This is a genomic window from Streptomyces sp. XD-27 (assembly GCF_030553055.1).
GTDB lineage: Bacteria > Actinomycetota > Actinomycetes > Streptomycetales > Streptomycetaceae > Streptomyces.
Genome location: NZ_CP130713.1, coordinates 689,188 through 919,873, shown reverse-complemented (window position 1 = coordinate 919,873; position 230,686 = coordinate 689,188). Strand labels below are relative to the sequence as shown.

Below are 230,686 nucleotides of genomic sequence, written 5' to 3'. Positions count from 1 at the left end.
AGCGTCCAGCGCGGGAAGACCTGGCCCCACGGGCGGACCAGACCCCAGAGCAGGAAGACGCCGAGCGCTGCCAGCAGCACGGTGGCGTCCAGCCCCCAGGACTCCAGGGTGAGCCACAGCTCCGAGGCCCCGTTACGTCTCGAGACCGCGAGCATCTCCTCGCCCGACACCCCGGCGAAGGTGCCACCGAAGGCCCATACGAGCTTCATCGCCGCGTACGGGAGGAAGGCCAGCGTCCCGGCCCAGGCGGCGCGTTGCACCGGCGGGGGAGCGGCGGACGGCGCCGGCACGGAGGCCGCGGCGGGCGGCAGGCGGTCGGACCGGGCGGTCGCCGCGAGCAGGAGCACCCCGGCCGCCGCCAGCGCGTGGTTCGCGGCAGACGCCCGACTGTCCACCCCTTGGCCGACCATCAGCGTGATGACGTCCATCAGCAGGCTGAACGCGGCGATCCCCGCCAGCGCGCAGATCACCCACAGCAGCACCCGCAGGGCCGGACGCAGCCCATAGCGCGCCACCGCCGCGCAGGCCAGCGCCGCCAGCGCGCCCACCGCGGCGACACCCCACCCCAAGGCGGAGGGCCCCGGGTCGTCGCCGTGGTAGAGCAGCGGGGTCCCGCTCACGGCGCAGGCCAGGCCGAAGCAGGCGTACGCCACTCCCCAGCACACCGTCACCCGGCCCACCCAGCGCGACCACCGCTGCCCCCAGGTGCGCCGGGGCCTTCCCACCGTCCGTACAGCATCGATCATGCTCCGAACCTCGCACCGACGGCGATGCCGTGGCGTCGGCCGCCCGAACGATCCGCCTCCGCCCGACGGGTGAGTGGCTGACGGTTACCACCGCCCCTGGTGATCGTTTATTGGGCTATGGAGAGGAACATCACCGCTGCCGCCGCCCTGACGCTGTCCGTCGTCGCGCTGGCTGCCCCTGCCCATGCCGCCGATGGCGGCTCCGCGCTGGACCTGAAGGGCAAGGACCTGCCCGTCGCCAAGACCCTCAAGTCTCTCAAGACCCTCGACACCCTGGAGCGTGTGGACCTCAAGGAAGTGAGCGGCCAAAACGGCAGCATGATCTGGCCCCCGGCTTGGAAGCTCTGTCTCCAGCAGCCGGCCCCGGGAACGCCTCAGCAGATCCAGCAGCTCAAGTTCGCCGTGGTCAAGAGGGCGCAGCGGTGCCCGTAGCGCCTGCCCGCGGAGTGAACATCGCCTGGGACCGCGTTGCCGCGGGCCCAGGCGCCCGCAACAGCTTCGGGCGGCCCGAGACGAGCGGCCGCGGCGTGCTTACGGATGCGGCGGCGGTTCGACGCGGGCCAGCCACGCGGTCAGGAGCCTCTCCAACTGTGCGGCCTCTTCCGGTGTCAGGGCATCGAGGAGGCGCCGCTCGTTGTGCATGTGGGAGGTGAACGCCTGGTCGAACAGGTCCCGACCCGCCTGGGTGAGCGCCACGACCCGTCCTCGGCCGTCGACGGTCGACCGGCGGCGGGTGACGAGGCCGTCGCGTTCGAGACGGTCGATCCGCTTGGTCATCGCGCCCGTCGTGACCATGGTGTGCGCCGCCAGCTCGCCAGGCGCCCGCTCGAACGGCTCGCCCGCTCGCCGAAGTGCGGCCAGGACGTCGAACTCCCCCTCGCTCAGGCCGTATCGGCGGTAGACGAGGCAGAGGCGCTCCGTCAGCAGCCTGCCGAGGCGGTGCAGGCGCCCGATCACCGCCTGGGGGCTCACGTCGAGGTCGGCTCGTTCGCGGGCCCACTCGGCTTGGATGCGGGCGACATGGTCCATGGGCTGCTGCACGGCACCAGCGTACCGCTATATCTTCCATGGAAGCTATATTGCCTTCCATGGAAGATAATCTGCGGTGGTCGCTGGTCACCGCACTCGCGCCCGTGGCGTGGGGCACGAACTACTTCGTCACCCACGAGTTCCTGCCCGCCGACCACCCGCTGTACGGAGCGGCGATCAGAGCGCTGCCCGCCGGCGTTCTGCTCCTGCTCATATGCCGCAGACTGCCGCCGCGCGGACCCTGGTGGTGGAAGTCGCCGGTCCTCGGCGTGCTCAACATGGGCGGTTTCTTCGCCCTGGTCTACGTCGCCGCCCAGCGGCTCCCGACGAGCGTGGCCTCGACCGTCATGGCGACCTCGCCGATGGCCATGACGCTCATCGCCTGGGCGCTGATCGCCGAACGACCGCGCCTGACGCACCTGGTCGGTACCGCCGTCGGTGCCGGCGGAGTCTGCCTCATGCTGCTCACCGCGACCGTGTCGATCGACGCGTGCGGCGTGCTCGCTTCCGTCGCCGCCATGGCGATGTCATCCCTCGGCTACATCCTCGCCAAGCGATGGAGTTCCGACGTCGACGTACTCGCCTCCACCTCCTGGCAGCTCATGGCCGGAGGCCTCCTGCTGCTGCCCTTCGCCGCCGTCGTGGAGGGGCCGCCGCCGAGTCTCGACGGTTCGGCCCTCGTCGGATTCGGCTACGTCGCGGCCGTGGCGACGGCGCTGGCCTTCGCCGCGTGGTTCGCGGGCCTGCGGCGCCTGCCCGCTGCGACGGTCGGCCTGGTCGGACTGCTCAACCCGGTGACGGGCGTGCTGCTGGGCATGGCGATCGCCGGAGAGACCCTCACGGCCCAGCAGATCTGCGGCCTCCTCCTGGTCCTGACCGGCATCTTCCTCGGACGCCCCGCCGCACGATGACCGGCCGCCGCGCGGTGGCCTGCTCCGCCGCCGAGACTCGCGCGACCAGCCCCACAGGCCGCGGCGGTCATCGGCTGAGGAACCGCTCCACAACCGCCGCCAGCGCTTCGGGGGATTCCTCCGGCGCGTAGTGGCCCGCGTCCTGGAGGACCTCAAGCTCGGCGTTCGGATACCACTGCAGCCAGGTCGCGCGCATGGCCTCGGGCCCCAGCGCGGGGTCCTCGGCGCCGGCGACAAGCAGTACCGGGACCGGGTTGCCCCGTACCCGCTCGTGGAAGTCGGCACGCGACCACGAGTCCAGATACGCGCGGAAGGCCGCCGGTGAGGAACGCTCCACGGAGCGGCTCACCATGGCGTCCAGCCAGGCGTCGTCGTGCCGCCCGCCGGTGGTGTTGTCGATGATCGCCCTGCGGTTGCCGGGATACTCCGCCGCCCCGGCGAACAGCTCCCAGGTCTCTCCTTCGAGGGGGAAGCCGGACGCGGGCACGGGCGAGACGCCGACGATCGAGCGGACGCGTGACGGGGCGTCCAGCAGCATCAGCTGGGCCGCCTTGCCGCCCATGGAGTGACCGATGACCGAGAAGGTCTGCCAGCCGAGGCGGTCGGCCACCGTGAGGGCGTCCTCGGCGACCTCCTCCATCGTGAAAGCGCCGTCGGCGTCGATCGCCTCGCCGTACCCGCGGCAATCGAGGAACGCGTAACTGAAGGCGTCCCCGTTCAGATACCGGCGCATCGGGTCGAAGCTCGACCGGTCGCCGAACCAGTTGTGGAGTACGAGGACTCGTTCGGAACCGCTTCCCTGCACGTCGTGCGGAACAACCTGCCCTGTCACTGCGTCCCCTGGTCTGCTCATGAGGTGGTCACCCGGTGCGGATGGCGGAGGCCGTGGACGGTCGAGTCTGGCCGCTTCCGGCAGGCCGGGCAACGCGCCACGCGAGCCCGACCGGCAGACGTCATCTCGGCGGCCGGCGAGGTGTGCCACCTCCCCGGGCACGACGGGTCAGGCGGCCGAGCAGCCCGGCGCCGGATCGGCCGCGTCGGCCGGAGTCATGCGGTCCGCGGCGGCCGGGGCGGGGCGGGTCTCCGGCAGCAGCGCGAAGCAGACCAGGCTCAGGAGCGCGACACCGGCGAGATACGCCGCGACGCCCCAGGGCGGCCCGCCGCCGCTCGTCACGGCGGTCGCCACCAGCGGCGTCAGGGCGCCGCCGAAGACCCCGCTCAGGTTGTAGCCGACCGCGGCCCCCGTGCAGCGCACCCGCGGCTCGAAGAGCTCCGGGAGGTACGCCGCGACGACGGCGAACGTGGAGGTGAAGGCCATCCCCGCGCCCACGAAGCCGAAGAACATCAGCAGCGGCTCGCCCGTGTGCAGCAGCGCGATCAGCGGGTACGCCCACAGCGCCGAGGCCGCACAGCCCAGCAGGCACATGGGCTTGCGCCCGAACCGGTCGCCGAACAGCGCCGCGAGGGGAGTGAACGCGGCCTTGACCGCCACGGCCGCCATGATGCAGGCCAGCACCACCGTCCGGCTGACGCCCAGTTCCTCGGTCGCGTACGCCAGGGACCAGGTGCTGACCGTATAGAAGACCGCGTAGCCGGCTGTCAGCCCGCCCGCCGCCAGCAGCACGGTCCGCCAGTGGTCGCGCACCACCTCGGCCAGCGGCAGCCGCGCCCGGCCGCCCTCGGCGGCCAGTTCCTCGAACCGGGGGCTCTCGGCCAGAGCGCGACGCAGCAGCAGGCCGCCCAGCGCCAGCACGCCCGCCGCCCAGAACGGCACCCGCCAGCCCCAGGAGCGGAACTGGGCGTCGCTGAGCGACGCGGACAGGGCCAGCACCACACCGTTGGCCAGCAGGAAGCCGACCGACGGGCCGAACTGCGGAAAGCTGGTCCACAGCACGCGGCGCCGCGCGGGCGCGTGCTCGGCGGTGATCAGCACCGCGCCGCCCCACTCGCCGCCGACCCCGAGCCCCTGGAGGAACCGCAGCACGAGCAGCAGCACGGGGGCGGCGATCCCGATCGAGGCGTACGTGGGCACACAGCCGACGGCGACGGTCGCCACGCCCGTCAGCAGCAGCGAGGCGACGAGGACCGGCCGCCGCCCGTAGCGGTCGCCGATGTGCCCGAACAGCATCGAGCCGAGCGGCCGTGCGAGAAAGCCGACGCCGAAGGTGCCGAAGGCGGCGAGGGTACCGGCGAGCGGGGAGAAGCTCGGGAAGAACAGCGGGCCGAGGACCAGCGCCGCGGCCGTGCCGTAGACGAAGAAGTCGTAGAACTCGATGGCGGTGCCCGCGAGCGAGGCAGCCGCCAGCCGGAGCATGGAGGGGTGGTGCGCCGAGGGGCGCCGGATGGTGTCCGTGCGATCATCCACGCCGCGCTCAACGAGCGCGCCCGCGGGCCGGTCACCGGGCGTGCGGGGGCGCTCGCCGGACCCGTGCCGCCAACCGGCGCGAAGTCCGACTCCCGCGGGACCGCGGGCGCGGGCCGGTTCTGTCCGGGCGGCCCGCGGCACCACCCGACGGTGCGCCCTGGCGCCGTACCGGAGGTGGCGCCGATGACGACCGCCGTCCTGCGGCAGGATCACCCGCCCTCGTGATAGAAACCGGTTGCTGCCCCAAGCCGCCGAGCCGGAGGGCCACTTCCATGCCTGACGTGCCCACGCGTCCGCGCGCACTGTTCGCCATGACGCCCGGACACGTCTCCCGGCTCTTCCCGCCCGAGGTCCTGGACCGGGTCCGGCGGTCCGTGGAGATCGATCCCGCCCTGGTCGCAGACGACTTCGCCGACCCGAGGGCCCGCGAGGCGCTGGCCCGCGCCGAGGTCCTGATCACCGGCTGGGGCTGCCCGCGCCTGGACGAGGCCGTGCTGGACGCGGCGCCCGAGCTGCGGGCCGTGCTGCACGCGGCGGGCTCGGTCAAGGGCTTCACCACCCCCGCCGTCTGGGAGCGCGGCATCGCGGTGTCGTCGGCGGCCTCGGCCAACGCGCTGCCGGTCGCCGAGTACACGCTGGCCATGGTGCTGCTCGCGGGCAAGGACGTGTTCGCGCAGCGCGACCGCTACCGCGCCCGGCGCGCCTTCCCGTTCGGCGAGATCGTCCCCGGCGTCGGCAACCTCGGCCGCCGGGTCGGCGTCATCGGCGCGTCCCGCATCGGCCGCCGCCTCATCGAGCTCCTGCGCCCCTTCGACCTGCGGGTCGGCCTCGCCGACCCGCACGTCGACGAGGCGGCCGCCGCGGCGCTCGGCGTGCCGCTGCTGCCCCTCGACGACCTGCTGCGCACCAGCGACATCGTCACCGTGCACGCCCCGCAGACCCCGGAGACCCACCACCTCATCGGCCGCCGCGAACTCGCGCTGATGCCCGACGGATCGGTGCTCCTCAACACCGCGCGCGGATCGCTCGTCGACCACGCGGCACTCGTCGAGGAACTGCGCGGCGGCCGGATCAGCGCGATCCTCGACGTCACCGACCCCGAGCCGCTGCCCGTCGACTCACCGCTCTTCGACCTGCCGAACGCCTTCGTCACCCCGCACGTCGCGGGTTCCCAGGGCAACGAGCTGGCGCGGCTCGGCCACACCGTGACCGAGGAGCTGGAGCGGCTGCTGACCGGCCGCGAGCTGGCCCACCGCATCGACCCCGCGGAGCTGGAACGCACCGCGTAACGGCCGCCGCCCGAGCCACCGCGTGGCCCTTTCACGGCCTGGACAACGCGGCACAATAAGCCATTCTCGCTTTAGCGGGAGACTTTCCGGGCGCTTTTCACTTGCATTTCGGGGAAAAGTGTGGACACCGGGAGAGGTCTTCTTCTCGTGTGCACGCAAGCCGAATGGGTTTGTCAAGAGTGAGGATCATCACCCCGGAAAACCCCCGTCTTTTGGCGGCTTCCCGGGGTCCCGGGACTGCTACGTTCCATTCACGAAAGCGGTTCGCCGGTTGAATTCGTCCCGGCCATTCTTCGGAGTTCCTCCATGTCTTCTGACAGCACAATCGCCGTCGCTTCCGCGCGGCCGGCGGCCCCCGGGGATTCACCCCGGGGGCGTCATCTCGGCCTGGCCCTGGTCGTGATCGCCGCGGCCCAGTTGATGGTGGTCCTGGACGCCACGATCACGAACATCGCCCTGCCCAGCATCCAGACCGATTTGGACGTGTCCGACTCGGGCCTGGCGTGGATCGTCAACTCGTACGCGCTGGCCTTCGGCGGTCTGTTGCTGCTCGGCGGCCGGGCCGGCGACCTGTTCGGGCGCCGGCGGATGTTCCAGGCCGGCATCGCGGTGTTCACGCTGGCGTCGCTGCTCGGCGGGCTGGCCCCGAACGAGGCGCTGCTGATCGGCGCGCGCGTGCTTCAGGGAGTCGGTGCGGCGCTCGCCGCGCCCAGTGCGCTGGCGTTGATCGCCACGACGTTCCCGGCGGGCAAGCCGCGCAACACGGCGATGGGCGTGTACGCCGCGATGGCGGGTCTCGGCTCCACCATCGGCCTGCTCCTGGGCGGCGTCCTGACCGACTACCTGGACTGGCGCTGGGTCTTCTTCGTCAACATCCCGATCGGCCTGGCCGTGCTGGCCGGGACCAGGACCCTCGTGGAGGCCGAACGCCACCCCGGCCGCCTCGACATCCCCGGCGCGATCACCGGCACCGGCGGTCTGATCGCCCTGGTCTACGGCATCACCCGCGGCGGCGAGCACGGCTGGACCGGCGGCCTGACGCTGGCCTCCTTCGCCACCGCCGCGGTCCTGCTTGCCGCCTTCCTGGTCGTCCAGGCCCGCACCGGGCACCCGATGATGCCGCTGCGGCTGTTCAAGGACCGCAACCGATGGGGCAGCTACGCCACCATGCTGCTCATCGGCTCCGGCATGTTCGCCACCTTCTACTTCCTGACGCTCTATATGCAGCTGATCCTCGGCTACAGCCCGGTGCGGACCGGCTTCGCCTACCTGCCGTTCAGCTTCGGCATGGCCGCGGCGGCGGGCATCAGCTCCAAGCTGGTCACCCACGTCGCACCCCGGGCCATCGCCGGGCCGGGCCTGCTGGTCGCGGCCGCGGGCATGTTCTGGTTCGCCACGTTGGAGCCGGACTCCTCGTACACCGCGCACCTGATGCCTGCCATGTTCGTCACGGCCCTGGGCCTGGGCATGAGCTTCGTCCCGATGACGCTGGGCGCGGTCAGCGGGGTCGCGCACGAGGACACGGGGATCGCCTCGGCGCTGCTGAACACCGCGCGGCAGATCGGCGGCGCACTGGGCCTCGCGGTGCTGTCGACCATCTCCACCTCGGCGTCGGACGACAAGCTCCCGAAGGCGGCCTCCGCCCTCTATCGGGGCCTGGCCACGGAGGACTTCGGCCTGGCGGCGCGGGCGGGTGAGGCGCTGACCCACGGCTACACGGTGGCGTTCGCCGCCGCGGGCGCCATGTTCCTGGCCGGCCTGGCCGTCACCGCGCTGGCCGTCAACGCCGGCAGGCAGCGGCACACCGAGGGCGCGGCCCCCGCCCACATGGGCTGACGCCGGAAGGCCCGGGACCGCACCTCCGCGGTCCCGGGCCTTCCGCTGTCCGGCCGAGTCGCCGCCTACCGGCCGTTCTTGGCCGGGGTGGTGCGGACAGACCCGTTGCCCTCGGAGAGCTTCCACTCCCGGTGCAGCGAGCCCAGCGGAATCCGCTTCTCGAAGACCGGAGTTCCGAAGATCTTCAGATGGAACAGGAGCGCTCCGGACAGGTCGACGCCGCCGGCGACCAGCCAGTGGCCCACGGCCGAGCCGCTGCCGTCGCTGGAGCCCGTCGCGCTCGCCTCGGCCTCGCCGCGCAGGTACGGGGCGAGTTCGGCGGTCACGCCGGTCACGCCGTAGAGGCCGACGGTGGCCTCGGCGCCGAGGGTGGCCTTGACCTTGCCCGCCGCCGCCACGGTGGCCGTGACCGGCGACGCCTTGATGTCGGACTCGCTGACGGCGTGCCAGCCGTCGGCCCGGCTGTAGCTGCCGCCGATCCGGAAGTCGCCCTTGAGGTCCTCCTTGACGTCGACGCTGACGCGGCCGTCGGCGTCGACCGCGACGTAGGCGGTGAGGTCGAGGTTGACCACGACCGGGACCGGGCCGACCTGGATGACCGGGTCGGCGTGCAGCTTGGCGAACGGTATCCGCAGCGGCTTGCCGTCCGGGGTGTGGGCGGCCGCCCGGCCCTTGAGCCGCCACTGCGACGACCAGTCGCCGGACAGGCCCAGGTACGCGCCGCCGGGTGAGCCCGCGTGGCCGGCGCCGCCGTTGTACGAGAACTCGACCTGCGGCGCCAGCTGGACGTAGCCCGAGACCGACGCGGCGGCGGACGCCGGGGCGTCCTCGGGGGTGGCGATCGCGGCGCCGACGTCGAGGCGGAGGTTGCCCAGCGGCACCTTCGTGCCCTGAGGCCCGGAGTGCACGCCGCCGGCCTTCGACCAGGACACCTTGACGCCCTTGACCAGCGGTTCGACCGTCACGGAGGCCGGGTCGACGGGCACTTGGCCATTGGCCTTGGCGCTGCCCAGCAGCGAGTTGAGGGTGGCCGGGGCGGTCTTGACCTCGGTGGCCTTCTCGGTGGTGCCGACCACCTCGGTGACCTTGGCGAGTACGCCGTCGGGGGCACCGGGCACGGGCCCGCTGGCGACGACGTCGCCCACGGCGAGGCGGTCCTGGCCGTCCTCCGGGGTGCCGGACGCGGGCGTCCGGCTGGGCCCGGCGTCCTTGGAAGGCTTCGCCGCGGGCGCGGGCGCGGCGATGACGGCCCGTCCGCTGCGCCGGTCGAACGAGGTGATCTTCAGCGAGGACTTCTGGACCGCTCGGTCGCCACCGGCGGGGCGGGCGACGGCGGTCGGGGCGGCCGAGGCCGCGGGGCCCTTGCCGACGGCGAGCTGCCCGGAGGCAGCGGAGTCGGTGGCCGCGTCACCGGCGGTCGAGGGCCGCGCGGCGGCGGGCTTGCCGGGGCCGGACGACTCGGACGGCCCGGCCGCCGAGCATCCGACAGCGAGCAGTGCCAGGGCACTGAGCGCAGGCAGTAAAGCGGTTCTGGATATCTTGCGCACGTTGGATCCTCGGGAGCGTGAGGTGGGGGTGGCCACAAGGCGTCACGGAAGGGCGACTTGGGGCCGCGTCACACGTCATCGACATGAAGACCGGCCGCTCGTGGGCGGTTTGCCCAGGAGCGGTCGATTGCGTGATCATGCCATGCTCCCGGCGGGCTGCGGGAGGCAGGCCGCTCAGTGCGCGGCGGCGAGGGTCACTGAGGGCCGGCGTCGCCTGGGCCGAGCAGACCCTGGAACGAGGGCTGGAGGTCCGGCGCGAAGCCCTCGCCGTCGGTGGAGGAGTCGAACCAGTCGACGGACGAGATCCGGTCGTTGAAGTCCCCGGTCCAGTCGTCCTGCTCGGCGTGGATGTAGACGTTGTTCAGCTGGGCGTGGGTCTCCTGGCCGTGCATGTGGACGTACGGGTTGTGGCCGACCTGGACGTGCTCCCGCAGATACGCCTCGGTCTCGTCGGACGTGTTCATGTACGCGGAGCTGGCGAGGTCGTTCGCGCCGTACGGGGCCAGGGAGTCCACCTGGCCCGTGATGATCCAGATCTGGGCGTCGTGCTCGCCGTTGTAGTCGGCGTCCTCGTACAGGCACAGGGACTCCTCCGGGCAGGCGTCCAGGCCGTGTCCCTGGGCCACCCGGATCGGCGCGTCCTCGGTTGCCGACGCGGACGTCTGAGGCGCCACGAGGGCGGCCGCGGCCAGCCAGGCCGCAGTGGCGGTCTTCTTGATCATGACCGGAACAACGAATGCCCCCGGGCCAGGTCACGTCATGCGCCGTGTCGCAACTCGTTCAGCCCCCCTCTGCCTTTCGGTAGAGGGGCGGTCGGCCGCAAGGCGCAGGGAACGCCGCGCGGGCGTGACCGATAATCGGCGGTATGTCGCCCAGCGCTCCGCCAGATCCGCAGCACCGTCCGACCCGGAGCCCCTTCGCCGGGCCGGGCGAGCAGGGGCGGCGGCTGTGGCGGGCCCTTTGGGAGGGGGGCCTCGCCGGGCTGCTGGTGCTGCTCACGTACCAGGGCGAGGGGGGGATCAGCAGCACGCTCGCCGGCGGGGCCACGACGTTCCTGGGGTTCGCCGGTATCGGGCTGGTGCTGGTGCGGCGCCGGTACCCGGTGCCCAGCGCGCTCGGGCTGGCCGCGCTGATGGGGATCATGCCCGCGGTCGCGCTGCTGACCGCGGTGGCCGTGTACGGCGCGACCCGGCAGACGGAGGCGCCCCGGCGGCGTGCCGGGCTGCTGCTCGCGGGGGTCGCGCTGGCGATGTCGACGTGCGCCGGGTTCGCGCCCGACGTGGGGCTCGGCAGCAGGCCGTACGGACTCGTGCTCGGCGCGGTGCTCGCCGCGACCACCGTGATCGTCCCCGGCCTCGTCGGCACGGCGGCGGGGCAGCAGGACCGCCTGCTCCAGGCGCTGCGGGAGCGCACGGCCGCCGCCGAGGAGGCGCGCCGGCTCGCGGACAGCGAGTCGCGCATGCACGAGCGGTCGCGGATCGCCGCGGAGATGCACGACCTGGTCGGGCACCGGCTGAGCCTGATCTCGCTGCACGCGGGCGGCCTGGAGATGGCGCTGCTCAAGGAGGCGCCCGAGCTGCGGGACGAGGCCGCGCTGGTGCGCCGCGCCACCCGCGACGCGATGCAGGAGCTGCGCGAGGCGCTGGGGGTCCTCGGCCCGCTGGGGCGGGACACCGGCACCGACGCGCTGACCGACGCGACGGGCACCCGCGCGGACATCGGGGCGCTGGTCGAGGAGTCGCGCGCCGGCGGCATCCCCGTCGAGTTCTCCTGGCAGGGCGCCGATCTCGACGCCCGCCCGGCCCGCGTGCGGCGGGCGGTGCACCGGGTGGTGCGCGAGTCCCTGACCAACGTGCACCGGTACGCGGCAGGGGCCCACGTGTCCGTCGCCGTCACGCACACCGACGACCGGGTGGAGATCCGGGTGCGCAACGGCGCGCCGCCCGCCCCGCCCGCCGCCGCGACGGGACTCGGCTCCGGGCGCGGGCTGACGGGCCTGCGCGAGCGGGCGGCGCTGCTCGGCGGCGACTTCGAGGCGGGCCCGACGCCGGGCGGCGGGTTCGCCGTGGCGGCGGACATCCCGGGGGATCCCGGGCCCGGCGCCGAGGCGACCGGCGCGGCACCGTACGAGGACGGGCCGGTCCGCGCCGCCGTTCAGCCCGGCCGGGAGCTCTCCGCCGTCCAGCGGCGCCTGGCCGGCGCCGTCACCGGGCTGCTCGGGCTGGCGGGGGTGGGCGTGATGATGCTGTTCGGGCTCGTCCTGGTGGACCAGGCGCGGGAGTCGGACTACCAGCCCCCGCCCGAGCCCCGGCTGGGGATGACCAGGGAGCAGGTGCAGGACGCCGTCGCCTACGACGACGACGTGGTGCGGGCGGCCGCCGCCGGGCGCGAGCCGCCGCGGCCGCGGTCCGCCACGACCTGCATCTACCCGTACGCGGGAGGCGAGAGCGAAGGCGGGCGGCTGGAGATCGTCCGCTACTGTTTCCGCGCCGACACTTTGATCGCGATCGACCGTTTCAAGGTCGCCATGGTGACCGAACCGCCCCGTGGAGGCAGGACACATGACTGACCAGGCCCATGCCGCACAGGGCCCCGGGGCGGGTTCCGCGATCCGGGTGCTGCTCGCCGACGACGAGCAGATGATCCGGCACGGCGTCCGGTTGATTCTCCGGCATGCCGACGGCATCGAGGTGGTGGGCGAGGCGGTCAACGGCGCCGAGGCCGTCCGGCTCGCCGCCGAGCACCGGCCCGACGTGGTGCTCCTCGACATCCGCATGCCCGTGCTCGACGGGCTCGCGGCCATCGAGCAGCTGCTCGCCCCGGACCCCGCGCCGCAGGTCGTCATGCTCACCACCTTCGGCGACGAGGAGAACGTCATCCGGGCCCTCACGTCCGGCGCCACCGGCTTCCTGCTCAAGGACGAGGGGCCGCAGGAGCTGATCAGCGCGGTACGGGCCGCGGCCGCCGGGGACGCCGTCCTCTCGCCCGGGGTCACCGGAGCCGTCATCCGCCGGATGCTGCGCGGCGGCGGCGCCGGTGCCGGGGCCGCCGCGCCGGACCGGCGGCTGGCGGGCCTGACGGGCCGGGAGCGCGAGGTGCTGGCCATGCTGGGGGAGGGGCTGTCGAACCTGGAGATCGGCGAGCGGCTCGGCATCGGCGTGGGGACGGTCAAGACGCACGTCCGGTCGATCCTGGAGAAGACGGGGTCGAGCAGCCGGGTGCAGGCGGCGCTGCTGGCGCACCAGGCGGGGCTGATGGGCTGAGCCGCCAAGCGGCGGCGGCAGCCCGGGCGGCCCCCCAAGGAGTCACGGCGACCCCAAGGAGCCCGGCGACGCCCCTAAGGGGGCGGGTCTACCTCATGGCAGAGGCCCGGTAATCCGGAAGTAGCACCTCCGCGGGTCGGCTCTGCCCTGGGGCAGGCAGCGCATTCAGGCCCTGAGAGCGACGGATCCGAGGGTGGGCCGCGACCACGATGGAAGGGAGTTGACCACCCCGTCCAGGAGCCCCCATGACGCAGACAGCGACCACCCCCGCATCCCACCAGGTCCCCGCCGTCGCCGCCGCCCGCGCGACCGAGCTGAGCAAGGTCTACGGCGAGGGCGAGACCCGCGTCGTCGCCCTCGACTCGGTCTCCGTGGAGTTCGGCCGCGGGCGGTTCACCGCGATCATGGGGCCGTCCGGCTCCGGCAAGTCGACGCTGATGCACTGCATGGCGGGCCTCGACTCGTTCTCCGCGGGATCCGCCCGGATCGGCGAGACCGAGCTGGCCAGCCTGAACGACCGGCAGCTCACCAAGCTCCGCCGGGACAAGGTCGGCTTCGTCTTCCAGGCGTTCAACCTGCTCCCCACGCTGAGCGCCATCGAGAACATCACGCTGCCGATGGACATCGCGGGCCGCAAGCCCGACCAGAAGTGGGTGGACCTGGTCATCCGGACCCTCGGCCTCACCGGACGGCTCCAGCACCGCCCCTCGCAGCTCTCCGGAGGCCAGCAGCAGCGGGTCGCCGTGGCCCGCGCGCTGGCCGGCCGACCGGAGATCATCTTCGCGGACGAGCCGACCGGCAACCTCGACTCCCGCTCCGGCGCGGAAGTCCTGGGCTTCCTGCGGGAGTCCGTGCGCGAGCTGGGGCAGACCGTCGTGATGGTCACCCACGACCCGGTGGCCGCCGCCCACGCGGACCGGGTGGTCTTCCTCGCCGACGGACGCATCACCGACGAGCTGCCCGCCCCCACCCCCGAAGCCGTGCTCGACCGCATGCGGCTCTTCGACGCCGCCGGGCGCACCAGCTGACGCGCCCCTTCCCCGCTCCCGCCCCCCGGGTGCTCCCTCCGTACCCCGTCTCCGCGTCACTCCAGGACTGACACCACCATGCTGCGTACAGCCCTGCGCAACGTCGTTGCGCACAAAGCCCGATTGGTCATGACCGCCCTCGCGGTCCTGCTCGGCGTCGCCTTCGTCGCCGGCACCCTCGTCTTCGGCGACAGCGTCGCGAACGCCTTCCGCAACGCCTCCGCCAAGAGCCTCAAGGACGTGGCCGTCTCCATACAGGCGGAGGACGCCGGCGACAAGGACGGCACCGCCCTCGACACCGCGCTGGCGCGGAAGATCCGCGCGCTGCCCGGCGTCGCCTCGGTGCGCCCCACCGTCAACGGCGAGGCCACGCTGGCCGGCAAGGACGGCCGCCCGGTCAACGCCGACAACACCTGGCAGAACCTCGCCACGAACTACGTGCCCGGCAAGGGCGGCAAGGACAGCCGCTTCCCGCTCAAGGAAGGCCGCGGCCCGGCCGCCGCGGGCGAGCTGGCCCTGGACGCCAAGACCGCCGACAAGGCCGGTTACGAGATCGGCGACACCGTCCGCTTCGCCGTCGACGGGCCCGCGCTGACCAAGAAGCTGGTCGGCATCGTCTCCACCGACGACCCGCGGGTCACCGCGGGCGGCACGCTGACGCTGTTCGACACCAGGACCGCGCAGAAGCTGTACCTCACCCCCGGCCACTTCGACGAGATCGCGGTGGCGGCCAAGCCCGGCGCGAGCGACCGCGCACTGACCGACGAGGTGCGGGCGCTGCTGCCCAAGGAGGGCGCCACGGCCACCAGCGGTGCCGAGCTCGCCGCCGAGCAGTCCCGGCAGATCACCGAGGACACCAAGTCCCTCACCAAGACGCTGCTGGTCTTCGCCGGCATCGCGCTGTTCGTCGGCGTGTTCATCATCGCCAACACCTTCACCATGCTGATCGCCCAGCGCGGCCGCGAGATCGCGCTGATGCGGGCCGTGGGCGCCTCGCGCCGCCAGGTCGTGCGCGCCGTCCTCGCCGAGGCGGCCCTCCTCGGGCTCGGCGCCTCCGCCGCCGGGTTCGGGCTCGGCATCGGCATCGCCGCCGCGCTGCGCCCGCTGCTCAACGCGGGCGGCGCGGGCCTGCCCGACGGACCGCTGGTCATCTCGCCCGCGGCCCTGCTGTGGTCGCTCGCGGTCGGCGTCGTCGTGACCGTGCTGGCCGCCTGGCTGCCGTCCCGCAAGGCCGCGAAGATTGCGCCCGTCGAGGCGCTCAGCACCATCGACCAGGCACCGCCCACCCGCGCCCTGGTGGTCCGCAACGTGCTCGGCACGCTCCTCACCGGCCTCGGCGTGCTGGTCATGCTGTACGTCTCCACGCTCAAGACCAGCAACGAGTCGGACCTGATGATCGCCATGCTCGGCTCCGCGCTGACCCTGAGCGGCATGATCGTCCTGGCCCCGCTGCTGTCCAAGCCGCTGATCACCCTGGCCGGCAAGGTCACCACCCGTCTCTTCGGCGTCAGCGGCAAGCTGGCCAAGGAGAACGCGCTGCGCAACCCGCGGCGCACCGCCGCCACCGCCTCGGCCCTGATGATCGGGCTCGCCCTGATCACCGGTCTCACGGTGGCCGGGCACTCCACCCAGCAGGCCATGGACAAGGAAGCGACCCAGGGCCTGGCCGCCGACTACAAGGTCTCCAGCAGCTCCTACCACGGGCTCGAGGGGGGCGCGGGCGACAAGGTCGCGAAGGTGCCGGGCGTCGCGACCGCCGCGCCCGTCACGTCCGCGAGCCTCGAGACGAAGGGCCACTTCGCGTCGATCACCGGTACGGACCCGGCGGCACTCGGCAAGGTCGTGGACCTGGAGTTCCGCGACGGCTCGCTGGGCGACATCGGCCGCGGGAGGATCGCGGTGTCCGAGGAGTTCGCCCGGCAGGCCGGACTCCGGGTGGGCGACACGATCGACACGGACCTGGACTCCGGCAAGCCGGGCAGGACGCTGAAGGTCGTCGGCGTGTACGAGACGAACCGCGTCGTGTACGACGCGCTGGGCACGCTGAACGACGTGCTGCCGCACACCGGCTCCAAGAAGCTCGACAGCGTCCTGGTGAAGGCCGAGCCCGGCAAGGCCGCGGATCTGGACCGGGGCATCCGGAAGGCTCTCGGCGACAGCCCGCTGCTGAAGATCCAGGACCAGGAGCAGATCGTCAAGGACGGCAACGGGTCGATCACCCTGGTCCTCAACATGATGTACGGGCTGCTCGGCATGGCCGTCGTCATCGCGGTGCTCGGCGTCGTCAACACCCTGGCCATGTCGGTCTTCGAGCGCACCCGCGAGATCGGGATGCTGCGGGCCATCGGCCTCGACCGCTCCGGCATCAAGCAGATGGTGCGGCTGGAATCCGTGGTGATCTCGATGTTCGGCGCGGTGCTCGGGATCGGTACGGGCATCTTCCTGGCCTGGGCCGGGGGCAGCCTGACGGCGTCGTCGATGACGATGTACGAGATGGTGCTGCCGTGGGGGCGGCTCGGGATCTTCCTGGGGCTGGCGCTGGTGATCGGCGTCCTGGCGGCGATCTGGCCGGCCCGCAGGGCCGCGCGCCTGAACATGCTGCAGTCGATCCAGGCGAGTTGAGAGCACGACGCCGGGCGGGGCGGGGGAATTCCCCGCCCCGCCCCTTTTGCGTGCCCGCCTGCCCGCCGTGGTCCACACGGGCATCGGACTGCCGAATTCCGGCCGCTCCCGAATCGGTCATAGGCAAAGAATCTTCTGTCACGGGCCTTGACTCCGCAGGTCGAGTGCGTGGAATCAGCTGAACCGGAAGGACCGATTCGCCTACGCAGAGATCAACGACCGCCCACATAAGGTGAATATGCCAGCTGCTTGATCCCCTTCCTCGGGAAGGTACGTGTAATGAGCAAAGTTCACGGCGCGATCTTGTTCGATCTGGATGGCACGCTCGTCGACTCCTACGCAGACGCTGAGGACTGCTGGGGCGAGTGGGCCGAGTCCGTCGGCGTAGGTGATGTGTTCGACCTGGCGCGGTTCTACGGGCAGAAGCGCAGCGACATCGTGCGGACCCTGCTCCCGCACCTGTCCGAGCAGGAGATCCTGGACCACGCGGAGCAGGTCAGGATCGCCGAGCGGGCCCGGGTCGCGAAGGTGGTCGCGCTGCCCGGCGCGGCGGAGGTGCTCGCCTCGCTTCCCGGCGACCGGTGGGGCATCGTCACGTCGAACGACACGGAGGTCGCACTGGCGCGTCTGCGCAGCGCGGGCCTTCCGGCCCCCGACGTCATCGTCAGCGCGGACGACGTCGTCCACCCCAAGCCCCACCCGGAGGGATTCCTGCTCGCCGCGCGGAAGATGGGCGTCGACCCCGCGTCCGCGGTGGGCATCGACGACTCTCCCATGGGCATCGCCGCGGCCAGGGCCGCCGGCCTGACGACCATCGCGGTGCGATTCCGGCAGGAGGACAGCGCACTGCGGGAAGCGCACGCCATCGCGGACGGCGTGGGCTCCCTCACCTTCGAGATACGGCCCGACGGAATCGCCCTCCACATACCCGGAGTTCAGTCATGACCGTACGCATATCACCGAGCATCCTCGCGGCCGACTTCACCCGGCTCGCCGACGAGGCCGACGCGGTCGCGAACGACGCCGACCTGCTCCACGTCGACGTGATGGACAACCATTTCGTCCCCAACCTCACCGTGGGGCTCCCGGTGGTGGAGTCCTTGGTGAAGAACGTGCGGCTCCCCCTCGACATCCACCTCGGTGTCGCCGACCCCGACCGCTGGGCCCCGGGCTACGCCGAGGCCGGAGCGGGCAGCGTGACCATCCACGCGGAGGCCACCCACTCCCCGGTCCGCACGCTGCGGGCGATCCGGGCGGCGGGCGCCCAGGCCGGGCTCGCGCTCAGCCCCGCCACCCCTCTGCTGCCCTACGAGGGGCTGCTGGAGGAGGTCGACACGCTCCTGGTGATGACCGTCGAACCCGGCTTCGGCAGCCAGAAGTTCCTGGACTTCACGCTGGACAAGGTCCGGCAGGCACGCGAGGCCATCGACGCGCTGCGGCGCCTGACCGGCCGCGACATCCCCCTGTGGCTGCAGGTCGACGGCGGCGTCAACGAGAGCACCATCGCGCGCTGCTCCGAGGCGGGCGCGGACTCGTTCGTGGCCGGTTCGGCCGTGTACGCCGCCGCCGACCCCGCGGCCGCCGTGCGCGCCCTGCGCGCGAAGGCCCAGGACGCGAAGCTGGTCGTCGCCGAAGCGTCCTGACCGCCTGCACATCGCCCGTGCGGGGCACCCCCCCCACTTCACTCGGAAGGAACGATCACATGGGACGCGTAGAGGGAAAGGTCGCCCTCATCACCGGCGCCGCTCGCGGACAGGGGCGTTCGCACGCCGTCCGGCTCGCGCAGGAAGGGGCGCACATCATCGCCTCCGACATCTGCGAGGAAGTCGGAAGCACCCACTACACGCTGGCGACCAGCAAGGATCTCGACGAGACCCGGCGGCTCGTGGAGAACGAGGGCGGGAAGATCCTCACCGTCAGTGCCGACGTGCGCGAGCCGGAGCAGCTGAAGGCCGCGGTCGACGCCGGCTTATCGGAGTTCGGGCACATCGACATCGTGTGCGCCAACGCCGGAATCGGCTCCCTCGGACGGGCCTGGGAGCTCTCCGACAAGCAGTGGGGCGACATGCTCGACGTCAATCTGACGGGGGCGTGGAACACCGTGCGGGCCGTCATCCCGCACATGATCGAGGCCGGCCGCGGCGGGTCCATCATCTTCACCAACTCGGTGGCCGGCACCCTCGGGCGCCCCAACATGGCGCACTACGCGGCATCCAAGCACGGGCTCGTGGGCCTGATGCGGTCGCTCGCCAACGAACTGGCGCCGTATTTCATCAGGGTCAACAGCATCCACCCGGGCAATGTGGACACCGACATGGTGCAGAACACCACCGGGCGCAAACTGCTGCTGCCCGACGTGGAGGACCCCACCCGCGAGCAGGCCGCCGAGGCCTTCACCGAGCTCAGCGTCATCCCGGTGCCGTGGGTGGAATCCGTCGACGTCAGCAACGCCGTGCTGTGGCTGGCGTCCGACGAGGCCCGCTACGTCACCGGCGCGACCCTGCCGGTGGACGCCGGCGCGGCGATCAAGGCCTGAGCCCCGATGACGAATCCCCTGACGCGGCTCAGCGAACACGGCGTATCCATATGGCTGGACGACCTCAGCCGTGACCGTCTCGTCTCCGGCAACCTCGCCGCCGTCATCCGCGACAAGGCGGTGGTCGGCGTCACCACCAACCCCTCCATCTTCCAGCGGGCCATCGCCGGCGGCTCGGGGTCCGCGTACGAGGCGCAACTGCGGGACCTCGCCCTGCGCGGGGTCACCGCGGAGGAAGCGGTCCGGGTCCTGACGACCGCGGACGTGCGTGCGGCGGCCGACACCCTGCGGCCGGTGTACGACCGCACCGAAGGGCACGACGGACGCATCTCCCTGGAGGTGGATCCCCGGCTCGCCCACCGCACGGACGCCACCGTGGCCGAGGCCCGGCAGCTGTGGTGGATGGTGGACCGCCCCAACGTCCTCATCAAGATCCCCGCCACCCGGGCGGGCCTCCCGGCGATCACCCGGGCCATCGCCGAGGGCATCAGCGTGAACGTGACGCTGATCTTCTCGATCGAGCGGTACCGGGCGGTGGCCGACGCCTACCTCAGCGGGCTCGAAGCGGCCCTCGAAGCGGGCCGCGACCTGTCCGGCATCGAGTCGGTGGCGTCCTTCTTCGTCTCCCGGCTGGACACCGAGACCGACCGGCGCCTGGAGCAGGTGGGGACCGAGAAGGCCCTGGCGCTGCGCGGCCAGGCCGGGCTCGCCAACTCCCGCCTGGCCCACGAGGCGTACGAGGAGATCGTCGCCTCGGAGCGGTGGCGCGCCCTGGAGGCGGCCGGTGCGAATCCGCAGCGGCTGCTGTGGACCTCGACCAGCACGAAGAACCCCGCGTACCCGGACACCGCCTACGTCACCGGCCTGGTCACGGCGGGAACGGTCAACACCCTGCCGGAAGCGACCCTGGACGCCGTGGCCGACCACGGCGACATCCAGGGCGACACGGTCCGCGGCCGGTACGCGCAGGCCGCGGAGGTCTTCGCCGGACTGGCCGGAGCGGGCATCGACTACGACGAGGTCGTCCAGGTACTGGAGGACGAGGGGGTCAAGGCGTTCGAGGACGCGTGGCAGGCACTCCTCGGGAGTGTCGGCAGCTCTCTCCTGCGCCTGGGCGAGGGCCCGGCCGAGTGACGAGCGCGGACGCACGATGACGTCGACCGCCGTACCGGCGACGACCGAGAGCGGACCACGGGTGTCGCGGGCATTCGTGGTCCGGCTCGGGCTCGGCTACCTGGGCCTGTACAGCGCGGTGCTGTCCGTCGCGCTGGTCACCCTCGCCCTGCGGATCGAGGATGTCGACCCGCGGCACAAGGAGACCTCTCTCGCGGTGGTGGCGAGCCTCGGGGCCCTGGTCGCCCTGCTGGCCAACCCGCTGGCCGGGCGGCTGTCGGACCGCACCACCTCCCGGTTCGGGCGGCGCCGGCCGTGGCTCGTCGGCGGGGTCCTCGGCGGCACCCTCGGGCTGGCGGTCATGGCCCTGGTCCCGTCCGTCGCCGCGGTCGCCGCCGGATGGTGCCTGGCGCAGCTCTGCTTCAACGCGACCATCGCCGCGCTGGCCGCCACCGTGCCCGAGCAGGTGCCGGCACCGCAGCGCGGCCTGGTCTCCGGCGTCGTGGGGTTCAGCCAGCGCCTGGCCGTCCCCTGGGCATGGGAGCGGCCGCGCTGTTCTCGTCGGGCGCCGCCGGGTTCCTCGTCCCGGCCGCGGCGGCGGTGGCCGTCATCACCCTGTTCGCCGTGCCCCTGCGCGACCGCGCGGCGCCGTCCGGCCAGGTTCCCTTCTCCACGCGGGAGTTCCTCGGCAGCTTCTGGACCGATCCGCGCAGCCACCCGGACTTCGGCTGGGTGTGGCTGACGCGGTTCCTGACCTTCTTCGCCTCCGTGGCACCCGTGCCCTACCTCGCCTACTACCTCACCTCCGAGTTGGACGTCTCCGACGGCGAGGTGGCTGCCACCGTCGCGCTGCTGACCACGATCAACTACGGCCTCAGCGGCGTGACCGCGGCCCTGTGCGGCTGGCTCTCCGACCGCATCGGCCGCCGCAAGCCCTTCGTGACCGCGGCCGCGATCCTCCTCGCAGCGGGCCTCGCCATCCTCGCGACCGCGACCGCACTGCCCTGGGTGTACGTCGCGCAGGCGCTGCTCGGCGTCGGCTCCGGCTTCTACTTCGCCGTGGACATGGCCCTGGCAACTGAGGTACTGCCCAACTCGGCCGACATCGGCAAGGACCTCGGCGTCATCAACAGCGCCGACGTCCTGCCGCAGTCCATCGGCCCGGCCCTCGCGCCGCTGCTGCTGGCGGTCGGCTCGGGACACAACTACACCGCACTCTACCTGTTCACGATGGTCGTCGGGCTCGCAGGGGCCGTGACCGTCACCCGGATCAAGACCGTGCGCTGACCACCAGCCGCACCACTGGCCCTACGGAGGAACCCGTGATCTACGAATACGCCTACCTCTACATCACCCCCGGCCGCGAGGACGAGTTCGAGCAGGCGCTCGTCACCGCGAGCCCGATCCTGAAATCCGCGGAGGGCTGCGAGTCCGTCGACCTCTACCGCGACGTCGAGACCACCGGGTCCTACCTGCTGCGGGTCGGCTGGGCGCACCTCGACGACCACGTGGAGAAGTTCCCCAAGAGCGAGCAGGCGGGGAAGTTCGCCGCGGCCATCGAGCACTTCTTCGACCGCGAGCCCACCCTGCGCCACTTCGACACCCGGCCGGTGGGGCAGCCGTCCGTCGGCTAGGGCGGGCCCCCGCGCGGCGGTAGCGGGGGAGGGCCGGGGGAGCGGAGCGCCCCGGGCGCCTACGTGTGTGCCAGGTCCTCGTGCCGGACGCCGGGCCCGTCGTCCCCGACGGGCCCGGCTCCGGCCCCGCCGTCCGGCTCGCCGAACCAGGCGACCGCCACGGCTCCCGCCACGGCGAGGACGAAGCCCGCGATCGCGAGCCACAGGAACCCGGGGCGCGAGGAGTCGCCGAGCCACAACACGCCGAGGATCCCCGGCAGGATCGTCTCGCCCACGACCAGCGCCGCCGTGGCGCCGTTCACCGATCCGATCTGCAGGGCCACGGTGTGCAGGTACATCCCGACGGCGCCGGCGACGAGGATCGCGTACAGCGCGGGGTCGGCCAGCAGGGCCAGTGGGTCGAACGGATCCACCCCCTCCAGCACCCGTACTCCCACACCGATGGCGCCGAATCCGAGGCCCGACAGGAGGCCGGCGGTGATGGCGCCCCGGGAACCGAGCCGGCGGACCAGGAGGGTGCCACCGCCCATCAGCAGCACGGTGACCGCGAGCAGCCACCAGTGCGCCGCGTCGGAGCCCCGGCTGTCGCCCTCCGCCCCGGCCGCCGTGGCCAGCATGACCAGCGACGCGCAGACGACGCCGATGGAGCCCCACTCCGCACGGGACAGCCGGATGCCCAGCAGCTTGATGCCCAGCAGCGCGGTGACCACCAGATTGGCGCTGATCACGGTCTGCGAGAGGAACAGCGGAAGCAGCCGGGCGGCCAGCGCGCCGAGGCCGAAGCCCACGAAGTCCAGCACCGTGCCGACCATGAACTCCCAGGTCATGGCGGCTTTGGCGGTGGAGGACAGGCTCGGTCCGCCGTGCTGGGTGGTGCCGGTGGTGGACGCCGCGGCCGCCTCCCGACGGGCGGACTTGCGGGATCCCACGGCTTGCAGGACCGATCCCGTGCCGTAGCAGGCCGAGGCCGCGACGGCCGTCAGGAGGCCGATGATCACTAAGAGCTCCGTTCACGCGTGAGGGGGCCGAGCAGACTCCCGCGTGGTAGATGCGCCGCGGCGGCCGAAAGTTGCCTCACCGGTGCCGTCCGCCGACGGCACCGGGGTCAGGCCGTCGTACGGCTGCCGCCGCCCTGGGCACCGCCCTGCGCACCGCGCCGCGGACGACGGCGCCGGCTGCGGCCGCCCGCCCTCCCGGCACCGGACCCGCCGGAACCGGCCGCGCCCGCGGCACTGGCCGCGCCCGCACCGCCGGACCCGCTCGCGGCACCGGACCGGCCTCGGGCACGGGACCCGCCCGCGCCGCCCTTCGACCGCGTGCCCGCCTTGGCCTTGGCGGGTGCCTTCTGCTTGTGCTGGTCGGCGGCGGCCGGCACCTCGAGCGTCACGGCCACGCCGGACGGCTCGCGCGCCCCGGTGAGCCGCGCCAGTTCCTCGTCGCTGGACTTGATCCGGGCGGTGCGCGGGCTGATCCCGGCGTCCGCCATCAGCCGCGACATCTCCCTGCGCTGCTCGGGCAGCACCAGCGTCACGACGCTGCCGGACTCCCCGGCCCTGGCGGTGCGCCCGCCTCGGTGCAGGTAGTCCTTGTGATCGGTCGGCGGATCGACGTTGACGACCAGGTCCAGATCGTCGACGTGGATGCCGCGGGCCGCCACATTGGTGGCCACGAGCGCGGTGACGTGCCCGTTCTTGAAGTAGTCGAGGGTGCGGTTGCGCTGCGGCTGCGAGCGGCCGCCGTGCAGCGCGTCCGCTCGTACGCCGTTGGCGAGCAGCCGCTTGGCGAAGCGGTCGGCCGCGCGCTTGGTGTCCACGAAGAGGATCACCCGGCCGTCGCGGGCCGCGATGCGCATGGCCACGGCTTTCTTGTCGGTCTCGTCCGCGACGTGCAGCACATGGTGGTCCATGGTGGTCACCGCGCCGGCCGACGGGTCGACCGAGTGCACCACGGGGTCGGTCAGGAACATCCGGACGAGCCGGTCGATGTTCTTGTCCAGCGTCGCCGAGAACAGCATCCGCTGCCCGTCCGGCTCGACCTGCTTGAGCAGCGCCGTGACCTGCGGCATGAAGCCCATGTCGGCCATCTGGTCGGCCTCGTCCAGGACGGTGATCGACACCCGGTCGAGGGCGCAGTCGCCCCGTTCTATGAGGTCCTTGAGCCGCCCGGGCGTGGCCACGAGCACCTCGGCGCCGCGTCGCAGCGTGCCGGCCTGCTTGGTGATCGAGAGCCCGCCGACGACCGTGGCCAGCCGCAGGTTCACGGCCGTCGCGTACGGCGTCAGGGCGTCGGTGACCTGCTGCGCGAGCTCACGCGTGGGCACCAGCACCAGCGCGAGCGGCGCCCTCGGCTCGGCGCGGCGGCCCGCGGTGCGGGCGAGCAGCGCGAGGCCGAACGCGAGGGTCTTGCCCGAGCCGGTGCGGCCACGGGCGAGGATGTCCCGTCCGGCGAGGGAGTTCGGCAGCGTCGCGCCCTGGATCGGGAAGGGCTCGGTCACGCCCTGCGCCGCGAGGGTCTTGGCCAGGGCGGCCGGCATGTCCAGCGCGTCGAACGTCTCGACGGCGGGCAGCGCCGGGGTGACGGTCTCCGGCAGCGCGAACTCCTGCGGCGGCGAGGCCGTGCGGGCGGGGGCCCTGCCGGCGCCCTTCTTGGCGCCCTTCGCAGGGGCCGTACCGCGGGAGCCCGCCGGTCGCGTGCGCGCCGAGCGTGCGGATCGAGTCATGGGGAAATGCCTTCCTGGGCCTCACGGACAGCACAAGTCGGGGCCCGCACCGCGAAGGTGCGGGCCCCGTTGTAGGCCCCATCCGGAGCTGCCGGAAAACAACAAGGCGCCTGAGGAGGATTCCGGTCAGGCGCGCGGAGTTCATGGGTACCAAGAACGAATCGGGATCAGGCTAACATGCCCGCCCGTAAGAGCACCCCGGCACGGACCCGGCCACCGGGCTCAGGCGGAGGGGCGCGAGCGGCCGGACAGGGCCTGGGTGACGACCTTCGCCACCACCGCGGGATGGAACAGGATGGATGGCGGCGCCAGCATGTTGGCGACCCGCACGAACCGGGACCACACCCCCGCGTCGCGCACCGACACCGCGAAGAGGTGCGTGTTGTACCAGTGGGCGATCCTCGCCGTGACGGGCTGGTGGTGCGGGTTCCACATGAGGTCCGAGTTGATCGACAGCGTCCACGGCACCAGGACGATGCGCGCCACCGCGCGTTGGAACGTCCTGCTCAGACCGTCGAGGCCGGCCTTGAGCCGCCGGTGTCTGCCCAGCGTGCGGTGGAGGAGGTCGGCCTCCAGCGCGGCGACGGTCAGGCCCTGCCCGTAGACCGGGTTGAACACGCAGACCGAGTCGCCGATGGCGATCAGGCGGTCCGGCCATTCTTTGACCTTGTGGTAGGGACGCCACTGGTTGTTGACGTTGGTGTAGCGGTGGATCGGTTCCTGGCGGGTGCGGCGTTCGATCTGCTCGGCCAGATGGGCGTTGTCGAGGCTCTTGGCGAAATCCAGGTATGCCGCGTCGTCGGTCGGCGGCGCGTGGTCCCCGAACCCGATCAACGAGCACGTCCAGCGGTTCCGCTCCACGGCCAGGACGACACCGCCCCGGGGAATGTGGGGGGCGAACGTCATCTGGTAGGCGATGTTGAAGTCCGGATGGCCCTTCTCCGGCCGGTCGAAGTTCATCGACGTGTAGGTCATCTTCGCCTTCACCACGCGCTTGCGGGGGACCGGCAGGCCCATCTCCTTCAACCAGCCGTCCAGGGCGCTGGACCGCCCGGAGGCGTCGACGACCAGGTCCGCCGCGAGCTCCACCGGCTGCTCGGCGCCGTCCGTCCGGTACAGCACCCGGTTCACCGTGCCGGGGCTGCCCATTTTCAGGCCCTCGCACCGGGTCGAGGAGAGCAGCGTCACCTCGGGCAGCGCGAGCACCCTGCGCCGCAGGCGCCGCTCCAGTTCGTCCCGGGTGAACGACTGGATCTCCACGCCCGTCCGGGCCCGCGGGGCGAACCCGGACGGCAGCAGGAAGCTGATGTGCTCGCCGTAGTCGAAGACCGGTGCCCCGATGTCCTTCAACTCCGCACGGAGCCCGGGGAAGAGCTTCTCCAGGACCTCCGCGCCTTTGGCGAGCATGGCATGGGCGTGGTAGCCCTGCGGGCAATGGGGATGGGTACCGGTGTGCTCGTCCACCGGGTCCCGCTCCAGGATGACCACGTCGGAGAAGTGGTCCGCGAGTACCCGGGCCGCCACCAGACCGGCGTACCCGCCACCGACGACGACGGCCTTCCCCCAGCGGGCACCGGACCGGAGAGCTCTCTTCTTCATGGGTGCGTCCCTCCCTTGAGCCTGATACCCGCCAGCCATACCCGCCTTACGGGGCGGCGAGTCGAGCGTAGGGCCTCCGCCGTCGTGAACCGGTCATTTCGGGCGGTGTCTCACCCCTGCGGGGCCGGACCGAACCAGGTGGCGAGGGCGGTGCGGAGCGCGGAGGTGTCCGGCGCGCCGCCGGCGGCGGCCGCCCAGGCGACATGGCCGTCGGGGCGGATGAGGAGCGCGGCGGGAGCGGGGATCTCGCCGATGGCCGGGACGGGCCAGTGGTCGTCCTCGCTCCGCGCCTCGACGAGGTCGACGCGATCGGCCCAGCCCTGCGCGGCCGCCGCCACCTCGGCGCTGCCGCGCAGGTCGAGCAGGACGGGGCGGCCGGCGTGCAGCAGCTCGTAGACGCGGGTGGCGCCGTCAGGCGTCTTGAGGTCGGCGTCGGGGACCCGGCGGCCCGCCAGCGGGTGGTGGCCGCCGACCGGGTACCGGATGTCCAGTGCGGTCAGCATGTGGCGCAGATGCCGGTTGACGTCGTCGAACACGATGAGCGAGCCGAACACGTCGCGCAGCGCGTCCACGTCGACGCCGGGGCGGTTCAGGGCCGCCTGCGCCCGGGTGTTGTGCAGAACGCGCTCGGCGACGGGGTGGCGCTCGGCGTGGTAGCTGTCCAGCAGGCTCTCCGGCGCCTGGCCGCGCAGAGCAAGCGGCTGCGCCGCGCGATGCCGGCCTACCGGGACGCCACCCTGACGGATCAGGGGCGCGGGGGGTCGGTGTCAGGGAGCCCCGATCACGAGATATCTTGATGTCGAGACGAAATGTAGACGTGAAGCGGAGTATCGGTGACTGACTCGACCATCATCTATACGCACACTGACGAGGCTCCGGCCCTGGCGACGCACTCGTTCCTGCCTGTGGTCCGGGCGTACGCAGCGACGGCCGGGATCAGTGTCGAGAGCCGCGACATTTCCCTGGCCGGGCGGATCATCGCCAGCTTCCCCGAGCACCTCGAAGAGGCCCAGCGCATCGACGACGCGCTCGCCGAGCTCGGCGAGCTGGCCAAGACGCCCGAGGCCAACATCATCAAGCTGCCGAACATCTCGGCCTCCATCCCGCAGCTCAAGGCGGCCATCGCGGAGCTGCAGCAGCAGGGCTACGCGCTGCCGGACTACCCGGACGACCCGAAGACCGACGAGGAGCGGGAGATCCGCGCCCGGTACGACAAGGTCAAGGGCAGCGCCGTCAACCCGGTGCTGCGCGAGGGCAACTCCGACCGCCGCGCCCCCGCGTCGGTGAAGAACTACGCCAAGACCCACCCGCACCGCATGGGCGCCTGGACCTCCGAGTCCAAGACGAACGTCGCGACCATGGGGGAGAACGACTTCCGCTCCACCGAGAAGTCCGCGGTGATCGCCGAGGCCGGCTCCCTCCGCATCGAGCTGGCGGGCGATGACGGCTCCACCACCGTGCTGCGCGAGTCCGTGCCGGTGCTGGCGGGCGAGGTCGTCGACGCCTCCGTGATGCGCGTCGCCGCGCTCCGCGAGTTCCTGACGGCGCAGGTGGCCCGCGCCAAGGCCGAGGGCGTGCTGTTCTCGGTGCACCTCAAGGCCACGATGATGAAGGTCTCCGACCCGATCGTCTTCGGCCACGTCGTGCGCGCCTTCTTCCCCAAGACGTTCGCGCAGTACGGCGAGACGCTCGCCGCGGCCGGCCTGACCCCGAACGACGGTCTCGGCGGCATCTTCAAGGGCCTGGAGTCCCTGCCCGAGGGCGCCGAGATCAAGGCCTCCTTCGACGCCGAGCTCGCCGAGGGCCCGGAGCTGGCGATGGTCGACTCCGACAAGGGCATCACCAACCTCCACGTGCCGTCCGACGTCATCGTCGACGCCTCCATGCCCGCCATGATCCGCACCTCCGGCCACATGTGGGGCCCGGACGGCCAGGAGGCCGACACCCTCGCGGTCCTGCCGGACAGCAGCTACTCGGGCGTCTACCAGGCCGTGCTCGACGACTGCCGCGCCCACGGCGCCTACGACCCGTCGACCATGGGCTCCGTCCCGAACGTCGGTCTGATGGCGCAGAAGGCCGAGGAGTACGGCAGCCACGACAAGACCTTCGAGATCCCGGCCACCGGCACGGTCCGCCTCGTCGACCAGGCCGGTAACGTCGTCCTGGAGCAGGCTGTCTCCGCCGGCGACATCTTCCGCGCCTGCCAGACCAAGGACGCCCCGATCAAGGACTGGGTCAAGCTGGCCGTCACCCGCGCCCGCGCGACCGGCGACCCGGCGGTGTTCTGGCTGGACGAGACCCGCGCCCACGACGCCAACCTGATCGCCAAGGTCAAGCAGTACCTGCCGGAGCACGACACCGAGGGCCTGGACATCAAGATCCTGTCCCCGGTCGAGGCGACCAAGCTCTCCGTGGAGCGCATCCGCCGCGGCGAGAACACCATCTCCGTCACCGGCAACGTGCTGCGCGACTACCTGACCGACCTGTTCCCGATCCTGGAGCTGGGCACCAGCGCCAAGATGCTGTCGGTCGTCCCGCTGATGGCGGGCGGCGGCCTCTTCGAGACGGGCGCCGGCGGCTCCGCGCCGAAGCACGTCCAGCAGCTCGTCAAGGAGAACTACCTGCGCTGGGACAGCCTGGGCGAGTTCTTCGCGCTGGCGGCCAGCTTCGAGCACCTCGCGCAGGCCGCGGGCAACGCGCGGGCCCAGGTCCTCGCCGACACCCTCGACCGCGCCACGGCGACCTTCCTCAACGAGGACAAGTCGCCGACCCGTCGCGTCGGCGGCATCGACAACCGCGGCAGCCACTTCTACCTGTCGCTGTACTGGGCGCAGGAGCTGGCCAAGCAGACCGACGACGCGGACCTGGCCAAGGCGTTCGGCCCGCTCGCCGAGACGCTGACCGCCAAGGAGCAGGCCATCGTCGACGAGCTGATCGCCGTCCAGGGCAAGCCGGCCGACATCGGCGGCTACTACCAGCCCGACCCCGCCAAGGCGGCGGCCGTCATGCGTCCGTCGAAGACCCTCAACGAGGCGATCGCGACCCTCGGCTGACGGACCGACTCACGAAAAGGGGCCCCCGGCCGTCCACGCGACGGCCGGGGGCCCCTTTCCGTGCACGCACGGCGCTCAGCGCACCGTCACGGTGAAGACGGCGGAGGCGGTCTTGCCGCTGACCATGCGCAGCTCGTTCTTGCCCTTCAGGCCGAGCTTGGCGCGCAGCGAGTAGGCGCCGCTCTTGTTGACGACGGTGCCGGCGGGCAGGGCGACCCACTTGCCCCGCTGCTTCTGCTGGAGGCCGACCTTGCTGCCCGCCGCGATGCCCGTCGCCTTGCCGGTGATCCGGAACTCCTGCCAGGCGCGGACGCTGTCCACGGACGGCTTGGCGGTGAGCGCCGCCTTGGCCTTGGGCTGGACCTTCACCTGCGCCACGGGCTTGGCCGGGGCGGGGGAGGCGGCCATCGCCGTGGCGGCACCGCCGCCGAGGAGCGCGGCGGCGAGGGTGGTGGCGATGACAACGCGACGCGTCTGGTTCATGGCATTTTTTCCACATCGTGTGAATTGGACGACCTTCGCCCTGATAGAGGGGGGAAGTCAGGGATGGGTTGCGTCGTTCACTGCGGATTTCTCGGACCATGGAATGGCTCGTGGACCGCTTCGCGGGCAGGCCGTCCACGGGCGGCTGCGGCTGATCGCGGCCCGCCCGTCCGGCTACCAGTGCGCGGGGCGGGTGAGTGCCGCGGGCAGCCTGGTCGCGGCGTCCCCCTTGGCCGCGTTGAGCTGGGCCTGGGTGAGGAAGATGCTGCCGGTGAGGTCGGCCCCGCTCAGGTCGGCGTCGCGGAAGTCCGCCCCGATCAGGTCGGCCGTGCGCAGGTCCGCGCCGCCGAGGTCGGCCGCGATGAGGTAGGCGCCGCGGAGGTTGGCCCCCCGCAGGTCGGCGCCCCGCAGCCGGGCGCCGATCAGGTCGGCACCCCGGTGGTTCTTCTTGCGGCCCGGGACCTCGGCCCGCACCAGCTCACTGGCCCGCAGCAGGAGCGCGTTGGCCTCGCCGCGCAGTGCCGCCACATCGAGCTCGACGAGGGACGCGGCGTCGCCCCGGGTGAGTCGGTCGAGGCGGTCCAGGGCGCGACGCAGATCCTTGTGGACGGGGCGGGCCGGGGCCAGATCGAGGGCCTCGGACACGTACCAGAGCAGCTCGTGCAGCTGCCGCATCACGGGGAAGACCTCGAACATCCGGCGTGCGGTCCGCGGCTGCCGCCGCCAGTCCTCGCCGCCGAAGGTGACCTGGGAGACCTTCTGGCCCGCGCCGAAGCAGTCGAAGACGGTGCAGCCGGAGAAGCCCTTCTCCCGCAGGTCGGCGTGGATGCCGCAGCGGAAGTCCGCCCGCAGGTTCGCGCACGGCTGCCCGGCCGGCTTGTCGGCCGCGAAGTCGGCCGAGCGCGCGAAGGGCAGCGCCACGCAGCACAGCCCGAAGCAGTTCGCGCAGTCCGCCTGGAGGTCGCGGCGGTCGGCGGGGCCGGACGGGGCCTGGTGCTGGGGGGACAATGTGTGTGATCTCCTGCCGGTGAGACGGTCGCCGCCTCCTGGACTGCTCTTGACGGGACGCCATTCTCCCAGACGGCGCGGGGGCGTACGCCGACGGCGCGGGGCGTACGGTGCGTACACCGACCGGAAAGATCTTCCCTCTGGCGACCACGGTGCGTGAGCTATGTTGAGCGGGAGAGGGTCGAGAAGGAGGCACAGCGGTGTCATCAGGGCAGCAGGCACGCGCGCAGGCGTCCGCGATCACCCCGGGAAAGCGGTCCGCGGAGGCGGAGCCGCTGCCTGCCGACAAGGTGCGCGCCCTGTTCGGCGGCCACCGGCTCTCCCCCGCGCAGCGGCGCATCGCGCAGTACATCACCGACCACCTCACCGAGGCCGCGTTCCTGTCGATCACGGACCTCGCCGAGCGGGTGGGCGTGAGCCAGCCGTCGGTGACCCGCTTCGCGTCCTCCCTGGGCTTCAGCGGATACCCCGGGCTCCGGGAGGCACTGCAGCCGATCGCGCTGAGCGCGCTCTCCGGGGCCCCGGGGACCCGGGAGGAGATCCGCCGCAACGAGCTCCAGGCGGCCGTCGACGCCGAGATCGCCAACCTGGAGAGCCTGCGCCGGGTGTTCGCCGACACCGACCAGGTGCTCGACGTCGGCCGCGAACTCGCCAGATCGGTCCCGCTGACGATCCTGGGACTGCGGATCTCCGCCTCGCTGGCGGAGTACTTCGCGTACGCGGCGAAGCGCATCCACCCGGACGTGCGGTTGGTGTCCCGCGGCGGCAGCGTGGCCTATGACGCGCTGCTCCAGTCGCGGGAGGCCGGCGGCACGTGGGTGCTGGCGTTCGCGATGCCGCGGCACGCCCACGAGACCCTGGCGGCGATGCGGGCCGCGCGCCGGACCGGGCTGCGCGTCGCGCTGATCACGGACCTGACGCTCGGGCCGCTGGTGGAGGAGGCCGAGGTGGCGCTCACCGCCGGCACGGGGTCACGTCTCGTCTTCGACTCGTACGCGGCGCCGGGGGTCCTGGCCGCGGCGATCCTCCAGGCGATGGCCGACGCGGATCCCGAGCGCACGCAACTGCGGTTGGAGAAGTACGAACAGGCCGCGGAGCAGCACCACTTCTTCCTGGACCACTGACCCGCCCGGACGCTGCTCCGGGCGGGATTTTCACGCCCCGTGATGCATGAAATTTTTCATGTCCTTGCGTACTTCGCAGTATATATATTTACTACGTGTGGCACCTGGGCCCCTCGCGGGGGTGAGCCGGTCACAGCGCTCGCGACGGCGAGCCCCGGGAGTCACGTGGACGAACACCCTGGGACGACTTCCCTCCTCGTCGGCCCGGCGGTGTTGCGTTCGGGCGGTCCGCTCCCCTCGGACCCGCCCCCGGCGGCCCCCGGTCAACCCCTGGGCCGGGGCCGTCGGTCATCATCTGGTCCCCGCGACCAGAACCCTCAGCTCCGGAAGCGACGGCGATGTCCCAGGCGATGACCCAGACCTACCAGCCGATCAGCGCGGCCTGGCCCTGCCAGGTTCCGGCCCCGGTACCCGGGACTGGGAGCGCGCGGCGGCCCGCTGGCTCCGAGACCTCCTGCCGGCCCGCTACGCGGGGTACTCCACGCTCACCCGGCATCCCGTCCTGCTCGCCCGGCACGCGCGGCTCCAGCTGGAGCACGAGATCCGCGCCGTACGGGTGGCGCTGCGGACCGCCCGGGCCGAACTGCCCGGCCTCGGAGTCGCCGAGACGGTCATCGAAGGCACCATCCGGATGTACGCGACCGAGCTGGAGCAGCTCAACCGCCTCGCGTGCGGAGTGCGGCTGATCACGGAAGCGCTGCTCAAGGACGGGCGACGGCTATAGGCCCTGCGCGAGCAGCAGCTCGTGCGCCAGCCGCGCGCCGCGGTCGGCGCTGTCCTCGGGGCCCGCGTCCTCCGACGGAATCCGCTCCAGGCCCTGGGCGAGGGCCCGAACGGCGTCGGCGAGTGTCTGGACCTGCGATTCCAGGAGGCGCAGCCGCTCATCGGTGCCTTCCGGTGCCTGCTGGGCGGCGGGGTTGTCGGTCATCGTCATCGGCCTCCGCGACATCGTGCTGGTACGTACCGGTCAGGTTCCAGACTCGTCACTCGGCTCCCGGTTCGCAAAAGGGGTCAAAGGGGGTGGGTCGGAAACCTACCCTGGCAGGGAAGACACCGATCCCGCATCCGATCGGGGCGAGCCGCCGTGATCACACGTGTACGCCTCTCCCGCCGGCACCCGACACGGTCGGCCAAGCCGGGGCCTCCGCACGAGCGGCCCCAGCCCCGCGGCCGGACTCGTCCCCTCCCGCCTGGCGCAGATGGCTGCTGCCCCTCGCCCTGGTGGTGGTCTTCGTCGTCCTGCTGCTTGTCCGCACCCCGCAGGGGACAAGCCCACCTCGTACAGCTACTCCGACTTCGTCGGCAAGGTCGACGTCGGCCAGGTGCGCACGGTGAGCATCGACGACAAGGGCGAGGTGCACGGCACCTTGAAGAACGGCGCGAAGTTCACCACCCGGATCCCCACCGCGCTCGACACCCGCGGGCTCGAGCAGGACCTCCAGGACAAGGACGTGGCGATCACGGCCACCCGCGACAGCGAGGGCGGCGGCAACGCCCTGGTGACGCTGGCGGTGCTGTTCCTGCCGCTGCTGCTGCTCGGCGGCCTCCTGCTGTGGACCGGGCGGCGGGCGGCACGGTCGCTGACGGGCGGCATCAGCGCCATCGGACGGTCCCGGGCGAAGATCATCGAGGCGGAGCGGCCCACCACGCGCTTCGACGACGTCGCCGGCTACGAGGGCGTCAAGCAGGAGGTCAACGAAGTGGTCGACTTCCTGCGGAACCCCGGCCGCTACGCCGCGGCGGGCGCCAAGGGGCCGCGCGGCGTGATCATGGTCGGGCCGCCGGGCACCGGCAAGACCCTGCTCGCGCGGGCGGTCGCCGGGGAGGCCGACGTGCCCTTCCTGTCGGTGACCGGCTCGGCGTTCGTCGAGATGTTCGTGGGCGTCGGCGCCTCCCGGGTGCGCGACCTGTTCGGCGAGGCACGCAAACGCGCGCCCTCGATCATCTTCATCGACGAGATCGACGCCGTCGGCAGCCGCCGGGGGAACGTCCGGATCAGCGGCAACGACGAGCGCGAGCAGACCCTCAACCAGCTGCTGGCCGAGATGGACGGCTTCGACGTCACCACCGGCATCGTCGTCCTGGCCGCCACCAACCGGCCCGAGGCCCTCGACACGGCCCTGCTGCGCCCCGGCCGCTTCGACCGGCACGTGACCGTCCCCCTGCCCAACCAGGCCGAGCGGGCCGCGATCCTGGCCGTCCACGCCCGGGGGAAGTCCCTGTCCGCCGCCGTCGACCTCGACGCGGTCGCCCGCGCCACCCCCGGCTTCTCCGGGGCCGACCTGGCCAACCTGGTGAACGAGGCGGCCATCAACGCGGTGCGCGCCGACCGGTCGACCATCGGCCGCGACGACCTGGACGCCGCCCGCGACCGGATCCTGCTCGGCCGCCGGGAGTCCTCCAACGCCCTGCTCCCCGACGAGCGCCACTCGGTCGCGGTCCACGAGTCCGGGCACGCGCTCGCCGCGGCGCTGTGCGCGCACGCCGACCCGGTGGCGAAGGTGACCATCCTGCCGTCCGGCCCGGCGCTCGGCGCCACCGAGCAGCTCCCGGAGGCCGAGCGCCACCTCTACAGCGAGGGCTACCTCACCGACCTGCTCACCGTCCGCCTCGGCGGCCGGGCCGCCGAGCTGGTCGTCTTCGGCGAGGGAACCACGGGCGCCGCCGACGACCTGGCCGGGGCCACCCAGATCGCCGTCCGCATGGTGCGCGAGTTCGGGCTCTCCCCGGAGCTGGGACCGGTCGGCTACGCCACGGGCCGCCCCCAGTTCGTCGGCGAGCCGACGGACGAGCCCCAGTGGCGGCCGTACTCCGAGCAGACCCAGCGGCTCGTGGACGAAGAGGTCGCACGCCTGGTGCGGCAGGCCGAGGAACGCGCCGTCGCCCTGCTGCGCGCCCACCGGACGGCACTGGACCGGCTCGCCGCGCTCCTCGTCGTACGCGAGACCGTCGACGGGGCCGTGGTCCTCGACGTCCTGGAGAAGGAGCGGCAGCCGGACCCCGCCGCCGAGCAGCGGCCGGACCTGCGCAAGCGACGGCGACCCGGCCCGCGCGGGCAGGAGCAGCCGGAGCCGGACCCGCGCAGGCAAGGGCAGCCGGAGCCGGAGCCGCGGGGGGAGCGGCAGCCCGACCTGGGCGAGGAGCGGCGGCCCGGCGGCCACTGAGCGGACCGGCCGCGGCCACCGCGCCGCACCGGCCGCGCGCACGTCACGACCGCGTGTCCGGGTCGGTGTACCGCAGCAGCACCCCGACGCCCTCCACCAACGGCAATTCGGTGCGCGGTACGACGACCAGCTCGGCACCCGTGCGGACCAGCGCGCGGATCAGGGCCGCCCCGGCCGGGCCCTCCTGGAAGCCCAGCACGCCGAACGACTCCAGCTCCGCGGGTGACAGGGCGATCTCCGTCGGCTGCGACCCGGTCCACAGCGGCCCCCAGAACTGGACGGGGGTGTTGAGCAGCAGCGCGCTCACCTGCCCGCGCTGCAACGCCGCCACGACGTCGGCCATCCCCTCGACCGCGCCCCCGCCCCGGGCCCGCTGCGCCAGGAACGTCTCCATCCGGGCCCTGTCCCGCGCGCTCAGCCTTCCCCGGAGCGCCTCGTCCAGCTCCCGCTCCATCAGCGCGCGGCCCGGGCCGGTGCCCCGCCCGTCGCCCGGCACCGCGACGACGCGCTCACGCAGCGGCCGGGGAAGGCGGTTGACCAGGACGTTGCGGGCCCAGGGCGTGCCGCTCACCACGATCGCCTCGGCGTCGCTGCCGTAGGCCAGCTCCGCCAGCTCGCCGGCGATCCGCGCGGCGCCGCGCGGCCACTGGTCGGCGGGACCGCGCCGGTGGTGGCGGACCCCCGGCGAGACCTTGCTGCTCGGCCACCTGCCCGCCTGGAAGTCCACCTCCACCTCCTCCGGAGCACCGGTGTCCGCGTGCGCGACCCGGTGCACGGCCGCCGCGGTGTACGGGATGTCGGGCGCGTGCTGCACCACCAGCGGCAGCACATCGGGCAGCCGGGTGAACCGGGCCGCGTCCCGCGCCGGCGGCTCCGGCAGCTCGTCCACCAGGACCAGGTGGCCGTGGCTGGCGAAGATCGCCTGTCCGTGCCGCCCGGACACCTGCCGGTCGGCGCCCGCGGCCCGGCGACGGCGGCCACGGTGGCGGTGTCGGCCCCCTGCTGGGCCAGTTCCTCGCGCACGTGCCGCCGGCGCAGCCCCATCGCCGTCTCCGGGTCGTCGATGTCACGCGAGCTGTCCACGTAGGCACAGGCGTAGGGGCCCGGACTCGCGTACACCGGGTCGAGAAAGGTCAGCTTCACGATCGCTCCCCCTTTCGGTGCCCTGCTGTGTGGTGCCCCCTCCAGCCTCGCGCGCCGGGTCAGCCCTTGACGACACCGAGGGGCACGAGACGGGCGACGACACGGGCCAGCCCGGCGCCCTCGGTGGCGGCGGCCACCGCGTCCACGTCCTTGTACGCGTCGGGCGCCTCCTCGGCCAGTCCGCGCCAGGAGGACGGGCGGACGGCGATGCCCCGGGACACCAGTTCGTCGCGCAGCTCCTGCCCGCGCACCATGCGCAGCGCCTTGTGCCGGCTCCACACCCGCCCCGCGCCGTGGCAGGCCGAGAAGAAGGCGTCGTTGCCGGGCATGCCCACCATCACGTAGGAGGCGGTTCCCATGGTGCCGGGGATGAGTACGGGCTGGCCGGCGGCCGCGAGGTCGTCCGGCAGCTCGGGGTCGCCGGGCGGCAGCGCCCGCGTGGCGCCCTTGCGGTGGACGCAGAGCCGCCGCGGTTCGCCGTCGATCTCGTGCGTCTCCAGTTTCGCCATGTTGTGGGAGATGTCGTACACCAGGTCCAGGCCCGTCTCCGCCGCGGTGGCGAACGCCCTGCGGGCGGCTTCGGAGAGCAGCTGCCGGTTGGCGCGGCCGTAGTTGGCGGCCGCCGCCATCGCCCCCAGGTAGGCGTGGCCGGGCGGGGACTCCACGGGTACGCAGGCCAGCTGCCGGTCCGGGACCTCGATGCCGTAGCGGCGCATCGCCTGGTCCATCACCCGCACGTGGTCGGTGCACACCTGGTGGCCCAGACCGCGCGAGCCGCAGTGGATCATCACGCACACCTGCTCGGGCCGGAGCCCGAAGGCGGCCGCGGTGGCCGGGTCGTACACCTCGTCCACCGCCTGCACCTCCAGGAAGTGGTTGCCCGAGCCGAGGCTGCCCACCTGGCCGAGCCCGCGCTCCACGGCCCGCGCCCCGACCTGCGCCGGATCGGCCCCGGCCAGGACGCCCGCGTCCTCGCAGCGCGCCAGGTCGCGCGGCACGCCGTGGCCGTGCTCGACCGCGTACCGGGCGCCGCCGGTCAGCAGCCCGTCCACGTCCCCGCGGCCGGTCAGGTGCCACAGACCGCCGCCACGCAGGCCGCGCGGGATGGTGGCGTCGAGGATGTCCATCAGCCGCGGCAACCGGCGGGCCAGCGGACCGCGGTCGATGCCGGCCGCCAGCAGCCGGACGCCGCAGGAGATGTCGAAGCCGACGCCGCCGGGGGAGATCACGCCGCCCGCCGCGACGTCGGTGGCGGCCACGCCGCCGATGGGGAAGCCGTACCCCAGTGGACGTCGGGCATGGCGAAGGAGGCGCGCACGATCCCGGGCAGCGTCGCGACGTTCGCCACCTGATCCAGCGCCTGGTCGCCCGCCGCCTGGGGAAGCAGGTCCTTCGAGCCGAACACCACTCCGGGCACGCGCATGGGGCCGCACTGCTCGATACGGAAGCGGAACGGGCCCTCCTCGACCAGGGTGATCTCCATGCCGCTCACCTCCAGTCCGGCATCGCGGCGTCAGACGTCGACCGTCACGCGGCAGGTCCACCTGCCCGGCGAGCCCTCCAAGTGGAGGCCGTGCAGGGCGACGGCCTTGGGCACGGCTCCGACCGGTGCCGCCGCGGCGGCGTCGACCATCCGGAAGCGGACCGTCGCGGTACGGCGACCGCCCGCCGCTCTGATCGGCTCCACCGCCACGTCCCGGGGGACCTCCCCGTCGATGTCCATCCGCGAGACGACCTCCTCCAGCACCGCGTACAGCAGGTCCTCGTCGGTGCCGGCGGCCACGGAGCACTCCCGGTCCGCCACGACGTCGGCCGCGGAGGTGTCGGCGAAGCCTTCCACCATCGCGCGCACGGCCTCGGCGATGCAGCCCTCGGGCGTGGTGGACCACGCCTCCAGGCGGGTGTCCGCGGTGTGCGGCACCGCCCGGTGACCGCTGTCGGAAGGCCGGTCGGCAGGCACCCGATCGTCCACCGCCTCTCCTCAAGGCCAAGGTTCGCAGGGCACCTACTTCCAGCCTTGACCAGCGCCTCACCTGCGGCAACCGGGGCGGGACGCCGCTGACGAGGCGCATGCGGCCGACCGTGGAACCCGGCGCGTCATAGCCGGTCCTCCGCGTCCGCCGCAAGATCCGTTCACCGCCGCGTGTGGAATATCGGGTTCACGCGGCGCGCCCGGCGCCGCTCGTGCACATTCGCTCCATGAGTGGTTACGAGGACGAGGTCCCCGCCTATCTGACGGTGCGGGTGACCTTGCAGGACGGCCCGATCGCGGCCTTCGCCGAGCAGGAGGCGTGGGAGGCCAGGGAGCGGTACCCGAAGCTGATGGGCCTGGGGGCGCCGGAGTTCTTCCACGCCAAGGAGCTCGAGACGGGCGGCTGGGAGCTGTCGGGGTACGGGAACGGCACGCCGCAGCAGGCGCGGGACTCACTCGGCTCGTCCTTCCGGAAGCGGGCCGCCGAGGCCGCCGGGGCCGGGGAGGAGAAGGCGCACCGGAAGTGGCTGGCGGCGGCGGCGCGCATGGACCGGGAGGTCGTCGACGACGTGCGCGTCCAGGGCGAGAGGCACCGGATCGTCCGCGCCGCGCACTTCATCCGGGCGGGCGGCGGCGGCCCGGAGCCGCCCCGCCCCTCCGACCCCGACCCGGGGGAGGTCGGGGAGTCGTACCGGCTGCCGTGCCGCACCAAGGGCTTCGTCGTGGACCCGTTCGCCGGCACCGGCCTGTCCGACGGCATCCTCAAGCTGGACCTGGTGCGCTTCGCCGGGGCGTCGGTCGGGGGGCCGCCGGAGATGGCGGAGGACGCGCGGCGGGCCATCGCCAGGTACCCGGGCGGGGTGCTGCTGCCGGCCGCGTACGCCGTCTCCGAGCGGGTGGACGGGCAGTGGCAGGCGCACAACCCGGGCTCGACGTACTCGACGCCGCAGGGCGCGCGGGACGCCCTGGCGACCTGGCTGCGGGTGATGGCGCCGTTCACGATGGAGCTGGACGAGACGGAGCGCGCGGAGTACGCGCGGGCGGCCGACCGGCTCGACGACAAGCGCGGCAACGCGGTGAGCGTCGCCGGCCGCCGCTTCCGGGTGACACGGGTCGAGCGGCTGGTCCGCATCGGCCCCGACGGGCCCGAGGGCCCGCGTCCCTCGGACTTCGACCCGGACCCGCCCATCGAGGTCCAGACGGCGCGGCTCAAGGCGGAAGGGCTGTGGAAGGAGAGGGACGAGGACGAGCCGATCGAGCTCGACGAGCGGACCTTGGAACTGAAGCGCTTATGGGACCAGGAGGAGGTCCGCCGCGCGGTGGCCAAGGAGCGCAGGAGCCGCGGCAAGGGCGTCTGACGTGCGCGGAGGGCCCCGGGCGCCGGGGAGGGAGGGGGGAGCCCGGGGCCCGGCGTGCGGGCCGGGTGGCCGGCCGGTTCCGGTACGGCTTCGCGGCGACGGCGTCTCACGCGGCGGGGCGCGCCGCCCGGCGCTGTCTCGTGCGGGCGGCTTCCGGTACGGCGGCTTCCCGTACGGCGGCCTCCGGCGCGGCCGTCAGTTCACCGCGGCACCCGGGGCGGACGCGGCGCCGCCCTCGCCGCCGATGACCGCGCCCGTGGCCTCCAGCGCGGCCGAGACCGGCTGGAAGAAGGTCTCGCCGCCCTGGGTGCAGTCACCGCTGCCGCCCGAGGTGAGGCCGACCGCGGCGTCGCCGGAGAACATCGCGCCGCCGCTGTCGCCCGGTTCCGCGCACACGTCCGTCTGGATGAGCCCGTTCACGATGTCGCCGTTGCCGTAGTTGACGGTGGCGTCCAGGCCGGTGACGGTGCCGGCGCTGCGGCCGGTGGTGCTGCCGGCGCGCTGCACCTCCATGCCCACGGCGGCGTCGGCGACCCGGGTGATCTCCTGCGTTCCGCCGTCCTGGAGGTCGACGCTGCTGGGAGCCGCGGCGTTCGGGTCGTCGTACGTCACGAGCGCGAAGTCGCTGCCCGGGAACTGCGACTCCCGCGTGGTGCCCAGGGGCTGAGCGCCGCCCTGGTCGCTGGTCCAGCTCGGGGCGATGTTGCCGCAGTGACCCGCGGTCAGGAACGCCGGCGCCCCGCCGACGGTGACGTTGAACCCGAGCGAGCAGCGCGACCCGCCGCCGAAGATGGCGTCGCCGCCGTTGACGGCGCCGTCGGTGTCGAACGCCGTGAACTCGCCCCGGGAGCGCTGAACGGACACCAGCCCGCCCATCCGCTCGACGGTCCTGGTCAGGGTGCGCAGCCTGCTCCCCGTCACGGTTCTGTCGGCGATGACGCGCACCTTGTTGGTGCGCGGGTCGATGGACCAGGCGGTGCCGGGCAGCGCAGCCGAGTCGCTCAGGGTGCGGGTCGCGGCCCGCAGTTCGGCCGTGCTGTTCTCGACCGCCCTGGCTTCCGCGCCGCTCTCCCGGACCCGGCGGGCGGCGGCCTCGTCCAACACGTTGACCACCAGTCGGCCGCGGTCCCCGTCGTAGTACCAGCCCGCTGCCCTCGGGCCGAGCTCCGGCACCAGCGTGCCCGCGACCTGCGTCGCGGAGCGGGCGGTGAACGTCCGGGCGGAGGGCTTCGCGTCCGGGCTCGCGTTGGCGTCGGGGAGCAGGATGACCGCTGCCAGGAGGGCGGTTCCGGAGGCTCCCACTATGAGACCCGTCCGCTTGTTCACGTGTCGATGGCTCAACTCACTGTCCTCCGGTCGGGGGAGCACGGGGGAATCGCCGCGGTGGGCCCGTTCCGCGCCCTTCGGCGCCCCGTGCGCGCTGGTCATCCATTCGTACGGGGTCCGTGCCGCCCCCATTCGAGGGCACTCAAGCTGTGATGAATTCCGCCGCGCGGGCCGCCGGTCGGGTAAACTCGCTCGTTTCACCGGTGACCGGAGCTGACGGAGCGTGAGGGGGCGGCGTTTCGCGAACGTCCATTCGAGTCGCCGAATTGCCCCGAATGCCGGTACTCGGATAATTGTCGCCATGGACGACATATGGGTTCCACGAATCACCGGCTTCGGCGTGGCTCTCCCGTCGATTTACCAGTCCCAGGCGGAGATCCCCGACTTCCTGCCGGACGACTATCCCAAGAAGGGCTTCCTCCAGAAGGTCGTTGCCCACTGCGGAATCGAGGGCCGCTATCTGGCGGTGGACCCGATCGCCGAGGACGTGCGGAACTGGTCCACCGGGGCGCGCATGAGCCGCCACCTGGACGAGGCGCTGCCGCTCAGCGAGGAGGCCATCGCCACCGCCCTCAAGCGGACGTCACTCGACGCCGACGACATCGGGCTGCTGTGCCTGGTGTCGTCGACCGGATACGTGACGCCCGGCGTCGACACCGGCATCGCCCGGGACTTCGGCATGGCGCCGGACACCAAGCGCGTCTCGGTCGGGCACATGGGATGCTTCGCGGCCCTTCCCGCCCTGGAGGTCTGCGCGGACTTCGTGCGCCACAACGAGCGGCCCGCGTTGATGATCAACGTGGAACTCTCGTCCCTGCACCTGCAACCACCGCCCTACGACAACCAGCAGGTCGTGGTGAGCTCGCTGTTCGCCGACGCGGCCGTGGCCACGGTCGTCCAGCGCGAGCAGCACCGCGACGGCTGGGGCCTGGAGGTGGTGGACGTCAACACCCGCACCGACGCCGAGCACGAGGACTGCATGTCCTGGACGGTGACCGACAAGGGGTTCCGGATGGGCCTGTCCCCGCAGGTCCCCGGCGTGGTCGGCACCCATCTGCCCGGCATGGTCCGGGAACTGCTCGGGCGCCGCGGGCTCGACGTCTCCGACGTGGAGTGGTGGGCGATCCACCCGGGCGGGCCCGCCATCATCGACGCCGCCGTGAACAGCCTGGACCTCGACCCCGCCGCCGCCGACGCCTCCCGCAAAGTGCTCCACGACTACGGCAACTGCGCCTCCGCGGGCGTGCTCATGGTCATGGAGGCCCTGCAGAGCGCCGCGCCCCTGGAACCCGGGAAGCACGGCATCGCCGTGGCGTTCGGCCCCGGACTGACCATCTACGCCGTGCTGCTGCGCGGCACATGAGGCAGGCCGTCGCGCGCCGCGCCGAGTTGCGCGGCGACGGCCCGCTGCTACGCTCAATTCGATGTGTCATCATCCCGGAACGGTGGTGAGTCAGATGCATTCGACGACCCCGGGCGCGGACATATTGCGGCAACTCGGTTTCGCGGCACACGACGATCACCATCTCACCGAATCGTTCGCGAAATTCGATGACGGCACCGACTTCCGAATAGAAGTCCCGGCCGTGAACAGTTCGGCGACATTTTCCGGAATTCTCCGCCGCGCCCGCCGCCAGGGCGTCTTCATCAACCGGGCGACCGAGACGCTGGGCCTCTTCCGGCACACCGGCCGGGAACTGAGGGACTATCTCTCGCTCGCCCGCGACGAGGGCGTCGCGATGTACTTCTCCGCCGGTCCACCGGCGGCGTACGACACGGGCTCACAGCGCGGCGCCCCCGCAGGCGACCGGCTGCGCGGCGTGGACCAGCTCCGCAACGCGCTCGACGACGTGCTGCGCGGCATCGACCTGGGCTGCCGCAACTTCGTGGTGTACGACGAGGGGCTGCTGCACATCCTCTCGCTCGCCCGGTCCCGCCGCCGGATCCCCGCCGAGGTGCGGTTCAAGGCGCCGGCGCACCTCGGGTACGCCAACGCCGCCGGCGTGCGGCTGCTGGCCGGGCTCGGCGCCGACAGCGTCACCCCCGTCACCGGACTGCCGACGGCGGCCGTGGCGGCGATGCGGCAGGCGGTCGACGTCCCGTTGGACCTGCACACCGGCAACCCTCCCGGTTCCGGTGGGTTCGTACCCACCTACGAGACCCCCGACCTCGTCCGCGTCGCGCGGCCGGTGCACCTCATGCCGGGCGACCCGGCGGTGACCGCCCCAGACGCGGTCACCGACCACGCGGACGGCGAGCGGATGGCCGACCAGGCCGCCATCGTGGTGGAGACGCTGCAACGCCTCGCCCCGGAACTGCGCCAGAGCCCCGCGGGCACGGAGACGCCGCCCGCGGCCGGACCGCGACTGCCGGTCAACGGGGCGGCGGGCGGGCGCCCGCTGACGGTCTCGCCACTCATCGACCAGGACAAGGGCCTCGGCCCCGTCAAGGACGGCGGCCTGCGTCCCGCCGGGGACAAGCCGTACGCCTGACCGCGCGATGTCGGAGACTCGGCTTCGGCTGGAACCACATCCGGCACCCGGCCCCGGCCGTTGGGGCCGCCCGCTTCGCCGCCGCCCTGCCCGAGGGCGGCGGCGACGTGCGTGCCGACGACGCGCCGGCCCGGCAACCGGCCGCCGCCACCCCCGAGTCCGCCCTCGTCCTCCTCGCCGACCCGCTCACCCAGGTCGCGCTGCCTGCACCGCCTGAACCGGCGCCCGGCCACGCTGTGGCCGCGCCCGGAACCCATCGCGTTTCGGCCATGTCACCGACGCGCTCCTGACAGTGTGGCGCTTCCGTGGCACTCTGCCCCACGCACCCCCGATCCGCACCGCTCATCTGCCCGGACCGCGACCCACCGCGGTCCGGCCCCCCACACTGCCCGCGCGACGACTCGCGCGGCCTGGGCAGAAGGAGTACGCGTGAGACGTCCCCGCCGTACCGCCATCGGCATCGTGCTGGCCGCAGGTGCCCTGCTCGCCACCGGACTTCAGACCGCCACCGCCACCGCCGCCCCCGATCCCTCTCCCGCTCCGTCCCCCGCCGCCGCGCACACCGCCGCGGACTCCGCGAGCGAGCAGCAGCGGGTCAGGGACTTCTGGACGCCCGAGCGGATGCGGACCGCCACCCCGCTCGACCGGCTCGACGTCGCCCCCGGTGCCCTCTCCACCCCCAAGAAGAGCGGCAGGACCACCACGGTCGCGCCCACCGCCCCCACCGCGCAGACCAGGTCCTTCCCGCAGGCGGGCGGGCCATGGACCGGCGGCGGCGCGGTCGTCAAGACCTCCGGCCGGGTGTTCTTCACCATGCAGGGCCGCACGGCCTCCTGCTCGGGCAACGCGGTGACCAGCAACAACGGCAGCACCGTGATCACCGCCGGGCACTGCGTCAAGTACCAGGGCAACTGGCACACCAACTGGGCGTTCGTGCCCGGCTACAACGACGGACAGACCCCCTACGGCACCTGGACGGCCACCAAGACGCTGTCCACCCCGCAGTGGACGGCCAGCGAGGACATGAACTTCGACGTCGGCGCCGCCGTCGTCGGCCCCCTCGACGGCAAGAAGCTCACCGAGGTCGTCGGCGCCCAGGGCCTCCAGTTCAACGGCGGCTACAACAAGGCCATGTACGCCTTCGGGTTTCCCGCCGCCTCCCCGTACGACGGCAAGAAGCTCATCTACTGCAGCGGGAACACGTCCAAGGACTTCCTGCTCACCAAGGACCACGGACTGGCCTGCAACATGACGGGCGGTTCCAGCGGCGGCCCGTGGTTCGCCTCGTTCGACGAGGCCAAGGGCACCGGCCTGCAGTCCTCGGTGAACAGCTTCGGCTACCGCTTCCTGCCGAACACGATGTTCGGCCCGTACTTCGGCGACGAGATCAAGTCCCTCTACGAACAGGCGCAGACGACCTGAGCGTCCGACAGCTGTGGAGGGGGATCACGGGCAGGCTCATGAGGAGCCCTTGCCCTCCTCGCCCTTGTCCTCCTCGTCGATGATCTCGGCGTCCACGACGTCCTCCTCTCCCGGGCCCTTGGGGGCGCCCGCCCCGGCGGGCGGCGCCTCCTGGGTCTGGGAGTACAGGGCCGTGCCGACCTTCTGCGCCGCCGCGGCCGCCGCTTCCATCGCGGTACGGATCGCGGCGGTGTCCTCGCCCTTGAGCTTCTCCTTCACCTCTCCGACGGCGGCCTCGACCTCGGACCTCACATCCCCGGGGATCTTGTCCCCGCTGTCCCGCAGCAGCTTCTCCGTCTGGTAGACGAGCTGCTCGGCCTGGTTGCGGGTCTCGGCGGCCTCGCGGCGCTTGTGGTCCTCCTCCGCGTACTGCTCGGCCTCGCGCATCATGCGGTCGATGTCGTCCTTCGGCAGCGCGGAGCCGCCGGTGACGGTCATCTTCTGCTCCTTGCCCGTGCCCAGGTCCTTCGCGGTCACGTGCATGATGCCGTTGGCGTCGATGTCGAAGGCGACCTCGATCTGCGGGACGCCGCGCGGGGCCGGCGGCAGACCGGTCAGCTCGAACATGCCGAGCTTCTTGTTGTACGCGGCGATCTCGCGCTCACCCTGGAAGACCTGGATCTGCACCGACGGCTGATTGTCCTCGGCCGTGGTGAAGATCTCCGCACGCCGGACCGGGATCGTGGTGTTGCGCTCGATCAACTTGGTCATGATGCCGCCCTTGGTCTCGATGCCAAGGGACAGCGGGGTGACGTCGAGCAGCAGGATGTCCTTGACCTCGCCTCTGAGGACACCGGCCTGGAGCGAGGCGCCGATGGCGACGACCTCGTCCGGGTTCACGCCCTTGTGCGGATCCTTCCCGGTCAGCTCCTTGACCAGGTTCGTCACCGCCGGCATCCGGGTCGAGCCGCCGACCAGGATGACGTGGTCGACGTCGGACACCGTGATCTTCGCGTCCTTGACCGCGGCGTGGAACGGGTCCCTGCACCGCTCCAGCAGATCGGCCGTGAGCTGCTCGAACTGGGCGCGGGTGAGCTTCTCGTCCAGGTGCAGCGGGCCCTCGGCCGAGGCGGTGATGTACGGCAGGTTGATCGAGGTCTCGGTGGCCGCGGACAGCTCGATCTTCGCCCGCTCGGCCGCCTCACGCAGCCGCTGGACGGCCATCTTGTCCTTGGACAGGTCCACGCCGTACGCGTTCTTGAACTGCTTGACCAGGTGGTCGACGATCCGCTGGTCCCAGTCGTCGCCCCCCAGGTGCGTGTCGCCGTGGGTCGCCTTGACCTCGACGACACCCTCCCCGATGTCCAGCAGCGACACGTCGAAGGTGCCGCCGCCCAGGTCGAAGACCAGGACCGTCTGCTCCTGCTCCTTGTCCAGGCCGTACGCCAGGGCGGCGGACGTCGGCTCGTTGATGATCCGCAGGACGTTCAGCCCCGCGATCTCACCGGCCTCCTTGGTGGCGGTGCGCTGCGCGTCGTTGAAGTACGCGGGCACCGTGACGACGGCGTCGGTCACCTTCTCGCCGAGGTAGTGCTCCGCGTCCCGCTTGAGCTTCTGGAGCACCCGCGCGGCGATCTCCTGCGCCGTGTACCGCTTGCCGTCGACGCTGCCGGTCTCCGGGAACCGCCACTGCGCGTCCCCCATGTGCCGCTTCACCGACCGCGCGGTGCGTTCCACGTTGGTGACGGCCTGGCGCTTGGCGATCTCCCCGACGAGCACCTCGTTGGTCTTGGCGAACGCGACCACCGACGGTGTGGTGCGCTGACCCTCCGCGTTCGCGATCACGGTGGGCTCGCCGGCCTCCAGGACCGACACCACGGAGTTCGTCGTACCGAGGTCAATGCCGACTGAGCGGGACATGTCGGCCCTCCTCCCGGGCTACATGACGCACCTCAAATCTTCGCACATAGCTCTCAATATCCGCATTCCGGTCACAGGGTCGACTCTCTTCGGCTACTTCACGGACCCGGCCATGACGCCCTGGACGAAGTGCCGCTGGAAGGCGAAGAACACGATGAGCGGTACGACGAGGGAGAGGAAGGCGCCGGGCGCCAGCACCCCGATGTTGCTGCCGAACTGCCGCATCTCCGACTGGAGGGCCACGGTCAGCGGCTGCGACTCGCTGTCGGCGAAGATCAGCGCCACCAGCATGTCGTTCCACACCCACAGGAACTGGAAGATGGCCAGGCTCGCGATGGCGGGCCGGCCCAGCGGCAGCACCAGCCGGGAGAAGATCCGCCACTCCCCGCCGCCGTCCATCCGGGCGGCCTCCAGCATCTCCTTCGGGATCTCCGCGAAGTAGTTGCGCAGCAGGAAGATGGCGAACGGCAGGCCGTAGGCGACGTGGAAGAGCACCACGCCGGGGATGGAGCCGAAGAGCCCCAGGGCCCCGAACATCTTGGCCACCGGCAGCAGGCCGATCTGGATGGGCACCACCAGCATCGCGACCACGAGCAGGAAGATCCAGTCCCGGCCGGGGAACTCCAGCCAGGCGAAGGCGTACCCGGCCAGTGCCGCGATCACCACGACCAGGATGGTCGTCGGCACGGAGATCAGCAGGGTGTTCCAGAACGCCTGCGTGATGCCGGAGTTCTCCAGCAGCGCCGTGTAGTTGTCGACCGAGAGCCTGCCCGGCGAGGTCAGCGCGGTCCACCAGCCGCTGGTCGCGTTCTCCTCCTCCGTACGCAGCGAGGAGAAGAACAGCCCGGCGACAGGGGTGACCCAGATCAGCCCGACGACCAGCAGGAAGATCTGGATCAGGCCGCCGCTGAGCCACTTCGCCAGCCGGGCGGCCGGCTGCTTGCGGGGTCCGGACGCGCGGGGCCCGGACGCGCGGGGTGTGGTCGTCGTCATGACTGGCTCCTGCGGAAGCGTCGGATGTTGAGGGCCATGGCGGGGACCACCAGGAGCAGCAGCAGGACGCCCAGCGCGCTGCCGAGTCCCTGGTTGTTGCCGCCGCCGAAGGAGACCAGCCACATCTGCATGGCCAGGACGTTGGCGTCCTGCTGCACCGGTCCCGGGGCGATGATGTAGACGAGGTCGAAGACCTTCATCACGTTGATCACCATGGTCACGAAGACCACGCCGAGAACGGGCCCCAGCAGCGGGACGGTGATCTTGCGGAAGATCTGCCACTCGTTGGCGCCGTCCATCCGGGCCGCCTCCAGGACGTCACGCGGCATGGCGGAGAGCCCGGCGCCGATGAGGACCATGGCGAAGCCGGTCCAGATCCACATGTACGCGCCGATGATGGCCGGGGTGACCAGGGCGGGGCCGAGCCAGGAGATCCCCTCGTAGGGCGGGGCGAAGTTCCTCGCGGGCAGCTGGACGGTGTACGTGCCCGGCTCCAGGCCGGCGAACCGGTACCCGCCGTCCGGCCCGGCCGTGGCCTTCCCCACGACCTTCCCCTGCGCGTCGACCGCCTCCACGGCCATCTTCGGCAGGCCCCGCTCGGTGCGATCCACCCGGCCCGGCTTGCCGCCGCCACCGAGGGTGAAGTCGAGGTAGACCGTGCCGCGCAGCTCCCCGGCGGCGGCCGGGGCGGTCGCGGCCTTCGCGGCCGGCTTCGCCTCCGCGGGCAGCTCCTTGGCCGGGACGCCGACCAGCCCGAGGTTGACCGTCTGCCCCGCTCCCGCGGTCAGCCGGGTGGCGCGCACCGTGCGGTACGAGCCGTCGTCCCGCTTCTGCAGCAGCTGGTCGCCGAAGCGGGCCTTGGCGGTGGGGTAGGCGGACGGCTCCTCGAAGCTGTCGTGGATGCCGACCGCCACCGCGTTGAGCACCCCGCGGTCCGGGTCCTGCTCGTACGCGAGCCGGAAGATGATCCCGGCGGCGAGGAAGGAGATCGCCATCGGCATGAACATCAGCAGTTTGAAGGCGGTCTTCCAGCGCACCTTCTCGGTCAGCACGGCGAGGATCAGGCCGAGCCCGGTCAGCAGCGCGGGGGCGAACACCACCCAGATCGCGCTGTTGCGGATGGCCTTGAGCGTCGCCGGGTCATGGAAGATCTCGGCGTAGTTGTCGGTGCCGACGAACTTCTCTCCCGAGGCGTCGAAGAGGCTGCGGCCGACCGAGAACAGGATCGGGTACGCGACCAGGGCGCCGAGCAGCAGCAGCGCGGGCAGCAGGAACAGCGCGGCGACGATCCTGCGCCGTCCGGCGGCGCGCCGCCTGGGGTCGGGGGTGCGCCGCGGGCCGGGGCGGCGCTCGGCTCCAGAGGGGCCGGGCGGGGTGCCGCCCGCCTTCGCGGGCGGCACCTGAGGGGTGGTCACAGACATCGGGCGGGGGTCCTTACTTCCGGTACGCCTTGGCCGCCGCGGCCTCCAGCTTGCGGGCCGTGGCCTTCGGGTCGGACGGGTCGCGCAGGAAGTCCTGGAGCAGCTTCCACTCGCCCGCGCCCTGGGTGCCGCCGAACGCGGCCGGGGCCTGGTCGGACATGTCGAACCGCACCGAGTCACCCGCGTCGATCAGCGACTTGGCGGTCTGCCGGGCGGTGTCGTCCGCGTACCGGCCCAGGTCCACCTTGGTGTTGGGGGAGATGAAGCCGCCGGCCTCGGCCCAGATGCCCGCCGCCTCCGGGGAGGCGAGGTACTTCACCAGCTCCATGGCGGCCTTCTTGTTCTTCCCGGCCTTGAGCACCACCGCGGCGTCACCGCCGCTGACCACCGGCGCCTTGCCGCCGTCGACAGCGGGGAAGGGGAAGAACTTCGCGTCCTCGCCGACCTTCTTCTTGAGCTGATCGGTGACCAGCCCGCCGACGAAGTCGCCCTCGTAGACCATGCCCGCCTTGGGCTCGGGGCCGAAGACCTGCTCGACGGACTCCGGGAAGTCGGTGCGCAGCGCGCCCGCCCCGCCCCCGGCGACCAGGTCCTTGTCCCCGAACAGCTTGCCGAGCGTGGTGAGCGCCTTGACCACGGTGGGGTGGGTCCACGGGATCTCGTGGGCGGCCAGCTTGTCGTAGTTCTCCGGGCCCGCCTGGGAGAGGTAGATGTTCTCGAACCAGTCGGTGAGCGGCCACCCGGCCTCGCCCGCGACCGAGAAGGCGGGCACGCCCGAGTCGGAGAGGGTCCGGCCGGTCTTCAGCAGGTCCTGGTAGCTCTTCGCGGGCCCGACACCCGCCTGCTCGAACGCTTCCGGGCTGTACCAGACCGTCGACTTGTGGGAGGCCTTGAAGTACAGGCCGTAGTAGGTGCCGCCGACCGTGCCGTACTCCTTCCACACCGGCGCGAAGTCGGCCGCGGCACGGCTCGCGACCTCCTTCGACAGCGGCTCCAGCCACTTCTTCTCGGCGAACTGCTCCAGCACGCCGACCTGCGGCACCATCACCACGTCCGGGGCGTTGCCGCCCTCGATCTTGCTGCCGATGACGGTGGAGACGTTGTCGCCGGTGGAGACGAAGGAGGTCTTGGCGCCGGTCTTCTCGGAGAACGCGTCCAGGACCTTCTTGAAGTTCTTCTGCTCCACCCCCGTCCAGACCCCGGCGACGGTCACCGACTGGCCCTTGAGCGTCTGCTTGCCGCCCCCGGAGCTGTCGCCGCTGTCACCGCCGCACGCGGTGGCGGTCAGCGCGAGGCCGAGCACGGCGGTGCCGGATACGGCGGTCCGGATGCCGGTGCGTATGCGTCGTGCCGCGAGGTTTCTCATGAGGGTTCCCTTCGATCGGGGGTGGGATGGGGGGTCTCGGGTCGGCCGGAGGGTGCTACTCGCCGGTCATCCACCAGGCGGCGGTGGATCCGGGGAGCGTGCCGGCGGGGCAGTCGCCGCTGGCCAGCAGCGGGAGTCCGGGTACGGGGGCGGGCACCGGGTCCGTACCGAAGTTGACGGCGCACACCAGGCCGTCCCCGCGGGAGAAGGCCAGCACCTGCGGCGGCGACGGCAGCCAGCGCAGGGTGCCCTCGCCGAGCTGGGGCAGGCTGCGGCGCAGGTGCAGCCCCTCGCGGTACAGGTGCCAGAAGGAGCGGGTGTCGGCCAGGGCCCGGTCCGTGGCGTGGTCGGCGAACCACTCGGGCTGCGGCAGCCACGGCCGCACCCCCTCGGCGGCGCTGGTGAAGCCGAACGGCGAGGCGTGCCCGGACCACGGCAGCGGCACCCGGCAGCCGTCGCGTATGTGCTGACGGCTCCCGGTGCGGTGGAAGATCGGGTCGGTGAGGACCTCGTCGGGCAGGTCCAGGACCTCGGGCAGGCCCAGCTCCTCGCCCTGGTACACGTACGCGGCACCGGGGAGGGCCAGCATCAGCAGGGCGGCGGCGCGGGCCCGCGCCGGGCCGAGACCACTCGGCCCTCCGCTGGGCTCGGTCGCGTACCGGGTGACGGTCCTGACCTGGTCGTGGTTGTTCAGCACCCAGGTGACGGTGGAGCCGGTCTCCGCGATGTCGGTCAGCGCCCCGGAGATGGCCGTACGGAAGACGTCGACGTCCCAGCGGGCCGTCAGCAGGTGGAAGAAGAACGCCTGGTGCAGCTCGTCCGGGCGGACGTAGGCGGCCTGCTCGGCGGGCGTGCGGACCGAGACCTCGCCGACCAGCAGCCGGTCCCGGCCGTCCCGCGCGGTGTACTCCTCGCACAGCGCCCGCCACTCGCGCCACACCTGGTGCACTTCCGGCTGGTTCCAGGCCAGCGGGTTGACCGAGTCGCGGGTGCGCTCATCGGCTTCGGGATCGGGGGAGTCGGGCAGCTCGGGGTGCTTGAACAGGCCCGCGGCCACGTCGATGCGGAAGCCGTCCACGCCGCGGTCCAGCCAGAACCGCAGCACTTGGTCGAAGTGGCCGCCCACGGCGGGGTTGCGCCAGTTCAGGTCGGGCTGCTCCGGGGTGAACATGTGCAGGTACCACTGGCCGGGCGTGCCGTCCGGCTCCGTGACGCGGGACCAGGCGGGGCCGCCGAACATGGCGCGCCAGTTGTTGGGCGGCAGCGCCCCGTCCGGGCCGCGGCCGTCGGCGAAGTGGAAGCGCGCGCGGGCCGGACCGCCCGGCTCCTCCGCCAGCGCGGCCCGGAACCACGGGTGCTCGCTGGAGCAGTGGTTGGGGACGATGTCGAGGAGCACCTTCAGGCCCAGCCGGTGGGCGTCGGCCACCAGGCCGTCGAACTCGGCGAGGTCGCCGTAGACCGGGTCCACGTCGCAGTAGTCGGCGACGTCGTAGCCGTGGTCGTGCTGCGGGGAGGGGTAGAAGGGGCTGAGCCAGATGCCGTCCACCCCGAGCTTCTTCAGGTACGGCAGCCCGGTGCGCACGCCGGCGAGATCGCCGATGCCGTCCCCGGTGCTGTCGAGGAAGCTGCGGACGTAGACCTGGTAGATGACCGCGTCCCGCCACCAGCGCTGGGTGGCAGGGGCATAGGAGTCGGGGACGGCTGTGAGCACGCGATGAACCGTTCTTACGTGGCGTACGGGAAACGCACGCCCGGTCGCTGTTATGCATGCATGTTAAGTAGCCGTGTCATTTGGGTGTCAACGAAACTGTCGAAAACCGCAGCTATATGTCCGGGTTAAAGAGGGATTGTGGAGCGGCTGGGTTACTTAACGAGTAACTAGAACGGGGTCAGCCTCGGTCGGCGATGGCCCGCAGCTCCCGCGACAGCCGCGCGACCGCCGCCCGGGTGCTCTGCCGCCCCGCCAGCGCGTCCTGCGCCACCGCCTGCACGGCGAGGCTCACCTGGTCGTACCGGGCGCTCTTGGGCCGCGGCTTGGCCGCCAGCACGCTGCGCCGCAGCGTCGGCAGGTACGGGAACCGCCGCACCAGCCGCGGCTCGGAGTACAGGTCCGCCCACACCGGCGGCAGCGCCCCCTGGGTGAGCACCCGCCGCTGGACCGCCTCGCTCGTCAGGTACGCCATCAGCTCGGCCGCCGTCGCCCGGTGCCGCGACTGCGCGTTCACCGCGAGATTGGAGCCGCCCAGGACGCTGGAGCCCGGACCCTCGGGGCCCGGCAGCGGCACGGCGCCGAACTTCCCGGCCACCGCCGAGCCGCTCGCGCCGGCCATCGTGTACGCGTACGGCCAGTTGCGCAGGAACAGCAGCTCGCCGTTCTGGAAGGCCGCGCGGGACTCCTCCTCCGTGAAGGACAGCGCCCGCCGGGGGATCCACCCCTCGCGCAGCCCGCCGGTGAGGAAGTCCAGGCCCCGGCGGGCGGCGGGGGAGTCCACCGTGACCCGCGCGCCCTCGTCGCCGAGCACCGTCCCGCCCGCCGACTGCACCGCCTCGACGACGTTCGCGGTCAGCCCCTCGTACGGCAGGAACTGGCCCGCGTAACCGTCCATGCCGTACCGGGGCGCGACGGTCCGCGCCAGCCGCTCCAGCTCGGCCCAGGTGCGCGGGGGGCGCTCGCCCTCGCGGTCCAGCACGTCCTTGCGGTAGTAGAGCAGCCCCGCGTTGGTCACGTACGGCACCGCGTACAGCCGCCCGCCGAAGGTGGCGGTGTCCACCACCGGCGGCAGGAAGCGGTCCAGCGGAAAGCGCGTGCCGTCCACGGGCGCGATCCAGCCCGCGGCGGCGAACTCCGACGTCCACGCCACGTCGATGTTGAGCACGTCGAAGCGGTCGCTGCCGGAACGCAGCTCGCTGACCATCTGTGCCCGCACCTCGTCGGCGGAGTCCGGCAGTTCGACCAGCGTCACCTTCTCGCGCGGGTGGGTGCGGTTCCAGCCGTCGAGGATCCCGCGCAGATAGCCGGTAAGGTCACCCCCGGTCACCAGCGTGACCGGGCCCCGCCCGGCGGCGTCCGCGGCCGCCGGCGTCCCCGGCGGGCGCGACCCCATGCCCGCGTATCCCGCGAGAAGAAGCACACAGACAAGAAGGGCCCTACCCGCGGCACGCTTCCACCGCATAGGTTCCTCCTTGCACCGCAGCGCCGACCTGCGGTCCGGCGTCCAGCCCCCCTGTATACCGGTTAGGCATGCGCGATACTAGATGCTGCTGGAAGATACGAGGGCGATCCGGCTCACAGCCGGACGAGGACAGCTAACGGTCAAGTAGGGCTGCGAGGAAGAGAGGGATTGTGCGGCTGCCACTCCTGGCGCTGTTGGCGAGCGGACCCGCACACGGTTACGAACTGAAGCAGGCCCTTGAGAAGCTTCTGGGCGCCGCGTACCCTCAGCCGAACGTCGGCCAGATCTACGTCACTCTGGGCAGACTGGAGAAAACCGGTCTGATCGAGGGCGAGGACGTCGAGCAGTCGGACCGCCCGAACAAGCGCATCTACCGCATCACCGACGCGGGGCGCGAGACGGTGGACGCCTGGTTCGAGCAGCCGACCGCCGAGCCGCGGGTGCGGGACGAGTTCTTCATGAAGCTCGCCCTCGCTCCGCGCAGCGGGGCCGTCAACCAGATCGCCCTCATCAACAACCAGCGCCGCCACTACCTCAACACCATGCGGGACCTGTCGAAGCTGGCCGCGGCCGAGGACCGGGACAACCGGGTCGCACAGCTGCTGATCGAGGGCGCCATGCTGCATCTGCAGGCGGACCTCGACTGGCTGGAGCGCTGCCAGGAGGAGCTGGAGGAACTGGAATGAGCCGCGACGAGCCGTGCGGCGCCATACTGCGGGCCGAGGGCCTGGCCAAGACCTACCGGTCGGAAGGCGCAGCCCCCGTCCACGCGGTGCGCGGCGTCGACCTCACCGTCCAGCGCGGCGAGTTCGTCGCCGTCACCGGACCCTCCGGCGCGGGCAAGTCCACCCTGCTGCACCTCCTCGGCGGCCTCGACCGCCCCGACAGCGGATCCATCTGGCTCGACGGCCGCCAGGTCGACACCTGCAGCGAGGCCCGCTGGGCCGTACTGCGCCGCAAGCACATCGGGATCGTCTTCCAGTTCTTCAACCTGGTCTCCAACCTCACCGTCGCCGACAACGTCGAACTGCCCGCGCTGCTGGCCGGCAGCTCCCCGCGGCAGGCCCGGGCCGCCCGCGCCGAGCTGCTCGCGGAGCTCGGCCTGGAGGGCAAGGAGAACAGCACGCCCGGCGAGCTGTCCGGCGGCGAGCAGCAGCGCGTCGCCCTCGCCCGGGCCCTGGTCAACGCCCCCAGCCTGCTGCTCGCGGACGAGCCCGCCGGCAGCCTCGACAGCAAGGGCACCCGCGAGGTGCTGCGGCTGCTCTCCCGCTTCCACCAGCGCGGCCAGACCATCCTGCTCGTCACGCACGACGCCCGGGTCGCCAGCGCCGCGGACCGGGTGATCAGCTTCTTCGACGGCCGGATCGCCGACGACGCGCCCCTCGGCGAGGGCCAGGCCCGCCGCGCGAGCGGGGTCGCCGACGTCCTCCGGCTGAAGGGCTGACCGGCGTGTGGGCCACGGCGCGCTGGGCGCACGCCGACCTGCGGGCGCACCGCGGCGCGGCCGTCTTCCTCGTCCTCGCGACGGCCGGGATCACCGTCTCGCTGCTGCTGGCCGGCGCCCTGTTCGGCTACGCGACCGACCCCTGGCAGCGGGTCTTCACCCAGTCCTCCGGCGCGCATGTGTGGATCCACGCCAAGGCCGACGCGCCCGCGGGCGGACTGAACGGTCTGGACGAGGTACGGGCCACCGCCGGGCCGTACCGCACGGTACGCACCACCGCGGCCCAGGACCCCGGCGGCTCCGGCGCTTCCGGTGGGTCCCTCGGCGCCGGCGGCTCCAGCGGCTCCAAGGTGGCGCTGGAAGTGCGCGCGGTGACCGAGCGGCCCACGACGGCCACCCCCCTGGTCGACTCCGGCCGCTGGCTGGAGCCGGGCACCGACGAGGGCGCGCGCGATGGGCGCGGCGGCATCGTGCTGGAGCGCTCCCTGGCCCGCGCGCTGTGGGCCGAGCCGGGGGACACGCTCGCGCTGCGCGGCTTCGCCGCGCCGCTGCGCGTGGTGGGCGTCGCGGACACCGCCGAGGTGCGGTACCGCGTGGGCGAGACCCCCGGCGTGGCATGGGTCCTCCCCGCCACCCTGGCCGCCTCCGACGCGGGCCGCGACCAGCGCGGCCAGACCGTCGGGCTGCGACTGGCCGATGCGAAGGACACCGACTTCGTGGTGCAGCGCGCGGTCACCGAGCTCGGCGCCGGCCAGATCACCGACGTCTCCACCTGGCGGCAGGCCAAGTCCGAGGCCGAAGGGGACAACCGGCTGCTCGGCCGACTCCTTGGCCTGTTCGGGCTCGGCGCGCTGCTCGCCGCCGCCCTCGCCGTGGGCGGGGCCATCAGCACCCGGGTACGGGGCCACCTGCGGGACATCTCCGTCCTCAAGGCCATCGGCTTCACCCCCGGCCAGGTGACCCGGATGTTCCTGGCCCAGCACCTGGGCCTGGCGCTGCTGGGCGTCACCCTCGGCGCGGTGCTCACCGAGGCCCTCGGCAGCCGCATCCCCGGGCGGCTCGGCGAGGCCGTGGCGCTGTGGCGGCAACTGCCCGAGCACGCCTGGGCGCCGCTCGCCATCCCCGGCGGCGCGTTGATCTTCATCGCCACGGCGACCTGCCTGGCCGCGTGGCGGGCCGGCCGGGTACCGCCGGTGCCCGTCGCCCGCGCCGCCCTCGCGCCGAGCCGCCGGATGTCCGGCACCGCCCGGCGTGCGCTCGGCCTGAAGGTCCCGCCCGCCCTGGTGCTCGGCTGGCGCGGCGCCTTCCACCGGCCGCTGCGCTCCTCGGCCGCGGTGGGGCGGCTCGCCGTGCCGCTGCTGCTGATCACCGTCGCGCTGGGCGCCTGGGCCACCCTGGACCGCTTCGAGTCGCACCCCGAGAAGGTCGGGCTGCCCGCCGCGCTCATCGCCCGCGCCGACGGCCTCGACGACCGCGAGCTGCGGGCGCTGCTGGCCGCGCGGCCCGACGCGACGCCCTACCCCGGCGTGGAGGTGCAGGCGCTGGTCCCCGGCCAGACCGGGACGATCACCCTGCGCGCGCTGGGCACCGACCGCGACCCGTACCCCTTCTCGGTCGCCGAGGGGCGGCCCGCCCGCGGCCCGGACGAGGCGGTGGCCGGACAGGGCCTGCTCGACCTGCTGGACGTGCGGGTCGGCGACTGGGTGCGGATGACCGTCGGCGGCACGCCGCACGTCCTGCACATCGTCGGGCGCGGCATCGAACCGGCGGACGGCGGCCGGGTGATCTCCACGACGCTCGACACCCTGCGCGAGGGCGCCGACGCGCCCCGGCCGGACTTCTACCACCTGGTGCTCAAGGGCGGCACCGACCCGGCGGCGGTCCGCGAGGCCGTGCTGGACGCCTCGGACGGCCGCGTCGACGTACGGGAGATCCCCAACCCGGCCGACCGGCTGTCCGCCGTGCGCGGGGTCACCGTCGGCCTGGTCGTGGTCCTGGCGCTGATCGGCCTGGCCGAGCTGTCGACGACGATCGGCGCGGCGGTCCGCGACCGCGGCCGCGACCTGCTCGCACTGAAGGCCATCGGGCTGACACCCCGACAGATAGCGGCGGTGATCGTGGCCGCCACGGGCTTCGTCGCGGCGGCCGCCGCCGTCGTCGGAACGTCCCTGGGCGTCTTCGCCGCCACCTGGCTGATCGACCTGCAGGGCCGGACCAGCGGCATCGGCGCGGGCATCGCCCAGTCGCCCCCGCCGGGCGTCCTGCTGCTGGTGGGCGCCGCCGCCGTCGCAGGCGCGATAGCCGTCTCCGTCTTCCCGGCCGCCCGCGCCGCCCGCCGCAGGTCCGCGGACTCCGCAGGCGACGTGCTCTGACCGTCTGCGTCCTGCCCCCGGTCACGCGGATTGCCCCCGGTCACGGGGACCGCAGCCGGGCCGCCTCCTCCCGCAGCCAGGGCAGCCTCCCGTACAGCGCCCCGCCCGGGCAGTCCGTCTCGTACCCGTCCCGATGGCCCGCGATCACATCGAGCTCCACGGACGTCCCCTTCGGGTACCGGCTCGCGTCATTGGTCGACACCATGCGCACCCGCCCCCGCGGGTCCGCGCCCGGCCGCAGCTTCCACGCCGCCAGGGCGGCGATCGCCTCCAGCATGGGGCGCGGCACCTCCTCGCCCGCGCCGAAGTGCCCCAGCGCCGCTATCCCGGTGCTCCCGGTGTTGAAGCCCTTCGTGTGCGCCCCCACCACCGCCCGGTCCACCCCGCCGGCGCGCCCCTCGTAGATCGTCCCGCACCGGTCGACGACGAAGTTGTAGCCCAGGTCGTCCCACCCCTCGCCGTGGGTGTGGTCGTCCTGCATGGCCCGCAGCATCCCGGGCACGTCCGCGCGGCAGTCGTAATCATGGGGATGATCGGTGTGGTGCACGAACACCGCCGCCACGGATCCGGCGTACCTCGGCTTCTCCCGCACCGCCGTCTCGTCCGCGTGCCACGACGCCCGGCCCACGATGGCGGGCCGCGGTGCCGCCGGGCGGGCCGCGGCCTCGTGCGGCTGCCGCGGCTCCGGCGTCCAGCGTTCCGGAGCGTCCCACGTCACCAGCAGGGCCAGCGGCACCAGCGCCACCGCCCGCGTCAGCCTGCGGGGCCACATGGGGTCCAGCGTGCTCCCGTCCGCGGGGCGTCGCCCGCCCGGGCGCCGCCGTTCGGGTGACGGGTGCGGCGGGTACCCGGACGATCCAATCAGCGGCGCACCATGGCCGTACCCGGCCGGACAGTGTTAGATGGCGCTGTGGCCGTTGCTTTTGACCGATTCCGGCGCGTATCGGTCCGGTCACTGACCGAAAAGCGCCCCAGAAGCGTTGCTGGGCAGGTCTTCGTCCTGCAGGTGGCGTTCGCCGTGCTGCTCGTCGTCGCGGCCGTGCTGGCCCTGGTCCTGCAGACCCGGACCGACAGCGACAGGGAGGCCCGCAAGCGCTCCATCGCCGTCGCGGAGACGTTCGCGCACGCCCCCGGTCTCCTGGACGCCCTCGACTCCCCCGATCCCGCCAAGGTGCTCCAGCCGATCACCGAGACGGCGCGGAAGGAAGCGGGCGTCGACTTCATCGTCGTCATGGACACGCACGGGATCCGCTACAGCCATCCGCAGCCGGACCGGATCGGCAAGAGGTTCGTCGGCACCATCGAACCGTCGCTGGCCGGGCGCGTGCACACCGAGAGCGTCGACGGCCCCCTGGGCAAAGAGGTGCAGGCGATCGTTCCCGTCACCGACCGCGGCGACATCGTCGCCCTGGTGTCCGCGGGCATGAAGGTCAAGAACGTCGACAACGCCTTCGAGCGCCACCTGCCGATCATCTTCGGCACCGGCGCGGGCGGACTCGCCCTGGCCATGACCGGCACGGCGCTGGTGGCCCGGCGACTGCGGCGGCAGACGCACGGCCTGGACCCGGCCGAGATGACGCGCATGTACGAGCACCACGACGCGGTGCTGCACGCCGTCCGCGAAGGCGTGCTCATCGTCGGCGGCGACGGCCGGCTGCTGCTGGCGAACGACGAGGCCAAGCGGCTGCTGGAACTGCCGCCGGACGCCGAGGGCCGGAACGTCGCGGAACTGCCCGGCCTGGACCCCGGCATGGCCCGGCTGATCGTCTCCGGCCGTACGGCGACGGACGAGCTGCACCCGGCCGGCGACCGGCTGCTGGCCGTGAACCAGCGCCCCACGGACCGCTACGGCGGACCCATGGGATCGGTCGCCACCGTGCGCGACTCCACGGAGCTGCAGGCCCTGACCGGCAGGATGGAGGTCACCAGCAAGCGCCTCAAGCTCCTGTACGCCGCCGGGGTCGGCATCGGCACCAGCCTGGACGTGGTGCGCACGGCCGAGGAACTGACCGAGGTCGCGGTCGCCGGCTTCGCCGACTTCGTCACCGTCGACCTGGCCGAGCCCGTCCTGCGGGGCGAGGAGCCCACCGGCGGGGGAACGCGCATGCGACGCAGCGCCGTCAAGGGCATCCGTGGCGACCACCCGCTCCTGCCCATCGACACACTGATCGACTACCCCGCCGCCACCCCGCAGGCGCGCGGATTCGGCAGCGGCCGGTCGGAGGTGGTCGCCGACCTCACCGACGCCCCGGAGTGGCGGGCACAGGACCCCGTACAGACCGGGAGGGTCACCGCCTACGGCATCCACTCCCTGATCGCGGCCCCCATCCAGGCGCGGGGCATCGTGCTGGGCGTGGCCAACTTCTGGCGTTCGGAGAAGCCCGAACCGTTCGACGAAGACGACCTGTTCCTGGCCGAGGAGCTCGTCGCCCGCGCCGGGATCAGCATCGACAACGCCCGCCGCTACACGCGCGAGCACACCGTGGCCGTGACCCTGCAGCGCAGCCTGCTGCCGCGCGCCCTGCCGCAGCAGAGCGCCCTCGACGTCGCCCACCGCTACCTGCCCGCCCAGTCCGGCGTCAGCGGCGACTGGTTCGACGTGATCCCGCTGTCCGGCAGCCGCGTCGCACTGGTCGTCGGCGACGTCGTCGGACACGGACTGCACGCCGCCGCCACCATGGGGCGGCTGCGGACCGCGGTCCACAACTTCTCCACGCTCGACCTGCCGCCCGACGAACTCCTGGGCCACCTCGACGACCTGGTCAACCGCATCGACCAGGACGAGCCGGGAACCGGCCTCGACGGAGCAGCGCCCGCAGGCGGATCCGGCATCACGGGAGCCACCTGCCTGTACGCGATCTACGACCCCGTGTCCCGGCGCTGCGCCATGGCGCGGGCGGGACACCCCCCGCCCGCACTGGTCCACCTCGACGGCCGCGTGGAGTTCCCGGACATCCCGGCCGGGCCGCCACTGGGCCTGGGCAGCATGCCGTTCGAGACCGCCGAACTGGAGCTGGCCGAGGGCAGCCGGCTCGTGCTCTACACCGACGGACTGATCGAGGACCGCACCCGGGACATCGACGTGGGGATGGAGCTGCTGCGCCATGCGCTGGCCCACCCCGACCGGTCACCGGAGGAGAGCTGCCAGGCGCTGCTGGAGGCGCTCCTGCCCGCCCGTCCCAAGGACGACGTGGCCCTGCTCATCGCCCGCACCCGGACCCTGGGACGCGACCGCGTCGCGGAGTGGGACGTGCCGTCCGACCCCGCCGCCGTCGCGGGGATGCGCGCCGCCGTCAGCGGGCAGCTGGCCGACTGGGGCCTGTCGGACCTGGAGTTCACCACGGAGCTGGTCCTCAGCGAGCTGATCACGAACGCCATCCGCTACGGCTCACCGCCGATCAGGGTACGGCTGCTGCGCGACCGCACCCTGATCAGCGAAGTGTCCGACGGCAGCAGCACCTCGCCCCACCTGCGGTACGCGGCCACGACGGACGAGGGCGGCCGAGGGCTGTTCCTGGTCGCCCAGATCGCCGAACGCTGGGGCACCAGGTACACCCCCGACGGCAAGGTCATCTGGGCCGAGCAGCCACTGCCCCCCGGCGGCGACGCCGGATAGGGCGCGGCACTCCTACGGCCGCGCCGGGCGCAGCATCTGGCCGCGCGCCAGCCCGCGGTACATGTCGCTGTCGGCCAGCAGTTCCTCGTGTGCTCCGGAGGCGACGGCACGCCCCTCATGCAGGACGACGATGCGGTCGGCGTGCCGCACGGTGGACAGCCGGTGTGCGATCACCAGCACCGCGCACTCCTGCGTGATCTCCTTCATCACCCTCGTCAGAGCAGCCTCGTTGATCGCGTCGAGGTGGGAGGTCGGCTCGTCCAGCAGGAGCAGTGAGGGCCTGGTGAGCAGGGCCCGGGCCAGTGCGACGCGCTGGCGTTCCCCCGCGGACAGGGTACGGCCGCGCTGGCCGAGCGGACCGTACAGGCCACCGGGCAGCCGCTGGACCACCTCGTCCAGCTGAGCGAGTTCGACCACTCGCCGGACGTCGGCCTCGGTGGCCTCCGGTGCGGCGTAGGTGAGGTTGTCCCACAGCGTGCCGTCGATGACATGCGTGCCCTGGTCCACGATGGCGAGCCGCGAGCGGCACTGCCCGCGCCCCAGCTCGGCCGCGGGACGGCCGTCGAACAGCAAGGTCCCGGAGTCCGGTTCGTAGAACCGGGTCACCAGCGCGAAGAGCGTGCTCTTGCCCGCACCCGACGGGCCGACCAGGGCGACCTGCTGCCGGTGGGGGACGGTGAGCGAGACACCGCGGAGCACCGGGCGCTCCGGAACGTACCCGAAGCAGACGTCCCGCACAGCCAGGACAGGCGTCGGGTCCTCGCCGTCCGCGGACCGGTCCGTACACCGGAAGACGGGGGCGCGTTCCTCCGGTTCCACGGGCAGCGCCAGCGCCTCCTCGATGCGCTGGAACGCCCCCATGCCACGCTGGATCAGACCGATCGCCCCGAACACCGATGACAACGGCACCACGAGATACGAGGCGTAGAGCAGGAAGGCGACCAGGTCCCCGAGCGAGTTGGCGTCTCCGCCCACCCGCAGCCCGCCGATGACCAGGACGATCAGGAACGAACCCCCGACGGCGAGTTCGACCGCCGGACTCGTCAAGGACCCCAGCCGCGCGGTCCGTACGCCCGCGCTGTACGCCGCCTCGACGCGCTCTCCGATGCGGGCGGCCTCCCGCTCCTCGGCCCGGTGGACCCGTACCAGGGGCAGCGCCCCGAGCGCCCGCTCCAGATCGGCGGCGAGCTGGCCCACGGCTCCCTGCATCCGCTCTGCCGCGGCCCGGAGCCCGCGCAGCAGCGAGGCCACCACCACCGTCGCCGCGGCGACCGTCAGGGTGACCAGGACCATCAGCAGGGGGTCGAGCCACAGCATCAGGGCCACGGCCCCCGCGGCGACCGTCGCCCCCGTCGCCAGGTCGACCAGCGCCTGGGCCACCACCTCCCGCAGCAGCGTGGTGTCGGCGGTGACCCGGGAGATGAGGTCACCGCTGCGGTGCTTGTCGTACTCCCGCATCTCCACGCGAAGGAGCCGGGCCACCAGGCCATGCCGCAGCCCCCGCACCACGCCCTCCCCGGTGCGCTCCAGGACGAAGCGCCCCACCGCCCCGGTCGCCGCCTCGGCGACGAAGACGGCGGCCAGGAGCAGCACCAGCGGCCAGTACGCACGGCCCTGACCGCCGGCGTCGACAATGCCCCTGGCGAGTAGCGGCTGCGCCAGCCCCAGAGCCGAACTCGCCAGGGTGAGCAGCGCCGCGGCGGCCATGGCGGGCCGGTGCTCGGCGGTGAGCCGGAACATGGCGGTGATCGAACTCCGGGTGGAGTGCCCGCCCGTTCCCGACGCTGCGTCGACGGATATCCCCTGCGTCTCCTCGCCGACCGCGACGGATCCGCTCATTCTGCCGCGCGTCGCACCGGGGCGACGGCCATGAGCCGGGTGAAGTACCCGTCGGGTACGCCCTCGCCCACGGGGGAACCGTCGGCCTCCACCCAGGCGTGGGCCGTGAACGGGGGCACCACGCGCACCCCGGTGACCCATGTCGGCCAGCGGCCCCGCAGCCGGCACAGCAGCGCCGCGCCCAGCGACCTGGGGAGGCAGCCGCGCGGCCCGGCACAGCGCAGGCTCACCGCGCACATCGCGTCGCGCGCCGACTTGGCCTGGTCGGCGGAGGCCGGAGCGGCCCCGCGCCGCACGATCTCCAGCACCGACCGGATCCGGCGCGGTGGCAGCAGGGACAGGGCCACGGCGGGGACGAGGACGGCGCGGGCGGCCAGCCGCTGGGCGAAGGGAACCCCGGTCGGCCGCTCCACCACGCTCGGTGTCGTCATGCGGCCAGCCCCGAATCCCGCAGTTCCCGGACCAGGTCGGCGACGTCCCGCGCGGCTTGCGCACGGTCGATGTCGAACTCCGCGATGAGCGCGTCGACCGCCTCCGGCTCCGCCCCGCCGTCGAGCAGGGTGCGGACCACCAGCGCGCCGGTGGGATTGAGTTCCCAGTAGTGTCCGCCGCGCTCGTCGAGAAGCACCGTGCCGTAGTCGGTCTCCGCGGTGGAGACACCGGCACGGAGTCGCAGTGTCATGTGATGAAGCCCCTTTCTGCCTGAACACCGGTGGAATGTGACCTACGAACTGGTAGGCACCGCTTTGTCCTTCGCGGGAGTCAGTCCGCGCAACCAGACCTCGCAGGCGATCGTGGTGTAGAGGATCCCCTTGCTCAGCCCTGGAGAGGAGGGTCGTCTGGCCAACTGCCGCAAGGCATCGACGTCCACGAGCCCGAGCTCTGCCAGCCGTGAGTCCTCCCACAACGCCATCAGGTCGCCGCGGTGTTCACGGAGACCGTTGGCGGCGTCCATCGACGCCTCGGCCTTGTTGGTACGGCTGAGGCACGCCTCCGGAACGACCCCTCGCATGGCGGCGCTCAGCAGGGGTTTGTACTGCCAGGGCGTGACCCGCTCGCTCGGCCGGACGGCGAGACATGCCTCGATCACGCGGTCGTCGAAGAACGGTGACGCCATCGGCAGGCCCGCGCGGGCGGCCATCCGGTCCCACTGGCGGATGATGCGGGTGCAGGAGCGGATCGCCTCCAGGTCGGTGTGCATGCCGCGGTCGCGGTGGAGCGGTGCGACGCTCGCCGCGGCCTCGCGCAGCGCCCGCCTGACCATCCGCTCCGCGTCCGCGGTGACCCAGTGGAACAGGCGCGGTGACATGCCCCAGCCGAGTCCGTTGCTGACGGACGAGGGCAGGGGGCCGCGCAGTTGGCGGCTGGAGTCGGCGAGCCATCGTCCGTACGGTCGACTGTCGGCCAGCGCCCGCGCGGTACCGGCGAGCGGCCAGTGCCACAGGGCCCGGAAGCCCCGCAGCTGCTGCAGGGCGAACAACGGGCGCGTGCGGAGCAGCCGGTGGTAGTACGCCTCCGAACACCACGCGACATGGTCGCCGCCGATGCCGGTGAGATGGAGGCGGCTGCCCCGTTCCGCCAGTCCCGGCAGATGGTGCAGGGCCCGTGACCGGTCCATGACGCCGATGGTCGGCTCGTCCATCGGATCGTCGATGTCCAGCAGGTCGGTGTAGACCAGCGGTGAGGCGTCGGCGTCCCACACCACGTGCTCGACGTCCGGCAGGAAGGTGACGGCCTTCTCGGCCCACTGGAGATCGGTGTCGGCGGGGTCCCGCCCCGGCCAGGTGCTGGCCACCACCTTGGCCGGTGACCGCGCGGCCAGAAAACAGACGGAGGTGGAGTCCAGGCCGCCGGAGAGGTCGCAGCTGACCACGCCGCCGCCCCGGGTCCGGGCATCGACAGCCTCGGTGAGCGCCTCCCGCACGATCGGCGCGCCCTCGGCCAGGGGCCGGGTCGGCTCGGGGGGTGTCCACCAGCGTGACCGCCGGGCCGTCCGGCCGTCCGGCTCGATGATCAGGGCGTCATCCGGCGGCACGGCCGCGATGCCGCGCCAGACGGAGGACTCGAACAGGGGATAGGGGGCCGGCCACATCAGCCGGATGGCCAGCTGCTCGGGATCGGGTTCGGCGCCGATCGCGGCGGCGAGCAGATCGGCGTGGCTGGCGGCGACCCGCACGCCGCCGACGGACGCGTCGAAGACGAGCCGGAGACCGGAGGCGGCGCCCTGCACGCGCACCCGCCCTCCGGAGGAGGCCACGAGATGGAAGCTGCCTGGCAGCGTACGCGCCAGCGTCTCCAGCTCGGCGAGGTCGCGCAGTCGGGCGGCGCGACGCTCCAGCTCGCTGGTGTCCACGGGGCAGCATCCGATGACGGCGAGCGAGGTCTGCCCCGCTCGCACGCTCACGCACTCGTGCTCGCCCCACTCGCCGATCAGCCATGGCCGTCCCGAGGCATGGGACAGCGTCCGTGTTCCTGGGCGGGTAAAGAAGCGGGCCGCGGCTGCCGCGTCCGCGCAGTCCGGGAGGACTGCGAAGTGCGCGTCGCCGGGGCCCGCCCCCGCACTCTCGTGCAACTCAGGCATGAGTTCGGATCAGAGAACCGTCAGCCTCAGTTCTTGCTGAAGATGAGTCGGTCGTTCCCGCTGCTCTGGAGCAGCCCCGTCTTCTTACGGAACGTGCCGAGTCGGACCAGAGCCGGGGCTTCGTACGACTTCTTCATGCCATCTCCTCATGCGATTCGCCCGCGAGCTCATCGAGCTTGCGGGGCAAGGGATTTGCGACGCGGATGAGACTATCCCTCTACCCCCTATCGTGTTCAATACATGTATTAAAAGTCATTTAATAGGACTAACGGGGGCCATGAATGGGTGCGCGGCGCGCGGTGCCCGGCCGTTCTGCATAATCAGTGCGTCTTCGGGCGCTAGGGAGGAAGAGCAGGTGGGATCGGAGATACCTGGGAGAGCCGCCGGCGCTGGAGAGCCGCCGGGCTGGGGGCTCGCGCCCTCGGCCGACTCGACGGTCAGGCCCCTGCTCGGGTCCGCGGACGCCGGGCCCGCCGCGGCGGACGTCGACTTGTTCGCCGCCGCGCCGGACGCCCCCGGCCTCGCGCTGCACGAGCCGGTCGAACTGGGGCCGGTGGAGCCCGGCCGGGCGGCGCACCGCCGCCGCGCGCCACGCTCCCGTAAGACCTCCGCTGTGGTCGGCGCGGTCGTCGCGACCGCCGCCACGGCGGGGCTGGTCTCCCTCGCCGTCTCGCTGTTCAGCGGTTCGGACCGGGCCGACCGGGCCGTACCCGACGGCGATTCCCTGACTCCGCGGCTGATCCTCCCCACCCACCTCCCCTCCGGCGACGCCTCCCGCGCGCGGCCCACCGCGCCGCCGAGCGGCTCGCCGTCGGTCAAGTCGCCGTCCCGTCGCACCACTTCGTCGCCGACGGCCGCGCCCGAACCGGGCCCGTTCCGGTCGGCGCCCCCCAGCGTCGGCACCGCCCGTCAGCCGGCCGCGGCCACGGGCACTCCGGAGGACGGCCCGGTCCTCAAGCCCGGCAGCCGCGGCTCCGAGGTCGTCGAACTACAGCAGCGCCTCGCCCAGGTCGGCCTCTACGACGAGAGCGCCGACGGCAGGTACGACGGCGGTGTGCGGTACGCGGTGCTGCGCTATCAGCAGGGATACGGGGTCGAGGGCGACGGCGAGGGCGTGTACGGCCCCGGCACCCGGCGCTCCCTGGAGGCGCGCACCACGCGGCCGTAGCCGTCCACGGCGCGTTCAGGGCCTGATCTGGTCTGGACTCTTCGTGCGCCCGCTCTTATGGTGCGATTGCTCCGGCGCCCCGCACACCGTCCCCAGGGGGTACCTCCCATGCCCGAAGGCATGGAGGAGCGCCGGAGCTCGGCATGCGCAAGACCCGGGCGCGCCGTCGCCGTACGACGGTTCCTCGCGCCCGGGCGTGTTCGGTCCAGCAAGTCGTTCAACCCCACGTGGAGCGCCGCCCGGGGCCGCTCGAGCCTTCCCGGCACGCTCCCCTGACGACTGATCGGAGAACCATGCCGCGCCTACTGTTCGCTGGTGCCGCCATAGCGGCGCTCTGCGCGACAACGCTGTCCACGCAGAGCGCGTCCGCGGAGATCACCGAGCCGCCGGACAAGATGCAGATCGAGATCGCCACCGTCAACGGATCGGGTTGCAGACCCGGCAGCGCCGCCGTGGCCGTCTCCCCGGACAACACCGCCTTCACCGTGACGTACAGCGAGTACCTCGCCCAGGTGGGCGTCGGCTCCAAGCCGACCGACTTCCGCAAGAACTGCCAGCTCAACCTGATCGTGCACGTCCCGCAGGGCTTCACCTACGCCATCGCCAGTGCCGACTACCGCGGGTTCGCCCACCTGGAGCGCGGCGCGAGCGCGGTGCAGAAGGCGTCGTACTACTTCCAGGGTTCCGCGGAGACGACACCGGTCAGCCATCCCTTCCAGGGGCCGCGCAGCGACAACTGGCAGGCCACCGATGTCACCGACATCGGGACGATCGTGTGGGCGCCCTGCGGTGAGCGCCGGAACTTCAACATCAACACCGAACTGCGGGTCAGCGCCGGCACGTCGGATCCCACGACGACCACCAGCTTCATGACGATGGACTCCACGGACGGCGACATCAACACCGTGTACCGGCTCAAGTGGAAGGAGTGCCCGGCGAAGAAGCCGTGACCCGGAGCCGCGTGGGACGGCTTCGGGCCGTCCCACGCGGCGTCCGCGTATCACGCCGTGGCGGGTCGCGCCGCGGCTCGCGCGGCCGGTGCCAGGCGGCCGGTGCGGTGCAGGCCGAGGACGGCCAGCGCGCACGCGCCTCCGACGGCGGCGAGGATCGCCCAGGGCAACGCCGGCGCCCCGGCGGCGCGGGAGGCGTCCAGCGCCGCGCCGGTGAGCAGGTTCCCCAGGGTGATGCCGATCCCGCAGATGGTGTTGTAGAGGCCGTAGTGCGTGGCCACGTACCGGTCTTCCGCCAGCGCGACGATCGTGTCCATCTCGAACGGGTACGCCAGCATGGTGCCCAGCGCCAGCAGCAGCGCCGATATCAGCGGTGGCACCACGGCCAGCGCCCAGCGGGCCGGCCCCCCGGCGGGCACGGGCACCGCAGCGGCGGCCAGCGGCGGCAGGAAGGCGGCCCCGAGCGCGGCCAGCCCGGCGACCAGGGAACGCCCCGCTCCCAGCCGCCGCTTGCACCAGGCGGTCAGCCGGGTCTGCCACCAGATGGTGGACAGCCCGGAGGCGGCGAACAGCAGGGCCACGCCGATGGTGTTGACCTGACCGTCCCCGGCCACCCGCCGTACCTCCAGCGGCAGGGCCAGGTAGACCTGGAAGGACAGCGCGTACGAGCCGATCATCGCCACGGAGAACAGCAGGAAGGGCCGGTTCGTCACGACCGTGCGCCACTGGGAGAGCACGGACGCCACCGACCTGTCGCTGTCCCGCGGCGCGGTACGGGCCGGCAGCGCCCGCAGCTGCACCGCGGCCAGGACGGCGAAGACACCCGCGGCGACCAGGCAGGTGAGGCGGAAGCTCACTCCTGTCAGCGCCAGCCCCACCAGCGGGCCCAGCAGGATCCCGGCCTGGTAGAAGACGTTGAACAGCGCGAACGCCTCCACTCGCCGCTCGCCCGAGTCCTGCGCCAGATACGCCCGCACGGCCGGGTTGAACAGGGCGCCGGCCAGGCCGGTCGCCGCCGACGCGGCCAGCAGCGCGGGCAGGGAGTCGACCAGCCCCAGCACGGCGAAGCCGACGATACGCAGCATCAGGCCGGCGATGATCAGCGGCTTGAAGCCGAAGCGGTCGGCCAGGGTCCCGCCGAAGAGGAACATGCCCTGCTGGCTGAAGTTGCGCACGCCCAGGATCAGACCGACCGTCCACGCGGCCAGCCCCAGGTTCCCGGCCAGATGCTGGGCCAGGTAGGGCATGAGCATGTAGAAGCCGAGGTTGATGGTGAACTGATTGGCCATCAGCAGCTGGACGCTGCGCGGATGTGAGCGCACCTGCGCGAGGGTGGTCTTCACGCGCCCGCCTCCGCCGAGGAGTCGGCTTCCTCCGGCGCGGCATCGGCCTGCTCATCCGGCGCGGCGGACAGGGTGAGCGGGTCCACGACGTCCGCGCACCGGGTCCAGCGCGTGACCTCCTTCTCGGCCGCGCTGCCCACCACCTCCGGTTCGGGGGCGGGCGCGGAGTCGAGCAGCCCGTGGGCGGCGCAGTAGTCGTCGTCGTACACGGTTCCGAGATAGCGCTGCGGCCCGTCGGGGAAGATCGCCGCGATCCGGGTCTCGGCGGGCAGCGTACGGGCCAGCCACCCGGCGACCAGGGCGACCGCGCCGACGCTCCAGCCTCCGGTGGCGTAGTGGGACGCGGCGAGCCGGCGGCAGGTCCACACCGCCTCGGCCGGTGCCACCCAGTGCACCTCCCCGAAGTTCTCGTAGGCGACGTTGCGCGGGTAGATGCTCGATCCCAGCCCGCGCATCAGCCGCGGCCGTGCGGGCTGCCCGAAGATGGTCGAGCCCACGGTGTCCACGCCCACCAGCCGCAGCCCGGGGTAGAGCTGACGCAGGACCCGGGAGACGCCCGCCGAGTGCCCGCCGGTCCCCACGCTGCACACCAGTACGTCGATGTGACCGAGTTCGGACGCCAGCTCCAGCGCGAGCGGGGTGTACGCGGCGACGTTGTCCGGGTTGTTGTACTGGTCGGGGCACCACGCGTCGGGGTGGCGCGCCATCAGCTGGGCCACGCGTTCGCGGCGCGCCTGCTGCCAGCCGCCGGTCGGATGCGGCTCGGAGACCACGTTGACCTGGGCCCCGTACGCGGTCAGCAGCTGCGTCATGGACCGCTCCAGGCCGGGGTCGGTGACCAGCGTGACCGGATGGCCGTGGACCATGCCGGCCAGGGCGAGCCCCAGGCCGAGGGTGCCGCTGGTGGACTCGATGATCCGGCCGCCCGGGCGGAGTTCGCCCCGAGCGCGGGCGCGCTCGACCATGTGCAGGCCGGGGCGGTCCTTGATGCCGCCGGGGTTGAAGCCCTCCAGCTTCGCCCAGAAGCCGCGTCCGGCGGGGGCCAGCGGCTCCGACACACGGAGCAGGGGAGTGTTGCCGACGAGCCCGGAGACTCCGGACTGGGGCACGGCGGGGAGGGGGGTGGGGGTCTGAGAGCGCATCTTTTCCTCTCGATGCCGCACGCGTTTCGATGCCGCATGCGGTGCGGATGCGGGTGCGGGCGCATGGGTCGGCCCTCCCGCGCCGAAGAGGGCAGCGGGAGAAGGGCGGACGGATGACAGGGAGGTGCCGGGAGGAACCGGTCGCGCAGGCGCCAGGGACGCACGCGAGAGGGTGGGACGGAGCGCGGGCGCGCTGGAAATCGCCGACGGCCGGTTCGGACCGTGTCGGCCTAGATCCGCAGGATCGCCGGGTCTCCGACAGGCGGCGGGGGCGTCTCGGCCGGGCCGCGCCGCGTCACCGCGCCACGGTGCACGGGCGCGGACGGGACCGCGGCCGGCGGGGCCGCGCACGGCGTCGGCAGGTCGATGCCGTGCTGGGGCTTGCCGGACAGGCAGTCCAGCTCGGCGTGGCCCGGCTCCCCGTGGTCGTGGTGGCCGGGGCCGAGACGGGGCTCGGCGTGGTCGGCGGCCGCCGCCACGGCGGTTCCGCCGCCGTCCGCACGCGCATGCGCGGTGTGCACGGGTGCCGCGGCCGTGACGGAAGAGCCCGCGGTCATATGGCCCGCGACGCTCTCGCCGCTGAGTCCGTGCGTGTACAACAGGCCCAGCAGCAGCGCCGCCAGCCACAGCGCGCGAACGGGACCCGCCGACGTGGGGCGGGTCCGCAGCAGGCTGGAAGTCGGCCGGGCCGTGACCATGCCGTGATCCTAGCCGCACCGCGCCATCGCATCGTAGGCGCCCCGTACGAACCGTGTGTGAATCGGCCACCGCGCATATCCGGGCTGATGCCCCGACACGTCGCCGCGCTGGTCGCCATGTCCGCCGTCCGCGCCGCCGGTGGCGGATGATCGAGCCATGCCGCCGGTGTACCGGCGGAGCAGTCGTACGAGTGTGGTGGGAGGCGGTGTGGGCGAGCATCCGGTGATCGGGTATCTGGTGTGGGCGGTCCTGTTCGGCGCCCTCTTCACGTGGGAGGGCATCTCCCTGATCCGGACGGACGATGCCTTTCCGACCCTCAGCGACGCCATGCGCGCGGTCATGCGCTATCCGGTGGGCCGCTGGGCGCTGTTCGCGCTGTGGCTGTGGTTCGGCTGGCACACCTTCGTCCGCGGCTGGCACTTCCTGCTCCGGGACGGGCAGGCCCCCGAATAGTCCCGCCGGCGGCGACCGAAGGGCCCGGTTGTGCTCCCCACCCCGACGAACATCGCGGTCATGCTGGCCGGCTATCTGCTGATCATGGGCTACCTCGCCGTCGGCCTGAGCGTCCTGCGCCGGCACCCGGTCCGGAACGGGCGGGGGACCGGCGCGGGCGGCCGGGGCGCCGGACGTGTTCCGGTCGAACCCCGCAGGCGGGGCTGGCCCGGCCTCGTGCGGCAGGTGCTCGGTACCGCCGTCGGCGGATACCTGCTGCTGATGGTCGTGGTGGTGGGCTACTACTACGGGGTGGCGCGCGTGGCGGGGCACTTCCTGGCGAGCGCGTTCACCGGTTCCGCGCTGATGGCGGGCATCGCCCTGCCCGTCTTCCTCATCGCGTCCTGGGCGTCCGAGCGTCGTCGCTCCCGGCGCGGCCGGCGGGCACAGCCGCCTACGAGCGGGCGGCGCCGGGCGTGACGCGGGTGGGCGAGCGGCGGCCCCTCGGGCTCGAATTCCCGAAACGCCAGGTCGGGTAGGCGACGGGCACGCTCCGTGCACGGGGCCGTGGGCGGATTCCGGCAGGCGCCGGGGTGCGCCCGCGGCGTGGCCGGGTTACGTATGGTCTGTGACTCGGGCAGCACACGTGCCTCACGACGGACACGTTGTGAACGCGGCCTGTGTGGCACGGGCGTGCCTGGGGAGTGCCCGGCGGGGCGATGTGGCAGGGACGTGGCTCCCTCATGACGGGAGTGCCCGCGGCCCTGCGGGTTCCGGACCCGGTTTCCGGGTCTGTGCCCTGATTGCCGGGCCTGTCCCCCCTCTGGAGGTTTGAGTTGAAGCGCACAAGCATACGCAAGCATCATTCGGTCATCGCCGGTGCGGGCGTGGTGGCGCTGGCCACCGCCGCGATCACCCTGCAGAGTGCGACCGCGGTTCCCGCCGCTGACCCTGCCCCTCTGACCGCCGGCGCGGCCGGGAAGCTGGCCACGACCATCAGCTCCGACCTCGGTGCCGACGCGGCCGGTTCCTACTACGACGCCAAGGACCGCAAGCTTGTCGTCAACGTGATGAACGCGGCCGCCGCCAAGAAGGTGCGCGCGGCCGGTGCCGAGGCCAAGGTCGTCAAACACTCGCTCCAGTCGCTGGACGAGGCCCGCGAGACCTTGAAGAGCAAGGCCACCATCCCCGGCACGGCCTGGGCGATGGATCCGAAGCTCAACAAGGTGGTCGTCACCGCCGACCGCACGGTCAGGAGCACCGCCCTGGCCCGGCTGAACAAGGCGGTCTCCTCGCTCGGCGACCGGGCCACGGTCCAGCGTACGACGGGCACGATCCAGCCACTGATCGCCGGTGGCGACGCCATCTGGGGCGACAGCGCCCGCTGTTCGCTCGGCTTCAACGTCACCAGGGCCGGGCGGCCGTACATCCTGACCGCCGGGCACTGCACCAGCCGGGTCCAGAGCTGGTCCGCCACGCGGGGCGGCCCGGAAATCGCCTCGACGACGGGCAGCAGCTTCCCGGGTGACGACTACGGCATCGCCGCGTACACCGCCACCGTCAGCCACCCGAGCGCGGTGAACCTGTACAACGGCAGGACGCAGCCGATCACGCGGGCGGCCGATCCGATCGTGGGCCAGCGGGTGCTGCGCAGCGGCAGCACCAGCCGCGTGCACAGCGGCTCCGTGCTCGCGGTCAACGTGACCGTCAACTACGCGCAGGGCACGGTCGAGGACCTGATCCACACCTCGGTCTGCGCCGAGCCCGGCGACAGCGGCGGCTCGCTCTTCGCGGGCAGCACGGCGCTGGGTCTGACCTCCGGGGGCAGCGGTGACTGCACCCTGGGCGGTACGACCTACTACCAGCCGGTGGCGGAAGCCCTTCGGGCGACCGGTTCGCGGATCGGCTGACAGCGGTTCACCTCCTCGGTCTGCCGGGCGGGCTCACCTGCGAGCCCGCCCGGCAGCCGCGCCGAAGAGCTGTGTCCAGTACGTGCCCGAGGCGCCGCCGGCCGCGTAGCCGATGCCTATGTGCGTGAAGTCGGGCCGCAGGATGTTGGCCCGGTGGCCCGGGCTGTTCATCCATCCCTCGACCACCTCGGCGGGTGTGCGCTGGCCGCAGGCGATGTTCTCGCCGATCCCTCGGTGGGCGCACCCCGCGGCAGCGGCCCTGTCCCACGGCTGGTGCCCCTCCGGGCTGGTGTGGGAGTAGAAGTCGCGGGCGACCATGTCGTCGCTGTGCGCTTGCGCGGCGGCCGTCAGGCGGGGGTCGGGGGCGAGCGGGGCCAGCCGGGCGGCGGCCCGCCGGGCATTGGTGAGGGCGATGACCTCCGACGCCGTACGCGCCAGCCCGGCCGCGGTGAAGGGCTCGGCCCACAGCGCCGTCCAGTAGACATCGCCCGAGCCGCCGTGGACCGCCCGGCCGACGCCCACATGGACGAACGTCCTGTCCCGGAACGGCCCGCCGCGCCGCTCGTCGGCCAGGCAGTAGTCGACGAACGCGGCGGGGTACGGGGGCCCGAGACGAGGTGCTCGGCGACGGCCAGGCACGCGTATCCGCCGGCGGCGATCCGGTGGTGGACCGATGTCCCGCCGGGTCCCACGGCATCGAGCCGGCCGTGGGCGGCCATGGCCTCGGCGTGGGCCTGTGCCGCGGCGGCGAGCCGGCGTTCGAGGACCACCGGCGGGCAACCGAAGCGCAGGCGTGCGGCGTTGACCGCGCCGACGAACCCGTCGACGGTCGGTGCGGCTACGGCCGCCCTGTTGTGCCCGGTGCCTGGCCGGCCTACGCCACCGGCGTCCGGCACGGCGTGGGCACCGGGCGCGGCGTCGGCGTCGTCCACGACGTCGACGCCGAAGTCGCGTGCCACGCCGGCCAGTCCGTCCGCGTACCCCTGGCCGAGGGCCCGCAGCTTCCACTGGTCGCCCCGACGGTAGAGCTCGGCGAGCAGCAGGACCGTCTCCCGCGCCGGCCGCGGCGGCGTGAAGCGGGCGACGGGCGCTCCGCCCTCCCGCGCCACGCTCATGCACGGCACCGGCAGCAGCCCGAGCGGGGTGCCGGGATCGGCGGGGGAGACCACGACCGTGACCCGGCTCGCGCCGGAGCGCAGCAGCCGCGGCCGCACGGTCACGGCGTCACCGTGCAGCCGGGCGCCCGGCGCCGAGGGCTGGTTGAAGAACACGAAGTCGCCGTCCCCGGCGACCTTTCCCCCGTCATCGGTGATCAGCACGGACAGATCGAAGGGGCCGGGCACGCGAATGACCAGCGCGCCGTCCGGCAGCACCGTGTTGCCACCGGGCACCAACTCGTCCATGTCCACCCCCTGGAGGGGCCGCGCCGACGACGGCTCCACCCACCCGGGGAACGTGTTCAGCGCAGGGCGCGTTCCCGCCAGTGGGCGTATTGCCGCAGCGGATCCCCGTCCAGCCGCCACGGCCAGGCGGTGACCCGGCCCTCGATCAGCGTGAACACGGCGGCGGCGTCGGCCGGGCGGTTGGCCTGGGACAGCGCGTACGCCAGGACGTTGAGGTCGGCCAGGGCGGCGGCGTGGCTCAGGAAACCGGGCCGCGTCCACTCCGTGAACGCCTGGTCCAGGGCGTTGGCGGCGGGCGGGTGTGTCCACTGCCGGTCGGCGAGGAGCCCGTTGATGCCGCCTTCCCGCACGATCCTGTGGTGGTTCTGGACGGCCGCCGCCAACTCCACGCCGACGGCCGGGGCCGCGGACGGGATGCGGGACCGGACGGTGTCGATGAAGTCGCGCAACTGGACGTGGGAGCCGCATTCCTCGGGGAGAGGTAGCCGAGCATCTGGAGGTACGCCTCCCGGTTCCAGGCGTCGCGCGCGGTCGCCTCGCGCCAGACGGGGAAGACCTCGCGCGAGGGGGCCTGGAGCGACCGCAGCACCGCCAGCAGCACGACCCACGGCGTCGGGTCCTGCGGCGCCAGCTCCGTGGCCCGGTGGCACCGGTCGACGGTCGCCCGCTCGTCGGCCATGGTGCCCGACCGCTGGGCGCGCACCAGGTCCACCCACGCCTGGAACGTCAGCGCCTGGGCGCTGCCGGGACGGCGGACGACCCAGGCCTCGGCGAGGTTGCCGGCCTGGGCGGTCTCGGCCAGTACAGCCATTCGGTGGGTCTGCCGGTCCCAGTCCGCGCTCTGCGTGATCACGCTCTCGATCTGGTCGACGTGCAGGTCCCGCAGGCCGGGGGTGGGCGGAGCCTGCAATTGCACCAGCACCCGGCCCAGGGCGCTGTCGTCGAGTTCAGGGGTGAGGCGCGGAGCGGACTTCCGACGTATTCCGAAGAGCATGTGCGGAGCGTACGGGGGGTGTCGCTCCCGTAGGAGATCATGGAACAGATCGTTATCCCGGGGGGAAAACTGAGACGCTACCTGTCCGTATGCCGGAATCGCGCCCTCTCAAGGTCCGGACTAACCCGCTGCCCGCTCTTCCGTGCCGGCGGCCGCCCAGGCTGCCCATGGCCCCAGGGCGAACCCGTCGCCCTCCCTGCGGACCTCCACGGCACCCGCCCCGCCGAAGTGCGCGGGGACGACCAGCTCCCGCTCGTCGGCGGCCCGCCGGAGAATCCGGCGGCGGCTGGCCGCCGCCTGTTCCGGGTCGAGGCAGAAGCAGCTGTTGCAGGAGGGCCGGAGGATCTGCACCGGGCTGTGCAGGAGATCGCCGACGAAGACCGCACGGTCGCTCCCGGAGGCGAGGCGCAGCACGGACGAGCCGGGGGTGTGGCCGGGCGCGGACTCCAGGGTGAGATGTGCGTCGATGCGGTGCAGGCCGTCCCACAGCACGGCCTGTCCGGCCCGGTGAACGGGCGCGATGCTGTCTTCGTAGATCAGGCGGTCGTCCTCGCGCAGGCCGTTGCCGTACGCGTTGTCCGGACCGAAATGGGCGTCGTCGGCGGCCGGGATGAGGTACTGGGCGTTGGGGAACGTCGGGACCCACTCCCCGTCGGTGCCGGAGGTGTTCCAGCCGACGTGGTCGCCGTGGACGTGGGTGTTGACGACGACGTCGACGTCCTGCGGGCGGATGCCGGCCCCCGCCAGGCGGCCGAGGAAGTCGCCCTGCCAGTGGTGGAACCGCGGCGAGCCGGGCCGCTCGCGCCCGTTGCCCACCCCGGTGTCGACCAGGACGGTCCGCCCGCCGCTGCGCAGCACCCAGGTCTGCAGCGCTACGACGGCCCGGTCGCCATCCCGATCCCAGTGGTCCGGCGCCAGCCAGTTCTCGTTCTCCTTCCACGCCTCGGCGTCTGACCCCGGAACGATGTCGCGGGCGGGCGCGAACGGGCCCTGCCACTCGACGACCCGGATGACCTCGACATCCCCCAGCACGATGCGCTGCGCGCTCTCATTCGTCATGGACTCGACCCTAGAAGGCCCGACTGAGCCTCTCAATGCGCATTCGAGTCAGGAACATACGTATTCGTCTCACTTCTGATGCAGGAGATATCCTGCGCCGATGGACGTGGTGAGCGACGCGATCTCCGTCGTGCGCCTTGGGCGGCCCTCGTTCGACCGGGTGCGGGTGGGTGGGAGCTGGTGCGTGCGGCTGAGGCCGTACGACGGCGCGGGCTTCCACGTCGTCCTGGAGGGCGGCTGCTGGCTGCTGCCCGACGGCGGCGCCCCGGTCTCCCTCGGCGTGGGCGACGCCGTGCTGGTGCCGCACGGCACGGGACACGTGATGGCCGATTCCCCGGTCGACGCGGCGGCCGTGGCGAAGGCGGTGCCGTTCGAGCAGTGGCGCGACGGGGCCGGCTCGCGCACCGGGCCCGATCGCGGCGAGGTGGAGATGCTGTGCGGTAAGTACCGGCTCGACCGCAGCCGCCTGCACCCGCTCATGGCGGAGCTGCCCAAGGTCGTGCACCTGCCGAACCGGGTGGGCGGCCACCCCGAGCTCCGCGCCGCCGTCGACCTGCTGAGCGGCGAGTTGGACGCGCGGCGGCCCGGCTCCTGCATAGCGCTTCCGAGCCTGCTCGACCTCCTCCTCGTCTACATGATCCGATCCTGGATGGCCGAGGGCACGAGCGGGGCGTGGCCCGGCGTTCTGGGTGACCCGGTGACGGCCGCCGCCCTGCGGGCGCTGCACTCGGACCCGGCCGCCCCGTGGACCAGCGCACGCCTGGCCGCGGAGGTCGGCGTCTCCCGTCCCACCTTGGCGCGCCGGTTCGCCGCCCTGGTCGGCCGTCCCCCGATGGCGTACCTCACCTGGTGGCGCCTGACCGTCGCCGCCACGCTGCTCCGCGACACCCCGGACACCCTGGCCGCCGTCGCCCGCCGGGTCGGCTACGGCAGCCCGTACGCGCTCTCCCACGCCTTCGGCCGGGAGTTCGGGACCACGCCGGGGCGGTACCGCGCGGAGGCTCAGCGCCGGCTTGCCGACGGTCAGTAGATGATGGACACGATCCGGCAGGCGGCTTCGGCGAGGGGGAGCGATGGGCGGGACCTGGGCAGGGGTGCGGGAGCGCGTGCTCGCGCTGCGGGACGCGCCGCGGTGGTGGGCGGTGTTCGGCGCCGACTACCCCGGCTACGGCCACGACTTCGAGCTGCTGCCCGTCCTCACCGAGGAGCAGCTGCACGCGGTGGAGCGGCGGCTGGGGACCGAACTCCCCGAGGAGTACCGCACGTTCCTCCTGCAGGTCGGCGCGGGCGGCGCGGGCCCCGACTACGGGCTGTTCCCGATCAAGCCGCCCGGGCCCGACGCCCCGCCCGCCACCGGCCACTGCGCGCTGCCCTTCCGCCCCGGGTGCACGGCGGAGTTCGACGAGCACGAGTGGGCGGAGCCCCAGCGGGCCGACTACCCGGACGACGAGGCCTTCGCCGCCGCGTACGCCGCCTGGGAGGCCAGCCGCGACGAGTTGTACGACGCCCTGACCGAGGGCACCCTCTGCATCAGCTCCCAGGGCTGCGCGTACTACTCGCTCCTCGTGGTCACGGGCCCTGAGTGCGGCACCATATGGGAGGACGTACGGGCCGCCGGCGAGGGCGTGGCGCCGGTCGAACTGCGTGGCAGGACGGGGCACGTGACGTTCGCGCAGTGGTATCTGAACTGGCTCGACCGCGCGGAGCGCCGCGCCTGGGACGAGACGACCGAGCCCCCGCCGCGCCTCGAGTTCACCTCCGACGCGCGGTCGAAGGGCGAAGCCGTGTAGACGCGTTGGGCCACCGCGGGCTGGGGTCGACTGCGCCGATCAGTGCAGGCCGCGCTTTCCGGGCGTCCAGAACGGTTTGACCTTGACGGCGGTGCGCGGCCAGCCGCGCTCCTTGACGAGGTGGTCGCGGACCATCTGGCAGGTCCTCGCCTCGCCGGCCACGTACGCGGCACCGACCGCGCGGGGCAGGTCCAGGTCGGCCACCGCGGTGACGAGCGTCCGGGAGGAGGCGGCGGACGCGCCCGCGCGGTGTACGCGGCGCAGCCGGTGCGGGCCGGGCATGGGCAGGTCGTGCTCGGCGGAGTCGCTCTCCAGCACCCCGTACAGCCACGCCGCGGGCCCCAGCTCCCGGATCATCGGGCCGAACGCGGCGCTCGCCGTCTCCTCGCCGATGAACAGGTGGTAGGGCGCCTCCCGGAGGACGAAGTCCGCCTGCGGCCACCACAGCGTCACGGGCTCGCCCGGACCGACCTCGCGCGCCCATCGCAGGCCGATGCCGTCGCCGCCGTACAGGTGGACCCGTAGCTCAAGGGCGCGCTCCTGGGGCCAGAACTCCCAGATCGTGTACGTGCGCAGCGTCTCCCGCGGGCGGAGGATCCCGTACGCGGACAGCGGGTCGTTGATCTGGACCCTGACGTGCTGGCCCGGCGCGTACGGGAAGGCCACCGGCTCGTCGGCCACCAGGCGGATCCGCCGCATCGTGGGCGTGACCGGCTCTGCCTCGGTGACGACCGCCTCCAGGGAGTACTTGGCGAAGGCTTTAGCCAGCGGACGGCGCACTTTCGTGCTCACGGCGATTCCCCCATGACGTCTTATGGATTCCAGGATTCTCTAGGGCTTCTCGGTTTCCTTAGAGGCATTAAGCAAACATAGATGCTCTAGACTGTCAACGTCGTGCGGCGAAAGGGAGTGAGCGGATGGCCGAGCGGGCCACGAGTCGGCGGGACCGGGTGCGGCGGGCGACCCTGGCGGAGATCCACGCGGCCGTCCGCGGACTGCTGACCACGCGCGGGTCCGGGCGGTGACGATCAACGCCGTCGCCCGGGAGGTGGGCATGAGCGGCCCCGCCCTGTACCACTACTACTCCAGCCATGAAGAGCTGGTCGGAGCGGTGACCGCGGACTTCTACCGGGAACTCGCCGAGGAGATGGAGGCCGCCCGCGACGCGCACGCCTCCGGCTCGCCCGCCCATCGGCTCCTCGCCACCTGCCGCGCGATGCGGGGCTGGGCGACGGCCCATCCGGCCGAGTTCGGCTGGATCTTCGCCAGCCCCGTCCCGGCGTCGGACAGGCACACGGACTCGCCGCGCCATCAGGCCGGGCAGCGGTTCGAGCGAGTCCTTCTGGACCAGGTCGCGGACCTGTGGGAGGCGCGGCCGTTCCCGGCGCCCGACCTCGCGGACCTGGCGCCCTCCCTGCGCCGGCAGCTGCGCGCGTACGCGTCGTCGACCGACGGGCGCCTGCCGCCCGAGGCCCTGCACGTCTTCCTGTCCTGCTGGATCAGGCTCTACGGGCTGCTGTGCATGGAGGTGCTGGGCCAACTGGACTTCGCCTATACGGACCTGGCCCCGGTCTTCGAGGAGTGCCTGCGCGATCTGTGCGCCATGCTGGGGCTGGAGTACGCCGGCGAGTGACCGCACTCAGCCGAGTGCGGAGAACGTCTCCACGGCCGCGGTCTTCCCGGTGACGATGATCACGTCGCCCTTCTCCACGACCGTCTCCGCCGTGGCGTGGGTGAAGTCCTCGCCCATGCGCTTGATGCCCACCACCGTGACGCCGTAGGTGCTGCGGATCCGGCTCTCGCCCAGCGGGACGCCCCGGACGACGCCCGGCGCGATCGTCTTCGCCAGGGCGTAGTCGCTGTCGAACTCGATGAAGTCCAGCATCCGACCGGTCACCAGGTGGGCGACGCGCTCGCCCATGTCGTACTCCGGAAGGACGACATGGTGGACGCCCAGCCGCCGCAGGATCTGGCCGTGCTGCCGGCTGATGGCCTTCGACCAGATGTTGGGGACGCCCACCTCCAGCAGATTGGAGTTGATCAGGAGGCTCGACTCGATGTCCGTGCCGATGCCGACGACGACGCGCGTGAACTCGCCCACGCCGAGCTGGGCGAGCGCCTCGGGGTCGGTGCAGTCCGCGACCACCGCGTGGGTGAGCGTCTCGCTGTACTTCTGGACGAGGGCCGCGTCCGTGTCGATGCCCAGGACCTCCCAGCCCCGCCGCATGAGCTCGCCGGCGAGCGAGTAGCCGAACCGGCCGAGGCCGATCACCGCGACCCGCTGGTCGCCAAGGGGCACGGGCCGGGCCGCCGGCCGCTTCCGCCGCCGTCGGCGGCGCAGGGCGTGCAGATAGCTAGCCAATGACAGGTCGCTCCTCGGGTAGCTGGTAACGGCGGGTCCGCTCGCGCAGCGCCAGAGCCGAGACCAGGGTGATCGGGCCGAGTCGCCCGACGAACATCAGCAGGATCAGGATCAGCCGCGCCGACTCCGGCAGGCCGGGGGTGATACCGGTGGACATGCCCACCGTGCCGAACGCGGAGACCGCCTCGAACAGGACCGCCTCCATGCGCTCCTCCGTCACGGTCAGCAGGGCGAGCACGGAGGCCACCACCACGCCCACGCTCAGCAGGGCGACGGTCAGCGCCTGCCGCACCACGTCCGGCGTCAGCCGCCGCCCCATGATCACCGCGTGGCTCTCGCCGCGCACCTCGGCCTGCATGGCGGCGGCCAGCACCGCGAACGTCGTGACCTTGATGCCGCCCGCGGTCCCCGCGCTGCCGCCGCCGATGAACATCAGAATGGACGTCAGCAGCAGCGTGGCGGGGTGCAGGGCGCCGACATCGAAGGTGTTGAAGCCCGCCGTCCGGCTCGCCGCGGAGACGAAGAAGCCGTTCAGCACCTTCTGGGGGGTGCTGAACGCGCCGAGGGTGCCGGAGTTGGTCCACTCCAGCAGGCAGATGAGCACGGTGCCGCCGAACAGCAGCACCGCCGTGGCCGCCAGCGTCAGCTTGGTGTTCAGCGACCAGTTGGGCCGCCCCAGGGCCCGCCGCCTGCGGTGCCGCAGCAGTTCCAGGATGACGGGGAAGCCGATGCCGCCCAGGATGATGGTGAAGGCGACGGTCAGTGTCACCCAGGGGTCCTCGGCGTAGCGCGTCAAGCTGTCGGCGTGCAGCCCGAAGCTCGCGTTGGTGAACGCCGAGACGGCGTGAAAGACCCCCAGATAGGCGGCCCGGCCAGGGGATTCGTCGTAGCCCAGGCCGAAGCGCAGCGCGAGGATCGCGGAGGCGGACAGCTCGACGGCGAGCGTGGTCCCGGCGACGCCGAGCAGCACCCGTCGGACCTCGGCCAGGCCCAGGCCCTTGGCCTCCGCCTGCGTCGTGAGCTGCATCCGCATCCGCAGCCGTCCGGAGACCAGCAGGGCCAGCAGGGACGCCATCGTCATGATGCCGAACCCGCCGATCTGGAACAGCGCGAGGATGACACCCTCGCCGAAGCCGCTCCAGTACGTGCCGGTGTCCACCACCACCAGACCCGTGACGCACACCGCGGACGTCGAGGTGAACAGCGAGGTGACGAACCCGGTGGCGTGGCCGTCCTCGGACGCGACCGGCAGCGACAGCAGCGCCGTGCCGAGGAGGATCACCAGGGCGAACGCGAGGACGACCGTACGCGCGGGATGCGCGGTGAAGACGCGGTGCCGAGCCCGCACGCGTGTCTCCACTGCCCTGGGTCCCCTCGCCGACGATTCCCTGACCGAACTGCTACGCGACTTTAACGGCATCGTGTGCGAACGGCCCGTCAGGGAGGCCCGGACCGGGGCGTCGGGACGGCTGGGGGTGTCAGGACGCCGGACGGGGCGTCAGGCCGGCTGGCAGATCACCTCGACGAAGTGGCCCACCTGATCCTCCGGCAGATTGCGCGCGAGGTCCGCCTCGCTGATCATGCCGACCAGGCGGTGGTTCTCGTCGATCACGGGAAGCCGCCGGATGCGGTGCTCCTCCATGGCGCGCAGGACCTCGTTGGTGTTCGCTCCGGTGCTGATCGTGATCGGCTTGCCCTGGGCCAGCATGCCCGCCGTCGTGGTCTTCGGGTCCTTGCCCTTGGCCAGGCACTTGATCACGATGTCGCGGTCGGTGATGATCCCGTGCAGCCGGTCGTCGGCCCCGCAGATCGGCAGCGAGCCGACACCGAGTTCCGCCATCCGCCGTGCGGCGGTCTCCAGTGTCTCGCTCTCCTGGATGCAGGTACCGCCGGCGTGCATGATCTCCTGTGCGGTCTTCATGGTTGCTCTCCTCAAGGCGGCGTACGTAGCCGGGGCTACGGTTCGTTCCGCGACACGGGTACCCATTCGGCGCCGGATATGCGTGCGGGCGAGGGATTCGGCCGCGTACGGCGGGGCGTTCGCCCGGCTCGGTCGTGCGGTTCGCCCGGCTCAGTCGTGCGGGACGACGGCGACCGGGCACATGGCGTGGTGCATCGCCGCGTGGGCCACGGGGCCGAGGTGGGGCGCCATGGGTGGGCGGTGCAGGCGCCGCCCGATGGCCAGCAGTTCGGCCTCGCCTGCGGCGTGCAGCAGGGCCCGCGCGGGGCTCTCCAGCACCACGGTCCCGGTCACCCGCACCCCGGGGAACCGCTCCTGCCACGGCCGCAGGGCCTCGTTCAGCTGCTTCTCGGCGCCGTGCCGGAACTCGTCGGCGACGTCCGGGTCCACGCCCCAGGGCGCGTACGCGGCGACCGGCAGGCTCGTGCCGTGCACGGCGTCTACGGGTACGCCCCGGCCCGCGGCGGTGTCGAACGCGAACTCCATCAGGCGCTCGCAGGGGCCGTGCAGGCTCAGTCCGACCACCACCCCGGTCCTACCTGCGGCGGATGCCGGTTCACCGCCGCCCGCCGTGGTGTCCTCGGCCGCGCGGACCAGGACCACGGGCTGCTCGGCGCGCGCCGTGACGTACAGGCTGATGTCGCCCAGGAAGAAGCTCTCGATGGCCCTGAGCCCACGGGAGCCCAGGACCAGCATCCGGGACTGGGCGGCCGCGCCGAGCAAGGCCGACGAGGCCTCCTCCGCGACGAGGTCCTCGATGATGGGCAGCTCGGGATGGCGCCGGTGCAGCTCCTTCGCCGCGTCGTGGACGATGCGCTCCGCCCAGTAGTTCTGGTCCCTTTCCGCGGGGATGCCCTTCGGGGCGGCGGCGAGCAGGACCCAGGCGTGCATCAGCCGCAGCGTGAGGCGGCGGCGGTCGGCCTCCGAAGCGGCCCAGCGGGCGGCGGCCAGGCTCTCGGCCGAGCCGTCCAGACCTACGGTGACGACGTCCTCCATGGCGATGGCCTCCGTGGTGCGGGCGAGCCGGCTCCTCCGCCGACTCCGTACCACGGGTACCCCGAAACCGATGATCTGGTGCCATTCAGGTGAATTTCCGGAATTATTGGTACCGGGGGAGCGCCGAGGCGAGGAGGCGGGGAACCATGGCAGCCGACGCGTTGAGGCGGCCGTCCGACATCGCCGAGCAGTGGCTCAACAGACTGTTGATGGTGTTGCTGCTGCTGGGTGTCCCGGTCCTCGCGTTCGCCGCGGGATCGGCCGCCTACACCTCCGAACTGCACACCGCGCGCTCGCAGGCGGCGGAGCGCCACCAGGTCACCGCGCGCCTGACCGAGGACGCCGGCGGTGCCGCCGTCACCCGCGCCGGAGAGGACCGGCAGAAGGCACCGGTGCGGTGGACCGAGAAGAACGGCGCGGTGCGGACGGGCGTGGCCGAGGTGCCGCCGGGCACGCAGAAGGGCGCGACCACGCGCGTCTGGGTCGACCGCGCCGGGACGATCACTTCGGCGCCGCTGCCGACCTCGGCGGCCGTGTCGACCGGCTGGACGGCGGGCGCCATGACCGCGGCGGCGGGCGCCACGGCCGTGTGGGGCACGCGGGCGGCCGTCCGCCGCGTGCTGGACCACCGCCGGTGCGTGCAGTGGGAGAAGGAGTGGGACGAGCTGGAGCCCGTGTGGTCCCGGCGGCTGCCGGACTGAGCGCGCTCCGGAAGGACGCCCGACGCCGAACGCCGCACCGGGCACCGGAGGGCGGACGCCGGACGGCGAGGAGACGGAGTCGAGGCCGATGTCCGACGCGACGGCCACCGATCTCTACGAAGTGACGATGGCGATGTCGTATCTGCGGGAGGGCATGACCGGGCCCGCGACGTTCAGCCTGTTCGTCCGCGCCCTGCCGCCGAGCCGGGGGTTCCTCGTCGCCGCGGGACTGGAGCAGGCGCTGGACTTCCTGGGCGCCTTCCGGGTCGGCCCCGAGGACGTCGACGCCTTCGCCGCCGCGCTGCACCGCCCGCGAGCCGACCTCCACCCCCTGCTCGGGCTGCGGTTCACCGGCGAGGCGCGCGCGGTCCCGGAAGGGCGCCTCGTGCTGGCGGACGAGCCGCTGCTGGAGGTGACCGCGCCCCTGCCGGTGGCCCAACTGGTCGAGACCTACCTGCTCAACCAGGTCAGCCACCAGACCGCGATCGCCTCGAAGGCGGCGCGGTGCATCCTCGCGGCGGCGGGGCATCCGCTGGTGGACTTCTCGCTCCGGCGCACCCACGGCGTGCGGGCAGGCTTCCACGCCGCTCGCCTGGGTGCCCTGGTGGGGTTCGCCGGAACGAGCAACGTGGCGGCGGCGACCGCCCTCGGCGTACCCGCCGTCGGCACGATGGCGCACTCGTTCGTGGAGGCGTTCGCCTCGGAGGAGGAGGCGTTCCGCGCCTTCGCCCGGACCCACCCCGGCCCGGTGACCTTCCTGGTGGACACCTACGACACCGAGCGGGGCACCGAGACCGCCGCGCGCGTGCTGCGCGACCTGGGCCGTGGCCCCGGCTCGGCCATCCGCCTGGACAGCGGCGACCTGGGCCGGCTGGCGGCGCGGGCGCGCGGCATCCTCGACGCCGCCGGCCTGGCCGACGTACGCGTCATCGTCAGCGGGGGCCTCGACGAGTACGACGTGGACCGGCTGGTCCGCTCCGGGGCGCCGATCGACATCTACGCCGTCGGTACCCGCGTCGGTGTCGCGGCCGACGCCCCGTACCTGGACTCCGCCTACAAGCTGGTCGCCTACGACGGCCGTCCGGTGATGAAGCTCTCCGCGAAGAAGGCGACCGCGCCGGGGCCCAAGCAGGTCTTCCGCCACCCCGGGTACGCCGACGTGGTCGGCTTGGCGGACGAACCGGTACCCGGTGGCGCGCGGCCGCTGCTGGAGACCGTGATGCGGGACGGGCGGCGGGTCGACGCGGGCGGCTCCCAGGGCCGCGCGCTCGCCGCCGCCCGGGCCCGGTTCACCGCCGACCTGGCCGAACTTCCCGAGGACGCCCGCCGCATCGAGGATCCGGTCGCCCCGCGCGCGGTCTTCTCCGACCGGCTGTCCGCCCTCACCGACCGCGTGAGGTCAGGGCTGTCCGGCGGGTGAGGACCGCGGCGCGTGCGTCAACCGCGCGTCGACGTCCACGACGCCCTCCACGGCGCGGACCAGACGCACGACGACGGAGACCAGCGAGGTGTCCGGGACCTGACCGGTGAGCGTGACGACCCCCTCGCGCACGCTCACCTGTGCGTCGCCGAGGGCGGGAAACGGGGCGGCCGCCACCACGTGGCGGACCTCCTCGGCGATGTCCTCGTCCGGGCGCAGGAAGACCTTCAGCAGGTCGGCCCGGCTGACGATGCCCTGCAACTTGCCCACGTCGTCCACCACGGGCAGGCGCTTGACTCCCTTGATCGCCATGGCCCTGGCCGCCTCCGCCAGCGTCGCCCCGGCATGGACCGTGACGGCCGGGCTGGTCATCAGCTCCTCCGCCGTCACCGCCTCGGCCTTCGCCAGGTCGGACAGGCGCCGCAACTCGTCGTAGCGGTTGGGCGTGCGGTCGCGGAACTCCTCCTTCGGCAGCAGGTCCGCCTCGGAGACGACCCCGATGACCCGCCCCTCGCCCGCCAGCACCGGCAGCGCGCTGACCTTCCAGCGCTCCATGGTCGCGACGATCTCCTTGAAGGTCGCGGCACGTCCCACGGCGACGACGGTCTGGGTCATCACATCGCCGACCGTGTGCGGGGTCCCGGCCATGAGAACCTCCCTAAGGCGTGCCCTTCGACGATACGCGCGGCCGCGCCGCCACGGCGTGCCGAGGCACGCTGGAGGAGTGACCGAGCGGGGAGGCGAACCGCCGTGGGTGCCGTCGATGTCGTCGTCGTCTCGGCCGCCGCCGTGCTCATCGCCGCCCTGGGCCGGTTCTTCCTCGGACCGCGCCGGGCTCACACCGCCCGGATCGAGGGCGGCGTGCAGCGGGTGGAGGTGACCGTGCGGGGCGGCTACAGCCCCGACGTCATCCGGGTCCGCCAGGGGATGCCCCTGGAGCTGGTCTTCGACCGGCGGGAGAGCGGGGAGTGCACCTCCCGGGTCGTCTTCCCCGACCTGCGGGTCAGCGCCGGACTCCCCGCGTACGCGCGCACCACCGTGCGCGTCGACCCGGACCGGGCCGGGTCCTTCGGCTTCGCGTGCGGGATGAACATGATCCACGGCACGCTGCTGGTCGAACCGGACGGCGGGCCGGAGACTTCCGCCGAGCGGCCCCGGGCCGCTGCCGGGGAGGCCGCGGGCGGCCCGGCCGGACCCGCCGAGGCGGCGGCCGCGGAGACCGCCGAGCGGCGGGCGGAGATCGCCGACCTGGCGCGCCGGGTCGCCGTCGGCGCCGTGCTCACGCTGCCGGTGCTCGTCGGCGTGATGGCGGACGAGGTGTTCGGCGCCGACTGGGTCCCCGGGTGGCTGCTCGACCACTGGCTGCAACTGGCGCTGATCACCCCGGTGATGCTCTACACCGGGTGGCCGATCCACACCACCGGCTGGGCGGCCCTGCGCCACCGCGCCGCGGAGATGAACAGCCTCATCACCCTCGGGACGAGCGCCGCCTACGGCTACAGCCTGCTGGTCACCGTGGCCCCCGGCCTGCTGCCCAGCGAGGTGCGGGAGGTGTACTTCGAGGCGGTCGGGGTGATCCTCACCCTGATCCTGCTCGGCAGGCTGCTGGAGGCGCGGGCCAAGGCCGGTACCGGGGAGGCACTCCGCGCCCTGCTGGGGCTGCGGGCCCGTACCGCCCGGGTGGTCCGCGACGGCGCCGACGCCGAGATACCGGTCGAGGACGTCGCCGTCGGCGACGAGGTGGTGATCCGGCCCGGCGAGAAGATCCCGGTCGACGCCGAGGTGCTCTCCGGAGCCTCGGCGGTGGACGAGTCGATGGTCACCGGTGAGCCCATGCCCGTCACCAAGCGGGCCGGGGACACCGTCATCGGCGCGACGGTCAACGGCACCGGCGCCCTGCGGGTCCGCGCGGCCAAGGTCGGCGCCGACACCGTGCTCGCCCAGATCATCCGCCTCGTGCGGCAGGCCCAGGCGTCCAAGGCCCCGATCCAGCGGCTGGCCGACGCGGTCTCCGCGTACTTCGTGCCCGCGGTCATCGCCGTCGCCGTCGCCACGTTCGCCCTGTGGTTCACCGTCGGCCCGGCCCCGGCGCTCACCCTGGCGCTGGTCTCCGCGGTCGCGGTGCTGATCATCGCCTGCCCCTGCGCCCTCGGCCTGGCCACCCCGCTGTCGGTCATGGTCGGCACCGGCAAGGGCGCCCGGGCGGGGATCCTCATCCGGTCCGCCGAGGCCCTGGAGACCGCCCACAAGCTGGACACCGTCGTGCTGGACAAGACCGGTACGGTCACGGCCGGCACGCCGGTGCTCACCGACGTGGCGCCCGTCTCCGGCTTCGCGGAGGACGAGCTGCTGGCCCTGGTCGCGGCGGCCGAGGAACTGAGCGAACACCCCCTCGCACGCGCGATCACCGCCGGAGCCCGCGACCGCGGCCTTGCCCACGACCATGGCCTTGCCCATGCCGCGGCCCAGGGAGCGTTCGAGTCCGTCACCGGCAAGGGCGTACGGGCCACCGTGGACGGCCGCGCCGTCCTGGTGGGCACCGCCGGGCTGCTCGGCGAGGGGGCGTGGACACCACCGCCCTCACCCCCGTCGCCGTGGCCTTCTCGGCCGACGGCAAGACCCCCGTCCTCGCCGCCGTGGACGGCCGCCCCGCCGGTGTGCTCGCCGTCGCCGACACCGTCAAGGACGACTCCGCGGCCGCCATCGCGGCCCTGCGCCGCCTCGGCCTCGACGTCGTCATCATCACGGGCGACGCCGCCCGCACGGCCGCCGCCATCGCCGCCCAGGTCGGCGTCGACCGCGTACTGGCCGAGGTGACGCCCCAGCGCAAGGCCGAGGAGATCCGCCGCCTGCAGCGCGAGGGCCGCACCGTCGGCATGGTCGGCGACGGCGTCAACGACGCCCCGGCGCTGGCCGCGGCCGACGTCGGGCTGGCGATCGGAACCGGCACCGACGTGGCGATCGAGGCCGCCGACATCACCCTGATCTCCGGATCCCTGACCGGGGTGGTCACCGCCATCCGCCTCTCCCGCGCCACCCTGCGCAACATCCGCCAGAACCTGTTCTTCGCCCTCGTCTACAACGCCGTCGGCGTCCCCCTCGCCGCCGGCGCCCTCTACCCGCTGTGGGCCTGCGGCTCAGCCCCGTCGTCGCCGCGGCGGCCATGGCGCTGTCCTCCCTCTCGGTCGTCGCCAACGCCTCCCGCCTGCGGCGCCACCGCCCCTGACGGGCACGTCAGCCGTCGAGGACCGTCAGGTCCAGCGCGCGGAGGCGTTCGGGGTCGGTGAGGATGTCGAGTTCCACGACCTTCCCGCCCGAGACCGTGAACGCCGCGACCGACATCGGCCGGCCCTCCGACATCGCGACGGCTCCCGCGGCGCCGTTGACGAGCGCGGGCCGGGTGAACTCGGCCAGCCGCGCGAAGATGATCGCGCCCTCGGCCACGGCCCGCGCACCGCGCACCATGCTGCTCGGGCGCAGGGTGCCGCCGTCGGACCGCACCACGACATCCGGGTCGAGGACCGCGACCAGCGCCTCCAGGTCCCCGCCGCGCGCGGCGGCGAGGAAGGCGTCCACGACCTCGCGCTGCCGGACGAGGTCCGTGTCGGGAGCCGGTGCCGCCCCCTGCACCCGGCGGCGGGCACGGCTGGCGAGCTGCCGCGCCGCGGTCGGCGTCCGGCCGACGATGGGGGCGATCTCGTCGTACGACACGGCGAACAGGTCGTGCAGGACGAAGGCGAGCCGCTCGGCGGGGGCCAGCGTCTCGAGGACCACGAGCAGCGCCAGACCGACCGAATCGGCCACCAGCGCCTCGTGTTCGGGGTCGACACCGTCCGCGCCGCTGACGATCGGGTCGGGGACGCGCACGTCCAGCGGTTCCTCGCGCCGGGAGGCGCGCGAGCGCAGCATGTCCAGGCAGACCCGGCCGACCACCGTCGTCAGCCAGCCGCCCAGGTTGCCCACACCGGAGGTGTCCGAGCGGTTGAGCTTGATCCAGGTCTCCTGCACGGCGTCGTCCGCCTCGCTCAGCGAGCCGAGCATCCGGTAGGCCACCGCCCGCAGATGGGCGCGGTGGGTCTCGAAGTGCTCCGCCAGGAATTCGCTTTCGTCCATGTGTCCTATCTTCCTCGTCAAGATCCTCCCCCAGAGTCCCTCCGGGGGTGCCCCCATGTCCTGACGTTTTCGATCACATGGATGTGACGGGACGAGCGAAGACGGCCCCCGCGGGGCACGTCCCTCAAGATGGCGCAAATGCATCGGTGCTTTTTCGGGCCTCTCGACCAACATCACGACGCGCTGCTTCACTTGCGCGGCGGGAGCTCCTCCCAGCCCGACCGGGCTGGCTCAAGGGGCTCCCTCTTGACGCACGCCCCCGATACGGAAGGGACCGGGATGTCGACCGCAGCGCACCGCCAGCAGCCGGAGCAGCCCGAACAGCAGGCAGGCCGGGCACAGCTCAGCCTGGGGGTCGCCGCCGCGCGGAACCTCGCGAGCACCACCAAGAGCGTCCCGCAGATGCAGGGCATCAGCTCCCGGTGGCTGATACGCACACTGCCCTGGGTGGAGGTGAAGGGCGGCACGTACCGGGTCAACCGGCGCTTGACGTACGAGGTCGGCGACGGCCGGGTGACCTTCGTCCAGGACGGGGCGGCGGTCAAGGTCATCCCCGCTGAGCTGGGAGAACTGCCGCTGCTGCGCGGGTTCCATGACGACGGGGCGCTGCGGGTGCTGGCCGAGCGGTGTCAACAGCGGGAGTACGCATCCGGCCAGGTGATCGCCGAACAGGGCCGGGCCGTCGACCACGTCCATCTGATCGTGCGCGGCAAGGTGGAGAAGCTCAGCGCCGGAAAGTACGGCGACGAGGTCCGGCGCGGGGTGCTGGCCGACGGCGGCTTCTTCGGCGCGCAGGCGGTCGCCGAGGAGCCGGGCGCGTGGGGGTTCACGGCGCGCGCGATGACGGCGTGCACCGTCCTGGAGCTGCCCCGGTACGCGTACGAGGAGGTGGCGGGCCGCAACGAGCGGCTGCGGGACCACGTCCGGCGGCGCCAGGCCGAGACGGCGCGGCCGCAGAACAAGAAGGGCGAGGCGAACATCGACCTCGCCTCCGGCCACACCGGCGAGCCCGTGCTGCCGAGCACCTACGTCGACTACGAGCTCGCCCCCCGCGAGTACGAACTCAGCGTCGCCCAGACGGTCCTGCGCGTGCACACCAGGGTCGCCGACCTCTACAACGACCCGATGGACCAGATCGAGCAGCAACTGCGGCTGACCATCGAGGCACTGCGCGAGCGCCAGGAGGCCGAGCTCGTCAACAACCCCGAGTTCGGCCTGCTGCACAACGCCGACCACAGCCAGCGCATCTCCACCCACTCCGGCCCGCCCACGCCCGACGACATGGACGAGCTGCTGAGCATGCGGCGGGGGACCAGGGCCTTCTTCGCCCACCCCCGGGCCATCTCCGCCCTCGGCCGCGAGTGCAACAAGCGGGGGCTGTCCCTCGACAGCGCCGACGTGGGCGGCCATCCGGTCCCGGCCTGGAGGGGCGTGCCGATCCTCCCCTGCGGCAAGATCCCCGTCTCGGAGCAGGGCACCTCGTCCATCCTCGCGATGCGCCTGGGCGAGGCCGAACAAGGGGTGGTCGGCCTGCGGCAGACCGGCATCCCCGACGAGTACGAGCCGGGCCTGAACGTGCGCTTCATGGGCATCAACGATCAGGCCCTCATCTCCTACCTCGTGAGCACCTACTATTCGGCGGCCGTGCTCGTCCCCGACGCGCTCGGCGTCCTGGAGAACGTCGAGGTCTTCCACGCCCCGTCCTGACGGTCACCCCGGAACGGAGAGAAGCACCTGTGTCACTGCTGTCCCGGATCACCGCGCCCGCGGCCGGCCACGACGTGGCCCGGCTCGTGGCCACCCTGCTCACCCACCACCAGGGCGCCCGTCCTTCCGCGCCGAGGGCGCTGCCCGGCACCGCCGCCCGCTCCGCGGGCACCGTCCTGCCCACCGGGCCCACGGGCCTGGGCACGTCAGCCGCCCGTATCGCCGCCGGGAAACCGGCCGGCGGCGCCCCCGGCAGCTCGGACGGGGGCGAGCACGGTGCCGGCGGCGTCCCGGAGCTGTACTGCCCGCCCGCGCTCCGGGACGACCCGGCACTCGGCCAGGAGGTCAACGACCGGCTGGTGGCGTGGGCCGACGAGGTCGGCATCTACGCCGGACGGCTCGACCGCGTCCGCGCGGCCGACTTCGGGCGTCTGATGATGCTGGCCCACCCCGACACCGACGACCCGGACCGGCTGCTGGCGGCGGGCAAGTGCGCGCTCGCGGAATGGGCCACGGACGACTACTACTGCGACGACGAGACCACGGGTTCCACGCCGGAACTCCTCGGCTCGCAGCTCGGGACCGCCTACGCGGCTGCCGACCCCGCCCACCTCCCGGCCCGCTACGCGCCCGCATGGGAGAAGGACCTGCGCGACGACCCCGTACGGGTGGCCCTGCGCTCGGCCTTCGCGCACCTGGCCCGGTACGCGGAGCCCTCCCAGGTGGCCCGGCTGCGGCACGAGATCGCCGTGCTCTTCGTGGGCTACGGCCAGGAGGGCTCCTGGCGGACCCGGGGCCACATGCCCGGCGTCCCCGAATACCTGGCGCACCGTCAGATCAACAGCTTCCTCCCCTGCATCGCACTGGCCGACGCGGTCGGCGGCTACGCGCTGCCCGCCACCGAGTACGCCGACCCGCGCGTGCGCCGCGCCGTGACGATGGCCGCCACGGCCGCCACGCTTGTCAACGACCTGTACTCCATGACGAAGGAACACGACTCCGGGGGCGTGGAGTTCAACCTCCCCGTCGTGATCGCCGAAGCGGAGCGGTGCTCGACGCGCGAGGCGATCGAGCGGAGCGCGGAGATCCACGACGAGCTGGTGCGCGCCTTCGAGACGGAGGCCGCGGCCCTCGTCCTCACCGGCTCACCCCAGCTGCGCCGGTTCCTCGCGGGGGTGTGGGCCTGGATCGGCGGCAACCGCGAATGGCACGCCGGCAGCCCCCGCTACAACGGCGGCTGAGCCCGCCCCTCTTCTTCTCCCTTTCTCCCTTGTCACCCCACGACCCCACGCATGCCGTCATCACGCGTGCCGTAATGCCGTAAGGAGCACCCCATGACCACCACGCCCGCCCCCGCCGCCTCTGCCGGCGTCCTGCGCACCGCCTACCAGAAGTCCGTCGCGGAGTACTGGAACAACGAGAAGGACCCGGTCAACCTGCGCCTGGGTGATGTCGACGGCCTCTACCACCACCACTACGGGATCGGCGACTACGACCCCTCCGTCCTGGAGGGTCCGCAGGAGACCCGGGACGAGCGCATCATCGAGGAACTGCACCGGCTGGAGTCGGCCCAGGCCGACGTCCTCCTCGACCACCTGGGCCCCATAGCCCCCGACCAGCGCCTGCTGGACGCCGGCTGCGGCCGCGGCGGCACCAGCATCATGGCCAACGCGCGCTTCGGCTGCCAGGTCGACGGCGTCTCCATCTCCCAGGCCCAGGTCGACTTCGCGAACGGTCAGGCCCGCAAGCGCGGCGTGGACGACAAGGTCCGCTACCACTTCCGCAACATGCTCGACACCGGCTTGCCCACCGGCGCCTTCCAGGGGATCTGGAACAACGAGTCCACCATGTACGTGGACCTGTCCGAGCTCTTCGCCGAGCACGCCCGCCAGCTGGCCTACGGCGGCCGCTACGTCGTCATCACGGGCTGCTACAACGATGTCACCGGCGGCCGCTCCAAGGCGGTCAGCCGGATCGACGAGCACTACACCTGCAACATCCACCCCCGCAGCGCCTACTTCAAGGCGATGGCCGCCAACGGTCTCGTGCCCATCAACGTGGTCGACCTCACGGCCGCCACGATCCCGTACTGGGAGCTGCGCGCCCAGTCCTCCCTCGCCACCGGCGTCGAGGACCCGTTCCTGACCGCCTACCGCGAGGGCAGCTTCCACTACCTCCTCATCGCCGCCGACCGTATCTGACCTCTCGCTCCACACCGGAACGATCACGACGTTTCGGGCAACCTTTGCCGTGCCGCGGCCGTCCTCTGGGCAGGGGCCTTTCCCCGGGGATCGATGAGAGGTGCATCATGAGAGCAAGATCGGCTCGGCGGCGTCGGATCGGCGCGGCGCTCGGGGCGGCGCTGGGCCTGGTCGGGACGGCCGGGGCCGCGACCGTCGGCCTGGGCGCCGCGCCCGCCCAGGCCGCTCCCGCCAAGGCCGCCCCGGCCTGCACCGCCGGGACGGGGCCGTACCAGAAGCAGGCCGAGAAGTTCCTCGGCCTGACGGCCGACGGCAAGCAGTCGGCCAAGGACTGCTCCGCGATACGCGCCTTCCAGACCGTGAACGGCATCGCGCCGGCGTCCGGGTACGCCGGGCCCATCACCTGGCGTGTGATGAAGGCGCAGCAGAGCACCGGCGACCGGTCCAGCTGCCCGACCAACAAGGGCCGCATCGCCTGTGTCGACCTCACGCGGCAGCTCAGCTGGGTACAGGACGGCAACAAGCGGATCTACGAGCCCATCCCGGTGCGTACCGGACGAAACGGGTACGAAACGCGCACCGGTATGCACAAGATCTACTGGCGGCACAAGGACCACGTGTCGTCGATCTACAACGTGCCCATGCCGTACAGCCAGTTCTTCGACGGCGGGCAGGCGTTCCACTCCATCTCGGGCTCGGTCTACTCCCCGCCCGGCTCCCACGGCTGCGTCAACATGCGGAAGGCGGATGCCGCCGCGTACTGGAAGCTGCTCCGCAACGGCGACGACGTGTTCATCTACGGCCGCAAGCCCGGCACCTGACGCGTCCGGCGGAGGCGGGAGGCGGCCGGGCGCGCGCCGCACCGGCGCCGTCAGTACCAGATGGCGACGGGCAGGCCCGTGCCCGTCGTCTCCGGCGGATCGGGGAGCCGGGCGGCGGCGCGCAGGGCGATGCGCCGCGCGCTCCACGCCGCCGCCGCGGCGTCCAGGAGGTCGTCCGGTGGGACCCGCCCGGCCATTCCAAGCTCTTCCGGCAGGACGATGCCCTGCTCCGCGAGCAGTCGCCGCCGTGCCGCCTGGCCGTTCCAGCTCTTCTTGCTCGCGGCCACCGGCCTGCCGCCGTTCATGGCGGCGAAGGACACCTCGGGGTGCACCTCGTGCAGCCTGCGGTCGCCTGCCTCCCGGCACGCGTTGGCCTGCCGGAGCTTCGCCGCCAGTCCCCAGGTCTGGCGGCTCAGCCCGGAGCCGGTGAGCTCGCGGCAGCGGAGATTCGCCGCGTGGTAGTCCGGCTGGTCCCAGACCGGGCGCGGCGGCACGGGAAAGACCCGCGAGCGGTGCGGCGCGATCCGCTCGGCCGCCAGTACGTCGGCTCGTCGGCGCCCCGTCTCCAGCAGCCCCAGCGGCATGTCGACGCCGACCACCGCCGCGTCGGGGGCGCGTTCGAGAAGCTCGGCCAGACGGACCGCCGCGTCGGCTCCGGCCACCCCGCCCGCGCGCAGGGTGACCGCGACCCAGCCCGTGGGGCAGGCGTCCACTCCCATCACGTGCACATCGTCCACCGTCGCATTGTGCCCGGACTCCTACTGCACTTCGAGCCCGAGGACGATGCCGTCGAAGTCGTGGGCGTTGCCGTCCACGGCCAGTGCGCTCCGCCCGCCGCCCTGACTGGCCCACGGCGTGACCGCCGGAACGCCGAGCCGGTTGCCGTCCTCGGCGGTGACGGACAGCCGGAAGTCGACCAGGGTCGCCGACGACGGCCAGCGCCTGGTGTCGAGGAAGAGCCGGTACTTGTCCGGGTCGTAGCCGTTGTCGTCGGTGACCAGCCCGGAGCCGCCGCCCCCTCACTGGCCCACGGCGTGTACTGCACCGGCCCGTAGTGCCCGCTGCCGTCCATGGCCTGTGCCCCGATGCGGAAGTCCAGTCGGTTGAGCGGGTCCCCGGGCGTCGTGTTGAGGTCGATGAGCACGGCGTCGGGGTCGTAGCTGTTGGCGTCCCCGGCCCAGGGGGAGTAGCTGTTGCCGAACTTCACGTTCCTGGTGAACTGCTCGGCCCCGAACTGCGAGGCGCCCCCGTTGTCGGCCAGTTGGATTCCCACCTTGAAGGTGGTCAGGTTCGTCGCCTGGGCCGCGGACGGGACCGCGAAAAACGAAGCGGCGACCGCGATGGCGGCCGCCGCTGCTAACGTCCCGGTTCTTCTTCGCATTGTGGCTTCCTCCCTTGATGTGGCGAACTGCGCGTGCAGGCCCATCACGGTAGGGATGTCACGCCAGGCCCGGGTAGTGGGGAAATGAGCCACTCCGCACTCAGGCCGGCACGGGGACGTCGTCCCGGTGCAGGAAGCCCAGCCGGGCCCGCTTCTCGGGTATGCGGACCTCCGGAAGGACGACCTCGGGCAGGACGACCTCCGGGCCCATCACGAAGCCCGTCCGGCTCATGCGCGCGATCGCCTTCTCGTTGCGCGCGTCGGGATCGACCACGATGCGCCTGCGCTCGGGGTCCGCGAGCAGGTACGCGATGAGCGCGGGCAGCAGGGCGGCGGTGAAGCCCGAGCGGGCGGCGCCGGCGGCGGGGCCGATCAGCAGGTGGACGCCGATGTCGCCGGGTTCGACGTCGTAGACCTCGCCGACGCGGTCCTCGCCCGGCTCGTACGTCTGGAGGAGCGCGACCGGCTCGTCGTCCCGGTGGACCAGGTAGGCGTGGTGCGTGGTGAGGGAGTCCAGGTGCTCGTAGATCTCCAGCACGCGTTGGTGGCCCGCCTCGGCCATGCCCCAGAACCGGGCCCGGTCCTGGGCGACCCAGGCGTGGATCACGTCGATGTCCTCGGCGGGGCGCACGGGCAGCACACGGACGGTCCCGAAGCCGTCGACCACCTGCTCGTACACGGCTTCGCGGCGGGCGGTGTCGGCGGGCGCACTGGGGCGGGCGGCGGCGTGGGGGGTGGACTCAGTGGACATGTCTCTCCTCTTTGGTCAGGCGGTTCCAGTCGGTGACGACGGGCACGAGCTCGCCCCGCAGCCACAGCGGCAGCTGGTCGCGGTGGTGCGGGTCTCCGGGCACGCCCGAGGCACCGAACGGGACCACCCACAGGCTGTCCTCGCGCCGCGCGAGGTCCCACGCGTAGCGCGCGGCCGGGCCGCGCACGCAGTGGTCGGTGACGCCCGGGACGCTCGTGGTCGACAGCACGCAGTCGTGGTCGCCGGGCAGCCCCGGGCGCAGTTCGGGCGCCGGGTCGGGCAGCGCCTGCCACGGCGCCAGGCGGTGGACCTCGGCCCACGGCACGTGGTCCTCCGCGGCGGCGGCCACCTCCTCGACGGCCGCCCTGACGACCTCGGCGGCGTCGAGGCCGGGCAGCAGATCCGTCGTCAGCAGGCTGTCCAGCGCGAACGCGACCCGTGGGACCAGGGCGAGCCAGGGGAGGAAGACCTCCGGGTAGTCCGTCGGCCCAGCGGGTCCGGTGAGGTCCGCGGGTGCGGCCGGATCGGCCGTGGCGGTCGGGTCGGCCACAGCGGCCGGATCGGCGGCGGTGGTCGGGCCGGCCGGTTCCGCCGGTCTCGTCAGCTCCGTCAGGCCGGCCAGCGCCGGGTGCGCCGCCAACCGGCGCACCACCGCGGTCCGTACCGCGGCGTACGCCGTGGCGTCCGTGCTGTCGGCCGCCATCCGGCGGTCCCAGCGCAGCAGCCGGTCCCGCAGTCGGACGCCCGCCGCGCTGAGCCCCTCCGCCTCGGCCACCAGGCCCAGCAGCAGCCGGGCCGGGCCCAGATGGGTGTCGGTGTGGACCGCCGCCATGCCCGCGGCGGACCAGTCCTCCGACTGCGCCAGCAGGTGCCGTATGCGCTCGGCGCGGTACGGTGGCGCGAACTCGACGCCGAGCGGCTCGGCCAGGCCGCGCTGGTTCGCCATGACGGCCATCCCGTCGACCGGTTCGCGCGGCATCGGCTCGTGCAGTCCGCGCCACTCGTGTCCGGGCTCCCAGGCGGGCACGACGCGCAACCGGTTGTCGTGGTGGCGCAGCGGCACCCGGCCCGCGACCCTGTGCAGCAGCCCGCCCTCGGTGTCCGCGGCCTGGACGACGTTGACGGGTTCCGCCCACTGGTCGAACGCCCGGTCCACGTCGGCGACGCCGCGCGCCCTGAGCAGCGCGGGCAGCGCGCCGAAGCCGAGCTCGCCGCTGACCCGCGGGGGATAGCGGAGGCTGATCGCCGCCGTGCTGTCCGGGCCGCCGATCACGACCGGTCCGCGCTCGGTCTCGACCACCTCGACCTCGACCGGGTCGGCCCCCGCCACCTCGATGGTCTCGGTGTGCGCCGACGCCGGGCGCCAGCCGTCCGGGCCCAGCGCCCGCACCCGCGTCCCGTCGCGCCGGAGCCGTTCCCGGTACAGGTCCTGGTAGTCGGCCATGGCGTTGGTGATCGCCCAGGCCACCGTGCCGGTATGGCCGAAGTGGGCGATGCCCGGTACGCCCGGGACGGCCAGCCCCACCACGTCGTACTCCGGGCACGCCAGGCGGATCTGCTGGTAGACGCCCGGGGCCTCGATGAACCGGTGCGGGTCGCCGGCGATGACGGGGGCTCCGGTGGCGGTGCGGTCGCCGGTGACGAGCCAGCCGTTGCTACCCGAGGAGACGGGGCCGTCGGTGGCGAACAGCCCGACCGCTTCGGGGCCGAGGCGCCGTACCACCTCCTCGCGCCACAGCTTGGTGGGGAACCCGGCGAACAGGATGTGCGTGGCCAGCCAGACCCCGAGCGGCGTCCACGGCTGCCACACCCCGGGCGCCAGCCCGGTGGCCGCGAACTCCGGGGCCCGCCGTGCCCCTTCGGCGAGGCCCGCGTTGACCCCGTCGACGTACGCGCAGACCCAGGCGCGGGTGTCGGCGTCGAGGTTGCGGAAGCACCGCCGGGCGGTGTCGTCCAGCCGGGCCTGCCGCGCGAACCGGTCCCAGGCCACGGCGCCGGCGCCCAGGAAGGCGGCCGTGGTCCCCTGCGAGCGGTGCCGCTCCACCTCGATCTGCCAGGCCCGGTCCCGGGCGGCGTTCCGTCCCTGGGCGAAGGCGAGTTCGCCGGCGCTGTCGGCGCGGAGATGGGGGATCCCCCAGGCGTCGCGGTAGACCTCGGTACTCACCACTGTTCCTCGTCTCACTTAAGTTAGGCTGCCCTAAATTATGTGACTGTTGTGTGAGAAACAAATGGGCAAGGCGTGGATGAGCGGGGGCCGGCATCTCTGCCGGACAGAGGCGCCGGCCCGGGGCGGGGCCCGCTACGCGGGCCTGGTGCCGATGACCACGGTGGCGTCCAGCTCGTCGCAGGCGGCGACCCGGGTGACCAGGCCGCCGCGGGCGAGGGTCCGGGCCGTCAGCGGCGCCTGCCGCTCGCTGGTCTCGACCAGCAGGCTGCCGCCCGGCGCCAGCCAGCGCGGCGCCAGCGCGGCGACCCTCCGTTGGACGTCCACGCCGTCCGCGCCGCCGTCGAGCGCCACCAGCGGCTCGTGTTCGCGCGCCTCCGGAGGCAGCAGCCCGATCGCCTCGGTGGGGACGTACGGCGCGTTGGCGACCAGGACGTCGACGCGGCCGCGCAGCGCGGCGGGCAGCGGCTCGTAGAGGTCGCCCTCGTACACCCGGCCGCCGGCGGCCGCGACGTTGCGGCGGGCGCACCGCACCGCCGCCGGGTCGATGTCCGCGGCGTGCAACTCGGCCCGCCCCAGCGCCGCGACCAGCGCCGCGCCCACCGCGCCCGAGCCGCAGCACAGGTCCACGACGACGGCCTGCCGACCCTCGTGCCGCGGGGCGAGGGCCGCGGCCTGGTCCACCAGGAACGCGGTGCGGGGGCGGGGTACGAAGACGCCGGGGTCCACGGCTATGCGCAGGCCGCAGAACTCGGCCCAGCCGACGACGTGTTCCAGGGGCAGTCCGGCGACACGCCGGTCCACCATGGTGGCGAGATCGGACGGCGTCCGCGCCGCGGAGACCAGCAACCGCGCCTCGTCCTCGGCGAAGACGCAGCCGGCGGCCCGAAGCCTGGTGACGATGGCGGAGTGCGGAAGGGGAGAGATGACGGACGGATACGACGGACAAGAGGGGGAAACCGACACGGGAACCTTTCGGGAAGCCGACAGGGGGCTCCCTCGGTCACCTGAGCCGGTCGACCGTTCGGCCGCCGGAAGGGAGCACCCGACCTGATACAGCGGTAATGGGTCTCACCTCCTGGGTCGTTCGCTGCCGTTGCCGGGAACACTACCAGGGCGTTTGCGCGCGCACGGCGGCCGGGCAGGCCAGGGCGCCCGCCGCCGCGCCCTGTTGAGTCCCCTTCAGCCCTCGTCCGGCGTCAGCACCGCCACCCCGGTGACGCGGCCGCCCGCCAGGTCGGTCAGGGCGCGGTCGGCGCCGTCCAAGGGGTAGCGGGCCACGCGGACCGTGGGGCGCAGTTCGCTTGCGGCGGCCAGGAAGGTGCGGCCGTCCTCGCGGGTGTTCGCGGTCACGCTGCGCAGCGTCCGCTCCTGGAACAGATGGCGTGCGTAATCGAGGCGGGGCACGTCCGTGAGGTGGATCCCGGCGACCGCGAGCGTCCCGCCCCGGTCCAGCGCCTCCAGGGCGACCGGCACCAGCTCGCCGGCCGGAGCGAAGAGGATCGCGGCATCCAGCGGCTCCGGAGGCGGGCCCGCCCCGGCCGAGGCCGCGCCCAGTTCGAGCGCCAGCCGCTGCGACGGCTCCCCCCGGGTGACGACGTGCACGGTGGCGCCGCGCGCGATGGCGAGCTGCGCGGTCAGATGGGCGGACGCGCCGAACCCGTAGATGCCCAGCCGCCCGCCGGGCGGCAGATCGGCGCGCCGCAGCGCCCGGTAGCCGATGATGCCCGCGCACAGCAGGGGCGCGGCCTCGGCGTCGGGCCAGCCGGTCGGCAGCTGGTACACGTACCGGGCGTCGACGACCGTATGGGTGGCGAAGCCACCGTCGATGTCCCAGCCGGTGTACCGGGAGCGGGGGCACAGGTTTTCCCGGCGGGTCCGGCAGAAGTGGCACACGCCGCAGGTCCCGGCCAGCCAGGCGGCGCCCACCCGGTCGCCCGGGGCGAACCCCTCGGCGGCGGCCCCGACCGCCAGCACGCGGCCGACGATCTCGTGGCCGGGGGTGCAGCGCGGTCGCCGCGGCGGCAGGTCGCCCTCGGCCAGATGCAGGTCCGTACGGCACACCCCGCAGGCCAGCACCTCCAGCAGCAGGGCGTGCGGCCCGGGCGCCGGGACCGGGCGCTCCAGCAGCCGCAGCGGCGCGGAGGCCACGGGGCCGGGCCGCTCGACCACCCAGGCGACCGAGCTCGTGCCACCGCCGGAGTCGCGCATGCTGTCGCGCACCATGCTTCGGAGCCTACGGGCCCCGGCCCGGTACCGCTTCCCGCGCAGGTCGCCATGGCCACGCCGACTCCGCTGGACCGGAACGGCCCAGTCGGTTTTACTGAAAGTGACGAGGAGGACTAAACAGACGCGGAGTAGCGGAGAGATACCGTGCACCGCGCAATCCGGACCCGCGAGAAGTGGGTAGTCCTCCTCGCCTCATCTGTCCGCGGCCCCTCGGGGCCACGGTAGGGACATGTGGGAAGTGCCGTGCGGGCGACGTTCGTACTGGGGCGGATCGCCGGGGTCCGGATCGGGGTGCACTGGAGCGTCCTGGTCATCTTCGCGCTCATCGCCCTCGGCCTCGCCCAGGGCCGGCTGCCCGACGCCTACCCGGGCCATCCCTGGCCGGTGTACTGGGCGGTCGGGCTCGCCACGTCCGTGGTGTTCTTCGCCTCGCTGCTCGCCCACGAACTCGCGCACGCCGCGCTGGCCCGGCGCAACGGCATCGACGTGGAGGACATCGTCCTGTGGCTGCTGGGAGGCGCGGCGCTCATCAAGGCGGAGGCCAGGACGCCGGGCGCCGAGCTGCGCATCGCCGGGGTCGGCCCGCTGGTCAGCCTCCTCGCGGGCGGGTTCTTCGCGCTGGTGGCGTGGCTGCTCGACGCGGTGTCCGCGGCGGGGCTCGCCGTCGAGGCGGTGACGTGGCTCGCGGCGATCAACATCCTCCTGGCGGCCTTCAACGCCATCCCCGCCGCCCCGCTCGACGGCGGCCGGCTGCTGCGCGCCTTCCTGTGGTGGCGTACGGGCGACCGGGCGCGGGCGACCGCCGGGGCGACCGCGGCCGGGCGGGTCTTCGGCTGGTTCCTCGTCGTGGCGGGCCTGTACCTGTTCCTGCGCGGTGGCGCGGTCGGCGGCCTGTGGCTGGCGCTCATCGGCTGGTTCCTGGTCGCGGCCGCCTCGGCGGAAGGACGGCAGGCGCGGTACCAGGCGGTCCTCGCCGGCATTCCGGTACGGCAGGCGATGACACCGGACCCGGTCACCGTGCCGATCGGGCTCACGGTCGGGGAGTTCCTGGCGGAGCCGCGGTACCGGTACCGGCACTCGGCCTTCCCGGTGGCCGACGACGACGGCGCGCCGGCCGGACTGGTGACCGTGGACGCGGCCAAACGGGTGCCCGACGACCGGCGGGGCGCGATCGAGGTCGGCGCGATCATGCTGCCGCTGTCGCAGGTCACGGTGGTGGCACCGGACGATCCGCTGGCGGACCTGCTGACGCGCACGGAACCGGGCGGCGAGCATCCGGCGCTGGTGCTGGAGGGCCGCAGGCTCGTCGGGATCGTCACCCCCTCGGACGTCAACCGCACCGTGAACTGGCGGATGCGGCCGGACCCGCCCAGGCGGGGCGGCCGCTGAGGCGGCGCCATGGCCGCGCCCGCCGCCCCCGAAGACCTCGTCCGGGCCCTCCGCACGGCCGGCATCGCCGACCGGCGCGTGCTCGCGGCCGTGCGCGCGACGCCGCGCGCGGGGTTCGTCCCCACCGGCCACGTCGCGCTCGCCTACCGCGACGAGCCCGTGCCGATCGCGCACGGGCAGGTCACCACGCAGCCCTCGCTGTCGGCGAGGATGATCGAGGGCCTCGGCCTGAGCGGAACCGAGCACGTCCTGGAGGTCGGCACGGGCCTCGGCTTCCAGACGGCGCTGCTCGCCCGCCTCGCCGCCGATGTCGTGAGCATCGAGAGGTGGCCGGACCTGAGCGAGCAGGCGCGGCGCAATCTCGACCGCGCGGGGATCCGGCACGTGGAACTGCGCGTCGGGGACGGCAGCTGCGGTGTGCCGGACCGCGCCCCGTACGACGCCGTCGTCGTGTCCGCGGCGTTCCCGCACGTCCCTCCGCCGCTGGTCGAACAGCTCCGTACCGGAGGCCGCCTCGTCCAGCCCATCGGACCGGGCGGCGAGGAGGAGGTCGTGGCGTTCGAGCGCACCGGCGCGGGGCTGACGCGTCGGCAGCTCCTCACCTGGGCGAGGTTCGTCCGCCTGTACGGACGGCACGGCTTCCCGCCCTGAGGGGGGGCGGACGGCGTCGTGAGCGTGGCGGACCGCGCACCCCGGGCCTTGGGTGTGCCCCGGACGGGCCACCGGAATTGCCGCCCCCGGGGAGTTGCCCCGTAGTGGAGGGAGTGCGGTCCCCGGTCCGCAGGAGCCCGTGATTCCGCAGGAGCCCGTGATGAAGCACCCCGCCAGGCCCGGCCTCATGGTCACCGCCGCTCTGCTCGCAGCCGTATGCGCCGGATGCGGCGACGGTGACGGTAACGGCGACGAGGACACGACAGAGCCCCCCACGCCGACCGCCACCGGAGCCACCACGACCACCGCTCCTCCCACCAGCCCGCCCGCCTCCGAGGGGGCGGCCACCGTGACCGTACGCTCCGGCGACCTCGGCCGGATCCTGACCGACGGCAGCGGCCGCACGCTGTACCTGTTCGAGGCCGACACCTCGGACCGGTCGACGTGCTCCGGCGGATGCGCGGCCGCGTGGCCGCCCCTGATCACGTCCGGCAAGCCCAAGGCCGGGGAGGGGGTGGACGCGGGCAAGCTCGCCACCACGACCCGCAGCGACGGCAAGACCGAGGTCGTCTACAACGGCCACCCGCTGTACTACTACGTGGAAGACGACGAGCCCGGCGACACCGAAGGCCAGGGGCTCGACCAGTTCGGCGCCAAATGGTTCGTGCTCGACCCGGCGGGCGACAAGATCACGCGCGCCGAGCCGGACGACGACCAGGAGACCGACCAGGAGACCCGGCCCCCCGGCTACTGATCGCCCGGCTACCGCCCCCGGCTACTGCCCCCGGCTGCTGAGGCCCCCCCCGCGCCGGGCGGCCGCCCCGGCGGCCAGTAGGGTGCCGGTCCATGACCGAGCCGGACTTCCTGCGTACCACCCGAGCCTCCTACGACGCCGTGGCCGCCGACTACGCCGAGTGGGCCCGGGACGAACTCGCCACCAAGCCGCTGGAGCGGGCCCTGCTCGCCGGCTTCGCCGAGCTCGTCACCGCCCCCGGCGCCGGACCGGTCGCCGACATCGGCTGCGGCACCGGCCGGGTGACGGCCCATCTGCACGCCTTGGGCGTCGACGTGTTCGGGGTCGACCTGTCGCCGGGGATGCTCGACGTGGCCCGGCGGGCGCACCCGGGCCTGCGGTTCGCGGAGGGGTCGATGCTGGCCCTGGACCTGCCGGACGGCGGCCTCGGCGGAATCCTGGCCTGGTACTCGACCATCCACGTCCCATGGGAGCGGCTGCCGGAGGTGTTCGCCGAGTTCCACCGGGTGCTGGCGCCGGGCGGCCACGTGCTGCTCGGGTTCCAGGTCGGCGACGAGCCGCTGCACTTGGCGGAGGCGTTCGGGCAGACGATCGCGCTCGACTTCCACCGGCGGCGGCCGGACCGGGTCGCCGAGCTGCTGACCCGGGCCGGCCTGACGGTACGTGCCCGAACGCTGAAGGAGCGAGACGACGACGGCGACTTCCCGGAGCGTACGCCCCAGGGCTTCGTGCTGGCCCGCAAGCCGGTCGCCGCCGCGCCCCCGCCGCCGGTCAGCCCGTGATGATCGCCGGGTCGCTCACGCCGGGCGCACCGGTCTCGACGTGCCCGGCGAACCGGCGCAGGAACGCGCCGTCCGCGTCCGACACCACCGACAGGTCGTACCAGCGCTTGGTGCCGCGCAGGTCGACGGTGTGCGTCACCGTCGCCCCCGAGCGGACCGTGAAGGTGTCCTTCCGGCCGTCGTAGGCGTTGGTGACCGTCAGGTGGACGTCGGCGGTGCCCGCGTTCTTCATGGTCAGCGTGACGTTGCCGCTGCTCGCGACATGGCGCGCGGTCACCTCGGGGCCCGCCGCGGTGCCCGAGCCCTTGAAGGCGCGCAGGAACCCGTTGGGGCCGTGCACCGTCAGGTCGTGCTTCCCGCCCGAGTACGCCGAGTTCCAGGTGTCGGAGATCGTCTTGCCGGCGGCCGCGGTGTAGGTCCAGGGGCCGTCGGTGCGGTTGCCCGACGTGACGTAGAACTGCGCGCCCGCCTTGCCGCCCCCGCTGAAGGTGAGCGTGATGCGGCCCGTGGAGGCAGTGGCGGAGGCGTCCACCAGCGGCGCGTACGGCAGCGGGCGCGCCGGGCGCGAACCCGCCTCCTGCTTCGGCAGGGACCCGTTGGCGGGCGGCTTCGGCACGTAGTCGGGGTGCCGCTCGTGGTCCGGCGGCTCGTACGCGTCGGTGGCCGGCAGCGCGGCGGGCTGGGTGTCCTTGAGCCCGAAGTCGAAGGCCGAGGTCAGGTCGCCGCAGATGGCGCGCCGCCAGGGGGAGATGTTCGGCTCCTGCACGCCGAAGCGGCGCTCCATGAAGCGGATGATCGAGGTGTGGTCGAAGACCTCGGAGCAGACGAAGCCGCCGGTGCTCCAGGGGGAGACGACGAGCATGGGGACGCGCTGGCCGAGGCCGTAGGGGCCGGCGGCGTAGCTCGTGTTGCCGCCGAACCAGTCGAGCGCGGTGTCCACGGTGGACCGGCCCTGGGCGGCGGAGCCCGGCGGGAAGGGCGGCACGACGTGGTCGAAGTAGCCGTCGTTCTCGTCGTAGGTGATGAACAGGGCGGTCTTGCTCCACACCTCGGGGTTGGACGTCAGCGCGTCCAGGACCTGGGAGATGTACCAGGCGCCGTAGTTCGCGGGGAAGTTGGGGTGCTCGCTGAAGGCCTCCGGGGCGGCGATCCAGGAGACCCGCGGCAGCTTCCCGGCCTTCACATCGGCCCTGAGGCGGTCGAAGTAGCCGTCGCCGGCCTTCGCGTTGGTACCGGTGCGCGCCTTCTCGTAGAGCGCGTCACCGGGCTTGGCGTTCCGGTACTTGTTGAAGTACAGCAGCGAGTTGTCGCCGTAGTTGCCGCGGTAGGCGTCCTCGATCCAGCCCCAGTGGCCCGCCGCGTCCAGCCCGTCGCCGATGTCCTGGTAGATCTTCCACGAGATCCCGGCCTGCTCCAGCCGCTCCGGATACGTCGTCCAGTCGTATCCGGCCTCCTGGTTGCCCAGGACGGGGCCGCCGCCCTTGCCGTCGTTGCCGGTGTGGCCCGTCCACATGTAGTAGCGGTTGGGGTCGGTGGCGCCGATGAAGGAGCAGTGGTAGGCGTCGCAGACGGTGAACGCGTCGGCGAGCGCGTAATGGAACGGGATGTCCTGGCGGGTCAGATACGCCATCGTGCCCGCCGACTTCGCGGGTATCCACTGGTCGTACTTGCCGTTGTTCCAGGCCTTGTGGCCGCCCGCCCAGTCGTGGTCGAGGCCCGCGATGAACTGCATGCCGAGGTCCTCGGCGTCCGGGTGGTAGGGCAGCACCTCCTTGGTGCCGTCCTGCTGGTGCCAGACCGACTTGCCGCTGGGCAGCGTCACCGGGCGCGGGTCACCGAACCCGCGTACGCCCTTCAACGAGCCGAAGTAGTGGTCGAAGGAACGGTTCTCCTGCATCAGCACCACGACGTGCTCGACATCCTCGATGGTGCCGGAGCGCCGCTTGGCGGGGATGGCGGCGGCGCGGTCGATGCTGCTCGACAGCGCCGCGTAGCCCGCGGTCGCGCCGGCGATCTGGAGGAAGCGCCGCCGATTGAGTTCAGCCATGAGTGAGGGTCCTCTGGGGGTCGTCATGGAACGGTCGGGCTCGGGAGAAGCCTTGAACGTTTCTGCGGGTCCGTGTCGACGGGAGAGTGCTCTGCCAATGGCCGTCGGGAGAACGGTGGGGCAAATCTCATCGGCTCACAAGACGTCCGCACTGGATGTTCCAACGCTGGGCGCGGCCGCTGAGCTCGGTGGCGGTGAGCGGGCGGACGTCCACGCGCCAGAAGGCGAGGTCGGGCGCCGACAGGACGTGGACCACGGCGGCGCGCACGACGTCCGGCTCCACGACGGCGACGACACGACCGCCCCCGTCGGGCAGGGCGTCGGGCAAGGAGTCCAGCCACGCCCCGACGCGCAGGCGGACATCCCGCAGCGACTCACCGCCGTGGGGCGAGGCGGTCGGGTCCGTCAGCCAGGCCGCGACGGCCTGTTCCTCGGCCGCCGCGACGGCGTCCAGCCGCTGCCCGCGCCAGCGCCCCATGTCGCAGGTGGCGAGTTCGGCCAGCGGCTCGGCGGCCAGCCCGAGAGCCCGCGCGGTCTCGCGGCAGCGCAGGCCCGGCGAGGCGTACGCCTGGCGGTCCGTGCCGAACGCGCCCGCCGCGGCCTCGGCGTGCGCCAGGCCGGCCGGATCCAGCGGGCTGTCGTGGTCGAACCGGACCTCCCGAAGCGCCTCGCTCGTCGCGGGGGAGACCAGAGTGACCCGTACCGTCATCGCCGTCCTTTCCCTTTCTTTTGCTGCCATTTCGCTCGCGGCACCTTACTCATGGGGGGCGCCATGGGGGCGCACGGTAGTGATACAGGACTCAAGGGGTTGGCCGAAACCGTGTGTCGCGGTACGGTCACGGCGACAATTTCGACGACGGCGAGACGGAAGTCCGGTGGAACTCCGGCACGGTCGCGCCACTGTGAGCCGTATGCGGGCCCCACCAGGGGGGACGCCGCGGTGAGTCAGACCCGTGGACCGTCGTCGCGCACCACCGTATGGGACGCGTGTTCCCCAAGGAGGTATCTGACATGGCCGAGGCTGTCGTCTCCGCTGCCGTATCCACCCCGTCCGTTTCCGCGCCGGCGGCCCTGCCCGTCCGCGCCGTCCTGCCCTGGGCGGTGTTCGTCGGCGTCCTGATGCTCGTCGCGCTGTACTTCGTCGGTGCCGAGCAGGGCGCCACCTCCGTCTTCTCCGGCGCCGGAGTGCACGAGTGGGTGCACGACGGACGTCATCTGCTCGGCTTCCCCTGCCACTGAGAGGCGACGTACGTGTACGCCTCTACTGTCAGAGGACTCCTGGTCCGCGGCATGCTCGCGGGCCTGATCGCCGGACTCTTCGCCTTCGCGGTGGCCTATGCGGTGGGTGAACCGCCCGTCGACGACGCCATCGCGGTGGAAGAGGCCCAGTCCGCACCCGCGGCGCACGCCGGACACGGCGGGCATGCCGAGTCCGGCGGGCACGCCGGCCATCACGGCGACGCGGCCGAGCCGGCCGGAGAGGAAGAGGAGGAACTGGTCAGCCGGTCGACCCAGTCGACGGCCGGTCTGGCCACCGGCGTCCTGGTGTACGGGGTCGCGCTGGGCGGCATCGCGTCCCTGGCGTTCTGCTTCGCGCTGGGCCGCGCGGGCCGGTTCAGCGCCCGCGCGACCGCGGCCCTGACGGCGGCCGGTGCCTTCACCACCGTCTACCTGGTGCCGTTCCTGAAATATCCGGCCACGCCACCCGCGGTCGGCAACCCGGACACCATCGGCAAGCGCACCACGCTGTTCTTCCTGATGATCCTGCTCAGCGTGCTGCTGGGCGTCGCCGCGATCATCCTCGGGCGGCGGCTGGCACCCCGTCTGGGGAACTGGAACGCGACCCTGGCCGCCGGAGGTGGCTTCATCGCCGCCGTGGCCCTCGCGTTCGTGTTCCTCCCCGGAAACGGCGACGCCGTCAAGGACTCCTTCCCCGCCGACGTGCTGTGGGAGTTCCGGCTGGCTTCGCTGGCCATCCAGGCCGTGCTGTGGACAGTCTTCGCGATCGTCTTCGGCGTCCTGGCCCACCGGGCCCTGACTCCGCGCGCGACCGGAGCCGAGGCCGAGGTGACGGCGCGGCAGGAGGCGCCCGCTCTCGGCTGACCCGCACAGGCGCAGCCGGCACGCACAAGGCCGCGGCCCCGCCGCCCCGTTGAGGGCTCCGGCGGGGCCGCGGCATATTTCGTTGAGCGCCGAAAGGTATCGGCCATAGCGTCAGCACATGAGAACTTCGCCGGACACCGGCCGTCACAAGGAATGGCTCGCGCTGGCCGCGGCAGGCGTCACCGTCGTGTCGTGGGCCTCGGCCTTCGTCTCCATCCGCAGCGCCGGTTCCGCCTACTCGCCGGGAGCGCTGGCACTGGGGCGGCTGCTCGCCGGAACGCTGGTGCTGGCCGCCATCAGCGTCGTACGTCGCACGGGGTGGCCGCCGCGGGCCGCCTGGCCGGGCATCGCCTGCTCGGGACTCCTGTGGTTCGGCGCCTACATGGTCGTGCTCAACTGGGGCGAGCGGGAGGTCGACGCGGGCACGGCGGCCATGGTCGTCAACATCGGCCCGATCCTCATCGCGCTGCTGAGCAGCCGACTGCTGGGCGAAGGGCTGCCGCGGCAGCTGCTGGCGGGCATGACGGTGTCCTTCGCCGGGGCGGTGGTGGTGGGCGTCTCCATATCCGACAGCGGCGGCGCGTCCGTCCTGGGCGTCCTGCTCTGCCTGCTGGCCGCGGTGTGCTACGCGGCCGGTGCCGTCTCCCAGAAGCCCGCGCTGCGGCACACCGGGGCGCTCCAGGTGACCACGTTCGGCTGCCTGATCGGGACGGTGGCCTGCCTGCCCTTCGCCGGGACGCTCGTGACGGAGGCCGCGCACGCCCCGCTGTCCGCGACGCTCAACATGCTCTATCTGGGCGTCTTCCCCACCGCCCTGGCCTTCACCACCTGGGCCTTCGCCCTGGCCCGCACCACCGCGGGCCGGATGGCCGCCACGACCTACGTGGTCCCTGCGCTGGTCGTCCTCATGTCCTGGCTGGTCCTCGACGAGGTCCCGGGACCACTCACGCTGGCCGGTGGCGCCCTGTGCCTGGCCGGAGTGGCGGTCTCGCGCCGCCGCTCCCGCGCGGAGCGGCCGACGCCCACGGAAAGCGCCGGGACCGTCGGGAACGAGGAGAGCGCCGAGACCGGCGACGACGCCGCGGAGCGCGGAGCCCGCGTCACCTGAGCCGCCGTCGGCGGGCGCGGTGCCCGCGTCGCCTGAGCCGATGTCGGCGGGCGCGACCCTCGCTGCGCCGTCAGCCCGTGCCCAGCGCGCGCTTGGGGCGCTTCCCCCGCTCCTCGCGGCCCGCGGCCCACAGCGAGCGGACATGGCTCAGGTGCCGGGTCATGCACGCCTCCGCGCCCTCGACATCGCCGGCCAGCATGAGGTCGAGGAGTTCCAGGTGCTCCTCGGCGGACGGCAGGAGCTCCCCGCGCTCGTCGAGTGCCGTCAGGCCGTAGAGCCGGGAGCGCTTGCGCAGCTCTCCGACGGCCTCGACGAGGCGCTCGTTGCCGGCGAGGCCGAGCAGGGTGAGGTGGAACCGGCGATCCGCCTCCAGATAGCCGATGAGGTCGTGCTCACGGGCGGCGCGGACGATCTCCTCGGCCACGGGGCGGAGCGCCTCGAGCGCCTCGCGCGGGGCGCTGCGCGTGATCCGGCCGACGGTCGGGACCTCGATCAGGGTACGGATCTCCGTGTACTGGTCGAGGTCGCGCTCATTGACCTCGGTGACCCGGAAGCCCTTGTTCCGCACCGGCTCGACCAGGCCCTCGCGCGCCAGGTCGAGCATGGCCTCGCGCACGGGGGTGGCGGAGATGCCGAAGTCCGCCGCGAGCCCCGGCGCGGAGTAGACCTCGCCGGGGCGGAGCTCGCCGGAGATGAGGGCGGCGCGCAGGGCATGGGCGACCTGGTCACGCAGCCGTTCCTGCGCGGTGATGAGGTTGGTCTGCTTCAGGTGCCCCATGTGATTCCTCCGTGCTGCCGCGGATCATCAGCGTACAATGTCACGTTGCTCCGCCGCCGCCGTCCGGGTGCGCCGTCCACCCGCGCCTTCCGTCCGTGCCGCGGCGCCCTGTATCAACTCCCCCTGCCGGCGGACCGGTTACCGCCCACGGCGGATGAATGTGCGAAGTCATCCCCGAAGTGCTGAAAGAGCCGGATTGTTCGGTTGATCTTCTTTCACGGTGAGTATCTGTATGACGACCCCCCCAGTCGTGGAAGGTGAACGCGTGGGCACCGTGATCGCGTCCAGCGGCCCCCTCGTGGTGACGGCCCCCGGCCGGATCCCCGGTCTGGGCCACGCCCTGCCGCTGCTGCGCGACCCGCTCGGCTTCCTCGCCTCGCTCTCCCGGCTCGGCGGTGTGGTGCGGATCCGCCTCGGCACCCGGCCGGTGTACGTCGTCACCGACCCGGCGCTCGTGCACAGCCTGCTGGTGACCCACGCGCACGCCTGTCCGCGCGGCTCGGTGCACGAGACGCTCAAGGGAGCCTTCGGGGACGGCCTGCTCATGACCGACGGAACGTTGCACCGCTTCCGGCGCCGCGCCGTGCAGCCGGTGTTCACGCAGGGCCGCATCACCCGGTACGTCCCCGTGATGCGGGACGTGGTGCGCGAGCGGATCGACCGGTGGCGGCCGGGCCAGGTGCTCGACGTCAGCGTGGAGACCCACCACCTCGCGCTGGAGATCGTCACCTCGGTGCTCTTCGGCACCCGGCTGCCGGACGGCGCCGCCACCGCGTTCCAGCGGGCCCTGCCGGAGGTGGTGAAGGGGCAGATCCTGCACTCGCTGTACCCCTGGCCGGTGCTGGCCCGGCTGCCGCTGCCGGTCAACCGCCGCTTCACGGCGGCCGTCGCGGCCCTGAACGGGGTGGTCGACCAGGTGGTCCGGGACCACGAGCCGGGATCCGACACCCTCCTCTCCGTCCTGCGGGCCACCGTCGACCCCGAGACCGGGGAAGGCTTGCGCGAGCGGGATGTGCGGTCCGAGGCCGTCACCATGCTCGGAGCGGGCACCGAGACCGTCTCGACCACACTGGCCTGGCTCTTCCACGAGCTGCTGGAGCATCCGCACATCCACGCCCGGGTCCAGGCCGAGGTGGACGAACACCTCGCGGGCGCCGAGGAGTTCGGCGCGGACACGGTGGAACGGCTCACGTACACCCGGCGCGTGATCCACGAAGTGCTCCGGCTCCACACCCCCAACGCCTTCCTGACCCGCATCGCGACCCGGCCCCTGCGGCTCGGCGGCTACCGCGTCCCGGCCGGCACCGAACTCCTCTACAGCCTCACCGCACTCCACCGCGACCCCGCCCGCCACCCGGACCCGCTGCGCTTCGACCCCGACCGCCCACCGCCCGGATCCGGCGCGGGCGACCCCTCCCGCCACGGCTATCTGCCCTTCGGCGCGGGCAGGCACAAGTGCGTCGGCGACACCTTCGCCCTGGCCGAACTCGTCGTCGCGGCGGCGACCGTCCTCAGCCGCTGGCAGCTGATCCGCGTCCCCGGGACCCGGGCGCGCGAGGTCGTCTGGACGACCGTCCAGGCCCAGGGTCTGCACGTCACGGTCGCCCCGCGCCGGTAGCCCCCCGCCCCCCGATGCGGTCTCCGCCAGCGATGCGACACGTCAGCGACGCGATACGCCAGCCATTCAGGAAAAGCACCGTGGGACAGCGCCTCGACCTTCCCCTGCCGGACGTGCCGGCGAGCGCCGGAACGGCACACGCCGCGCGGAAGAACGCCGCCTGGATCGCGCGGCACCAGCTCCTCGCCGGCGAGGAGGAACTGCGCCGGCACCTCTCCTTCGACCTGCCGCGGCTGATCGTCTCCTCCTATCCGCACGTCGCGGGACCCGACCTCGACCTGCTGGTGGACATCCTGAGCTGGTTCACCGTCGTGGACGACCTGTTCGACGGGCCGGCCGGCCGGTCGGTCGCGGCGGCCCGCGCCCTCGTCACGCCGCTCACCGCCGTACTGCGCGCCGCCGGCACGAGCCGGCCGCCCACCGGTGACGCGCGGACCGGTCCGGAGCCGGCATGGCGGGATCTGTGGCACCGGCAGGCCCATGACATGACCGGCGCGTGGCGGGATCGGGCCGCCGGCGAATGGGATGACTGCCTGGTGACGTTCGTCCAGGAAGCGGCCCACCGCGAGGCGGGGACCGTGCCCACCGTCGAGGAGGGCATCCGGCTGCGCCGCCACTCCAGCTGCCTGTACCCCTTCATGAACATGCTGGAGCGGGTGACCGGAGAGGAACTGCCCCCGGCGCTCTTCGAGGACCCGCTCTTCCGGCGCCTGCGCGCGAACACCGCGGACGCCGCGACGTACATCAACGACCTCTTCTCGCTCGAACGCGAGGAACGGCGGGCCCAGCCGTTCAACATGGTGCGGATCCTCCAGGCCCGATGCGGGCTGCGGCGGGACGAGGCGATCGCGGCCGTCCGCGGCCAGGTGCACCGGCTGCTGCGGGACAGCGCCGAGTCGCGCACCAGGCTGACGGCCGCCCATCCGGCCGCCCGGTCGTATCTGGACGGCACGGCCGATCTCATCACCGGTGTGTACGCGTGGACGTCGAACACCCGTCGCTACCGGCACCCCGCCGCGGACCGTTAGTCGCGGATTCCCTCGTTCGTGGGGCGTACGAGGTAAACCGGGACGGGTAGTTCACAACCGCAACCTAATGAGTTCTGCGGCGGAAAACCGCGCAGACCCCACTCCCGTCCGACCGACCCCGCTCCAAGGTGAGGCACATGACCGACGACGAGAACGTTCTCGACATCAAGCTGGACCGCTCGTTCGACATGCTCGACGCCGACGGCGACGGGAAGTTGGAGGAGCAGGACCTGCTGGTGCTGGCCGGCAGACTGGGCGGGGCATTCGACGTGGACGCCAAAGGTCCCATCGAACGCCTGCAGCGCGCCTTCGCCGCGCTGTGGGAGGCCGACCTCAAGAACATGGACACGGACGGCACCGAGACGATCGACCGGGAGGAGTTCCGCTCCGGCGTGCGGCGAGCGGTGGACGTCGACCGCGAGGGTTCCTCGGCCGCATGACGCAGATGCTGGAGGCGTGGCTGGACATCTGCGACAGCGACAAGGACGGGCGCATCAGCCTCGACGACTTCATCACCATGTACGCCAAGACCCTGGCGCTGTTCCCCGACAGCCTCGCGGAGGCGTTCACCCGGCTCGACACCGACGGCGACGGCATGCTGAGCCGCGGCGAGATCCACCGCGCGGTCGAGGAGTACTACACCAGCGAGGAGCCGCACACCCCCGGGAACTGGCTCTTCGGCCCGCTCTGAAGCGCCCCGGCGGTGAGCGGCCCGGCCGCGGCGGCCGCGCGCCGGCCGGCTTGCCGCGCGGTGCGGCGGCGGACTGACTAGCGTGAAAAGCCAGGACATCCACCCACCGAGCAGCAGGGAGCGAAGCCATGGCCGCACCACCGGAAGGCACCCCGTGCTGGGCCGACGCGATGTTCGCCGACGTGGAGGGCGCCAAGAGCTTCTACGGGCACGTGCTGGGCTGGACCTTCGGGGAAAGCGCCTCGGAGTACGGCGGTTACACACAGGCGTACTCCGACGGCAAGGCCGTCGCCGCCGTCGTCCCCCCGATGCCCGGCAGCGAAGGCCAGTCGGCCTGGTGCCTGTACTTCGCGTCGCCCGATGTCACCGCCACCGCCGGAAGGATCCGCGACCACGGCGGCCAGGTGGTGATGGAGCCGATGCGGGTCGGCGAGTTCGGCTCGATGCTGCTCGCTCGGGAGCCCAGCGGCGCGGTCTTCGGCGTGTGGCAGGCCGGCACCCACGAGGGCTTCGAGAAGAGCGGTGGGCCGGGCGCGTACTGCTGGGCCGAGGTCTTCACCCGCGACCCCGGCAAGCCGGACGCCTTCTTCCCCGCCGTCTTCCCGTTCCGCGTCCAGCGCATGGCGGACGACGCCATCGACTACAAGATCTTCCAACTGGGCGGCGACCCCGTCCTGGGCCGCATGAAGATGGGGGACGAGTTCCCGCCCGAGATCCCGCCGTACATCCAGGTGTACTTCGGCGTCGAGGACTGCGACGCGGCGGTGGCCCGGGCCGCCGAGCGCGACGGGATCCTGCGCTTCGGGCCCATGGACACCCCGTTCGGCCGGTTCGCGGCGCTGTCCGACCCGCAGGGAGCGGCGTTCTCCGTGATCGACATGGGCACGAAGCGGGGAGACCTGCCGACCATGGTCGACGAGTCCTGAGCGCCCGCGGGCCCGGGCCCGCGCACCGGGGACGGCCGCGCCGCCGCGGTTGGGGATCCCGGGATACGGTCCTAGCCTGGGGGAGTGCGAGGTGACCTGGTCACGTTGTCCCTCTGCGGTGACGTGATGCTCGGCCGCGGCGTCGACCAGATCCTTCCGCATCCCGGCGACCCGGTGCTGCGGGAGAACTGGGTCAAGGACGCCCGCGTCTACGTCGACCTGGCGGAAGCGGCGAACGGGCCGATTCCGCGCCCGGCCGACTTCTCCTGGCCCTGGGGCGACGCGCTGGCCGTGCTCGACGAGGCCGCCCCCGACGCCCGGGTGATCAACCTGGAGACCAGCGTCACGCGGAGCGACACCTTCGCGCCGGGCAAGGACATCCACTACCGGATGCACCCCGACAACGTGCCGTGCCTGGCCGCCGCGCGCCCCGACGTCTGCGTCCTGGCCAACAACCACGTCCTGGACTTCGGCCACGCCGGACTGGAGGAGACCCTCGACACCCTGGCCGGCGCGCGGCTGCGCACGGCGGGCGCCGGACGGGACGCCGACCGGGCGCGGCGCCCCGCCATCGTCCCCGTCGGCGACGGCCGGCGGGTGCTGGTGTTCTCCGTCGGGCTGCCCTCCAGCGGCATCCCGCGGCGCTGGGCGGCGACGGACGACCGCGGCGGGGTCGACCTCGTGGCCGAGCTGTCGGACGCCGCCGCGGACGCCGTGGTCGACCGGGTACGGGAGACCAGGCTGCCGGGCGACGTGGCGGTCGTCTCCGTCCACTGGGGCTCCAACTGGGGCTACGAGGTCCTCCGCGACCAGGTCCGCTTCGCACACCGGCTGATCGACGGCGGGGTGGACGTGCTGCACGGCCACTCCTCGCACCACCCCCGCCCGCTGGAGGTGTACGAGGGGAAGCTGATCCTTTACGGCTGCGGCGACTTCGTCGACGACTACGAAGGGATTACCGGCTACGCGCAGTACCGGGACGACCTGCGGCCGCTGTACCTCGTGTCGGTGGAGTCCGGCACCGGCAGGCTGAGCCGACTGCGGATCGTCGTCCTGCAGGCCCGGCGGATGCGGCTGTGGCGCGCCTCGGACGAGGACGCCGGGTGGCTGCGGGCGGTGCTGGACCGGGTCAGCCGCGGCTTCGGCACGCGTATCGGCTCCGAGCCGGACGGCGCGCTCACGCTGTGGCGGCCGGGAGAGGCGTGAGGCTCTCCCGGCCGCGGCGGCGCGCTCCGCTCAGACGTGGGCCGCCGTACGGTCCTCGACGGGCGGCCGCACCGCGGTGCCCGCCGGCTCCACCGGGTCCGCCGTGCGGCGGCGGGGCAGGCGGAGCGCCGGGAGGAGGGCGGCGAGCATGAGTGCCACGGTCCACAGGTAGGTCTCGGCGAACGGCTCGGCCCGGGTGGGAACGGCGCTGCCGCCGGTGCCGTTGGCGGAGAGCATGACCGAGAAGAACGCGATGCCGATCGACGCCCCCGCCTGGGAGGTGATCTGGAGCGCCGTCGACGCCGACGGGGCGTCGTCCGGGGAGAGGCCGCGGGTGGCGGCGGCCATCGTCGGCATCATGGTCAGGCCCACTCCGGTCCCCATGACGGCCAGGGAGCCGGCCAGCCGCCAGTAGGCGGCGTCCTCGGCCAGGTGCAGGCTGAGCAGCGCCACCCCGAGCGCTGCCAGGGCGATGCCGGTGGTGACGAGCAGGCGCGGGGACACCTTGTCCGACAGCCGTCCGGAGACCTGCATGGTCACGCCGGCGGCGAGCGCCAACGGAGCGCCCATGAGCCCGGAGGCCACGACGGACTCGCCCCGGACGATCTGGAAGTACATCGGAAGCAGCAGCATGCTGCCGAAGTAGCCGACGACGAACAGGAACAGGGTCGCCGCCCCGGCCGCGAAGGCCCTGTCGCGGTACAGCCGCAGGTCGATCAGCGGGTGCGGGGACCGCTGGGCCCGCACGACGAAGCCCGCGACCAGCGCGGCGCCGAGCAGCGCCGGGAGCAGCACGTCGAGCGAGCCGACGTCGCGGCGCTCGGCGCCGGTCGACACCCCGTAGATGAATCCGGCCAGGCCCGGGGAGAGCATCAGCAGGCCGGGGACGTCCAGCCGCCGGCCGGGCGCGCCCTGCGTCCGCGGGAGGATCCGGGCGGCCAGGAGGAACGCGGCGATCCCGACAGGGACGTTGATGGTGAACATCCACCGCCAGGAGAACGAGTCCACCAGCCAGCCGCCCAGGATCGGGCCCGCGAGGGGACCGATGAGGATCGGGATGCCCATGATGCTCATGATCCGGCCCATGGTCCGCGGGGTGGCGGCGCGCATCATGATCGTCATGCCGGTCGGCGTGATCATGCCGCCGCCCAGCCCCTGGACCACCCGGAAGGCCACCAGCGACTCGGCCGACCAGGCCAGTCCGGCCAGCAGCGAGCCGAGGACGAACAGCAGCAGGGCCGTCATGTAGACCCGCTTGGTGCCGAAGCGGTGGATCGCCCAGGCCGTCACGGGGATCACCGCGGCCAGGGCCAGGGAGTAGCCGGAGGCCACCCACTGGATGGTGGAGAGGGACACGTCGAAGTGCTCGGCCAGCGGATGCATGGCGACGTTCACGACGGTCACGTCCAGCACCGACATGATCGAGCCGAGGGAGACGACGGAGGCCAGCGCCGCGATGCGCGGTGCGGCGGCTGGGGACGTGAGGGGCATGGGGGAGCCTCGGCTTTCGGTGACCCGTGGTCGGCGGGCCCGGGTGCCCGCCGTGTCACGAGGTTCGGACATGAACCAAGGTTCAAGTCAAGGCGGCCGGTGTCGACCGTGCACCCTTCACCCTTTGGTCACTTTTTCGTACTGAACTCCTATTCACTCCAACGGGTGTTGTGAATTCAGACTTTCAACGGACAGACCCGACAATGGCGGGAGCGTCCGCTGTCACGCCACCCCCCTGGAGATGCCGTTGCGTCGTCACGACATGCCCGCGTCGCCCAAGACGGACCTGAGGAGCTACTCCGCTCCCTCCCTCGGATACGCGCTGTTCGCCACCCGATGGCTCCAAGCCCCGCTGTACTTCGGGCTGGTGGCCGCGCAAGGCGTGTACGTCGTCAAGTTCTTCTCCGAGCTGTGGCACCTGGTCCGGCATGTCATCAGCGGTCACGCCGACGAGACCCACGTCATGCTCGCCGTCCTCAAGCTTGTCGACGTGGTGATGATCGCCAACCTGCTGATCATGGTGATCGTCGGCGGCTACGAGACCTTCGTCTCGCGCATCGGCCTCCAGGGGCACCGGGACCAGCCCGAGTGGCTCTCGCACGTCAACTCCAACGTGCTCAAGGTGAAGCTCGCCACCGCCATCGTGGGCATCTCCTCGGTCCACCTGCTCCAGATGTTCGTCGACGTCGACCACACCTCCCAGCACTCCCTGCTGTGGGGAACCGTGATCCACATGGCGTTCATCGCCTCAGCCGCGATCCTGGCGTACATGACCGGTCCCATGGACACACGCGGCACGGGCCCCGCAAGACCCGCCCGCGCGGGAGGTGCGAACGTCACGGAAGGCTCCGACCATGCCCGCGGCCTCGCCGCACTGCTCCCGGCCCAGCACCCGGCGGCGCTGCCGGCCGGGCCCGAGGGCCTCGCCGCCGCGCAGGAGGCCTCCGGCGCCGAGTCCCGCATCCGCGCCGCGGGGTTCCCGGCCCGTAAGACGCTCCAGGAGTTCGACCACGGCCACCAGCGGTCCCTCGACTGGGAGTCCGTCTCCCGGCTGGGGACGCTGGACTTCGTCAAGGCCAGGGAGAACCTGCTCCTCGTCGGCCCGCCCGGCACCGGCAAGACGCATCTGGCCACCGCGCTGGGCCTGCGCGCCTGCCAGGCCGGGCACGACGTGCTGTTCGCGACCGCCACCGAGTGGGCGGCCCGGCTGAGCGAGGCGCACGCCGCGGGCCGCCTGGCCGAAGAACTGGCCGGGCTGGACGACTACGCGCTGCTGATCGTCGACGAGATCGGCTACGTCCCCTTCGACGCGGAGACGGCCAACCTCTTCTTCCGGCTCGTCTCCCACCGCTACGAGTGGGCCTCGCTGATCGTCACCAGCGACAAGCACCTGGACCGCTGGACGGAGGTCTTCGGCGACAACGCCGTCACCTCCGCCATGGTCGACCGCCTCGCCCACCATGCCGAGATCGTCGCCCTCCAGGGCGACAGCTACCGCACCCGCGGCCGCGGCGCCGGACCCGATCCCGTGCTCTCGCCCTCCGTCAACGGCCGATGAGCACGGCGCCCGGGTCCGCCCCGGCGTCAGGCGTCCAGCAGCCAGGCGACGAGGGCACGCACCGCCCCGGAGACGACCGCGGCGGCGAACTGGCCGATCAGGGGCAGGCGCCCGCCGCGATCGGTGTCGGCGGCCCGGTGGCGGTCGCGGACGGGGCGGCGGCGGTGCGAGGTCTTGGTGGGGCCGATGACGGTCATGGCGGTCTCCTTCACGAGGCAGGCCCGGCCGGTGCGTTGCGGGGGCTTCCCGGTGGCGGCTGTCCGCCGGGAAGGCCGGAAGGCGGGGGCGGGGCAAGGGAGAAGACGCTGGGGGGAACTGGGTGAACCTGTGAGCGCGTTACGAGGCGGAGGCCCGCCCGGCGCTGTGCCGACTGCTCGCTGCGTCCTCGCGTGGACCAGCGGAACTCCTGACCGGGTCATTCCCGACCATGCGGGAATAACAGCATGATGGGCCGTGGGAGTGCGCCATCGCAGGTCGGCGCGCGTCGTTGACGTGAATTCCCCCGCTCGGTCTAAGAATTCCCGGCCCAAGGGGAAGTCAGGTCCCCCGGAGCGTCGCGGAACTCCTGCCAAGTGCCTACGACTTCGGCCGCTCCACCACGGTGGCCGACGTGGCGGGGGCACGGTGCCGGCCCGGAACACCGGCGCCCGCGTACGGGGCGAAGCCGCCTCGTACGCGGGCGCGTTGGTGCCCAGGCCGTGCCTCAGGAGGCCGGCACCGGCTCCCGCGCGGCGTCGGCGCGCGGCGCCTGCGCGTCCTCCGACCCCGGCCCGGCGTCCGCGCCCTCAAGGTGCTGCTTGGGGCGGGCCGGCAGCGCGAACATCACCGCGAAGATGGCCGCCAGGACACCGACCACCCACCACAGGGAGTGCTGGAACGCCTCCGAGAACGCCTGGCCCGCCGTGCCCGGCGCGGCGGACAGCTGCTCCTCGTCGATCGCCCCGAAGAAGACCACCGACACCAGGCCGAGCCCGAGCGCGTTGCCCATCTGCATCGTGGTGTTGATGAGACCGGAGGCCGATCCGGCGTGCTCGCGCGGCACCTCCGAGAGCACCGCGTCCGTCAGCGGGGCGACGATCAGCCCCATGCCCGCGCCCATCACGACCAGCGGGAGCGCCATCTGCCAGGAGGCGATGTCCGTGCCGTACCGCCCGGCCTCCCAGATGTAGAGCACCAGCCCCGCGGCCATGGTCAGCGCACCGCCCTGGAGCACCTTCCGGCCGAAGCGCGGCACCAGCTTCTGCACGGACATGCCGGCCGCGGCCGACACCGCGAGGGAGAACGGGATGCCGGTCAGCCCGGCGCGCAGCTCGCTCCAACCGAGCCCGATCTGCATGTACAGCGTCCAGACCAGGAAGAAGATGCCACACGCGATGCCGAACGTCAGCTGCACCGCGATGCCGGCCGCGAAGCTCTTCACGCGGAACAGCGAGAGCTCGACCAGCGGCGACCCGTCCTTGCGCGCCTTACGACGCTCGTACGCCACGAACACCCCGAGGACGACGAGGCTGCCCGCCATCGACGCGTACCCCCACAGCGGCCAGCCCAGCTCGTGGCCGCGGGTGAGCGGGTAGACCAGCATCAGCAGGCCGAGCGTGACGAGCGCGACGCCGACGAGGTCGAGCTTCAGCGCCATGGGCGCCTTGGACTCGGTGATGTACTTCCGGCCCAGCAGCAGGCCCATCAGTCCGACCGGCAGGTTGATCAGGAAGATCGGCCGCCATGCGAGGCCGAAGAGGTTCCACTGCGTGAGCAGCGCGCCCAGCAGCGGGCCCGACACCGCGCCCAGCCCGACGACCGCGCCGAACAGGCCGAAGACCTTGCCGCGCTCGTGCGCGGGGAAGGTGGCGTGCACGATCGACAGGACCTGCGGCACCATCAGCGACGCCATCACCCCCTGGAGGAGCCGGGCGGCGATGAGCACCTCCGGGTTCGGGGCGAGCCCGCAGAGCGCGGAGGCGACCGTGAAGCCGCCGATCCCGATCAGGAAGAGCCGCTTGCGGCCGTGGATGTCGCCGAGCCGACCGCCGGTGATCAGTCCGGCCGCGAAGGCGAGGGCGTATCCGGCGGTGACCCACTGGATCGCGCTGAGCGAGGCGCCGGTGTCCCGCTGGATGCTCGGGACGGCGATGTTGACGATCGTGACGTCGACCAGGTCCATGAACGCCGCGGTCATCACGATGGCGAGCGCGAACCAGCGGCGGCGGTCGTTCTGCGGGGCCGCCTGGGCGGATGCCTGAGGTGCTGCTGAAGTCATACGACGAAACTAGAGGCCATATAGGTCAGATCTTGTCCCACATGGGCGGCATCCTTAAAGACATGACGGACACCACACCGGCACGACTGCTGACCCTGCTCTCCCTGCTCCAGACCCCGCGCGAGTGGCCCGGCGGCGAGCTCGCCGCCCGGCTGGGCGTCAGCAGGCGCACCGTACGACGTGACATCGAGCGGCTCCGCGAGCTCGGCTACCCGGTGCAGGCCACGATGGGCGCCGACGGCGGCTACCGGCTGGTGGCGGGCAAGGCCATGCCGCCGCTGGTCCTCGACGACGAGGAGGCGGTGGCGATCGCCGTCGGGCTGCGGGCCGGGGCCGGACACGCGGTCGAGGGCGTGGAAGAGGCGTCCGTACGGGCCCTCGCCAAGCTGGAGCAGGTGCTGCCCGCGCGGCTGCGGCACCGCGTCGCCAGCCTCCAGGCGGCGACGGTGCCGCTGGTGATGGGCGGCGGCGGCGACGCCGCGACCGTGGACCCGCACACACTGACGGCGATCGCGGCGGCGGCCACCGGAAACGAGCGGCTGCGCTTCGGCTACCGCTCGGGCGACGGTACGGAGAGCCGCCGACGGGTGGAGCCGCACCGGCTGGTGTCGACCGGGCGCAGGTGGTACCTCGTCGCGTACGACCTGGACCGCGACGACTGGCGCACCTTCCGCGTCGACCGGATCGGCGAGGTCTTCGCGACGGGGGCGCGGTTCGCTCCGCGGGAGCTGCCCGCGGGGGGTGCGGCGGAGTTCATGACCCGCTCGCTGTCCCGGCTCCAGCCCACGCACCGGCTGGACGTCACCTTCGAGGCGCCCGCGTCCTTCGTGGCCGCCCGCCTGCCCGCCTCGCTGGGCACCCCGGAACCGGTCGGCGAACGGGCCTGCCGCCTGCGCACCACCGCCGCGGACTCGCTGGAGTGGCTGGCGCTCCGGCTGGCCCTGGTCGACTGCGAGTTCCGCGTCCACGAGCCTCAGGCGCTGGTCGACCACCTGCGCGGCCTCGGCGCCCGGCTCGGGCGCGCGGCGCGCGGCACGGAACAGACGGACGCGTCCCGAACGGATTTGTGAGGGGTGGTGCGCATACGGTTGGATCAAGGCCTGTGAACAGCTACCCTCCGCAGCAGTCCCCTTACGGACACCAGCCGCCGCAGGCGCCGTACGGATACCCGTATCCGCAGCAGCCCTACCCGTACATGCCCATGGGACCGGCCGGGCCGCCCCCGCACCTCCTGGCCGACCCGGGCTCCCGGCTGGGTGCCCGGCTCCTGGACGCCCTCTTCGTGTTGGTCGGCTGCATCGTGGCGAACATCCCGTCGTTCATCGCCCCGAGCCTGGCCACCCGCATGGTGGGCATCCTGGCCTTCGTCGCCGCCTTCGCGGTCTACGAGCCGGTGATGCTCGCGACGCGCGGCGCCACGTTCGGCAAGCAGATATGCGGACTGGGCGTCGTGCGCCTGGAGGACGGCGGGAAGATCTCCGGAGGAAAGGCCTTCGGCCGCTGGGCCATCAGCCTCCTGATGGGCATCGTCCCGATCCTCGGCCTCCTCAACATCCTGTGGTGCTGCTGGGACAAGCCCAACCGCCAATGCCTCCACGACAAGGTCGTGACCACCGTCGTCATCCGCACCCGCTGACCGGTCCCGGGGCCGCCGTCTCAGACGGTGGCCGCGGCCCGCGCCCTGGCGATCAGCAGGTCCAGCAGGGCCAGCAGCGCGCCGCGGACGTCGTCGCGGGAGCGGGCGTCGAGCATCAGGACGGGCGTGGCCGGATCGCCCAGCCGCAGCGCCGCCCTGATCTGCCCGGCGGTGTACGGCTGTTCGCCGTCGAAGCAGTTCGCCCCGACGATGAACGGCAGCCCGCGGCTCTCGAAGAAGTCGACCGCGGCGAAACTGCGGTCCAGGCGCCGGGTGTCGACCAGGACGACCGCCCCGAGGGCCCCCTGCAGCAGGTCGTCCCACATGAACCAGAAGCGCTCCTGGCCCGGGGTGCCGAACAGGTACAGGACGACCCTGGCGTCGGTGAGGGTCAGCCGCCCGAAGTCCATCGCGACCGTGGTCGACGACTTCGACTCGATGCCGTCGAGGTCGTCGACGCCGATGCCCGCGGTCGTCAGGCGCTCCTCGGTGCGCAGCGGCTCGATCTCGGAGATCGCTTCGACCAGGGTCGTCTTGCCGACCCCGAATCCCCCCGCGACGAGGATCTTCACGGGCGATTCCGTCTGCGAGCCGGTGGCGTCGGCCCCGCCGGCGGCGGGGCCGACGGTGTCGTCTCCGGTGGTGTCATATACGGGCAAGGCTGTCCCTGATTCTCATGAGCACGTGGACATTGGACGTCTCGGCGGCCTCCAGCGGCGGCCGGTGGTGGATCAGGCCGCGGTCCGCGAGTTCGCCGAGGAGCAGCGTCATCGGGGTGAGGCGCATGTGCATACGGGCGGCGATCTCGGCGACCGCCCGGCCGTTCGGCGGCCGGCACATGGCGAGGACGGCCTGCCACTCGGTGGACAGGCCATGGCGTGCCTCGGCCGTGTCCGCCGCCGTGATCATCGTGTCCATGGTCAGGACCGTGTCGGGCACGGCCGTACGCCCGTCGGTGAGGGCGTACAGCCGCGTCCGGCGGCCCGTTCCGCGCTGCGGCTCCTGCGGCATTACCGCTGGGGGTTCCGTACGCGGTCCGGCGTGCCCAGCCACTCGCCGAGCGCCTGCGCGGTCCGTACGGCCTCGCCGCCCAGCTCCCCGAGCCGGGCCTTGCGCGAGGTCACGACGATGAGGGTGCTGCCCTCGCCGCACCCGACGACGCACAGGTACCTGTCGTCCATCTCGACCAGCTGGCGGATCACCCGCCCGCCGCCGACCTCCCGGGATATCGCCTTCATCGTGGCCGCGATCCCGGAGGCCGCCGCGGCCAGCCGCTCCGCCTGGTCGCGTTCCAGCAGGTAGGCGCTGAGCCTGATCCCGTCGTTGGACAGGAGCACCGCTCCCTGGATGCCGGCGATCCTGCTGAGGTTGTTGTCCAGGATGCTGTAGATCACGTCGTTCGGTGTCGTCGTCATGGCCTGTCCTGTCGGAGCTCTGCTTCCACTGTCTGCGTGCCGTCCTCGTAGTCGGCCCAGGCGTCGGCCACCTCTTCGGGGGTCGCGGTGTCCTGGCCGACCGTCTCCTCCGCGCGCGGCGCGCGCAGTTGCCGGGCGATGTGCGTCTGCGGGACCCGTTCGGGGAGGGGCGGTGGTGCGGGGCGGTCCTCCGCGGGAGTACGGGACGGCAGAGCGGGGAGCCGCGGAGCCGGGGACGGGGCGGCGGCGGACTCCGGAGCAGGGGACGCGGGATCACGGGAGTCCGGAGCAGGGGACTCGGGATCAGGGGACCGGCGCACCGGCGTGGGCCGCAGGTGCCGGACGACCTCCCGCTCGCCTTCGCCGCGCGGTCGCGGCGCGGGGGCGGGCTCCGGCGGCTCCGGCGACGGCTGCGGCTCCGTCCGCACCAGGTGTCCCGAGGGGATGATGACGACGGCCGACGTGCCGCCGAAGGCCGAGCGGCGCAGCGTGACCCGGGCCCCGAGCTGCTCGGCGAGGTGGCCGACCACGAAGAGGCCGAGCCGGTGGGCGTTCTGCGCCAGCACCGCGTACGGCGGGGCGGAGTGCAGCCGGCCGTTCATCTCCTCGTACCGCTCGGGGGCGACGCGCGGGCCGCGGTCCTCGATCTCGACCGAGAGCCCGTCGGTGACGGCCTCCGCCCGGATGACGACCTTGGACCTCGGCGGGGAGAACCGCGTGGCGTTGTCCAGCAGCTCCGCCAGCAGATGGCTGATCTGGCTGATCGCCCGCGGCTCCACGCTGACCTCGTCCAGGGCGTGCCGCTCGATCCGCCGGAAGTCCTCGACCTCCGCGGCGGCCTCGCGCAGCAGGTCGGCCACGCGCATGGGCTCGGTGTGCGGGTCCGGCACCTCGCCGCCGGTCAGAATGAGGAGGTTCTCGATCTGCCGCCGCATGCCCACCGTCAACTGATCCGACCTCATCAGCTGCGCCAGCAGCGCCTCGTCGTGGCCGAAGGTGTCCTGGAGGTCTTCGGTGAGGGTCAGCTGCCGGCTGACCAGGTTCCCGGTACGCGAGGCGATGCCCGCGGCGAACAGGCCGAAGCCGTGGCGCTCCTCGGCGAGCTGCCGGTGCCCGTCGACCGACACGGCGACGACCCGGGCGAACGCGTCGCTGATGCGCCCCACCTCGTCCCGCTCCCCGCTGGGCCCGGGCAGCGCGTCGGCGTCGACGGACTGCCCGCGCTGCAACCGGGCCACGACCTCCGGCAGCGTCTGCTCGGCGACGGTGACGGTGCGCTGGTGCAGCCTGTTCATGCGGCGCAGCACCGAGCGGGTGGCGAACACCACGACGACCACGACGAGCAGCAGCGCGCCGCCGCTTCCCGCGACGAGCCAGGCGACCTCCGCCTCCAGCTCGTCGGCCTTGGCGTCGGCGTGCGCGAGCACGCCCCGCTGCCGGTCGGTGTTGAGCTCGGCCAGCCGCGGGGCGATCTCCTCCCGCGCGGCCCGCCAGCCGCCGACCTCGTCGGGCAGCCTGACGCCGTGTGCGTTGTCCGTGTGGTCGGTGATGACCGCGTTCTCGATGGCGGTCTTGGCCCGCCACGCGTCCGAGGCGGCGATCCGATCGTAGGTCTTCCGGTCTTCGGCGGGCAGTTCCGGGACGATCCACGTGTCGTACAGATAGCGGTGGGCGCCGACGGTGTTGATGAACTCGGCGAACCGTGCCGCGCCGAGCTGCTTGGACGGCCCGGACAGCGCGAGGATCGTGTCCTCGCGCGCCAGCAGCTCCGAAGCGGACAGCAGGGCGACCACAGGCCGGCTCTCCTGGGTGAGCTCGGCGTCGTCCATCTGGCTGAACTGCTGGTAGACGCGGATCATCCGGTCGATCACGTCGGTGTAGTAGCCGATGACCTGGTCCGCGCTGCCGTCGCGGGCGTCGGCGCTCCCGCGGTGGGTGTCGAGCTCGTCGAGGTGGTTCCGTACCTCCACGACGTAGCGGTCCGCCCGCTCGCTCTCGGCCGCGCCGTGGCCGGCCGACCGGCGGAAGACGGCCGCGGCCCGGTCCGTGGCCGCCCGCTGCTTGCGCAGTTCCTCCTGGGAGACCTTCGAGCCCGCCCACCAGGCGGCCGTCGCCGCGCGCTCGGCCTGCATCTCGACCATGAGCCGGTACAGGGGGACGCCGGTGCGGTCGCCCGCCGCCACATCGGCGCGCAGGTTCTCCGACTGTTGCAGCAGACGCTCCGTGGTGACGGCGACCTGGGCCCCCATCGCCACGGTCGTCACCGCCGCCAGCCCGATGAGCAGGGTGCGCAGCCGTACGGTGCGCCGCCGGCGAGGTCGCGTCGGCTCGCCTGAGCCTTCGGATTCTGTGGAAGTCATCGGTCCTCGGGTGCGGAACGGGCAGGGGTGACCGGCGGCAGGGCATGACACATCGCCCGAACGGCAGGGCGAAAGTCGGCCAGGCTTCGGTGGAGCGCGTGTGGGGGGCGCCGATCATATCCAGCCACGTGGAAGAGCGAGAGGCCGGTGCGGTGGTGGAGGCGGGTTATCTCGTTCGCCCGCACATGTGCGGGCAGCGTTTGCCCCGTTTGGTGAAGGCTGCGCCCGTCTCGAGGGTCATGGCGGCGAAAAACAGCCGGCCTTCCCGTGACTGACGCGACGTGACCCAGTCGTACCCGGGGCCGCGCGCCAGCGCCTCGTGGATCGCCTCCCGGGCCAGTCCCTGGCGCTGCCAGGCGAGGGCGACGCAGATCTGCTCGACGCGTCCCGTCCGGCACGCGTGGCAGAGCTGGTAGTCCAGGCGGCCGACGGCACGGTCCCTGCCGTCCCGCAGGATGACCGTGTGGTGGCCCCCGGACGGGTGCGACCGGCCGTGCTGTAAGCGCACGGCCGGGCTGCGAGCTGCGAGGCGCCAGATCCTCCACTGCATGCGGCCACCGTATGGCCGCCGGACCCGCGCATCAACGTACATGCGGAAATAGCTGCTGACGCCTGGTGAATCCGTCATACGGGTCGATAGGCGGCGTGCGCCATGCCCCACCCTCCCCTGGGGCATGGCGCGGTGCGGGGCGTCGCGTCACACGATGCGGATGCCCAGCGCCCAGGCCGTGATCGTGGCCGGATCCGAGATGTGGTGGTCCTTGGCGGCCGCGCTGAAGTTGGGGGTCTGGGTGGTCGACGGTTCGAGCCGCCAGAGCATGTTGCCCGACCCGCGGTAGTGCACCTCGGCGCCGCCGCCCGTCAGGGCGTAACCCTGCTCCACGTCCGCCACCGCGGCCGGGTGCGCCGACTGACCGGAATCGGCCCGGCGGAAGCTGTTCCAGACGGTGCCGACCGGGAGGCGGCGCCGCAGCGCGATGGAGTACGCGCGGATGTTGGCCGGGTCGGAGACCATGTGGTCCTTCGAGCGCGCCTTCCAGGACGTCTGCGTGGCCGGGAAGGAGGCGGTGGCGAGGTTGCCGGACCCGTGCCAGTCCACCCGGAACCCGCCGCCGACGAGCACGTAGTCGTTCGACGACGGGATGCCGGCCTCGGCCTCCGGGTGCGGGGCCACGCCGCTGTCCGCGCGCGAGACGTACACCGACCGCAGCAGCTGGTCCCGGCTCATCCCGGCGATCTTCAGACCGATGACATAGGTCTCCAGCTCGTGCGGCTGGGGATCGATGTGGTCCTTCGAGCAGACGGTCCAGCCCGACAGATCGTCGGTGGGGTGCGACGCGGTGAGCAGCGCCCCGTTGCCGGTGTCCGTCGCCCTGGCGCCGCCGCCGATGGCGATCATGTCGCCGTCGCCGACGAGGATGGTCTCGTTGATCCAGTGCTGCTGGGCGGGGTTCCCGTGATGCGAGAACACCGACACGGTCACCTTGCCCGACGCGTCGTGGAAGGTGTTGAGCCGTGACCCCACGGAACTCAGCACGCGGCTCGGCGCCGGCGCCGGGGTCCTGGACGCGGCGGTGGCCGTGCCGCCACCGACGGCGACGGCCGCGGCGGCGCCCGCCGCGGCCGTCGCCGCCTTCAGTACATCTCTTCTGCTTCTCATCAACCTGCCTCTCTCCTCGGTCCCTGACGTGGCGTCGGGACGAGCGGAAACCGGACGGGCAGAGAAGCTAGCCGCGCCTCCGAAGATGCCGATATCCCCCGAAATAGCGGTTGACAGTGCGGCAATCCCGCCCGGGGCGGCCCTTCCCGCAGGTCCGCGGCTCGCGGGACCGATGCGTTCGATGCCCCGTGCGCCCGGTGCGGCCCTACAAGTCGTCCTATTCAGGCGCGCAGGTGATATGTCGGTCGGCCAATCTTGCCGGGGGAGGGAGGATCTCAGCCACCCGCCAGGAGTTCGACAAGGCGGTCGAGGAAGACCTGCTGCCTGGCCACGATCCTGTCCCGGGCCTGGTCAAGACCCCACCAGGCGACCCTGTCGAGCTCGGGGAACCGCTGGAGCCGGCCGGAGCGCGGCGGCCACTCCATCTCGAAGGTGCCGGGGACCACCAGACCGGGGTCCAGATCCCCTTCCACCGCCCAGACCGTCACCACCTTCCCGCCGGTCTGCCGGACCGACCCGAGCGGGACCCAGTCGCCGGCCGGCGGCGGCAGCCCGAGCTCCTCGGTGAACTCGCGCCGCGCCGCGGCCTCCGGTTCCTCCTGGTCAGGCTGGTACTCGCCCTTGGGCAGCGACCACGCGCGCGCGTCCTTCCGGGCCCAGAAGGGCCCGCCCATGTGGCCGAGGAGCACCTCGGTGACCGGGCCCGTCCGGCGGTACAGCAGGGTCCCGGCGCTCTGTCGTGCCGTCACCCCGCCAGTGTGCGGCGCGCCGGCGCTGCTCGCCCTGCGGGACGGCGTGTCACCCGCCCTGCGGCGGCGCGCCGTCGGCCGCCGACACCTCGACGAAGGTCGCCCGACCGTGTGAGTCGAGACTGAGGATCGGGACCGCCTTGTCGCGGGGGTTGCCGTTGTTCTGGAACGCGATGAAGCCGCTCGCCCCCGGCACCTGCTGATCGCCTTCCATCTGGTGGAACATACGGGCCACCGCCTCGCCGGTCACGTCGCCCTCCCAGCGGGCGGCCATCCTGATGGCCTGGGCGGCGGTGAGGACGGAGTCGTGCGCCACGATGGCGCCGCCGTCGTAGCGGGGGTCGTTCGGGAACCAGACGTCCAGGGTGCCGCCCTCCTGGAAGTGCTTCGCGGACGGAGCGGAGACGTTGTGGGGGGCCTTGCGCCACATGTCGGGGTGGGCCAGGCCCGTATAGAGCACCCGCACCCCGGTCTGCGCGGCGTACGCGAGCTGCTTCGCGGTGAGGTTCGTGGTGTCGTCGCCGGTGATGACGGTGAACTTCTGCTCCTGACAGGTGCGGTTGGCGATCGCGTCGAGGAAGTGCGTCAGGTGCTGCCCGCGGCCCGCGAAGTAGACCACCTCGGGCTTCCTCTGGCACAGCTGCCCGGGGATGAAGCGCAGCTCGTTCTCCCAGGCGCTGCGCACCGAGGAGTCGAAGGTCATCCGCTCCGCGACCAGCTGCTGGCCGCCGTCCTTGTCCGGGAAGGCCTCGGTGAAGGCGTCGCCCAGCGTCTTGGCGTACAGGTTGTGGCGGGCGACGTCCTGGACGACGACCGCCGTACGGACCTTCTGCCGCTTCAGGTACGCGGAGGCGGCGCGCGCCTCGTCGACGTTGGTGGGCGCGACCCGTACGAAGCCGTTGATGTCGCGGATGTTGGTGGCCGTCATGGAGCTGGCGACCATGGCGAGGCCGTGTGTCGACAGCCGCTTCAGGGACGCGAGGGTGCGGTCCGTGCTGGGGCCGAGCCCGGTGACGGCCACCAGCCTGTCGCCGGAGCCCTTCCGCTTGGCCAGCTCCCCGACGGTGTACTCCCACTGCGCCGCGCTGGTGCCCGTGTTGGCGATCAGCAGCCGGATCTTGGGGGAGGAGGGCAGGTCGCCGCGGTTGTGCCGGTACTGCGCGAGGTAGGCGCCCTCCAGTTCGTGCCGCACCGACTCCTCGGAGTTGCTGTCGTCGTCGGTGAGGGTGAAGGAGGTCATGTACGCGACGCTGACGTACGGCTCTTCGCCGGCGTTGTCCGCGACCCGGTCGTTCTCCTCCTTGATCTTCTTGATGACGCCGTCGAGATGGTCGTCGAAGCTGTACGAGCCGTCGGTGACCCCGACGCACTCGTCGGCCTCGCCCTTCTTCACCACGCCGTCCGCGCAGCGCGACCGGGCGTCCTCGAGCCAGTCCAGGGTCAGCGGCACGGCCACCGCGAGCAGGACGAGGACGACGGCGGTGATCGCGACGCGGCGCACGATGTGCAGCGGCCATTCGAGTCTGCGCATCGGGCTCACCCCTCGCTGGTGGACGTCAGCGGATGGCGCCAGTGGCGGTAGCGCTCCGCCTCGTTGAACAAAGCCACGATGTCGCTCCTCCGAATACGTGACAGCTGGTTGAACCCGTCGGCGATCAGGTTGTTCAGCCGCATCCCCGGGTCGGCGAGCGGATCGGTCCACACCCATCGCGCCAGGACCAGGTCGCGGATCACCGATTCGCTGGTGACGGCGGCCCGCGGGTCGTCCGGCGAGAGCCCGGCGAGCAGGTCGAGGGGGGTGCCGCCGCTCGGGAACCGGTTGGGCGCCGAGGTGATCGCGTTGAACTCGGTGATCCACTGCGCCGCCGGAACCGCCGGGAAGCGCTCGACCAGATGGCCGGTCACCACCTCGATCTGCTGGGTGGCGAGCCGGTGGTACATCTCCTGGACCGGACGCCGCTCCGCCGCGAAGTGCTCGGCGAGCAGCTCGTGCACGGTGTCCCAGTCACTGGGGCGCTCCGCCAGCCGCCACAGCAGCAGCCGCCGCAGCCACGGGTGGAGGGTCGGCGTCATCGTCCCCGGACTGAGCAGCAGCCAGCGCGCGCGGGCCTCGCTGAACAGCGCGTCACCGCGGCTCAGTATCCGCGCGCCGACGGACAGGTCGCGCGCGGCGGCGCATTCGGCCAGCGACTCGCGCTCGGCCTCGGCGAAGCCCTGGAGCAGATGGTCCAGGGCCGCGTCGGTGAGGGTACGGGGCTCCTCGCCCTCCTGAGCCGTCCGAGCGGGCAGCGCACGCAGCCAGCGGTCCTGGTCGGGCCCGTCCTCCACCGGGGCGCCGGGCTGCCGCAGCACGTCGAGCACCTGGCGTACGGCCCGGGGCAGACCGCCGGTCAGCCGGTGCACGAACGGGGCGAGCCGGGTGAACGGGGCGAGACCGGGATGGTCGTGTAACTCCAGCTCGATGCGGACGCGCACCTCGTCGAGGGTGAGATCGCGCAGCCGCAGCGGATACCACCAGGTGTCGTCGCTGTCGCGGCCGGGCCGGTGCTCGCGCCAGTCGTCCAGGGAGGCCCGGTCCGGGACCCGCAGCCGCCAGGGCCACTGATCGCCGGTGGCCGGGCCCCAGCGGGGCAGCCAGCGGTTGGCGCTCGCGACGACCGTCAGCGGGTCGCAGCCGGTGCCCGGCGCGAGGGCGTCGTCCCGCCGGGCGCGGATCAGCAGGTCGAGGAAGCGGCGGCCGCGTTCCGTATGGGAGTTGTCGAGCAGCAGCAGATACGAGCGCGGCATGAACGAGCGGTCCGCGTTGCGGCGCAGATCCTCCATGAAGGCCGAGAAGAGCACCCGGTCCAGCCGCTCCTGGTCGTCCTCGTCCCCCTCGTGCCGCCAGAGGTTGAGCTCCACCAGCGCGTCCCACGGGTCCCGGCTCCGGATCAGCGGATGGCCGCCGTACCACGCGGCACTGCCGGTGAACTTCCGGCCGGGCAGCCGCCGCCGGCCGCTGCGCACCGCGTCCCGCAGCAGCGCGAGGGCCGCGGTCGACGCGCCGTCGGGTGCCCCCACGGCGCCCCCCGCCACCTCGAAGAAGGCGGCGAGGTAGTCGCCGTAGCGGGCCTCGTTCTGCGCCTGGAAGTTGTCCAGCTCCTGGCGGATGCCGCGCCGCCCGTCGGCCAGGCTGGTCATCCGCAGCTCGTGGTCGGAGGCGAGCAGTCCGAGCGTGAGCCGGGGGAAGTGGGAGCGCCGGTACCGCGGCAGCTTGCGCTCCAGCTGCCGGGCGAGCAGGCCCAGGGCATAGCGCGGCAGCACCGACTGCTCGCCCCCGAAGCTGACGTAGGCGAACGGGTGCTCGGCGCCGAACTCCTCCATGAGAGCGCTGTGCGCCTCGCTGGCCCCGCTGCCCCGCGGCCCGAGGAGCGTGATCACGGGGCGCTCCTCGGCGGGGCGTTGCGCGAGGCATTGGCCGACCAGGGAGATGATCCCGTCACGGCCTCTGAGGCCCATGCCCAAACCGGACTCCGTCACGCCGCGCCCCCCGGTGCTACCTGTGGCCTGACTCGCTTTCAGTGACAGCAAGAATGCCCTGCGTCCGGTGGCCGTGCACGCGAAATGCCACGGATTTTCGCTCGGTTGCCGGGAGAAGCGCCCGCCGACGGGCCCGCGGCGCTACGGCAGTGCCACGGCCACGGCCACCACCCCCGCCAACACCGCCGCGCCGAGCAGGGCCGCCGCGAGGAGGCGGCTGCGCAGGGTGCGGTAGCGGTGCTCGTACTCGGCGCGCAGCTCGCCGCTGCGCTCGACCACGCGCTCCAGGAATCCCCGCGACACGCCCAGATGGTCCTGGGCGTAGAGCCGCTCCACCTCCTGGCGTTGGGAGTCGGTCAGCCACGGCATCCGTGAGCAGAAGGCCCGGGCGCGGGCGTGGGCCGTGTGCTTCTCCGCCTCCCAGAGGAGGAAGCCCTCGATGTCCTTGATCGTCTCGGCGGTGTTCATGTCCGAGGTGTTCACACCAGTGCCCCCTTCTCCTGGGCGAGCTCGTCGGCGGGCAGGCCGATCTCGGGGTGGTGCAGGTCGAAGGCCGGGGATTCGGAGCGGATCCGGGGGAGGGCGGTGAAGTTGTGCCGGGGTGGCGGGCAGGAGGTCGCCCACTCCAGCGAGCGGCCGTAGCCCCACGGGTCGTCGACCTCGACCTTCTTGCCGTACTTGGCCGTCTTCCAGACGTTGTAGAAGAACGGCAGGAACGACAGCCCCAGCAGGAACGAGGCGATCGTGGAGACGGTGTTGAGCGTGGTGATGCCGTCTGCCGCGAGATAGTCCGGGATGCGGCGCTGCATCCCCTGTGTGCCCAGCCAGTGCTGGACGAGGAAGGTGCCGTGGAAGCCGATGAACAGCGTCCAGAAGGTGATCTTGCCGAGCCGCTCGTCGAGCATCTTGCCGGTGAACTTCGGCCACCAGAAGTGGAAGCCGGAGAACATCGCGAAGACCACGGTCCCGAAGATCACGTAGTGGAAGTGCGCCACCACGAAGTACGAGTCCGAGACGTGGAAGTCCATCGGCGGCGACGCCAGGATGACACCGGTCAGACCACCGAAGGTGAAGGTGATCAGGAAGCCGACCGCCCACAGCATCGGCGTCTCGAAGCTCAACGACCCCTTCCACATGGTGCCGATCCAGTTGAAGAACTTCACACCGGTCGGGACCGCGATCAGGAAGGTCATGAACGAGAAGAACGGCAGCAGCACCCCGCCCGTGACGTACATGTGGTGCGCCCACACCGTCACCGACAGACCCGCGATCGCGATCGTCGCCGCGACCAGACCGCCGTAACCGAACATCGGCTTACGCGAGAAGACCGGGATGACCTCGGAGATGATGCCGAAGAACGGCAGCGCGATGATGTACACCTCGGGGTGCCCGAAGAACCAGAACAGGTGCTGCCACAGCAGCACCCCGCCGTTGGCCGCGTCGAAGATGTGCGCCCCGAACTTGCGGTCCGCCTCCAGCGCGAACAGCGCCGCGGCCAGCACCGGGAAGGCCAGCAGCACCAGCACACCGGTCAGCAGCACGTTCCACGTGAAGATCGGCATCCGGAACATCGTCATGCCCGGAGCGCGCATGCAGATGATCGTGGTGATGAAGTTGACCGAGCCCAGGATCGTACCGAAGCCCGAGAACGCCAGACCCATGATCCACATGTCGGCGCCGACACCCGGCGACCGCACGGAGTCCGACAGCGGCGCGTACGCGAACCAGCCGAAGTCGGCCGCCCCTTGCGGGGTCAGGAAGCCCGCCACCACGATCAGCGAGCCGAACAGATACAACCAGTAGGCCAGCATGTTCAGCCGCGGGAACGCGACGTCGGGGGCGCCGATCTGGAGCGGCATGATCCAGTTCGCGAAGCCCGCGAACAACGGGGTGGCGAACATCAGCAGCATGATCGTGCCATGCATGGTGAACGCCTGGTTGAACTGCTCGTTCGACATGATCTGCAGGCCGGGCCGGGCCAGCTCGGCGCGCATGAACAGCGCCATGAGCCGCCGAACAGAAAGAAGCCGAACGACGTGACCAGATACAGCGTGCCGATCGTCTTGTGGTCGGTGGTGGTCAGCCACCGCACCGCCGCGGGACGGCGGTCTTGCGTGATCCTCATGCCCTGTACGTGTCCGGCCCCCTGTGAGCCGTCACACGGGAAAGATCACAGGGCCGGGGTGTGACGACCGGGGCCATGCCGGACACAGACGGAACATGAGCACGGACGACGCATTCGCCGATGCCTATCGCGCGCACTACTGGGCGGTGAGCCGCTATGTGGCCCGGCGGTTGGACGGCCAGACCTACGAGGTCGAGGAGGTGGTCGCGGACGTCTTCGCCGTGGCGTGGCGGCGCAGGGGCGAACTCCCCGAGACGCCGCTCCCGTGGCTGTACGGCGTGGCGCGGAACTGCCTGGCCAACACCGTCCGGGGCCACGGCCGCTACCGCCGGCTGCTGCACAAGCTGGGACACCACGAGGTGACGCGGGGCGCCCAGATCGTGCACAGCCCCGACGCCGACCGCCCCGGGGCGTGGGTGCACGAGGCGCTGGCCCGGCTCTCGGCCGTGGACCAGGAGATCCTGCGGCTCACGAGCTGGGAGGAGCTGGACGTCGGCGAGCTCGCCGTGGCCCTGGGCTGCGGCCGGAGCGCGGCGGCCATGCGGCTGCACCGCGCCCGGCGGCGCCTGCGCGCGCAGATAGACCACATGCGCCCGGCACCGACGCCGGCCGTTCCGGCGGCCGCGGCCACGCCAGCGGCGACAGACAAGGTGGCGGCGACGACCGGCGCCGTCCCGGCACAGCAGAGGAACCGCGGCGATGACTGACGAACTGGAACTGCTCCGGCGGGCCAACCCCGTCTCCGCGGACGAGGGCCCCTGGCGCGACCGGCCCCTGGACAGCTGGGCGGAGCGACGCCTGAACCGGCTGCTGCACAGCGGGCGGCGGCCCGGAGGAGTACGGCGGTTCGCGCTGGGCGTCGCCGCCGCGGCCGTCGCCACCGTCACCGTCCTCACCCTCGCCTTCTCCGGCGCGACCACGGCCCCCGCGGTCGCCGCCCCGGTCGCGCTCGTACCGAAGACCGGGTCGCACGCCGTACCGCTCGACGAGATCGCCCGCCGGGCGAAGGGGCCGGCCGAGGGCAGCGAGGCGGGTCCGCGCCGGGGCAGCCACCTCCAGGCGTGGTACATGAGCATGGAGACGGGCCCCGACGCCTCGCGGCCGGTCACGCTCCCGGAGGAGCGCGTCACGCGCTGGAACGCCGACGGAAGCGGCTCGGAGCTGGTCGTGGCCGCCGACCCGGACCGGCCGGGCCGCACCGTCGTCGACGCCGGCGGCAAGTGGCGCACCGTCGACGGGGCGAGGATTCTCCAGCGCAAGAACTACCCGCCGGGGACCGGCGGCGGCCACGACGGCCTCTCCGGCCTCGAACCGCCGCACGACCCCGGGAGGTTGCGCTCGTATCTGTCGGACCTGTGGGGAGGCGCCGGCGACAAGCCGCCCCAGCTGCTGCAGGCGATCTCCTCGATGCTCCAGCAGTGGACGCCCGGCCCCCGCGAGAACGCCGCCATCGCCGCACTGCTGGCCGACATCGGCGGCCTCCGCGGCGTCGGCGTGGTCACCGACCGCCTCGGCCGGCCGGGGCAGGCGTACGTCTACGACGGGCCGGACGGCTTCTCGAACGGGACCCGGCACATGGTGATCCTCGACCCCGACGACGGGCGGGTCCTCGGCATCGAGGTCACCTTCACCAAGGATCTCGACGAGTTCCAGGTCAAGGCCGGGGACGTGATGTCCTACGAGGCGTGGCTGCCCTGACCGGCGGCGCGGCACCGGGCGGCTGTGCCGCACCGCCGTCCGGTGCCGCCGCTCACCTCCCCGTGCCGCCGCCCAACTCGGCCACCAGCCGGGCGGCGACGGGCACGGCCACCCCGTGCCGCTCGGCGGCCCGCAGCAGGGCGCCGCCGATGGCGTCCAGCTCCAGCGGGCGGCCCGCCTCGGCGTCCCGCTGCATGGACGACTTCGTGTCCGCGGGGAACGAGTCGTACCGCGCCAGGACGGCGGCGGTGTCGGCCGGGCCGCCGGCGGCGCCGCTCACCGCGGCGGTCTCCTCGACCACCGCCAGCAACTCCTCGCGCCGTTCCGCCCTGACACCGCCCACGGTGAGCCCGTACCGCGTGGTGAGCAGCGCCATGGGAGCGAGAAAGCCCATCTTCGCCCACAGCGCCGCGGCCTCGTCGTCCCGTACCCGGGCGCCGACACCGGCGGCCGTCAGCACCTCGGCCAGGGCGTCGAGGCGCCCGCGGTCCACCGTGGCGCCCGCCAGGTCGACCTCGGCGAACGGGCTGCCGTGCTCGATGACGCCCGGGGCCACGCGGGTCGACTCGACGCGGATCACGCCCGGTGCCACCTGCTCCGGGCGGTAGCGGCGGCGCAGGAGGGCCGGGTGCTCGACGCCGTTGAGGAGCGGTACGACCAGCCCGCCGCCCAGCGCGGCGGGCGGCACCCGCTCCAGGGCCGCGGCCAGCGCCGTGTGCTTGACGGCGACCAGGCACACGTCGACGGGCTCGCGCAGCTCCGTGTCCGCCTCGACGTGCGCGGTGAAGTCGCCGAACGCCGAGCTGAGCACGCGGATGCCGTCCCGGCGCAGCGTCCCGGCGGTCTCCTCACCCGCGAGGCAGATCACCCGATGTCCGGCACGGGCCAGCAGGGCGGCCAGCAGCCCGCCCACCCCGCCGGGGCCGAGCACCGCCACGGTCCATGGATGTGTGCCGGTCACAGTGATTCCTCTCGTTCGATAACGATCGATCAGATGATCACCATCTGCGGAGAGTTAAGTCAATCCTCGGATTTGCTCGTAAATCTCTAAGGAATAGCTTGGGGATCGGGTACGTATGGGCTCACGCGTACGGGCTCACACGTCCGGCGTACGTGTCACCTCGCGCCCCAGTGACGCCACGGCCTTGGCGAAGGCGGCGGCGTCGTGGACGGCGGCCCCGCCCAGGTCGTTGTTGAAGTACGCGTAGACCTCGGCACTGTCCGGCCAGGTGTCGCGTACCCGCCGCGCCCAGTGGCCGAGCGCCTGGCGGCCGTAGCGGGGGTGCGGCAGGGCGGCTCCGGCATGGAAGCGCAGATACCCCCAGGCGGCCGTCCGCCACAGCGGCGCGACGGGGCGGGACCCCCGGTCCGCCCAGCACAGTGCGGCACCGTGCCGCTCCAGCAGCTGCCGGACCTCCTCCGTCCACCAGGAGTCGTGGCGGGGCTCGACGGCCACGCGCGCCGTGGACGGGAAGCAGCCCAGGCAGGCGTCCAACAGGTCGGTGTCCGCCCGCAGATTGGGCGGAAGCTGCAACAGCACGGGCCCCAGGCGGTCGCCCAGGCCGGAGGCGTGCGACATGAGCCGGTCCACGGGCTCCTCGGGGTCGCGCAGCCGCTTGATGTGCGTCAGGTACCGGCTGGCCTTGACCGCCATGACGAAGCCCGCGGGCGTGCGGTCCCGCCAGGCGGCGAACTGCTCGGCCGTGGGCAGCCGGTAGAAGGCGTTGTTGTTCTCCAGGGTCGCGAAGTGCCGTGCGTACTCCTCCAGCCACAGCCGCTGGGGGCAGCCGGACGGGTAGAGGACACCGCGCCAGTCCCTGTACTGCCATCCCGACGTTCCGATGAGGACGACCATGACCCGATCTCACCGCACGCGACGGAGCCCTCGGGGCAACTCCACGCCGGTCATTCGAGTGATGAGCGCATGTCCATACGGCGGCATCCGGGCGGTTCTGGCTCGGTCGGGCCGCCCACCGGGAGAACGTATGACAGTAGAACCACCTGAAAATCTCCCGAAACCACCCTTGAACTTCTTGAACAGAGAGGCTTTTCCATGCGCCGTATCGCTGTCCTCGTCCTCGCAGCCGCCGCGCTGCTGGGCATCGCCGCCGCCCCGCGAGCGCCGCTCCGTGCAGTGGCGACGTATGTGCCAACGGCGTCACCATCGCCATCCCGCCGCGCGGCCTGATCAAGGGGTCCATCAATTGGATGGCCGATGCGCTGAGCCCGTTGGCCGACCGATAGTCCGGATCTTCCGCTTCGGCATGGCCTCTCTCAACCCAAGTGGCCTCTCCCTGGTCTCTTTTGGCGAGGGACATCGGTCCAGGGGAATTCACCGTGCGGACGCGACGCGTTCACGCCGCATGAGATGGGGGGAGCGAGGACGTGGGGATCGAAGCGGACCAGCTGGCGGTGGTGCCGCTGGACACCGAACGTGCGAAGGACTCCGCCGTCACGGGCGCCAAGGCGGCCCATCTGGCCCGGGCGGCCGTGGCGGGGCTGCCGGTGCTCCCCGGCTTCGTCCTCGTACCCGCCGAGCGGACGGGCTCGGCCCCCGCCGGGGACGAAGCACTGCGCCGGGCCTGGCGCGAGCTGGCCGGGGAGGACGGGCGGCCGTTGGTCGTACGGTCCTCCTCCACGCACGAGGACACCGAGGAATCGTCGATGGCCGGCCGCTTCGCGTCGGTGCTCGACGTGAGGGGCTGGGAGGAGTTCACCGCCGCGGTGCGGACGGTCCTCGACTCGGCCCGCCGCGTACAGGTCCTCCACCCGCCCGAGAGACGGAGCGCGGATCCGCTGGACGGCATGGCCGTCCTGGTGCAGCCGATGCTCCGGGCGGTCACCGGCGGGGTGATGTTCGGCGCGGACCCGGTGGAGGGCCGCGAGGACCGCATCCTGATCAGCGCCGTCAGCGGCGGCCCGGACCGACTGGTGGACGGCAGTACGCAGGGCGTGCGCTACCAACTGACCCGGTTCGGCAGGCTGATACGGACCGAACCGGCCGAACAGGCCGGCTCCGCCCGACTGCTCGGCCGACGCGAGATCACCGGCTTGGTCCGGCTGGCCAAGAAGACCCAGCGGGTGTTCGGCAGCCCCCAGGACGTGGAGTTCGGATTCGACGCCGACGGGCGTCTGTGGCTGTTCCAGGCGCGTCCGATCACCGCGATGGCCGTCCGGCCGCCGCGCGACGCGCGGCTCCTGGGACCGGGACCGGTCGCCGAGACCCTGCCCGGGGTGCTCCAGCCGCTGGAGGAGGACCTGTGGGCCGTGCCCATGTCCCACGGCCTCACCCTCGCCCTCGACATCGCGGGAGCGGCCCCCCGGCGGCACCTCCGTACCCTGCCGGTGGTCACCACCGTCGACGGCCGAGCCGCCGCCGACCTGCACCTCCTCGGCGCGGTGCCCGCCGCCCATCCGCTCCTGCGCTTCATCAATCCGGCCCCCGGTGCCCGCCGCGTCTCAGCCGCCTGGCGGGTGGGACGGCTGCGCTCGGCGCTGCCGCTGCTCGCGCTGGACCTCATGGCCGACGTCGACCGGCACCTCGCCGACCTGCCCGCCCCGCAGCAGATGCTCACCGGACGGATCCTGGACGCGGTCTCCTGGGGGCGCGCCGTACTGTCGCCCCTGCACGCGCAGGAGTCGCTGGCCGGGGCGCTGCTCGGTCAGGGCTCCGGCGCGACGGCCGCCGGTGAGGCGCTGGCCGAGCTGGCCGAGGGCCGGGCGCGGGGCCTGAGCGACCATCAGCTGCTCGCCCGTCACCCCGTCCTGTTCTCCCTGCTGCCGCCCACGCTCGGCGAGCGCGGGGCCCTGCCGGAGCGTACGGGCGTCACGGGTGTGCCGCGTGGTGTGGGAGCGCTCCCGGTTCGCGAGGGCTTACGGCTGCGGATCCGCTGGGTGCAGGAGATGCAGGCGGAGATGGTCCGCGAACTCGCCGCCCGGCGATGCTTCGGTGGCGGTGTGGTGGGGCTGCCCCGTCTTGTCCTGCTGCGGTGGGAGGAGCTGAACCGGGCAGCGGACGGCGGCGGCTTGCCGTCCGATCTGGCCGAGCGCGTGCCCCGGCCGGACAGCCCGGCCCTGCCCGCCGCCTTCCGGCTGGTCGACGGTCGTCCGGTGGCCGAGCTCGCGGCCGGGCGCGGCCGGGCGGGCGAGGGACAGGGGGCGGGCGGCGGGTTCGGCGCCGGTACCGCCTGGGACGGGCACGGCGACCGGCCCGAGCATCCGGTGCTGGTGGTCCGTGCGCTGGATCCGGCGCTGGCCCCGCTGCTGCCGGGACTGGCGGGTCTGGTGGCCGAGACCGGGAGCGTGCTGTCCCACCTGGCGGTGCTCGCGCGCGAGTACCGGGTGCCCACCGCCGTGGGCGTACCGGGGGCCGTCGATCGCTTTCCGCCCGGCACCGCGCTGTCGGTGGACGGCGGCTCGGGAGTGGTGGAGAGGACCGACGGGGGCGCACCACCGCGGACCCCGGCGAGCGGGAAGGGAGCGGCGGCATGAGGTATGTGAGCTATGTCTTCGGAGGGTTGTCGGCCGCCTACGCCGGCTATTACCTGGTGCTGTACCTGTACCGGTGGGAGTGGCAGCGGGCTCTGATCTGCGGTGTGCTCCTGCTGGTGATCGAGGGCTTCCTGGCCTGTCTGGTGCTGCTTGCCCGGCTGTCCCGGTTGGAGCGGCGCATGACCGAGTACGACGCGCGCGTCGAGGAGGTACGGCGGCGGCTGGAGCAGTCCCGGGAGGAGGCGCCGGACCGCTTCCGCTGGATCGGCTCCGGGGAGCCGGACGGCACCCAGCGGACCTTCGTCTTCATCCCCGTCCTCATGGTGGCCGGGGCCGCGCTCTCGGGCATCGCGTTCGTCATCCAGAAGATCGCCGGAGCCACCGTTCGCCAGGGCGCGGAACGCCGGCTGGCCGGTCGGTTGGCGGCCCTCACCGCCCCGGCCGACACCGGGTTCGGCGGGGCGGCGGGCCCGGCACGGCTGGAGGACCGGCCCTGCGTACCGCCGTCCCGCACCGGCCGGAAGCTGGCCACCGCGGCCACGGCCGTCGCCGGTGTGGCGCTCGTGCCGCTGATGTGGGACGGCCTGGCCGACGCCACCCAGACCCGCCAGGAAGCCCTCCCGGACGCGGCGGCCACCACCGTGGTGTTCCGGATCGAGATGCGCGGTGAACCGACCCCCGAAGCCCTGGAATTGGCCGCGGGCGACCTGTGGCAGACCTGCCGCCGCTCCACCGCCGCCCAGAACGACCGGTCCGCACTCCAACGTCTGGAAAGCGACGTTTACGCGGGGGTGATCCGCCCTGCCCTTCCCCCGCACGACCTGATGCGGCTGCGGGGCTGTATCGAGGACGCCTCGACGCACCGCGCCACGGCGACCGTCCTCGGCGAGGGCCAGGCGGAACCCCGGCGCTGACATCGATCGAGCATTGAACGGCGATGTAATGTGTGCTCCCAAGTGCTGGCTATTACCCGGCCGTTGGTGCGGCCACGACTTCGGGAGGGCTTGATGGTTGCGGACATCGTCACGACCTGGGTGGCGGGCTGGGCCGTGTCCCGGCGGACACCCCCGCCGGTCGAGAAGCCCTGGGGGTTCTATGTCGAGGTGGCCGGCAACCCCGACGAAGTGGGACGCCATGTCCTGCCCGAGGCCCAGGAGTCGTGGGTCCGCAGCGCCGCCGCCTCGGTGTCCGTGCCGCGGACCTGGATGAAGATGCCCGCGGAGCCGGAGGAGATCGAGCCCTGGCTGTCCGGGGGGTGGGTGGTGGCCTGGGAGGAGACCGGACATCTGATGGCCGTCGACCTGATGGCCACGAACCCGGTCGCACCCGAGGGGTACACCGCGACCGTGGAGACCATGGGAGCCGTCACCTGCGTCCGGGTGCTGGATGCGGCGGGTGAGCAGGCGGCCCAGGGGCAGATGGCGGCCCTGGGGGAAGCCGTGGTCGTGGACCGGGTGGTGACCGAGGAGGCCCATCGGCGGCGCGGACTGGGCGACTTCGTGATGCGTGCGCTCGCCGACCGCGCCCTGGAGGAGGGCGCGGTCCTCGGCGTTCTCGGCGCGACCGACGCCGGGCGCGCCCTGTACGAGACGCTGGGCTGGAAGAAGCACGCGACGCTGGCGGAGTGCGTCTACCGGCCTTGAGGCAGGAGCGTCGGCCGTACGCGCCGTGCTCCGTTCGGCTGCGTCGGGCTGCCGGGCGCCAGGGGGCGTGGCAGCCTGTCGGGCGGGGGGAACCGAGACCCTGAGGAGAACGCGCGGTGAGTGTCAAGCCGATTCCCGAGGACTACCCCCGTGTCACGCCCTATCTGGCCGTCGACGGCGCGGCGGCTGCCATCGACTTCTACTGTGAGGTGCTGGGCGCGACCGAACGCATGCGTATTCCGGCACCCGGTGGCAGGATCGGCCACGCCGAGCTGCAGATCGGGAATTCGGTGATCATGCTCGCGGACGAGTTCCCGGAGATGGGCGCGCGGGGTCCGAAGACGGTCGGCGGCACTCCGGTGAACCTGTACGTGTACGTGGACGACGCGGACGCCGCCTTCGCCCGGGCCATGGCGAAGGGCGCCAAGGAGCTCCAGCCGATGGCGGACCAGTTCTACGGCGACCGGGCAGGCCAGTTCGAGGACCCCTTCGGGCATCGCTGGAACGTCGCCACGCACGTCGAGGACGTGTCCGCTGATGAGCTGGCCGAACGCGCCGCCGCGGCGATGCAAGGCTTGCAGGGCGCCTGAAGCCATGGCGCTCGATGAGGAAGCGAAGGGTGGAGCCGGGCAGATCGAAGCTGCTCAGCGCAGTACGGCTGCCAGCAGGTCGGCCCCCAACGCCGTCAGATCTGCCGCCGCCGTCGCCACCTAGCCAGACCGGCCTCTGCGACACCCACGTCCCGTACCGCCTCCGCTTGCGGGCAGCGCGGGTCCGGGGCACACAATGACGGAGAGGAGGAAGAGCCCATGGCTTCTGGAGTGCGACCGCCGGAGGCCGGACGGTGGGCCGGTGGGCCTGCCGGCCCGCCGTCCTGCTGACCGGTCTCGCCGACGATGCGTCTCCTGGTGGTCGAGGACGAGGAGCGGCTCGCCGAGGGGCTGCGCCATGGGCTGGAGGCCGAGGGCTTCGCCGTGGACGTGGCGCTCAACGGCACCGACGGTCTGTGGATGGGCAAGGAGAACCCCTACGACGCGATCGTCCTCGACATCATGCTGCCCGGGCTCAACGGCTACCGCGTCTGCGCGGCCCTGCGGGAGCAGCGCATCTGGACGCCGATCCTCATGCTCACCGCGAAGGAAGGCGAGTGGGACGAGGTCGAGGGGCTGGACACCGGTGCCGACGACTATCTGACCAAGCCGTTCTCCCACGCGGTCCTGGTCGCCCGGCTGCGGGCTCTGCTGCGCCGCGGAGCCGCCGAGCGGCCGACGGTGCTGGTGGCGGGGGACCTGCGGCTGGACCCGGCGGCCAAACGGGTGTGGCGGGGCCAGGCCGAGGTGGAGCTGACCGCCCGGGAGCTCTCGCTCCTGGAGTTCCTGCTGCGCCACCGGGGCGAGACCGTCTCCAAGCAGGCCATCCTCGATCACGTCTGGGACTACGACTTCGAGGGCGATCCGAACATCGTCGAGGTCTACGTTCGGCGCCTGCGCAACAAGCTCGACCGTCCTTTCGGGCGAGCGGCCATCGAGACCCTGCGGGGCTCCGGATACCGGCTGGCCGCCGATGGCGGCTGACAGGTCGGCGGACTCGCCCCGCGGGAGGCCGCGTCGGACGAACCCACGCGACAGCGGCGCGGGCGGCAGCGGCGCGGGCGGCAAAGGCCCGCGGCGTACGGGCCTGCTCGCGCGGGCCGGCACGGTCCGCGTCCGGTCGACTCTCGCGGCGGTGCTCGTGGTGGCCGTCGCGCTGGTCGCCGGGGCCCTGACCCTGGTGGCCGGACTGCGCGGGACGCTCACCGACCAGGTGCGTTCGGCGGCCAAGGCCCGGGCCGCCGAGGTGGCCGCGCAGCTCGAAGGGGGACGGGAGCCGACCCTCGCGGTCGCCGAGGAGGACGAGGAGGTGATCCAGGTCCTCGACGCGGGCGGCAGGGTCGTGGCGTCCAGCCCCAACGTCCGCGGCAGCCCCGCGCTCGCGGCACTGCGGCCGGGGCAGTCGTCGGAGATCTCGACGCCGGTCGACGACGACCGGTTCATCGCCGTGGCCGCGGCTGCCGACACCCCGAAAGGGGCGCGCGTCGTGGTCGCCGCCCGCGCGCTCGCGGACGTCTCCGATTCGACGCAGACGGTCATCAGGCTGCTGTTGATCGGCCTGCCGGTGCTGCTGTTGCTGGTCGGTTTCACGACCTGGAAGGCGGTGGGACGGGCGCTGGCGCCGGTGGAGGCGATCCGCACCCGGGTCGACGAGATCTCCGCCGCCGCGCTGGACCGCAGGGTCCCGGAACCGTCCGGAGGCGACGAGATCGCCCGCCTGGCGGCGACGATGAACCGCATGCTGGGCCGCCTGGAGCGCGCCCAGGCCAGTCAGCGGCGCTTCGTCTCCGACGCCTCCCACGAGCTGCGCTCGCCGATCGCCACCATCCGGCAGCACGCCGAGGTCGCACTCGCCCACCCCGAACTCACCCCCGTCACCGACCTGGCCGGGACGGCGCTGGCCGAGGGACTCCGTATGCAGTACCTGGTCGACGACCTGCTCCTGCTGGCCCGGGCCGGTGAGCAGACCCTGGCGCTCCAGCGCCGCCCGATCGATCTCGACGACCTGGTCTTCGAGGAGGCGGGCCGCCTCCGAGCGGTGACCGGTCTGCGGATCGACACCGCCGCCGTCTCGGCCGGGCGTGTCCGCGGCGACGCCGCAGGCTTGCGGCGCGTGCTGCGCAATCTCGCGGACAACGCGGCCCGATACGCCCGCGGGCAGGTGGCCTTCACCCTGTCCGAACGGGCGGGGAACGTTGTCCTCACCGTCGAGGACGACGGTCCCGGCATCCCGGAGGAGGAGCGTGAGCGGGTCTTCGAACGGTTCGTACGACTCGACGACGCCCGGGCCCGTGACCACGGCGGGACCGGCCTCGGACTCGCCATCGTCGCCGAACTCGTCCGCGCGCACGGCGGCACGGTCGCGATCGCCGGCAGCGGGCTGGGCGGCGCGCGCATCGAGGTGGTCCTCCCCGCCGGAGACGGCGCCTGAGTTCAGCTTCTGTTCAGCACGCACGGCGCAGGATGGGGTGAGCAGGAGAGGAGCCCCGTGATGAACCGCAAGAAGAAGTGGATCGTCGGCGCGGCGGCCACCGCCGCCCTGGTCGGCGGCGGAACAGGAATCGGTCTGGCGAGCAGCGGTGGCGACGACTCGGAGCCGCCGATCACCGGAGCCGCACTGGAGAAGGCGAGCACCGCGGCACTCGACCACACCGGCGGCGGCCGGGTCACCGACTCCGAAGTCGGTGACGAGGACGCCTTCTACGAAGTCGAGGTGACCCTCCCCGACGGCAGCCGGATCGACGTGCACCTCGATCAGGACTTCAAGGTCGTCGGCAGCCAGCCCGACCACGGCCCGGAAGACGAAGGCCGGGACTGACCGCCGGGACTGACCACCGAGAACCGACCACCCTTCATCGACCTGGGGGAAGGGGGACGCCATGCTGCGCCACGGGATGACCCGCCCCGTGCTGCTGGCCATCGGTGTGGCCGCCGCGGTCGTCACCGGTGCCTGCGGCGATTCGGGCACCGATTCCGGCAGGCTGCCCGCGGGCCCGGCCTGTGTGAAATCCGAGGCGGACGGCAGATGCCTCCCCCTCGCCCCGACCGGCGACCGGGTGGACCTGGACAAGCCGGAGTTCTCCCGTCCCACCGCGGTGACCAACCCCCTCCACCCCACCGGCAAGGTCGCCCAGACCCTCTACGGCGGCCGGGCCGACGGCGAGCCGTTCCGGGCGGAGGTGACGCTCCTGCCCGGCACCAAGACCATCACCTGGAACGGCGAGCGGATCGACGCGGTCATCTCGCAGTACGTCGCCTACCAGGACGGCCGTATCGCCGAGGTGGCGCTCGACTGGTACGCCCAGGCGGATGACGGATCGGTGTGGTACCTGGGCGAGGACGTGTCCAACTACGAAGACGGCGTCGTAGCCGACACGGAGGGCACCTGGCAGGCCGGGAAGGACGGCACCGCGGCGATGATCATGCCCGCCGAGCCCGAGGTCGGTGACGCCTACCGCCCCGAGAACATCCCCGGCACGGTGTTCGAGGAGGTGAGCGTCAAGGCCGTCGACCGGACGGTGCCCGGCCCGAACGGCCCCGTGCAGGGGGCGATCACCGTCGAGGAGATCCACCAGGACAGCGCGCGCGAGGAGAAGATCTTCGCGCCGGGCTACGGCGAGTTCTCCACCGGAACCCGCGAGGGCGACCTGGAGGCCGTGACCCTCGCCGTACCCACCGACGCGGTGGGCGGCCCGGTTCCGGCCGAACTCACCCGCATCTCCGGCGCCGCGGACCGGGTGTTCGACACCGCGGGCACGGGGGACTGGTCCGGCGCGTCGGCCGCGGCGACGACCGCGCAGCGGGCCCGGGACACCTACGGCGCCGGCGACGTTCCGGCCGCACTCGGCGACCAGCTGAGCGGCGCCGTGGACGCCATGAACGCGGCCGTCACCGCCCGCGACGCGGACGACGCCCGCCAGTCGGCCCTCAAGGTCGCGCAGGCCGACCTGGACCTGCAACTGCGGCACCGGCCTCCTGCCGACATCGATGCCGCACGCCTGGACCTCTGGACCCGTCAGCTCCTCATCGACACGGCCGCCGACGACCACGGCGCCGTGGCAGGCGACGTGGCCACGCTCGAACGGATCTGGGACCGAGTCGGCCACACCGTCGACAAGGACACCGCGCCCCTCGTCGAGAACCGGCTCCGCGAACTGCGCCAGGCGGCGGACGACCGGGACCTCGCAGCCGTGGCCGAGAGCATTCCCGCCCTGCGGTCGACATGGAGCACGCTCCGATAACGCAGCCGGGCGCGGCATGTACTCCCCGCGTGGTACGCGGGGTGTCGCTGGCCGTACGACGACGAGGTGCCCCGCCGCGATCAGGCTTGGTGGAGACGCAACAAGCATGGCCACCGAGGAGCTGAACCAAGATGAACACCTTGGCGCACGGATTCGCCGACGGCAGCGGACCCGGTCCGTGGATTCTTCTCTTCCCGCTGGTGTGGGCGCTGGTCGTGGCGGGCGGGATCCTCCTGCTGCGCCGCACCGTGTGGCGGGGCCGCGCCCCGTGGCAGCGGGTTCGGGCCGCGGGACACGGCGAGCAGTCGCCGATCGCGCTGCTCGGCCGCCGCTTCGCCGCCGGGGAGATCGACGAGGACGAGTACTGGCGCCGACTGTCCGTCCTGGACGAGCAGTTCGGCCGCGCGGGCAGCGGCGGTGGTCGCTGATGGGCTCCCAGCCCGAGCCCGTGACGGGCTCCCATCCCGGGCCTGTGACGGGCTCCCAGCCCGCCGCCCGCGTGGTCGACGCGGTCAAGGTCTACGGATCGGGTGACACCGAGGTGACCGCCCTGGCCGGGGTGAGCCTCGACTTCCCCACCGGCCGGTTCACCGCGATCATGGGCCCCTCCGGGTCCGGCAAGTCCACCCTGATGCACTGCGCCGCGGGGCTCGACACGCTCACCTCGGGGTCGGCGTACATCGCCGGCACCGAGCTGGGCGTACTCGGCGACCGCAAGCTGACACTGCTGCGCCGCGAGCGGATCGGATTCGTCTTCCAGGCGTACAACCTCGTGCCGACGCTGACGGTCGCCGAGAACATCACGCTGCCGCGGGACCTGTCCGGCGCCCGCGCCGACGCGGAGCAGCGCGCCTGGGTGGACAGCCTGATCGAGGTCGTCGGGCTGCGCGACCGGCTGCACCACCGGCCGAGCGAGCTGTCCGGCGGGCAGCAGCAGCGCGTGGCCGTGGCCCGCGCCTTCGCGAGCCGCCCCGATGTCGTCTTCGCCGACGAGCCGACCGGCAACCTCGACTCCCGTTCCGGCGAGGAGGTGCTGCGGCTGCTCGGCCGGGCGGTGCGCACGATGGGGCGTACGGTCGTCATGGTCACCCACGACCCGGTGGCCGCCGCCCACGCCGACGAGGTCGTCTTCCTCGCCGACGGGCGGCTGGTGGACCGGATGGCCGAGCCCACCGCCGCACGGGTCCTGGACCGGATGAAGGCGTTCGACGGCGGATCGCGATCCCCGCGGGCGGTGGCGTCATGAGCGGCCGCGCCACACTGCGCATCAGCGCGGCCTCGTTGCGCGCGCACAAGCGGCGCTTCGCGGGCACGTTCCTCGCCGTCCTGCTGGGCGTCGCCTTCCTCGCCGGCACGCTGGTGATGGGCGACACACTGCGCGCCAGTTTCGACACTCTGTTCGGCAGGGCGAACCAGGGTACGGACGCGGTCGTGCGCAGCGCCGACGCCATCACCGTGCCCGGGGAGGGTCGGGGCAACCGGGCGCCCGTCGACGCCTCGCTCGCCGAGCGGATCGCGAAGGTGCCGGGCGTCGCCGCCGCCGTGCCCAGCGTCCAGGGCGCCGGACAGCTCCTGGGCCGCGACGGCGACCCCGTCGGCGGCCAGGGCCCGCCCACCCTCGCCGGCAACTGGATCAGCGACGCCCAACTCAATCCGTACCGGATCGCGGAGGGCCGGGCGCCGCGCGCCTCCGGCGAGGCCGTCGTCAACCGGGGCGCGGCCGAGGCGGGCGGCCTGAGGATCGGCGACACCGCCGTGCTGCGCACCCCGACCCCGTACGGGTGACGATCGTCGGCCTGGCGACCTTCGGCGGCGAGGACGGCATGGGCCGCAGCACCTTCACCGGACTCACCCGGGCCGACGCCGAGAAGTACCTCACCCCCGAGCCGGGGCAGGCCACGAGCATCCAGGTCCGGGCCACCCCCGGCGTCGCCGAGCAAGAACTCGTCGACGCCCTGGAGTCCGTGCTCCCCGAGAGCGTCGAGGCGATCACCGGCCAGGAGGCCACCGAGGAGAACCTGGACATCGTCTCCGGCCGGTTCCTGAACCTGTTCACCACGTTCCTGCTCGTCTTCGCCGGAATCGCGCTGCTGGTGGCCACGTTCAGCATCCACAACACCTTCGCCATCGTCGTCGCCCAGCGCACCCGCGAGAACGCCCTGCTGCGCGCGCTCGGCGCCGCCCGCCGCCAGATCGTCGGCGCGACCCTCGCCGAGGCCGCGGTGGTCGCCGTCATCGCCTCCGGCGGCGGGCTGCTCGGCGGCGTCGGGATCGCCGCCGGGCTGCAGGCGCTGTTCCCGGCGGTCGGCTTCCCGTTCCCCGAAGGCGACCTGGTCATCGGCGCGGTCTCGCTGCTGCTGCCGCTCGCCGTCGGTGTGCTGGTCTGCCTGGCCTCCGCGCTGCTGCCCGCCGTACGGGCCGGACGCACCGCGCCGCTCGCCGCGCTCCGCGAGACGGCCGTGGACACCTCCGGCACCTCCCGGCGCCGGGCCGTCATCGGTGCGCTCCTGGGCGCCACGGGCATCGCCCTGACCGCGGCCGGAGCCACCGCGGGACCGTCGATCACCCTGGCCGGGACCGGGGCGGCGCTCACCCTCGCCGCGTTCATCGTCCTGGGCCCGGTCGCCTCGACCGCCGTCGTACGGGTCCTGGGCGGGCCGCTGAGCAGGCTCCGCGGCATCACCGGCGCGCTCGCCCAGCGCAACGCGCTGCGCAGCCCCCGCCGGACCGCGGCCACTGCCACCGCGTTGATGATCGGGGTCGCCGTGGTCGCGCTGTTCACCGTGTTCGCCGCCTCCCTCAAGACGACGATGGACCGGACGGTCTCGCGCGCCTTCGCCGGCGATGTGGCGGTCAGCGCGCCCGCGTTCGGCGCGGGCGGCAGCGGGCTCAGCCCCAGGCTCGCCCCGGCACTCGACCGGCTGCCCGAGGTGGACACCGCGCTCGGCCTCGGTCGGGGCGTGGCAAAGGTCGACGGGGCGGGGCGGCAGCTGACCGTCACCGACCCCGCGGCCCTCGCCCGGGTCCTCGATCTCGGCCGGATCGACGGCAGCCTCGACGGACTCGGCACCCGCGGCCTCGCGGTCTCCGCCGACGAGGCGGACAAGCGCGGCTGGCGGGTCGGCAGCACGGCTGCGCTCACCTTCACCGACGGGCGGACCGAGCCGTACACGGTACGCGCGGTCTACGGCCAGGACGACCTGGCCGGCGAGTACGTCATCACCCGCGCGGCCTGGGCCCCGCACCGCGTACAGGACTCCGACACCCTGGTCGCGGTCTCCTTCAAGGACGGCGTGCCGGTCGGCGACGGCAAGGCGGCGGTGGCCGACACCGCGGCGGCGTACGGCGATCCGGAGGTCCAGACACGCGACGAGTACGCCGCGTCCTCGGCCGCGGGCATCGACATGATGCTCACCCTCGTCAACGCGCTGCTGGCCCTCGCCGTCGTCATCGCCCTGCTCGGCATCACCAACACCCTCACCCTCGCCGTCCACGAGCGCACCCGCGAACTGGGCCTGCTGCGCGCCGTCGGCCAGACCAGGGCCCAACTGCGCGCCATGGTGCGCTGGGAGTCGGTGCTGGTCGCGGCGTTCGGCACGGCGAGCGGCCTGGTCCTGGGCGGCTTCCTCGGCTGGGCACTGGTACGGGCCTCCGACACCGCGGGCACCAGCGCCTTTACGCTCCCGCCGGCCCAACTCGCGGCCGTGGCCCTGGTCGGGCTCACCGCCGGTGCGCTGGCCGGGTTGCGGCCCGCCCGGCGGGCGGCCCGACTGGACGTACTGCGCGCCATCGCGACGGAGTGACGTAGGGCAGGTAGCCACCGCCTGCCTGACTGGTAGTCAGAATCACGTCTCCATCCCTAGGCCGGCCGCCGTGATGACCGTGGTGGAGCGTCTGTCGCCGCTTGGCCGAGTGGAGCCTGGCCAGGGTGTGGGCAAGCCGCACCGCGGGTTCTGGGCGAACTCGGCGCACGCGGCGGGATGCGCGTCGTCTCTGCCGGGATCGACGTCGCCCAGCGGTCAGAGGCTGGAGAGCAGCCCGTCGAGTGGGGCTGGGACGCGGTCGGGGTCGAGGGCCTCGACGAGGACGCGGCCGTAGTGGATCTTGCGCCCCTTCTTCGTTCCGAGGAAACGCCTGAACTGCTGCTGTGGGGCGCGGCCCTGCTGTGCGGGCTGGCGCAGGAAGGTCTGCAGGGCACGCAAGTCGCCTTCCGCCCGGACGAGCTCCTCCACCCGTGTCACGCCCAGCACGCGGATGAGCTCGTCTTCCAGATCCGCCGCGCAGACGAAGAAGCCTTGCTGTGCCGCACTGACCCGTTCGAAGCCGCGTGCGTAGTAGGGACGCTCCGCCTCGTCGCACAGTCCCGTGAGGCGGAGGCCCAGGCCGGGTGAACCGAGGAGCCGGGCGTAACGCCCGACGCTCATCGCACCGCCGATCGGCAGGACACAGACCCCTTCGGCCGCGAGGTCCCGGCCGCGGCTCTCCGCCAGCGCGTTGACCGCCGCGACGTCGCTCGGCCCTTCGAGGAGGACGGCCACCCGGACAGGCAGCCGCGCGGCCAACTCGTGCGCGGGGTCGCCGGGGCCACCCGCCGCCCACGCGGTGACCGCGTCCCGGAACGCCCTCATGTCAGCCATGTAGCCAGTCTCAGCCCGTTTCTGCCACAGCGCGAGGGAATTTCCGCCGGGGCGTCGATCGGCGGTGAGCAGCCGGGCCCGAAGCTGCCGCCCAAATGAGACGATTTCTCAGGCAGTCCGAAGTCCTGGAGTTGGCCGGCGGACCGGCGGGCCGGGTACAGCCGCGGTCCCGGCTGGTGGCGGACGCCACCAGCCCGGAATGTCTCCGTAAAATATCTGGGATTACCCGCCGACCACTGACGTTTTCTCAGCGAAGTGACCAATGGGCTTGCGGAAGCGACCAGTTGGGTGAGCGGGGCGGGGAAGCCTCGGCTGCAGACAGGCGTGGGACCCCTGGTAGGACGGTTCTCTCTCACAAGATCGTCTGCTGCGAAAAACCAGAGGCCCTACGTTGGTTACCTATGTTGCCACGCTCGACGTCCCACGCCACGTCGTGGAGTACCTTGCCCGCCTGCTGGCCGCCCATCGCCGCCGGATCGGGACTCCGAGGAACTCACGCGCCTTGGGCCCGTACCGCCAAGCAGTGCTGGTCCTGCGCTGGTTCCGCGAACGCAGCTGCGTGCACTGCCTCGCCCGCGACGCTGGCGTCTCCCAGGCAACCGGCTACCGCTACCTCCTGCATGACCCACGTGATCCTCGACGGCACGCTGATCGTCTCCGACCGCGTCGCCGGTCTCCGCGAGAACGGCAATGACCTCTGGTTCAGCCAGAAGCACAAGGCGTTCGGCGGCAACGTACAGTTCCTGGCCGCCCCTGACGGCGCCCCGCTGTGGGTCTCCGACGCCGAACCCGGCTCCACCCCCGACATCACCGCCGCCCGCCTCCACGCATTCCCCGCCCTCTACAAAGCGGCGGCCGACGGTCTGCCCACCCTCGCCGACAAGGGCTACATCGGCGCCGGCATCGGCATCCTCGTCCCAATCCGCCGTCCGAAAGGCCAGTCGGAAAAAGCCCTGCACGCCGACACACGAACCACGAACAACCTGATCAGAGGTATCCCAACTCCTGTGCTGCCCGTCGGCTTCGCCGCGTCAGCCTGCTCCGGGGTAAGCGGTGGTGTGCCACCCGAGGCCGGCTTTCAGATGCTCGATCAGCCGTGAGTCGGTGACCACCACGTCGTAATCGGCCCCTACGCGTATCTCCTCGCATCGGAGGAAGGCCGCGGCGGATTCAGGGGACATCTTCAGGACTATTCCGGAGCGGATGGGTTTGGGGATGTTGGCGTAGCGGGTCACAGGCGGGCCTCCAGACGTTCTTGCAGCGGGCTGAAGTCGTCCTCAGGAAACAGGCCGGGGAGCACTTGGAGCCCGTGTTCAAGCCGCTCTCGCACGACGTTGAAGTCCGCAGTGCCGAGCGGAGCATCGGTGAAGAGGTACTGCCAACCGTGAAGTCCTTTGGTGAGCAGCAGTGCTTCCTGGTATTCGACGAAAGTCAGATCGAGCTTGATGTATCCATAGGGGAAAGGGGGACCTCCGATGGTCTTTTGATCCTCGAACCAGATCTCCAAGGGGCTCTGTTGCGTCATCCGAATATTGGCCCGGAACAGGGGGACTACCCTCTGCCCAGTATCAAAAGGGCGGAGTTGTGCAACAAACTCTTGATGGAAGGGATCCTCCATCGCCTCGGCCGCAGGGCTGGGGCCCATGCCTAGAATTTCGACGGGAGAGGGGATATGGAACTCTCCATGGAGCTGGTCCGGTGACGATTTGGATTCCCAGTAGGCGGAAACTTCGGTGAGTCGAAGGGAATCCCTCAGCATCGAGCTGTCGAGCCGGATGCCCGCCCAGGCGGCATCGAAATGCGACAGATCCTCAAGCTGCTTGAAGGAGAGGGAGGGCTCTCCGAAGGAACGTTCGGCGAGAGTGAGTTCCTTGGTCTTCCGGAGTCGTTGAAGCATTTCCTTGTACTGCAGTTCGAGGGTGTTGAGATTGGGCATTTCTTCCCGTGTCCTGTCCATCAGAAGGTAAAGCGCTCTTGGCCGTGGTAGACGCTCATCCGGTTCAGGTAGTGGTCCCGCTTCAGGAGGTGACGGCCTCCCCGGTTCATGCCCTCAGGAATCTTGTACGCCCTGAGTCGAGTGTCCAGGAGTGATATTCAATCGTCAAAGGCCTCATACGCAGCCTCCGCGCCCTGCACGAGCGCACCGCCGCGGAGCTCAAGCAATCCTGGCGAGCCCTGCAGCGCGTCACCATGAGCCCCAGCCGCAACGGCGAGAGCGCCCCGCCCCGCGCTGGTCCTCAACGCAATCTCGGCTGCATGCGAGGGAAATGACGGCGTCGTGGAGTTGTGTCATGTGGCCCCCCCGTGCGGCGCCCGGCGCGACTGGATGGTCCTCTGCGACCGCAACGAAGTCAGCATCCGCTGCCGTTGCGCACATCAGTGGGTCGAGCGCCCCCGTTACGCCCTTGGCGTGAACGTGGTCGATCCTCCCGGGGCCGTGGATGCCTACGGCGGCCCGATGCGGAACGTTCAGCCGGCCGCACCCTCGCTGGCGGGCGCGTGCGCGGTATCCGGTGTGCGGCTTCGGGCCAACGGAGTGAGGCCTGCCATGAGGACGACGGCCGCAAGCGGGATCAGGTCGAGGCTGACCGCGATCAGGATGAACGACACGAACACGAGCGCCGGGCTCCACACGGGCAGCAGCCTGGGCCGTACGGACGCCGTCATGATCAGCAGGGTGAGTATTCCGAGCTGGAAGGCCATCGGCCCTGCGAACTCGAGAGGGCCGGGCAGCGGGGCGGACTCGGCGAGGCCGGAGAACAGATCGCCGAGGATCACCCAGACGAAGCAGCCTGCGCCGAACACTCCGGCGACCATGGCGGCACTGGCAGCGGTTCTCATCCGGATGGTGGCCGCAGGAATGAGGCTGCGCAGCATCACGACGAAGGCGCCGAGCAGGAGGAAGGCGACAAGGAAGAACGTGTGGCCGACGTTCCAGGCCACCCCCGGGCCGTGGTCGCCGTCCATGCCGTCGATCAGGCGAAGCACACCGTATAACAGCAGCAGGAGGGGAATGAGGACACAGAGCAGTCGAGTTGTGCCTGTTGTCGATGTCATGCTCATACGGTCGCTGCCTGGTCTGAGCACGAGCCATCCGGACGATCCCCGAGCACACCCGGAAAGCCGCCTTAGGGGTTGGCCGGCTCAACGGCCGGGTCTTTCCGGACGCGTGGGCGTTCACCAGCCGCCGCCATCCCTCTTCTGCTTCCCGCAGCCGGCGGGCCAGCTCCTCTGCCCGTTCGCCGCCGGCACGTCGTCGGTCGTAGTGCTCACGTGGTGCCTGTGAGCGCAGGGCGGCGAAGGCTCACATGTAGCCCGCGGAGGCCAGTCGTTGGTTCTCGACGGTCCTGGCGACCACGACGTGGCTACGGCCGGAGGCCCGTGTCACGGGCGCCGCACCGGCGTATGCCTTCAGGGCCCGGGCATCGGCGAACCGTTCGCGGTCGTCGCCGACCTCGGCCAGGACGCGGGCCCCGGACATGACCGACAGGCCCGGGAAGCTGCTGATGATCTCCGCGTCCGGGTGGGAGAGGAACGCTTCCTCCGTGGCCGTCGCGAGATCGCTGACGCTCTGGCAGGCCGCGTCGAGCTGCTGGACGAGGGCCTGGGTTTGCCGGCCCATGGCTGCTCGACCTGCGGCAGCTGGTGCAGATGGTCCCCGCGGAAGACCTCCCGGAGCCACTCGGCCTCGGCCCCGACCTCGGCCCCGACCTCGGCCTCGACCCCGCGCCGGAGCCGCCCGGCCCGCTTCCGGAGCGCGCGCAGCTGGCTGCGGGCGAGCCGGGCCGCTGCGGCCGGGGTGGGTGCCGCGGCCAGGACCGTGCGGGCGTGGGCAGAGTCGAGCCCCAGGGTGCCGCTGCCGTGGAACGCGGTTAGGGCGGCCGGGTAGTACTCGCGCAGGTGGGAGCAAGCAGACCCAGTACCGCCCGGACCTGATCGACGGCTGCTTCACCGGCCGCCGGCCTGATCACGGACGGCTGACCGACATTCAGAGGTTGTCTCACGTGGCAAGTTTCGCGAGCTTCTTGTAGCAGGTCAGGGCGGCGGCCATGGCCAAGCCTCGGCTCTGCCAGTCGTTGCGGACCACGTACGGGATCTTGAGACCACGAGCAGCCCATGGCAGGCTCATGCCGCATGATCGATGAATTCGCGAAAGACAACCTGCACGGGAGACTGCGGCGGGACCGCAAGGCGCTGCTCTGGAAACTCGACGGCTTGTCCGAATACGACGCCCGCCGGCCTTTGACAGCGACCGGGACCAACCTCCTCGGCCTGGTCAAACACGTGGCCACCGTCGAGGCCAGGTACTTCGGCGAGGTCTTCGACCGCCCTTCCCCGGAGCCGCTGCCCCGGTGGCAGGACTACAACGGCAACGACCTGTGGGCGGCCGAGGACGAGACCCGCGATCAGATCATCGGGTTCTACCGGCGCACGTGGGAACACTCGGACGCGACGATCAACGAGCTTCCCCTCGACGCCCGCGGCCACGTGCCGTGGTGGCCGGAGCCTTATCCGAACACGAACCTGTTCGCCATCATGGTCCATGTCCTCGGCGAGTCCAACCGGCATGCCGGGCACGCCGATATCCTGCGCGAGGGCCTCGACGGCCGGACCGGGGTGCGCGCCGAACACGAGAAGCAGATCGACGAGGAAGCCCGTGCAGCCTACTGCGCGAAGATCGAGCAGGCCGCCAGGTCGGCCGCACCCATCAAGGCTTAGAGGTTGTCTCACGTGACGTGATGTTCGTGCGGCATGCTGCCGGTCGTGGGTGCTGATCTATCGAAGCGTCTGGTTCCTGATGAACTCTGGGCCGCCCCGTTGCTGCCGTCGTTCGGCACGTCGCCCGCCACCGCGCATCGCCGCTTCACGGTATGGACCGAGGCCGGCCCGTGGCGTCGGCTACACCGGGCGGTGCTGGACGAACTCGGGGCCCGGAGCGAGGTGGACTGGACCTCGGCGACCGTCGACGCGGCCTCCGTTCGCGCCGAAAGGGGGGATCGCTGACCGGGCCGAACCCGGTCGATCGCGGCAAGAAGGGCAGCAAGCTGCACGTGCTGTCCGATGCCCAGGGCATCCCGCTCGCCGTCGCCGTGTCCGGCGCGAACATGCACGACAGCCTCGCCCACAAGACGGCACATGCCGAGTTGCTCAACGACCCCAATCCGTCCCTCCGCTGCGGCATCCTTCTTCACGGCGCCCTCATCGGCCGCGTTGACCTTGTGGCCGTCAACCCACCCAAGTACGGCTTCGGATACTGGCTCGACCACGAGGCAACGGGACATGGGTACGCCACGGCAGCCTGCCGTGCGCTGATCGAGTACGGAGCCACTGTGTTGGGCGCCACCGACGTGTTCGCGGGCGTCACCCACGGAAATGACAGGAGTGGCGCCGTGCTGACCCGGCTCGGTTTCAAGGTCGCCGAGGTCTTCGAGACCTACACCCGATACCACCGGGCCCTCGTCGCCTCACCCTGCGCGTATCCCACACAACGGTGCGATCGGACCGAACCGGCCACCGCCAGCCGAACGGGCCCGACATCACCCAATCCACTTCAGTAGCGCACCTGCGCTCGACCCGTCGGACAGGCCCCAGGGCGCGTATCGGAAGTGGATCAACATCGCTAGGCTTTGGCAGTGGTCAACTCGCTCATGGCTCCTGACGAACTGGTGGTTCGGGTCTCGCAGTCGCATGCCCGGGTGCTTGAACTGGTCGATCAACTCGACGACCAGCAGAAGGAAGCATCCTCTGCCCTGCCGGGGTGGACCCGCGGGCACGTCCTCCAGCACCTTGCCGACAACGCCCGTGCCTTCGAGCGGCAGGCACTGGCTGCTCTGCAGGGCGAGCTCATCGATATGTACGACGGCGGACAGGCAGAGCGTGACCAGTCCATCGACCAAGGGGCGGCCCGGCCCCTGGCCGAGCTTCGCGAGGAACTGAGGCTGACCCAGCGGGCACTGGAAGATACCTGGAGTCGGCTGACGGCAGCAGATTGGCAACGCGCGGTCCGGTTCCGCCATGCCAGGGTGCTGGATACTGCGCTGGCACGGTGGCGAGAAGCAGAGATCCATGCTGTTGACCTCGCGGTCGGCTACCGCCCCCGCGACTGGCCGCGGGACTTCGCCCTGCACGCTCTGGACTTCCTGTCCGACCGTGCCCCAGTCGGCACTCGGCTGCTCTTGCGGGCCACTGACGATGAGTTCGCCCAAGCCCTGGGTACTGGCGTGACGATCGAGGTCTTCGGAGCAGTGCGTGACCTTGCGGCTTGGATGGCCGGCCGCAGCACCGACGGCCACCTCGACACGACCGGCCCCCACTTGCCGGAACTGGGTCCATGGCCGCCTGACCCCGCAGATTGAGGGGCAGGCGGCGCAGATCTGGAACGATCTCGCATTAGCTTGTTCTTTAAGGTCTGGCCTGCTTCGAAGGTTGGCCGTATTGGATCTCGCCTGCGAAGGCACGTTCGGCACAATGATCGTGTGACGAACAATGAGGACGCTGGAGCACCGTCTATCAGCACAGGGTTTGTTGTAGGCATGATGATCGGTATCGCAGTCGGGCTCGTGCTCGGGCTGGCTGTCTTCGACAACATGGCTATCGGCCTGGTGCTCGGCGGTGGTGCAGGCGGAGTCCTCGGTGTCACTCTCCCGGCGGCTCGGCGCTCGTAGCGTCACTCCTCATGAGGTCTCCCCAAGACGGCCCGTTGTAGAGCGGTGAGTGCCTTCTCGCGGCGGACGGTTTTGCCCACGTCGTAGCGGGGTGCCCGGTGCCTGTTCCTCGCGCCGGGCGGCCGTCCGGGGCCGGGCCTGTGGGGTTTGGGTGCTCTGGCGGGACAGAGCATGGTCGCGCGGAGGTTCCGAAACGCCCGGCGGACGCGGGCCGGGGTCAGCTGCGCGGGGCCAGCCGGCTTCTCCCAGGGGTGCCGCAGGTCCTGGGCGAGGGGCCGGGCGAGTCGGAGCTGGGTGTGTGCTGGCGATGATCAGCCAGGTCCAGCGGTCGGCCGCTTCCGGGTCCCGCAGCTTGGGTCGTGTCCAGCCCAGAGTCTGCTTGAACAGGCGGAACGTGTGCTGCAGGTCAAAACGCCGGAGGAATGCCTGCTGCGGCGATCGGCGAGGACGTCTCGACTCCGGCGCGGGTGGAAACCACCCGCGGCCGCCTGAAGAAGCTGGCAGAAGAAGGTCACGTGACCGCGGACCCTGTCGGCTGGTTCGCCATCGCCGCAAGCAGCGCCACTAGGGCCTGTCTGACAAATCACCCGGCTGGTTCGCGGAGCCAGAGGATGAGTGCTGCGGGTGGCCACTGCCCGGAATTGCTTGAGGCGGTTGAAGCAGCGTTCGACGACGTTGCGGTGCTTGTAGGCCTCGGTGTCGAACGCGGGCGGCGTCCGCCGACGCGCGGCACGCATACGCCTTGTCGGCGATCAAGCGGTCTGGGCGGGTGCGGGGCCGACCGGCGCCCTCGCGGGGGACGCGGAGCCCCGGTCCGCAACCGCCACAGCACCCCGTTCACCACCTGCCGGTGATCCCCTCACGGCCGCCCCGGCCATCCACCTGCGGCAAGAGCGGAGCTATCCGCTCCCACGCCGCATCCGCCAACTCCCCACGACCCACCACGAGATCAATGATCGCGGTCTCCAACGTCGGGCTCGCATGCAGGGTCCGGCACGAACAGACTCAGCCGATAAGTGGTCGGCTGCACCAGCACCTCCCACCGTCCCGCGCCCACCGCGTCGCGAGCAGCAAGCTGCCGCCTCGCGACCTCTTGCTGCCGCTTCCTCTTCCGCTGTCCTGGCACCGGCCCAGAATCGCTGGCCGATGCCAGCACAGCAAGGCAAATAGCACCAGACACAATAGACCCGCCCAGTGATCATTTGTCAGACGGGCCCTAGACCCCAAGACCAATCTCAGTGCCAACGGCTGTACCGATGTTCCTCAAGGCCGAAGTAGACCTCACCGGCGATCAGACCGGGTCCTCGTCCGTCAGCGAAGGTATCGTGCGTGGACGCAGGACCATGAGCGAGCCTTCCAGGGTCGCCACCATGGCGAAGGGAAACCGGTCGACCTCAAGACAGAGCGCAACGTCATCAGGATGGACTCCTTGACGCACTCCCTCCGCCAGTTCGGTGGCGGCGCGCGACTCGGCAGCGCGGCGGAGGAACTCGGCAATATCCGCCCCGGCCTCGGTGACCCTCCGAGCGATGTATTGAGCACACGCCAGATCTTCATCGGCCTGTCCATCGTCGCCAGTGACCACGAACGTGACACTGTCACTCTTGCGTGTCCGCAAAAGCCGAGCCGTGGCCTCAGCCACCACGAAGCTGGCGCACAGCACCAGCGGCGCCTCCTTGACCGCAAGGGCGCCGACTGTCCCTGCCGTGGTTTTCTGCACAACGGTCCGTCCGCCAAGGTCAAGAGACCGCAGCAGGCCCGGCGAGTTGACGGTGTCGAACCCGGGCGCGGGCGGACCGTCTTTGAGCGCCACCCAATCCGGGTGGCGAGCCTTGAGCGCCAGAGCTTCGTCCAGCGACTCAGCAAGAACGATCTTTTCCGCCCCCTGGGCAAAGGCCCAGGCAGCCACAGTGAAAGCACGCATGACGTCGACTACGACCGCCACGGAGGGAGCCTCGACCAGCTCAGCGATGCCAAGAAAACGAGCGTCCATTCCGGTCATGATCGCGCACGCCCGACCCGAAGTACCCCGAGAGTGATACGCATCATATCGACGGTCTCGGAATGCAAACGCCTCCGGCTGCCTGCGTCACCAAAGCAGTCCGCAACCACACGCCTGCTCAATCACCACACGGGGTCACTCGCCCACGGTCTCTGCGGACACAAGGCGCAGCGCCCTGGCCCACGACATCGAGGGCGGCACCTCCACCCCGATGCTGCTGGCCCGCTCCCGCCGCCTCGGTCCGCTCCCTGGAGCGGTACGCCTGCCCAGCGGTGGGTGGTGGCGGCAGGGTGGCCGGGGCGCCTCGCGCTGCGTCGGCTGGGGCTCCGGTGGGCAACGCCTGCCGTCGGCTGGAACTGATAGGTGCCTGGTGTTGCCGGTGCGTTGCGGCGCAACATACCGGCAACGGTGCGCCGCCCTACCGCGCTGAACTGCGGAGGTGGGCGTTGCTGCGGCGGAGAGCCACCGCAGCAACGCAAGGCGCTCCCGGTCTTCTTCCTTGATCATGCAGTGCAACGGTCGCGCCACCGTCCATCCTGTGAGTTCCCCGTTCCGCAATCCGCCGGACCGGGCAGCAACTCCCGTCTGAAGGTGGCGGGTTGGATGGACGGAGTCACCGGTGGATCAGCCACTGCTGTCCCTGAGAACGACCTTGGTGTTCCTGCTCGCCTCGCTCGCCGGCGCGACGACGGGGATCCTGACCGCACTCGCGGGCGAAGGCGCCCCGCGCAGTGTGCTCGGGGGGCTGGCCGCCGCCGGGCTGGCGGTGCCGTTCTTCAATCACCTCATCGCGAGCGAACCCGACCAGGGACGGCAGCGCGGGCACGCGGGTGTCGGAGACAGGGAGGGGAACGGGCGTGGCTGAGCTGCGACCCCTGGGGGACGATCTGCCGCACGAGTCCCGGGCGCTCGCCCAGGCGCTGCGGGAGCTGTTCGAAGGGCTGCACGTGTCGGTGCGGCGGTACGCGGCCCGACGCCATCGCGATCCGGGGACGTTCTCTCGCTACCTGAACGGCACCCGGTTACCCCCGTGGCAGGTGATCATGGACCTGTTCACGGATCTGGCCGAGCACTGCGGAACCGCCGTCACCACCGAGGCCATCGAGTTCGTCCGCGGACTGTACGGATCGGCGGTCGACGCCAGCTCCTCCCCGAAGCACGCGGTGGAGCTCCTGGAACAGCAGCTGGCCGACGCCGACCGGGTCTCCCGGCGCTCCAGCGTGCGAGGCGACGTCCTGGGCGATGCCCTGCTGGACCGCACTCACCGCATCGCCGACCTGGAGGTACGCCTGAACCAGCTGGAGGCCGACCGGAAAGCGGAGCGCGAACGTGCGGACCAGCTGGCGGCGACCCATCCCGACACCTCCCAGCTGCTGGAGGAGCGCGATGCTCTTCAGCAGGAGGTGGCGCGGCTGGGCGCGGAGCTCCGCTCGGCGAAGGAGCAGCGTGCCGCAGCGGAGGCCCGGTGCGATCTGCTGGAGCGGCAGCTGGAAGCCGTCGAGCGCCCCGTGGCCGCACTGCCGACCGCGGTGCCCCAGAACATGCCGAAAATCCTTATCGTGGACGATCAGGTCGACAACCTGCTGGCCATGACGGCGGTGCTGGCGACGCTGGATCAGGAGCTCGTCACCGTCACCTCCGGCAGGGAGGCGCTCAAGGCGCTGCTCGACCACGACGACTTCGCGGTCATCATCATGGACGTGCAGATGCCGGAGATGGACGGGTACGAGACCGCCGCACACATCAAGCGCCGACCTCGGACCCGGGACGTCCCGATCATCTTCCTGACCGCGATGGGTGCCGATCCAGAGCACTCCGCCCGCGGGTACGCAGCCGGCGCGGTCGACTACATCAGCAAGCCCTTCGACCCATGGGCCATGCGCGCCAAAGTGGCCGTCTTCACCGCCATCCACCTCGAACGCCGCGCCGGAGGGATCTGTTGAAGACCCGTGATCCCGTCGCGTTCGGAACCCTCGCGCGCCTCCCAGGCGGAGGCCCCGACACCTGAGGGTGGCCCACGCCCCAGGCCGCCGGAGCCATCCGCCCGTAGGCCGGGGTGTGGGCGGGGCGTGGACGTGCGGACGTCAGGAAGTGGGCGTACGAGCACGGAGGAGGCCACCGCAGCCTGATCACCCATCACACGATCCACAACTCTTGACAAACGGTCATGTTCCTGACAGCAGTGGCACTGCACCACTCCCACGAACGGCACCACACCCAGAAGGAGGCGATCAGCGCATGACCACGCCTGAGAGCGCGGGATACGACTACGACGTCGTCATCAGCGGAGCCAGCCTCGCCGGCAGCGCCGCGGCGGTCCTGCTCGCTCGACGCGGTGTCCGCGTCGCACTGCTGGAACGCCGCTCGGACCCCGGAGCGTACAAGGTGCTGTGCACCCACTCCATCACGGCCAACGCCTACCCGGTGCTGGACGAACTCGGCCTCATCCCCGCTCTCGAGAAGGCGGGAGCCGTCCGCAACGACGCCCGCTGGTACACCCGCTGGGGATGGATCGAGCCGAGGGCTGCGCCTGCGGGCCCCGAGCTACCGTACGCGTACAACATTCGGCGCAGCACCCTCGACCCGTTGATCAGGTCCCATGCGGCGGAGACCCCTGGCGTCGATCTGCTCCTCGGCCACCATGTGACCGGGCTGGTCCGGGAAGCCGGGCGAACCGTGGGGGTGCGCGCGTCGACACCACGGGGCGAGCGCGAGATCCGGGCCCGCCTGGTGGTCGGCGCCGATGGCAAGGACTCGGCCGTAGCGAAGTTCGCCGGGGTGCCTGCTCGGAGTTACGAGAACGCGCGGTTCGGCTATCTCGCGCACTTCCGCAACCTTCCGCTGCACGGCGGGATCGGTCAGGCCTGGTTCCTCGAGCCCGACATGGCGTACGCGTTTCCGAACGACGACGGGGTCACGGTCATCGCGGTGCTCCCGGACAAGAAGCGGCTGCCGGCCTTCCGGGACGACCTGGAGGGCAGCTTCTTCGCATTCGTCCGCGCCCTACCCGAGGCACCGCCCATCGACTCCGCCGAGCGCATCACGAAGATCATCGGCACGGTCAACTACCCGCTTCACAGCCGCAAGCCGACCGCACCGGGCGTCGCGCTCATCGGCGACGCCGCCCTGACCGGCGACCCCCTGTGGGGAGTGGGATGCGGGTGGGCTCTGCAGTCCGCGCAATGGTTGGCAGAGGCGGTCGCCTCGGCCGCAACCGGTCGGGGCGACCTCGACAGGTCGCTCGTGGTGTACGCACGCAGACACCGGCGCCGGCTGCGAGGTCACCAGTACCTGGCCGCCGACTACGCCAAGGCCCGTCCGTTCAATCCCTTGGAACGGCTGATGTTCTCGGCGGCAGCGCGCGATGAATCGGTGGCGCGGCACATGCATCTGTTTGCATCCCGCCTGATCGATCCGCTGCGATTCTTGAACCCCGTGGCGCTGGCCAAGGCTTCGGTCGTCAACATCAGGCATCGCGGGGCGGCTGTGCCACCCGCGCACCTGTCACGCACAGGGTCATGACCGGCTCCCGTCCCACCACTCCGCTCGCTCTCGGCAGCTTCCGCAGAACGCCGCGACCGCGCAGGCACCCGCGAACTCGGCTCGCCACCAGCAGCCAGCCCGCACCCTACTGTTTGTGGTGCAGTGGCAGGTGCCAGTCGCGTGCCGCCAGTTGGGCCGACCACATGCGTGCGTACCGGCCCCCGGCATCTGCGAGCAGCTCGGTGTGGGTGCCGCGCTGGGTGATGCGGCCTCCGTCGACCACCAGGATCTGGTCCGCGCCGACGACCGTGGAGAGCCGGTGGGCGATGACCACCACCGTCTTGCCGGCCACCAGCTTGTCGATGGCTTGTTGGACCACCACCTCCGATTCGGTGTCCAGGGCGGCGGTCGGCTCGTCGAGGAGGACCACGGGCGCGTCCTTGAGGATGGCGCGGGCGATCGAGATGCGCTGGCGTTCGCCGCCGGAGAGTGCCGAGCCGATCTCACCGACCCGCGTGTCGTACCGCTTCGGGAGCCGGTCGACGAAGTCGTGGACGTTGGCCGCGCGGGCGGCGGCCTCGATCTCGGCTTCGGTGGCGTCCGGCCGGGCGAGCGCGATGTTGGCGCGGATGGTGTCGTCGAAGAGGTAGACGTCCTGGAAGACGATGGAGATGTGGCGCAGCAGGTCGTCCGGGTCCAGCGTGCTCACATCCAGCCCGCCCAGGCGTATGACGCCGCTCTGAGGATCGGCGAACCGGGCCATCAGCTTGGTGATGGTCGTCTTGCCGGAGCCGGATGGCCCCACCAGGGCGGTGAGGCTGCGCTCGGGGACCGCGAAGTCCACCCCCTCCAGGGTCGTTTCGCTCTGCCCCGCGTAGGTGAAGTCGACCGACTCGAAGCGGATGTCGAAGTTCCGGGGTTCCGTGCTGCCGGGTGCGACCGGCAGCGGTCGCACCTGGAGTACGTCGCCGACCCGGCTCAGCGCCGCCTCGGACAGCTCGAACAGCTTGGTCATCGTCGCGGCCAGGCTCAGGGGCTCGGCGAAACGGGCGGCGGTGACCACCACGGCGACCAGCGTCGCCACGGACAGCCGCGCGTCCAGGACCAGCCCCGCACCGACCGCGGCCAATGCCACCACCGCCAACTGCACCACCAATTGGGCGCACGCGACCGGCATGGCCGCCGAGCGGTTGGCTGCCGCCTGCGCGCCGTGCTGGTGCGTCAGGACCGGCATCAGGCGCGGGGAGTCGGCCCCGGCCTGCCCGGTGGCCTTCAGGACGGGTAGACCCTGCACGTACTCCACGATGCGGTCGGAGGCCGCGGCGTCCGCCTCGTTGACCTGGCGGAAACCCGCGTTGGAACGCTTCTGCACCTGACGTACGAACGGCAGCGCCGCCAGCGTGGCCACGACCAGCACCAGCCCGAGCCGCCAGTTCAGAGCCACCACGACCACCCCGAGTACTGCCGGGACGGTCACCAACTGCACGAACAGCGTCGACAGCGCGGAGATGGCGGTCGCCGCCATGGTGGCGTTGGCTCCCACAACCGACGTGAGGTCGCCCGCGGCCCGCCGGGCGAGTTCCTGCTGGGGCATGGACCGCAGCGTTCTCCCGAGCCGCAGCCTCGTCGCCTGAGTGACCAGATGCCAGTGGTCGTACGTGAACGCCGCCTCGCGGACCCGCAATATCCCCTCGACGGTCACCAGCGCGGCCAGCACTCCGATCCACAGCCAGGCCCTGCCCGTGCGCACTGGATCGTGGGCGAGCGCGGCGAGCAGCGGGATGAACGCGGCGTAGGCGGCGGCCTGCACGAACGCCGCCGCGACCGAGATCCGCAGTGTGGTCGTGAACTGCGGAGCGTACGGTCCCGCCGCCGTGAGCATCAGGCGCAGGATGCGCTTCATCGGGTCTCCTCCTTGCCGACTGCACTGCCTGCGCGGCCGGTGCCGGTGAGGCCCCAGCGCGCGGCTTCTTCGTGACGTGCCCACAGCCGCGCGTATCGGCCGCCCGCCGTGACCAGGTCACCGTGCCGTCCCCGTTCGACGATCCGGCCGCCGTCGAGCACCACGATCTGGTCGACGTCGGTGATCGTGGCGAGCCGGTGGGCGATGACGAGCACGGTCCGGCCCCGGGTGAGCCGGGCGACGGCCTCCTGGATCGCGGCCTCGCTCTCCGGATCGGTGAACGCCGTCGCCTCGTCCAGGATCACGACCGGCGCCTGGGAGAGGATCGCCCTGGCGATCGTGACGCGCTGCCGCTGCCCGCCCGAGAGCAGAGACCCGCGTTCGCCGACCTGGCTGTCGTACCCGTCGGGCAGCTCGTTCACGATGAACTCGTGCGCCGCCGCGGCCCCGGCCGCGGCCCGCACCTCCTCGTCGGTCGCGTCGGGCCGCGCCAGCCGGATGTTCTCCGCGACCGTGCCCGCCACCAGGAACGGATCCTGGAACACCAGCGCCATTTGCCGCAGCAGCACCTCGCTGCGCATGTCGCGGACGTCCACACCGCCGATGCGCACCGACCCCGACTCGACGTCGTAGAAGCGCGGGATCAGCCGGGCCACCGTCGACTTGCCGGACCCGGAAGGACCGACCAGCGCGCACACCGTGCCCGCCGGGATGTCCAGGTCGATACCGTCCAGTACCGGCTCACCCCGCTCGGCCGAGTAGCGGAATCGGACGCCCTCGAAGGTGATGGCGGAGCCCTGCGGCTCGCGGGGGTTCTCCGGTTCCGGCAGGGGCGGCATCCGGAGCAGCTCGATGATCCGCACCGCGCCGGCCTTGGAGTCGTTGATGTAGTTGGCCAGGTGCATCAGCGGCCCGGCCGACTCGATCGGCATCGCGCCGATCATCAGGCCGAGCAGCAGATCGGTGACCGTGATCCAGCCTGCCGCCAGCATCGGCACCCCGGTCGCCGCGATGATCAGGAGTGTCGGCAGCGGCACGATGAACAGGCGGTTCATCAGTCCGGCGGAGCGCGTTGTCGCCGTCCATGCCGCGACGGCGTCGGTGAAGTCGCGAACGGAGTCGGCGAAGCGCCGGAACGAGCCCTTTCCGTCGTCGAAGGTCCGGACCACCGGCATGCCCTGGACGAACTCGACCACCGCCGCGTTGACGTTCTCGTTGGCGTCGTTGTAGCGCGCCCGCTGTACGGCATGGTCGCGGGTCATCAGGGACAGGCACACCATCGCGATCGGCACGATGAGCAGTGCGGCGATCAGCAACCGCCACTGCACCACGCCCAGGGCCACCGCGGCGGCCAGTGGCTGCGCGATCCCCGAGCCGACGAAGGGCAGCGCGTCGGCGACCACGTTGTGCAGGGACTTCACATCGTCCTGCATCACCTTCTTGATCCGGCCGGCGCCCAGCCGCTGCACCTCGCCCAGAGGCATTCGTGCCAGGGCATCCGCCAGCGTGCGCCGCAGCACCACCTCCAGTTCGAAACTCGCCTCGTGGGCCAGGTGCTCGGCCAGCCACTTGGCGGCGAATCCGATGACGAGTCCGCCCAGCGCGCCGCACGCCCACCAGGCGACGGAGGCTCCCGACGGCTGGTCGTCCAGCAGCACACCGACCGCGAACGCCGCACAGACGAAGCCGACCACCGCGCCGATACCGCCGAGGACACCGAAGAGCGCCGCGAGCAGCAGCCGAGCGCGTACTGCGGGGGCCAGCTCCACCAACTCCCGTACGGCTCCCAGGCCGCTTTGGGCAGGAGGCACCGTGCCCGCCACGGCCGTGTCGGTAGGGGTCATTTCTCGGCTCCGTACGTCTCGTCCGCTCCGGGCGCGTCGGCCGGAGCGACCTGCGCGGCGAGCGCCCGCTTGTCGACCTTCCCGAGTCCGGTGCGGGGGAAGGACATCAGCACCCGTAGCTCGTCGGGCAGCTTGAAGGCCGCGAGCCCCAGCGCGGTGAGGTGGGTGTTCAGCTCGGCACGCGTGGGCGGGCTGCCGTGGGCGATGACGCACGCGCAACTGCGCTCTCCCAGCAGGGCATCAGGGAAACCGACCACGGCGACATCGTGGACGGCGGGGTGGCTCAGCAGGTGGTTTTCGAGCTCCTCCACCGGGACCTTCTCACCGCCCCGGTTGATGACGTCCTTGACGCGGCCCTCCACCACGAGGTGTCCGCTGGGCAGTCGCCGTACGAGGTCGCCGCTGCGGTAGAAGCCGTCGGGGGTGAACGCGATGCGGTTGTGCGCGGCCGCCCGGTAGTAGCCGCGCAGCGTGTACGGCCCGCGTACCAGCAGCTCGCCCACCTCACCGGGAGGGACCTCGCGGTCGTCCGCGTCGACGATCCGTATCTCGTCGTCCTCGGCGAGCGGGCGGCCCTGCGTGTCGAGAACAAGGGGGTCCGGGTCGTCGAGCCGTGTGAAGTTGAGGAGGCCCTCGGCCATGCCGAACACCTGCTGGAGACCGCACGCCAGGGTGGGGCCGACACGCTTCGCAGCCTCGGCCTTGAGCCGGGAACCGCCGACCTGGAGCAGCCGCAGGCTGCTGAGGTCCGCCTCGTTCCACTCAGCGGCTTCCAGCCACAGCAGGACCAGCGGCGGAACCAGCGCGGTGACGGTGATCCGCTCTCGCTCGATGAGGCGGAAAGCGTCGTCGGGACTCGGAGTGGGGGACAGGACGACGGTGCCGCCGGCATGCAGGGTGCCGAGCACACCGGGACAGGCCAGCGGGAAGTTGTGCGCGACCGGCAGTGCCGCCAGGTAGCGCGTGGTGGCGTCGAGTCCGGTCACCTCCGCACTCGCGACGGCGTTGTAGACGTAGTCGTCGTGCGTCCTCGGGATCAGTTTGGGGACACCGGTGGTGCCGCCGGAGAGCAGCAGTAGCGCCACCTCCGACGGATCGGGCTCCGGGAGCGGCCGATCCCCGGCATCAGCATCAGCAGCGAGGGACGTCAGAGCGGTGAACTCCTCAGGCTCTCCGGCCACGAGCACGTGGCGCAGGCTCGGCACCTGTGTACGCACCGCACGGGCCAGCACCCGGTAGTCGAAACCCAGGTGAGAGTCCGGAACGACGTATGCCACGGCCTCCGACAGCCGTGCCAAGTGCACGATCTCGGTCTCTCGGTGAGCGGGAAGGGCGAAGACGGGCACCGCGCCGATCCGGAACAACGCGAAGGAGAGCGACAGGAATTCGGCCAGGTTCGGCAGGTGCACCAGCACCCGGTCACGCGGTGCGATCCCCTTACGCCGCAGCCCCGCGGCCAGCCGGTCGGCCCTCACGTCGAGCTCGCGGTAGCTCCATCTGTGCTCGCCGTCCACGACCGCGACGGCGTCCGGAGTCTCACCGGCACGCTCGCGCAGCAGGGAGCCGAGCGTCCTGCCCCGCCAGTAGCCGCGCTCGCGGTAGCGCGCCGCGAACTCCTCCGGCCAGCCCACGCATCCGTCCAGCATGGGGATCAACCTTCCTTCGGCACCAGGTACGGCGCCACGCTCATGAGCTTTTCGCAGGTCTCCTCGTACTCCCGGTCGGGACGGGAGGCCGACACCACGCCCGCGCCCGCGCGCAACCAGGCCCGCCCGTCCCGCTGGTAGACCGCGCGCAGGACCAGCGCCGCGTCCAGCGAGCCGTCGGAACCGGCCATGAGCACGGTGCCCGCGTACAGGCCGCGCGGCTCCTCCTCCAGCTCCTCGATCAGCCGGTACGCCGCGGACTTGGGAATGCCGGACGCGGTCACCGGCGGGAACACCGCCTCCAGCGCGTCCCACGCCGTGTGCCCGTCGGCCAGTGTCGTGGCGACGCGCGAGGCCAGATGCTGCACGCTGCCGCGCGGCTTGATGCTGAGGAACTCGCTGACCCGGACGGCCTCGGAGCCGCCGCCCACCGTCGCCATCTCGTCGCAGGCGAGCTTGACCGAGGTCGCGTGCTCGTAGATCTCCTTGGGGTCGGAGAGCAGCTCCGCACGCAGCGCCTGGTCCGTGGCCGTGTCGCCGGTGAGCGCCCGGGTGCCCGCCAGCGGTTGCGTCGACGCCGTCCCGGCCGCGTCGACCTCGACCACGGTCTCCGGGCTGAATCCGGCCGCCTGCCAGCCGCCGAGGTCGAGCAGGAACGAGCGGGCCGGGGTGTTGTGCGCGCGGCCCAGTGCGTAGGTGGCGGGCATGTCGACGGCGAACGGGACGGGCACGCTGCGGGACAGGATGACCTTCCGCAGCCGGTGCCCGCCGATCTCCGCGACGGCGTGCGCCACGCCATCGCGGTACGTCCCGGCCCCGGCGGCACGGACGTCGACGGGTACGGCCTCGCGGGTCGGTTTGGCGTGGGGTTCGGCCAGCACCTTCTCCACGGACCGGGGCATTTCCTCGTCGAGGCTGCGGATCAGCACTCCATCCCGCGTCACCTGTACCTCCGTACGAGGAATCATCAGGTGCGCGAGCGTGTCCGCCGCTGTGTGCTCCGGGCGGCTGGCGAGCTCGAACGCCACCCAGCCGTAGGCGTTCCAGCCGGAGACCGGTGCCGCGGCGAGGGCGGACCGCACCCGTTCCCACGGCGTGCCCGACCACGGTTCGCTCGCGTCGAAGCCGCCGAAGGTGCTGGTCACCCACCGCGCGTCGACGCGGATGTGGCCCAGAGGATCACCGGCGACGTACCAGCGCTGCCCGCGCTCGTACACCACGTAATCCGTGAGCAGGCCGGACGCGGTCAGCTGAGTGACGACGGAGAGGGGGTCGAAGGGGCCTTGGATGAGGGCCTGGCGATAACAGTGCTTCACACGAACTCCTTGGGGAATGAGGGCCCGGCCCGCCGCAGGACGGGTGCGGCGGGACCGGGGCAGGCTCAGCGCGGCGGTGCGAGCTCAGCGCGGCGGGGCGGGCGTCCTGAGTGGCAGGGCGATGTGCTCGGCGACGTCGCGGGCGTTGGGCTCCTCGATGCAGCTGAAGTGGTTGCCCTCGATACCGGTCACCTGGAGGTCGCCGACGCAGACCTCGCGCCAGAAGCCGAGCGTGGTGTCGTCCATGCCGGGCGCGAAGCCGGACGCCCCGCTCGGCAGCAGGAAGCGGACGTCGCCCACGTACGGATCCGGGGTGAAGCGCGCAGCCAGGAAGCTCTGCCGGAAGACCCGGAAGAGCCCGAGCGCCATCTCCGCCGGCATCTCCTGGCCGGTGGCCTCGGCCGCCGCGTGCGCGTACCTGGCGAACCGCTCCTCGCGGGTGTGCGCGCCCAGGCGCCGGAAGAAGTCCCCGGCCCGGTCCAGTTCGGGGCTTCCGCCCACCTCTGCGAGGGCCCCGGCGGGCACCCGGCCGCCATGGCGCTGGATGCACTGCATGAACCCTTGGACCAGGGTGTCGCCGTCGATGTCGCCGAACCCGGCCTGCGCCAGGGAGATGTGCAGGTTGGGGATGAACAGGGTCTCGATCATCAGGTCGTCCTCGACGTCGAAGACGACCGGATGGCTGCTCACCAGGATCAGGTCCTCGACCCGCACGCCGCGCTCGTCCAGCCGCCGGGCCACCTCGGTCGCGTACAGGCCGCCCAGGCAGTAGCCGATGAGCTGGACGCGGGTGTGCCCCTCGGCCAGCAGGCGCGCCGCATAGTCGTCGGCCGCCCGCTCGATCACCTCGGCCGGGTCCAGCGCGCAGTACCGCGCGGTGTCGTCCACGACGATGCCGAGCACCGGACCGAGCTCCTGCGCCACGAGTTCCTTCGCCAGGGGCCGGAAGCAGTCCATCGTGCCCAGTCCGGCATGGAAGATCACCCGTAGCGGACCGTCGCCGCCGGAGCTGAACGGGACGAGGACGGCGTTGCTGCCGTCGCTGCGGCGACCACCGGGACCGGTGCCGGACTCGTCCGACTGCTGCCGGGCCCGCAGGAAGCGCGCCAGTGCCTCGACCGTCGGCTGGTTGAGCATCTGCCGCAGCAGCGCGTCGAAGGGGACGTGCGCCGCCTCGGGCAACTCCTCGCGCAGGCGGCCGGCCATCCGCGCCGTGATCAGGGAGTCCGCGCCCAGGTCGTAGAAGCTCTGCGAGCGGCCTATCGATCCGATGGCCAGGGCCGCCGACCAGAGGGCGGCGAGCTTCGCCTCCAGCGCGTCGGCGGGAGCGTCGGAGGTCTCGGCGCGTTCGGTCGCGACCGGCGCGGGCCGCCAGCCGCGCAGGGTACGCCGGTCCACCTTGCCGTTGCCGGTGAGCGGAAGCGCGTCGACGACCTGGAGGTGCGACGGCAGCATGTGCGCGGGCAGCCGCTCGGCCAGGAACCGCGACAACTCCTGCTCCGTCACCGGCGTCCGGTCGGTCTTCATCCGCGCGGCGAACAGGTGCACGCCGTGCGGGGCGAGGCTGTGGTCGTCACCGGGCAGGCACAGCACCTCCTCGGCGCCCGCCTTCGCCAGCAGGCCGAGCCACTGGTCGCGGTCGAGGTAGGAGGGCCCGCCGTCCCGGTGGGCATCCCCGGGCTCGGTCATCATGAACGCCTGCGAGGCCAGGATCCACGGGTGCTCCCGGGTCGGTTCGGTGAGCACCAGCCAGCCGCCGGGTGCGACGAGGTCGGTGAGCCGGGCCAGTGCGGCCTCGATGTCGCGGGCGTTCTCCAGCACACCGGCGGCCAGCACCACGTCGTATGCGTTCGGCGCGAGACCCTGCCCGCGGTGGTCGGCGTCGACGTCGAAGACCCCGAACCTGACCCACGGATGGCTGCCGAACCGCGACCGTGCCTCGGGCAGGAAGAACGGTGAGACATCCGTGAACAGATAGTCCGCGTCGACGCCCGTGAGCGCCTCCAGGACGCCCTCGGTGGTGCCACCCGTTCCCGCGCCCGCCTCCAGCACGCGCAGTGGCCGGTCGCCCGGATGCTCCTCGGCCACCTGGCGCAGGAGCGTGCTCACGGCGCGGTTGAGGTATCGAGCCATGGCGTTCTCGCGGTAGAGCGCGTGGGCCACCTCGAAGCGGCCCTCGGGGAAGAGGAGGGCGACGGGGTCCTGCTCTCCGGTGAGGAGGTCCGGCAGCCGCTCGGCGTTGGCCCGCAGGTAGGCCAGGAACGCGGGGGAGCCGAGCTCCTCGCTCCAGGCCGCCCCGGCGTCCGCCCACAGCCGCGCCACCGTCTCGTCGTCGACCAGGCATCGGGAGGCCAGCCGTCCGGCGCCGTCGGCGTCAAGGAAGCCCGCTTCTGTCAGCACCGCCAGCCAGCGCCGCACCAGCCAGTGATGGCGGGAGGCGATTCCACCGCGCGCCAGGACCTCGTCGACCGTGTGTGCGGCGCCGGGCCCCCCGAACAGGCCCAGTGCGCCCAGCGCGTGGGCCATCGAGGACAGGACGGCCTCGTCCAGGCGCGCGGCGTAGGTCTCCACCGCGCCCCGCTCCAGCCGTCCGGCGGCCTGATCGGCCGACGCGCCGACCAGCGGCGCCAGGTCCGGCGCGAGGGCGCCGACCGGCTCCGCCGACCGCGCGGTCTCGACGACGCCGAGGAGACCGCGCTCGGCCCCCGAGCCGTCGAGCACGACGCCCGCGGCCGCGACCGCGGGATGGTCCAGGAGCGCCGCCTCGATCTCCCCGAGTTCGATCCGGTGCCCGCGGACCTTGACCTGGGTGTCCTCCCGGCCCAGGAACTCGATCTCACCGCCCGGGAGGTAGCGGCCGACATCACCGGTGCGGTAGAGCCGCTGTCCGTCGCGGGGTGGGTGACGAACCGGTACGCGGTCGTCTCCGCGTCGCCCCAGTACCCCTGGGCCAGGCCGTCACCCGAGATGTACAGCTCTCCGGGCGCCCACACCGGACGGTCCCGCAGCTGTTCGTCCAGCACCCGGAAGCCCTGGTTGGCCAGCGGGCGCCCATACGGAACGCTGCGTCGGGCCGGTTCGAGCGCGCGGCAGGGATGGTGGATGGACCAGATCGACGCCTCGGTGGCGCCGCCGAGCGCGATCACCTCAAGACCCGGTATGCGATCGGTGATCTCGCCGGGCAGGGTGACCGGTATCCAGTCACCGGACAGCAGGGCCAGGCGCAGCGTGGAGACATCGGCGCCGGGCTCGGACTCCAGGTAGGCGGCCAGCATCTGCATCATGGCGGGCACCGAGTTCCACAGGGTGACGCCGTGGTCGGCGATCAGCCCGGCCCAGTGCGAGGGATCCGCCCGGCGCTCGGCGTCGGGGAGGACGAGGGCGCCGCCCACCGACAGCGGGCCGAAGATGTCGTACACCGACAGGTCGAATCCGAGGTTGGCCAGCCCCAGGACGCGGTCCTCGGCGGTGACCTCGAAGCGGCGGTTGATGTCGGCGACCGTGTTGCCCGCCGCGCGGTGGCTGATCACCACGCCCTTGGGCCGCCCGGTGGAGCCCGAGGTGTAGATGACGTAGGCCGGGGCGTCCGGGTCGCCGTCGGTGGGCGGGACGGCCCAGGGCAGCGCCGGGAGCCGGTCCACGGCGGTCACCCGCGTGCCGTCGGGCCAGTCGGCGCCGGCCTGCACCCAGGACTGGGTCAGCACGTGCCGGACCCCGGCGTCGGCCAGGATCGCGGCGCGGCGCAGCGGCGGCTGGACGGTGTCCACGGGCAGATAGACGGCCCCGGCGAGCAGGGCGCCGAGCACCGCGGCCACCTGCTCAGCGCCCTTGTCCATGACGATCGCGACCCGGTCGCCCGCCGCGCAGCCGCCTTCGCGCAGCGCCTGGGCCACGGCCGCGGCGCGCCCCGCGAGTTCTCCGTACGACACCGTCCCCCGCGGGCCGATCACCGCCGGGCGGTCCGGGGTGAGCGCCGCCCGGGCGAGGACGTCGTGGTGCAGCAGACCGTCGGGCAGCGGGGCGGCGGTGTCGTTGGCGCGGCGGCGCTCCTCGGCCTGCCAGTCCGGTAGCGGTACCGCCGCCCCGGCATCCGCATCCCACCGTTCGTCCTCCGCGGCGAGCGCGCGCAGCAGCGTCTCGAAGGCGTCGAACATGTCGTCCACGACCCGGTCCGGGAAGACCCCTTCCCGCACGTCCCAGTTGACCTGGAGGCCCTCGGCGTCGTCCATGGCCTGGCAGTCGATGAACACCTGCGGTGTCTGGGTGATGCCGAACCCGTCCAGCCGCCCGGTCGCCCGCTCGCCCGCATCAGGCTCGCCCAGCCCGATCGCGCTGGTGAACACCACCGGCATCAAGGCGGCCTCGCGCCCGCGGCGGCGGGCGAGTTCGCGCATCACTTCGACGCCGGAGCACAGCCGGTGGTCGAGGTCGTCGAAGAGCTGTCCGCTGAGGCTCGCGGCGCGTTCGGTGAAGGACCGGCCCGCGCTCCAGTCGACGGCGAGGAGATTGACGGAGGTGAAGTCGCCGACCATCCGGTTCACCTGCGGATGCAGGGGCAGGCGGTTGAGAACGGTGAGGTTCAGCGAGAAGCGCGGGGTGCGGCTCCAGCGTTCGACGATCGCGGCGTACGCGGACAGCACCACCGAGGACGGGGTCAGCCCACGCCGCTGGGCGCGCTGCTTGAGCTGTTCCCACGCCGGGGTGTCCAGCTTGAGGAAGCGCCGCCGGAACCGCGGTGTCTCCGCGGTGCTCGCGGCATCCGCCGGGCGCTCGGCCGGCGGCAGCTCGGGGGCCGCCGGAAGCTCGTCCAGGCGGGCCCACCAGTAGTCCTTGTCCCGCTGGTAGCCGCTGGTCTCACGCAGCTGCCGCTCGGCCAGCAGATAGTCGCGGAACTGGAGGTCGACGGGTGGCAGCTGGTGTGCCGGATCGGCGTGCAGCGCCTCGAACTCGGCCAGCAGCAGCCAGATGCTCGCCCAGTCGGCGATCAGGAAGTCCATGGACAGATGCAGGACGGCCCGCTCGTCCAGACGCGTGACACGCAGCTCGAACAGCGGCCAGTGCTCGGTCGCGTACACCCGGTGGCCCAGCTCGGTACGCGTCGACTCCAGGGCGGACCGGACCTGTTCCGCGCCCGCCTCGCGCAGGTCGGTCGCGGGCACGGACAGGCGCGGCACCGTGGGGAGGACGCGCTGGTAGCCGTCGGCCTCGACGACCGCCCGGAGCATGTCATGGCGTTTGACGAGGGTGTTCCACGCCGCTTCGACCCGCTTCGGTTCCAGGTCGGGGTAGTTCACCTCAAGGTAGACGTGGCAGGCGACGCCGCCGAAGCCGAACACGTCGTTGCGGCCCAGCAGATAGGCCGCCTGTATGTCGGTGAGCGGAAAGGGTTCGTGCCGTGCGGCCTCGTCCGGAGCGATGGCCGCCGGGCCGCTGTCGGCGCGCAGCCGCTCCACGACGGCGGCTTTGTGGGCGCGCAGAGCCTGGAGCCGTTCGCCGGTCAGGACTCCCTTCGGGGCGCGGTAGCGCAGCTGTCCTGCTTCTTCCCAGAGTTGCACTCCCGCGCCGCGCAGTTCGGCTATCAGGTCGACGATGGTCGTTTCGTTGGTCATCAGGTCTCTCCAGGCGCGTCAGCCGCGCGGCGGCCGCTCGGGGTCCCCTGTGCCGCCGGCCAGGGGTGGGACGTTGGCGTTGAACCGGAACACGTTGTGCGGGTCCCAGGTGTGCTTGAGCAGCGCCAGCCGCTCGTAGGTCTCGGGGCCGTAGGCGGCCCGCACCCACTCCGTGCCGGGGTCCGGCAGCAGGTTCGAATAGGGCCCTCGCGTCACGTCCTGCAGCGACTGCCAGCCGCGGCGGGCGGGCTGGATGTGCGCGGGGTTGTCGGCGGCCCCGTACCACTGGGCGCAGATCTCCACGAACCACCGGGCGTCGCGGTGGGCGTACGCGGTCGGTCCGGCGGGCGCCCGGCTGATCGCTCCACCGAGGGCTCCGAAGACCACCGAGAAGTTGGGCCCGGCGGCCCGCCAGTACTCGACGAGCATGTCGATCGTCGGGTCCGAGAGCTCGCCGAGCAGCTCGCCCCGGTTGTAGACGTGCTGGTCGGCGAAGTCCGGCGGGGAAGGAAGCAGCCGCTGGTAGGCCACGTAGGACATGGCGGCGACACCGTCCGAGACCGGCTTCGGATCGCCACGGCGCAGCGGGGCGAGCACCTCGTCGGCACGACCCGGGTCGCCGAACCAGGTCGGGATGAGGACCGCGCAGCGCTCGAAGTGCAGCTCTTCGGGGACGAAGGGCAGGGGCGGGGCGGTCCAGACGAGGGCGACCAGCGACGCCTCGTCCGGTGCGGTGGCGAGCCAGTCCCGGGCGGTGCGGAGCGCGGCGGGCACCTGGTCCGCCGGGTGGATCAGCGGGCCGGCCACCACACCGCTCACCGGATGGAGCCGGAATCCGAACCGGGTGACCACCCCGAAATTGCCCCCGCCGCCGCGCAGACCCCAGAACAGTTCGGGGTTCTCCTCGGCGCCGGCCCGCACCTGCCTGCCGTCGGCCGTGACGACGTCGAAGAAGACGGCGTTGTCGCTGGTGAGCCCGTACCTCCGGGACAGGTCTCCGACCCCGCCGCCCAGGGTGTGGCCGGCGATCCCGACACCCGTGTTGCGCGGTCCCGGCACGGCGAGCCCGAACCTCTGCGTGGCCGGGTCGAACTCGCCCCAGGTGACGCCCGCTTCGGCGACGGCGAGCCGGGCCTCGGCATCGACCTCGACGCGCTTCATGGGGGAGAGGTCGAGCACCACGCCGCCGTCGCACGTCCCCCAGCCCGCGACGTGGGCCCCGCCGCCGCGTACGGCGACGGGCAGGCGGTGTGCGCGGGCGTGGGCGAGGGCGGTGGCGACGTCCTCGGCGCCGGTACAGCGGGCGATCAGCGCGGGCCGCCGGTCGATCCGGGCGTTCCGCACGCGCCGGGCGGTGTCGTACCCAGGCGTGCCCGGCGTGATCACCTCACCCCGGAAGCCCGCCCACACGCCCCGCGTTGTCGATGTCGATGTCGAATCCATGGTTCACACGTCCTTCCGGGTGGCGGCGGTGAGCTGGGCACCGTGCAGCTTGGCGGGGTCCGGTTCGCTCTCCAGCCCGGCCACCGCCACGCCCAGGACCCCCGTGCGGGCAGCGGGTTCGGCCGCCAGCCACCGGTCCTCACCGATGAGCGCGTCGTAGAAGGGCCGGTCGGCTTCCGCCACTCCCATCCGGACCCGGGCGATGCCCCGTGCCCCATTGGGGTGGACGATCCGGGCCGGGCGCTGCGGCGGGTCGTAGGCGGAGACGACGAACGGCAGCGCGGCCGGGCGCGGCGCGAGGAACTGGTAGCGCACAGGCCCGCCGTCCGGACGGGTGCGCCTGCCCTTCATCACGCGGGAGACCGGCACACCCGCCCCGCGCAGGGCGGACCGGACTCCGGCGAGATCGGTGTCCGCGGTCTCCAGCGCGAGATCGCGCCACCCTTCGCCCGGCCCCGCCCACCGGGCCAGGCGCGCTCCCGCAGCCGCCCCGAAGACGGCGCCGAGCGGCCACCGCAGGAACGCGAAGGCACGGGGCAGTTCGAACAGCTCGATGAACGGCCCCTCCGCGAACCAGATCAGCGCGTTGTGGGCCCGCTCGGGGGCACTGCCCCACTCCACGGTGAACCCGAGTTCCTCGTAGTCCCGTACGGTCGCGCGAAGGTCGTCGACCTTGCAGAGGACGTGACTGCACTTCAGCACGGACCGGCCGCCTTCCGCCCCGTGAAGAGCCGCTGCCCCAGCGGGGCCAGCGGGTGATCCTCGCCCGGCAGGACCACCACGTTCTCGACGCCCGCTCCCGCGAGCGCCTCCAGCCATTGGCCGCGTGACAGAAACGTCGTGCCCGTCCGCTGCCGGGCGTCCTCGGGAGCGGTCATCATGAACGCCTGCGAAGCCAGGATCTCCAGGTGCTCGCGGGTCGGTTCGGTGATGAGCAGCCGGCCGCCGGGCGCCAGCAGCTCGACGAGGCGCCGGACGGTGGCATCGGTGTCGCGCGCGTTGTTCAGCACCCCGGCGGCGACGACCACATCCACGGAGCCGGGGGAGAAGCCCTGCTCAGCGGGGTCCTGGTCGATGTCGAACAGCCCGAAGCGGATCCACGGATGCCGCGCGAAGCGCTCCTTCGCCGTGACGAGGAAGAAGTTCGAGACATCGGTGAACAGGTAGTCGACCCGGTTCCCGTCCTCCGCCAGGGCGCGGGCGACCGCCTCCGTGGTCGCCCCGGTGCCGGCGCCGACCTCCAGGACACGCAGCGTACGGTCCTCGGGCGCTGCCGCCGCGAAGCCGCGGACGGCCGCGCCGACCGCCGCGTTGAGGTACCGCGCCGTCACCGTGTCCCGGTAGACGGCGTCGGCTGTTCCGGTCCGTCCTTCCGGGAACAGGAGCAGGGCTGCCTGCTGCTCGCCGGTCATCAGCTCCGGTAGGCGCTCGGCGTTGAGCCGCAGGTAGTCGATGAACTCCGCCGACCCCAGGCGGCCGGTCCATGCCTCGGCTGCCCGGTCCCAGTCCCGGGCGGCATCGGCCGTGCCGACCGGCTGCCCGCCGTGGAGCAGGCCGTCGTGGACCGTGATCAGCCCACGTTCGGCGAGGACGTGCAGCCACTGCCGGATCAGCCCGTGATGCCGGGGCGCCACGCGCGCCGCGTCGAGGATGTCGGCCTCGCCGTGGCCGCGTCCGGGATCGTCCAGCACGCCGTGGCCTTGGAGCGCCAGCAGCATCGAGGACAGTACGGCCTCGTCCAGGCGCTCGACGAAGGTGCTGACCTCCTCGGTGGTGACGCCGCGCACCTGCGCCTGCGCGGCGGCGGCCGCGGATGCGAGAACGTCCGCGGATCGGTGCGGGGGAGCGGAGAGGGCGGCGGACTCGTCCTCGACGGTGGCAGCTGCGGCCAGCAGCTCGCCGACCGGCAGCGGCCGGTGGACCATGCCCTCCCGCAGCGCGGGGTAGCCCAGCGCCGAGGTGACGTCCTGCCACATCCTGGAGAGCGTCAGGTGGTACTGATCCGGGCGTTCGGCGCCCGGGTCCCCCAGGATCGCGGCACGCAGCGCCAGCAGGTCCCGCCCGATCGCATCCGGCCACAGTTCGCCGAGGACGCGGTCGTAGCCCGGCGGCCGCGGCGGGCCGAGCAGCGTCGCGCTCGGCCGGCGGAGGTGCGCCGACTCCGCGTCGGCGAAGTCGAAGCGGTTCTTGACCGCGTCCGGGATGTGCAGGCGCGGGTTCCACAGAACGGGTCCGTGCGTATCGGACAGGGTGAGGCTGCCGCCCTCCGTCCCGATGGTCACTCGGTGCAGCAGATGCAGATGGTTGTCCGGGTCCGCCGGATCGACCTCGTTGTGCACCCGCAGGGTGAGCGGAACCCCGCCGATCACTCCGGTGAGCAGGGTGAACGGGCCCCCGCCCGAGGCACCCACCGCCGCGATCCGCCACGGGCGTACGGACGGCAGCGCATCGCCCAGGATGTGCAGCAGCGGGAAGGCGACCTGGGTGGAGCAGGCGGCGTCGACGTAGACCGCCGGCTGCCGGGCGAGTAGCGCACGGGCCACCGCGCCGAAGCGGCGTACCGCGGGCAGCCGCACGTACAGGTCCCCGAGCCGGTAGCGCACGTTGTGCCGCCGCGCCTCGCGCAGGCACGCCACGAGGTCGTCGTGGTGCACGGGCTGCTCCTGGACGACATGGATGCCACGGCGCAGCAGAGCCATGGCCAGGTCGGTACCCGGCCCGCCCATCACCCCTGAACGCACCACGACACAGGCCAGGTCGACGTCATCGGGGAGCTGACCGACGTCGGTGAAGAGCGGCACGTCGAAGCGGCGCGCGCACGCGGCCGACCGCGCACTGCCCTTGCCCAGCACCCCGACGACCTCGAACTCCTCGGCCAGCCGGGCGAGCGCGGCCAGATAGAACTGCCCGAACGTCGTCCCGCACACCACGACTCGGAGCCTCTGGCGCGGGGCGCCCTGTCGTATGTCCGTCACAGGACCCCCTCCTCGACCGTGACGAGCGCGTCGAGCGGCCCGTCGAAGACCGTCACGTCGCACAGCCCCGGTGTCTCCCGCAACCGTGCGAGAGTCGCCTGCGGGTCGAGGGCCGTCGCGGCGGCATGCGCACCGCTCGGAGCCTCGCCGCGCAGTACCGCCAGGGCGGCCACGGCGGTGACGGCGCCGGTGAGCCGGGCGATGCCCGGGGCCCGCAACACGGCGGTACGGCTGAGGGGGCGGCCGGCTGCCGTACCGTCGGCCTGGACCAGGAACGTCACGTACGGCGTACGCCCCGCGGCATCCAGCGCGGTGGCCCGGCACAGCCCGGCGACCGCCTCGCCCCGGTCCAGGGCGCGGGCCGCGTCCAGCGCGGCGCCCAGATGCTCGCCGTCCAGCACGGTGTACCAGCGGCCATGGACCAGCGACAGCTCCCGCGCGAGCCGGTCACCCTCGGCGTCGAGATACGGGAACGCCGCGACAGGGCGCGGAAAGAACGGCAGCTCCACCGCGGCCCGCCGGGTCAGCGCCCCGGACCGGCGGCCGCCGTCCTGCCAGGCGGCGAGCGGCTCGTTGGCGCCGCCGAGGACACCGTGCAGATAGTCCTCCGCGCCCGTCGCGGTGAAGCGGTCGAGCACTCCGGTGTACGCGGTCAGGCCGTGCACCGCGTCGAAGTCCTGAGCGGCGAGCCAGCGGGGCAGCAGCCCCGACAGACCGGGGACGGCACCCGCCGCGAACAGCAGACTGCGCGTACCCGCCGCCATGCCGAGGGCGTCCAGCCGCTCGCCCCCGCCCGCGTCCACATGGTGCGCACCGGCGATCAGCGCCGCGTACGCCACCCGTTCGGCCGTCCGGTACGAGGGTCCCGCGCAGTGCACGACCAGCTCGCAGCCCCGGACGAACGCCGCCAGCGACGCGTCGTCGTCCACGTCGACCGCCGTCGCCTCCGCGCCGGGCAGGTGCGCGGCGGCGAACCGCCGGGCACGTTCCGGGTCGCGTCCGCCCAGCCGCAGCGGGCCGATGTCCCACAGGCTCAGGAGCCGGGCCGTCTCGGCCCCCACGGCCCCGTAGCCACCGATGATGCCGATCACAGCGCGCCTTCCTCCATGTCGCCTTGTTCTGCAAGCTCTTGGGCCACTGCCTCCGCCACCTCGGCGAGGCTCGGCCCGGCGAAGATGCGGCGCAGGGGCAGCTCGACGCCGTAGCGCTGCTTCACCTGGGCCAGGAACCGGGTGGCCAGGAGGCTGTCGCCGCCGAGGGTGAAGAAGCTCTGCCGGCGGCCGACCGTGGAGATGCCCAGCAGCTCCGTCCACAGGGCGGCGAGGGCCTGTTCCCTTTCGCCCTGGGGCGGTTCGTCCGTCTCCTGGCCGCCGTCCGGTGCGGCGAGCGCCGCGACCGCCGTACGGTCGACCTTGCCGTTGGCGCTGAGCGGCAGCCACGGCAGCACCTCGAACCGCTCGGGCACCATGTGCGCCGGGAGCCGGGTGCCCAGGTGCTCGCGCAGCGACTCGGGATCCGGGCCGGTGGCGGTCTCCGGCCGCCGGGCCCACAGGAGCTCGGCGAAGGTCGCGCCGACCGGGCGGTGACCGGCCTGGCCCAGTCCCGCGCGGGCGAACAGCTCGGCCCAGCGCGTGGCGGGCAGCACCGGGGAGCCCACCTGGCGCCGCTCCGGGTCGAAGCCCGCGTAGCCGCGGTCGAGCAGAGCGGCGGTCAGCAGCGCGATCGGGGTCAACTCGGCCCGCTCGACGGCCAGCAGCACGCCGCCGGGCCGCGTCAGGAGAGCGGCGAGCGCGGGCCCGTGCGCCGGGTCCGGACGGCGGTGCAGCGCGTTGTCGGCCAGCACCACGTCGAAGCGGTGTCGCAGCTCGTCCGGGATCCGTGCGCCGTGGAGGCGCCGGCAGGCGGTGTCGTGCGGCAGCGGGGCCAGCCGCTCGGACGCGTCGCTGATCATCATGGGATCGGAGTCGAGGAGCGTGTACCGCACCTGGTCGGGGGCGAGCCGCCCGAGGAGCCGTGCGGCCGTGCGGCCGTCGCGCCCGTCGAGTTCGGCGACCTCGATCGGCCTGCCCGCCGCCTCGGCCATCGCCGCCAGCTCGCGGGCGATGTCGGCCAACGCCGCGGCCGTGCCGGGGTCCTGTTCCGCCAGGCGGGCGGGGGCCACGACGTCGTCGTCCAGCAGCACGGCCGGATCGAGCCGTCCCGCCAGGATCTCGCGGTAGTCGCCGAGCCGTTCGAGCAGGCGGCGGTGGGCGCGGCCGACCAGCCGCGCGTAGTCGTCCTCGCCGCCGCCGTGGACGCCCGCTCGCGACGGCTCCCCGGGCTCCTCGCGGGCGAGCGCGGAAGCCAGTTCCGGCCCGGCCGCGTACCCACCGCCCGCCGCCTTGACGAGCACCTTCCGTTCGACCAGCAGGCGCAGCCACAGCCGCAGCACCGGCAGGTGCTCGTCGACCACGTCGAGACGCGCCGCCAACTCGGGAAGGACCAGCGCCGCTCCACCCGTGAGCGCGTCCAGGTCGATGAGCCGCACCAGGACGGCTTCGGCCGCCTCGGCTTCCAGCCGCGCGGCGCGGGCGCGAGCCGCCAGGACGTCCGCCGTTGGCTCGGCACCGTCCGGAGGTGTCCATACGGTGTGCTGGTCAGCGGCCGTGCCGGGGTCCTCCGCCTGCGCGGCCGGTACGGCCGGGATGACGGCGGCGACCAGGCGTCGGCCCGATCCCTCCCCGGCCACGGCGGCGACCGCGCCACCGATGTCTGGGCAGTCCCGCAACGCCGCCTCGATCTCGCCCAGCTCGATGCGGTGTCCGCGGATCTTCACCTGTTGGTCGGCCCGCCCGAGGAACTCCAGGGTCCCGTCGGGCCGGTACCGGCCGAGATCCCCGGTGCGGTACCACCGGTCTCCCTCCGGTCCGGTGAACTGCCGGGCCGTCAGCTCGGATGCCCCGCGATAGCCCCGCGCCACACCGGAGCCCCCGATCCACAGCTCGCCCGGGACCCAGTCGGGGCAGTCGCGCCCCGAGGCGTCCACGACCCGGAACCGCTGGTTGCGCAGCGGTCGGCCGTACGGGATCGAAGGCCACCGGGGGTCGACCCGCTCCACCTCGAACGCGTTGGACCAGATCGCCGCTTCCGTCGCGCCGCCCAGAGCCACGAACCGGCAGCCGGGGCGCTGGGCCGCGAGCCGCCCGGGAAGGTCCAGCCCCACCCAGTCGCCCGAGACGAGCACCAGCCGCAGCGGTTCCGGTGGCTCGGCGCCCTCGGCGACGGTGAGGAGCATGTCCAGGAGGGCGGGGACGGTGTTCCACACCGTCACCCGGTGCCGGCGCACCAGATCCAGCCAGCGGACCGGATCCCGCCGTGACTCCTCCTCGACAAGGACGACCGCGCCGCCTGCCGAGAGCGGACCGAAGAGGTCGTAGACGGAGAGGTCGAAGTCCAGTGCGGAGACGGCCAGGATGCGGTCCTCCCCGCCTACCTCGAACCGCTCGTTGACATCCGCGACGGTGTTGGCGGCCGCCCGGTGCGTCGTCTCCACGCCCTTCGGATCGCCGGTCGAGCCCGACGTGAAGATCACGTACGCGAGGTCGTCGGGGCCCGTCGCGACCGGACCCGGGGCGGGCTCGGCGGACGCGGCGTCACCGATGAGGACCGGCCGGATGCCGTCCGCCCAGCTCGATGTGGTCCGTACGGCCTCGTCGGTGACCACGAAACGGGCCCCGGCCAGCCGGTGGATACGGTCGCGGCGAGCCTGCGGCTGGTCGACGCCGACGGGCAGATACGCCGCCCCGGCCGCGAGCACGCCGAGCACCGCGACGACTTGGTCGGGGCCCTTGGGCAGCGTTACGGCTACCACGTCGCCCGGCTCGACGCCGTCTTCGGCGAGCCGGCCGGCCAGCCGCAGGGCCCGCTCGGCGAGTTCGCCGTAGCTCAGCTCCTCGCCTTCGCCCCACACCAGCGCCACGCGCCGCGGCTGCTCGGCCGCGCGCCGGAAGAACTCCTGGTGCAGCAGCACGTCCGGGGCCGCGGTCCCGGTGGCGTTGACGGCCGCGCGGGTCGTCCGCTGGTCCTCGGGGAGCAGCTCGGGCACCCGCTCGTCCCAGTCGGCCGACCCCAGCCACTCCAGTAGCCGCAGGTAGGCGGCGAACATCGCGTCGATGAGCCCTTCCGGGAACAGCTCCTCGACGACGTCCCAGTTCAGGCAGATCCCGCCGGCGACCTCGGTGACCTGGTGGTCCAGCCACACCTGCGGCGTCTGCGAGATGCCCCACACCGGCTCGGCGAATGGCGGGCGCGGAGCGGTGGTGACGGCCTCGCCGACCCCGAGCGCGCTGGTGAACACCACGGGCATGGTCGCCTCGCTGTCACCGGTGGACCGGGCGAGTTCGCGCATCACCTTGACGGCCGAGACGTCCCGGTGGTCAAGAGCGCGCCACAGCTCCTCCTGGACGCGTCGGGCCGCGGCCGCCCAGCTCTCTCCGGTGGTCGGCCGGGAGGCGACGAGCAGCAGCGAGGTGAAGTCCCCCAGCACGTTGTCGATGTCCGGGTGCACGTCCTTGCGGTCGAACAAGGTGAGATTGAGGGTGAGATCGGCCCGGCTGCTCCAGCGGCCGAGCACCTCGGCGAAGGCGGCCAGCAGCACGGCCGAGGGGGTGAGCCCGTGGTCACGTGCCCGCTCCACGATCCGCCGCCACCGCGCGGCCTCGATCCGGGACTCACGCCGGGTGAAGCGGGGCCGCTCCACCGCCGAGGGGTCCACGGCCAGCGGCAGTTGGGGCGCGGGCGGGAGCTGGGGCAGCAGGGACGTCCAGTAGTCCTGTGCGGCGGCCAGGGTCGCGGGCTCGGGCGCGGCGCCGAGGACGTAGTCACGGAAGGACACGCCCACGGGCGGGAGTTCGGCGTCCGGATCCTCGTACAGCGCGGCCAACTCGGCGTAGAAGGTGAGGATGCTCAAGGCGTCGAGGACGATGTTGTCCACGCCGATCGCCAGGCGGGTGCGGTTTCCCGCACGAACCCCGCGGATCGAGAACAGCGGCCAGCTCGCCGGGTCGAACACGTGGTGCGAGGCGGAGTCCCGCAGGGCGGCGAACGCGGCCTCGGGATCGGCTCCGGCGTCGACGACGGGGACGGCGAGCCGGGGAACCTCGGGGAGAATCCGCTGCCGTCCCTGGTCGTCGAAGACCGCGCGCAGCATCTCGTGCCGCTCGATGAGCCGGTTGACGGCGTCCTCCAGCCGCGTCACGTCGAGGTCCGCCACGTCGTACTCGCGGTAGAAGTGGCAGCCGATCCCGCCGAGGGTGAAGTCCTCGCCGCGCCCCAGCCAGTAGGCGCGCTGCACGTCGGTCGGCGGGAACGGCTCGTGCCGCCCAGCGGGGTCGGCGACCAGGACACACCGCTCCTGGCCGTCCTGCGCCGGGCGCAGCGTCGCCGCGAAGTCGGCCAGTACGGGGTGGGCGAACAGCTCGGCGAGACGGAAGTCCGCGAACCCCTCGGCTCGCAGCCGCCCCACCAGGCGGGTCGCCAGCAACGAGTCGCCGCCCAGGGCGAAGAAGTCGTGCTCCCGGCCGACCTCCGGTACGCCGAGGACGTCCTGCCACGCTGCCGCGGCCCGTCGCTCGATCTCGCCGCACGGCGGGGTGACCGGCGTCTGCCGCGCCTCCTCCGCGGCGGTCGCCCGGCCTACGGCCTGGCGGTCCACCTTGCCGTTGGCGGTGAGCGGCAACGCGGGCAGCACGGCGATCCGCTCCGGCACCATCACCGCGGGCAGCCGCTCCGCCAGGAACTCTCTCAGCTCCGCGAGATCGACAGCTCCCGGGCCCTCGGGGCGGTCGGCGGGCGTGACGGCGGCGGCGGGCCGCCGGTCCTCGCCGACGACCGCCACGGCGTGCCCGACACCGGGATGCGCCGTCAACGCCGCCTCGATCTCGCCGAGTTCGACGCGATGGCCGCGCACCTTGACCTGGTGGTCGGCCCGGCCGAGGAACTCCAGCGTGCCGTCGGGCCAGTACCTCGCCCGGTCACCGGTGCGGTACCACCGCACGCCGTCGGCCTCGCGGAACCTCTCCGCGCTGCGGTCGGCGTCGCCGCGGTAGCCACGCGCGACGCCCGCGCCGCCGATCCACAGCTCACCGGGCACCCAGTCCGGGCAGTCCCGCCCCAGCACATCGACCACACGGCAGGACACATTGCGCAGCGGCGTCCCGTACGGCACGGACGTCCACTGCTCCGGAACCTCGCCGACCTCGCAGATGGTGGAGTGGATCGCGGTCTCGGTCGTCCCGCCCAGCGCGATGAACCGGCAGTCGGGGGCCAGCGCTGCCAGCCGTCGCGGCAGGTCCAGCGGCACCCAGTCGCCGCCGAGCAGCACAGCCCGCAGCGAGGCGCCGTCCGTGTCGCGCGCGGCGGTGACGAGCATGTCCAGCAGCGCGGGCACGCAGTTGACGACGGTCACGCGGTGCCGGCGCAGCAACTCGGCCCAGACGGTGGCGTCGCGGCGCGCGGGCTCCTCGACGCACACCACCGCCCCGCCCGCCGACAGCGGGCCGAAGAGGTCGTACACCGACAGGTCGAAGTCCAGGGCCGACAGGGCCAGGGTCCGGTCGTCCGGCCCGATGCGCAGGCGCTCGTCGAGGTCGTCGACGGTGTTCATGGCGGCCGCGTGGGTGAGCTCCACCCCCTTGGGCTCGCCGGTGGAGCCCGAGGTGTAGATCACGTACGCGAGGTCCGTGTCGTCCCCGGCCACGGGGGCGGTGAGGGGCTCGACGCCGTCCGGTACGGCGATGTCGTCCAGGACGAGGCTGACCCCGGCCGAACGGTGGATCCGCTCGCGCCGCGCGACCGGTTGGTCGATGCCCAAGGGAAGGTAGGCCGCGCCGCTGGCCAGGACACCCAGGACGGCGGTGACCTGATCGGGGCCCTTGGGCAGGGTGACCGCCACGAGATCTCCGGCGCCGACCCCCTGGGCCCGCAGATGAGCGGCGACACGCAGCGCCCGCGTGGCCAGTTCGCCGTAGCTGAGCGCGCCGTCCGCACCCCAGACGAGTGCCGTGGCGCCGGGGGTGCGCGTGGCGTGCGCGAAGAAGCCGTCGTGGAGCCGTGCGCCTGATCGCGGCCCGGTGGTGTTGTTGCACCGCGCGCGGATCTCCAGCTGTCCGGCGGGCAGCAGCGGCGGCACCGGCGCCGACCAGGCGTCCGGGCCGGACAGCAGCCGGTCGAGCAGTCCGGTGTAGGCGTCGAACATGGCGTCCAGCACCCCGGGTGCGAACGCGTCCTCCCGGGCGTCCCAGTTGACCAGCAGCCCACCGCTCATCTCGGTGACCTGGGCGTCGAGCCAGACCTGCGGCCCCTGCGAGATGATCCAGGAGGCATCCCCGAAGGACGCGCGGACCTCCTCGGAGAACAGTTCGCCCAGCCCCAGCGCGCTGGTGTACACGACCGGTGCCAGGACCTGCTCGCCGTGCAGCCGGGACGCGTCCCGCAGCACCTCGACCCCGGAGTATCCGGCGTGCGCGGCGTCCGCGTGGAACCGGTCCTGGAGCCGGGCGGCCCGCTCGGCGAACGTACCGGGCGCGGCACCGTCCCAGGCCAGCAGCACCGATGAGGTGAAGTCGCCGACCAGCGCGCCGATGTCCGGGTGCAGCGGCTCCCGGTCGAAGAGCGGGAGGTTGAGCAGGAAGCGGGGTTCGGCGCTGAAGGCGGTCAGCGTCTCCGCGAAGACGGCCGCGAGCGCCATGGCCGGAGTGAGCCCGTGCCGCCGCGCGGCCTGTTCGAGACGTCGCACGGCCTCGGCGTCGAGCCGCCGGTGCCGCCGTACGACCGTGGTGGCGGCCGCCCGGTCGTGGTCGGCGGCGAGGGGGAGTTGCGGCGCGGTGGGAAGCTCGGGCAGCCGGCCGTGCCAGTGGTCGCGGTCGGCGGCGAGGGCCGCGGCGCCGGCCGGTGCGGTTCGCGCCGCGCGGCGCTCGGCGAGATAGCGCGGGTAGCTGTGGTCGAGCGGGGGCAATGGCTCACCGGGTCGGGCGTAGAGCCGGGCGAGGTCCGCGAGCAGGACGCGCAGGCTCAGCGCGTCGGCCGCGACCATGTCCAGGTTGACGTGCAGACGCGTCCCGCCCGGCCGGACGGCCGGTGGCAGCAGCGAGAGCTGGATGTCGAAGACCTCACCGGCCGCGATGTCCATACATCGGTGGGACAGACATCGGCGCAACTCGGCAAGCTCCTGCTCGGCGCCGTCGGCGTCCAGCGCCCGGAGGTCGTGCACCCGCAGACCCGGCCAGGTGCTCTCCGACGAGATCCGCTGGCGGCCGTCGTCGAGGATGCGTACGCGCAGCATGCCGTGCCGGGCGAGCAGCGCCCGTACCGCCGCCTCCAGCCGGGCGGGGTCGACGTCCGTCCCGTCGAACTCGTGGTAGAAGTGCGCGGCCACGCCGCCCAGTTGCTGTCCGTCGGCGCGGCCCACCCAGTAGGCGTGCTGCATCAGTGCCAGGTCGAACGGAGCGGCCTCGTCGACGTCGACGCTCACGTGCGCACCCGCACCCGCACCCGCACCCGCACCCGCACCCGCACCCGCGCCCGCGGCCGGGGCCGAAGCGCGGTCGCGCTGCCGCCCGATCAGTTTCCGCCAAGCCGCCAGCGTCGGCTCGGCGGCCAGCTCGGCGAACCCGATGTCCAGGCCGGATCGCCGCCACTGGCCCGCCAGCCGCATCATCCGCAGCGAATCCAGCCCGAGTTCGATCAGATTGGCCTGCTCGTCGACCTCCTCCGCCGGCAGCCCGAGCAGTGCGCCGACGGCTCCGGGCAGATCGATCACTGCGGTCTCACGGTCCTGCGACAACTGGAGCCCCTTTCTGGGATGCGAACAAGCCATTAATAGCATTGATAATCATTTTCATCTAGCCTCGGGTTCGACCGGACAGGCCGGCGGCGCGCGTCGCAGCGCGCCACACCAGCAAGGGGGCACTCTTGAGTGACACAGAGGCAGATTCCGTACGCGGAGCGGGCAACGAACCCGCATCCGGGGCCGTGGCCACCGCACCCGAGGCCGTGGCCACCGCACCCGAGGTCCGCAGCGCACGGCGGTGGACGACCGCCGTGACCTCACTGGCGGCAGCGCTGATGACCCTGGACATCACGGTCGTGAACGTGGCGCTGCCGGAGATAGGCGCCGATCTGAACGCCTCGCTCGACAGCCTTCAGTGGATCGTCAACGCCTACACGCTGACCTTCGCGGCGCTGCTGCTCACCGCGGGGTCGGTCTCCGACCGGATCGGACGCCGTGCGGTCTTCCTCACCGGCGTCGCGGTGTTCACCGTCGCGTCGGCCGGGTGCGCGCTGTCCCAGGACGCCGCCACCCTGATCGCCGCCCGCGCCGTACAGGGCGCCGGCGGCGCGATGGTGCTCGGAACCTCGCTCGCGCTGATCGCCGGTGCCTACGAGGGAGCGGCGGCAGGCGCGCGGAAGACGGCGATCGCGCTGTTCACCGCCGGAGGCGCCGTCTCGGCGGCGACGGGCCCGCTCGTCGGTGGGGCGATCGTCGAGTGGCTGAGCTGGCCGTTCCTCTTCGCGGTCAACGTGCCGATCGGGATCTTCATTCTCCTCGGGGCGGCCTGGAAGGTCCCCGAGACCGTGACCGCCGAGGCCACAGGGAAGATCGACTATGTCGGGGCGGTGCTGGCCGTACTGGCGCTCTTCTCCCTGAACTACGGGCTGCTCACCGGCGCGCGGAACGGCTGGACCAGCCCTGACGTGCTGGGCGCCCTCATCGCGGGGGCCTTGCTGACCGTCGCGTTCGTCGCGGTGCAGCGGCGGTTGGGGACGCGCGCGATGCTGGATCTGCGGCTGTTCGCCATCCCCACCTTCACGGGCGCGGTGCTGTTGAGCTTCGCCGCCCGGATCTTCAGCTTCGGCATGCTCCCCTTCCTGACACTGTGGCTCGGCGGCATGCTCGGGCACACGCCCTTCCAGACCGGTCTCATTCTGCTCGCCCAGTCCCTGGCGCTGGTGCTCGCCGCCCCGCTGGGCGCCCAGCTCACCAAGGTGATGCCGGTGGGCCGTGTGCTCGCGCTCGGCATGGCGGTCGTCGCCGTCGGACAGTTCCTCGCCGTGGGCATCGGCCCGGACGACGACTGGACGGCGGCCCTGCCCATGCTGGTGCTGCTCGGCATCGGCGCCGGACTGACCCTCCCGCACCTGCTGGATCTGGCCGTGGGCGTGGTGCCCGCCGCTCAGGCCGGTACCGCCTCGGGCGCGGCCAACAGCTTCTTCCCCCTCGGGACGGCCACCGGAGTCGCCGCCTTCGGAGCGGTGCTGAGCGCCAAGGTCGACGCCGCCCTGTCGACGGCGGCCCTGGGGCGGCTCCACGTCCCCGAGGACGGCGCCGGACGGGCCCGCGAGCTGGTGACGGCCGGTCAGTTCGACGCCCTGGGCAAGATGGCTCCCCGGGCGGCGCGCGGGTCCGTGCTCGACCTGGCTCGCACGGCCTACACCGACGCGCTGTCCGCCATCTTCCTCATCGCCGGGGTGGCCGGGCTGCTGGCGGCCGTGGCGAGCCTGGTGCTCGTACGCGAGAACGACGGCCACGGCACCGCCACGCAGCCGGATAGCTGATACGACCCGCTCTCAGCCTGTTCTTTGACCTCTGGGTTCCACCCGGCGGCGAACCGCGCGAGGTGGCCGACCGGTGCGCGCGCATCCCGACGACGTCCCGGCCGGCCACCCCGCGAAGACAGACAGGCCCGCCGGAGCCGACCCCCCCATGTTGTCGTCCACCTGGTCTGCCGCTATTGAGGTGCGATCGCCTTGACCCAGTCGTCGACGGTGACAACATCCGCCCACTGCGGGAACAGTCGCTCGATGAGGACCCGGTGCACCTCTTGGTCGGTGTCCAGACAGGCGTCGGAGAGGACGGTGAGGCCGAAATCCAGGTCGTTTGCCTGGCACAGGGTGGACAGCACCACAGCGCTGGTGGCGATGCCGGTGAGCACGAGGCTGTCGATACCGCGTGCCCTCAACATCAGGTCGAGATCGCTGCCCGAGAACGCGCTCGCCCGTCTCTTGGTGACCACCACGTCGCCCGGCCGGGGCGCGACCTCGGGGTGGATCTCGGTGCCTGGGGCGCCCTCGACGTAGAGGCCGGCCCGTGCGATGGCAGTGAGAGCCCTGTTGCGCGTGCCGACTTCCGGGAAGCCGGGACGTAGCGCGATGACCACGTAGATCACGGGGATGTTCGCCACCCGGGCCCCGTCGATCGCCCTGCGCAGGCGTGGCAGGTATCCGGAGCCGTCGTCGGCGATGTCCACGATGGCCCGTTGGACGTCCATCACCAGAAGGGCGCTGCTCATGTCGTCTCCAGGAACGAAGTCAGTTCGGCGTTGAAACAGGCCGAGTTCTGATGCTCGAATCCTACGCGGCCTCGGGCACGGTGGTGGTGCGCCCGTCGAACACGATGGGACGGGCACAGGCGCCGCGGGTTCAGGAACCTCCGCGCGACATCGGGCTCTCCAGCCGGCCTCGCCGCACTGAATAACGCCGCAGTTCAGCACCCGCCCAAGCCACCGGGCAAGATGAGGCATGGCCAACGATGAGAACGCAGGCTTTACGCTGCCGCGGGGGGCGACAGGCTTCTTCCGCCCGAAAGACGGTCCGCTTCCAGAGATCGACCTTCGAGCCCTTCGCACTGCGCTGTACGCAGCCGCCCGCGCCGCCGGAGGCAAGGTGGGTGAGGTGGAGGAACAGACATACCCTCGCACCTTCCACACCGCGTCGATCGTCGATGGCACAGGCGAGCGCATCATCCTGTCTCACGCCTACCACCCCTGGATCGCATTCGCCCAGGAACGCCGTGACTGGTACACCGAGCAATTCCTCGCACCGCCGCCGTGGGCCCACAGCTTCGCCCATGTGGGGTTCATGGTGCTCAGGCGCGAGCAGCTCACCATGCCTCTCTCCAACGTCGACACCTCGGTGCTCACCCAGGGCGAGTGGCGCGAAGTCCGCTTCTACGGCATCACCACGTTGGGCGGAGTCCTCTTCAACGCATGGGACTGACGAACAAATAGGGCCGTTAAACGGCCCTCTCAGGCCGGCCACCGGCCGGCCCGAGAGGGCGCGCCGTGCCGCAGGGGAAGACGGCGCAGCACCGCGTCGACCACCGCGCGTGGCCGGTCCGTGAGGTAGAAGTGTCCGCCGGGGAAGCTCAGCAGCTCGAAGCGCCCGGTGGTCCAGTCCCGCCAGCCGTCCGCCTCCTTAGCGTCGAGCTCGGTGTCCTCCGTACCGATCAGCGCCGTCACCGGGCACGTCAGCGGTCCGGCCGGGCGGGTGCCGTCGGCGAGGTAGGTCTCGATCAGCCGGTAGTCGCCGCGGACGGCGGGCAGCACCAACTGCCGCAGCTCGGGCATGGCCAGCAGGGAGGGATCGGTGCCGCCCAGGCGGACCAGCTCGGTACACAGAGCGTCGTCGTCCAGCAGATGCACCGTGCCGCCGCGGTGATGCTGCGGCGCCTCACGGGCCGAGGCGAAGAAGTGGACGGGGGCGGGGCGGCCCAGGCGCGGCAACCGCGCCACGAGCTCGTGGCCGACGGCCGCGCCCATGCTGTGCCCGAAGACCGCCCACGGCCGGTCCAATACCGGTGCCAGCGCGGCCGCGAGGCCGGACACCAGCTCCGGCAGGTCGGGCGGGATCGGTTCGTCGAGCCGGTCCTCGCGCCCGGGCGGGCAGACGAGCAGCAGCTCCACCTCGGGCGGGAACAGCTGGGCCCAGGCGCGGTAGAGACCTGTCGAGCCACCGGCGTGAGGCAGGCACACCAGACGCAGCTTCGCGTACGGGCGGGGGAGCGGTCGGCGCAGCCAGGGGGTGGCCGTCATCAGGGATACCTCGTCGTCGGGTGAAGCGCCGCGCCCGGCTGTTCGCCGGGCGCGGCGCGAGAAGGTGAATTGGGCGGGCGCCGGCGCTCCCGCTCGGCGGCGGGGACGATCGGCGTGGGCGCCGTGCCAGGCACGCCCATGGGCGGTCCAGCGTCACCGCGACGCCGCTGCGGAGACGGCATCGGCGACCACGGGCAACCGCGGTACGGCGGCCAGCAGCCCGGCCGTGACGGAATCGGCAGGGGCGGTCAGCAGCCGGTCGACCGGGCCGGTCTCCAGGATCCGGCCGTCGCCGAGCACGGCGAGCTGCCCGCCCAGCCGCGCGGGCACCGACAGGTCGTGGGTGACCACGACCAGGGACACACCCAGCTCACGGCGGAGTTCGGCCAGCAGCGCGACCACGGTGGCGGCGGTCGGCGCGTCCAGGGCACTGGTGACCTCGTCGCACAGCAGCACCGTCGGCTCGACGGCCAAGGCCCGTGCCAGCGCGACCCGTTGGCGCTGCCCACCGGACAGCTGCGCGGGCCGGCGGCCCGCGAGATCCGGCGTGAGCCCCACCCGTTCCAGAAGCCGGCGCACCTCCGCGCGCACTTCGGCGACGTCCAGCTCCGGCCGGTGGCGGCTCAGCGGGCGGGCGACGATCCGCTCGACCGTATGGCGCGGATTGAGCGAGTCGTGCGGATCCTGCGGAACGAGCTGCACCCGGCGCAGCTGTTCGCGCGAGCGCCCGCGCAGCCGCGGTGACATCTCCTCTCCTGCCAGCAGCAGGCGTCCGGTCCAGTCCGCGTGCAGCCCGGTCAGACAGCGCAGCAGAGTGGTCTTGCCGCCTCCGGACGGGCCGACCACACTCAGGCACCCGCCGGGCTCGACCGACAGATCGATGCCGTGGAGCACCTGGTGTGCGCCGCGCCGCGCGGTCAGCCCGGTCAGGCGCAGTACGTGCCCGTCCACGGGCGCCCCGCTCGTGCCGGTGCAGGCGGCAGCAGGACCGTCGGGACCCGGCTGGGCAGCGGGAAGGGCAGCCGCCCGTGCCGCGCCGACCAGCCCGCGGGCGGCCGGGCTCGTCGGCCGGGTCAGGATGTCCGCCACCGTGCCGCGCTCCACGAGACGCCCCCTGTCGAGGACCGCGATCTCGTCGGCCACCGAGGCCACTTGAGCCAGGTCGTGAGCGACCAGCAGAATGGCCGGTCCTCCGTCCCGGCGCAGCCTGCCCACGTCGGCGAGCAATGCGGCCGCCGTCGCCGGATCCAGGGCACTGGTGGGTTCGTCCAGCACCAGCAGACCGGGCTCGTGGCAGAGCGCCGCGGCCAGCGCCACCCGCTGCCGCTGTCCGCCGGAGAGCTGGTGCGGCAGACGGCGCAGGAACTCCGCGTCGTCGGGCAGCCGCACCCTGCGCAGCGCCGCCCGGATCCGCTCCGGGCGCTCCGCGCGGGGGACCGAGCGGGCGCGCAGGAACTCGCCGATGTGGTCGGCGACCCGCATCGTCGGAGCCAGCGAGGTCCGCGGGTCCTGCGGTACGTAGCCGACGTGACGGCAGCGCAGCCGCCTCAACTCGCGCCCCGGCAGGCCCAGGACGGACCGGCCTGCCAGCCGTACCTCGCCCCTCACCACCTCAAGTCCGGGCCGCAGCTCGCCCAGTGCCGCCAGAGCCACCGTGGTCTTGCCGCTGCCCGACGAGCCGACGACGGCGAGCACGCGGCCCGGGGACAGGTCCAGGTCGACGCCGTCGACGACGGTGCGCAGGCCCTCCGGGCCCGCCGCTTCCACGGTCAGGCCGCGCAGCCGCAGCACGGCTTCGTCCGCGGCGCCGACGGACTCCACGGCCGCGGGCGGCCGGCGACGCGCCCGGCGTGGCCGATGCGCCGCGGGGAAGGCCGCGTCCAGGAGCAGGTTGGCGGAGAGCAGCAGGACGAGGATTCCGGCGGCCGGTACCGCGACCGCGAGGGGCTGGAGCTCCAGACCGTCCCGGTTCTCCAGCACCATCAACCCCCAGTCGGCGGCCGGAGGCTGCGCCCCGTAGCCGAGGAAGCCGGCGGTGGCGACGACGAAGACCGCGCCGACGAAGCGCACCCCGGCGTCGGCGGCCAGCGTCGGCGCGAGGTTCGGCAGCACCTCGCGGAACAGCACGTACGCGGTGCGCTCCCCGCGGGCCACGGCGGCCTCGACGTAGTCGTGCTGCAACGCCTGAAGGGTGGCCGCCCGTACCACGCGGACGATCTCCGGCAGCAGCACCACGGCGGTCGCGGCACCGACGCCCAGCGTTCCGCGGCCCATGGCCACCACGGTCACGCTGAGCAGGAGGAAGGCAGGCATGCTCAGCAGGACGTCGGCGCACCGCAGCACGACCGTCTCGACGCGTCGGCCGCGCAGGGCGGCCAGCATGCCCGCGGCCGCGCCCGCCGCGTAGGCGGCGGCCAGCGCGGCCAGCGAGAGGAGCACCAGCGAGCGGCCCCCGGCCAGGAACCGACTGAGCACATCGGCACCGAGGTGGTCGGTGCCCAGCGGTGCCGCGCCGCCCGCCGGGGCGTACGGCATGTCGACCACCTCGCCCGCCTCGTGCGGGGCCAGCAACGGGCCCAGCAGCGCGAGCAGTACGGCGCCGGCGAGGACGGTGCCCGCGGCCACCGCGCGCACCCGCGACCTCGGCCGTACCGACGAACCGTCCCCGACCGAGCGCTCCTCCGCGGGAGTCGGTTCCGCCGCCTTCTCGAATTCCAGTTTCTCCAGGGTCACGTGGCGCTCCTCGCTGCCGGGTTGAGCGCGGCGGCGAGCAGGTCCGCCAGGAGGTTGAGGACGACGGTCATGGCGGCGACCACCACGGTCACGCCGAGCACCACGGGCGCGTCGCGGGCGGCGGTGGCGTTCACCAGGGCCGCGGCCAGTCCGGGGTAGCCGAACAGCGTCTCGGCGACCATGGTTCCGCCGAGCAGGTAGGCGAGATATCGGGCCAGTACGGGCACGGCGGGCACCACGGCCGCGGGCAGCACCCAGCGCAGGACCACCCGGTGCTCGGGCACGCCCCCGAGTCGGGCCGCCTGCGCGGCGTCGGAGGCCGACGCCGCGATCACGCCGGAGCGCACCAGCCGTACGTTCTGGGCCAGGCACACCGAGAGCAGGGTGAGCACGGGCAGGACGAGGATCTCCGGTTGCGCCAGGGGACTGCTGCCGGTAGTGGGCACCGACACCGCGGGCAGCCAGCCGAGTCCGACCGCGAAGAGCAGCACCAGCAGGGTGCCGGTGACGAATTCGGGCAGGCTGACCAGGGCGAGCGTCGTGGTGGACACGGCCCGGTCCGCGGCCCGGCCCGCGCGCAGTCCGGCCCACAGGCCGAGGCCGATGGCCAGGGGCAGCAGGAGCGCGGCGGCGACGGCGCCCAGCAGCAGCGAGTTGCCCGCCCGTTCGGTGATCAGCCCGGAGACGGGCTCGCCGTTGGCGTAGGAGGTGCCCAGGTCGCCCTGGAGGGCGTGCCACAGCCATCGCGCGTAGCGTTCCCACGCGGGCTGGTCGAGGCCCAGGCTGTGGCGCAGTTCCGCGATCTGCTCCGGACTCGCCTGCCCGGCGAGTCGGGCCGTCGCCGCGTCGCCCGGCGCGAGCGTGGTGGCCGCGAAGACCAGCAGCGACACGGCGAGGAGGGTTCCGGCCGCGGTGAAGAGGCGGCGCAGCCACCGGAGGACGACGGGGGACCGGTGGCCGCGCCGGGCTGTGGCCCGCGGCCGCGCGTCGGACGCCTCGCTCATGAGGCTCATGCGCGGAGGAAGGCGTCGCGCAGACACGGGTAGTCGAAGAAGCCGCGGGCCTCGACTCCGTGGACCGCCTTGGTCGAGGCCGAGACCGGAGGGATCCGCGCGAAGACCGCGTCACCGCCGTGCTCGTACAGGTACTGCTGTACGTCGTGCACCGAGCGGGTGCGCTTGGTGTCCCCGACGGCGGAGTGCATCGCGGACAGCAGACCGTCCAAGGCCTTGTTCGACGGGCCGGTGAAGGGATACGAGGCCGCGGAACCGTAGTAGAACGACAGCGACAGTGGCAGTGGCATCGGGTGGTACAGGTTCGTCTGCAACGGCGTGCTGAGCAGCTTCTTGATGTCGGCGTAGTAGTCGGCGGCCGGAATCTTGTCGACCGACACCGCCATACCGGCGTCCTTCGCCTGCTGGACGAAGGCGGTGGCGCTCTCCAGCGTCCCGTACTCGTAGTCGCTGGTGCGTACCGTGAGCTTCGCCTTGCCGAGCCCGGCCTTGGCGAGCAGGTCCCGTGCCTTGTCCGGGTCGTGGCGGCGGCGCGGCAGCGTGCTGTCGTACCAGGACTGGTGGCGGCCCAGCGCGTCGTCGGCGACCTCGCCCCAGCCGAGGGTGACGGACCTGACCATCGCCTCCCGGTCGATCGCGTGGCGCACGGCCTGCACGAGATCGGGTTCGGTGTACGGCCTGACGCCGAGGTTCATGGACAGCGACAGCTCGCCCCACAGGTCCTTGGGCGCTGTGAGAATCCGTAGCTTCGCGTTCTTCTGCTCCGCCCGGGCCGCGCTGAGGGTGAGCCCACCGGCGTAGTCGAACTGACCGGCCTTCAGGCCATTGAGCCGGGCGCCCGCGTCGGCCACCGAGAACAGCTCGATCTCATCCAGGTAGGGCCCGCCGTGCGCCGCGTCCCAGTAATCCTCGCGCCTGGTGAGCAGGCTGCTGGTACGGGACCACTTCTTGAGCGTGAAGGGCCGGAGCCCGGCGCGTGCGCGAAGTCCTTCGTGCCCGCGGGGAAGACGAAGATCGACTGGGCGAGCACCAGGTCGAAGAACCCGTCGGGCGCCTTGAGGCGCAGTTCGAGGGTGTGCGGATCGCGGACCTTGGACGCGGCGACGTCCAGGCCGCCGAGCAGCCCGCTCTGCGCGGTGGGGTTGGAGGCCAGGGTGCGGAGGCTGAACAGCACGTCCTCGGCGGTGAGCTTGCGGCCGTTGCTGAACGTGATGCCGTCCCGTACGCGGACGGTCCACCGGGTGGCGTCCGCGTTGTGCTCGACGGACTCGGCGACCCGCCACACCGGCTTGCTCTTGTCGATCTCACCGAGGGTGTCCCAGATCAGCCGGGCCCGGACGTAGTCGACGGCGCTGCCGGTCGCCTTGATCACGCTGGTCGACTCGGTACTCGACCCGGCGAAGGCCGCCCGGAGCCGCCCACCACGGCGCGGCGCGACCGAGGGCGCGGCGTCGTCGAGCGGCGCCTTCGCGTCCGACCCACCGCCGCAGGCAGCCAACAGGCCCCCGCCGAGCGTGGCCCCGAGCCCGGCACCGAGCGTCCGCAGGACGGTTCGACGGAGTATCTGATCGCTGTTCACATCGGCCTCTTTCGGAGTGCGCGGGTTGTGGAGCACACGACACTCTAGAGTGAAATGATAACGATTTTCAATAAGCTGCGCGCGAGTGCGGCGATCTCTGGGCCCTTTGCCCCGCCTTGTCTGGTGCTGAAAATCGTTCCTGCTTACGGTGGAAGTGTCCCTAGGCGGTGGGCCTGCCCCAGCGGGTCCGTTCGGCCCCCAGGAGGACGCTTATGCGTGCGCTCCCCTCGCGGACAGCGGATCGCCGTACGACCCTGCTCGCGCTCGCCTCCGCCACGGCTCTCGTGGTGATCGGCGCGGCCTGCACCGGCTCATCCTCGGATTCGGGCGATGCCTCTTCGAGGATGCGCGTGGTGGCGGCGGAGAACTTCTGGGGCAGCATCGCCGAGCAGCTCGGCGGTAGCAGGGTGGAGGTCACGAGTGTGATCGACAACCCCGATGCGGACCCGCACGACTACGAGCCGACCGCGGCGGACGCCCGTACGGTCGCGGACGCGAAGTACGTGATCGTCAATGGCGTCGGCTACGACGCCTGGGCCCCCAAGCTGCTGGCGGCCAATCCCGTCGAGGGCCGGACCGTGCTGACCGTGGGCGACCTGGTGGGGGTCAAGGCCGGTGGCAACCCGCATCTGTGGTACTCGCCGGAGTACGTGCACCGGGTGGTCGACCGGGTCACGGCGGACTACAAGAAGCTGGACCCGGACGACGCGGCGTACTTCGACAAGCGCAAGCAGACGTTCGAAGACCGGACGCTGGCCCGCTACAACGAGCTGATCTCCGAGATCAGGAAGACGTACGGGGGCACGCCGATCGGGGCGTCGGAGTCCATCGTTCCGCCGCTCGCCGAGGGGCTGGGGCTGAAGGTGCTCACGCCGGAGTCCTTCCTCGACGCCATCAGCGAGGGCGCCGACCCGACGGCGCACGACAAGGCCGCCGTCGACCGGCAGATCGAGAACCGGCAGATCAAGGTCTTCATCTACAACAGCCAGAACTCGACGCCCGACGTCCAGGCCCAGGTGAAGGCGGCGAAGGCGGCGGGCATCCCGGTGGCCACGGTCACCGAGACCCCGGTCCCGGCGGACGCCTCGTTCCAGGACTGGCAGGCTTCCCAACTCCAGGACATCGCCCGAGCCCTTGCCGAGGGGACAGGGAGCGGACGATGAATCCGTCGGCGTGGGTCCGCGAGGTGACACGGAACCGGGCGGCCTCCCGGGCCGGGGAGACCACCGGAATCGCTCCTGAGCCCGCCGCCCTGCGGCCTGCCGCCGCCCTCTCACCGGCGGACGGCCGGCTGGTCTCCCTGCGCGGCGCCGCCGCCCGCATCGGTGACCGCACCCTGTGGTCGGGCGTGGACCTCGACATCGGCGCGGGCGAGTTCGTGGCCGTCCTCGGGCCCAACGGGGTGGGCAAGACGGTCCTGGTGAAAATCCTCCTGGGGCTGCTGCGGCCCGCGGCGGGAGAGGTGCGCGTCCTCGGCGCGAGCCCCGGGCACGCGAACCACCGCATCGGGTATCTGCCGCAGCGGCGCGGCTTCGACGTCTCCGTACGTGTGCGGGGCGCGGACATCGTGCGGCTCGGCTTCGACGGCGACCGCTGGGGGACGCCGTTGCCCTGTCCGGCCCGGTTCAGCGCCCGGCGGCGCGCCGTCCGCAGGCGGCTCGCCGACGTGATCGAGCTGGTCGGCGCGTCGGCGTACGCGCACCGGCCGATCGGCGCGTGCTCGGGCGGCGAGCAGCAGCGGCTGCTGCTCGCGCAGGCGCTGGTCCGCCGCCCGCAGCTGCTGCTGCTGGACGAGCCGCTGGACGGGCTGGACCTGCCCAGCCAGGCGTCGGCCGCCGCGCTGATCAGCCGTATCTGCCGGGAGGAGGGCGTGGGCGTGGTGATGGTCGCCCACGACGTGAACCCGATCCTGCCCTATCTGGACCGGGTGGTGTACATCGCCGAGGGCGGCGCGGCCGCCGGACGCCCCGAGGAAGTGATCACCACCGAGACGCTGTCGCGGCTGTACGGCACGCGGGTGGAGGTGCTGCGCACGCACGACGGCCGACTGGTGGTCGTCGGCCAGCCGGAGGCGCCCGCGGTCCACGCCGACCGGCACCCGACCGACCCGGCCGATCCACCCGCGGGCCCGTCGGCGGGAGGCTCCGGTGGTCCGGGCTGAGGCTGGTCCGGTCCGGGCTGACGCCGATCCGGCCTGGTCGTGGAATCCGATCACCGACCTACAGGAGATCTGGTCCTACCCGTTCATGGTCAACGCGTTCCGGGCGGGAACGGTCGTCGCCGTCCTGGCTGCCGCCATCGGCTGGTTCATGGTGCTGCGCCGGCAGAGCTTCGCCGGCCACACCCTCGCCGTGGTGGGGTTCCCGGGCGCCGCCGGTGCCACTCTGCTCGGCGTCAGCGCTGTCTACGGCTACTTCGCCTTCTGCCTGGCCGCCGCCCTGGTCATCGCGGCCGTGCCCAGGGCCGGCCAGGGCGGGAGGGCGGAGGAGTCGGCGCTGATCGGGACGGTGCAGGCGTTCCTGCTCGGCTGTGGATTCCTCTTCATCGCGCTGTACCGGGGCTCGCTCAGCGGGACCAACGAGCTGCTGTTCGGGCGCTTCCTCGGCATCACCCACGGGCAGGTGCTTCTCCTGACCGCGGTGGCGGTGGTCGTGCTCGCCGCTCTGGCCATCGTCGGGCGCCCGCTGTTGTTCGCGTCCGTGGATCCGGACGTCGCCGCCGCGCGCGGGGTGCCGGTGCGGGCCCTGTCCGTGGTCTTCCTGGTCCTGCTGGGCGCGGCTGTCGCCGAGGCGAGCCAGATCACCGGCACCCTGCTGGTCTTCGCGCTCCTGGTGATGCCACCGGCCACCGCCCATGAGCTCACCGCCAGACCGGGCCGCGGTCTGGCTCTGGCCGTGGCCATCGGCCTCACCGTGACCTGGCTGAGCCTGACGGTCGCGTACTACTCGCCCTACCCCATCGGCTTCTGGGTGACGAGCTTCGCCTTCGGCGCCTACGTGCTGGTCCGGTGCGGTCGGGCCGTACGAGGTCGCGCTCGGCGGCCGCTGCGCGGCAGCCGACCCCGCCCGGCTCACCCTGCCGGGGAGGCCCGGTGAACGCGGCGACCGCCCCGGAGCTGGCCGGTGCGCTGGATCAGCCGTTCTTCCAGCACGCCGTGCTGGCGGGGACGGCCATCGCGGCCGCCTGCGGCCTGGTCGGCTACTTCCTCGTCCTGCGCGCCCAGGTCTTCACCAGCGACGCCCTCAGCCACGTGGCCTTCACCGGGGCGGTGGCGGCGCTCGCGTTCGGTTACGACCCGCGCCTGGGCCTGTTCACGGCCACCATCGCCGTCGCGCTGCTGCTGGGCGCGCTGGGCCACCGCGGCCGAACCGACGACGTCGCCATCGGCAGCGTCTTCTCCTGGATCCTCGGCCTCGGCGTCTTCTTCCTCGCGCTCTACACCACCTCGCGCAGCACGGCGGACAGCCGCGCCGGGGTCAGCGTCCTGTTCGGGTCGATCTTCGGGCTCTCCGCCGCCCGGGCCCAACTGGCGGCGGTGATCGCGGCCGGGATCTGCCTGGCGATGCTGCTGATCTGCCGACCGCTGCTGTTCGCCTCCCTCGACGAGGCCGTGGCCGCCGCCCGGGGCGTGCCGGTCCGGGCGTTGGGGTTCGGGTTCCTCGCGCTGGTGGGCGCCTGCGCGGCGGAGGCCACCCAGGCGGTCGGGGCGCTGCTGATGCTCGGCCTGCTCGCGGCCCCCGCCGGTGCGGCGCAGCGCCTGACCCACCGGCCGTATCGGGCGCTCGCCCTGTCCGCCGGCCTGGCCGTGGCCGAGATGTGGTCGGGACTCGCACTCAGCTACGCGATTCCCCAGCTCCCGCCCAGCTCAGCCGTCATCGCCGTGGCCACCGCGGTCTACGCCGCGACCTTCCTGGTCCCCATAAGCCGCAAAAGGGAGAGAATTGACTTAGCTGCGTAGGCCGCCGCACGTCGTTCGATGAGGGAGGTCCCATGCATCCCGTCGCTGTCGCCGGTGCCGCTGCCGGCCGTCTCGCGCACTACGTCGTCTCCGGCGTCGTCGGTGGAGCTGTGCTGCGCGGAGCGGCGAAAGCCGCGCCGAGAGCCAAACCCGCGGCGCGCAAGGCCCTGGTAGGGGGCCTCGCGAGCGGGATCGTCGCCGGGCGGTGGCTCGGCTCCGCCGCCGAGGAGGCCCGGTTGAAGGCCGGCGACATGCTCGCCGAGGCCCGTTCCTCACTCGGCGAGGAAGCACCGCCACCCTCCGCGGTCGACATCGAGGGCCACGAGCACGACCACGAGCACTGAGCGATCATGTCTGCTGTCGTCGTGCGCTCGGTGGCCGCCGGGCGGGTCCGGCTGATCGTGCCGTGGCTGCGGGAGCGGCCCGGTTGCGCCGGGCTGGTCGACGACCGGCTGCTCGGCGTGCGGGGCTTCCGGGCCCTGCGGATCTTCCCCCGGACCGGCAGCGTGATCATCTGGGTGGCCCCGGAGGAGCTGAACGTCCCGCAGCTGGTGGCGGCGCTGGAGGAGGCCCCGCCGGCCTCCGCCCCGGTCAAGGCGACCCGTTCGACACCGGACTCCTCCACCGGCGAGGTCGCACGACTGGTCGTCGGCGGCGCCGTACTGGCTCTCGTGACCGTCCGCCGCCTGCTGGCGCGCCCACGGATGAGAGTCGGCTCCAGCGGTTTCCTCGGCGCGGTCACCGTCTTCACCGGCCTGCCGTTCTTCCGCGGCGCGCTGAGGACCCTCCGCGGCCGCAGACACGCGGGCACCGACACCCTGGTCACCGCCGCCACCGTCATCTCGCTCGTACTGCGGGAGAACGTGGTCGCGCTGACGGTGCTGTGGCTGCTCAACATCGGCGAGTTCCTGCAGACGCTGACGCTGCGCCGGACCCGCCGCGCCATCGAGGAGCTGCTCAGCATCGGGGAGGAGCGGGTCTGGCTGGTCCGGGAGGGCGTCGAGGTCGAGGTGGCGCTGGAGGAGGTCGCGCGGGACGACGTCGTCGCGGTCTACGAGCACCACAAGATCCCGGTGGACGGTGTCGCGGTCTCCGGCGAGGCGCTGGTGGACCAGGCGGCGATCACCGGTGAGGCGCTGCCGGTGTACGCCCGGAGCGGCTCCCACGTCTATGCCGGCACCATCGTCACCTCAGGCTCGCTGACCGTACGCGCCACCTCCGTCGGCCGGGACACCACCGTCGGCCAGATCATCAGCCGGGTCGAGGAGGCCCAGGCCGACCGCGCGCCGATCCAGACCGTGGCCACGCGCTTCACCCGCCGCTTCGTGCCCGTGTCCTTCGCGCTCGCGGCCGCCACGTACGTGCTGACCCGCGACGCCCGGCGCGCCATGACCATGCTGCTCATCGCCTGCCCGTGCGCCGCCGGCCTGGCCACCCCCACCGCCATCAGCGCCGCCATCGGCAACGGTGCCCGCCGCGGCACGCTGATCAAGGGCGGCACCCACCTCGAAGGGGTCGGCCGCGTCACCGCGGTCGTCTTCGACAAGACCGGCACCCTCACCTTCGGCCGCCCGCTGGTCACCAGCGTCGTCGCCCTGCACCCGGACTACACCGCCGACCACGTCCTCAGCCTGGCCGCCTCCGGCGAACTCCACGCCCGCCACCCGCTGGCCCAGGCCATCGTCGACCACACCACCAAGCAGCACCTGCACGTCCCCATCCACCAGGCGTGCGAGGTGGTCCTGGGCATGGGCATGCGCGCCGAACTGGACGGCACGCGACTCCTGGTGGGCAGCCCGGCCCTGCTGCGCCGGCACGGGCTGCGGCTGAGCGACGTCGCCCAGGAGTGGACCGAGCAGCTGCGCGGGCGCGGCGAGACGGTCATCTGCCTGGCCCACGACGACGACCTGATCGGGATGCTCGGCGTCTCCGACGCGGTGCGGGCCGGAGCCGAGACGGTCATCCGCCAGCTCCGCGACCTCGGCGTCGCCCGCCTGATCCTGCTCACCGGCGACGCGCCGGAGACCGCGCAGGTGGTCGCCGACGCGCTCGGCATCACCGAGGTGCACAGCCACGCCCTGCCCGAGGCCAAGCTCCAACTCATCCGGGACCTACGGGCGGAGGGGCACATCGTGGCGATGGTCGGCGACGGCACGAACGACGCTCCCGCGCTCGCCCTGGCCGACGTCGGGATCACCATGGGCGAGCACTCCTCCCATGTGGCGCTGGAGACCGCCGACATCGCCCTCGCGGGCAACGACCTGCGCCAGGTCCCCGCCGTGGTCGAGCTCAGCCGCCATACGCTCCGCGTCGTCCGGCAGAACTACGGGCTGGCCATCGGCGTGAATATGCTCGGCCTGGCCGCCGGCGCCGGCGGCTCCATCAGCCCTGTGTTCGCCGCCCTGTTGCACAACACCAGCAGCATCGCCGTCGTCGGCAACTCGGCCCGCCTGGTCAACCACACCCCCCACCTCCCCGGCGAGGTGGGGCGGGTCCAGCACGCGGCGCCCCTCGAGGATCGCCGAGTGCACTGAGCCGGAGCCATCGCCAGAGGGCCTGGCCAGTGAGGTCAGCCGACCGTCGACCGGGTACCGGATGTCCAGTGCGGTGATCATGCCGTCCAGGTAGCGGTTGACGTCCTCGATCTCGATGAGCGACGCCATCACGTCGCGCAGCGCGTCGGTCGCCGTAATCGGTGAACCGTTCCGTCGTCTCTGCGCTGGCGGGTCGGCGGCCGGTCTGCTCCCCTGAAGGGAGACGGATGAAGTGGGGTGAGCGGCCGTGCACGGCGATCCGGACCCTTCCGGCCCGGCGGCCGGCGCCTCCTCAGGCGACGACAGCATCGCCACCCGCGTCGCGCTGCGCCGGAAGCAGCTCGGGATGTCCCGCGAGGAAGTGGCCATCCGGGCCGGGATGTCGATCGCGTATCTGCGCCGGGTCGAGGAGCTGGGAACCGGCTTGGACCCCGCCGCGCTCATGCGGCTCGCCGCCGTGCTGGAGATGCCGTACGAGGAGCTGACGGCGGGCCGCCGCGACGCGCCGCCGGGCCGGGGCGGGCCGGCGGCCCACCCGGTTCTGATGCGGCTGTCCGAGCAGGAGTGCTGGCAACGGCTGGGCACGCACGGCATCGGCCGTCTGGCCTACACGGCCGGTGGGGCCCCGGTGCTGCTGCCTGTCAACTTCCTGGTGGACGGGCGGAGCGTCGTCTACCGCACGGACCCCGCCGGCCCGGCCGCGGTCCGCGCCGGAGCCGAGGTGGCCTTCGAGACCGATCACGTCGACGAGGTGAGCGGCCTGGGCTGGAGCGTTCTGGTCGCGGGCACCGCCGAACACCTCACCGACCCCGACATGCTCGACGCCCTCGCGCGGCGTCCCGGGGCCAAGCCCTGGGCCGGGGCAGACGCGAGCTGTGGATCCGCATCCTGCCGCGCCAGGTGAGCGGCCGCGCCATCCAGACACTGCAGGAGCCGCCGGCCTAGAGGGCGCGGGCTCCCTGCTGCACCCGTCTCAGATGGCCTGCGACCTGCCGCGGCTGGCCGGGCCCGCGTCCCGTCGGACCGTGGGCCGGATGACGCATGAGCGGGGCCGACGACTCTCGCGGTCAGTCCTGGATGGCCCTGGCGGGACGCGGGTGCTCGAACTGCCGCCGGGGGAGCAGTTGCCGCGCGTCTAGACGATGTCGAGTACGTCGCCGGGCGGGCGGCGCGGTGTCGGGAGCCCGTGGGGGCCGAAGCCCAGGCGCAGCACCATCTGCACGTACGCCATCACCGAGCGCGGGTCGCGCACGGACCAGCGCAGGTCCGGCCACTCCAGCGCATGCGAGGTCAGCGACGTCGCCAGCCCCTTCAGCGTGGCCAGCAACAGGACGCGCTCCATTGCCTGGCCCGCCCGCAGCCAGTCCTCCGGCTCGTCATGGGTAGTGCCGAGCAGAGCCAGGTGCGGCACCTGCTCGAATCTGGCGGCGTCGCGGTCGGTCACCTGCCGGCCCTCGGCGAAGTCGCGCACTGGTGCCTTGCCGTCCCATTTGCGGGGCCCGAAGGCATAGTCGGGGATGCCGTCGGCCGCCGTCTGCGCGGCAGCGGCGCCGATGCGGGTCCAATGCGCCACCTCCGTCAAGGTGTCGGGGTCGGCGGACTCGCGGCCCTCGGCGTCGTGGACGAGATCGAGCAGCGACGCGACATGCCACGCGGAAGGGAAGACCAGCTGTGCTCCTTCCTGAAGGGCGGCGTTGTGCAGGGCGTCCTGCACCGCCTGGGGGATGTCCGTCTCCTCGAACGGCTCACGGCTGGTGTGCCGGCGGTGGATGGCCGGGTACAGCGGTGCGAGGTCGCCGCCGGGGGCGGCGGGGCCGGTCAGCCGTACCGTCGCCAGCAGTTGCCGGTCGTCGGTGTCGGGCAGCAGCTGGTGGACCGGCTCCCAGCCCGCGTGGGCCGCGGCGACGCGCAGGTTGAACAGGGCGGCGGCGCAGCCGAGGTGCATGCCGCGGCCGACGGGGTCGGTGCGGGGCAGCGCGCGCGAGGGGTCCGAACGGATCTCGAAGGTGCGGGTGGGGGAGTGGAAGCGGAATCTCCACGGCTGGGCGTTGTGCATGGACGGGGCGGCCGTGGCGTCCTTGACGAGGGCGGTCACGGTCGCCGGTTCGAGTGGGCGTTCCGGCACCGGGGGCCTCCCTTCCCTGTCTCCACGATATTCGCGGCGCGGGCCCGGTGCCGCTCGGCTTCCCCCGGCGGGCGCAGTGCCGACCTGCCCGGTCGGCACTGCGCCGGGCCGTGATCGCTTCTGGCGTGGGAGAGATACGTTGCGTCCCAGCGGTCACCGGAGGCCCGTGGTGGGTGGCGAGCGACTCGGGCCGGACACCGCCACGGCAGCGGGTCTGTCGCAGGAGGAGGCCGAGCGGCGGCTGGCGGTCCACGGTCCCAATGCGGTCGCGGCCGAGCCGCGGACACCCACCTGGCGGCGTGTGCTGTAGCAGCTGCGCGATCCGCTGATCCTGGTGCTCCTCGCGGCCGCGGCACTGACCATCGCCACCAGCGATTTCACCGACGCGGCCGTGATCCTGCTCGTGATCACGGTGAACACCGCGGTCGGTGTCGCGCAGGAGGTACGCGCGGAGCAAGCTGTCGCAGCCCTGTCGGCGATGAGCGCCCCCGCCGCCAGAGTGGTGCGCGACGGCGCGGAGCGCTCCGTTCCGGCCGCCGAGGTGGTGCCTGGAGACGTGGTCCTGCTGGCCGAGGGCGACATCGTTCCGGCGGACGGCGATGTCACGGACGCGGTGCGGCTGCTGGCCGACGAGTCCTCGCTGACGGGCGAATCCGTTCCGGTGGAGAAGGCGCCCGACCAGGACCCGGCGCGCGGCACGGTGTCGGCGGGCACGGTGGTTGTCCGGGGCCATGGCCGGGCCCTGGTCACGGCGACGGGCGCGCGCAGCGCGTTCGGCCGGATCGCGGCGCTGCTGGGCGCCCCGCCGGGCCTGACCCCGTTGCAGCACCGGCTCGCCCGGTTCGGCCGGGTGCTGGCCGCCGTGACCGTCGGGCTGTGCGCCGTGGTGCTGGCGCTCGGGCTGGTACGCGGTCAGCCGGTGGAGCTGATGGTGGTGGCGGCGATCAGCCTCGCCGTCGCGGCCGTACCCGAGTCCCTGCCCGCCGTCATCACTCTCGCGCTCGCGCTCGGCGCGCGGCGGATGGCCGACCGGCACGCGATCGTGCGACGGCTGCCCGCCGTGGAGACGCTGGGTTCGGTCACCGTCCTCGCCACGGACAAGACCGGCACCCTGACGGAGGGCCGGATGGCGGCCGAGCGGCTGTGGACGCCGTACGGCCCGGCCACCGTCACCGGCACCGGCTACGCGCCTACCGGCGGTGTCCTGCGCGACGGGCTGCCGGTCACCGCCGAGGACGCCCCCGACCTGGCGGCCCTGCTGACCGCCGCGCTGCTGTGCAACGACGCCGCGCTCGCCCCCGCACCCGCCGCCTGGCACGCGCTGGGCGACCCGACAGAGGCGGCCCTGCTCGCGGCCGGGCGCCGACTGGGGCTGGACAAGGCGGCGCTGGACCGCGAGCTGCCGAGGATCGACGAGGTGCCCTTCGACAGCATCCGTAAGCGCATGACGACGGTGCACCTGCGACCGGACGGGAGCCTGCATGTCGCTTGCAAGGGCGCTCCGGAGACCATGCTCAGCCCTGGGATCCTGGCCGACGGCCCCGAACTGCTCACCCGGGCGGAGGCCGAGGCGGAGGGGCTGGCACGCGCGGGTCACCGGGTGCTGGCCGTCGCCACCGCCGGTCGCAGTCGACGACCGCAGGCCCAGTCGGCGGAGCCCGGGGAAGTGGGACGCCACGGGGCCGAAGCCGCCACGACCTGGGAATCCGGGCTCTCGCTCCGCGGGCTGATCGGCATCCTGGACCCGCCCCGCGAGGCGTCCGCCGCCACCGTCGCCGCCTGCGGGCGGGCCGGTATCACCCCGGTGCTCATCACCGGCGACCACCCGCTGACCGCCGGCGCCGTGGCCCAGCGCCTGGGCATCGCCCGGCAGGGCCGGGAGGTCGTCACCGGCCAACAGCTCCGCACGAGTACGGCGGGGGCACTGACGGACGTACGGGTCTTCGCCCGCACCACCCCGGAGCAGAAGCTTGACATCGTGCGGGCGTGGCGGTCGGCCGGGCACGTGGTCGCGATGACCGGGGACGGGGTCAACGACGGGCCGGCGCTGCGCCAGGCCGACATCGGCGTTGCCATGGGGCGGCGCGGCACCGAGGTGGCGCGGCAGGCCGCCGACCTCGTCCTGGCCGACGACAACCTGGGCACCGTCGTATCCGCCGTCGAAGAGGGCCGCCGCGTCTACGCCAACGTGCGCCGGTTCCTGCTCTACGCCCTGGCCGGGGGCGCCGCCGAGATCCTGGTGATGCTGCTCGGCCCGTTCATGGGCATGCCCCTGCCGCTGCTGCCCGCACAGATCCTGTGGATCAACCTGCTCACCCACGGCCTCCCCGGCGTCGCCCTGGGCGCGGAGCCCGTCGACCCGCGGGTGATACGGCAGCCACCGCGGCCGCCCGAGGAGAGCGTGCTGGGCGCCGGCCTGTGGGCGCGGATCCTGCTGATGGGCGGTGCCGTCGCCACGGTCACCCTGGCGGCCGGGGTGTGGGGCAGGCAGACCGACCGCCCATGGCAATCGCTGGTGTTCCTCGTCCTGGGCGCGACCCAGCTCGGTGTGGCCCTCGGCTCGCGGGCCCGCCCCGGAAGTACGGCCAATCCGTTCCTGCTGATCGCGGTGGCTGTCGCGCTGATGCTCCAGGTGGCGGGCGTGTACCTGTCGCCGTTGCGCGCCGTGCTGGACACCGAACCTCTGGCACTCACCGAACTGGCCGTCGCGTGCGCGCTGTCCGGTATCGGCTACGTCCTGATGCGGGTGCAGGCGCGGGTCCGCCCCGAACCGCCGCCGCGCGCTCAGATGCCGGCCGGCTGACCGGCTGCCGGGCTCGGCTACCGGCCGCCGGACACGCCAGGGTGCGCCCGCCGCTCGGGCTCGTACGGCGCGACATGGTCCCGCCCCGTATGCAGACTTGAAGGGGGCTGAACGTTGGGCCGACCGTGAGGAGAAGCCGGCGTGGCGAGGTTCCGGGATTTCCTGATGCGGTTCCGCCCGATGGTTCCGCCCGGTCCGGCGGCGCCGGGGGGCGTGCCGGCGGACCGCTCGGCCGAGCTCCGCGCCGAACTGGAGCCGCCGTTGTCCCTCCTGGAACAGGCTGAGGCCGAGGCGGAGCGGGTCCGGGCGGAGGCGGCCGAGGAGGCCGCACGTCGGCGCGTGGACGCCGAGCGGCGAGCGGTGGAGATCATCGCGCACGCCCGGTCCAGTGAGCCTGCCGTACGGGTGGAGAACGCCGATGAGGTCCGCCACCTGGCGGAGGCTCAGGCGGCGGAACTGCGGACCGCCGCGGAGCGCGAGGCGGCCGCGATCCGCCGCCGTGCCGTGGAACGGATGCCCGCCCTGGTCGACCGGGCGGTCGCGCTCGCCACCGACGTCGCGGGGCCGGGGACCGTCGGTCCCCGGGAGGGGCCTCGTCGTGAGTGCCGCATCCGGGAACGGAGCGTCCGCGTGAGCGCCGGGTGGGTGGCCGGTGTCACGCGGGCCAGAGCCATGCTGAGCCGCTGCGCGGGTGCCGAGGGTGTTCGGGAGGTGGCGGCCGCACCGACGCTCGACGACGCCCTGCGGTATCTGGCGGGCACCGCGTACCGGCACGACCTCGATCCGCAGGTGTCGCCGGCCCAGGCGCAGCGCGCGGTGGGAGCCGCGCTGCTGTGGCACCTGAGGGTGCTGGCGGGCTGGCAGCCGCGCCGGGGTGCGGACGTGGTCCGCCTGCTCGCGGCGGGATTCGAGATCGCCAACACCGAAGGGCACCTGCGTGCCCTGTCTGACGCGGAGTCCGCCGAACCCGCCCGCCCCTACCGGCTCGGCGCGCTGTCGACGGCCTGGCCGCGGCTGGCCCGCACCCGTTCCCCGGCCGAACTCCGGGCCGTACTGGCCACCTCCGCCTGGGGTGATCCGGGCGGTGACACACCGGCCGCGGTGGCCACCGGCATGCGGGTCTCCGCCTCCGTGCGAACCGCGGCCGCCGTGCCGGAAGCGGCGCGCTGGGCCGCGGGGCGCCTGGCGTTGCTGGTCGCTCGGGAGACGTTCCTGCTCGGCCGCCGGATGACGCGGCACGCCGCCCGGGGCGTGGCCCGGCTGCTCGGCCCCCGGGCCGTGGAGGCGGCGTCGTACCCCGACTTCCGGCAGTGCCTCCCCGACACCGCCCGGTGGGCCCTGGAGGGGGTGGACGACGTCGCCGACCTGTGGCGGGCGGAAGCCCGCTGGTGGGAGCGGCTGGAGCGGGACGGCCGCGATCTGCTGCACGTGTCGCGTCAGAGCTCCGCACCGGTGACGGGGGCGGTCGCGGTGCTCTCCGCCGACGCCTGGCGGGTGCGCGGCGCACTGGAGCTCGCCGCCCGCGGCGGCGGCTCATGGGAGGCGTTCGATGGCCCGGCCTGACCTCATGGCACCTGTCCGCATGCAGCGGGTCGCGATCGTCGCGCCCCGCGAGGTCCTGCGGGACGCACTCGTTCGCATCGCCGAGAGCGGCCATGTGGAGATCGACCGCGCCGACACCGGAGAGGGCACCCACGGTCCGGCCGGACGCCGACTCGGCCGCCTTCGCGGTGAACCCGCCCAACCTCGGCTCAGCTCCCGTCCTCCCGACCTCGACGCGCTGGAGCGTGCTCACCGCGTCGATCTGCTGGCGGGGGAGGCGCAAATGGAGGAGCGCGTCAGCGGTGCGGTCCGGCACGGCTCTGTCGCCGCCCTCGCCGGATGGTGCCCGGTTCCCGATGTCTCCGCGACCGCCGAGCGCGTCGCGGGCGCAGGCGGGGCGCTGGTGCCGCTGCGGACGCCGCGCGGTACCGACCCTCCCACTTTGCTGCGCGAGGCGGGGGCCGTGCGCGGCGCGTTCCAGCCGCTCGTCCGCACCTACGGCACCGTGCCCTACGCCGACCTCGACCCCACGATGGCCGCCGGGGTCGCCTACGTCGTGATGTTCGGCGTGATGTTCGGCGACGCCGGGCACGGCGCCCTGCTGCTCCTCGCCGCGCTCGCCCTGGCCCGTGGTCGGCCCCGGCGCCTGCGGCTGCTGCACCGGCTGTGGCCGTTCGTGGCCGGGGCCGGGGCGGCGAGCTGCCTGGCCGGTGCCGCCTACGGGGAGTTCTTCGGCCCGACCGGGTTCCTGCCGGTGCTCTGGCTCAGCCCGCTGGACGAGCCCGTGCGGCTGCTCGCCGCCGCCGTCGCACTGGGCGCCGTGCTGCTCGCGCTCGCCTACACGGCGGGCATCGTGAACCGCTGGCGGGAGCGCGGACCGGCCTATGCCCTCTACGCGCCCTCCGGCATCGCCGGCGCGGTGCTCTTCCTCGGCCTCGGGCTGCTCGTCGGCGCCGTCGCCCTCCGGCGCCCCACCCTTGCGGCGGCGGGAGCCGCTGTGGCGGCCACCGGCCTGGTCCTGGCCGGCACCGGTCTGTACACGGCCAGTGCGCGCGGTCCCGGCGGCGGTGCGCAGACCGCCATCCAGCTCTTCGACGTGGCCGTGCGCATCGGATCGAACACCGTCTCGTTCACGCGGCTGGCGGCCTTCGGCCTCACCCACGCCGCGCTGGGCGACATCGTGTGGCAGGGCACCACGGCCCTCGCCGGAGCGGGTGCCGCAGGGGTGCTCGCCGCGGCGGCCGTCTTCGTGGTCGGCAACGCCCTGTCCTTCGCGCTGGAGGCCCTGGTCGCCGGAGTGCAGGCACTGCGACTGGAGTTCTACGAGCTGTTCTCCCGGGTCTTCGAGGACCAGGGCCGCCCCTTCCATCCCTGGCACCTGCCGGTCGAGCACCCTGTCGAGCACGCGGAGGTCGCGCCGTGATCACCTGGCTCATCGCTCTTCCCGTCGTCGCGGCGGCCTTCCTGGCCACCCGGCTGCTGCTGCGCCGGTCCGGACGGGCCGCCCTGCGGCTGGTCGTCGCCGCCGACGCGCTCCTGCTCGTCGGCGCGCTCGCGCTGCTCCTGGTGGTGCTCGGCGGCGGGCACGCCCACGCGGCGACCACCGCACGTGCCGCGGCGGACTCCGGCTCCGGCTCCGCCGCCCTGATCGGCGCCGCTATCGCGGTCGCCGGGGCCTCGATCGGGGCGGCCATCGCGGTCGCCTACACGGGAGCCGCGGCGCTGGCGGCCATCAGCGAGCGCCCCGAGGTCTTCGGCCGCGCCATGGTCGTCGTCGGACTCGCCGAAGGCATCGCCATCTACGGCCTGGTCGTCGCCATCATCCTCATCGGGAAGGCATGACCGTGGCGGGCGTGGCAGCCATCGGGGAGCGGGTGCGGGTGTCCGGGTTCGCCCTGGCGGGGGTGACCGTGTACGTCGCCGAGGACCCGGCCGCCGTACGCGAGGCATGGCGCACCCTGCCCGCCGACACCGGCCTGGTGATCGTCACCCCGGCCGCCGCCGATGCGCTCGGCACCGCCCCGTTGGAGGAGACCCGGCCGCTCACCGCCGTGATGCCGCCATGAGCGCGCCCGCCTCCGACATCGAGGCCTCGCTCGAACCCGTACGGGCCGAACTGCTGCGCAGAGCACGCGCCGACGCGCGGGAGCTGCTGGGCCGCGCCGACCGGGAGGCGACGGACCTCCTGCGCCGCGCCGGTGCGCAGGCCGAGGCCGTCCTGGCCGAAGCGCGCCGACAGGGCCGGGAGGAGGGCATGCGGGCGGCCCGGGACGTTCTCGCCCGCGCCCGCCGCACGGCCAGGGCCCACGAGCTGGCCGCCCGCCGCGACGCGTACGAAGAGTTGCGGCGGCGCACCGCCGAGCGCGTCCGGGGGCTGCGGGGGTCGCCCGAGTACCCCGCGCTGCTCGAACGCCTCACCCGGCACGCCCGACTGCTGCTGGGATCCGGGGCCGATGTCACCGAGCACCCCAGCGGGGGCGTGGTCGCCGTCGCCGGGGGCCGCCGGGTGGACTGCACCCTCGACGCGCTGGCCGCCCGCGCCCTGGCGCGCCTCGGCGCGGAGACGGAGCACCTGTGGGCACCGTGAAGTCCGAGAACACCGATCAGCAGGACACCCTCCCGCGCATCCTGCGGGTGGCCGGGCCACTGATCGAGATGGAGTACGCCACCGGGACCGCCATGCACGACCTGGTCTGGCTCGGCGACGCCCGGCTGACCGGCGAGGTGGTCGCCATCAGCAGCGGCGTGGTCACGGTCCAGGCGTACGAGTACACCGGAGGGCTCGCTCCCGGGGACCTCGCGCGCCCCCAGGGCCGCCCGCTGTCAGCCCGGCTCGGACCCGGGCTGCTGAGCGGGATCTTCGACGGTCTGCTGCGGCCGCTGTCCCTCAGCGGCGACTGGCTGCTGCCCGGAGCCTCCGGCACCGGTGGACCGACCGTCGGGGAGCGCACCTGGCCGTTCACCCCGCGCGGACGGACAGGAGAGACGGTCCCCGCAGGCGGGCTCCTCGGCGAGGTCGGTACGGCGGGCCCGGTGCGCGTACGCGTCCTCGTGCCGCCCGGCGCGGGCGGGGTCCTGGAATGGCTCGCCGAGGAGGGGGAGTACCCGCAGGACGCGGTGGTGGCCGTCGTGGGCGGGACCGAGGTGCGGATCACCGGCACCTGGCCGATCCGCACGGCCCGGCCGACCCGCGGCCGGGTCGGCGCGCCCGACGCGCTGCGCACCGGCCAGCGCGCCGTCGACCTGCTCTTCCCCGTCGCCCGGGGCGGCACCGTCGCCGTCCCCGGCGGATTCGGCACCGGCAAGACGATGCTGCTGCAGCAGATCGCCAAGTGGTGCGACGCCGACGTGATCGTCTATGTCGGCTGCGGCGAACGCGGCAACGAGATGGCCGACGTCATCGACGAGTTCTCCCGGCTTGCGGACCCGCGCACCGGCGGGCGGCTCGCCGACCGGACCGTGACCATCGCCAACACCTCCAACATGCCGATGATGGCCCGGGAAGCCAGCGTCCACATGGGCGCCACGGTCGCCGAGTACTTCCGGGACATGGGGTACGACGTGGTCCTCATCGCCGACTCCACCTCCCGCTGGGCCGAGGCGCTGCGCGAGTTCGCCTCCCGTACGGGCGCGCTGCCCGCCGAGGAGGGCTATCCGGCCGACCTCGCGTCACAGATCGCCGCGTTCTACGAGCGGTCCGGGGCCGTGACCACCCTCGGCGGCGGCCGGGGATCGGTCACCGTGATCGGCGCGGTCTCGCCGCCCGGTGGAGATCTCACCGAGCCGGTCACCGCGCACACCGAGCGGTTCGTGCGCTGCCTGTGGTCGCTGGACCGCGACCTCGCCTACGCCCGCCACTACCCGGCCGTCTCCTGGGCGGGCTCGTTCTCCCGCGACGCGGCAGAGGTCGGGGCCCGCCACGCCGCGACCGGCGATCCGCAATGGACCCAGCGGCGCGCCCGGATCGCCGGACTCCTGGCCGAAGCGGACCGGCTCGCCGACCTGGTGGACCTGATCGGCATCACGGCCCTGCCCGCGCAGGAGCGGATCAGTGTCCTGGCCGGACGGCTGGTCCGCGAGGGGGTGCTCCAGCAGAGCGCGCTGTCCGAACGCGACACGTACTGCGGTGCGGAGAAGGGCGTGGCGCTGGTGGAAGCCATCCTGGCGGTGGTGGACCGCTGCCGGGAGCTGGTGGCCTCGGGTGTCCCCGCCGTGACGGTCGAGGAGCTGGATTTCGGGCCCCTGCTGCGCGCCCGCGAAGAGGTCGGCCCGCACGACGCGGTGGGCGTGGCGGCCTTGCGGGACACCATGCTGGCCCGGCTCGCCGAGGTACGGGTGGGCGAGGTACGGGTGAGCGAGGCGGGGGTGAGCCACGCGTGACGGCCCGGGACGAGATCGAGTACACGGCGGTGCGCGAACTGCGCGGCCCGCTCGCCGTCGTCGAAGGCGTCTCCGGCGTGGGCTGGGACGAGTTCGCAACGATCACTCTGGACTCCGGCGACCAGCGGCACGGCCTGGTCCTGGAGGTCAACCGCGACCTCGCGGTGGTCCAGGTGCTGGAGGACACGGCGGGCATGGACCCGTCCGGGCTCCGGGTGGCGTTCGCGGGGGAGCCGCTGCGCATCCCCGTCGGGCCGGGGTGGCTGGGGCGCGTCTGCAACGGCCGCGGCGAGCCCGTCGACGGGGGTCCGCCGGTCTTCGGTACCGGCAGTGCGCCGGTCGCCGGCAACCCGATCAACCCCGTGCGCAGACAGCCGCCGTCCGAACCCGTGCTCACCGGCGTCGGCGCGGTCGACACGCTGACCACACTGGTCCGCGGGCAGAAGCTGCCGGTGTTCTCCGCCGCCGGCCTGCCCCACCTGGAACTCGCCGCCCAGATCGCCGCCCAGGCCACGGTCGCCGGGGAGGCGTTCAGCGTGGTCTTCGCAGGCATGGGCCTGACCCACCTGGACGCCGCCTTCGTACGGGACGCCCTGGAGGAGCGGTCCGCCGCCGGTGAGCTGGTGCTGCTGCTCAACACCGCCGACGACCCCGTGATCGAACGCATCCTCACCCCGCGCGTCGCCCTGACGGTCGCCGAGCACCTCGCCTTCACCGGCGGCCGCCACGTCCTGGTGGTGATGACCGACATGACCGCCTACGCCGAGGCGCTGCGGGAGGTCTCCGCCGCGCGCGGCGAGGTCCCGGCCCGCCGTGCCTATCCCGGCTATCTGTACAGCGACCTGGCCTCCCTCTACGAGCGCTGCGGCCGCGTCCGCGGGCTGCCAGGCTCCGTCACCGTGCTGCCGGTGCTCACCATGCCCGCAGGCGACATCACCCACCCCGTACCGGACCTGACCGGCTACATCACCGAAGGCCAGATCGTGCTGTCCCGCGAGGTGCACGCCCTGGGCGTCTATCCGCCCGTGGACGCGCTGTCCTCGCTGTCCCGGCTGATGCGCAAGGGAGCGGGCCCCGGCCGCACCCGGGCGGACCACCTCGATGTGGCGGCACAGCTGCTGGCCGCCGTCGCCCGCGCGCGGCAGGTCCGCGAGCTGGCGGACCTGGTCGGCGAGGCGAGTCTGAGCGCCACCGACCGCCGCTATCTCGACTTCGACGCGGCCTTTCTGCACCGCTTCGTGGACCAGCGGCCCGACCAGCGGCGCCCGCTGGAGGAGTCCTTGGAACGCGCCTGGCAGGTGCTGCTCACCCTGCCGCGCAGTCAACTCGCCATGCTGCCTGCTGACTTGCTCGACGCGCACGGCGCGCGGGACATGCCGCACGGCAGCGGTCCAGCGGAGGGGGAGGAGGCCGCCGCAGGATGACGAGCGCATCCCGGATGCCCCGCGGACGCATGGGCCGTCTGCGGCTGCGCCACAGTCTGGAGGTCGCCGACCGCGGCGCCGAGCTCCTCGACCGGAAGCTGCGCATCCTGCGCGAGGAGCACACACGCCTGCTGCGGGCCGCCGACGCCGGGGCCCGGAGCTGGGCGGAGGCACTGCGCCGGGCCGAGCTGTGGCTGACGCGGGCGGTGCTGCTGGGCGGCGAGCGGCCACTGGACGCCGCGGCGGCCGACGTGGGCCGCGCGGAGGTCACCGTCGCACAGGCCACCACGATGGGGGTGCGCCACCCGTCCGCCGTCGGCTGCGTGGTGCCGGACCGCCCCGCCACCGCCGCCGCGCCGGGCAACACCGCTCTGGTGCACGCCGAAACCGCCTACCGGCAGGCCCTGCGGGCGGCCGCCGAGTACACCGCGCTGCGGGCCGCCGCCGATCTGATCGGCGCCGAGGCGCAGCGCACCCGCCGCCGCGTCCGTGCACTGCGCCATCACTGGATCCCCCGGCTGGAGGCCGCGCTCACCCAGGTCGGCCAGGCCCTTGAGCAGGACGAGCACGAGGACGCCGTGCGCCGGAGGTGGGCGGCGCGGACGCGATCCGAACAGGAGTGACGTCGTACGGTGGTGACGGAGTCGCCGGGGCGACGTGACACAGCGCCCCGTCAGGGCGGCTCTTCTCCCGAGACCCCGTTCGCGTGCATGACCACCTTGAGCGCTCCGGTGTCGGGGCCACGGGAGAACGTGTCGTAGGCCCGCTCGACGTCGTCCAGGGCGAACCGGTCGGTCACGAGGTCGGAGACCGGCAGACGGCCGGAGGTCAGCAGGGCCATGAGGGAGGGAACGGAGGAGGTGTCGACTTGTCCGGTGCTGATCGTGACGTTCTTGCGCCAGAGCGCTTCGAGGTGGAGGGTCGCGGGCTTGCCGTGCATGCCGATGTTGGCGATGTGGCCTCCGGACCGCACCACGCGCGTGCACAGCACGAAGCTCTCCGGGGTGCCCGCGGCCTCGATGGCCACATCGGCCCCCGGTCCGTCGGCCAGATCGTCGATCAGCTTGCCGGGGAGTTCGGCGGCGTCGGCGCCCAGGCGCTTGGCCGCTTCCAGACGGGGCTGGGACAGGTCCACGGCGATGGTTCTGCGCGGCGAGTAGATCCGTGACGTGATCACGGCCGCCAGCCCCACGGGCCCGGCGCCCACGACGACGACCGTGTCGCCGGGGCTCACATGGCCGTTGCAGACGCCGACCTCGTAGGCGGTGGGCAGCACTTCGGCGAGCAGGACCGCGTCCTCGTGGGTCAGGGTGCCGCGCAACGGGTGGGTGGAGTGGTCGGCGAAGGGGACGCGCACGTACTCCGCCTGCGTCCCGTTGATCTCGCGGCCCAGGATCCACCCGCCCCCGCCACGGCACTGCCCGTACATGGCGTCCCGGCAGAACGGACAGTCGCCGCACGCCGAAACGCAGGAGACGATCACGTCGTCCCCCGGCCGGATGCGGTGCACCTCGGCGCCGACTTCCGCCACGACGCCGACAGCCTCGTGGCCGAGGACGGTGCCGGGCCGCACCTCGGCCAGCTCCCCCTTCATGATGTGCAGGTCGCTGCCGCAGATGGTGGTGGTGTCGACGCGTATGACCGCGTCCGTCGGGGCCTCGATCACGGGATCGGGGGTCGTCTCCCAGGAGACCCGGCCGGGGCCGTCGTAGACGAGCGCTCGCATGGTGCACCTCCCTTGCCACTGTCCCCACGGAGTCCGCTGGGCTCATTCGTGCGGTACGACGGCGACCGGGCACGTGGCGTGGTGGACCGCCGCGTGGGCCACGGGGCCGAGGTGGGGCGCCACGGGCGGGCGGTGCAGGCGCCGCCCGAGGACCAGCAGGTCGGCGTTTCCGGCAGCATGCAGCAGAGCCCGTGCGGGGCTCTCCAGCCGCACGGTCTCGGTCACCCGCACCTGGGGAAACCTCTCCCGCCACGGGCGCAGGACGTCGCTCAGCTCCTTCTGGGCGGCGTGCCGGAACTCGTGGGCCACCTCCGGGTCCACCCCCAGGGCGCGTATGCGGTGACCGGCAGGTTCGTGCCGTACACGGCGTGCAAGGGTGCGTCCCGTCCGGCGGCGGTGTCGAAGGCGAACTCCAGCAGGCGCTCGCAGGGGCTGTGCAGGCTCAGCCCGACCACCACTCCTGCTTGTCCTGCGCCCGGTGCGGGTTCCCCGTGCTCCGTGGCTGCCCCTTCCCTCGTGCGGACCAGGACGACGGGCTGCTCGGCGCGGGCGATGACGGAGAGGCTGATGTCCCCGAGGAAGAAGCTCTCGATGGTCCTGAGCCCGCGCGAGCCCAGAACCAGCATCCGGGAGTGCGAGGCCGCGTTGAGCAGGGCCTGCGCGGCTTCCTCCGACACCAGCTCCTCGATGATGGGCAGCCCGGGATGGCGCCGGTGCAGCTCCTTCGCCGCGTCGTCCACGATCCGCTCCGCCCAGTAGTTCTGGTCCTTCTCCGGGGAACATCCGGCGGTTCGGCGGCCAGCAGGATCCAGGCGTGCAGCAGCCGCAGCGTGAGGCGGCGGCGGTCGGCCTCCCGGGCGGCCCAGCGCGCGGCGGCCAGGCTCTCGGCCGAGCCGTCGAGACCTACCGTGACGACGTCCTCCATGGCGATGGCCTCCGTGGTGTCAGGAGCTGGGCGAAGGAGCGCGAGCCCGCTTCGAGTGAGGGCCGACTATCTACAGAGATACCCAGAAACCGATAATTTGGTCTTATTCAGCTTGATATTCAGAATTGTTGCCATGAGGGGGAGAGGCTGAAGCGAGGAGGCGGGGAACCGTGCCCATGCCCTTGCTCGTCGGTGTCGACGGGTCGGAGGCCAGTCTGGAAGCCGTGGACTGGGCCGCTGAGGAGGCCGAGCGCCACGCGGTGCCGTTGCGCCTGGTCCACGTCGCGGCTGCGGACGGCCGGGGGCACGTCACGGCCACTGCGGACGGCGCCGCCGCCGACGGCATCGTCGGCGCGGCGGCGGCCCGGGCCGCCGGTCGCGTCCCGTCGGTGACCGTGGTCCCCGAGGTCGTGCACGGCGAGGACACCGCCGCCATCCTGGCCGAGGAGGGCCGTAACGCGTTGGCCGTCGTCCTCGGGTCCCGGGGGCGCGGAAACCTCGCGGGACTGCTCGTCGGCTCGGTGAGCCTGGCCGTCGCCGGGCGCGCCGACTGCCCGGTCGTCGTGGTGCGGGGCGGGCCGGCGCACCGCACCGACCGCTTCCGCACGGTCGTCGTCGGCATCGAAGACGGGGAGGGCAGCGGCACCGCGGCGGACTTCGCCTACCGCGAGGCCGATGTGCGGCACAGCGCCCTGGTGGCGGTCCACGCAAGCCGGGAACCGGCGCTGAGCGCCGTCCCGCAGCTCTCCCTGTCCGGGTACGCGCTGGAGACAGGCCGCCGCCCTCCCGCTGCCGTCCTGGACGACGCCCTGCGCGGCCCGGGGCAGCGGTATCCGCAGGTCGCGGTGGAGCGCAGGGTCGTCGACGGGGCGGCGCGGCAGGCGTTGCTGGAGGCGGCGGCCGCGGCCGATCTCCTCGTGGTGGGCGCCCGGCGACGCGTCGGTCACTTCGGTCTCCAGTTGGGCCTGGTCAATCACGGCGTACTGCACCACGCGCCGTGCCCGATCGCCGTCGTTCCACAGATATGACCGTCTGTGATCCTCACCGCCGTGAGCGCGACCGTCCCGGTCGGCCGTGCCGCCGGGACCTTCGGCCCAGTGACCGCACCGGCCGCGCGTCCGACGGTGGGTACGGGGGCAGGTCGGACTTCTGGAGGCGGGATCATGAAGATGCCAGGTCCACAGAGTCCACGAGAGCCGCGTCCGCCGCACCGCGAGCGTCGCTCTGAACGGGCAGCCGACTCCCTCAGGCGCCCGTCGGATGTCGCCCAGATGTGGCTCAACAGACTGTTGACGATGCTGCTTCTGGTGGGTGTCCCGGTCTTGGCCTTCGCCGCGGGATCGGCCGCCTACACCTCCGAGCTGCACACCGCGCGCTCTCAGGCCGCCGAGCGGCACCAGGTCACCGCACGCCTGACCGGCGACGCCGGCGGTGCCGTCGTCAGCCGTGCCGGAGAGGACATGCAGAAGGCGCCGGTGCGGTGGACCGAGAAGAACGGCGCGGTGCGTACGGGCGTGGCCGAGGTGCCGCCGGGCGCGGAGAAGGGCGAGACGGTGCGCGTCTGGGTCGACCGGGCCGGGAAGGTCACGGACGCGCCGCTGCCTGCCTCGTCGGCCACCGCGACCGGCTGGACGGCGGGCGCCATGACTGCGGCGGCCGGCGTCACGGCGGTGTGGGGGACACGCGCCGCCGTCCGCTGGGCGTTCGACCGCCGCCGGTACGCGCAGTGGGAGAAGGAGTGGGATGTGCTGGAGCCCGTGTGGTCCCGTCGGCTGCCGGGCTGAGGACGTGCCGGGAAGACCTGAGTCCGAGGGGATGGAGCCGATGTCCGACGCGACCGCCACGGACCTGTATGAAGTGACGATGGCGATGTCGTATCTGCGGGAGGGCATGACCGGGCCTGCGATGTTCAGCCTGTTCGTCCGCACCCTGCCGCCGAGCCGCTGCTTGAGGTGACCGCGCCCTTGCCGGTGGCCCAACTGGTCGAGACGTACCTGCTCAACCAGGTCAGCCACCAGACTGCGATCGCCTCGAAGGCGGCGCGGTGCGTCCTCGCGGCGGCGGGGCATCCGTTGGTGGACTTCTCGCTCCGGCGCACCCACGGCGTGCGGGCAGGCTTCCACGCCGCCCGCCTCGGCGCCCTGGTGGGGTTCGCCGGAACGAGCAACGTGGCGGCGGCGACCGCCCTCGGCGTACCCGCCGTCGGCACGATGGCGCACTCGTACGTGGAGGCGTTCCCCTGAGAGGAGGAGGCGTTCCGCGCCTTCGTTTGAGATTTAACGTCGCGAGTTGGAACGCGATACGTACCTCGGGTCTGGAGACAAGCGGCGATTGCCTCCAGACCCGACAGCTACAGGCGGTGTTGCCGATCCGGCACTCCTGGGCGGGTGTTACGAAATCGACTGCTGACGCTTCGTCCTGACGGCTTCGCGGTCCGCGGGGTCGTCACGGGATCAGCAACGGACACCGTCCTGTCCGCTCAGTGGACATCGATGACGGCTTTGCCCGGCACGCGGCGGCCTGCCAGTTCGGCGGCTGCCCGTGCCACCTGGGTCCAGTCGGTGCGCAGGGCGACTTGCGGGTCCAGCTCGCCGCGGGCGGTGAGTGTGGCGAGCCAGGTGAGGTCCGCGCCCAGCCCGACGGCATCGTCCAGCAGGAAGTAGGTGGCGATCTGGCGGTTGTGGCGATGGGAGTTGCCGAAGAGGGCTCCGTAGGGGAACTGCTCGCCGTCGCCGGATATGTGCCCCGCAGCCACCAGCACTCCGTTCTCGGCGAGGGTGTCGTGTGCGGCGACCATATGGGCGCCGCCGACCAGTTCGACCACGCCATGCACCGGTTCGAGATGCTCGAGCGCGGCCAGGTCGGTGACGACCTCGTGGGCGCCGAGCTTGCGCAGTGCCTCGGCCTTCGACGTATCGCTGGTCAGCGCGGTGACGTGCGCGCCGCCCCGGGCGGCGAGCTGCAGGGTGAAGCGACCCACGCCGCCGCCCGCGCCGGTCACCAGGACGCGCCGCCCCAGGATCGGACCGATCCGGTGCAGGGCGCGCAGGGCCGTGCCCGCCGCGACCGGCAGCGTGCTGATCGGGCCGAGATCGGCTCCCTCAGGCACGGCGCCGATCAAATCGGTGTCCACGGCGCGCAGTTCGGCCCAGGCGCCTTCGGCCCCCACGGTGACGACGGGGGTGCCGACCGAGGGACCGGAACCGTCTGCGGCTGCCTGGACGACCACGCCCGCGGCGTCCCAGCCGGGCACCGTGCCGGCATCGCCCTCGGGGACCACATGGTGGACCTCGCCGGCGTTGAGGGAGAACGAGCGGACCTGGATCAGGGCCTGGTGGGCGGTGGGTTCGGGGTCGGCGACCTCGGTGAGGGCGAGGTGTCCGGGCGCCGTGTGATCGATCGTCAGTGCCTTCATGACGAGAGATAGTGCCACTGAGTGGCAGAAGCCTACAAGAGGCAAATGCGGCTGATAAGCTGCGGCTCGTGGAGAAGGATCTGAGACACCTGCCGCTGCGCGAGCGCAAGAAGCTGCGCACCCGCCAAACCCTGGTCGATACGGCCCTCGAACTGTTCGCCGCGCGGGACTTCACCGCGGTCACGCTGGACGAGATCGTCGACGCGGTCGAGGTCTCCAAGCGCACCTTCTTCCGCACCTTCACCTCGAAGGAAGACGTGGCCCTGGCTCCGGAGAAGGAACTGTGGGCCGCCTACCTCACGGACATCGAGACCCGGCCGCTGACCGGCGAGCACCTGCTGGGCGCCTATAAAGGCGCGCTGTTCGCGGCGCTGGAGCAGATGGCGGACGGATGGGAGCAGCGCTTCCTGGCCAGTCGCAGCCTGGTCGACCGCACCCCCGTGCTGACCGCACACAGTCTGCGCCACTGCTCAGAGGTCTCCGCGCACGTCGTCCGGATCGTGGCAGACCGGCTGGCCGGAGAGTCTCCCGGCCGCACCGAACTGCGCCTGCTGCTCGACCTCATGCTCGCCGCCTGGCACTGCGCACTAGAGGCATGGACCTCATCGGACGCCGCACACCAGGACCGCCCGGCACTCATCCGGCACATGCGCCAAGCCTTCGCGACAATCCCCGCGGTCGCGGCACTGGCAGCACAGGACGTCTGAGCGGACAGGACGGTGTCCGTTGCTGTAGCTGTCGGGTCTGGAGGCAATCGCCGCTTGTCTCCAGACCCGAGGTGCGTATCGCGTTCCAACTCGCGACGTTAAATCTCAAGCTTCGTACCTGTTTCTGAACTCAGAGCTCGTGTCCTCTGTCCGGGGCGGTGCTGGCGGCCCTTGCATGCGTCAGCTTTAAGCTGCAGGGGATCTTGCACAAGTCAACCTGCTCGGGCATATCTCTGAAAGGCAGAGCTTCATGGACGTCCCCTGGGGGACTCTCATATCCATAGCCGGCGGAGCCGCCGCGACCATCCTGGGCATCTGGTCGGCACCGTGGCAGGACGGCGCAACGAAGGCCAGCAGTGGACACGCGACCGGAAGATCGCGGCGTATGAGCGGTTTCTTCAAAGCTTCACCGCAGTAGAGATCGGAATGTGTCACGCATACTGGGAAGAAAGGGACCCGGAGGGGGTTGACTGGGAGGAGTGGAACGCCGCACTGGTATCCGTCAGCCTGGTGGCCGACTCCGACACCGGAACAGCTGCCGTCGAACTCTGCGCGGCTATCGAAGAATTCAGCGCATTCCCGTTCGGGGAACCGAAGGACCTGCAGATACTGCGCCAGATCCTCGGGAAACTCGATGCCGCACAAAGGAACTTCGTTCGCGCCGCCAGGCGATCGCTCCATCCTTCAGGCAAGCAGCAAGTCCCCTGGCGTCTGGGCGGACCGCCGTCCTGGTCCGACGTCGAAAAGATCCATCAGCGGGACAACGACCTCGGCCGCGTCATCTCCTGAACGGCGTTGAGGGGCCGTCGAACCGACGAGCTCAGGCGACCTGCGCGAGCCCTTTCCCTATTATCTCGCGGCGGATCCGGCGGCTGAGCTGGTCGCGGATCTGGCCGACGACTCCGGCCGCCGCCCAGCGGGCCGCGTTCAGCAGCACGACGCCGAGAATCGCCACGGCCAGCTGCAAAGTGCCCACATCCCGGGGCTCCTGGAGCTGGTACGCCAGGAAAAGTGATCGCCGACGCGACGAGCAACACGACCGCGAACAGGTCCGTGAACTGTCCGGCGAGGTCTCGCCACAGGCCCCTGCGACGGGCCCGCGGCAGCTCGTTGGGGCCGGACGCTCCCGCCGCACGGCGGCATCCGTCGACGCCAGTCCCCGTGGTGAGGTGTTCAGCGCGACGAAGACGTCTTCGGTCGGCAGGGTCTGGATCGCAGGACCGGTCGCCCCGGCCGGGGCCGCCTGCCCACGGCCGCCGTCACCGGGCGTCAGTACCGGGGTTCCCGTGCCCACTGCCGTGCGCCTCGCGCGGTCGCCGTCACGGCGTGGCCACGCGCACTGCCGTGACCTTGTACTCGGGGCAGGACGTGACGGTGTCGGCGTGGTCGGAGGTGAGGCTGTTCACTCCGCTTGCCGGGAAGTGGAAGGAGCAGAAGACCTGGCCGGGGGCCGTCTGCCCGCCGACCCGGGCGACGAGCCGGGCCCGGCCGTGCCGGCTCTCCACCGTCACCCGCTCACCGTCCTGCACTCCGTACCGGGCGGCGTCGTCGGGATGGAGGTCCAGGAAGTCGACGGGATCGAGCCGCAGATTCCCGCCGCGCCGGGTCATGCTGCCGGAGTTGTAGTGCGCCCAGCGCCGCCCGGTGACCAGGATCAGCGGATACCGGTCGTCGGGCTGCTCGCCGGGCGGGAGGTAGGGCGTCGCGGCCAGGTGGGCTCGCCCGTCCGGGGTGGCGAACCGCTCTCGGTAGAGGGTGGCTTCCCCGGGGCGGTCGGGGTCCGGGCAGGGCCACGGCACGGCGCCCTCACGGTCCAGCCGCCGGTGCGAGAGTCCGGCGAAGACCGGCGCGAGCCGCCCGCATTCGGCGAGGGCGGAGGCCGGGGTCGGGCAGCCGAGGTCGACGCCCAGGGCCGCGGCGACGGCGTGCACGGCCTCGAAGTCCGTCCGGGCCTGGCTCGGTGGCCGGACAGCGGGGCGCACCCTCTGGAACCGGCGGTCGAAGTTGACGAACGTGCCGTCCTTCTCCAACCAGGACGCCACCGGCAACACCACGTCCGCGTGGCGGGCGGTTTCGGACAGGAACAGCTCGTTGCAGACGACCAGCGGACAGGTGTCCAGGGCCTGGGTCACCCGGTTCGTGTCGGGGTCGGTGGCACAGACATCCTCCCGATCACCCACAGCGCCCGCAGATGACCGGCTCGGGCCGCCGCGAACATCTCCGGAATACGCAGACCGGGCCGTTCCGGGACCGGCACGCCCCAGACGTCCCGCGCCCGCGCGCGGACGGCCGGGTCGGTGACCTTTCCGTATCCGGGCAGGACGTCGGGCAGCGCGCCCATGTCGGAGGCGCCTTGGACGTTGTTCTGGCCGCGCAGCGGGTTCACCCCGAAGCCCCGGTCGGTGCCGACGGCGCCGCGCAGAATCGCCAGGTTGGACAGGGCGCGGACCCCGTCGGTGCCGTGGAGGTGCTCGGTGACGCCCAGGCCGTACACGATGGCGGGGCGTTCGGCACGCCCGTAGAGCCGCGCGGCCGCGACCAGGTCCCCGGCCGGTACGCCGGTGATGTCCGCCACCCGGTCGGGTGGGTAGTCGGCGAGCAGGTCGGTGAGTTCTGGCAGGCCGGTGGCCCGCTCGCGCAGGAACTCCTCGTCGGCCAGCCCTTCGGCGAGCAGCACATGGGCGAGCCCGTGGAAGAGGGCGACATTGGTGCCGGGTCGGGGCCGCAGGTGCACGTCCGCGTGGAGGGCCAGGCCGACGGCCCGCGGGTCGGCGACGACCAGCCGGGCGCCGCGCAGAACGCGCTGCAACAGCCGGGCGCCGACCACCGGGTGCGCCTCGACGGGGTTGGCGCCGACCACCAGCAGGCAGTCGGCCCGCTCGACGTCGTCGAAGGTGTCGGTGCCGCCGGGGAGCCCGAAGGAGGCGGCCAGCCCGGCAGCGGACGGGGAGTGGCACAGCCGGGAGCAGTTGTCGACATTGTTCGTGCCGATCGCGACCCGCAGGAACTTCTGGACCAGGTAGTTCTCCTCGTTGGTGGCGCGGGCGGAGGAGATCGCCGCCACCGCGTCGGGACCGCCCGCCTCGACGGCGGCGCGCAGGCCGCGGGCGACGCGGTCCAGGGCCTCGTCCCAGCCGACGGGCTCCAGTCGGCCGTCGCGTCGCATCAAGGGCTGTGTCAGCCGTTCGGGGGAGGTGAGATATCCGTGGGCGAAGCGCCCCTTGACGCATGCGTGCCCCCGGTTGACCGGGCCGTCCCGGGCAGGCAGAACGGCGGCGACCTCACCGTCCCGGGCGACGACGTCGAGCGCGCAGCCGACGCCGCAGTAGCCGCAGGTCGTACGCGTCCGGACCTCCGCCGGGACCGTCGCGGAGGTGAGTCCGCGGGCCGGGCCCGGCTCGGTGATCGCCCCGGTCGGGCAGGTGTCGACGCAGCCACCGCAGGCCACGCAGTCCGACTCCGCCCAAGGGCCGCCGGTGCCGGGGGCGACCACGGTGTCGGCGCCCCGGCCGACCAGGGTGAGGGCGAACGTCCCCTGCACCTCGGCACACATGCGGACACACCGGCCGCACGCGATGCACAGATCGCGGTCGAGACGGACGTACGGGTGAGACTCGTCCCCGCCCCGGTCCCCGCCGCCCCGCGCCGCCTCGGGGCCGATGCCCACCGACCGGCACGCTTGCGCCAGTTCGCTGCGACTGCCGGCGGCCAGGGCCCGGGGCGGCAGGGCGGAGGCGATCACCTCCACCGCGTCCCGGCGCAGCTCCCGCAGACCCTCGGTGGCGGTCTCGACCCTGACCCCGGGGGCGGCCGGGGTGACACAGGCCGCCGCGATCCTCCCGTCGGCACGCACCAGGCAGGTGCGGCAGGATCCGGCCGCGCCGAGCCGGTCGTCGTGGCAGAGCGAGGGCAGTTCGCCCCCGGCCGCGCGCACGGCCGCGAGCAGGGAGGTTCCCTCGGGCACCTCGACGGCGGTGCCGTCGACCTCGATCCTGACCCCGGTCACCGGTCCCATCCCGCCAGTCGGTCTCCGTAGGCGCGGGCGAGGCTGCGCACCGCGGGCGGGATGCGCCGTCCGAAGGCGCACAGGCTCGCCTCGGCCAGGAGGCGAGCCAGTCGCCCGTACTCCTCTCCCGGCTCCTCTCCCGGCGGGGCACCGGCGGACGCCATCTCCAGGCCCCGGCGCGAGCCCACGCGGCAGGGCGAGCACGCCCCGCAGCTCTCGGCGGCGGCGAACTGCCAGATGTGCCGCAGCACATCCTCCGGCGCCACGCTCCGATCGAAGGCCACCAGCCCCGCGTGGCCGAGGGCAGCCCCCCGGGCCGCGAGGTCCGCCTCCGTCAGCGGCACGTCCAGCGCGTCGGCGGCGAGGAAACCGCCCAGCGGCCCGCCGATCTGAACCACCGCCAGCTCGGCGCCGTCCTTCAGACCGCCACCCAGCTCGGTGACGATGCGCCGCACCGGGGTGCCGAGCTCGACTTCGTAGGCACCCGGGCGGGCGAACCGCTCGGAGAGGCAGACCAGCTTCGTCCCCGTCTCGTCGGACGTGCCGCGCTCGGCGTACGCGGCCCCGCCGCGCCGGACGATCCACGGGACGGCCGCCAGGGTCTCGACGTTGTTCACCACGGTCGGCGCGTCCCACAGCCCGCGCTCGGTCGGGAACGGCGGGCGTGGCCGGGCGCACCCTCGGCCGCCCTCCAGCCCCGCGATCAGCGCGGTCTCCTCACCGGCCACGTACGATCCGGCGCCCTCGACGACCCGGATGTCCAGTTCGGTGGTCGTTCCGTGGATCGACCGGCCGAGATGGCCATCCGCGTACGCCTGGCTCACCGCCTCCCGCAGGTGAGCCAGCGTCCGCGGGTACTCCGAGCGCACCAGCACCATGCCCTGGTGGGCGCCACAGGCGAAGCACGCCAGGGCCAGCCCTTCCAGGACCCGCCCCGGGGCGGCCTCCATCAGCAGCCGGTCGGCGTAAGAACCGGGGTCGCCCTCGTCTCCGTTGGCGACGACCACGGTGCCGGGGCGGCGGCCCGTCGCCGCCCACTTCGAGGCCACCCGGAATCCCGCGCCACCGCGGCCGCGCAGCCCGGATTCCGCCACCGCCTGGTGGACGTCTTCGGGAGTACGTGTCGTCACCGTCCGGGGCCACACCTGCCAGGCGGGCTCGCCGTGCAGCACGCCCCCGAGCAGAACCGGATCGCCGGTGTCGTCCGCCGCCGGGATCTCCGGCGCCCGCGGCGGCTCCCGCCCGGCGAGCTGACCGGCCAGGGTCGCCCCCGTGCAGGGCGTGCCGCCGTCGAGCGCCGCGGGCCCCGCGTAGCAGTACCCCAGACAGCGGACGGCCTGCAGTGACGTCGTTCCATCGGGTGAAGCCTCACCCGCGGTGACGCCCAGCTCGCGCTCTACCTCGGCGAGATGCCGCCCGCCCTGCGCGGCGAAGCACGCGGTCGCGGCGCAGACCCTGACGTGCCGGCGGCTGTGCGGGGCGGCGAGGTCCGCGTAGTAGGTGGCCGGTCCGAGGGCGGCGGCAGCCGGGAGGCCGACACCGGCGGCGACGCCCGGCGCCCAGACCTCGGGACCGTCCGCCGTTCCCGCCCTGGCCCGGGCCAGGGATTCCATCAACCGGTCTCCAGGCCGCCCGCGCCTGTCGGCCAGGGCCCGGAACGCGTCGAAGCGGTCAGCAGGACCGGCGGGAGCCACGTCTCTCATCGTGGAGGCAGTCACAAGAGGCCGCAATCCGGCGCCGGCGTCTGTG

Annotated in this window: 191 protein-coding genes, 13 pseudogenes and 1 riboswitch (1 of these 205 cut by a window edge); of the genes and pseudogenes, 105 read left to right on the top strand and 99 right to left on the bottom strand. The window is 72.5% G+C overall.

From position 1 onward, the window contains the following. Positions 1–746, bottom strand: partial view of a hypothetical protein gene (locus Q3Y56_RS03920; protein WP_304460578.1) — the 5' portion only. 283 nt of this gene lie to the left of the window's left edge; 746 of the gene's 1,029 nt are visible here — the first part of the coding sequence; it begins with the start codon at positions 744–746; its stop codon lies off the left edge, out of view. Between the two features lie 117 nt (positions 747–863). On the opposite strand from Q3Y56_RS03920, the gene Q3Y56_RS03915 reads away from it, so the two are divergent. After that, positions 864–1,178, top strand: coding sequence for a hypothetical protein (locus tag Q3Y56_RS03915; RefSeq protein ID WP_304460577.1), 315 nt, complete (start codon positions 864–866; stop codon positions 1,176–1,178). Between the two features lie 99 nt (positions 1,179–1,277). On the opposite strand, the gene Q3Y56_RS03910 is transcribed toward Q3Y56_RS03915, so the two are convergent. Next, positions 1,278–1,775: a MarR family winged helix-turn-helix transcriptional regulator gene (locus tag Q3Y56_RS03910; protein ID WP_304465462.1), complete on the bottom strand. Its 498-nt coding sequence runs from the start codon at positions 1,773–1,775 to the stop codon at positions 1,278–1,280. Between the two features lie 59 nt (positions 1,776–1,834). On the opposite strand from Q3Y56_RS03910, the gene Q3Y56_RS03905 reads away from it, so the two are divergent. Beyond that, on the top strand, positions 1,835–2,686 hold the full coding sequence (locus tag Q3Y56_RS03905; RefSeq protein ID WP_304460576.1) for a DMT family transporter: 852 nt from the start codon (positions 1,835–1,837) through the stop codon (positions 2,684–2,686). Between the two features lie 67 nt (positions 2,687–2,753). Here the strand turns inward: Q3Y56_RS03905 and Q3Y56_RS03900 are convergent, their stop codons facing one another. Both Q3Y56_RS03900 and Q3Y56_RS03895 read right to left on the bottom strand, forming a co-directional pair. After that, entirely contained in the window at positions 2,754–3,518 is a 765-nt protein-coding gene (locus tag Q3Y56_RS03900) for an alpha/beta fold hydrolase (protein WP_304460575.1), read from the bottom strand. A gap of 168 nt (positions 3,519–3,686) precedes the next feature. After that, entirely contained in the window at positions 3,687–5,000 is a 1,314-nt protein-coding gene (locus Q3Y56_RS03895; RefSeq protein ID WP_304465461.1) for an MFS transporter, read from the bottom strand. 332 nt (positions 5,001–5,332) lie between these two features. Between Q3Y56_RS03895 and Q3Y56_RS03890 the strand changes: the two genes are divergently transcribed. Both Q3Y56_RS03890 and Q3Y56_RS03885 read left to right on the top strand, forming a co-directional pair. Beyond that, positions 5,333–6,340: a hydroxyacid dehydrogenase gene (locus tag Q3Y56_RS03890; protein WP_304460574.1), complete on the top strand. Its 1,008-nt coding sequence runs from the start codon at positions 5,333–5,335 to the stop codon at positions 6,338–6,340. Positions 6,341–6,646: 306 nt separating this feature from the next. Then, positions 6,647–8,176: an MFS transporter gene (locus Q3Y56_RS03885; RefSeq protein WP_304460573.1), complete on the top strand. Its 1,530-nt coding sequence runs from the start codon at positions 6,647–6,649 to the stop codon at positions 8,174–8,176. Between the two features lie 65 nt (positions 8,177–8,241). Here the strand turns inward: Q3Y56_RS03885 and Q3Y56_RS03880 are convergent, their stop codons facing one another. Both Q3Y56_RS03880 and Q3Y56_RS03875 read right to left on the bottom strand, forming a co-directional pair. Continuing rightward, positions 8,242–9,723, bottom strand: coding sequence for a hypothetical protein (locus Q3Y56_RS03880; RefSeq protein ID WP_304460572.1), 1,482 nt, complete (start codon positions 9,721–9,723; stop codon positions 8,242–8,244). Between the two features lie 194 nt (positions 9,724–9,917). After that, positions 9,918–10,445, bottom strand: coding sequence for a peptidase inhibitor family I36 protein (locus Q3Y56_RS03875; RefSeq protein WP_304460571.1), 528 nt, complete (start codon positions 10,443–10,445; stop codon positions 9,918–9,920). A 143-nt stretch (positions 10,446–10,588) separates the two neighbouring features. Between Q3Y56_RS03875 and Q3Y56_RS03870 the strand changes: the two genes are divergently transcribed. From Q3Y56_RS03870 to Q3Y56_RS03820, 11 genes are all read left to right on the top strand, one after another. Beyond that, complete coding sequence (locus Q3Y56_RS03870; protein ID WP_304460570.1) at positions 10,589–12,292, top strand: sensor histidine kinase; 1,704 nt, start codon at positions 10,589–10,591, stop codon at positions 12,290–12,292. Then, positions 12,285–12,986, top strand: a complete 702-nt coding sequence (locus Q3Y56_RS03865; RefSeq protein WP_304460569.1) for a response regulator transcription factor — start codon at positions 12,285–12,287, stop codon at positions 12,984–12,986. The genes Q3Y56_RS03870 and Q3Y56_RS03865 overlap by 8 nt, the downstream gene beginning before the upstream one ends. A 245-nt stretch (positions 12,987–13,231) precedes the next feature. Continuing rightward, on the top strand, positions 13,232–14,014 hold the full coding sequence (locus Q3Y56_RS03860) for an ABC transporter ATP-binding protein (protein WP_304460568.1): 783 nt from the start codon (positions 13,232–13,234) through the stop codon (positions 14,012–14,014). 78 nt (positions 14,015–14,092) lie between these two features. Beyond that, positions 14,093–16,636 carry an ABC transporter permease gene (locus tag Q3Y56_RS03855; RefSeq protein WP_304460567.1) on the top strand — a complete coding sequence of 848 codons (2,544 nt, stop codon included), beginning with the start codon at positions 14,093–14,095 and terminating at the stop codon, positions 16,634–16,636. Positions 16,637–16,915: 279 nt separating this feature from the next. Then, entirely contained in the window at positions 16,916–17,581 is a 666-nt protein-coding gene (locus Q3Y56_RS03850; RefSeq protein WP_304460566.1) for an HAD family phosphatase, read from the top strand. After that, positions 17,578–18,279: a ribulose-phosphate 3-epimerase gene (gene rpe / locus Q3Y56_RS03845; protein WP_304460565.1), complete on the top strand. Its 702-nt coding sequence runs from the start codon at positions 17,578–17,580 to the stop codon at positions 18,277–18,279. Before Q3Y56_RS03850 ends, rpe begins: the two co-directional genes overlap by 4 nt. A gap of 59 nt (positions 18,280–18,338) precedes the next feature. Further along, positions 18,339–19,172, top strand: coding sequence for a mycofactocin-coupled SDR family oxidoreductase (locus Q3Y56_RS03840; RefSeq protein WP_304460564.1), 834 nt, complete (start codon positions 18,339–18,341; stop codon positions 19,170–19,172). 6 nt (positions 19,173–19,178) lie between these two features. Further along, the gene (gene tal / locus Q3Y56_RS03835) at positions 19,179–20,306 is read left to right on the top strand and encodes a transaldolase (RefSeq protein WP_304460563.1); all 1,128 of its coding nucleotides are present in this window, start codon (positions 19,179–19,181) and stop codon (positions 20,304–20,306) included. Positions 20,307–20,367: 61 nt separating this feature from the next. Further along, positions 20,368–21,027: an MFS transporter gene (locus Q3Y56_RS03830; protein WP_304460562.1), complete on the top strand. Its 660-nt coding sequence runs from the start codon at positions 20,368–20,370 to the stop codon at positions 21,025–21,027. Further along, complete coding sequence (locus Q3Y56_RS03825) at positions 20,910–21,572, top strand: MFS transporter (RefSeq protein WP_304460561.1); 663 nt, start codon at positions 20,910–20,912, stop codon at positions 21,570–21,572. Before Q3Y56_RS03830 ends, Q3Y56_RS03825 begins: the two co-directional genes overlap by 118 nt. A 35-nt stretch (positions 21,573–21,607) precedes the next feature. Further along, the gene (locus tag Q3Y56_RS03820; RefSeq protein WP_304460560.1) at positions 21,608–21,919 is read left to right on the top strand and encodes an antibiotic biosynthesis monooxygenase; all 312 of its coding nucleotides are present in this window, start codon (positions 21,608–21,610) and stop codon (positions 21,917–21,919) included. Between the two features lie 59 nt (positions 21,920–21,978). Here Q3Y56_RS03820 and Q3Y56_RS03815 read toward each other — a convergent pair whose 3' ends face one another. From Q3Y56_RS03815 to Q3Y56_RS03795, 5 genes and pseudogenes are all read right to left on the bottom strand, one after another. Further along, positions 21,979–22,917 (bottom strand): hypothetical protein, encoded by a 939-nt coding sequence (locus Q3Y56_RS03815; protein ID WP_304460559.1) that lies wholly within the window; start codon positions 22,915–22,917, stop codon positions 21,979–21,981. 107 nt (positions 22,918–23,024) lie between these two features. Beyond that, positions 23,025–24,638, bottom strand: a complete 1,614-nt coding sequence (locus Q3Y56_RS03810; RefSeq protein WP_304460558.1) for a DEAD/DEAH box helicase — start codon at positions 24,636–24,638, stop codon at positions 23,025–23,027. A 222-nt stretch (positions 24,639–24,860) separates the two neighbouring features. Further along, positions 24,861–26,237, bottom strand: a complete 1,377-nt coding sequence (locus Q3Y56_RS03805; RefSeq protein WP_304460557.1) for an NAD(P)/FAD-dependent oxidoreductase — start codon at positions 26,235–26,237, stop codon at positions 24,861–24,863. Positions 26,238–26,347: 110 nt separating this feature from the next. Further along, complete coding sequence (locus Q3Y56_RS03800; RefSeq protein ID WP_304460556.1) at positions 26,348–26,809, bottom strand: polyketide hydroxylase; 462 nt, start codon at positions 26,807–26,809, stop codon at positions 26,348–26,350. Between the two features lie 51 nt (positions 26,810–26,860). Then, positions 26,861–26,929, bottom strand: a pseudogene (locus Q3Y56_RS03795) (FAD-dependent monooxygenase); the annotation flags it as partial. A 141-nt stretch (positions 26,930–27,070) separates the two neighbouring features. Between Q3Y56_RS03795 and Q3Y56_RS03790 the strand changes: the two are divergent. Then, positions 27,071–29,290, top strand: a complete 2,220-nt coding sequence (locus Q3Y56_RS03790) for an NADP-dependent isocitrate dehydrogenase (RefSeq protein WP_304460555.1) — start codon at positions 27,071–27,073, stop codon at positions 29,288–29,290. 75 nt (positions 29,291–29,365) lie between these two features. On the opposite strand, the gene Q3Y56_RS03785 is transcribed toward Q3Y56_RS03790, so the two are convergent. Then, positions 29,366–29,773 carry a hypothetical protein gene (locus Q3Y56_RS03785; RefSeq protein ID WP_304460554.1) on the bottom strand — a complete coding sequence of 136 codons (408 nt, stop codon included), beginning with the start codon at positions 29,771–29,773 and terminating at the stop codon, positions 29,366–29,368. A gap of 174 nt (positions 29,774–29,947) precedes the next feature. Next, positions 29,948–30,781, bottom strand: a complete 834-nt coding sequence (locus Q3Y56_RS03780; RefSeq protein ID WP_304460553.1) for a pentapeptide repeat-containing protein — start codon at positions 30,779–30,781, stop codon at positions 29,948–29,950. Positions 30,782–30,981: 200 nt separating this feature from the next. Between Q3Y56_RS03780 and Q3Y56_RS03775 the strand changes: the two genes are divergently transcribed. After that, positions 30,982–31,905 (top strand): MurR/RpiR family transcriptional regulator, encoded by a 924-nt coding sequence (locus tag Q3Y56_RS03775; RefSeq protein WP_304460552.1) that lies wholly within the window; start codon positions 30,982–30,984, stop codon positions 31,903–31,905. Positions 31,906–32,461: 556 nt separating this feature from the next. Continuing rightward, on the top strand, positions 32,462–32,629 hold the full coding sequence (locus Q3Y56_RS33350) for a hypothetical protein (protein WP_369696704.1): 168 nt from the start codon (positions 32,462–32,464) through the stop codon (positions 32,627–32,629). On the opposite strand, the gene Q3Y56_RS03765 is transcribed toward Q3Y56_RS33350, so the two are convergent. Further along, entirely contained in the window at positions 32,624–32,833 is a 210-nt protein-coding gene (locus Q3Y56_RS03765; protein ID WP_304460551.1) for a hypothetical protein, read from the bottom strand. The genes Q3Y56_RS33350 and Q3Y56_RS03765 overlap by 6 nt on opposite strands. A gap of 271 nt (positions 32,834–33,104) precedes the next feature. Here Q3Y56_RS03765 and ftsH point away from each other — a divergent pair, with 271 nt between their 5' ends. Beyond that, a complete protein-coding gene (ftsH, locus tag Q3Y56_RS03760) occupies positions 33,105–35,069 on the top strand; it encodes an ATP-dependent zinc metalloprotease FtsH (RefSeq protein WP_304460550.1) in 1,965 nt (654 codons plus the stop codon). A 43-nt stretch (positions 35,070–35,112) separates the two neighbouring features. Here ftsH and Q3Y56_RS03755 read toward each other — a convergent pair whose 3' ends face one another. The 3 genes and pseudogenes from Q3Y56_RS03755 to Q3Y56_RS03745 all read right to left on the bottom strand — a co-directional run bounded on the left by Q3Y56_RS03755 (position 35,113) and on the right by Q3Y56_RS03745 (position 38,184). Next, a complete protein-coding gene (locus Q3Y56_RS03755) occupies positions 35,113–36,012 on the bottom strand; it encodes a hypothetical protein (protein WP_304460549.1) in 900 nt (299 codons plus the stop codon). A 259-nt stretch (positions 36,013–36,271) separates the two neighbouring features. Next, a pseudogene (locus Q3Y56_RS03750) lies at positions 36,272–37,512 on the bottom strand (RtcB family protein). A 213-nt stretch (positions 37,513–37,725) separates the two neighbouring features. Beyond that, positions 37,726–38,184 carry an archease gene (locus Q3Y56_RS03745; RefSeq protein WP_304460548.1) on the bottom strand — a complete coding sequence of 153 codons (459 nt, stop codon included), beginning with the start codon at positions 38,182–38,184 and terminating at the stop codon, positions 37,726–37,728. A 227-nt stretch (positions 38,185–38,411) separates the two neighbouring features. Between Q3Y56_RS03745 and Q3Y56_RS03740 the strand changes: the two genes are divergently transcribed. Next, on the top strand, positions 38,412–39,542 hold the full coding sequence (locus tag Q3Y56_RS03740; protein ID WP_304460547.1) for a DUF5954 family protein: 1,131 nt from the start codon (positions 38,412–38,414) through the stop codon (positions 39,540–39,542). Between the two features lie 195 nt (positions 39,543–39,737). Here the strand turns inward: Q3Y56_RS03740 and Q3Y56_RS03735 are convergent, their stop codons facing one another. Continuing rightward, the gene (locus Q3Y56_RS03735; RefSeq protein WP_304460546.1) at positions 39,738–40,883 is read right to left on the bottom strand and encodes a S1 family peptidase; all 1,146 of its coding nucleotides are present in this window, start codon (positions 40,881–40,883) and stop codon (positions 39,738–39,740) included. A gap of 286 nt (positions 40,884–41,169) precedes the next feature. On the opposite strand from Q3Y56_RS03735, the gene Q3Y56_RS03730 reads away from it, so the two are divergent. The 3 genes from Q3Y56_RS03730 (at position 41,170) to Q3Y56_RS03720 (ending at position 44,782) form a co-directional block, all read left to right on the top strand. After that, positions 41,170–42,231: a type III polyketide synthase gene (locus Q3Y56_RS03730; RefSeq protein WP_304460545.1), complete on the top strand. Its 1,062-nt coding sequence runs from the start codon at positions 41,170–41,172 to the stop codon at positions 42,229–42,231. A gap of 94 nt (positions 42,232–42,325) precedes the next feature. Next, positions 42,326–43,360, top strand: coding sequence for a peptidase (locus tag Q3Y56_RS03725; protein ID WP_304460544.1), 1,035 nt, complete (start codon positions 42,326–42,328; stop codon positions 43,358–43,360). 429 nt (positions 43,361–43,789) lie between these two features. Then, a complete protein-coding gene (locus Q3Y56_RS03720) occupies positions 43,790–44,782 on the top strand; it encodes a serine protease (protein WP_304460543.1) in 993 nt (330 codons plus the stop codon). 36 nt (positions 44,783–44,818) lie between these two features. On the opposite strand, the gene dnaK is transcribed toward Q3Y56_RS03720, so the two are convergent. From dnaK to Q3Y56_RS03690, 6 genes are all read right to left on the bottom strand, one after another. After that, positions 44,819–46,681 carry a molecular chaperone DnaK gene (dnaK, locus tag Q3Y56_RS03715; protein WP_304460542.1) on the bottom strand — a complete coding sequence of 621 codons (1,863 nt, stop codon included), beginning with the start codon at positions 46,679–46,681 and terminating at the stop codon, positions 44,819–44,821. A 93-nt stretch (positions 46,682–46,774) separates the two neighbouring features. Next, positions 46,775–47,674 (bottom strand): carbohydrate ABC transporter permease, encoded by a 900-nt coding sequence (locus Q3Y56_RS03710; protein WP_304460541.1) that lies wholly within the window; start codon positions 47,672–47,674, stop codon positions 46,775–46,777. Continuing rightward, on the bottom strand, positions 47,671–49,095 hold the full coding sequence (locus Q3Y56_RS03705) for an ABC transporter permease subunit (protein WP_304460540.1): 1,425 nt from the start codon (positions 49,093–49,095) through the stop codon (positions 47,671–47,673). The genes Q3Y56_RS03710 and Q3Y56_RS03705 overlap by 4 nt, the downstream gene beginning before the upstream one ends. Before the next feature lie 13 nt (positions 49,096–49,108). After that, positions 49,109–50,461 (bottom strand): ABC transporter substrate-binding protein, encoded by a 1,353-nt coding sequence (locus Q3Y56_RS03700; protein WP_304460539.1) that lies wholly within the window; start codon positions 50,459–50,461, stop codon positions 49,109–49,111. A 55-nt stretch (positions 50,462–50,516) separates the two neighbouring features. Next, positions 50,517–52,172, bottom strand: a complete 1,656-nt coding sequence (locus Q3Y56_RS03695; RefSeq protein WP_304460538.1) for a glycoside hydrolase family 13 protein — start codon at positions 52,170–52,172, stop codon at positions 50,517–50,519. Between the two features lie 178 nt (positions 52,173–52,350). Beyond that, entirely contained in the window at positions 52,351–53,634 is a 1,284-nt protein-coding gene (locus Q3Y56_RS03690; protein ID WP_304460537.1) for an ABC transporter substrate-binding protein, read from the bottom strand. Between the two features lie 170 nt (positions 53,635–53,804). On the opposite strand from Q3Y56_RS03690, the gene Q3Y56_RS03685 reads away from it, so the two are divergent. Genes Q3Y56_RS03685 through Q3Y56_RS03675 form a run of 3 tightly spaced genes read left to right on the top strand, consistent with a single transcriptional unit; the run spans position 53,805 to position 57,450 of the window. Next, entirely contained in the window at positions 53,805–54,320 is a 516-nt protein-coding gene (locus Q3Y56_RS03685; protein ID WP_304460536.1) for a PadR family transcriptional regulator, read from the top strand. Then, positions 54,317–55,078, top strand: coding sequence for an ABC transporter ATP-binding protein (locus Q3Y56_RS03680; protein WP_304460535.1), 762 nt, complete (start codon positions 54,317–54,319; stop codon positions 55,076–55,078). Before Q3Y56_RS03685 ends, Q3Y56_RS03680 begins: the two co-directional genes overlap by 4 nt. Positions 55,079–55,083: 5 nt before the next feature. Further along, positions 55,084–57,450, top strand: coding sequence for an FtsX-like permease family protein (locus Q3Y56_RS03675; protein WP_304460534.1), 2,367 nt, complete (start codon positions 55,084–55,086; stop codon positions 57,448–57,450). Between the two features lie 40 nt (positions 57,451–57,490). Here the strand turns inward: Q3Y56_RS03675 and Q3Y56_RS03670 are convergent, their stop codons facing one another. Beyond that, positions 57,491–58,222: an N-acetylmuramoyl-L-alanine amidase gene (locus Q3Y56_RS03670; protein ID WP_304460533.1), complete on the bottom strand. Its 732-nt coding sequence runs from the start codon at positions 58,220–58,222 to the stop codon at positions 57,491–57,493. A gap of 102 nt (positions 58,223–58,324) precedes the next feature. Between Q3Y56_RS03670 and Q3Y56_RS03665 the strand changes: the two genes are divergently transcribed. Next, positions 58,325–61,066 (top strand): SpoIIE family protein phosphatase/ATP-binding protein, encoded by a 2,742-nt coding sequence (locus Q3Y56_RS03665; protein WP_304460532.1) that lies wholly within the window; start codon positions 58,325–58,327, stop codon positions 61,064–61,066. A gap of 12 nt (positions 61,067–61,078) precedes the next feature. Here Q3Y56_RS03665 and Q3Y56_RS03660 read toward each other — a convergent pair whose 3' ends face one another. From Q3Y56_RS03660 to Q3Y56_RS03640, 5 genes are all read right to left on the bottom strand, one after another. Further along, a complete protein-coding gene (locus tag Q3Y56_RS03660) occupies positions 61,079–62,806 on the bottom strand; it encodes an ABC transporter ATP-binding protein (RefSeq protein ID WP_304465460.1) in 1,728 nt (575 codons plus the stop codon). A gap of 95 nt (positions 62,807–62,901) precedes the next feature. Beyond that, positions 62,902–63,336, bottom strand: coding sequence for a lasso peptide biosynthesis B2 protein (locus Q3Y56_RS03655; protein WP_304460531.1), 435 nt, complete (start codon positions 63,334–63,336; stop codon positions 62,902–62,904). Beyond that, the gene (locus tag Q3Y56_RS03650; RefSeq protein WP_304460530.1) at positions 63,333–63,587 is read right to left on the bottom strand and encodes a lasso peptide biosynthesis PqqD family chaperone; all 255 of its coding nucleotides are present in this window, start codon (positions 63,585–63,587) and stop codon (positions 63,333–63,335) included. The genes Q3Y56_RS03655 and Q3Y56_RS03650 overlap by 4 nt, the downstream gene beginning before the upstream one ends. A gap of 42 nt (positions 63,588–63,629) precedes the next feature. Next, entirely contained in the window at positions 63,630–65,486 is a 1,857-nt protein-coding gene (locus Q3Y56_RS03645; RefSeq protein WP_304460529.1) for a lasso peptide isopeptide bond-forming cyclase, read from the bottom strand. A gap of 26 nt (positions 65,487–65,512) precedes the next feature. Continuing rightward, positions 65,513–65,623, bottom strand: a complete 111-nt coding sequence (locus Q3Y56_RS03640; protein ID WP_304460528.1) for a keywimysin-related RiPP — start codon at positions 65,621–65,623, stop codon at positions 65,513–65,515. 218 nt (positions 65,624–65,841) lie between these two features. Here Q3Y56_RS03640 and Q3Y56_RS03635 point away from each other — a divergent pair, with 218 nt between their 5' ends. Then, positions 65,842–66,654, top strand: coding sequence for a peptidoglycan-binding protein (locus Q3Y56_RS03635; protein WP_304460527.1), 813 nt, complete (start codon positions 65,842–65,844; stop codon positions 66,652–66,654). Between the two features lie 293 nt (positions 66,655–66,947). Beyond that, complete coding sequence (locus Q3Y56_RS03630; RefSeq protein ID WP_304460526.1) at positions 66,948–67,604, top strand: DUF4360 domain-containing protein; 657 nt, start codon at positions 66,948–66,950, stop codon at positions 67,602–67,604. A 50-nt stretch (positions 67,605–67,654) separates the two neighbouring features. On the opposite strand, the gene Q3Y56_RS03625 is transcribed toward Q3Y56_RS03630, so the two are convergent. The 3 genes from Q3Y56_RS03625 to Q3Y56_RS03615 form a co-directional block, all read right to left on the bottom strand. Further along, complete coding sequence (locus Q3Y56_RS03625) at positions 67,655–68,947, bottom strand: MFS transporter (RefSeq protein WP_304460525.1); 1,293 nt, start codon at positions 68,945–68,947, stop codon at positions 67,655–67,657. Then, a complete protein-coding gene (locus Q3Y56_RS03620; RefSeq protein WP_304460524.1) occupies positions 68,944–70,089 on the bottom strand; it encodes a PLP-dependent cysteine synthase family protein in 1,146 nt (381 codons plus the stop codon). Before Q3Y56_RS03620 ends, Q3Y56_RS03625 begins: the two co-directional genes overlap by 4 nt. A 230-nt stretch (positions 70,090–70,319) precedes the next feature. Beyond that, entirely contained in the window at positions 70,320–70,787 is a 468-nt protein-coding gene (locus Q3Y56_RS03615; protein WP_304460523.1) for a hypothetical protein, read from the bottom strand. 208 nt (positions 70,788–70,995) lie between these two features. Here Q3Y56_RS03615 and Q3Y56_RS03610 point away from each other — a divergent pair, with 208 nt between their 5' ends. From Q3Y56_RS03610 to Q3Y56_RS03600, 3 genes are all read left to right on the top strand, one after another. Further along, on the top strand, positions 70,996–71,241 hold the full coding sequence (locus Q3Y56_RS03610) for a DUF6186 family protein (RefSeq protein WP_304460522.1): 246 nt from the start codon (positions 70,996–70,998) through the stop codon (positions 71,239–71,241). Between the two features lie 30 nt (positions 71,242–71,271). Further along, positions 71,272–71,700, top strand: a complete 429-nt coding sequence (locus tag Q3Y56_RS03605) for a DUF6256 family protein (RefSeq protein ID WP_304460521.1) — start codon at positions 71,272–71,274, stop codon at positions 71,698–71,700. A 356-nt stretch (positions 71,701–72,056) separates the two neighbouring features. After that, the gene (locus tag Q3Y56_RS03600; RefSeq protein ID WP_304460520.1) at positions 72,057–73,130 is read left to right on the top strand and encodes a S1 family peptidase; all 1,074 of its coding nucleotides are present in this window, start codon (positions 72,057–72,059) and stop codon (positions 73,128–73,130) included. A gap of 33 nt (positions 73,131–73,163) precedes the next feature. On the opposite strand, the pseudogene Q3Y56_RS03595 reads toward Q3Y56_RS03600, so the two are convergent. From Q3Y56_RS03595 to Q3Y56_RS03585, 3 genes and pseudogenes are all read right to left on the bottom strand, one after another. Further along, positions 73,164–74,533: pseudogene (locus Q3Y56_RS03595) on the bottom strand (CAP domain-containing protein). A gap of 56 nt (positions 74,534–74,589) precedes the next feature. Further along, positions 74,590–74,982 carry a hypothetical protein gene (locus tag Q3Y56_RS03590; protein ID WP_304460519.1) on the bottom strand — a complete coding sequence of 131 codons (393 nt, stop codon included), beginning with the start codon at positions 74,980–74,982 and terminating at the stop codon, positions 74,590–74,592. Positions 74,983–75,647: 665 nt separating this feature from the next. Continuing rightward, complete coding sequence (locus Q3Y56_RS03585) at positions 75,648–76,586, bottom strand: MBL fold metallo-hydrolase (RefSeq protein ID WP_304460518.1); 939 nt, start codon at positions 76,584–76,586, stop codon at positions 75,648–75,650. A 100-nt stretch (positions 76,587–76,686) separates the two neighbouring features. On the opposite strand from Q3Y56_RS03585, the gene Q3Y56_RS03580 reads away from it, so the two are divergent. Next, a complete protein-coding gene (locus tag Q3Y56_RS03580) occupies positions 76,687–77,616 on the top strand; it encodes an AraC family transcriptional regulator (RefSeq protein WP_304460517.1) in 930 nt (309 codons plus the stop codon). Positions 77,617–77,659: 43 nt separating this feature from the next. Beyond that, a complete protein-coding gene (locus Q3Y56_RS03575) occupies positions 77,660–78,376 on the top strand; it encodes an SMI1/KNR4 family protein (protein ID WP_304460516.1) in 717 nt (238 codons plus the stop codon). 39 nt (positions 78,377–78,415) lie between these two features. Here Q3Y56_RS03575 and Q3Y56_RS03570 read toward each other — a convergent pair whose 3' ends face one another. After that, entirely contained in the window at positions 78,416–79,168 is a 753-nt protein-coding gene (locus tag Q3Y56_RS03570) for a siderophore-interacting protein (RefSeq protein ID WP_304460515.1), read from the bottom strand. A 229-nt stretch (positions 79,169–79,397) separates the two neighbouring features. Between Q3Y56_RS03570 and Q3Y56_RS03565 the strand changes: the two genes are divergently transcribed. Further along, a complete protein-coding gene (locus Q3Y56_RS03565; RefSeq protein WP_304460514.1) occupies positions 79,398–80,009 on the top strand; it encodes a TetR/AcrR family transcriptional regulator in 612 nt (203 codons plus the stop codon). A 6-nt stretch (positions 80,010–80,015) separates the two neighbouring features. Here Q3Y56_RS03565 and Q3Y56_RS03560 read toward each other — a convergent pair whose 3' ends face one another. The 4 genes from Q3Y56_RS03560 to Q3Y56_RS03545 form a co-directional block, all read right to left on the bottom strand. Continuing rightward, a complete protein-coding gene (locus Q3Y56_RS03560; protein ID WP_304460513.1) occupies positions 80,016–80,738 on the bottom strand; it encodes a TrkA family potassium uptake protein in 723 nt (240 codons plus the stop codon). Next, on the bottom strand, positions 80,731–82,086 hold the full coding sequence (locus tag Q3Y56_RS03555) for a TrkH family potassium uptake protein (RefSeq protein ID WP_304460512.1): 1,356 nt from the start codon (positions 82,084–82,086) through the stop codon (positions 80,731–80,733). The genes Q3Y56_RS03560 and Q3Y56_RS03555 overlap by 8 nt, the downstream gene beginning before the upstream one ends. Positions 82,087–82,236: 150 nt before the next feature. Then, the gene (locus Q3Y56_RS03550; protein WP_304460511.1) at positions 82,237–82,659 is read right to left on the bottom strand and encodes a CBS domain-containing protein; all 423 of its coding nucleotides are present in this window, start codon (positions 82,657–82,659) and stop codon (positions 82,237–82,239) included. Positions 82,660–82,809: 150 nt separating this feature from the next. Beyond that, positions 82,810–83,694 carry a universal stress protein gene (locus Q3Y56_RS03545; protein WP_304460510.1) on the bottom strand — a complete coding sequence of 295 codons (885 nt, stop codon included), beginning with the start codon at positions 83,692–83,694 and terminating at the stop codon, positions 82,810–82,812. Positions 83,695–83,840: 146 nt separating this feature from the next. On the opposite strand from Q3Y56_RS03545, the gene Q3Y56_RS03540 reads away from it, so the two are divergent. Continuing rightward, entirely contained in the window at positions 83,841–84,395 is a 555-nt protein-coding gene (locus Q3Y56_RS03540; protein WP_304460509.1) for a hypothetical protein, read from the top strand. A gap of 88 nt (positions 84,396–84,483) precedes the next feature. After that, the gene (locus Q3Y56_RS03535; RefSeq protein ID WP_304460508.1) at positions 84,484–85,815 is read left to right on the top strand and encodes a nicotinate phosphoribosyltransferase; all 1,332 of its coding nucleotides are present in this window, start codon (positions 84,484–84,486) and stop codon (positions 85,813–85,815) included. On the opposite strand, the gene Q3Y56_RS03530 is transcribed toward Q3Y56_RS03535, so the two are convergent. After that, positions 85,795–86,463 (bottom strand): CBS domain-containing protein, encoded by a 669-nt coding sequence (locus tag Q3Y56_RS03530; RefSeq protein ID WP_304460507.1) that lies wholly within the window; start codon positions 86,461–86,463, stop codon positions 85,795–85,797. The two genes, Q3Y56_RS03535 and Q3Y56_RS03530, sit on opposite strands and share 21 nt — an antisense overlap. On the opposite strand from Q3Y56_RS03530, the pseudogene Q3Y56_RS03525 reads away from it, so the two are divergent. Both Q3Y56_RS03525 and Q3Y56_RS03520 read left to right on the top strand, forming a co-directional pair. Then, positions 86,446–88,308 (top strand): annotated as a pseudogene (locus Q3Y56_RS03525) (heavy metal translocating P-type ATPase); the annotation flags it as partial. The gene Q3Y56_RS03530 and the pseudogene Q3Y56_RS03525 sit on opposite strands and share 18 nt — an antisense overlap. Positions 88,309–88,451: 143 nt before the next feature. Further along, the gene (locus Q3Y56_RS03520) at positions 88,452–89,102 is read left to right on the top strand and encodes an HAD-IC family P-type ATPase (protein WP_304460506.1); all 651 of its coding nucleotides are present in this window, start codon (positions 88,452–88,454) and stop codon (positions 89,100–89,102) included. On the opposite strand, the gene Q3Y56_RS03515 is transcribed toward Q3Y56_RS03520, so the two are convergent. Continuing rightward, complete coding sequence (locus Q3Y56_RS03515; RefSeq protein WP_304460505.1) at positions 89,050–89,928, bottom strand: sigma-70 family RNA polymerase sigma factor; 879 nt, start codon at positions 89,926–89,928, stop codon at positions 89,050–89,052. The two genes, Q3Y56_RS03520 and Q3Y56_RS03515, sit on opposite strands and share 53 nt — an antisense overlap. Before the next feature lie 279 nt (positions 89,929–90,207). On the opposite strand from Q3Y56_RS03515, the gene Q3Y56_RS03510 reads away from it, so the two are divergent. From Q3Y56_RS03510 to Q3Y56_RS03495, 4 genes are all read left to right on the top strand, one after another. After that, positions 90,208–91,635: a family 2B encapsulin nanocompartment shell protein gene (locus Q3Y56_RS03510; protein ID WP_304460504.1), complete on the top strand. Its 1,428-nt coding sequence runs from the start codon at positions 90,208–90,210 to the stop codon at positions 91,633–91,635. A 29-nt stretch (positions 91,636–91,664) separates the two neighbouring features. Next, the gene (locus Q3Y56_RS03505) at positions 91,665–92,876 is read left to right on the top strand and encodes a family 2 encapsulin nanocompartment cargo protein terpene cyclase (protein WP_304460503.1); all 1,212 of its coding nucleotides are present in this window, start codon (positions 91,665–91,667) and stop codon (positions 92,874–92,876) included. Between the two features lie 93 nt (positions 92,877–92,969). Then, entirely contained in the window at positions 92,970–93,836 is an 867-nt protein-coding gene (locus tag Q3Y56_RS03500) for a geranyl diphosphate 2-C-methyltransferase (protein ID WP_304460502.1), read from the top strand. 107 nt (positions 93,837–93,943) lie between these two features. Beyond that, positions 93,944–94,657, top strand: a complete 714-nt coding sequence (locus Q3Y56_RS03495; protein WP_304460501.1) for a L,D-transpeptidase family protein — start codon at positions 93,944–93,946, stop codon at positions 94,655–94,657. A 50-nt stretch (positions 94,658–94,707) separates the two neighbouring features. Here the strand turns inward: Q3Y56_RS03495 and Q3Y56_RS03490 are convergent, their stop codons facing one another. The 5 genes from Q3Y56_RS03490 to Q3Y56_RS03470 form a co-directional block, all read right to left on the bottom strand. After that, positions 94,708–95,394: a DUF429 domain-containing protein gene (locus Q3Y56_RS03490; protein WP_304460500.1), complete on the bottom strand. Its 687-nt coding sequence runs from the start codon at positions 95,392–95,394 to the stop codon at positions 94,708–94,710. A gap of 744 nt (positions 95,395–96,138) precedes the next feature. Continuing rightward, positions 96,139–96,789 carry a GNAT family N-acetyltransferase gene (locus Q3Y56_RS03485; protein WP_304460499.1) on the bottom strand — a complete coding sequence of 217 codons (651 nt, stop codon included), beginning with the start codon at positions 96,787–96,789 and terminating at the stop codon, positions 96,139–96,141. After that, positions 96,779–98,953: a penicillin acylase family protein gene (locus tag Q3Y56_RS03480; protein ID WP_304460498.1), complete on the bottom strand. Its 2,175-nt coding sequence runs from the start codon at positions 98,951–98,953 to the stop codon at positions 96,779–96,781. Before Q3Y56_RS03480 ends, Q3Y56_RS03485 begins: the two co-directional genes overlap by 11 nt. Before the next feature lie 135 nt (positions 98,954–99,088). Further along, a complete protein-coding gene (locus tag Q3Y56_RS03475) occupies positions 99,089–99,919 on the bottom strand; it encodes a putative protein N(5)-glutamine methyltransferase (protein WP_304460497.1) in 831 nt (276 codons plus the stop codon). Positions 99,920–100,135: 216 nt separating this feature from the next. After that, the gene (locus Q3Y56_RS03470; RefSeq protein WP_304460496.1) at positions 100,136–101,179 is read right to left on the bottom strand and encodes a zinc-dependent alcohol dehydrogenase family protein; all 1,044 of its coding nucleotides are present in this window, start codon (positions 101,177–101,179) and stop codon (positions 100,136–100,138) included. A 234-nt stretch (positions 101,180–101,413) separates the two neighbouring features. Here Q3Y56_RS03470 and Q3Y56_RS03465 point away from each other — a divergent pair, with 234 nt between their 5' ends. The 4 genes from Q3Y56_RS03465 (at position 101,414) to Q3Y56_RS03450 (ending at position 104,758) form a co-directional block, all read left to right on the top strand. Beyond that, positions 101,414–102,571, top strand: coding sequence for a site-2 protease family protein (locus tag Q3Y56_RS03465; protein WP_304460495.1), 1,158 nt, complete (start codon positions 101,414–101,416; stop codon positions 102,569–102,571). A 9-nt stretch (positions 102,572–102,580) separates the two neighbouring features. Further along, entirely contained in the window at positions 102,581–103,222 is a 642-nt protein-coding gene (locus Q3Y56_RS03460; protein WP_304460494.1) for a protein-L-isoaspartate(D-aspartate) O-methyltransferase, read from the top strand. Positions 103,223–103,382: 160 nt separating this feature from the next. Further along, positions 103,383–103,976: a hypothetical protein gene (locus Q3Y56_RS03455; RefSeq protein ID WP_304460493.1), complete on the top strand. Its 594-nt coding sequence runs from the start codon at positions 103,383–103,385 to the stop codon at positions 103,974–103,976. A gap of 92 nt (positions 103,977–104,068) precedes the next feature. After that, complete coding sequence (locus Q3Y56_RS03450) at positions 104,069–104,758, top strand: class I SAM-dependent methyltransferase (RefSeq protein ID WP_304460492.1); 690 nt, start codon at positions 104,069–104,071, stop codon at positions 104,756–104,758. Here Q3Y56_RS03450 and Q3Y56_RS03445 read toward each other — a convergent pair. Next, positions 104,748–106,805, bottom strand: coding sequence for a phosphocholine-specific phospholipase C (locus Q3Y56_RS03445; protein ID WP_304460491.1), 2,058 nt, complete (start codon positions 106,803–106,805; stop codon positions 104,748–104,750). The genes Q3Y56_RS03450 and Q3Y56_RS03445 overlap by 11 nt on opposite strands. 127 nt (positions 106,806–106,932) lie before the next feature. After that, positions 106,933–107,514: a histidine phosphatase family protein gene (locus tag Q3Y56_RS03440; RefSeq protein WP_304460490.1), complete on the bottom strand. Its 582-nt coding sequence runs from the start codon at positions 107,512–107,514 to the stop codon at positions 106,933–106,935. 157 nt (positions 107,515–107,671) lie between these two features. After that, positions 107,672–107,756: riboswitch (cobalamin riboswitch) on the top strand. A gap of 60 nt (positions 107,757–107,816) precedes the next feature. Here Q3Y56_RS03440 and Q3Y56_RS03435 point away from each other — a divergent pair. The 3 genes from Q3Y56_RS03435 to Q3Y56_RS03425 all read left to right on the top strand — a co-directional run bounded on the left by Q3Y56_RS03435 (position 107,817) and on the right by Q3Y56_RS03425 (position 110,016). Continuing rightward, positions 107,817–108,044: a CbtB-domain containing protein gene (locus Q3Y56_RS03435; protein WP_304460489.1), complete on the top strand. Its 228-nt coding sequence runs from the start codon at positions 107,817–107,819 to the stop codon at positions 108,042–108,044. A 12-nt stretch (positions 108,045–108,056) separates the two neighbouring features. After that, complete coding sequence (locus tag Q3Y56_RS03430) at positions 108,057–108,908, top strand: CbtA family protein (protein WP_304460488.1); 852 nt, start codon at positions 108,057–108,059, stop codon at positions 108,906–108,908. A gap of 118 nt (positions 108,909–109,026) precedes the next feature. Beyond that, on the top strand, positions 109,027–110,016 hold the full coding sequence (locus tag Q3Y56_RS03425) for a DMT family transporter (protein ID WP_304460487.1): 990 nt from the start codon (positions 109,027–109,029) through the stop codon (positions 110,014–110,016). Positions 110,017–110,086: 70 nt separating this feature from the next. Here the strand turns inward: Q3Y56_RS03425 and Q3Y56_RS03420 are convergent, their stop codons facing one another. Continuing rightward, entirely contained in the window at positions 110,087–110,794 is a 708-nt protein-coding gene (locus Q3Y56_RS03420; protein ID WP_304460486.1) for a GntR family transcriptional regulator, read from the bottom strand. A 265-nt stretch (positions 110,795–111,059) separates the two neighbouring features. Between Q3Y56_RS03420 and Q3Y56_RS03415 the strand changes: the two genes are divergently transcribed. The 6 genes from Q3Y56_RS03415 to Q3Y56_RS03390 all read left to right on the top strand — a co-directional run bounded on the left by Q3Y56_RS03415 (position 111,060) and on the right by Q3Y56_RS03390 (position 116,263). After that, positions 111,060–112,412: a cytochrome P450 gene (locus Q3Y56_RS03415; RefSeq protein ID WP_304460485.1), complete on the top strand. Its 1,353-nt coding sequence runs from the start codon at positions 111,060–111,062 to the stop codon at positions 112,410–112,412. A gap of 80 nt (positions 112,413–112,492) precedes the next feature. Then, complete coding sequence (locus tag Q3Y56_RS03410) at positions 112,493–113,440, top strand: terpene synthase family protein (protein WP_304460484.1); 948 nt, start codon at positions 112,493–112,495, stop codon at positions 113,438–113,440. Between the two features lie 137 nt (positions 113,441–113,577). Beyond that, positions 113,578–113,880 carry an EF-hand domain-containing protein gene (locus Q3Y56_RS03405; RefSeq protein ID WP_304460483.1) on the top strand — a complete coding sequence of 101 codons (303 nt, stop codon included), beginning with the start codon at positions 113,578–113,580 and terminating at the stop codon, positions 113,878–113,880. Next, the gene (locus Q3Y56_RS03400) at positions 113,877–114,131 is read left to right on the top strand and encodes an EF-hand domain-containing protein (protein ID WP_304460482.1); all 255 of its coding nucleotides are present in this window, start codon (positions 113,877–113,879) and stop codon (positions 114,129–114,131) included. Before Q3Y56_RS03405 ends, Q3Y56_RS03400 begins: the two co-directional genes overlap by 4 nt. 128 nt (positions 114,132–114,259) lie before the next feature. Further along, entirely contained in the window at positions 114,260–115,057 is a 798-nt protein-coding gene (locus Q3Y56_RS03395; protein ID WP_304460481.1) for a VOC family protein, read from the top strand. Between the two features lie 84 nt (positions 115,058–115,141). Further along, the gene (locus tag Q3Y56_RS03390; protein ID WP_304460480.1) at positions 115,142–116,263 is read left to right on the top strand and encodes a CapA family protein; all 1,122 of its coding nucleotides are present in this window, start codon (positions 115,142–115,144) and stop codon (positions 116,261–116,263) included. A gap of 30 nt (positions 116,264–116,293) precedes the next feature. On the opposite strand, the gene Q3Y56_RS03385 is transcribed toward Q3Y56_RS03390, so the two are convergent. Beyond that, positions 116,294–117,754, bottom strand: a complete 1,461-nt coding sequence (locus Q3Y56_RS03385; protein WP_304460479.1) for a DHA2 family efflux MFS transporter permease subunit — start codon at positions 117,752–117,754, stop codon at positions 116,294–116,296. A 262-nt stretch (positions 117,755–118,016) separates the two neighbouring features. Here Q3Y56_RS03385 and istB point away from each other — a divergent pair, with 262 nt between their 5' ends. Continuing rightward, entirely contained in the window at positions 118,017–119,312 is a 1,296-nt protein-coding gene (gene istB / locus Q3Y56_RS03380) for an IS21-like element helper ATPase IstB (protein WP_304460478.1), read from the top strand. A gap of 26 nt (positions 119,313–119,338) precedes the next feature. Here istB and Q3Y56_RS03375 read toward each other — a convergent pair whose 3' ends face one another. Both Q3Y56_RS03375 and Q3Y56_RS03370 read right to left on the bottom strand, forming a co-directional pair. Continuing rightward, the gene (locus Q3Y56_RS03375; protein ID WP_304460477.1) at positions 119,339–119,509 is read right to left on the bottom strand and encodes a hypothetical protein; all 171 of its coding nucleotides are present in this window, start codon (positions 119,507–119,509) and stop codon (positions 119,339–119,341) included. 506 nt (positions 119,510–120,015) lie between these two features. Next, complete coding sequence (locus Q3Y56_RS03370) at positions 120,016–121,569, bottom strand: MFS transporter (RefSeq protein WP_304460476.1); 1,554 nt, start codon at positions 121,567–121,569, stop codon at positions 120,016–120,018. A gap of 62 nt (positions 121,570–121,631) precedes the next feature. Between Q3Y56_RS03370 and Q3Y56_RS03365 the strand changes: the two genes are divergently transcribed. Both Q3Y56_RS03365 and Q3Y56_RS03360 read left to right on the top strand, forming a co-directional pair. Beyond that, complete coding sequence (locus Q3Y56_RS03365; protein WP_304460475.1) at positions 121,632–122,639, top strand: YafY family protein; 1,008 nt, start codon at positions 121,632–121,634, stop codon at positions 122,637–122,639. 32 nt (positions 122,640–122,671) lie between these two features. Continuing rightward, entirely contained in the window at positions 122,672–123,205 is a 534-nt protein-coding gene (locus tag Q3Y56_RS03360; protein ID WP_304460474.1) for an RDD family protein, read from the top strand. A gap of 20 nt (positions 123,206–123,225) precedes the next feature. Here the strand turns inward: Q3Y56_RS03360 and Q3Y56_RS03355 are convergent, their stop codons facing one another. From Q3Y56_RS03355 to ctaD, 11 genes and pseudogenes are all read right to left on the bottom strand, one after another. Then, positions 123,226–123,777 carry an ATP/GTP-binding protein gene (locus tag Q3Y56_RS03355; protein ID WP_304465459.1) on the bottom strand — a complete coding sequence of 184 codons (552 nt, stop codon included), beginning with the start codon at positions 123,775–123,777 and terminating at the stop codon, positions 123,226–123,228. 73 nt (positions 123,778–123,850) lie between these two features. After that, on the bottom strand, positions 123,851–124,216 hold the full coding sequence (locus Q3Y56_RS03350) for a DUF742 domain-containing protein (protein ID WP_304460473.1): 366 nt from the start codon (positions 124,214–124,216) through the stop codon (positions 123,851–123,853). Beyond that, entirely contained in the window at positions 124,216–124,620 is a 405-nt protein-coding gene (locus tag Q3Y56_RS03345; protein ID WP_304460472.1) for a roadblock/LC7 domain-containing protein, read from the bottom strand. Before Q3Y56_RS03345 ends, Q3Y56_RS03350 begins: the two co-directional genes overlap by 1 nt. Further along, a complete protein-coding gene (locus tag Q3Y56_RS03340) occupies positions 124,617–126,980 on the bottom strand; it encodes a sensor histidine kinase (RefSeq protein WP_304460471.1) in 2,364 nt (787 codons plus the stop codon). The genes Q3Y56_RS03345 and Q3Y56_RS03340 overlap by 4 nt, the downstream gene beginning before the upstream one ends. Before the next feature lie 166 nt (positions 126,981–127,146). Then, complete coding sequence (locus Q3Y56_RS03335; RefSeq protein WP_304460470.1) at positions 127,147–127,530, bottom strand: N-acetyltransferase; 384 nt, start codon at positions 127,528–127,530, stop codon at positions 127,147–127,149. Between the two features lie 147 nt (positions 127,531–127,677). Next, on the bottom strand, positions 127,678–128,640 hold the full coding sequence (locus Q3Y56_RS03330; RefSeq protein ID WP_304460469.1) for a hypothetical protein: 963 nt from the start codon (positions 128,638–128,640) through the stop codon (positions 127,678–127,680). A gap of 275 nt (positions 128,641–128,915) precedes the next feature. Further along, positions 128,916–129,389 (bottom strand): NUDIX domain-containing protein, encoded by a 474-nt coding sequence (locus Q3Y56_RS03325; RefSeq protein WP_304460468.1) that lies wholly within the window; start codon positions 129,387–129,389, stop codon positions 128,916–128,918. Positions 129,390–129,438: 49 nt separating this feature from the next. Next, the gene (locus tag Q3Y56_RS03320) at positions 129,439–130,920 is read right to left on the bottom strand and encodes a branched-chain amino acid ABC transporter substrate-binding protein (RefSeq protein ID WP_304460467.1); all 1,482 of its coding nucleotides are present in this window, start codon (positions 130,918–130,920) and stop codon (positions 129,439–129,441) included. A 5-nt stretch (positions 130,921–130,925) separates the two neighbouring features. After that, positions 130,926–132,809: a hypothetical protein gene (locus Q3Y56_RS03315; RefSeq protein ID WP_304460466.1), complete on the bottom strand. Its 1,884-nt coding sequence runs from the start codon at positions 132,807–132,809 to the stop codon at positions 130,926–130,928. Between the two features lie 240 nt (positions 132,810–133,049). Next, positions 133,050–133,391, bottom strand: coding sequence for a hypothetical protein (locus tag Q3Y56_RS03310; protein WP_304460465.1), 342 nt, complete (start codon positions 133,389–133,391; stop codon positions 133,050–133,052). Further along, positions 133,388–135,033: pseudogene (gene ctaD / locus Q3Y56_RS03305) on the bottom strand (cytochrome c oxidase subunit I). Before ctaD ends, Q3Y56_RS03310 begins: the two are co-directional and overlap by 4 nt. Before the next feature lie 95 nt (positions 135,034–135,128). Between ctaD and Q3Y56_RS03300 the strand changes: the two are divergent. Together Q3Y56_RS03300 and Q3Y56_RS03295 are read left to right on the top strand one after the other, a co-directional pair. Continuing rightward, entirely contained in the window at positions 135,129–135,740 is a 612-nt protein-coding gene (locus Q3Y56_RS03300) for an RNA polymerase sigma factor (RefSeq protein ID WP_304460464.1), read from the top strand. Then, positions 135,733–136,731, top strand: coding sequence for a CU044_5270 family protein (locus Q3Y56_RS03295; protein WP_304460463.1), 999 nt, complete (start codon positions 135,733–135,735; stop codon positions 136,729–136,731). Before Q3Y56_RS03300 ends, Q3Y56_RS03295 begins: the two co-directional genes overlap by 8 nt. 52 nt (positions 136,732–136,783) lie before the next feature. Here the strand turns inward: Q3Y56_RS03295 and Q3Y56_RS03290 are convergent, their stop codons facing one another. Together Q3Y56_RS03290 and Q3Y56_RS03285 are read right to left on the bottom strand one after the other, a co-directional pair. Beyond that, the gene (locus Q3Y56_RS03290) at positions 136,784–137,692 is read right to left on the bottom strand and encodes a ketopantoate reductase family protein (RefSeq protein ID WP_304460462.1); all 909 of its coding nucleotides are present in this window, start codon (positions 137,690–137,692) and stop codon (positions 136,784–136,786) included. 135 nt (positions 137,693–137,827) lie between these two features. Further along, entirely contained in the window at positions 137,828–138,586 is a 759-nt protein-coding gene (locus Q3Y56_RS03285) for a DUF72 domain-containing protein (protein ID WP_304460461.1), read from the bottom strand. Between the two features lie 530 nt (positions 138,587–139,116). On the opposite strand from Q3Y56_RS03285, the gene Q3Y56_RS03280 reads away from it, so the two are divergent. The 11 genes and pseudogenes from Q3Y56_RS03280 (at position 139,117) to Q3Y56_RS03230 (ending at position 151,499) form a co-directional block, all read left to right on the top strand. Next, complete coding sequence (locus Q3Y56_RS03280) at positions 139,117–141,222, top strand: PEP/pyruvate-binding domain-containing protein (protein ID WP_304460460.1); 2,106 nt, start codon at positions 139,117–139,119, stop codon at positions 141,220–141,222. After that, complete coding sequence (locus tag Q3Y56_RS03275; RefSeq protein WP_304460459.1) at positions 141,219–142,136, top strand: hypothetical protein; 918 nt, start codon at positions 141,219–141,221, stop codon at positions 142,134–142,136. The genes Q3Y56_RS03280 and Q3Y56_RS03275 overlap by 4 nt, the downstream gene beginning before the upstream one ends. A gap of 93 nt (positions 142,137–142,229) precedes the next feature. After that, positions 142,230–142,865: a GNAT family N-acetyltransferase gene (locus Q3Y56_RS03270; protein ID WP_304460458.1), complete on the top strand. Its 636-nt coding sequence runs from the start codon at positions 142,230–142,232 to the stop codon at positions 142,863–142,865. Positions 142,866–142,981: 116 nt separating this feature from the next. Further along, on the top strand, positions 142,982–143,455 hold the full coding sequence (locus Q3Y56_RS03265; protein ID WP_304460457.1) for a VOC family protein: 474 nt from the start codon (positions 142,982–142,984) through the stop codon (positions 143,453–143,455). Between the two features lie 306 nt (positions 143,456–143,761). After that, positions 143,762–144,439: a response regulator transcription factor gene (locus Q3Y56_RS03260; RefSeq protein WP_304460456.1), complete on the top strand. Its 678-nt coding sequence runs from the start codon at positions 143,762–143,764 to the stop codon at positions 144,437–144,439. A 151-nt stretch (positions 144,440–144,590) separates the two neighbouring features. Then, positions 144,591–145,886 carry a cell wall metabolism sensor histidine kinase WalK gene (locus Q3Y56_RS03255; protein ID WP_304460455.1) on the top strand — a complete coding sequence of 432 codons (1,296 nt, stop codon included), beginning with the start codon at positions 144,591–144,593 and terminating at the stop codon, positions 145,884–145,886. Positions 145,887–145,946: 60 nt separating this feature from the next. Further along, entirely contained in the window at positions 145,947–146,273 is a 327-nt protein-coding gene (locus tag Q3Y56_RS03250) for a PepSY domain-containing protein (RefSeq protein WP_304460454.1), read from the top strand. Between the two features lie 61 nt (positions 146,274–146,334). Continuing rightward, positions 146,335–147,696 carry a hypothetical protein gene (locus Q3Y56_RS03245; RefSeq protein WP_304460453.1) on the top strand — a complete coding sequence of 454 codons (1,362 nt, stop codon included), beginning with the start codon at positions 146,335–146,337 and terminating at the stop codon, positions 147,694–147,696. 131 nt (positions 147,697–147,827) lie between these two features. Further along, the gene (locus tag Q3Y56_RS03240) at positions 147,828–148,124 is read left to right on the top strand and encodes an SHOCT domain-containing protein (RefSeq protein ID WP_304460452.1); all 297 of its coding nucleotides are present in this window, start codon (positions 147,828–147,830) and stop codon (positions 148,122–148,124) included. Positions 148,125–148,168: 44 nt separating this feature from the next. Then, positions 148,169–148,942: an ABC transporter ATP-binding protein gene (locus tag Q3Y56_RS03235; protein WP_304460451.1), complete on the top strand. Its 774-nt coding sequence runs from the start codon at positions 148,169–148,171 to the stop codon at positions 148,940–148,942. Beyond that, positions 148,939–151,499, top strand: a pseudogene (locus tag Q3Y56_RS03230) (ABC transporter permease). The gene Q3Y56_RS03235 and the pseudogene Q3Y56_RS03230 overlap by 4 nt, the downstream one beginning before the upstream one ends. A gap of 216 nt (positions 151,500–151,715) precedes the next feature. Here the strand turns inward: Q3Y56_RS03230 and Q3Y56_RS03225 are convergent. Then, a complete protein-coding gene (locus Q3Y56_RS03225) occupies positions 151,716–152,333 on the bottom strand; it encodes a TOPRIM nucleotidyl transferase/hydrolase domain-containing protein (RefSeq protein ID WP_304460450.1) in 618 nt (205 codons plus the stop codon). A gap of 433 nt (positions 152,334–152,766) precedes the next feature. On the opposite strand from Q3Y56_RS03225, the pseudogene Q3Y56_RS03220 reads away from it, so the two are divergent. Then, positions 152,767–153,441: pseudogene (locus Q3Y56_RS03220) on the top strand (transposase family protein). A 123-nt stretch (positions 153,442–153,564) separates the two neighbouring features. On the opposite strand, the gene Q3Y56_RS03215 reads toward Q3Y56_RS03220, so the two are convergent. The 4 genes from Q3Y56_RS03215 to Q3Y56_RS03200 form a co-directional block, all read right to left on the bottom strand. Further along, the gene (locus Q3Y56_RS03215) at positions 153,565–154,269 is read right to left on the bottom strand and encodes a hypothetical protein (protein WP_304460449.1); all 705 of its coding nucleotides are present in this window, start codon (positions 154,267–154,269) and stop codon (positions 153,565–153,567) included. A 533-nt stretch (positions 154,270–154,802) separates the two neighbouring features. Then, a complete protein-coding gene (locus Q3Y56_RS03210) occupies positions 154,803–155,396 on the bottom strand; it encodes a hypothetical protein (protein WP_304460448.1) in 594 nt (197 codons plus the stop codon). 241 nt (positions 155,397–155,637) lie between these two features. Next, on the bottom strand, positions 155,638–155,955 hold the full coding sequence (locus Q3Y56_RS33345; protein WP_369696703.1) for a transposase: 318 nt from the start codon (positions 155,953–155,955) through the stop codon (positions 155,638–155,640). A 378-nt stretch (positions 155,956–156,333) separates the two neighbouring features. Continuing rightward, on the bottom strand, positions 156,334–156,462 hold the full coding sequence (locus Q3Y56_RS03200; protein ID WP_257548903.1) for a hypothetical protein: 129 nt from the start codon (positions 156,460–156,462) through the stop codon (positions 156,334–156,336). A 5-nt stretch (positions 156,463–156,467) separates the two neighbouring features. On the opposite strand from Q3Y56_RS03200, the gene Q3Y56_RS03195 reads away from it, so the two are divergent. From Q3Y56_RS03195 to Q3Y56_RS03175, 5 genes and pseudogenes are all read left to right on the top strand, one after another. Then, on the top strand, positions 156,468–157,052 hold the full coding sequence (locus Q3Y56_RS03195; protein WP_304460447.1) for a DinB family protein: 585 nt from the start codon (positions 156,468–156,470) through the stop codon (positions 157,050–157,052). 45 nt (positions 157,053–157,097) lie between these two features. Further along, a pseudogene (locus tag Q3Y56_RS03190) lies at positions 157,098–157,453 on the top strand (IS5/IS1182 family transposase); the annotation flags it as partial. After that, a complete protein-coding gene (locus Q3Y56_RS03185) occupies positions 157,439–157,891 on the top strand; it encodes a GNAT family N-acetyltransferase (RefSeq protein WP_304465458.1) in 453 nt (150 codons plus the stop codon). The pseudogene Q3Y56_RS03190 and the gene Q3Y56_RS03185, both read left to right, overlap by 15 nt. A gap of 75 nt (positions 157,892–157,966) precedes the next feature. Continuing rightward, the gene (locus Q3Y56_RS03180) at positions 157,967–158,689 is read left to right on the top strand and encodes a maleylpyruvate isomerase family mycothiol-dependent enzyme (RefSeq protein ID WP_304460446.1); all 723 of its coding nucleotides are present in this window, start codon (positions 157,967–157,969) and stop codon (positions 158,687–158,689) included. Between the two features lie 120 nt (positions 158,690–158,809). Further along, positions 158,810–158,998, top strand: coding sequence for a hypothetical protein (locus Q3Y56_RS03175; RefSeq protein WP_304460445.1), 189 nt, complete (start codon positions 158,810–158,812; stop codon positions 158,996–158,998). Positions 158,999–159,000: 2 nt separating this feature from the next. Here Q3Y56_RS03175 and Q3Y56_RS03170 read toward each other — a convergent pair. From Q3Y56_RS03170 to Q3Y56_RS03160, 3 genes and pseudogenes are all read right to left on the bottom strand, one after another. Beyond that, a pseudogene (locus Q3Y56_RS03170) lies at positions 159,001–159,427 on the bottom strand (transposase); the annotation flags it as partial. A 191-nt stretch (positions 159,428–159,618) separates the two neighbouring features. Next, a pseudogene (locus Q3Y56_RS03165) lies at positions 159,619–159,711 on the bottom strand (IS5/IS1182 family transposase); the annotation flags it as partial. A 578-nt stretch (positions 159,712–160,289) separates the two neighbouring features. After that, positions 160,290–160,991 carry a 2-phosphosulfolactate phosphatase gene (locus Q3Y56_RS03160; protein WP_304465457.1) on the bottom strand — a complete coding sequence of 234 codons (702 nt, stop codon included), beginning with the start codon at positions 160,989–160,991 and terminating at the stop codon, positions 160,290–160,292. 628 nt (positions 160,992–161,619) lie between these two features. Between Q3Y56_RS03160 and Q3Y56_RS03155 the strand changes: the two genes are divergently transcribed. The 3 genes from Q3Y56_RS03155 to Q3Y56_RS03145 all read left to right on the top strand — a co-directional run bounded on the left by Q3Y56_RS03155 (position 161,620) and on the right by Q3Y56_RS03145 (position 164,522). Beyond that, on the top strand, positions 161,620–161,865 hold the full coding sequence (locus Q3Y56_RS03155) for a hypothetical protein (RefSeq protein ID WP_304460444.1): 246 nt from the start codon (positions 161,620–161,622) through the stop codon (positions 161,863–161,865). Further along, entirely contained in the window at positions 161,858–162,943 is a 1,086-nt protein-coding gene (locus tag Q3Y56_RS03150) for a two-component system response regulator (protein ID WP_304460443.1), read from the top strand. The genes Q3Y56_RS03155 and Q3Y56_RS03150 overlap by 8 nt, the downstream gene beginning before the upstream one ends. A gap of 295 nt (positions 162,944–163,238) precedes the next feature. Further along, the gene (locus Q3Y56_RS03145) at positions 163,239–164,522 is read left to right on the top strand and encodes an NAD(P)/FAD-dependent oxidoreductase (RefSeq protein WP_304460442.1); all 1,284 of its coding nucleotides are present in this window, start codon (positions 163,239–163,241) and stop codon (positions 164,520–164,522) included. A gap of 106 nt (positions 164,523–164,628) precedes the next feature. Here the strand turns inward: Q3Y56_RS03145 and Q3Y56_RS03140 are convergent, their stop codons facing one another. From Q3Y56_RS03140 to Q3Y56_RS03090, 11 genes are all read right to left on the bottom strand, one after another. Then, complete coding sequence (locus tag Q3Y56_RS03140; protein WP_304460441.1) at positions 164,629–166,386, bottom strand: ABC transporter ATP-binding protein; 1,758 nt, start codon at positions 166,384–166,386, stop codon at positions 164,629–164,631. Then, positions 166,383–168,230: an ABC transporter ATP-binding protein gene (locus Q3Y56_RS03135; protein WP_304460440.1), complete on the bottom strand. Its 1,848-nt coding sequence runs from the start codon at positions 168,228–168,230 to the stop codon at positions 166,383–166,385. The genes Q3Y56_RS03140 and Q3Y56_RS03135 overlap by 4 nt, the downstream gene beginning before the upstream one ends. Continuing rightward, on the bottom strand, positions 168,227–169,876 hold the full coding sequence (locus Q3Y56_RS03130; RefSeq protein WP_304460439.1) for a (2,3-dihydroxybenzoyl)adenylate synthase: 1,650 nt from the start codon (positions 169,874–169,876) through the stop codon (positions 168,227–168,229). The genes Q3Y56_RS03135 and Q3Y56_RS03130 overlap by 4 nt, the downstream gene beginning before the upstream one ends. 5 nt (positions 169,877–169,881) lie before the next feature. Further along, positions 169,882–171,192, bottom strand: coding sequence for a salicylate synthase (locus Q3Y56_RS03125; RefSeq protein WP_304460438.1), 1,311 nt, complete (start codon positions 171,190–171,192; stop codon positions 169,882–169,884). A gap of 84 nt (positions 171,193–171,276) precedes the next feature. Then, positions 171,277–173,325: a methyltransferase gene (locus tag Q3Y56_RS03120; protein ID WP_304465456.1), complete on the bottom strand. Its 2,049-nt coding sequence runs from the start codon at positions 173,323–173,325 to the stop codon at positions 171,277–171,279. 260 nt (positions 173,326–173,585) lie between these two features. Beyond that, positions 173,586–176,801, bottom strand: coding sequence for an AMP-binding protein (locus Q3Y56_RS03115; RefSeq protein ID WP_304460437.1), 3,216 nt, complete (start codon positions 176,799–176,801; stop codon positions 173,586–173,588). A gap of 18 nt (positions 176,802–176,819) precedes the next feature. After that, on the bottom strand, positions 176,820–178,244 hold the full coding sequence (locus tag Q3Y56_RS03110) for an FAD-binding oxidoreductase (protein WP_304460436.1): 1,425 nt from the start codon (positions 178,242–178,244) through the stop codon (positions 176,820–176,822). Positions 178,245–178,247: 3 nt separating this feature from the next. Then, complete coding sequence (locus Q3Y56_RS03105; protein ID WP_304460435.1) at positions 178,248–178,946, bottom strand: VOC family protein; 699 nt, start codon at positions 178,944–178,946, stop codon at positions 178,248–178,250. Further along, complete coding sequence (locus Q3Y56_RS03100) at positions 178,940–181,219, bottom strand: bifunctional Gfo/Idh/MocA family oxidoreductase/class I SAM-dependent methyltransferase (RefSeq protein ID WP_304460434.1); 2,280 nt, start codon at positions 181,217–181,219, stop codon at positions 178,940–178,942. The genes Q3Y56_RS03105 and Q3Y56_RS03100 overlap by 7 nt, the downstream gene beginning before the upstream one ends. Further along, positions 181,216–182,310: a saccharopine dehydrogenase NADP-binding domain-containing protein gene (locus Q3Y56_RS03095; RefSeq protein WP_304460433.1), complete on the bottom strand. Its 1,095-nt coding sequence runs from the start codon at positions 182,308–182,310 to the stop codon at positions 181,216–181,218. Before Q3Y56_RS03095 ends, Q3Y56_RS03100 begins: the two co-directional genes overlap by 4 nt. Beyond that, positions 182,307–190,040 (bottom strand): non-ribosomal peptide synthetase, encoded by a 7,734-nt coding sequence (locus Q3Y56_RS03090; protein ID WP_304460432.1) that lies wholly within the window; start codon positions 190,038–190,040, stop codon positions 182,307–182,309. Before Q3Y56_RS03090 ends, Q3Y56_RS03095 begins: the two co-directional genes overlap by 4 nt. 128 nt (positions 190,041–190,168) lie before the next feature. Here Q3Y56_RS03090 and Q3Y56_RS03085 point away from each other — a divergent pair, with 128 nt between their 5' ends. Next, the gene (locus tag Q3Y56_RS03085) at positions 190,169–191,812 is read left to right on the top strand and encodes an MFS transporter (protein ID WP_304460431.1); all 1,644 of its coding nucleotides are present in this window, start codon (positions 190,169–190,171) and stop codon (positions 191,810–191,812) included. A gap of 173 nt (positions 191,813–191,985) precedes the next feature. Here Q3Y56_RS03085 and Q3Y56_RS03080 read toward each other — a convergent pair whose 3' ends face one another. Continuing rightward, positions 191,986–192,546, bottom strand: a complete 561-nt coding sequence (locus Q3Y56_RS03080; protein WP_304460430.1) for a cysteine hydrolase family protein — start codon at positions 192,544–192,546, stop codon at positions 191,986–191,988. 229 nt (positions 192,547–192,775) lie between these two features. Here Q3Y56_RS03080 and Q3Y56_RS03075 point away from each other — a divergent pair, with 229 nt between their 5' ends. Further along, positions 192,776–193,252 carry a hypothetical protein gene (locus tag Q3Y56_RS03075; protein WP_304460429.1) on the top strand — a complete coding sequence of 159 codons (477 nt, stop codon included), beginning with the start codon at positions 192,776–192,778 and terminating at the stop codon, positions 193,250–193,252. A gap of 29 nt (positions 193,253–193,281) precedes the next feature. Here Q3Y56_RS03075 and Q3Y56_RS03070 read toward each other — a convergent pair whose 3' ends face one another. The 4 genes and pseudogenes from Q3Y56_RS03070 to Q3Y56_RS03055 form a co-directional block, all read right to left on the bottom strand. Continuing rightward, positions 193,282–194,067 (bottom strand): thioesterase II family protein, encoded by a 786-nt coding sequence (locus tag Q3Y56_RS03070; protein WP_304460428.1) that lies wholly within the window; start codon positions 194,065–194,067, stop codon positions 193,282–193,284. Positions 194,068–194,220: 153 nt separating this feature from the next. Further along, positions 194,221–196,800, bottom strand: a complete 2,580-nt coding sequence (locus tag Q3Y56_RS03065) for an ATP-binding cassette domain-containing protein (protein WP_304460427.1) — start codon at positions 196,798–196,800, stop codon at positions 194,221–194,223. Next, positions 196,797–197,813: an ABC transporter permease gene (locus Q3Y56_RS03060; RefSeq protein ID WP_304460426.1), complete on the bottom strand. Its 1,017-nt coding sequence runs from the start codon at positions 197,811–197,813 to the stop codon at positions 196,797–196,799. Before Q3Y56_RS03060 ends, Q3Y56_RS03065 begins: the two co-directional genes overlap by 4 nt. Further along, positions 197,810–199,098 (bottom strand): annotated as a pseudogene (locus Q3Y56_RS03055) (ABC transporter substrate-binding protein). The gene Q3Y56_RS03060 and the pseudogene Q3Y56_RS03055 overlap by 4 nt, the downstream one beginning before the upstream one ends. A 506-nt stretch (positions 199,099–199,604) precedes the next feature. Here Q3Y56_RS03055 and Q3Y56_RS03050 point away from each other — a divergent pair. From Q3Y56_RS03050 to Q3Y56_RS03020, 7 genes are all read left to right on the top strand, one after another. Further along, positions 199,605–200,555 carry a metal ABC transporter solute-binding protein, Zn/Mn family gene (locus Q3Y56_RS03050; protein ID WP_304460425.1) on the top strand — a complete coding sequence of 317 codons (951 nt, stop codon included), beginning with the start codon at positions 199,605–199,607 and terminating at the stop codon, positions 200,553–200,555. After that, a complete protein-coding gene (locus tag Q3Y56_RS03045) occupies positions 200,552–201,553 on the top strand; it encodes a metal ABC transporter ATP-binding protein (RefSeq protein WP_304460424.1) in 1,002 nt (333 codons plus the stop codon). The genes Q3Y56_RS03050 and Q3Y56_RS03045 overlap by 4 nt, the downstream gene beginning before the upstream one ends. Continuing rightward, positions 201,540–202,487 (top strand): metal ABC transporter permease, encoded by a 948-nt coding sequence (locus tag Q3Y56_RS03040; RefSeq protein WP_304460423.1) that lies wholly within the window; start codon positions 201,540–201,542, stop codon positions 202,485–202,487. The genes Q3Y56_RS03045 and Q3Y56_RS03040 overlap by 14 nt, the downstream gene beginning before the upstream one ends. Next, positions 202,484–203,350: a metal ABC transporter permease gene (locus Q3Y56_RS03035; protein ID WP_304460422.1), complete on the top strand. Its 867-nt coding sequence runs from the start codon at positions 202,484–202,486 to the stop codon at positions 203,348–203,350. The genes Q3Y56_RS03040 and Q3Y56_RS03035 overlap by 4 nt, the downstream gene beginning before the upstream one ends. Before the next feature lie 32 nt (positions 203,351–203,382). Beyond that, positions 203,383–203,694 carry a DUF1490 family protein gene (locus tag Q3Y56_RS03030; RefSeq protein WP_304460421.1) on the top strand — a complete coding sequence of 104 codons (312 nt, stop codon included), beginning with the start codon at positions 203,383–203,385 and terminating at the stop codon, positions 203,692–203,694. 6 nt (positions 203,695–203,700) lie between these two features. Beyond that, positions 203,701–205,884: a cation-translocating P-type ATPase gene (locus tag Q3Y56_RS03025; protein WP_304460420.1), complete on the top strand. Its 2,184-nt coding sequence runs from the start codon at positions 203,701–203,703 to the stop codon at positions 205,882–205,884. Positions 205,885–206,131: 247 nt separating this feature from the next. Further along, on the top strand, positions 206,132–206,788 hold the full coding sequence (locus Q3Y56_RS03020) for a pyridoxamine 5'-phosphate oxidase family protein (RefSeq protein WP_304460419.1): 657 nt from the start codon (positions 206,132–206,134) through the stop codon (positions 206,786–206,788). Between the two features lie 231 nt (positions 206,789–207,019). On the opposite strand, the gene Q3Y56_RS03015 is transcribed toward Q3Y56_RS03020, so the two are convergent. Continuing rightward, positions 207,020–208,009 (bottom strand): nitroreductase family protein, encoded by a 990-nt coding sequence (locus Q3Y56_RS03015; protein ID WP_304460418.1) that lies wholly within the window; start codon positions 208,007–208,009, stop codon positions 207,020–207,022. On the opposite strand from Q3Y56_RS03015, the gene Q3Y56_RS03010 reads away from it, so the two are divergent. The 10 genes from Q3Y56_RS03010 to Q3Y56_RS02965 all read left to right on the top strand — a co-directional run bounded on the left by Q3Y56_RS03010 (position 207,939) and on the right by Q3Y56_RS02965 (position 218,781). Then, positions 207,939–208,319 carry a cation-transporting P-type ATPase gene (locus Q3Y56_RS03010; protein ID WP_304460417.1) on the top strand — a complete coding sequence of 127 codons (381 nt, stop codon included), beginning with the start codon at positions 207,939–207,941 and terminating at the stop codon, positions 208,317–208,319. The two genes, Q3Y56_RS03015 and Q3Y56_RS03010, sit on opposite strands and share 71 nt — an antisense overlap. A gap of 24 nt (positions 208,320–208,343) precedes the next feature. Beyond that, entirely contained in the window at positions 208,344–210,812 is a 2,469-nt protein-coding gene (locus tag Q3Y56_RS03005) for a cation-translocating P-type ATPase (RefSeq protein WP_304460416.1), read from the top strand. 141 nt (positions 210,813–210,953) lie between these two features. Further along, positions 210,954–212,375, top strand: coding sequence for a V-type ATPase subunit (locus Q3Y56_RS03000; protein WP_304460415.1), 1,422 nt, complete (start codon positions 210,954–210,956; stop codon positions 212,373–212,375). A 4-nt stretch (positions 212,376–212,379) separates the two neighbouring features. After that, on the top strand, positions 212,380–213,777 hold the full coding sequence (locus Q3Y56_RS02995; RefSeq protein ID WP_304460414.1) for a V-type ATPase 116kDa subunit family protein: 1,398 nt from the start codon (positions 212,380–212,382) through the stop codon (positions 213,775–213,777). Then, complete coding sequence (locus Q3Y56_RS02990; protein ID WP_304460413.1) at positions 213,774–214,196, top strand: ATP synthase subunit C; 423 nt, start codon at positions 213,774–213,776, stop codon at positions 214,194–214,196. Before Q3Y56_RS02995 ends, Q3Y56_RS02990 begins: the two co-directional genes overlap by 4 nt. Positions 214,197–214,207: 11 nt before the next feature. After that, the gene (locus Q3Y56_RS02985; RefSeq protein ID WP_304460412.1) at positions 214,208–214,420 is read left to right on the top strand and encodes a V-type ATP synthase subunit F; all 213 of its coding nucleotides are present in this window, start codon (positions 214,208–214,210) and stop codon (positions 214,418–214,420) included. Beyond that, entirely contained in the window at positions 214,417–214,941 is a 525-nt protein-coding gene (locus Q3Y56_RS02980; RefSeq protein WP_304460411.1) for a V-type ATP synthase subunit E, read from the top strand. Before Q3Y56_RS02985 ends, Q3Y56_RS02980 begins: the two co-directional genes overlap by 4 nt. Next, the gene (locus Q3Y56_RS02975) at positions 214,929–216,734 is read left to right on the top strand and encodes a V-type ATP synthase subunit A (protein WP_304460410.1); all 1,806 of its coding nucleotides are present in this window, start codon (positions 214,929–214,931) and stop codon (positions 216,732–216,734) included. Before Q3Y56_RS02980 ends, Q3Y56_RS02975 begins: the two co-directional genes overlap by 13 nt. Further along, a complete protein-coding gene (locus tag Q3Y56_RS02970; RefSeq protein WP_304460409.1) occupies positions 216,731–218,158 on the top strand; it encodes a V-type ATP synthase subunit B in 1,428 nt (475 codons plus the stop codon). The genes Q3Y56_RS02975 and Q3Y56_RS02970 overlap by 4 nt, the downstream gene beginning before the upstream one ends. Next, positions 218,155–218,781: a V-type ATP synthase subunit D gene (locus tag Q3Y56_RS02965; RefSeq protein ID WP_304460408.1), complete on the top strand. Its 627-nt coding sequence runs from the start codon at positions 218,155–218,157 to the stop codon at positions 218,779–218,781. The genes Q3Y56_RS02970 and Q3Y56_RS02965 overlap by 4 nt, the downstream gene beginning before the upstream one ends. Before the next feature lie 50 nt (positions 218,782–218,831). On the opposite strand, the gene Q3Y56_RS02960 is transcribed toward Q3Y56_RS02965, so the two are convergent. Both Q3Y56_RS02960 and Q3Y56_RS02955 read right to left on the bottom strand, forming a co-directional pair. Next, complete coding sequence (locus Q3Y56_RS02960; protein WP_304460407.1) at positions 218,832–219,884, bottom strand: alcohol dehydrogenase catalytic domain-containing protein; 1,053 nt, start codon at positions 219,882–219,884, stop codon at positions 218,832–218,834. A 42-nt stretch (positions 219,885–219,926) separates the two neighbouring features. Then, a pseudogene (locus Q3Y56_RS02955) lies at positions 219,927–220,809 on the bottom strand (universal stress protein). Positions 220,810–220,979: 170 nt separating this feature from the next. Here Q3Y56_RS02955 and Q3Y56_RS02950 point away from each other — a divergent pair. From Q3Y56_RS02950 to Q3Y56_RS02940, 3 genes and pseudogenes are all read left to right on the top strand, one after another. After that, on the top strand, positions 220,980–221,837 hold the full coding sequence (locus tag Q3Y56_RS02950) for a universal stress protein (RefSeq protein ID WP_304460406.1): 858 nt from the start codon (positions 220,980–220,982) through the stop codon (positions 221,835–221,837). 267 nt (positions 221,838–222,104) lie between these two features. Further along, the gene (locus tag Q3Y56_RS02945; RefSeq protein WP_304460405.1) at positions 222,105–222,593 is read left to right on the top strand and encodes a hypothetical protein; all 489 of its coding nucleotides are present in this window, start codon (positions 222,105–222,107) and stop codon (positions 222,591–222,593) included. A 40-nt stretch (positions 222,594–222,633) separates the two neighbouring features. Beyond that, positions 222,634–223,049: pseudogene (locus Q3Y56_RS02940) on the top strand (nicotinate phosphoribosyltransferase); the annotation flags it as partial. Positions 223,050–223,288: 239 nt separating this feature from the next. Here Q3Y56_RS02940 and Q3Y56_RS02935 read toward each other — a convergent pair. Beyond that, positions 223,289–224,224 (bottom strand): zinc-binding dehydrogenase, encoded by a 936-nt coding sequence (locus tag Q3Y56_RS02935; RefSeq protein WP_304460404.1) that lies wholly within the window; start codon positions 224,222–224,224, stop codon positions 223,289–223,291. Between the two features lie 68 nt (positions 224,225–224,292). Here Q3Y56_RS02935 and Q3Y56_RS02930 point away from each other — a divergent pair, with 68 nt between their 5' ends. Next, on the top strand, positions 224,293–224,931 hold the full coding sequence (locus Q3Y56_RS02930; RefSeq protein ID WP_304460403.1) for a TetR/AcrR family transcriptional regulator: 639 nt from the start codon (positions 224,293–224,295) through the stop codon (positions 224,929–224,931). Positions 224,932–225,258: 327 nt separating this feature from the next. Continuing rightward, a complete protein-coding gene (locus tag Q3Y56_RS02925) occupies positions 225,259–225,720 on the top strand; it encodes a hypothetical protein (protein WP_304460402.1) in 462 nt (153 codons plus the stop codon). A gap of 31 nt (positions 225,721–225,751) precedes the next feature. Here Q3Y56_RS02925 and Q3Y56_RS02920 read toward each other — a convergent pair whose 3' ends face one another. The 4 genes from Q3Y56_RS02920 to Q3Y56_RS02905 all read right to left on the bottom strand — a co-directional run bounded on the left by Q3Y56_RS02920 (position 225,752) and on the right by Q3Y56_RS02905 (position 230,550). Further along, the gene (locus tag Q3Y56_RS02920) at positions 225,752–225,907 is read right to left on the bottom strand and encodes a hypothetical protein (protein ID WP_304460401.1); all 156 of its coding nucleotides are present in this window, start codon (positions 225,905–225,907) and stop codon (positions 225,752–225,754) included. 343 nt (positions 225,908–226,250) lie between these two features. After that, complete coding sequence (locus Q3Y56_RS02915; RefSeq protein WP_304460400.1) at positions 226,251–227,063, bottom strand: molybdopterin oxidoreductase family protein; 813 nt, start codon at positions 227,061–227,063, stop codon at positions 226,251–226,253. Beyond that, positions 227,060–228,937, bottom strand: coding sequence for a molybdopterin-dependent oxidoreductase (locus Q3Y56_RS02910; protein ID WP_304460399.1), 1,878 nt, complete (start codon positions 228,935–228,937; stop codon positions 227,060–227,062). The genes Q3Y56_RS02915 and Q3Y56_RS02910 overlap by 4 nt, the downstream gene beginning before the upstream one ends. Then, positions 228,934–230,550 carry an NAD(P)H-dependent oxidoreductase subunit E gene (locus Q3Y56_RS02905; protein ID WP_304460398.1) on the bottom strand — a complete coding sequence of 539 codons (1,617 nt, stop codon included), beginning with the start codon at positions 230,548–230,550 and terminating at the stop codon, positions 228,934–228,936. The genes Q3Y56_RS02910 and Q3Y56_RS02905 overlap by 4 nt, the downstream gene beginning before the upstream one ends. Positions 230,551–230,686 lie beyond the last annotated feature (136 nt).

Excerpts from the sequence above, each read along its gene's own strand:
- Q3Y56_RS03915 (WP_304460577.1), top strand. The coding sequence starts at position 864 with ATGGAGAGGAACATCACCGCTGCCGCCGCCCTGACGCTGTCCGTCGTC.
- Q3Y56_RS03910 (WP_304465462.1), bottom strand. The coding sequence starts at position 1,775 with ATGGACCATGTCGCCCGCATCCAAGCCGAGTGGGCCCGCGAACGAGCC.
- Q3Y56_RS03905 (WP_304460576.1), top strand. The coding sequence starts at position 1,835 with ATGGAAGATAATCTGCGGTGGTCGCTGGTCACCGCACTCGCGCCCGTG.
- Q3Y56_RS03895 (WP_304465461.1), bottom strand. The coding sequence starts at position 5,000 with ATGCTCCGGCTGGCGGCTGCCTCGCTCGCGGGCACCGCCATCGAGTTC.
- Q3Y56_RS03885 (WP_304460573.1), top strand. The coding sequence starts at position 6,647 with ATGTCTTCTGACAGCACAATCGCCGTCGCTTCCGCGCGGCCGGCGGCC.
- Q3Y56_RS03875 (WP_304460571.1), bottom strand. The coding sequence starts at position 10,445 with ATGATCAAGAAGACCGCCACTGCGGCCTGGCTGGCCGCGGCCGCCCTC.
- Q3Y56_RS03870 (WP_304460570.1), top strand. The coding sequence starts at position 10,589 with ATGTCGCCCAGCGCTCCGCCAGATCCGCAGCACCGTCCGACCCGGAGC.
- Q3Y56_RS03865 (WP_304460569.1), top strand. The coding sequence starts at position 12,285 with ATGACTGACCAGGCCCATGCCGCACAGGGCCCCGGGGCGGGTTCCGCG.
- Q3Y56_RS03860 (WP_304460568.1), top strand. The coding sequence starts at position 13,232 with ATGACGCAGACAGCGACCACCCCCGCATCCCACCAGGTCCCCGCCGTC.
- Q3Y56_RS03855 (WP_304460567.1), top strand. The coding sequence starts at position 14,093 with ATGCTGCGTACAGCCCTGCGCAACGTCGTTGCGCACAAAGCCCGATTG.
- Q3Y56_RS03850 (WP_304460566.1), top strand. The coding sequence starts at position 16,916 with ATGAGCAAAGTTCACGGCGCGATCTTGTTCGATCTGGATGGCACGCTC.
- rpe (WP_304460565.1), top strand. The coding sequence starts at position 17,578 with ATGACCGTACGCATATCACCGAGCATCCTCGCGGCCGACTTCACCCGG.
- Q3Y56_RS03840 (WP_304460564.1), top strand. The coding sequence starts at position 18,339 with ATGGGACGCGTAGAGGGAAAGGTCGCCCTCATCACCGGCGCCGCTCGC.
- tal (WP_304460563.1), top strand. The coding sequence starts at position 19,179 with ATGACGAATCCCCTGACGCGGCTCAGCGAACACGGCGTATCCATATGG.
- Q3Y56_RS03810 (WP_304460558.1), bottom strand. The coding sequence starts at position 24,638 with ATGACTCGATCCGCACGCTCGGCGCGCACGCGACCGGCGGGCTCCCGC.
- Q3Y56_RS03805 (WP_304460557.1), bottom strand. The coding sequence starts at position 26,237 with ATGAAGAAGAGAGCTCTCCGGTCCGGTGCCCGCTGGGGGAAGGCCGTC.
- Q3Y56_RS03785 (WP_304460554.1), bottom strand. The coding sequence starts at position 29,773 with ATGAACCAGACGCGTCGCGTTGTCATCGCCACCACCCTCGCCGCCGCG.
- Q3Y56_RS03765 (WP_304460551.1), bottom strand. The coding sequence starts at position 32,833 with ATGACCGACAACCCCGCCGCCCAGCAGGCACCGGAAGGCACCGATGAG.
- ftsH (WP_304460550.1), top strand. The coding sequence starts at position 33,105 with ATGGCTGCTGCCCCTCGCCCTGGTGGTGGTCTTCGTCGTCCTGCTGCT.
- Q3Y56_RS03740 (WP_304460547.1), top strand. The coding sequence starts at position 38,412 with ATGAGTGGTTACGAGGACGAGGTCCCCGCCTATCTGACGGTGCGGGTG.
- Q3Y56_RS03730 (WP_304460545.1), top strand. The coding sequence starts at position 41,170 with ATGGACGACATATGGGTTCCACGAATCACCGGCTTCGGCGTGGCTCTC.
- Q3Y56_RS03725 (WP_304460544.1), top strand. The coding sequence starts at position 42,326 with ATGCATTCGACGACCCCGGGCGCGGACATATTGCGGCAACTCGGTTTC.
- dnaK (WP_304460542.1), bottom strand. The coding sequence starts at position 46,681 with ATGTCCCGCTCAGTCGGCATTGACCTCGGTACGACGAACTCCGTGGTG.
- Q3Y56_RS03710 (WP_304460541.1), bottom strand. The coding sequence starts at position 47,674 with ATGACGACGACCACACCCCGCGCGTCCGGGCCCCGCGCGTCCGGACCC.
- Q3Y56_RS03705 (WP_304460540.1), bottom strand. The coding sequence starts at position 49,095 with ATGTCTGTGACCACCCCTCAGGTGCCGCCCGCGAAGGCGGGCGGCACC.
- Q3Y56_RS03700 (WP_304460539.1), bottom strand. The coding sequence starts at position 50,461 with ATGAGAAACCTCGCGGCACGACGCATACGCACCGGCATCCGGACCGCC.
- Q3Y56_RS03690 (WP_304460537.1), bottom strand. The coding sequence starts at position 53,634 with ATGCGGTGGAAGCGTGCCGCGGGTAGGGCCCTTCTTGTCTGTGTGCTT.
- Q3Y56_RS03680 (WP_304460535.1), top strand. The coding sequence starts at position 54,317 with ATGAGCCGCGACGAGCCGTGCGGCGCCATACTGCGGGCCGAGGGCCTG.
- Q3Y56_RS03670 (WP_304460533.1), bottom strand. The coding sequence starts at position 58,222 with ATGTGGCCCCGCAGGCTGACGCGGGCGGTGGCGCTGGTGCCGCTGGCC.
- Q3Y56_RS03665 (WP_304460532.1), top strand. The coding sequence starts at position 58,325 with ATGGCCGTACCCGGCCGGACAGTGTTAGATGGCGCTGTGGCCGTTGCT.
- Q3Y56_RS03660 (WP_304465460.1), bottom strand. The coding sequence starts at position 62,806 with ATGTTCCGGCTCACCGCCGAGCACCGGCCCGCCATGGCCGCCGCGGCG.
- Q3Y56_RS03655 (WP_304460531.1), bottom strand. The coding sequence starts at position 63,336 with ATGACGACACCGAGCGTGGTGGAGCGGCCGACCGGGGTTCCCTTCGCC.
- Q3Y56_RS03650 (WP_304460530.1), bottom strand. The coding sequence starts at position 63,587 with ATGACACTGCGACTCCGTGCCGGTGTCTCCACCGCGGAGACCGACTAC.
- Q3Y56_RS03645 (WP_304460529.1), bottom strand. The coding sequence starts at position 65,486 with ATGCCTGAGTTGCACGAGAGTGCGGGGGCGGGCCCCGGCGACGCGCAC.
- Q3Y56_RS03640 (WP_304460528.1), bottom strand. The coding sequence starts at position 65,623 with ATGAAGAAGTCGTACGAAGCCCCGGCTCTGGTCCGACTCGGCACGTTC.
- Q3Y56_RS03630 (WP_304460526.1), top strand. The coding sequence starts at position 66,948 with ATGCCGCGCCTACTGTTCGCTGGTGCCGCCATAGCGGCGCTCTGCGCG.
- Q3Y56_RS03620 (WP_304460524.1), bottom strand. The coding sequence starts at position 70,089 with ATGCGCTCTCAGACCCCCACCCCCCTCCCCGCCGTGCCCCAGTCCGGA.
- Q3Y56_RS03615 (WP_304460523.1), bottom strand. The coding sequence starts at position 70,787 with ATGGTCACGGCCCGGCCGACTTCCAGCCTGCTGCGGACCCGCCCCACG.
- Q3Y56_RS03585 (WP_304460518.1), bottom strand. The coding sequence starts at position 76,586 with ATGACGAATGAGAGCGCGCAGCGCATCGTGCTGGGGGATGTCGAGGTC.
- Q3Y56_RS03580 (WP_304460517.1), top strand. The coding sequence starts at position 76,687 with ATGGACGTGGTGAGCGACGCGATCTCCGTCGTGCGCCTTGGGCGGCCC.
- Q3Y56_RS03575 (WP_304460516.1), top strand. The coding sequence starts at position 77,660 with ATGGGCGGGACCTGGGCAGGGGTGCGGGAGCGCGTGCTCGCGCTGCGG.
- Q3Y56_RS03550 (WP_304460511.1), bottom strand. The coding sequence starts at position 82,659 with ATGAAGACCGCACAGGAGATCATGCACGCCGGCGGTACCTGCATCCAG.
- Q3Y56_RS03545 (WP_304460510.1), bottom strand. The coding sequence starts at position 83,694 with ATGGAGGACGTCGTCACCGTAGGTCTGGACGGCTCGGCCGAGAGCCTG.
- Q3Y56_RS03540 (WP_304460509.1), top strand. The coding sequence starts at position 83,841 with ATGGCAGCCGACGCGTTGAGGCGGCCGTCCGACATCGCCGAGCAGTGG.
- Q3Y56_RS03535 (WP_304460508.1), top strand. The coding sequence starts at position 84,484 with ATGTCCGACGCGACGGCCACCGATCTCTACGAAGTGACGATGGCGATG.
- Q3Y56_RS03530 (WP_304460507.1), bottom strand. The coding sequence starts at position 86,463 with ATGGCCGGGACCCCGCACACGGTCGGCGATGTGATGACCCAGACCGTC.
- Q3Y56_RS03515 (WP_304460505.1), bottom strand. The coding sequence starts at position 89,928 with ATGGACGAAAGCGAATTCCTGGCGGAGCACTTCGAGACCCACCGCGCC.
- Q3Y56_RS03510 (WP_304460504.1), top strand. The coding sequence starts at position 90,208 with ATGTCGACCGCAGCGCACCGCCAGCAGCCGGAGCAGCCCGAACAGCAG.
- Q3Y56_RS03500 (WP_304460502.1), top strand. The coding sequence starts at position 92,970 with ATGACCACCACGCCCGCCCCCGCCGCCTCTGCCGGCGTCCTGCGCACC.
- Q3Y56_RS03495 (WP_304460501.1), top strand. The coding sequence starts at position 93,944 with ATGAGAGCAAGATCGGCTCGGCGGCGTCGGATCGGCGCGGCGCTCGGG.
- Q3Y56_RS03485 (WP_304460499.1), bottom strand. The coding sequence starts at position 96,789 with ATGTCCACTGAGTCCACCCCCCACGCCGCCGCCCGCCCCAGTGCGCCC.
- Q3Y56_RS03470 (WP_304460496.1), bottom strand. The coding sequence starts at position 101,179 with ATGGTGCGCGACAGCATGCGCGACTCCGGCGGTGGCACGAGCTCGGTC.
- Q3Y56_RS03460 (WP_304460494.1), top strand. The coding sequence starts at position 102,581 with ATGGCCGCGCCCGCCGCCCCCGAAGACCTCGTCCGGGCCCTCCGCACG.
- Q3Y56_RS03455 (WP_304460493.1), top strand. The coding sequence starts at position 103,383 with ATGAAGCACCCCGCCAGGCCCGGCCTCATGGTCACCGCCGCTCTGCTC.
- Q3Y56_RS03450 (WP_304460492.1), top strand. The coding sequence starts at position 104,069 with ATGACCGAGCCGGACTTCCTGCGTACCACCCGAGCCTCCTACGACGCC.
- Q3Y56_RS03445 (WP_304460491.1), bottom strand. The coding sequence starts at position 106,805 with ATGGCTGAACTCAATCGGCGGCGCTTCCTCCAGATCGCCGGCGCGACC.
- Q3Y56_RS03440 (WP_304460490.1), bottom strand. The coding sequence starts at position 107,514 with ATGACGGTACGGGTCACTCTGGTCTCCCCCGCGACGAGCGAGGCGCTT.
- Q3Y56_RS03435 (WP_304460489.1), top strand. The coding sequence starts at position 107,817 with ATGGCCGAGGCTGTCGTCTCCGCTGCCGTATCCACCCCGTCCGTTTCC.
- Q3Y56_RS03425 (WP_304460487.1), top strand. The coding sequence starts at position 109,027 with ATGAGAACTTCGCCGGACACCGGCCGTCACAAGGAATGGCTCGCGCTG.
- Q3Y56_RS03420 (WP_304460486.1), bottom strand. The coding sequence starts at position 110,794 with ATGGGGCACCTGAAGCAGACCAACCTCATCACCGCGCAGGAACGGCTG.
- Q3Y56_RS03405 (WP_304460483.1), top strand. The coding sequence starts at position 113,578 with ATGACCGACGACGAGAACGTTCTCGACATCAAGCTGGACCGCTCGTTC.
- Q3Y56_RS03400 (WP_304460482.1), top strand. The coding sequence starts at position 113,877 with ATGACGCAGATGCTGGAGGCGTGGCTGGACATCTGCGACAGCGACAAG.
- Q3Y56_RS03395 (WP_304460481.1), top strand. The coding sequence starts at position 114,260 with ATGGCCGCACCACCGGAAGGCACCCCGTGCTGGGCCGACGCGATGTTC.
- Q3Y56_RS03385 (WP_304460479.1), bottom strand. The coding sequence starts at position 117,754 with ATGCCCCTCACGTCCCCAGCCGCCGCACCGCGCATCGCGGCGCTGGCC.
- istB (WP_304460478.1), top strand. The coding sequence starts at position 118,017 with ATGCCCGCGTCGCCCAAGACGGACCTGAGGAGCTACTCCGCTCCCTCC.
- Q3Y56_RS03375 (WP_304460477.1), bottom strand. The coding sequence starts at position 119,509 with ATGACCGTCATCGGCCCCACCAAGACCTCGCACCGCCGCCGCCCCGTC.
- Q3Y56_RS03370 (WP_304460476.1), bottom strand. The coding sequence starts at position 121,569 with ATGACTTCAGCAGCACCTCAGGCATCCGCCCAGGCGGCCCCGCAGAAC.
- Q3Y56_RS03365 (WP_304460475.1), top strand. The coding sequence starts at position 121,632 with ATGACGGACACCACACCGGCACGACTGCTGACCCTGCTCTCCCTGCTC.
- Q3Y56_RS03350 (WP_304460473.1), bottom strand. The coding sequence starts at position 124,216 with ATGCCGCAGGAGCCGCAGCGCGGAACGGGCCGCCGGACGCGGCTGTAC.
- Q3Y56_RS03345 (WP_304460472.1), bottom strand. The coding sequence starts at position 124,620 with ATGACGACGACACCGAACGACGTGATCTACAGCATCCTGGACAACAAC.
- Q3Y56_RS03340 (WP_304460471.1), bottom strand. The coding sequence starts at position 126,980 with ATGACTTCCACAGAATCCGAAGGCTCAGGCGAGCCGACGCGACCTCGC.
- Q3Y56_RS03335 (WP_304460470.1), bottom strand. The coding sequence starts at position 127,530 with ATGCAGTGGAGGATCTGGCGCCTCGCAGCTCGCAGCCCGGCCGTGCGC.
- Q3Y56_RS03330 (WP_304460469.1), bottom strand. The coding sequence starts at position 128,640 with ATGAGAAGCAGAAGAGATGTACTGAAGGCGGCGACGGCCGCGGCGGGC.
- Q3Y56_RS03320 (WP_304460467.1), bottom strand. The coding sequence starts at position 130,920 with ATGCGCAGACTCGAATGGCCGCTGCACATCGTGCGCCGCGTCGCGATC.
- Q3Y56_RS03300 (WP_304460464.1), top strand. The coding sequence starts at position 135,129 with ATGAGCACGGACGACGCATTCGCCGATGCCTATCGCGCGCACTACTGG.
- Q3Y56_RS03295 (WP_304460463.1), top strand. The coding sequence starts at position 135,733 with ATGACTGACGAACTGGAACTGCTCCGGCGGGCCAACCCCGTCTCCGCG.
- Q3Y56_RS03285 (WP_304460461.1), bottom strand. The coding sequence starts at position 138,586 with ATGGTCGTCCTCATCGGAACGTCGGGATGGCAGTACAGGGACTGGCGC.
- Q3Y56_RS03275 (WP_304460459.1), top strand. The coding sequence starts at position 141,219 with ATGAGGTATGTGAGCTATGTCTTCGGAGGGTTGTCGGCCGCCTACGCC.
- Q3Y56_RS03270 (WP_304460458.1), top strand. The coding sequence starts at position 142,230 with ATGGTTGCGGACATCGTCACGACCTGGGTGGCGGGCTGGGCCGTGTCC.
- Q3Y56_RS03260 (WP_304460456.1), top strand. The coding sequence starts at position 143,762 with ATGCGTCTCCTGGTGGTCGAGGACGAGGAGCGGCTCGCCGAGGGGCTG.
- Q3Y56_RS03250 (WP_304460454.1), top strand. The coding sequence starts at position 145,947 with ATGAACCGCAAGAAGAAGTGGATCGTCGGCGCGGCGGCCACCGCCGCC.
- Q3Y56_RS03245 (WP_304460453.1), top strand. The coding sequence starts at position 146,335 with ATGCTGCGCCACGGGATGACCCGCCCCGTGCTGCTGGCCATCGGTGTG.
- Q3Y56_RS03240 (WP_304460452.1), top strand. The coding sequence starts at position 147,828 with ATGAACACCTTGGCGCACGGATTCGCCGACGGCAGCGGACCCGGTCCG.
- Q3Y56_RS03225 (WP_304460450.1), bottom strand. The coding sequence starts at position 152,333 with ATGGCTGACATGAGGGCGTTCCGGGACGCGGTCACCGCGTGGGCGGCG.
- Q3Y56_RS03215 (WP_304460449.1), bottom strand. The coding sequence starts at position 154,269 with ATGCCCAATCTCAACACCCTCGAACTGCAGTACAAGGAAATGCTTCAA.
- Q3Y56_RS03210 (WP_304460448.1), bottom strand. The coding sequence starts at position 155,396 with ATGAGCATGACATCGACAACAGGCACAACTCGACTGCTCTGTGTCCTC.
- Q3Y56_RS33345 (WP_369696703.1), bottom strand. The coding sequence starts at position 155,955 with ATGGGCCGGCAAACCCAGGCCCTCGTCCAGCAGCTCGACGCGGCCTGC.
- Q3Y56_RS03200 (WP_257548903.1), bottom strand. The coding sequence starts at position 156,462 with ATGAGCCTGCCATGGGCTGCTCGTGGTCTCAAGATCCCGTACGTGGTC.
- Q3Y56_RS03195 (WP_304460447.1), top strand. The coding sequence starts at position 156,468 with ATGATCGATGAATTCGCGAAAGACAACCTGCACGGGAGACTGCGGCGG.
- Q3Y56_RS03185 (WP_304465458.1), top strand. The coding sequence starts at position 157,439 with ATGCACGACAGCCTCGCCCACAAGACGGCACATGCCGAGTTGCTCAAC.
- Q3Y56_RS03160 (WP_304465457.1), bottom strand. The coding sequence starts at position 160,991 with ATGGACGCTCGTTTTCTTGGCATCGCTGAGCTGGTCGAGGCTCCCTCC.
- Q3Y56_RS03145 (WP_304460442.1), top strand. The coding sequence starts at position 163,239 with ATGACCACGCCTGAGAGCGCGGGATACGACTACGACGTCGTCATCAGC.
- Q3Y56_RS03140 (WP_304460441.1), bottom strand. The coding sequence starts at position 166,386 with ATGAAGCGCATCCTGCGCCTGATGCTCACGGCGGCGGGACCGTACGCT.
- Q3Y56_RS03135 (WP_304460440.1), bottom strand. The coding sequence starts at position 168,230 with ATGACCCCTACCGACACGGCCGTGGCGGGCACGGTGCCTCCTGCCCAA.
- Q3Y56_RS03130 (WP_304460439.1), bottom strand. The coding sequence starts at position 169,876 with ATGCTGGACGGATGCGTGGGCTGGCCGGAGGAGTTCGCGGCGCGCTAC.
- Q3Y56_RS03120 (WP_304465456.1), bottom strand. The coding sequence starts at position 173,325 with ATGGCTCGATACCTCAACCGCGCCGTGAGCACGCTCCTGCGCCAGGTG.
- Q3Y56_RS03115 (WP_304460437.1), bottom strand. The coding sequence starts at position 176,801 with ATGACCAACGAAACGACCATCGTCGACCTGATAGCCGAACTGCGCGGC.
- Q3Y56_RS03110 (WP_304460436.1), bottom strand. The coding sequence starts at position 178,244 with ATGGATTCGACATCGACATCGACAACGCGGGGCGTGTGGGCGGGCTTC.
- Q3Y56_RS03080 (WP_304460430.1), bottom strand. The coding sequence starts at position 192,546 with ATGAGCAGCGCCCTTCTGGTGATGGACGTCCAACGGGCCATCGTGGAC.
- Q3Y56_RS03075 (WP_304460429.1), top strand. The coding sequence starts at position 192,776 with ATGGCCAACGATGAGAACGCAGGCTTTACGCTGCCGCGGGGGGCGACA.
- Q3Y56_RS03070 (WP_304460428.1), bottom strand. The coding sequence starts at position 194,067 with ATGACGGCCACCCCCTGGCTGCGCCGACCGCTCCCCCGCCCGTACGCG.
- Q3Y56_RS03060 (WP_304460426.1), bottom strand. The coding sequence starts at position 197,813 with ATGAGCCTCATGAGCGAGGCGTCCGACGCGCGGCCGCGGGCCACAGCC.
- Q3Y56_RS03050 (WP_304460425.1), top strand. The coding sequence starts at position 199,605 with ATGCGTGCGCTCCCCTCGCGGACAGCGGATCGCCGTACGACCCTGCTC.
- Q3Y56_RS03045 (WP_304460424.1), top strand. The coding sequence starts at position 200,552 with ATGAATCCGTCGGCGTGGGTCCGCGAGGTGACACGGAACCGGGCGGCC.
- Q3Y56_RS03030 (WP_304460421.1), top strand. The coding sequence starts at position 203,383 with ATGCATCCCGTCGCTGTCGCCGGTGCCGCTGCCGGCCGTCTCGCGCAC.
- Q3Y56_RS03025 (WP_304460420.1), top strand. The coding sequence starts at position 203,701 with ATGTCTGCTGTCGTCGTGCGCTCGGTGGCCGCCGGGCGGGTCCGGCTG.
- Q3Y56_RS03010 (WP_304460417.1), top strand. The coding sequence starts at position 207,939 with ATGGACGGGGCGGCCGTGGCGTCCTTGACGAGGGCGGTCACGGTCGCC.
- Q3Y56_RS02995 (WP_304460414.1), top strand. The coding sequence starts at position 212,380 with ATGGCACCTGTCCGCATGCAGCGGGTCGCGATCGTCGCGCCCCGCGAG.
- Q3Y56_RS02980 (WP_304460411.1), top strand. The coding sequence starts at position 214,417 with ATGAGCGCGCCCGCCTCCGACATCGAGGCCTCGCTCGAACCCGTACGG.
- Q3Y56_RS02965 (WP_304460408.1), top strand. The coding sequence starts at position 218,155 with ATGACGAGCGCATCCCGGATGCCCCGCGGACGCATGGGCCGTCTGCGG.
- Q3Y56_RS02960 (WP_304460407.1), bottom strand. The coding sequence starts at position 219,884 with ATGCGAGCGCTCGTCTACGACGGCCCCGGCCGGGTCTCCTGGGAGACG.
- Q3Y56_RS02945 (WP_304460405.1), top strand. The coding sequence starts at position 222,105 with ATGCTGCTTCTGGTGGGTGTCCCGGTCTTGGCCTTCGCCGCGGGATCG.
- Q3Y56_RS02935 (WP_304460404.1), bottom strand. The coding sequence starts at position 224,224 with ATGAAGGCACTGACGATCGATCACACGGCGCCCGGACACCTCGCCCTC.
- Q3Y56_RS02905 (WP_304460398.1), bottom strand. The coding sequence starts at position 230,550 with ATGGAATCCCTGGCCCGGGCCAGGGCGGGAACGGCGGACGGTCCCGAG.